We start from the raw sequence: 224,817 nt of genomic DNA, 5'->3' as shown, positions 1-224,817 counted from the left end.
CTTGGCCCGGCACTATGATCCTTCGGAGGAACCGATCGGTCAAAAGATCAGCGCGACGCTGGGGATGGCCATGACCGAGAAACAGGGCGGCTCGGATATACGTGCCAATACGACCGTTGCGGCCCGCGACGGGGATCACTGGCGCCTGCGTGGGCACAAGTGGTTCTGCTCTGCGCCAATGTCGGATGGGTTCCTGACGCTGGCGCAGGCACCCGGCGGGTTGACCTGCTTTCTGGTGCCCCGCTGGCTCGAGGGCGAGCGCAATGCAATCCACCTGATGCGTCTGAAAGACAAGCTGGGCAACAAATCCAACGCATCCTCGGAAATCGAGTATCATGACGCGCTGGCCTATCAGTTGGGGGAAGAAGGAGCGGGTGTGCGCACCATACTGGAAATGGTGCATCACACGCGGCTCGATACAGCCATGGCGCCGGCCGGGCTGATGCGTGCTGCGCTCAGCGAGGCGCATCATTGGGTGACCCATCGCAGCGCGTTTCAGCGCCGATTGATCGATCAACCGCTGATGCAAGCGGTCCTGTCCGACCTTGTTCTGGACTGGGAAGGCGCATTGACCTTGGGAATGCGTGTCGCGCAGGCATTTGACGGTCAAACGCCCGAAGCCAAGGCCTTCGCCCGGATCGGTGTCGCATTGGCCAAGTTCCTGAACAATAAACGCTGCCCGGTCGTCGTCATCGAAGCGATGGAAGTACTGGGCGGCATGGGTTATGTCGAAGACACACCCTTGCCCCTGATCTACCGCGAAGCGCCCCTGAACAGCATCTGGGAGGGGTCAGGCAATGTGATCTGCCTCGATATCCTGCGCACTCTGGTACGTGAGCCGCTGGCTGCCGAGGTTTTGGAGGCCGAGTTGGATACGGTGACAGGCGCAGACAGAAATTATGACGCAGCACTGACCGCGCATCGCAACCGCTGGCCCGGTCTGCCGCCTGAGGCCGAAGCGCGTTGGTACACTGAACGCACGGCACTGCTGCTGACAGCCTCGCAACTGCTGCGCCATGCGCCCGGGGCGGTGGCTGACGGCTTTATTGCCACACGTCTTTCCGGTGATAGCGGCCGCATTCCCGGAGCAGTAGCCGGGTTGGATACCGACGCCCTGCTGGCGCGGCTTGGCTGACCCGCCACTTGCCCGGTTGCGCCATCTGCTGTAGGGGCAGCGCATGTTTGATGATGCAGATGATATCCACCCGCTCTTTGCTGGCGCGCCCTCGACCACCGAGTTCAAGAAACTGCGCAAACGCATCGTGCGCCAAACCCGCGAAGCGATCGAGCAATACGGGATGGTGGACCCGTCCGCCCACGACAAGGACGGCAAACCGCCACGCTGGCTTATCTGCCTTTCGGGCGGCAAGGACAGTTATACGCTGCTGGCCGTCCTCTACGAACTCAAATGGCGCGGATTGCTGCCTGTCGATCTTCTGGCTTGCAATCTGGATCAGGGGCAACCCGGATTTCCGGCCACGGTCCTGCCAGAGTTTCTGGACCGCGTGGGTGTGCCACACAGGATCGAGTATCAGGACACTTACTCTGTTGTGATGGACAAGGTTCCGCAGGGCCGAACCTATTGCGCCCTGTGTTCGCGACTGCGCCGCGGCAACCTGTATCGCATTGCCCGGGAAGAAGGCTGTTCCACCGTTGTGCTGGGGCACCACCGCGACGATATTCTCGAGACGTTTTTCATGAACCTCTTCCACGGAGGCCGTCTGGCCACCATGCCGCCGAAACTGGTGAATGAAGAGGGCGATCTTTTTGTCTTCCGCCCGCTTGCCCACGTCGCCGAAGCCGATTGCGCGAAATTTGCCAAGGCCATGCAGTATCCGATCATCCCCTGCGATTTGTGCGGCAGTCAGGACGGGTTGCAACGGCAGCAGGTCAAACAGATTCTCGATCAGTGGGAAAAGAACAGCCCAGGTCGGCGTCAGGTTATGTTCCGCGCGTTAACCAATGCGCGCCCGTCGCACCTTCTGGATGCGAAACTCTTTGATTTTGTTAATCTTTCCGTAAACTCTGACGAAAAATCAGAAAATTTGGAAGAAATACCGCTTCTGCGTTAACGACTGACTCAGACTGGTTTCCTAGGCTCGGCATACAATCCATGCCCAAGGCCAGGACCCGATGCGGAATCATCCTTCTGTCGACCGTGTTATTGATTCTTTGAGAAACGTGGCATACGGCCCTGCCGTTCTTGCTTCTGTTCCGGCAATGAGCCTGGGTGCATTCTGGCTCGGCGGTGAACGCGCTTTGATCGCAGTGACACTGGGTTTGCCTTTGATACTTGCCGGCATTGGGGCAATTGCACCCAACCCGGCAAACAGGAAACGACAACAGAGTCGTCTGCTGCCGAAAGACCGGTTCGGAACCGTTCTGGCAGAGGTACTTTCGGATAGCCGCCGCAGGGGTGAAACTTCGGCCTGTTTCGCTGTTATCCTGGACGACTATGTGCAAATGCTTGATCTACATGGCCAGGCAGCAGCAAACCACGTAGCGCAGCAATTCTGCTCTCGTATCATGTCTATGATCCGCGCCAATGACTCCGCAACCCGGGTCGATGGAAACAAGATGCTGGTTGTTCTGCACCCTGCACAACAGCTTGATCTGGAAACCTGCATTCAGATGTCGGGACGAATGCAATCCGCAGTCGAAGACCCGATCATGTTGAACGGCACCGGAGTTTACATGTCCTGCTCCATTGGTTTCTGCCTCAGCAGCAATGCCCCCGACGGTTCTGCGACAGACTGGTGCGACGCTGCAAACAACGCGCTGCAGGAGGCACAGCAAAACGGGCCCTCGACGATTCGTGCTTTTTCGTCCGAAACACGTCGCAGAGCTCAGGTCAGAACCAATCTGCGCAGGGAATTTGACGCTGCGTTGGAAAGTGGTGAAATTCGTCCATGGTTTCAACCTCAGATCTCGACAGATACCGGGCGCGTGTCCGGGTTTGAGGCGCTGGCCCGCTGGGAACATCCGACAAAGGGCGTGTTGGGTCCCAATGTCTTTCTACCCTTTGCTGAACAGGCCGAGTTGATGGGTAAACTGGGACAGGCGATGCGGCATCACGCCTTTTCCGCAATGCGCGACTGGGATCGCGCCGGTCTGATTGTGCCGCGCATCGGTATCAACTTCTCGTCGGACGAGTTGCGCGACCCAGGATTGATCGACCGCCTGAAATGGGAACTGGATCAATTCGATCTGACGCCGGACAGATTGGCGGTCGAGGTGTTGGAGACCGTGTTTTCCAGACGGCCGGATGACGTAATCACCCGCAATGTCACGGGCCTGGCCGCGATGGGGTGTTGCATTGATCTGGATGATTTTGGCACAGGGCATGCCTCGATCGCGTCAATCAAGCGGTTCAATGTGTCCCGGATAAAAATCGACCGCTCTTTTGTGACAAAGGCCGACCAGGACCCAAGCCAGCAGCAGCTGGCCAGCGCAATTCTGACCATGGCAGAACGGTTGGATTTGGAAACACTCGCAGAAGGTGTCGAGACGCCAGGGGAACATGCCTTGATGGCGCAATTGGGATGTGACCATGTTCAGGGGTTCGGTATCGGCAAGCCCATGCCTTTTGAAAAAACTAAGGACTGGATCACATCTCATCGCAACAAGATAGACGGAATGCCCAAAATCGGACGGCAAACGGGCTAAAGAACAAAAACTGCGCCACAGAAGACCGATCCGTGACGAAATGACGAGCGATTCCGCTTGACCTTTGGGCCTGCACTCTGTTGAACCCTGCGGGTGTCTTTCACTGCTCAAGGTGGCTGTCCCAGATGGACGATCAGAACAAGAATCTCATCCTCGCAACCGCGCTCAGCTTTCTCGTGATCCTGGTCTGGTTCGTGCTGTTCCCTCCTCCGGAACCCACACCAACCACGGAGCAGGCTGAAATCGCCAGCATCGAAGGGAATGATGTTCAGGCGCCCAGCGCCGCCGATACCGGCACCGTCGGCGAAGCTACTGCGACCGCCACCGAAGCCGAACCCGAAGCCGAGGCGCCCCGGGTCAGCATCGACACGCCCCGTCTGACTGGTAGCCTGTCGCTTGCCGGTGGCCGAATTGATGAGCTGTCGCTGAAAGACTACAAGGTTTCACTGGCCGAGGATTCTCCGATCGTCGAGCTTCTGTCCCCGGTTGGAAGTGAATCCGCATATTATGCCCTTTATGGCTGGGCCCCCGGCGCAGGCTTGTCGGCCACGGACGTTCCCGGCCCGAACACCCTTTGGACGCTTGAGCAGGGCGAAACTCTGGGTGTTGACGCACCGATTACTCTGGCCTGGGATAATGGAAACGGCCTCACCTTCCGCCGCACCATTGCCGTGGATGAAAACTACATGTTCTCTGTCACTCAGTCGGTCGAGAACGCCACAGACGCCGAGGTCGGCATGGCCCCATACGGTATCCTCGCACGCCACGGTATCGGCGAAGACGGTGACCTGCCGGGTCTGAAGAATTTCTTCATTCTTCATGAAGGCGTTATGGTCATGGCTGACGGCGTTCTGGATGAGATCGACTACGGCGATGTGCGCGATTTCGATATCGATCCCGATGAACGCGCGCAGGCAGAGGTCTATCAGGTTAAAGAAGGCGGCTGGGTCGGGTTCACTGATCACTACTGGATGACCACCCTGATCCCGGCCGAGGGCGCTGCTTTCAAGGCCGCTGCCAAGTACGACTCACGTCGCAAGATTTACCAGACAGAAACAGTACTGCCGACCCTTACAGTCGCGCCCGGTGCCACGGAAGAGGTCACGACCAGACTTTTCGCCGGTGCCAAGGAATGGGAAACCATCCGAGAGTATCAGGCAGAAGGTGTTCAGAAGTTCATCGACAGCATCGACTGGGGGTGGTTCTACTTCCTGACCAAGCCGATCTTCTGGCTGCTGCACAACATCAACGCCCTGATCGGAAACATGGGCTGGTCGATCATCGGCCTGACGCTGATCATCAAGGCAATCCTGTTCCCGCTGGCCTTCAAGTCCTACGTCTCGATGGCGAAGATGAAGGAATTGCAGCCGCAGATGGAAGCCCTGAAAGAGGCCGCAGGCGACGACCGTCAGAAGATGCAGCAGGGCATGATGGAGCTGTACAAAAAGGAAAAGGTAAACCCTGCCGCGGGTTGTTTGCCAATTCTGTTGCAGATTCCAATCTTCTTCTCGTTGTACAAGGTTATTTTCGTGACGATCGAACTGCGTCAGGCCCCATGGTTCGGCCCGTTCCAGGACCTGAGCGCGCCGGATCCGACATCAATCATGAATTTCTTTGGCTGGCTGCCTTGGGCCGGCCCGCAGCCTGACACTCTGATGGCGTTGATCTTCATCGGTATTCTGCCGCTGCTGCTGGGTATCTCGATGTGGCTGCAGCAGAAGCTGAACCCGGCACCAACTGACCCAACGCAGGCAATGATCTTTGCCTGGATGCCTTGGGTCTTCATGTTCATGCTGGGTAGTTTCGCAAGTGGCCTGGTCGTATACTGGATTGCGAACAACACGATCACGTTCACGCAGCAATATCTGATCATGCGCAGCCAAGGCTACAAGCCGGATGTGTTCGCAAACATCAAGTCCGGTTTCAAGCGGACGCCAAATACGGACAACAAATGAGCGGAACGGTTTCAGGCCTTTGGCGCCACCCGATCAAAAGCCACGGGCGTGAAGCCCTGAGCCAAGTCACAGTCATCCCCGGGCAAACCATGCCCGGGGATCGCGTTTGGGCGGTCGCTCATGAGGCGGCCAAAACCGATGGTTCGAACTGGGCCCCCTGTTTCAATTTCAGCCGCTGTTCGAAAGCGCCGCAGCTGATGGCCATTTCGGCCGAATTGCTGGGCGACCGGGTCACATTGCGCCACCCGCAGCGACCGGAATTGACTTTTGAACCTGATACGGAGCAGGAAGTCTTTCTGGATTGGGTTAAGCCGCTTATGCCTGCGGATCGTGCAGCATCTGCCCGGATCGTTCGGGTTCCCGGGCGCGGCATGACCGACAGCGATTTCCCGTCGATCAGCCTGTGCAACATGGCATCGCACCGCGCAGTCGAGCAAAAACTGGACCAGACTCTGTCCATTGATCGGTGGCGCGGCAATATCTGGTTCGAAGGTCTGCCGTTGTGGGATGAGTTTGACTGGCTGGGCCGTGACGTTCGCATTGGCGAGGCCGTGCTTCGCGTACGCGAGCGGATCACGCGTTGTATGGCCACCACCGCCAATCCCGAAACCGGCGAGCGGGACGCGGACACGCTGCGCGCCCTGAACAGCTGGGATCATCAGGATTTCGGCGTTTACGCCGAGGTCATCAAAGGCGGCGAAATCCGCGTCAACGATGAGGTGCAGGTGCTATGACCACACTACCCTTCCCTCTGGTCGAAGACCCTGATGAATTCGCCATGGAACAAGGCCGCAAACTGTTTGCAGGCCCTTCCGAGTTCGTCAAAGGCGTTGTCGCCATGAACGGTCTGCCTGCCCCTGACCGGTTGGAAGTCTGTTTTGCAGGGCGCTCGAACGTGGGCAAGTCCAGCCTGATCAATGCCTTGACCGGCACGAAGGGTCTGGCCCGCGCATCCAACACACCCGGTCGCACGCAAGAGATAAACTTTTTCACCCAAGGCCCGGAGCTCTATCTCGTGGACCTGCCGGGCTATGGTTATGCAAATGCGCCGGTGAAAGTGGTCGAGAAGTGGCAGAAGCTGCTGAAACAATATCTCAGCGGGCGCCAGACGCTGCGCCGTGCCTTTGTCCTGATTGACTCGCGCCACGGTGTAAAACCGGTCGATGACGAAATCATGAAGCTGCTGGACACCAGCGCCGTGACGTTTCAATGCGTGCTGACCAAGGCAGACAAGGTCAAAGCCAACGAGCGCGAGAAGGTGCTGGAACAAACCCGGGCCGCGTTGTCCAAGCATCCCGCAGCCTTTCCGGAAATTGTGCTCACGTCTTCCGAGAAGGGCGATGGTATCGCGACCCTGCGGTCCATCATTGCGCATCTGGAATAGCTTCGCCCTTGGCAGCGTGGGGTAAAGGTCCTAACACGGTTTTCCAGAAGGACTTTAGCAATGAAGACACGAGATATGAACCGGGACTGGATCGCCACCGCAGCCACACTCAATAGCGCCCTGCCCTATCTGCAGCGCTATGATGGAGCCATTGTCGTCATCAAACTTGGCGGTCACGCCATGGGCAGCGACGAGGCGATGGAAAGCTTTGCCCGGGACGTGGTTTTGATGCGCCAGGTCGGTGTGAACCCGGTGGTCGTCCACGGCGGTGGTCCGATGATCAATGCAATGCTGGGCAAGCTGGACATTCAATCCGATTTCGTGAACGGCAAACGTGTGACCGACAAGGCCACGGTTGAAGTGGTCGAAATGGTTCTGTCCGGCCTCGTGAACAAACGCATCGTACAGGCGATCAATGATCAGGGGGGGTCGGCCGTGGGCTTGTCTGGCAAGGACGCAAGCCTGATGGTCTGCGATCAGACAGATGCGTCGCTGGGCTTTGTCGGCACTCCTGCCGAGATGAATCCGAAGATCCTGCATGATCTGTTTTCCCATGACGTAATCCCGGTCATTGCGCCGCTTGGTGCGGGCCGCGACGGCGAGACATTCAACGTAAATGGTGACACGGCAGCCGGGGCGATTGCCTCAGCTCTCAAGGCAGACCGTCTGTTGCTGCTGACGGATGTTTCAGGTGTCAAGAACGCTGCGGGTGACGTTGTGACCGAACTGAAGGCCGGTCAGATAAGGGAAATGACCCGCGAAGGCACTATTGCAGGCGGTATGATACCAAAGACAGAAACCGCGCTGGACGCCCTACACAGCGGCGTGCGGGCGGTTGTCATATTGGACGGGCGTGCACCGAATGCCGTGCTGCTGGAGCTGTTCACGGAACATGGGGCCGGGTCACTGATACGTCCGGACTGATCCCCGCACGAGAGGAGGAGACATGACACATCTTGCACAGCCTTCCTCTGATCCTGACGTTACGCCTTATGAACAGGTTGAAAACGCCGCCAGCCATGCAGGGTTGATGGTCATGGGCGCGCTGCATCCTCGCCACGTTGCAGCCAAACAACTGGACACCGGAACCCTGATCCTGTTGGGGGCCGGCGCAGACTTCTGGCCCGTACTGAAAGCCTCACCAGAATGGCGCCGGCCCGACCCCGTAGACCAATGGTCGAAAAGGGTGGTCAGTCAGATGGCCGAGGCGCTCGGCGCCCAGGCGTATTTTCCGTTTGGCGGCCCCCCGTACACCCCATTTATCAACTGGGCGCTCAAATCAGGACGTACGTTCAGCAGCCCGGTCGGCGCACTGGTGCATGATACCGTTGGCATGATGATTTCCTATCGGGGCGCACTGCATTTTGCCGAAGAATTCGCCATCCCAGACCCCTCCGGGGTATCGCCTTGCGAAACCTGCGCCGCGCCTTGCACGACGACCTGTCCGGTCAGCGCCCTGAACGCGCAGGACTTCTACAACATCGGTGGCTGCCACGACCATCTTGACACTTCTGAAGGTCAGACCTGCATGTCTGGTGGGTGTCTGGCCCGCCTTGCGTGCCCCCTCAGTACAGGCGCAGGGCGCGACCCCGAACAATCGGCCCATCATATGAGAGCCTTTCATCCGTCATGACCCGAACTCTGATCCTGACACGTCATGCGAAGTCCAGCTGGGATAACCCGGGTCTTGGTGATCATGAACGCCCCCTTAACAAACGTGGACGAAAGTCTGCCCCGGCCATCGCTGCTTGGTTGCGTCAAAACGGCTGGCTCCCGGATGAAATCTTGTGCTCGACGTCAATCCGTACCCGTGAGACATGGGATCGGATGGGCTTGCAGGCCGATAAAATCTGTTTTCACAGCGCGCTCTACCACGCTGATTCAGAGGTCATGTTGCGAGAGCTTTCAGGCGCTACGGAACCGACTGTGTTGATGCTGGGCCACAATCCCGGGATTGCCGATGTCGCCGACCGTCTGGTGCGACAACCGCCTGATCACATACGCTTTTTCGATTATCCAACCTGTGCAACAACTGTTATGGCATTCGACGTAAAAAGCTGGGCCGAAGTCAAATGGCGCACCGGGACAGTGCTGGGGTTCACCATCCCACGCGACTTGATCGAATAGAAAAAGGCGGGGCAATACCCCGCCTTCGCTCTTTCAGTCCTTGTGTGGATCAATGGCCCAGAATCTGGCTCAGGAAGAGTTTGGTCCGCTCGCTTTTCGGGTTGTTGAAGAACTCTTCGGGTTCGTTCTGCTCCACGATCTGACCAGCATCCATAAAGATCACGCGGTTGGCGACCTGGCGGGCAAAACCCATCTCGTGGGTTACACACAGCATGGTCATGCCTTCTTCGGCCAGTTCGATCATGGTGTCGAGCACCTCTTTGATCATCTCGGGGTCTAGCGCCGATGTCGGTTCATCGAACAACATGATACGCGGCATCATGCACAGGCTTCGGGCAATCGCCACACGCTGCTGCTGACCACCCGAAAGCTGACCGGGAAACTTGTCGGCCTGTTCGGGAATTTTCACCTTTTCCAGGAAGTGCATGGCGCGCTCTTCGGCCTCTTTCTTGGGCGTCTTGCGCACCCAGATCGGGGCCAGCGTACAGTTTTCCAGAATGGTCAGGTGCGGGAACAGGTTGAAGTGCTGGAACACCATGCCAACCTCGGACCGGATCTTGTCGATGTTCTTCAGATCATTCGACAGCTCGATTCCGTCCACCACAATGGTGCCTTGCTGGTGTTCCTCCAGCGCGTTCAGGCAGCGGATCAGGGTGGATTTGCCCGAGCCCGACGGGCCCGCGATCACGATCCGCTCGCCCTGATTGACGGTCAGATTGATGTCGCGAAGCACGTGGAAAGACCCGTACCACTTGTTCATTTGGTTGATGTCGATGGCGATTTCGTCGCTCACCTGCATCTTGGAGCGGTCGATTTCGCGGTCAATTGCAAGTTCAGACATGCGTTGAACTCCTTAACGATGATCGGTGGCAAGGCGACGCTCGAGCCACTGTGAATATTGAGAGATGCCGTAGCAGACGACGAAGAACAGAAGCGCAGCAAAGCCCAGAAGTTCCCAGTAAACGCCGTTCCATTCGGTCGACGCCAGGATGGGACCCCGGATCATGCCCACAAGATCGAACATCGAGATGACCGAAACCAGTGTCGTATCCTTGAACAGGCCCACGGCCACGTTCACGATCCCGGGGATCGAGATCTTCAGGGCCTGCGGCAGGATGATAAGCCGCATTGCCTGCGGGTAATCCAGCCCAAGGCTATCTGCCGCCTCGTACTGCCCCCGCGGAAGCGCTGCCAGACCGCCGCGGATCACCTCGGCTATATAGGCGGATGAGAACATGGTGATCATGATCACGACGCGCAGGAACAGGTCGACCGTGCTGTCAGGCGGGAAGAAATACGCCAGCATCACCGAAGCCACGAACAGCAGCGTGATCAAAGGCACGCCGCGGATGAATTCGATAAAGATGACGCAGACCCACTTGATCAGCGGCATGTTCGACTGTCGCCCCAGGGCCAGTGCGATCCCGAGTGGCACCGACAGCGAAACACAGGTCACGCCCAGCATCATATTCAGCATGAAACCACCCAGATCACGGCTGGGAACGGCCGTCAGCCACGCATTATCTGATGCACCTTCCGGGATCAGGGCTCCACCGACTTTCCAGATGACCAGGGCGGTCACGATTGCTCCGAAGAACCCGGCAGCAAAGCTGTTGTTGCCCAGCTTCTGGAAAACGCCACCGGCAGCAACGCAGCCGACAAGTGCAACCAGAGGAACAAGGATCGTGCCACCCCAGATCAGCCAGAACGCCAGGAAGGGATAGACCGCAGTGAACAACAGCATCTTGCGGGGCAGGTCAAAGAACAGCACCGGGGCAATGGCCACCAGCATCAGCACAAAGGCCAGATTCGGGCGCCAAAAAGCATCGGTGGGGTACTTGAACCCATAGATCAGCTGAGGCCAGCGTTCCGTCAGAACCGCGAAACAGGCTCCGGTCTTATCCCCAAGAATCTCGCGGCACTCTGCCAGCGAGTTGGCATTCCACACTCCGTTCAGAATCCATGGCAGGGTATTCTTGAGAAGAATGTAGATCAGGATCAGTGACAGCACCGTCAGGATTGAGTTGGCGACCCCTGAAAACAGGTTCTCACGCAGCCATTTGATGACACCCGTCTCATTCGCCGGCGGCGGAGAGGGCGGGATTGTGCCTTCGGCCACGAAGGCGATCGGGTTTGTTGCTTGATCACTCATGGCTCAGCGCTCCTTCAGCTTGACGGAAGCGTTGTAGATGTTCATCCCCGTCGAAATCAGCAGTGAAGCTGTGAGATAGAACAACATCAGCAGCAGAACGCATTCGATCGCTCGACCGGTCTGGTTCAGGGTGATACCACCCAGTGTCGCGGTGATATCCGCATAGCCAACAGCAATCGCAAGAGACGAGTTCTTGGTTATGTTCAGATACTGTGAGATCAGCGGCGGGATGATAACCCGCAATGCCTGGGGCAGGATGACCAGTTTCATGATCCGTCCCTGACGCAGGCCCAGCGCGGCTGCGGCCTCGGTCTGACCTTTGCTGATCGCCTGAATACCCGCGCGCACGTTTTCCGCGATAAAGGCTCCGGTGTAGATCGACAGGGCGAACCACAACGCAATCAGCGGGCCGCCTGCATTCAGTCCACCGCTGAAGTTAAAGCGCTTCAGCTCGGGGACGTCCCAGGTCAGGCCCATGATGACCATCAACAGCACCAACGGCACCAGCCAGATTGCCAGTTTCGGCAACAGCGTCGCGGGACGCTCGCCGGTTTCTTCCTGTTTCTTCGTTGCGCGTTTTTCAACTTCGCCACTGACAAACCACGATCCGATCAGAACGGCGATGACCAGCAACCAGTTCAGGGCTGCCGATGCAAACACGCCACTGGCGAATTCAGGACGCGGGAAATAAATGCCCCGGTTGGTAAAGGCAAAAGAACCAAACAGCATCGATGACGTCGGGTTTTCCCCACGGAACTCGCTTGGCGGCGGCAGCACAGCCGTCATGATCGTGAAGATGATGATGATCCAGATCAGCACCGGTATGTTCCGGAAGATCTCGACATATACCGCCATCAGCTTCGATACGAGCCAGTTGTTCGACAGTCTCAGAACACCCGCGATCACACCAAAAATCGTTGCTGTAATACAAGCCAGAAAGGCGACAAGCAGTGTGTTCAGCAAACCTACGAGCGCTGCGCGTGCATGTGATGACTGACTGTCATATTCTACAAGACGCTGGTTGATGTCATACCCGGCGGAATCGCCGAGGAAAGAGTAGGAAATATTGAGCCCTGCGGCCCTGAGGTTCTGGATCAGGTTGTTGCCCAGATACCAGATCGAAAGCGCAATAACGATGGCCGCAATCACCTGAAATGTAAGAGAGCGATAGCGGGTATCGTTTATGAGCATAGACAACCGAAAATCTGCTTTCGGTGGGTCAGTCATAGTCGACATATTTTGGGATCCCCGTGGCTTGCGAGCTGTTAAATATCGGCGAGGTTTTCCCCGCTCTGCATCTGCCCGCAGCAATTTATTGTAGAAGAGGGCGCAGGTTGCCCTGCGCCCTCTTCCATTGATGTCTTAGCGGAACGGAGGCGAGTAAAGCAGACCACCTTCGGTCCACTGTGCGTTCAGGCCTCGCGCCAAACCGATCGGTGTTTCTTCACCGATGTTCTTGGCGAAGATTTCACCATAGTTACCACCAGCTTTGATCGCTTTGGCAGCCCAGTCCGCGTCCAGACCCAGCATTTCACCCAGAGTGCCTTCTGTACCCAGCAGGCGGTTGATTTCCGGGTTGTCGGTGCCGGCGCTCAGTTCGTCGATGTTTGCCGATGTCACGCCCAGCTCTTCAGCCGAAACCAGTGCGTTCAGAGTCCAGCGCACGACGTCGCCCCACTCGTGGTCGCCATGACGGACCAGCGGGCCCAGCGGCTCTTTCGAGATGATTTCGGGCAGCAGGATGTGCTCGTCCGGCGCTTCGAAGGTGGCGCGAGTTGCAGCCAGACCCGATGCGTCGGTGGTGTAGACGTCACATGCACCAGCCAGGTACTGCTGCTGCGCTTCGGCGTTGGTTTCGATCGGAACCGGCTCGTAGCTGATGTTGTTGGCACGGAAGAAATCGGCCAGGTTCAGCTCGGTGGTGGTACCGGTCTGGATGCAGACACGGGCACCGTCCAGTTCCTTGGCAGAGCTGACGCCCAGCGCTTTGGGAACCATGAAGCCCTGACCGTCATAATAGTTCACGCCGGTGAATTCGAACTTCAGGTCAACATCGCGGCTGAAGGTCCAGGTGGTGTTCCTTGCCAGCATGTCGATCTCGCCCGAGGCCAGAGCGGTAAAGCGTGTCTTACCAGTGGTCGGAACGAATTCAACGGCGTTGGCGTCGCCCAGAACGGCAGCAGCAACAGCGCGGCACAGCGATACGTCAAAGCCCTGCCATTCGCCATTTGCGTCGGGCGCAGCAAAACCAACCAGACCGGTGGTCACACCACAATTCAGTTTGCCGCGTGCTTTAACGTCGTCAACGGTCCCTGCCATGGCTGCGCCAGCAGCAAGACCGGCAATCGTTGCCGCGCCCAAGATTACGGATTTTTTCATTTTTACCTCTTCCTGATTTTCCGCCCCGTCCGAGACGGCTCTGCCCGGCAAGTGGATGCCGGATAGGTTACCCCAAAGGTGTCTCCCCTTTAGTGGCACTGAGTTTGGGCGTATTCATAAACAAACGTCAAGGGCCGGATCATCGAAAACGATGGATCAGGCCCCAAGCTGTTTACAGATTTGCTCAAAAATCAGGAATTAAGGATCAAACCGATAGGTCAAAGAAGCGTTTGGCATGCATGAAGGCCGCTTTCTTGGCCTCGGCAACCTCATGGGCTTCTTCGTCATGGCCCCATTGTTCAATCTGCCAGGTTTCATCCAACCTAGAAATGCGCCATATCTCGTCCGGTTTGCGCCAGTTCATGGCGACCGCAAAGCCAAGAATCAATGACCCCGACAAACTGACCAGATCGTGAAAAGCGGCCAGTTGGAACGCATCCAGCCCACGCACCCGAGACCGCAATGTCGCCAGGGCAGTTCCCGACTGCGGTTGATGCAGTACGCCGGCAACCGGAACCAGACGGGCGGACAGCGCGGTCTCGGCCCAATCCAGAGCGGGGTCCCATTCGGCGGTCTGGCGATCCTGCAACTCTTGCGGATGGGTTGCGCGATAACACAACAAATCAGAGTCGCCATAGTCGGCCAGCATGTCGGCAACCTCCCCGTGCTGGATGCGGACTTTGTCAATCGCTGCATTTGCAGAACGGGTGAACGGCATTTCTGCGGGATCAACCTCTTTTTTCTGGGCGTCCCATTCCGCTGCGACCGCTTCGGCCATGGGACGGGTTGGCAGGATCAATCCTGCCTTGGCGGGTGTTTTGACACGGCGGCCATCAAGCTCAACTGTAAACCCGCCATCGGCCTCGACTACGGTGCTGTTTTTCCAAAAGCGCTTCGGTTTCCAGTCGCTCATGTTCTAGTCCCACATCCCGGCCAGCGCATTTGGCAACTGGTCAAAGGTTTCGATAGTGCAAGAGGCAGCGGTCAAAGCCGATCGGCCATGATAGCCCCAGGTTACGCCGATGCCACGAACTCCGGCAGCCGCAGCCATATCCATGTCATAGCTCGTATCGCCGATCATCACTGCACAGGCCGGATCGACCCCGGTTTCCGCCAATGCGGTCTGCACCATGGACGGATGCGGCTTTGAAGGGTGGTGATCCGCGACTTGCCGGGTCACGAAATACGCTTCCAACTCGTGCGCTTCGATCAGCGCGTCCAACCCGCGCTGCGACTTGCCGGTTGCCACGCCAAGAAGCACGTCGGGCACGGCGTACAATGCTTCAATTGCCTCTCTTGCGTCGGGGTACAGCGGCGAACTTGCCGCGCCCAAGTCAAGCCGATGGGCTCGATAAGCCTCTTTGTATCCTTCGACCAGATCGTTCTGGACCGAAAGAGGCTGTTCCGGCACCAACCGCGCGATAGCGTGCGGCAGCGACAAGCCGACAATGGACAGGATCGCCTCACGCGTCGGAACCGGCACGGACACGGCCTGAAAGCTGGTGGTCATGGAGTGAACAATGCTGCCCTGACTGTCGACCAGGGTACCATCGACGTCGAACAGGACCAGCCGCAAGGGTGCGCTCATTGCAGCTCCTCAAACGGGTCGTCAGCCGCCAGATCTTCGCTCCATCCGAACGTATCCCAGCTGTGTTTCATATGCTCGGGCAGGGGCGCCGTCACCGTCACCGGTTTCCGCGTCATCGGATGCAGGAAGGACAGCCGCCGTGCGTGCAAATGCAGCTTTTTGCTGATGACCCCGCCCAGTTGCGCGCCCCATCCGTCGCCAAGGTTTTCCTGACCCGAACCGCCGTATTTTCCGTCGCCTATGATCGGATGCCCGATTGCGGCCATATGAGCCCGCAATTGGTGCGTACGTCCGGTGATCGGCTCCATCGCCACCCATGCAGCGCGGCTGGCAACCCGATAGAGAGTTGCGTAATGCGTATGCGCGCGTTTCGCGCCCGGAGTGCTGTCAATTTCGCTCATATGCACGGGGATCATCTTTTCACCCTCACCGTGCTTTCCATGACCCGGCGCTTTGACAAGGCCGGTTTTGATCTCACCCAGGTACGGTGTCGGAACACCGGCAACCAGCGCCCAGTAGATCTTGCGCGTATCACGATGACGGAAGGCGGCCGTAAGACCCTTGGCGGCCTCCCGCGTGCGGGCCAGCAGCAAAACACCTGACGTGTCCTTGTCCAATCTATGGACCAGCCGAGGGTTCTCGTCATAGCCGAACCGCAATGCTTCGGACAGGCTGTCAACATGTCGCGTCTGCCCGCTACCGCCTTGCACCGGCAAGCCATGCGGCTTGTTCAGGGCCAGAATGTGATCGTCACGATAGATCACGCAGGACTGGATCATCCTGGCATCCGCATCCGAGATACGATGCTTGACGTCAGCCGGTTTGTGATCGGCATCCGGAAGGGGCGGCACGCGAACCATCTGCCCTACCTCTAGTCGGGTCGAGGCCTTGGCGCGGCTTCCGTCAACACGCAATTCTCCCTTGCGGCACATTTTTTCAATGCGGCCCTGGCTGACATGCGGAAACAGGCGGCGCAGCCAACGGTCTACACGCTGGTCCCCATCCCCTTCAGCGACTGTAATCATCTGTACGCCACTCATGCCATTACCCCTTGTTCCGCGCGGGTGATCCGCCCGGATTGCGTGTTTACCCGTGTCCCAGAAATCATGGGCGTCTGTCGCGCGCAACGCAGCAAGAGTCAAGGTATCTGGCTGTGGTTCTCAGATGTTCGAGAAGTTGCCGTGTCGCCCTGCTCCATCCCGAAACCGGCCAGCCCCAGCGGTACCTTCTCGGCGAATGGCGTCCAACCCGTTGGCCCATTCGATCTTCAGCGCGTCCCGAACCGGCATTCCATGTGTTTCAATGATTGATCGGCGGTCTGCACGAACGGCCTCGTGTGGGAAACGGGCTATTTCATGGGCCATTTTTTCGGCTGCACTGCGTGCTGTGCCATGTGAGACGACCTTTTCCGCCAGCCCAATCCTGCAACACTCTTCAGCTTGGACCTTGCGCCCAGTCAGAGCAATCTCCAACGCCTTGCCCTGCCCCACCAGACGCGGCAACCTGACCGAGCCACCATCCATCAGGGTAATCCCCCAATGGCGGCAAAAAACACCCAAGTAAGCCGTTTCCGCCATGACCCGGATATCGCACCACAAGGCGAGCTCCATTCCTCCGGCCACTGCCGCGCCCTCAATCGCGCCAATGACGGGCTTCGAAAGCTCCAGCCGCGAAGGCCCCATGGGCCCCAGCGTTGAAGGGGCCGACCCGATGGGGAAGCTGTGTTTGTCGAAATATGCTTCGCGTCGCTCGGGATCGGCCAGCGATGCGGCAAGTTTCAGATCCCACCCTGCACAGAAATTGCCACCTTTGCCCCAGAATACCGCAGCCTTGGCCGAACTGGCCTCAAAACTCAGAAATGCCTCAACCAGAGCCTCGGCATGTTCCGTATCAACGGCATTCCGCGCATCCGGCCTGTCGTGAATGACGGTCCAGACACTTTCGGATTTTTCGATTGAAACCGGCATACCAAGCCCTCCCCTGCAAGCGTTGACCCGAGGGAAGCGTCCAATTTCAATCCTGTCGCCTGTGACGCTGCGGAAGGTCCACTACTGACCCTGCGTAACTAGCTGTTCCGCTGCGTCCGCAACTTAGCAAAGTAATCGAGGCGCTTCTTCAACTCACGCTCAAACCCACGTTCGACCGGTTGATACAGAACCGGGCGTTTCATTGTCTCGGGGAAGTAGTCCTGACCGGAAAACCCGTCCTCGGCATCATGGTCATAGGCATAGCCTGCACCATATCCCTGATCCTTCATCAAAGAGGTCGGCGCGTTCAGGATATGCTTGGGCGGTGGCTCGCTGCCGGATTGCTTGGCCAATCGCATTGCCGCCTTGTAGCCGACATAGGCGCCGTTGGATTTTGGCGCCAGGGCTAGATAGACCAGCGCCTGAGCAAGCGCCAACTCTCCTTCCGGGGAACCCAGACGTTCGTAGGTTTCCCACGATTGCAAGCAAATGGCCTGCGCCTGTGGATCGGCCAAGCCTATATCCTCGACGGCCATGCGTGTGATTCTGCGTGCAAGATACCTTGGGTCCTCGCCCCCGGTCAGCATGCGCGCAAACCAATACAAAGCCGCATCCGGGTCAGAGCCGCGCACCGATTTGTGCAGGGCCGAGATCAGGTTGTAATGCTCATCACCAGACTTGTCGTACTTCGCAGCCCGCCGCATCAATCGCGTCGACAGCGCATCGGGGCCCAGCGGCGCATCCACCTTCCACGCCGAAACCTGTTCGATCAGGTTCAGCAAAGCCCGACCATCGCCATCGGCCATCTCCTGCAACGCATCGCGTGCGGCAGGCGTCAATGGCAACGCACGGTTCAGCTCTTTTTCGGCCCGCTGGGTCAGACGCTCCAGATCGGCAAGGCTGAGCCGTTCCAGCACCAGCACCTGCGACCGGCTGAGTACAGCGGCATTCAGTTCAAAGGACGGGTTCTCGGTCGTTGCGCCGACCAACAGGATGGTGCCGTCTTCCATATGGGGCAGAAACCCGTCTTGCTGTGCCTTGTTGAAGCGGTGGATCTCGTCCACGAACAACAACGTGCCCTGCCCGTTCTGGCGGCGGATTTTGGCGGACTCGAAGACTTTCTTCAGATCCGGCACACCGGTAAAGATCGCACTGATCTGAACGAAGTGCAGATCGGTTTCCTGTGCCAACAGCCGTGCAATCGTCGTCTTTCCAACTCCGGGTGGGCCCCAGAAGATCAGGCTGGATAAACTACCTGCCGCCAGCATAACACCCAGCGGGGCTTCGGGGCCCAGCACCTGTTCCTGCCCGATCACCTCGGCCAGGGATCGAGGCCGCAACCGGTCAGCCAGAGGCCGGTGTGGGGAAGCGGCAGGTTCTGCCGGCCCGGTATCGAACAGATCACTCACAGGTCACAACCGGAACCGCAAAGAAACGGACCGCCCCCCGCGCAGCAGACCTATCTGCACGCGACGGCCCGGGTCGGTCAGCGCCGTCTCAACGTCCCGAGGGCGCTGGATTTCTTCAGAATTGATGCTTTCAAGAATATCACCGGATCGCAAACCCGCCCTTGCGCCGTACGGACCGGGATCCACCACGACGACACCGGTCTGCGACAGCAACAAACCCATCTTGGTGATCATGACAGGATTGACCCGAGATACCACCAAGCCCGGAAGAACGGTTCTGTCATTCAACGTCGTTTCTTCGGCGGCCGGAACATCGGGGGCTTTGATAAGGGCCACCTCAACACCTTCACTTTGCGCGCCGCGCAAACGGGTCAGAACCGAGGTTCCACCAACCCCGGCGACCGACATCCGAAACTTCATCTCGGCCGGCGAGTTTACCTCATCCCCGTCCACATGCGTTACCACATCTCCCACTCTGAGCCCCGCGTCGCGCAGCGGGCTGAGTTCATGCAGGTCAGAGATCACAACGCCCAACGGGATGGCCAGACCAAGGGATTCCGCGATATCTGCGCTCATGTGTTGACCCGAAATTCCCGCCCACGGGCTGACGAAACTGTCATTCCCCTGCTGCGCCTGCTTCAGGAATTGCGCCACCAGATTGGCAGGGATAGCAAAGCCGATGCCATTTGATCCACCCGATCGGGTCAGAATGGAAGTATTGATCCCGATAAGATGGCCATTCACATCGATCAGCGCCCCACCGGAGTTACCCGGGTTGATTGCAGCATCTGTCTGAATGAAATACCCGCGGCTATTCCCGGTTGCCGTGCCCGTGCGCGCCAGCCCCGAGATGATGCCGGACGACACCGTCTGCCCCACCCCGAATGGGTTTCCGATGGCCAGGGCCAGCTCTCCGACTTCGACCTGATCGGAATCGCGAAAGGTCAGGTAAGGCAGGTCTTCGGCCCCTTCCAGACGCAGGATCGCGATATCGCTTTCCTCGTGACCCAGCACAACCTCAGCCGAAAACTCGCGCCGGTCCGTCGTGACAACCCGGATCTCGGTCGCGGACCCGACCACGTGATAGTTGGAAACAACGTACCCATCGTCAGACAGAATAACCCCAGAACCCAGCGAGTTTTGAACTCTCTGACGGGGTTCTTCAAAACCCCGGCCAAAGAAGTCCTGAAAGAACGGATCCGAAAAAAACGGGCTTGCCCGGTCCTGCCGGACGATCTTGGCATAGATGTTCACAACCGCTGGTGAGGCCTGTTTTACGACCGGTGCGAATCCCAGCGAAATCTCAGCCTGTGACTGCGGAACTGTCGTTTCGGCCATACCTTGCGTAGCGCAGGTCAAAGCAACAAGGGTCAGCATTGCGCGGATCATGGTGGCTCCGTTTTTTTGTGATTGGCCCAGATATGCTGACACGCAATCTGAATTGCAAGTCGGCGCTCCAGTAGGTCCCGTAACATGTCCCGGAAAGCCAGAACGAAAAAACCTCCGTCCGGTTTCCCGAACGGAGGTTCGTACCTGACCATGTGTCAGATCTTATTCTTCGGCAGCCTCTTCGGCGGCAACGCGTGCCTTGTCGGCCGCGCCCTTGGCGTCCAGATCGCGGTCAACGAATTCGATGATCGCCATCGGGGCCATGTCACCATAGCGGAAGCCAGCCTTCAAAATGCGGACATAACCGCCCTGACGCTCGGCGTAGCGAGGGCCCAGAACCTCGAACAGCTTGGCGACGTCTTTGTCTTCTTTCAGCTGCGATGCGGCCTGACGGCGGGCGTGCAGATCGCCGCGTTTGCCCAGAGTGACCAGCTTTTCGATGATCGGGCGCAGTTCTTTTGCCTTGGGCAGAGTTGTCTTGATCTGCTCATGTTCAATGAGAGAGCCAGCCATGTTCGCAAACAGAGCCTTGCGGTGCTCATGAGTACGGTTCAGGCGGCGGTAACCACGTGCGTGACGCATTTTCTAGTTCCTTCTTCAGCGTTTTGCTTTGTCTGGCCGGCGATGCGTGTCACCGGCTCTCCTTGGGGCGGATCTGCCCATTTTGTCCCCGGAAACCCGGGCATTTGGGAAGACGCGTTTAGAACGCGTCTTCGAATTTCTTTGCCAGATCTTCGATGTTGTCGGGCGGCCAGTCCTCGACATCCATACCGAGGTGCAGACCCATACCGGACAGCACTTCCTTGATCTCGTTCAGCGACTTGCGGCCGAAGTTCGGGGTGCGCAGCATCTCGGCTTCGGTCTTCTGGATCAGGTCGCCGATGTAAACGATGTTGTCGTTCTTCAGGCAGTTTGCCGAACGGACCGACAGTTCCAGCTCGTCCACCTTCTTCAGAAGCAGCGGGTTGAATTCCAGACCATCGTCTTCGTCCTGACGGCTTGCCGATTCCGGCTCGTCGAAGTTGACGAAGATCGACAGCTGATCCTGCAGGATACGAGCGGCAAAAGCCAGCGCGTCTTCCGGCGTGATCGAACCATCGGTTTCAATCTTCAGGGTCAGCTTGTCATAGTCCAGAACCTGACCTTCACGGGTCGGCTGAACGTCGTAGGCAACCTTCTTGACCGGCGAATAGATCGCGTCGATCGGGATCAGGCCGATAGGTGCATCTTCCGGCTTGTTCTTCTCAGCCGAGACATACCCTTTGCCGGTGTTGACGGTCAGTTCCATGAACAGGTCTGCGCCATCGTCCAGGTGGCAGATGACGTGATCGCGGTTCAGAACCTCGATGCCGGCGCTCTCGCTGATGTCGCCGGCGGTGACGACTGCGGGGCCTTTGGCATTGATCGACAGGCGCTTGGGGCCTTCGACCTCCATGCGCAAGGCAACCTGCTTGAGGTTCAGGATGATGTCGGTGACGTCTTCACGAACGCCTGCCACGCTCGAAAACTCGTGCAGGACGTTGTCGATCTGGACGCTGGTGATGGCCGCACCTTGCAGCGAGCTCATCAGGACGCGGCGCAGGGCGTTGCCCAGAGTCAGACCAAAGCCACGCTCCAGCGGTTCAGCAACCAGGGTGGCCTGACGTGCAGGATCATTACCCGGCTTGGCTTCCAGCTGGGTCGGCTTGATCAATTCTGCCCAATTCTTGTGGATCATGTAATCCCTCCATTCCTGTCCGCGCCCCATGACCAACAAGGTGCAGACGCCCGAGGTTCAAAATGACGTGCTGGGGCCGTGCGTACACACAGCCCCAGCTCAATTCCAAATCGCTTAGACGCGACGACGCTTCGGCGGGCGGCAACCGTTGTGAGCAATCGGTGTCACATCTCGGATCGATGTGATGTTGAAGCCCACTGCAGCCAACGCGCGCAGTGCCGATTCACGGCCCGAACCGGGCCCCTGAACTTCGACTTCGAGCGTTTTGACGCCGTGATCCTGCGCCTTCTTGCCTGCGTCTTCTGCAGCCATCTGAGCGGCGTAGGGTGTCGATTTACGCGACCCTTTGAAACCCATGGTCCCGGCAGAGGACCATGCAATGGCGTTGCCCTGCACGTCCGAAATCAGGATCTTGGTGTTGTTAAAGGTCGAGTTCACATGGGCAACGCCCGATGCGATGTTCTTGCGCTCTTTGCGCTTAACGCGAGTCTTGTCACGTGCCATCAGTCAGACCCTCCCTTATTTCTTCTTACCAGCAATGGCCTTTGCGGGGCCTTTGCGGGTACGAGCATTGGTGTGGGTACGCTGACCGCGAACCGGCAGGTTGCGGCGGTGACGCAGACCGCGATAGCAGCCCAGGTCCATCAGGCGCTTCACGTTCATCTGAACTTCACGACGCAGGTCACCTTCGACGGTGAAGTTTGCGTCGATGTGCTCGCGGATGGCCAGAACTTCGGCGTCGGACAATTCATTGACGCGACGGTGCGCTTCAATACCTACGGCTTCGCAGATCGCTTTGGCCGAGGTGTTTCCGATACCGGTGATATATGTGAGGGCGATAGGTACCCGCTTTGCAGTCGGGATGTTTACGCCGGCAATACGTGCCACGTGTCACTTTCCTTTTTGTTGCGGTTCCGTAACTCCGGAACCTTTTTTCACAACACCTGACCGTGGCAGTGACGCCAGAGGGTCCAGTATTATTCGAGGTGGTCGGGGCGCAAGCGACGAATCCCTCACGCGATCTTGATTCCCTTTAGGGATGGGGGTCGATATGGGCTTTTAAGCTTGGCGTCAAGTCCATATCAATCCGGCCAGCAAACCTTCTCTCTGACATACTGATCGAAGATGAAATGAATGCTGGTTTGGTCGTTACAAAAATCCATATGGGTATTCAGGCCACCCAGTACTCATCACGGCTAATCCACACAGTACAATGCCCCCAAGAAGGCCAACCAGAATTACGGCAGAAGCCTTGTTGTAGGCATTCTAGAACACCAAAAACCTGACGTTCAGCCCAAGATGGCTTCGATCGAAGCGGTGACTTCCTTGATATCCGCCAGCCCGTTCACCGGACGCAGATCACCCTTGGCGTAGTAATACCCAATCAGCGGCGACGTCTTCTTGTAATATTCCATCAAACGCGTGCGGAGGCTTTCCTCGTTGTCGTCGGCGCGACGCACGAAGTCGTTTTCCTTGCCGCAATTGGTGCACTTTCCATCAGCCGGGATCGGCTTGGTCTTGTCGTTGTAGACCTCACCACATCCGCCGCAGGTCGAGCGTGCGGTGATCCGATCCACCAGGGCGTCATCGTCTACGCGCATCTCGATCACAGTGTGCAGCGACTGGCCCAGCTTGGTCAGCAAAGCTGCCAATGCATCGGCTTGTGCCAATGTGCGCGGGAAACCGTCAAAGATGAAGCCAGCACCTTTTTCGGTGGTCAGTTTCTCTTCGATCAGACCGATGACGATCTCATCGGTGACAAGCTTGCCCGCGTCCATGATCGCTGCAACCTTCTTGCCCATCTCTGTGCCGCTGGTCCGCGCCTCGCGCAGCATGTCACCCGTGCTCAGTTGGATCATACCGCGGGTTTCAACCAGGTGACGCGCCTGCGTTCCCTTGCCTGCCCCCGGGGGGCCCAGAAGAATGATGTTCATCGACGAGCAGCTCCCTTTCTGCCGCGTTTCTTGCCTTTGCCACGCAGTTGGGACTTTTCGATAAGCCCTTCGTATTGATGCGCAAGCAGATGGCTCTGAACCTGCTGGATCGTGTCCATGGTCACAGAGACGATAATCAGAACCGAGGTGCCACCGAAATAGAACGGAATGGCGAACTGGCCGCGCAGGATCTCGGGCAGCAGGCAGACCGCCGCCAGATAGCCCGAACCCAGCACCAGAACGCGGTTAACCACATACTCCAGATACTCGGCGGTTTTCTTGCCGGGCCGGATACCGGGCACAAATCCGTTCTGCTTTTTCAGGTTGTCCGCCACATCGTCCGGTTTGAACGACACGTTGAACGTATAGAAATACGCAAAGAACACGATCATCGACGCAAAGAACAGCAGGTAAAGCGGCTGTCCGGGGCCGAAATTGGCCAGCAGCCAAGACATGATCGGTCCGTTCGCCGCACCTGAAGAGAAGGTCGAGATCGTGACCGGCAGCAGAAGCAGCGAGCTGGCGAAGATCGCCGGAATGACACCCGCAGGGTTGACCTTGACCGGCAGGTGGCTTGAGCCGCCTTCGTAAATTTTCATACCGGCCTGACGGCGCGGATACTGAATGTGGATCTTGCGCAATGCACGTTCCATGAACACCACGAAGGTGATGACAGCGATCACCATGACGATCACGCCAACGATGACGGCAGGGCTGATTGCACCGCTGCGTCCGCTTGCAAAGAACTGCGCCAGAGCGGCCGGAACCTCGGCAATGATACCCACGAAGATAATAAGGGAGATGCCGTTGCCGATACCGCGTGCGGTGATTTGCTCACCCAGCCACATCAGGAACATGGTGCCGCCAACCAGCGTTATCATGGTCGACATCCGGAAATAGAGACCCGGATCGGTCGCCAGATCGCCCGATTCCAGCGAAACGGCTAAACCATAGGCCTGAACGGTGGCCAGCGCCACGGTGCCGAACCGGGTGTACTGGTTAATCTTCTTGCGCCCTTGCTCGCCCTCTTTCTTGAGTTGCTCGAGCGCGGGAACCATCGATGTCAGCAGCTGAACGATGATCGAGGCCGAGATATAGGGCATGATGCCGAGGGCAAAGATACCCATCCGCCCCAGCGCCCCACCGGTGAACATCGAAATCATGCCGCCGATGCCCTGCCCCGCCTGCTCCATGAATTCGCGCAATGCTGCTCCGTCGATCCCCGGCACCGGAATGAAGGTGCCCAGACGATAGACGATCAGCAAACCCAGCGTGAACAGGATGCGGTTGCGCAGATCGGTGGCTTTGCCTAAAGCAGCCCAGCTTGTGTTGGCTGCCATTTGTTCTGCTGCTGATACCATAAATCGGTCTCTCTTATGCAAACGCCGCCCGGAACCGTTTTCCGGCTCGGACGGCGTCTTGGAAAACTCTGAGGTCTATGTAAGCGGGTCTTTGCCCGCTCACAAGCGATTACTCTGCCGCAGCAGCTTTTGTGACCTTCAGTGAACCGCCCGCTTTCTCAACTGCCTCGACAGCAGATTTCGAAGCACCGGTCACTTCCAGGTTCATCTTGGCGCTGATTTCGCCTTTGGCCAGAACGCGGATACCGTCCAGCTTGCGACGGACCAGACCGGACGCAACCAGAGCGTCTTCGGTGATCGCAGCCGTAGCGTCCAGTTTGCCGGCTTCGACGAATTTCTGGATCAGCCCCAGGTTGACAACGGCGAATTCCTTTCGGTTCGGCTTGTTGAAGCCACGCTTGGGAAGACGCTGGTACAAGGGCATCTGACCGCCTTCATAGCCATTGATGGCTACACCCGAACGGGATTTCTGGCCTTTGATTCCACGGCCACCCATTTTACCTTTGCCGGAACCCGGACCACGACCGACGCGCGTGCGTTTCGTTGAGGCGCCGGGATTGTCGCGCAATTCATTCAGTTTCATTTCGCTTCTCCTAAGCCGGATATGACCCCGAAGCGTGATGGGCCAAACACGGCATTTCTTGGTTTTGATTCTCGTGGCGGAATGCCACCGCAGGCGTATAGGCCCGATAACCACACTTGACAAGCCTGTAGATTGCCATCCGCCTTGCGATGTCGGCAGAGGGTCCCGAACCAGGCTGTCTAAGTGATACAGAAAGGGCACCCCAGCCCGCTTCTGACCGAAAATTGACTGCGAAACATAGCAACTTTGTCAAAAACCTCTTGCCATGCCGGGGTGGTAGTCTATCCGGTTGCCTGCAAACACTAGACTGGCAGGCGTATGACTGAACCCTCTCTCTCGCTCCGGGATAAGCCGGAGACTACCGCTGCACGCGACTGGGTAACGACGCTTGCCAAATATCGCGAACCGGACCAGCTGCGCAGCTTCTTCGAGTTGGGTGTCAGTATTATCCCCTTCTTCGCGTTATGGGGTTTGTCCTGGATGTCGCTGTCAGTCAGCTATTGGCTGGCCTTTGCGATTTCCGTCCTCAACGCGGCCTTCCTGTTGCGACTGTTCGCCATTCAGCATGATTGCGGGCACGGCGCGTTCTTCAAGAATCGAACCATCAGTGACTGGATCGGGCGTGGAATCGGAGTTCTGACGCTGACGCCTTATGACGTCTGGCGCCGCACCCATTCCACACATCACAACAGTTCCGGCAATCTGGGCAAGCGCGGGATGGGCGATATCCACACCCTGACCGTGGCCGAGTATCAGGCCAAAACACCGATGAACAGGTTCTGGTACCGCGTGTATCGAAACCCGATTACCCTGTTCGTGCTTGGCCCTGGCTATCTGTTCCTGTTTCAAAACCGCCTTCCGCTGGGCCTGACAGACAGCGTCAGGTTCTGGGTCAGCGCGATGGCCACCAATCTTGCCATTCTGGTTGCACTCGTGGCCATCTACTATTTTGGCGGGCTGATGCCGATGTTGCTGATCTTCCTGCCCTCGACCCTGATTGCCGCTACGGCCGGAGTTTGGCTGTTCTACGTACAACACCAGTTCGAGGGCACACATTGGGAATCCGATGAAGACTGGCAACTACACGAAGCGGCGTTGCACGGAAGTTCACACTACATCCTGCCCTCGGTGTTGCAGTGGTTCAGCGCCAATATCGGCATCCACCATGTACACCACCTCTACAGCCGTATTCCGTTCTACCGCCTGACCGAAGTGCTGCGCGATCATGATGAGCTGGCGAACAGCAACCGGATGACAATCCGCGAAAGCCTCGCCAACGCGCGCCTGCATCTGTGGGACGAGCAGAGCCGCCGCCTGTTGTCCTTCGCCGAGGCACGAGCACTTTACGGGTAAAGGGCGCGTTCAGCGAGGCTGAGCGCAACCAAAACCTCGCAAACGGTGCACTCATGACTCGCACCCAAGGTGCAGTCGTACGTCTCTAGGCGAAACGCGGCTACTCACTTTCTCCAAATCGAATATTTGACTACTTGCTTCCGGCCGTTATCCTCCATGTGAATTAGTCTGGGGGGACAGATGCGTTTTCACGTTGTTTTTTCACTGGCCGTAACTGCCGCAACACTTCTTCATGCTCAGGATCAGCCGATAGTGCATGACGGTGAGTACCAGTTTCTCAGGGCTCAGTTCGGCGACCGATGGGACGCCCAAGATGCCGATTTGAGCGCAAAGCTGGCAGATATTCGATCCGCCAACAACGACCGCCCTCCGAACATTGTCTATATTCTGATTGACGACGTGAGTTTCGGCCTGATGGGCAATCGAGCGCTGAATTACGTGGCTGGATTTGACACCCCGGAGATCAACGATTTTGCATCAGAAAGCCTGTCGTTGATGCGAATGTATACAGAGCCATCATGTACCCCTACGCGAACTGCATTCCTGACAGGTCGACACCCTGTTCGTGCAGGCCAGGAAGAAGTTAAGGTTGCATTGGTTGGCGAAGGTCTGTCGGCGGACGAAGTGACTCTGGCAGAGATCCTAAAGAAAGCGGGATATAACACCGCCCATGTTGGCAAGTGGCATCAGGGGGACATTGAGCAATCGTTCCCGCATAATCAGGGGTTTGATCAGGCGTTCTTTCCCGTTCATCAGCAAGTGCAGTTGAGCTTGATGACTCCCGAAGCCGCGGCAGCGACCAACCTGAATGGTTGGCACCGGTCCACACAATCTGGTCAGTTTGCCATCGACGAGTTGTTCAAACCTTACGGGCTTGTAACGGGCCTGGAAGCTGAAGAAGGAGGTTTGGCCCGTGAAGTCGATCTTGCTCCGGGTGAAGAATGGACGCAGGCGCATTACGAACGGATGAACGAACGCTACCAAGCTCAGGCGATGGAGCAGCTTGAAAGGCTTTCACAGGAAGACGCTCCGTTCTTTCTTCAATACTGGCCATTGTACCCGCTGAACTTCACCTATTCCGAACAGCAAACCAGCCGGAATGGCGGCTTCATGGCGGACAAGATGGAAGTTGTGGATGCATGGATAGGAGAGTTGCTGTCCAGGATTGATGACTTGGGCGTGTCCGAAAACACGCTTGTCGTCCTGATGGCGGACAACGGGATTTTCAAGCAGTATTCCCCGGATTCAGGAATGATGGAACTGATCTATCGGGGCGGAAAAGCTGAACATCTTGAGGGAGGCGTGCGCGTCGATGCTTTTGTCAGATGGCCGGCCGCAATCGAAGCGGGCAGCTATGCCGGTGATATTATTCATGTCTCAGACCTGTACACCACGCTTGCCCGGATCGCGGGCGGCAGTGAACATATCCCGCGTGATCGGGTAATTGACGGGATCGACCAGACGGCCTTGCTATTGGAGGGCGAAGGGAATTCACGGCGAGACTATGTCTATATCTACGAAGGCCCTGTTTTGCGTTCGATTGTTAAGCAGGAATTCAAGATGCACATGCCGCCGCCGGGTGTGCCCGGCGCCGCAGCCCCGGTTTTCAATATACTGCGTGACCCTCGTGAATCCACGCCGGACATCGGCGGCTCACTCTGGTCCGGTGCGTCCTTTCAGGACATGATGAAGAGGCACCAGAAGATGATCGAAAAGTACCCTCACCTGCCACTGGGCAAAGGTGTGCCCTACGGAGGGATCGAGAATCTGCGCCCGGAAAGTGAAAAGGCCCGCGAAGTGTTTTCGAGCTGGCAGTGAGAGTGGTTTAGTACTTTCGGTCAGTCGGTTCGACGGAAAGACATCAAGAAAGCCCATATGCCCCTGAAAGAGGGTAAAACCATCGACATGTCCACTTGTCTCAGGCCACCCCGTCTTGGGCACGACCTGTCCAATTGCAAACAGCACCGCGACCAGCGTGGCTGCGGGAAAAGGGCGTGACCTTCTGATTGAGAGAGCCTGGGGCAGCATTAATGCCAAGCCGCACAGCAGCCGTGATAATCAAGAGTGGCCGCTCAATCCGTTTGTCACTGCTGGGCAAGGCAGCAACGCGGTAGAAGAATCTTCGGCCCCGGGAATGCGGGCACTGTGGACATCGCTCGTGCCGTGACCAGATCACGGGCCTGGATAACGGATTCTGATTTCCGTTTGTATGCTCCGACCCAAAAAACACATCATATAGAAAGCACTCAAAACGATGGCCAAACCCGTCGGCGGAATCTTGTACAAACCGGACAATTGACCCGCAAACCCTTGCACAAATCCAACAAAATCTCTTGTCACAGTCTCGACCCGATGCCATATGAAAAGAGCTTACGTTTATCTATTCGACCTACTGTCTCCTTCATCGGCAGTCAGTCTATCGATACAGACCGACGACGCCAGGCTGCCGCAACTCCGTGGGCAGCACTAATATAGGAGACACGGATATGCCTACAGGCACCGTAAAATGGTTCAATACCACTAAAGGCTTCGGCTTCATCGCACCGGATGAGGGCGGCAAAGATGTATTCGTACACATCTCGGCCGTTGAACGTTCGGGCCTGACCGGCCTGGCCGACAACCAGAAAGTCACGTACGAGCTGCGTGCCGGTCGTGACGGCCGCGAAAGCGCCGACAGCATCCAGCTGGCCTAAGCTTGATATCGGGTGAGGGGATCCCCCTCGCCCTCTTCCCGCCGCGACCTCCGGTGGCAGGCAGGACACATCACGTCCACGTGATGTCTGCCCTAGAATTGACCAAATATCATATCATGATGAAACTGGTACTCAGGTTTTGTTGGTCATTCGATGAGGGTTTCGATGTTTACACGCCGTATTTTTTTGGCTGGGGCTGCGGCCAGCATGTTGCCGGGTATCGCCAGCGCGAAAAAAGCGGTCGAGTATGATCCGACACCGCAATTCGTGCGCATCAAAAAGCAGTTTGTGCCCGGTCAGCTGCTGGTCGCCCCCCGCTCGTTCTATCTTTACTACGTGACTGAACCTCGCAAAGCGATCCGCTATGGCTGCGGTGTCGGCAAGGCCGGGCTGGAGTTTACCGGCACAGCTACCATCGATGTGAAAAAGGAATGGCCGACCTGGCGTCCGACCAATGAAATGATCGAACGTGATCCCGTCGCTTACGCAAAATTCAAGGACAATGACTATGTCCAACCCGGAGGCGGAGACAACCCACTGGGCGCGCGGGCGCTGTATCTGTTCCAGAACGGTGTCGATACCTATTTCCGTATCCACGGCACGACACAGCCGCAAACCATCGGTCGGGCAGTGTCCAACGGTTGCATTCGAATGCTGAACGAGCATGTGATCGATTTATACAGCCGGGTCCCAATCGGAACTGTCGTTACAGTCGTCTGATCGTCCCTGGGTGGGCGCTTATCTTTCTCCACCGGCTTGATCAACAAGCTTCAGCACGGACGGGCCCAGAGATTCAACGATCTTTGCCACCCCATCCGCGTTTGGATGTATTCCGTCAGGCTGCATGAACTGTGATACCGCACCGGGGTCACCCCCTGCTGCAAGCCCTTCAAAGAAACCAGCGGCGAAGAGGACGTCGAACTCGTTCGCCAAGTCAGGGTACATCCCGTCGAAAGCTTGCTTGTAATCGGCCCCGTAGTTACCCGGAGCCTGCATGCCGATCAGCAGAACCGGTACATTCGCGTCACGCGCCACGTCCAGGATCCTGCGCAGATTGGCCTTCGAGACGGCTGGATCGATCCCACGCAACACGTCATTACCGCCAAAGGCAACAATCATACCGTCCACATCCGGGGTCAGGGTCCAATCCACGCGCGCGGCCCCGCCCGCTGTGGTATCGCCCGAAACGCCGGCGTTGATCACCCTGACATCCGCCCCCTGCGCGTGCAGCCAACGGTCAAGCTGCGGAACAAACCCGCTCTCCTCCACCAGCCCATAGCCCTGAGTCAGCGAGTCTCCCAAAGCCGCAATCACCACTTGTTCGGCTGTGGCCGCAAAACCGCACCACGTGAAAAGGCCTGCCATCAAAGCCTTGCGCAATGTAGTGATCGCTCCATATCCCAAAAGACCGCTCCTTTTTCGGGTAGACCCATGACGACTGCTGTTCTTGCCCTCCAAAATGCCGCTTTGTCACTGGATGGCAATGCCGGGCGGGTCGATATTCTGCATGACATTTCATTGACAGTGAACAAGGGCGAGACGCTGGGGCTTATCGGGCCTTCGGGCTCGGGCAAGTCTTCGCTGCTGATGTTGATGGGAGGGTTGGAACAGGCCACGCGCGGTCAGGTCGTCGCTCTGGGTCAGGACCTGACCGGAATGGATGAGGACGCACTGGCCCGGTTTCGACGCGACAGTATGGGGGTGGTGTTTCAGAACTTCCATCTGATCCCGACAATGACGGCACTTGAAAACGTGGCGACCCCACTGGAACTGGCGGGGCACAAGGATGCGTTCGACCGGGCCGGGAATGAGCTGGAAGCCGTGGGCCTGTCGCATCGTCGTGATCATTATCCGGCGCAACTTTCGGGCGGTGAACAACAACGTGTTGCCTTGGCGCGAGCATCTGCGCCACGTCCCAAAATCCTGTTGGCTGATGAACCGACCGGGAATCTGGACGAAACGAATGGCGCCGCGATTGTTGATCTGCTGTTTGGTTTACGCCGGAAATTCGATGCGACCCTGGTTCTGGTGACACACAGCCTTTCGTTGGCAGAAAGATGTGATCGGGTCGTTCGGTTGCGCGACGGCAGGATCACCGAAGAGACCCGGCAGGAGGCTGCGGAATGAGGCTGCGGATGGCCGGGCGGCTCGCGCGTCGCGAGTTGCGCGGTGGCCTGCGCGGTTTTCGGATATTGCTTGCCTGTCTGGCGCTGGGGGTCGCAGCAATTGCCGCCGTCGGATCGGTCCGTACGGCCATCCAGACGGGGCTGGCACAAGAAGGAGCATCGCTGCTGGGCGGCGATGCCGAACTTGAGTTCACCTATCGTTTTGCCGACCATGCCGAGCGCGCCTGGATGCAACAGACGTCCGCGCGAGTTTCCGAGATTGTCGATTTCCGCTCGATGGCCGTTGTGCCAGGCGCTACAGGTCCGGAACGTGCGCTGACTCAGGTCAAATCGGTCGACAATGCATACCCACTCATTGGAACGGTTCGGCTGGAACCCGACATCCTGCTACAAGACGCCCTGAACGGCAGTCCCGACTTACCCGGGGCCGTGATGGAACCCGCGCTGATAGACCGGCTTGGGGTGTCCATCGGTGATCGATTTGCGCTTGGTACGCAAGAGTTCATCCTGACAGCGGCCTTGCTGAACGAGCCCGATAGCGCGGCGGATGGATTTGGCCTTGGGCCGCGCACTCTGGTACGAACCGAGGCGTTGCAGGCGTCCGGTCTGCTGGAACCCGGAACGCTGTTTTCGACAAAATACAGGATGATCTTGCCCCAGAACGCAAACCTTTCGGATGTATCCGCAAAGGCTGATGCGGCATTCGAAGGCACCGGGATGCGCTGGACGGATGCGCGCAACGGTGCCCCCGGGATATCCGAGTTCGTCAATCGCCTGAGTGCTTTTCTGGTCCTTGTCGGGCTGTCCGGGCTTGCCGTCGGCGGCATCGGCGTGTCTGCTGCCGTGCGTGCTTATCTGACGCAGAAGACGGAAACCGTTGCGACGCTGCGCACCTTGGGGGCCGATCGCGCCACCATTTTTCAAACCTACATGATTCAAATTGGCGTGCTGTCTGTCATCGGGATCGTGATCGGCCTGACCCTGGGTGGATTGGCACCGCTTGTTCTGGCCCCACTGCTGGAAAGCCAATTGCCAGTTCCCGCAGTGTTTTCCCTGTATCCACAGCCGCTGGTTGAGGCAGCAATTTACGGTCTGCTTACAGCGTTCCTGTTCACCCTTTGGCCTTTGGCCCGAACCGAGGATGTGCGCGCCGCGACGTTGTTTCGCGACGCATTAAGCTCGGCCCGCCCTTTTCCGCGGCTTGTTTTTGTCCTGGCGACAGGAGTTGGGTTGTCGTTGCTGATCGCCCTTGCTTCATGGTTCAGCAGCTCAACCCGGCTCACCCTCTGGACCAGTGGCGGGCTCGTTGGCGCACTGGCGCTGTTGAGCCTCGCCGCTTATGCCGTTCGCAAACTGGCCCGGGCGAGTGCTCCGTTGGCCCGCGGCCGACCCACACTCAGATGGGCATTGTCCGCCATCTCAGACCCGCGCGAAGGCGCAGGGTCTGTGGTTCTGTCATTGGGGCTGGGCTTGTCAGTGCTGGCTGCGGTCGGGCAGATCGACGGTACCCTGCGAAACGCTATTTCGGGCAACCTGCCGGATGTCGCGCCTTCGTATTTCTTTGTAGACATCCAGAAGGATCAAATGCCCGGCTTCACCGAGCGCCTGCAAAGCGACCCCGCAGTCAGCCGCATTGAAAGCGCACCGATGTTGCGCGGGATCATCACGCAGATCAACGGCCGGCCCGCTCGGGACGTGGCCGGAGATCACTGGGTGCTGGAAGGGGATCGCGGCGTGACCTATTCGGTTCAACCTCCGCCGAACGCACGCCTGACCGCAGGGAAATGGTGGGCTGAAAACTACGCGGGTACGCCTCAGGTCAGTTTTGCCGCAGAAGAAGCTGAAGAGATGGGTCTGAACCTGGGCGACCAGCTGACCGTCAATATCCTGGGGCGTGACATCACGGCAGAACTGACGTCCCTGCGCGAGGTGGATTTCTCCACGGCGGGAATGGGCTTTGTCATGTCGATGAACCCGTCTGCGCTGGCTGGTGCGCCGCACAGCTTTATCGCGACAGTCTATGCCGAAGAACAGGCGGAGGCGGCCATCCTGCGGGATCTTGCAGGCCAGTTCCCCAATATCACGGCCATTCGGGTGCGCGACGCCATTGACCGTGTATCGGGCCTGTTGGCAGGCATCGCCGCAGCAACCTCGTATGGCGCAGGAGTATCTCTGCTGACCGGATTTCTGGTGCTGATCGGCGCAGCGGCGGCGGGCGAACCTGCCCGCAGATACGAAGCCGCAATCCTCAAGACACTAGGTGCAGACCGCGGCCATATTCTGCGCAGCTTTGGCCTGCGATCTGTTCTGCTTGGGGCCGCCGCGGGTAGCGTCGCGCTGTTCGTTGGTATTCTGGGCGGCTGGGCCGTCGCCACCTACATCTTCGACACAGAGTTCACGGTCATCTGGTCATCGGCCTTCGGCATCGTTCTGGCCGGGATAGGCGTCACGTTATGTGCAGGACTGGCATTTGCCCTGCATCCACTTTCGGTGCGTCCGGCACGCATATTGCGCGCGAGCGATTGAAATCAGCGCACGCAGGCCACAGGCTGCAAGAGCCTCAGCAGCGGATCATTGTCACATACCAACGCATCCAGGGTAACATCGTCCAGGGACGCATAGAACACCTCTGCCGCATCCTGAAGCGCAAGCCTCAACCGGCAGGCATCCGTGAGCGGGCACGTGTTGTCAGCGTCGGCGAAACACTCGGCAATGGGCAAAGCGCCTTCAACATGCCGGAATACCGCACCTATGCGTATCTGGTCCGCCGGGCGCGCCAGCGACATTCCACCGTTACGACCGCGCTGCGTGCTCAGATAATTCAGCTGGCTCAACTGATTGATCACCTGCGCCAGATGGTTTTCCGAAATGTTGCACACTTCGGCGATTTCGGATTTCGTGACCAGCCTGTCCGGGTGAGCTGCGCAATACATCAACAGGCGCACAGCGATATTCGTCCGTTTGGTAATCCGCATGAGGGCCTCCCTAAACTCAAGATGCAACCTTATTGCATGTCCGGGAAAAAAGCGGTTTGACATACATCAATCGACCGAAAGGACACTTCTCGGATGGCCGACCCCTATTTCTTTGGCTATGGCAGCCTTGTGAACCTCGCGACGCATGAATTTCCCGATCCGCGCCCCGCGCGACTGAAAGGTTGGCGGCGGGCCTGGAGGCACACTGATCTGCGCCCCGTGGCATTTCTGACTGCTGTGCCCGACCCCGTGTCTGAGATCGACGGCATGATTGCGCATGTGCCAAAAAATGACTGGGCCGCGCTGGATGAGCGGGAATGGGCGTATGACCGAATTCCTGCAACGCATTCGGTTTCGCATCCCCTGACTCACGATGTCGAAATAGCTGTCTACGCCGTCCCGCAAGATCGGCACAGCCAGCCCAGCAATCACCACCCGTTGCTGCTCAGCTATATCGATGTTGTCGTGCAGGGTTACTTGCGGGCCTTCGGCGAGGACGGCGCGGATCGATTCTTTGAGACGACAACCGGCTGGGACGCCCCGATCCTGAATGATCGCGCCGAACCGCGTTATCCACGCCACCAGCAACTCAAACCTGTCGAGCGTGATTTTGTCGATGACCGCCTGACCAGTTTGTCGGTTCGGATTGAGCAACCGGCTTGACGAAAAAGAGCCACGCCGATGACGTGGCCCATAACTGTCGTGTACCACAGCGTTAGCCGCGCGCGCGGATCACCTGCAGCAGCGGCATCAAAGCAGCCATTTCCGGGCCGCGCTCCATGCCGGTCAGCGCTTTGCGCAATGGCATGAACAGGCCTTTGCCTTTGCGACCGGTTGCCTCTTTCACGGCTTTGGTCCAGGTGCTCCAGGTCTCGCCGTCGAACGGACCCTCGGGCAGCAAAGCCATCGCCTCGGCAATGAATTCCTGATCTTCTTCGGCGATCAAGGGATCGGCCCCGTCACGGCACAGCTCCCACCAGCCCTTGAGATCGGCCAGGGTGGTGATGTTCTCACGGGCCATGGCCCAGAAAGGTTCCGCCAATTCATCGGGAACACCGGCATCCGCAACGGCACCGGCCACATCGACCAGCGGCAGCGATTGCAAATACCTGGCGGTCAGCGGGAACAGGTCCTGTACATCGAACTTGGTCGGCGCGGCGCCAAATCGGTTCACATCGAACCCGTCGATCAGCTCTTCCATTTCCGAGCGCAGCTCGACCGGATCCGACGAGCCCAGACGCGCCATCAGGCTCAGCAACGCCATTGGCTGCACACCCTGTTCACGAAGATCGCGCAAGGCCAGCGTGCCCAGCCGTTTCGACAATGCCTCACCCTGCGGACCTGTCAGCAGAGAGTGGTGGGCAAAACGCGGACAACGCCCGCCCAACGCCTTGATGATCTGGATCTGCGTCGCCGTGTTGGTCACATGGTCTGAACCACGTACAACATCAGTTACGCCCATTTCAGTATCATCCACAACCGACGCAATCGTATAGAGAACCTGACCATCGCCACGGATCAGAACCGGATCGGAAACCGACGCCGCATCAATCGAGATGTCGCCAAGAATGCCGTCATTCCATTCGATACGTTCATGATCCAGCTTGAAGCGCCAGACGCCGTTGCCACGTTCGGCGCGCAAGGCTTCTTTCTCGGCCTCCGACAGGTTCAGCGCAGCGCGGTCATAGACCGGCGGCTTGCCCATGTTCAGTTGTTTCTTGCGCTTCAGATCCAGTTCGGTCGGCGTTTCGAATGCCTCGTACAAACGGCCCATCGCGCGCAGCTTATCGGCCGCCTCGGCATAGCGATCCAGACGGTCCGACTGACGCTCGACCCGGTCCCAATGCAAACCCAGCCATTCCAGGTCCTGCTTGATGGCATCGACATATTCTTCTTTCGACCGCTCAGGGTCGGTATCATCGATGCGCAGGATGAACGTACCGCCTGCTTTGCGGGCAATCAGATAGTTCATAAGGGCGGTGCGCAGGTTGCCCACATGGATGTAACCGGTGGGCGACGGGGCAAAACGGGTGGTTGTCATGGGTGTCTCCTGTTGGCGCGGCTCTTGTCACATGGGGGCGTTTTTGTCCAGCCGCCGCTTGGTCCATCAGGTGATTCAGAAAGGTTTTACCGGCCACACCCTGTTGAGATCGTCCAATCCGGCGCGAATTAGCTCGGACAATACTCCCGTGTCGATATCCGCCAGCTTGTTGACATAAAGACAGGACTTACCCAGTTTGTGCTTTCCCAATCTGGCCACCAGATCTCCAAAATCTGCGTAACCCGGCATGATATAAATCACCAAAGCTGATTTGCGCGGTGAAAAGCCGGTTGCCAGAAAGTCCCCTTCACGACCCGATTTATAGCGATAGTGGTAGCGGCCATACCCGATGATCGACGGTCCCCACATGAGCGGTGTGTACCCGGTGGAGGCGCGAAACAGTTTGTCAAGCTCGTGCGCGTCTTCGGCGCGACGTGCCGGTTGAACCGTTGTCAGGAAATGCTCAACGCTTTGATCCGTCGGAACTGTCTTGTTGTCTGATCGCGCCATGAACAAAATTTAACACGTAATTTTCATCCATGCACCCCATCTGGATGGCGTATAAACTGGCAACAGACTCACGACGCCCTAACTGAACCAATGAAGTCCTGACAGGGAGAACGAAGATGACAATTAAACTCACACGCCGCGCCGCTTTGGGAACTGCTGCCGCCTTGCCGTTTGCAACTGCGGCCGCAACGGTTCTGGCCGCAAGCCCGGAAACCAAAGCAAACTCGACCATCGCCAAGTCATTTCATGTTGGCGACTTCACGGTCACGACCCTGCTGGATGGCAGCTTTCCACGCGACGGAGTCAAAGAGATTTTTGGGGGCGGAGCGTCGGACGAAGAATTCGCCCGGGTTTCTTCTGAGAACTTTATTCCAGCGGACGTCACACAGTTTTTCTTTACCCCCTCGCTGGTCAATACAGGCTCAGAGCTGGTTCTGTTCGATACCGGCCTGGGGCAAGGCGGCATACAGGCCGCTCTGGCAGATGCAGGTGTGACCCCGGATCAGATCGATGTGGTCGTGATAACGCATATGCACCCTGACCATATCGGTGGCATGACGACCGAAGGCACGCCCACCTTCGCCAATGCGCGCTACGTGACGGCGGCTTCGGAATATGATTTTTGGGCTGCGCAGGATGCAGGCAACCGTGTGGGCGATCTGGTCGCTGAAAAAGTCACACCACTGGCCGAGAAAATGACATTTGTCGAAGACGGGGGAGAGGTTGCCGCTGGCATTACCGCGGTTGCCGCTTATGGCCACACACCGGGCCACACGGTTTACCATCTGGAAAGCAACGGGCAACGTCTGGTGCTGACAGCGGATTTGGCCAACCACTATGTCTGGTCTTTCGCGCATCCCGAATGGGAAGTCCGATTCGATATGGACAAGGCCGCAGCAACTGCCGCACGACGCAATGTCCTTGGCATGCTGGCTGCCGACAAGGTGCCTATGGTCGGCTATCACATGCCTTTCCCCGGTGCTGGTTATGTTGAGGCACGCGGAGAAGGCTTCCGCTTTGTCCCGGTCAGCTACCAGATGATGGGCTAAGCTTTCAGTACCCCGGATCCGGTCGCACTTTTGAACCGTCGCTGAACCGCGACAAGCGAAAGGCAGCCGGATCCACGCAAGGCACTGTTTCTGAAACCAGATCAGCCATCAGTCGTCCCGCCCCGGGTCCGATTCCAAAACCATGGCCTGAAAACCCCGTGGCGATGTACATTCCCGGCAGGTCACCCACGCCCGAGATGACCGGAATGGCATCCGGGGTCACATCGATCATACCTGCCCAGCTTTGTACGATCTCGCTTTTTTGCAAAGCGGGATATCCCTTGCACGCGCTGGCCCAGGCGCGTCGCAACGTTTTTTGCGACGGTTCAGGGTCCAGGATCCGGCACCGTTCGAATGGTGTCACATCGGTTGGCAGCCATTTCCGGTTCTGTTTTGCTTCGGCCGTCCAGCGTTTGGACAGGCGAAAGCGCAGAGATTTCCACTCCTGTGCGAAAGCTGGCAGGAACCGCATCGCCAACCGGAAACTGTCCGGCACGATGTCCACAGTATTCTCGTGACCGGACGCAATTGTGTAACCACCATCGGCCCGTTTTCGGATCGCAAAGTCATCCGACCACAACGATGCCTCGGGCCCCTCTGCGATGGGGGATGTGCGCAGCACCGTATTCAGGACCTTCAGCTGCGGCAGTTCGATCCCCGCATTGCCAGCAAACAGGCGCGACCACGCGCCCCCGGCCAGAACGACACTGCTGCTGGCAACTTTGCCGCGTTCCGTGAAAACACCGGCGATACAGCCAGCCTGAACGTCCACACTGCGTACGGCGCAATTCGTCATGATCACAGCGCCCCGATCCTGCGCAGCCCGGGCGATTGCAGGGGCTGTCCATTGTGGTTCAGCACGTCCGTCCTGCGGCATGTACAGCGCGGTTTCAATGCCCGTTTGGTTGCCGTGCAAAAGGTCTGCCAACTCACCGCCCGAAACCATCCGCGCGCCGGTCTGCAAACCCTCCACGTGGTGCAGCCAACGTTCCATGTTCCCCGCATCCCGCTTACCTGATGCGCCAAAAAGGATACCGGACTGGGTATATCCTGTCTTGCGGTCCAGCCGGTGATCCAGCGTCTGCCAGATGCGCAACGATTCTTGCATCAGGGGAATTTCCCTTGGGTCCCGCATCCCAAGACGGACCCACCCCCAGTTGCGAGAGCTTTGTTCGGAGGCAATCTGCCCTTTTTCGCACAAAAGGACCGAGGCGCCCCGCTCTGCAAGTTCCAGCGCGGTTGAAACGCCAATGATACCGCCGCCAATGACCACAACATCAACGGATTTTGGCAGGGCAAGGTCAGATTCTACAGGAGTCGGTTTAGGAGCGGTCATCGATAGGCCTTACTCTGTCGCTTGGACCGTTATGGAGACCAAGAGACAAAGCATAGGCAATACAAACCGTCACCGCGACCAAGCGAATTTTGGCATCTGTGACCCAGACGCCTGAGGCTATGAATGCGGGCTGAAGGTTACGCTGCGCCGGACAGTTCCGCCCATTTCTGGCGCAAGATCGCAGACAACCGTTTTTCTTTCAGTGCCGCTTGTGCAGACACATCTTCCTGTGGAAGCAATTGCGGAAACTCTGGCCGCAACATCGCCACTCTCTGATCTTCCGACTGCCGCTGCTCATTCAACAAATCGGCAATTGCTGAATCCAGCTTCTCTTCATCCAACTCTTGCGGCGAAGATTCCATTGTGCGCCATCTCAAAGGCGCATGAAGCGATCTTTCATAGTCCTCGTACATTTTTACACCAAACCATTCACTCAGACATCCAACCCCGGATACGTCGCGTTCACCAAAATCAGCTTTGCAATTTCAACAAACAATGCGTCGCACCCGCCCCACATTGGGCAACTTCCAAGCAAAAATGTGTCAGAAAAATGTCATCCAAACAAGTCTGGGGTGGCCTTTTTTGCCTCTTTCCACAGGCAATAACCCCCGACCTAGGAACAATGCACGCAAAGGAAACTTCACTGTTTCCAATTACCTGGTGAACCTTCGGCTTTCAGCGACGTTCGCGCCAGCGATTCACGATCGGGTACCGCCGGTCCAGCCAGAATGCCCGTTTGCTCAGGCGCGTACCCGGAGCGGACTGGAACCGCTTGTACTCGCTGATATAGATCAGATGTTCGACCCTTGTCGCATCCGCCTCGTCAAATCCAGCGGCGACACAATCCGCGATGGACCCATCCTGATCGACCAGAATATCAAGTATCCCGTCCAGTACGGGATAGTCCGGCAGGCTGTCGCTGTCCTTCTGATCCTCACGCAGTTCGGCGCTAGGTGGCTTGTCGATGACTGACGGGCGAATGACCTTTCCGTCAGGCCCCATCATCCAGTTTCGATGATTGGCGTTGCGCCAACGGCAGGTTTCGAACACGCGGGTTTTGTACAGATCCTTGATCGGGTTGTAACCGCCATTCATGTCGCCGTAGATCGTGGCATAACCTACCGCGACCTCGGACTTGTTGCCGGTGGTCAACAGCATTTCACCAAACTTGTTCGAGATCGCCATTAGCAATAGCCCGCGCAGGCGGGACTGAATGTTTTCCTCGGTCAATCCCTCATCCAACCCCGCAAACAACGGAGCCAGAGTGTTGGTGACAGCAGCCCGGCTTTCCGAAATCGGCACATAGTCATAGTGCACACCCAGTGCCTTGGCGACGGCCTCGGCATCGTCCAATGACGCTTGGCTGGTATATTCCGACGGCAACATCACGCAGCGAACGTTGTCGGCCCCGATAGCGTCCACCGCGATAGTTGCCACCAACGCGGAATCGATCCCGCCGGACAATCCCAGCAATGCCTTTTTGAAACCGGTCTTGCCCATATAGTCCCGCAGGGATTGAACCATCGCGCGATAGTCCTGCTCCCACACATCCGGCTGAGGCACGATCTCGGCAGGCACAATGCGCCAGCCGTCATCGCCACGCGCAAGATCCACCTGCGCAACCACTTCGTCAAACACCGGCATCCGGAAGGCCAGTTCTCCGCCCGGGTTGAGACCGAAGCTGGCACCGTCAAACACCTGATCGTCCTGCCCGCCAACCATGTTCAGGTAGATCAGCGGCAGGCCCGTTTCGACCACGCGCGCGACCATATGGTTCAGACGTACATCGTATTTGTTCCGGAAATAGGGCGATCCATTGGGGATCAGCAGAAACTCGGCCCCGGCTTCCTCAAGCGTTTCCGCCACATCCGGGTGCCAGCCATCCTCGCAGATGGGGCTGCCGATCCGGAAGTTGCCAACCGAATACGGACCGCCCAGAGGACCCGCATCATACAGGCGCACTTCGTCGAAAACAGTCTCATTCGGCAGGTGGTGCTTTAGAACCTTGCTGGTGATCCGCCCCCCCTTCAGGATCAGATAAGCGTTATACAGCTTTCCGTCATCGACCCACGGACCACCCAAGGCAATCGCGGGCCCTTTGGCGCATTTCTCGGCCAGAGACTCGACCGCATCCATGGCCGCGTGATGAAACACCGGCTTCAGAACAAGATCCTGCGTGTTGTAGCCGGTGATGAACATCTCGGGGAACGCCACCAGATCGGCACCCTCGGCCTTGCCTTGTTCCCACACGGCAACGACCTTGGCCGCGTTACCTTCGATATCCCCTACTGTCGGGTTCAATTGCGCCAGAGTGATGCGGAATCGGTCGGCCATGCTGCCCTCTTGCCTCGTCAGTCCTATTGCCATTTAGCAGATCACCGCGCGAGTAAAAGGCCAATGCGGCAAAACCCGTTGCCCTGCCCTCGACGGTACCCTAGTTTTGCGCACAGGGATGCAACCAACGATGATCCGGCAGGCAGGACCAAAAATGAACGTGATCCGAAACTCAATTGCAGCTGTGGCCATGAGCCTGGCAGCTGTGACCGCTTTCGCGCAGGACAGTACGGTTATCGTCAAGGATGACGAAGTGGGCGGCGTCTACGAGGGCACCTATGAAAACGGCCTGCGCCACGGGACGGGTACTTATCGGCTGCCCAACGGGTTCGAATACACCGGCCAGTGGGTGGAAGGCGAAATTCAGGGTCAGGGCATCACCAAGTACCCTGATGGATCGGTTTACGAAGGCTCGTTCGCAAAAGGTCAGCCGGAAGGGCGCGGCAAGATCGTCTATGCCAATGGCAGCAGCTATGACGGTGAGTGGTCTGACGGGTCCATCAACGGCACAGGCGTCGCTGAATTTGCCAACGGCTCGAGCTATGAGGGTGAGTTCAAGAATGCACAACGGCACGGCAAGGGCAAACTGACCTTTCCCGACGGATACATTTACGATGGCGATTGGGTGGACGGCCAGCGGCAAGGCAAAGCCACGATCACCTATGCCGATGGCAGCGTCTACGAAGGCGATCTCAACGCCGGCTTGCGCGATGGCACGGGCACCCAGACGATGCCTGACGGAATGATATACGAGGGCGAATGGACGCAGGACCAGATCACCGGGACAGGTCGCCTGACCTATGCCAATGGCGATGTGTATGAAGGTGAGCTTGCGGAAGGACGCCGCCTGGGCAAGGGCAAAGTAACTCACGCGTCAGGGGACGTCTATGAGGGCGACTTTGTCGATGATCGCCGCCATGGCAAGGGCACGTTCACCGGAACCGATGGTTTTGTGTACACCGGCGACTGGAACAAGGGTCAGATAGAAGGCCTGGGTGAGCTGACTTATCCCGACGGCTCAGTTTACGTGGGCGATTTCGTGGCCGACCTGGCGGAAGGAAACGGCCGCATTACCTATCCCGACGGCTCCACCTATGAGGGTGAGTGGATCGCAGGCGTAATCGAAGGTCAGGGTACGGCGACCTATGCCACCGGTATGATCTACAAGGGTCAGTTCAAGAACGCTCAAAGCCACGGCAAGGGTGTGATGACCCGCGCAGACGGTTCGATCTATGACGGGGATTGGTTCAACGGGGTCCGTCAGGGAAAAGGCAAGGCGACCTACTCTGATGGCACGGTATACACCGGAGACTTCATGAACGGAAAACGTCACGGCAAAGGAGAAATCGTGACCCCTGCCGGATTCAAGTATAGTGGCGACTGGTCCGAGGGCAAAATCAACGGCGAAGGCATAGCGACCTACTCGAACGGCGATGTCTATGAGGGCAACTTTGTCGACAACAAGAGACAGGGCAGCGGGACCATGCGTTACGCCAACGGGCAAGAGGAAACCGGAATTTGGGAAAACGGTGTGTTGCCAAATCAAACCCCGGATCAACAGGGCGGCGCTGACACTCCGGCACAGCAGACAGACCCTGATACAGAGGCGGTACAACCAGTTCCATCTGGCGAATGATCACTCACCAGGGAACAGGTTTTCCGGCCCAGTCAAAGAACCCACCGGTATCTGCTGGGCTTAACCCGCCGATCACAGACAACAGATTGCGCGCGCCTTCGCCGGGTTCAACGGCGGGATGCCGGTTCAGATATTTCCGAGTGAACTCTGTCTTGACCGTACCCGGATGCAGCGCAACACATATCGCCTGTTTATGTGTCCGGGCCAATTCAATTGCCGAAGTATGGACGATCTGATTAACCGCTGCTTTGGCCGCGCGGTAGCTGATCCAGCCGCCCATCCGATTGTCGCCGATGGACCCGACCCGCGCGGACAAAACAGCAAATACCGAATGCCGCTGTCGCGGCAACAACTGATGGGCCCGGCTTAGCACCAACGCCGGACCAACGGCATTCAGAGCAAACTGGTCCATCATTGCCCTTGCCGAAACAGATCGAATGGTCTTTTCGGGCGCACTGCCTGAAACTTCCAGCGCCCCGGAAGCGACAAGAACAAGATCGAACGGTCCTGAAAGGCGGTCAAGCATCCGGCTCGCTCGGTCTGGTTCCATCAGATCGAACCCCTCGACAGAGCGCGAGAGGCACGTCACCGCAACGCCCTGTGCCTCCAATTGCTCGCGTACGGCCGCACCAATCCCGCCGGACGCACCAATGATCAAAGCTGTATCCATCTGCGATTAGCTAGCCGCATGGCCGGATCAATCAAGGGAAAAGGAATTTGGAAACACCTACACCGCAACTTGTCGAAAATTGGTTCTTTTCATTCTTGTCGTCGTCTGTATAACCTCAATTCCATGATCAACCGCGCAGATATCCTTTGCGTCGACTCCGCCCTTCGCGGTGTGTCTCTGCGTGGCCTACTGATCCTAATCCGCCTCTGAGCGTGCCATCCGGCGCGCCCGCTCAGAGGAGGACGCCAGCGCGCCAACAGGCTTTAGGACAGACAAGAAAGAGATTCCCATGACCAACGTGACCGACCAAGACCGCGTCTTGATCTTCGATACTACTTTGCGCGACGGCGAGCAGAGCCCCGGCGCGACCATGACCCATGACGAAAAGCTTGAGATTGCCGAACTGCTGGATGACATGGGCGTCGACATCATCGAAGCAGGTTTTCCGATTGCATCAGAAGGTGACTTCAAAGCGGTATCCGAGATCTCGCAACGATCGAAAAACAGCCGCATCTGCGGACTGGCCCGCGCCAATTTCACCGATATCGATCGCTGCTGGGAGGCGGTCAAACAGGCGGAACAGAACCGCATTCACACCTTCATCGGCACCTCTCCGCTGCACCGCGCCATTCCGAACCTGACACAGGACGAGATGGCTGACAAAATCCACGAAACGGTCAGCCACGCGCGCAACCTGTGCGAAAACGTGCAGTGGTCGCCGATGGATGCAACCCGAACCGAATGGGATTACCTGTGTCGCGTGATCGAAATCGCGATCAAGGCCGGGGCGACCACCATCAACATCCCTGACACCGTGGGGTATACTGCGCCGCTGGAATCCGCGGATCTGATCAAACGCCTGATCGAGACGGTTCCGGGCGCAGATGAGGTGATCTTTGCCACCCACTGCCACAACGACCTTGGCATGGCGACAGCGAATTCGCTGGCGGCCGTCATCGGCGGTGCGCGCCAGATCGAATGCACCATCAACGGCCTAGGCGAACGTGCCGGCAACACCGCGTTGGAAGAGGTCGTTATGGCAATGCGCACGCGCAATGACATCATGCCCTTCCACACCGGGATCGACACGACCAAGATCATGCATATCTCACGCCGGGTCGCTACGGTGTCGGGCTTCAACGTGCAGTTCAATAAGGCCATTGTCGGCAAGAACGCTTTTGCCCACGAAAGCGGCATCCATCAGGACGGAATGCTCAAAAATCGCGACAATTTCGAGATCATGCGTCCCGAGGATATCGGCCTGTCGGGCACATCCCTGCCACTGGGCAAACACTCCGGGCGCGCGGCACTGCGCGACAAACTTGAGACGCTTGGCTTTGAAGTTGGCGACAATCAACTCAAAGATATCTTTGTGCGTTTCAAGGACCTGGCGGATCGCAAGAAAGAAGTGTTCGACGACGATCTCATTGCGCTGATGACGCTGGATGAGGCGGACGACTATCTGCAACTGGTGTCGATGAAAGTCACCTGCGGCACCGGCGGTCAGGCGGAATCGACAGTCGAGTTGGAAGTCAACGGCAAGGACGTCATCGCAACTGAACATGGTGACGGGCCGGTTGATGCGACCTTCAAGGCGATCCGTGCGATTTATCCCAACACAGCCCGTTTGCAGCTGTATCAGGTTCATGCGGTGACCGAAGGCACCGATGCGCAGGCCACGGTTTCGGTCAGGCTGGAAGAAGATGGCATGATTGCCACGGGTCAGTCGGCGAACACGGATACCGTCGTGGCCTCGGCCAAAGCCTATATCCACGCGCTGAACCGCCTGATCGTGCGCCGGGAAAAGACCGGCCCGGGCGCGGATGCCCGCGAAATCAGCTACAAAGACCTGACCTGATTCAAATAATGGCGCGATAAAGGGCTCCCGCACCTGCGGTTGCCCGGCTGCGCCGGACACCTTTGAAGCTTTGAGCCCGGCAGCGCGCTGCCGGGCTCAACATGTTTGACGGCATCTCTGATGCAGGCAAACAAGGCGGGAGTATCGGTTGGAATCCCGTTGGTTGACCTCAGAGACCTTCAAATAGCTGCGACAGACGGAACGTTTCTTCCTCGATGCCGAATGGTGCATTCAGGATGAACATCCCTGATCCCACCATCCGATGCCCCTCGCGCACCGGTGGAAACGTCACCTCATGACAAATGGTCTTAGGGAAGTTTTGCGATTTGAGCGCCGCGATCATTCGGGTATGACGCTTGTCCGTCAGGACCGGGTACCACAGCGCGATCACCCCGACATTCCATTTCCGGTGCAGTTTGGCAATCACACCGGGCAGTCTATCGTAATCGGTCTTCACCTCATAGCTTGGGTCAATCAGCAACATTCCCCGTCGAGGCGTCGGAGGCAGCAGGGACTGCGCCAGTTCAAACCCGTCCTGCTGATACACCCTCGCCCCAAACGGCGACATCGCCAAAGAAAGCGCGGCATGTTCCTGAGGGTGCAGCTCTGCAAAATGCAGACTGTCCTGATCCCTCAACAGACTTGCTGCAATCATCGGTGACCCCGGATAGGCCGCGTCACCGTGCCGGGCCTGTACGTTTTCCAAAACCCGCGCCATTGGATGTTCGGGTCCGAGCCACCCTTCTCTCTGCGCGCGCACGATCCCAGCCGCCGCCTCGCCTGTCCGCATGGATTCGTCCGCGTCCAACTGGTACAGACCCCGCCCGGAATGCGTTTCGATATAGCTGAGCGGCTTGTCCTTGCGCGTCAAATAATCCAGCACCCACGCCAGTAACGCGTGCTTTTGGACGTCAGCCAGATTCCCGGCATGGTAAATGTGTTGATAAGAGAGCATTTTGCCTTCTAAAGTCCCAATCAATAAGGCGGAAAGGTGCTGATCGTCGCGGAATCAGCCCTTTTACCGGGCGTGATGGCACCCTATAAGTCATCCGTCCCGGAACCGTCGAGTCGCGGGCAGTAGAAAAACCGACATACAGGATCAGGGGAAACATGGGGATCTTTGGCAATCTGGGCGGCCTGTTCACAGCGGACATGGCCATTGACCTTGGAACAGCGAACACGCTGGTTTACGTCAAGGGGCGCGGTGTCATCCTGTCTGAGCCTTCGGTCGTAGCCTATCACGTCAAGGACGGCGTGAAAAAAGTTCTGGCTGTCGGCGAAGATGCCAAGCTGATGCTGGGGCGAACGCCCGGTTCGATCGAAGCCATCCGCCCCATGCGCGAAGGTGTGATTGCTGACTTCGATACCGCCGAGGAAATGATCAAGCACTTCATCCGCAAGGTTCACAAACGCTCGACTTTCTCGAAGCCCAAGATCATTGTCTGCGTCCCCCATGGCGCGACACCCGTTGAAAAACGCGCAATTCGTCAGTCGGTTCTGTCCGCTGGTGCCCGCCGTGCAGGCCTGATCGCCGAACCGATCGCCGCCGCGATTGGCGCGGGCATGCCGATCACCGACCCGACCGGCAACATGGTCGTCGACATCGGCGGTGGTACAACCGAAGTGGCGGTTCTGTCGCTGGGCGACATTGTCTATGCCCGTTCGGTCCGCGTTGGTGGTGACCGCATGGATGAAGCCATTATCTCGTACCTGCGTCGCCAGCAGAACCTGCTGGTCGGTGAATCCACTGCAGAACGCATCAAGACGACAATCGGCACGGCGCGCATGCCCGATGATGGACGCGGCCAGTCGATGCATATCCGAGGTCGTGACCTGCTGAACGGCGTACCGAAGGAAATCGAGATCAGCCAGGCCCAGGTCGCCGAGGCGCTGTCGGAACCCGTCCAGCAGATCTGCGAGGCAGTGATGACTGCGCTCGAGACCACTCCGCCCGATCTGGCCGCCGATATCGTGGACCGGGGCGTCATGCTGACCGGTGGTGGTGCATTGCTGGGCGATCTTGATCTCGCCCTGCGCGAACAGACCGGCCTGGCCGTGTCCATTGCGGACGAAAGCCTGAATTGTGTGGCTTTGGGCACGGGCAAGGCGCTAGAATACGAAAAACAGCTACGCCACGCGATTGACTACGAAAGCTAAGGCACGCACCTTTTAGGGACAGGCTTAATTCGGCACGAGCAGCACGGGAAGGTAACCTGTGGCAAAAGACCGATCACAGCGCGATGACTACACGACCCCGCTGCGCAGATTGTTGCTGGGGATCGTCATTCTGTGCTTGCTGGGCATCTTTCTGGTTTGGCGGATCGACAGCCCGCGCGTCGAGCGGTTCCGCGCCCAGGTGGTGGACACGATCGTGCCCTCGATGGATTGGGCCATGGTGCCCGTGACTGCCGCTGTAAACCTTATCCGCGATTTCCAAAGCTATCAGCGCCTGAGCGAGCAAAACCGCGAGTTGCGTAGCGAACTGCGCCTGATGCGTGCCTGGAAAGAGGCCGCACTGCAGTTGGAGCAGGAAAATGCACGGCTGCTGGATCTGAACAATGTCCGCCTCGACCCGCGCCTGACATACATCACGGGCGTCGTGATGGCCGACAGCGGCTCCCCCTTCCGACAGTCCGTCCTGTTGAATGTGGGGGAGCGCGACGGGATCGTCGATGGATGGGCCACGATGGATGGCATCGGACTGGTAGGCCGGATTTCCGGCGTCGGGCCGGATACGGCACGGGTGATCCTGGTAACGGACGCCACCAGTGCCATCCCGGCAACGATCCAGCCTTCTGGTCAGACCGCGCTGATCAAAGGAGATAACACCCCGGCTCCAGTGGTCGAGTTCCTGGAAAACCGAGAGCTGGTCCGTCCCGGTGATCGGGTGATCACATCCGGCGACGGTGGCGTGTTTCCGGCAGGTCTGCTAATCGGCCAGATCGCCGCGGATCCGGGCGGCCGCCTGCGCGTTCGCCTTTCGGCGGATTTTGAACGGCTCGAATTTCTTCGTGTTCTGCGCTTCCATTCGCCCCCCCCAATTCAGGATCCGGGTGGGATCGTCGGGCCAACGCGACCCGAAACTGCGCTTGTACCGGATGAGGTAAGTGATGGATAGGCCGGCCTCATACAGCTGGGCCATGCGCGGCCTTTACGCTGCGCTGTCCTTTGTCGTGCTGTTCCTGCATCTGCTGCCGCTTGATGCGCAACCGGATCGCTGGCCCTTTCCCGATGTGCTGATTGCGCTGACCTTTGCCTGGGTGTTGCGGCGCCCCGATTATGTGCCCACCCTTCTGGTTGCGTTTGTCATGCTGATGGCGGACCTTTTGCTGCAACGCCCGCCCGGCCTTCTGGCCGCCTTGGTGGTGTTTGGCGCAGCCTATCTGCGCGCCGCCGCTCCGGGTATGAAGGACACGGGATTTGTCGGAGAATGGATGTCGGTCGGTGTGGTGATTGCCATGGTGTTTTTGATGAACCGAGTCGTTTTGTCGATCTTGTCGGTGCAGCAGGCCGCTTTGTGGCCAGTGGTGATTCAACTTGTGCTGACAATCGCCTTCTACCCGGTCATCGTGCTGCTGACTCAAAGCGTATTTGGTGTCCACCGCTTGTCTGCGGCGGATGCCGGAGCCGTGGGAGGCAGGGCATGAAGCAACGCAAACCCAAGTCGCAGGGCCTTGCCTATAAACGCCTGCCACGCAGAGCGCTGGTGCTGGGCGGTTTGCAGGCGGCTTTTATCGGCGGGCTGGCTGCACGAATGCGTTTCATGCAGGTGGATCAGGCCGACGAATATCGCCTGCTGGCTGAAGAAAACCGCATCAACATTCGCCTGATCCCACCGACCCGTGGACGAATCTATGACCGCAACGGGCAGATCATCGGTCAGAACTCACCATCCTATCGCATCGTCATCGTGCGTGAGGATGCGGGAGACGTCGACAAAGTGATTGCCAAATTGTCAGAACTCATCCCGCTGAACGATGATGAGATCGAGCGCGCCCGGACCGAAATGCGTCGATCAGCCCCGTTCCTGCCAGTGACACTGGCGGATCAAGTCACTTGGGAAGACATCTCGAAAGTCGCGGTCAATGCCCCGGCCCTGCCGGGTGTGACGCCCGAGGTCGGCCTGACGCGACAATACCCACGCTATGAGGATTTTGCCCATATCGTCGGCTATGTCGGCCCGGTCAGCGACTATGATCTCAGCAAGCTTGAAGACCCCGAGCCGGTTTTGCGAATTCCCCGGTTCCAGATCGGCAAGGTCGGGCTGGAGGCAAAACAAGAAATTGCGCTGCGGGGTAAAGCCGGTGCAAAGCGCGTCGAAGTCAATGCCACAGGGCGCGTCATGCGCGAGCTGGACCGGCAGGAAGGTCAGCCGGGTGCCGACTTGCAATTGGCGATCGATGCCGACCTGCAACAATATGCGCAAGCGCGGCTGGCAGGTGAAAGCGCTGCAGCAATTGTTCTGGATTGCGAAACCGGGGATCTGCGCGCTGTCAGCTCTACACCCAGTTTCGATCCAAATCTGTTTGTGCGCGGAATCTCGGTCGCTGATTATCGGGCGTTGACGCAGGACAAGTATCGCCCCCTGGCCAACAAGTCCGTGCAAGGCACTTATCCCCCGGGGTCGACGTTCAAGATGGTCACTGCATTGGCCGCGCTGGAGGCTGGCGTGATAGGCCCCGGCAACACAGTGTATTGCCCCGGGCACCTGAAGGTCGGCAGCCGCCGGTTCCACTGCTGGAAGCGCGGCGGGCATGGCACGGTCGATCTGAACCTGTCGCTGAAACGCAGCTGCGACGTTTACTATTATGACGTGGCTTTGCGGGTGGGCATCGACAGGATATCCGAGATGGCTCGCACGCTGGGTCTGGGGGCCAAACACGATATTCCGATGTCGGCGGTCGCCGCGGGGCTCGCCCCCAATCAGGAATGGAAGCAGCGGACACACGGTCAGGATTGGCTGGTGGGCGACACGGCCAACGCGTCCATCGGGCAAGGTTTCATGCTGGCCTCGCCGCTGCAACTGGCCGTAATGACCGCCCGCATCGCCACCGGCCGATCCGTGACACCGCGCCTTGTGCGCTCGATCGACGGTGTCGAACAGCCCTCAGGTGCAGGGGAGCCGCTGGGCATCAACGCTTACAATCTGGAACAGGTTCGTAATGCCATGTTCTCGGTCTCGAATGATCGGCGAGGGACGGCCTATCGCAGCCGCATCATCGCGGATGAGTTCCGCATGGCCGGCAAAACCGGCACCAGTCAGGTTAGAAACATCACCAAGGCCGAACGCGCTGCGGGTGTGATCAGCAACAAGGATCTGCCATGGGAACGTCGCGACCACGCCTTGTTCGTCTGTTTCGCCCCCTATGACAATCCGAAATACGCGGTTGCCGTGGTCGTTGAACATGGCGGCGGGGGGTCCAAGGCGGCGGCACCGGTGGCCCGCGATATCATGCTTCAGGCGCTCTATAACGGCACTCCGCCGCTTGAGGCTTATCCTGTTGCCGACCGCGAGCGTATCAAGGAACAGCAAAAACGGCTCGAGGGCGATCGTCGCCCCAAAGCGCGTCCCGACGGAAAGGACCGCGCATGAGCTACCTTGAATATGCCGTGAAATCCACGCCGTCGGGGTTTCGGAAGTTCCTGTACATGAACTGGCCGCTGACCCTGCTGCTGATCAGCACCGCCAGCGCTGGATTCCTGATGCTGTATTCGGTCGCAGGCGGTTCGTGGACACCCTGGGCCGAGCCGCAGATGGAGCGTTTTGGGCTTGGCCTGACCGCGATGTTCATCATTGCTCTGGTTCCGATCTGGTTCTGGCGCAACATGTCCGTTCTGGCCTATCTCGGTTCGGTCGCCTTGTTGGTGTTCGTGGAATTGTTCGGCACCATCGGCATGGGTGCACAGCGCTGGATCGACCTTGGGTTCATGCGTCTTCAGCCCTCAGAGGTCATGAAGGTGGCACTGGTCATGGTTCTGGCGGCGTATTACGACTGGCTTCCATCGCACAAGACGTCCCGCCCTCTTTGGGTCTTTATCCCCGTGGCCCTGATTGTCCTGCCCACTCTGCTTGTTCTGAAGCAACCGGATCTCGGCACGTCGATCCTGCTGTTGGCCGCCGGTGGAGGGCTGATGTTTCTTGCGGGTGTCCACTGGGCGTATTTTGCAGCCGTCATTGCAGCCGTCGTGGGCCTGATCGCCGCCGTGTTCAACAGTCGCGGGACCGAATGGCAGTTGCTCAAGGACTATCAGTTCCGCCGGATCGACACGTTTCTCGACCCCTCTACCGATCCTCTGGGTGCCGGGTATCACATCACGCAATCCAAGATTGCCCTTGGCTCGGGGGGCTGGAACGGGCGCGGTTTCATGCAGGGTACACAATCCCGGCTGAACTTCTTGCCCGAGAAACACACCGATTTCATCTTCACCACGCTCGCCGAGGAGTTCGGCTTTGTCGGGGGCATCACGCTCTTGGTCCTCTACGCCCTGATCCTTGTGTTCTGCATAGCGACCGCGCTGGCCTCCAAGGATCGGTTCTCCTCCCTGGTCACATTGGGCATCGCGCTGAACTTTTTCTTATTCTTTGCCGTCAATATGTCGATGGTGATGGGCATGGCACCGGTCGTGGGCGTCCCTCTGCCAATGGTCAGCTATGGCGGTTCGGCCATGCTGGTGCTGATGGCCGCGTTCGGCATCGTCCAAAGCGCTCATATCCATCGTCCCCGCTGATCTGAAAGGCCCCAGATGCCCGTAAACGTTCTGTTTTCCGCGCGCCCTGCCCTCTGGCCCGTGTATGAACCGCTGCTCACTCAATACCTTGCAGAAGCTGGCGTCCAGGCGGAGATCAGTACGGATTTTGAACCGGATCAGGTTGATTACGTAGTCTACGCTCCGAATGGCGGATTATTGGATTTTTCGCCTTTTACGCGCCTGAAGGCGGTTCTGAGCCTCTGGGCCGGGGTTGAAAAGATCGCTGACAATGACACGCTGAGCGTCCCCTTGGCACGGATGGTGGATCACGGGCTGACGCAGGGTATGACCGAATGGGTGGTGGGCCATGTGCTGCGCTATCATCTGGGAATGGATCGCCACATCACCATCCAGGATGGCGTCTGGGCCCCGGATGCCCCACCTTTGGCGCAAGAGCGCAACGTGTGCATTCTGGGCCTCGGCGCATTGGGCGAAGCCGCGGCCCGCGCCCTGGCCTTACTGAATTTCACGGTCACTGGCTGGAGCCGCACCGCCAAGGACATCCCCGGCGTGACCTGCCTGCACGGTCCTGACGGGCTGCGTGATGCACTTTCTCAGGCCGAGATACTGGTTTTGCTGCTGCCTGATACCGCCACCACTGAAAACGCGTTGAATGCAAAAACGCTGGCCTTGCTGCCCAAAGGCGCGCGGATCATCAACCCGGGCCGCGGGCCCCTGATCGATGACGAAGCGCTGCTGGATGCCTTGAACTCGGGTCAGATCGGTCATGCGACGCTGGATGTGTTCCGGGTCGAGCCCTTGCCCCCCGATCACCCTTATTGGGCACATCCGAACGTGACTGTGACCCCTCATATCGCGTCCGAGACCCGCCCGGCCACAGCCGCGCAGGTCATTTGCGAAAACATCCGACGTGGCGAAGCCGGAGAGCCCTATGTGCACCTGGTGGATCGCGCGTTGGGCTACTGATTTCAGGTCGCGATCAGACCGCGGCCTTTCAACAGGGCGTCAACCCCCGGCAATCTTCCCCGGAATGCCAGATACAGGTCTTCTGCCTCGCGCGAACCGCCAGTGGAAAGGATGTTGTCCTCCAACGCTTTGGCGCGTTCCGGGTCAAAGGCACCACCTGCCTCTTCAAAGGCGGCAAAGGCGTCGGCATCCATCACCTCGGACCACATATAGCTGTAATAGCCCGAGCTGTAGCCGTCGCCCGCGAACACATGAGCGAAATGCGGAGTGGCGTGGCGCATACCAATGGCCTTCGGCATCCCCAACCTGGCCAGAACTTCCGACTGTTTTGCCATCGGATCTGCCGGTGCCTCGTCATCGTGGAAGGCCAGATCAACAAGGGCCGAGGCGACATATTCCACCGTCTGGAAACCCTGATCGAAATTGGCCGCGTTCAGAACCTTCAGTAGCATTTCCTGCGGCATCGGCTCGCCCGTTTCCGCATGGGTCGCAAATTCGGCAAGGACCTCTGGCACTTCCAGCCAGTGTTCGTAAAGCTGGCTGGGCAATTCGACGAAATCGCGCGCAACCGAAGTGCCCGAGATGCTTTCATATGACACGTTGGACAGCATCTGGTGTAGGGCATGGCCGAATTCATGAAACAGGGTCCGCGCGTCATCATAGGACAGCAAGGCGGGATCCCCCTTGGCGAAGTTGCAGACATTGATGACAACCGGTGTCTGCTTCTTTGGGAATTTGGCCTGCGCCCTCATCGCGCTGCACCAGGCACCTGACCGCTTGGACCCTCGTGCAAAGTAGTCTCCGATAAATACGGCAATATGCTGCCCGTCGCGGGTAACTTCCCAAGCCCGGCAATCCGGGTGATAGAGGGGTACGTCCAACGGATTGAATTCCAGCCCGAAAAGCCGGTTGGCGCAGGCAAACGAAGCCTCGATCATGCGATCCAGCTGCAGATAGGGTTTCAACGCGGCCTCATCCAGATCGTGTTCCGCCTTGCGCCGCTTTTCAGCATAATACCGCCAATCCCAAGCTTCCAGCGGGCCATTGATGCCGTCTTCCTGCATCATCTGCGTCAGAACATCCGCGTCGGCGTCTGCGCGGGACTTGGCCGGTTCCCATACCTGCATCAACAGCTCACGCACCCGATCCGGCGTGCGCGCCATCTCGGTTTCCAGCTTGTATTCGGCGAACGTGTCATAGCCCAGAAGCTTGGCGCGCTCTTCGCGCAAAGCCAGGATCTCGGCCGCGATGTCACGGTTATCGGTCTCTCCCCCATTGGCACCGCGTGCGGCCCAGGCGCGATAGGCTTTTTCGCGCAGGTCCCGGCGGGGCGAGAATTGCAGGAATGGCACAATCAGCGACCGTGACAAGGTGACCACTGGCCCCTGTGCCTTCTTCTCCTGCCCCGCGGCACGCGCCGCGTCCACGACGAAATCCGGCAAGCCGTCCAGATCCTCTTCGGTCAGGTCCATGTACCAGTCCCGCTCATCCGCCAGCAGGTTCTGGGTAAACGACGTGCCCAGCGACGCGAGGCGCGACTTGATCTCTTGCATACGGGCGTCTTCGTCCCCTTCCAAGGCCGCGCCGGCACGCACAAAGCCTCGGTGGGTCAACATCAGCACGCGCGCCTGTTCCTCGGTCAGGTCAAGATCATCGCGCAGTGCCCATAGGTCGGCAACACGCTTGAACAGCGACTTGTTTGAAGAAATGCTCGAAAAATGCGCTGAAAGCTTGGGGGAAAACTCTCGTTGCAGTTCTTCCCGCTTTGGGTTGCTGTCTGCGCCCGCAATCGTGAAGAAGACCGACAGGACCTTGTCCAGTTGCCCGCCCGCGGCCTCGAGCGCCTCGATCGTGTTGGCGAATGTGGGGGTATCCGGATTTGCTGCTATCGCGTCAATCTCGGCGTTATGCTCTTTCATCGCCTGCTCCAGTGCGGGCGAGAAATCATCATCCGAGATATCGGAAAAAGGGGCGATTTCAAACGGTGTGGTCCAATTGGACAGGATCGGGTTGGTCATGCAGATCTCCTTTGATCCCATAGCTATGTCGCCATGGCCGGGTGTTCCAGAACACCCAACCCATGTGAAGAAAGGTTAATCGTTTGTCATGCCACAAACAGGGCAATCGTCCCGGCGGGTCAGAGCAATCTTGCGGCTTTCACCGTACAGCGCGTCATAGATCAGCATCTCGCCGCGCAGCACCATGCCGGCGCTCGTTATCACCTTGATCGCCTCGACCACCATCATCGACCCAACCACGCCCGGCAGCGGGCCGATCACTCCGGCCTCGGAACAGGACGGGGCCAGGCCGGGGGCCGGTGCCTCTGGGAAGATACACTGATAGCAGGGGCTGCCGTTGGCCGGGTCAAACACACTCAGTTGACCTTCCCACTGTGACAAAGCCCCCGATATCAGCGGTTTGCCCAGCGCGACGGCGGTTCGGTTGGCCAGATAACGGGTCTCAAAATTGTCGGTTCCGTCAAGGATCAGATCGAAATCTGCAAACAGATCGGTCGCGATTTCCTCGCTCAAACGGCGATGATAGGGCAGAACCACCACGTTCGGGTTCTGCGCCTCCATCGCCTGCTGGGCCGAAAAGACCTTGGGCATTTCAATGTCCGCATCGCGGTGAATGACCTGTCGTTGCAGGTTGGCATTCTCGACGACGTCATCGTCGATGATCCCGATCGTGCCGACACCTGCTGCCGCCAGATATTGCAGCGCAGGTGCGCCCAGACCACCAGCGCCGATCACCAGAACGCGGGCCTTTTTCAGCTTTTTCTGACCGGGCCCACCCAGTTCGCGCAACACGATATGGCGGGCATAGCGGTCCAGCTCAGTCTCGGTAAATCGGTCGGAGGGCATGTCAGGCTCCGGGTCTGCAACTGAAGCTGCGCGGTTGCGCAGGGTTTTCAGCACTCTGCCATACAGCAAAGCCAGCGCCGCGAAACCCACAAGGATCAGCCACAGCGCCGCAGACCCGCCGGTTGCTTCGCGAAGAGGGTGCCCATCCGGCAAGATCAGATGAGACAGTATGACCCCTGCCAACAACACGCTCACGGAAACCACCCGCGCTTTTTTCGACGTGCCCGCGAAATAACCGACACCCCAAAGCCCCGCAGCCAGGATGAAAACCAACAGCATCAGCCGCGCCCAGTCGAGCCGAAACCGCCAGCCCCACGATCGGTTTCGCCCAGCGTCTGAGCCAGTTCAAACGTGGCCTGCACCACCGGCGCGACCACAAGCTGCGCGATACGATCTCCGTGGGCGATCTCGAACCGTTCCTGGCCCGCATTCATCACGATCACGCCCAACGGCCCACGATAGTCGCTGTCGATGGTGCCCGGCGTGTTGGGCAGTGTAATCCCATGTTTCAACGCAAGGCCCGAGCGGGGCCGAACCTGAACCTCATACCCGCGCGGGATTTCAATGCGCAGGCCGGTTGGCACCAGCGCCCGCTGGCCGGGCTCCAACGCTATCGGCGCGCCGCCGAGCAGATTGGCACGCACATCCGCCCCGGCCGCCCCCGAGGTTTCATAAGAGGGAAGTGCCACGGCGGGGTCTGCCCCGTCTTCGCGGATCACTCGGATTGCAACCATGCTCTTGCCTTTCCTTCAGCCTGCCAATGCGTCCGAAATCTTCGCCGCCAATCGCCGGGCAACTTCGTCCTTGCCCATGCGGGGCCATTCCTCGGCCCCGTTGTCCGAAATCAGGATGACCGCATTCTCTGACCCGCCCATAATGCCTGTTGCAGGGCTGACATCGTTGGCGACGATCCAGTCGCAGCCTTTGCGCAGGCGCTTGGCCGTGGCGTGTTCGACCACATTGTCGGTCTCGGCCGCAAATCCGACAACCAACGGCGGACGGTTCGCGCCCATCCGAGAAACACGTTTCAGAATGTCCGGGTTTTCGGCGAATTCCAGTACCGGCAGGCCGTCGCGGCTTTTCTTCAGCTTCTTGTCCGACGCGCTGGCGACACGCCAATCCGCGACCGCCGCCGCGAATACTCCGGCGTCGACGGGCAGAGCCGCATCAACCGCATCAGACATCTGTTGCGCGGTTTCGACGGGCACGACCCGCACACCCGTCGGGGGTGGCACATCTGCGGGGCCGGTCACAAAGATCACCTCGGCCCCCAATTCCGCCAGCGCCCGAGCCACGGCGGCACCCTGAGCCCCGGACGACCGGTTCGCTATATACCGGACAGGATCTATTGGTTCATGCGTCGGGCCGGACGTCACCAGCACCCGCCTGCCCGCCAAAGGCCCCGCAGACAACTGAGCCTCAACTGCTGCAACAATTTCCATCGGCTCGGACATGCGCCCCGGGCCGTATTCGCCACAGGCCATGTCGCCTTCGTTCGGGCCAACAAAGCGCACACCATCTGCCTGCAACTGCTTCAGGTTTCGTTGCGTCGCCGGGTGGGTCCACATCCGCACATTCATCGCGGGCGCACACAAAACGGGTGTGTCCGTGGCCATCAGAAGGGTCGATGCCAGATCGTTGGCCAGCCCTCCGGCCATCTTGCCCATCAGGTCCGCCGTTGCGGGGGCCACAACAATCAGATCAGCAGAGCGTGAAAGTTGAATATGCCCCATCTCGGCCTCATCGGTGAGGTCAAACAGATCGCGATAGACCTTTTCACCTGCCAGTGCAGACACGGACAGAGGCGTCACGAACTCTTCCGCTGCGCGCGTCAATACAGGGGTTACATCCGCACCGCGCTCGCGCAACCTGCGGATCAGATCCAGCGACTTATAGGCCGCGATCCCGCCACCGATAATCAGCAGAATGCGTTTGGATGACAGCATGCTCAGCCCTTCCTGTCCCGGTCGGCCCCGACATTAGGCAAGGCCTGCAGGTAGTTCCAGCGATTAATTCTGAACTTGAAATGCCGCACAGGGATCTTCGCGCTCCACCGTGGGGCTGTCGATTACGATATCGAAATCACCGTCAATCGCTCCGTCCTCGGATTGTCCGACGGCCACCAGTTTCCACCCTGGCTGAAGACGCGCGAGATACGTTGGTATGCCTCGGTCTTTTCGCGCGTGACCGTTTCCAGTGATCACGGCAACCGGACCCCCGGTTTCTTCCATTGCACGCACAACCGCACGGGCCAGCACAGCATCGCGCAGGCGCTGGATCGCAACCATCTGGGGCAACATTTCAGCCGGAAGCGCGTCGCAATGCGCAGCCAATTGGTCGGCCTCGCGCGCGGCCTGTTCCTCGGGCGTCAACGGTACAGTCAGACCATAGCGCGCCGCGTCTGCACCCAGAGCCGTAGCCGCACCACGTTCCATTGCGGCACGTGCGGCGGTGCGCGGAACCATGGCCCCGTAAACCGGCGCGCCGGAAGCTTCAAACACCGGGTAATACATACTGAGCGGCGGCCATCCACTTTCAGCCCATTTCAGAATACGGCTAAGCTCCTCTGGGTTGGACACTGCTTTTTGAGTAAGCCTCTGTGCGCCCTCTTCGGTTACCATTTCCCAGACGACGGCCGAGGGTGAAACAGCCTCGAGCGCTTCCGCCTGCACCAGATGATGCGTCGGGTTGTCGTGAACTTCTCCCAAAATCAGGACATCGGCGTCCCGCATCGCGGACATAGCATCAGCGGGAATTAGTCTATTTGCCAGCCCCGGTCGCGTTGCCGCAACCGTAAGACCAAGAACACACACAAGAATCGCAAACTGTTTCATGCGATGAAGTGTTGCACCTCGCGCGACTGGGCTTCAAGGTTCTTGCGCATCTTCACGAAGGCTGCGGCCTCGAGCTGTCGCACGCGTTCTTTGGACAGACCCAGCTCTGTTCCAAGGCTTTCCAGGGTTCGAGCGGGGTCTCGCAGCTTGCGTTCGCGCACAATGAAACGCTCGCGATCATTCAGCGCACTCATCGCCGTCAACAGCCACTTGCGCAATTGTTCGGTATCGTGGCTGTGCTCAACTGCTTCTGCGGCCTGTTCGCGATCGTCTTCCAGGGCGTCGATCCACTCACGTCCATCCTCATCCGCAGATTGCACGGCATTCAGAGAAAAGTCGGAACCGGACAGGCGTCCTTCCATCATCTCAACGTCGCGCAGCGGCACGCCGATTTCCGTTGCGATCATCTGGTGCAACTGATGACGGTCCAGGTCCTGACCTTCGGAGGCGGCTTCACGTTCCAGCCGGGCCTGAACACGGCGCATGTTGAAGAACAGGGACTTCTGAGCCGAGGTGGACCCGGTCCGAACCATGGACCAGTTCCGCATCACGTAATCCTGAATGCTTGCCTTGATCCACCACACGGCATAGGTCGAAAAACGCACGCCGCGATCCGGATCGAACTTGTCTGCGGCCTTCATTAGGCCAAGGCCTGCTTCCTGAATGAGATCATTCATCGGCGCGCCATAGCGCTTGAACTTGGCCGCCATCGAAATCGCCAGACGCATATAGGCGGTGATCAGGCGGTGCAACGCCTGCTCATCACGCTCATCACGCCAAGCATACGCCAGTTTCAGTTCAGTTTCCGCATCCAGCAGCTCGGCCTTCATTGCTTGCCGGGACATCGAAAAGTCCGTCGCGTTATCCAGTGCCATAAACCTCTCCCCTGTTTGCAGGTACTGGTCAGACTTGCTTTGCCGACCTATGACCTTTACGCAAAACAGCACCAATCGGATCAACTATAGGTAAGTATTGTGTCGCCGGATTTAACCTTGGTTCTGGGCGGGGCCGCGTCGGGCAAGTCGGTTTTCGCCGAAGAACTGGTTGTTTCTCAGGGGAAAAGCCGCGTTTACCTTGCGACATCACAAGTGTTTGATGACGAGATGCGCCAGAAAATCGACCGCCATCTTGAGCAACGCGGCGACGGTTGGACCACGTTTGAAGAACCCTTTGATTTGGGACCGGTTCTGGCAAAGTTGGCACCCGATCAGATTTGCCTGATTGACTGCGCCACCATGTGGCTGAGCAACCACCTGTTGGCCGAATCCGATCTGGAAGCCGCACAAACCGCCCTGCTAAAAGCATTGCGCTCATGCCCGGCCCAGATTGTGATAGTCTCGAACGAAGTCGGTCACGGTATTGTTCCGGACAACGCCCTGGCCCGCCAGTTTCGCGAAGCGCAGGGACGGCTGAACATCGCGCTTGCAGCGCAGGCCGATCTGGTGGTGCAGATCACCGCCGGGTTGCCTTTGGTTCTGAAAGGGCAATTGCCGTGACGCGTTTACATCTTGTCCGACACGGGCCGACCCATGCAAAAACAATGGTCGGCTGGTCCGACCTGCCCGCAGACCTGAGTGATACTGCGGCCCTGAAACGTCTGCACTACCATTTGCCGCCCGAGGCGCTTGTGATCTCGTCAGACCTGTCAAGGGCAGTTGACACGGCAACGGCCATTCAAGGCCGACGTTATCGACTGCCTCATCACCCTGACCTGAGGGAAATCCACTTTGGCCGCTGGGAACTGCGCGGTTTTGCCGAAATCGAAGCTGAAGACCCGGAACTGGCCTTCGCGTATTGGGACAACCCCGGCGATGTCCGCCCGCCGCAGGGTGAGAGCTGGAACGATGTCCGCAATCGGGTCGACGCAGCCATCGACGTGCTTGTTTCGGCACATACAGACTGCGATCTGGTCATCGTTGCGCATTTCGGCGTGATCCTCACCCAGGTGCAGCGCGCCCTTGATCTGGATGGGCAACAGACCTTTTCACATACAATCGACAACCTGTCGGTGACGGACATCACGATCGACGCAGGCAAGTGGTTGGTTGGGACAATCAATCACCTTCCGTGAACAGCCCCCGCACAAATCACCGTTTTACCGGGCTGCGAACCTGCGGCATCGTTCGCGTATGACTTATGATTTGTATATCGGTGACCGCCTTTTCTCCAGCTGGTCGATGCGCGGCTGGTTGATGCTTGAGAAATTCAACCTGCCCCATAGAAGCCACATGATTGGCCTGTATTCTGGCACCATGACACAGGACATGGCTTCCCTGGCTCCAGCGCGACTTGTGCCCGCCCTGCGCCTGCCGGATGGAACGGTGGTCGGCGAAAGCCTGGCCATGGCCGAAACCCTCGCCGAGCACCGCCCTAATGCCGGGTTGTGGCCATCAGATTCCGCAGCCCGGGCGACTGCCCGATGGCTATGCGCCGAGATGGTGGCGGGGTTTGGCGCCTTGCGAGGTGAATGCCCCATGCAATTGTTGCACGTCTGGCAGGATTTCAAACCATCGGATGAGACACTGGTAGATCTGGCACGCGTCGAAACACTCTGGGACCATGCGCGCACAGTGTCCGGTGCGGAACAAGGCCCGTTGTTTGTCACGTATTCGCTGGCGGACGTGTTTTACACACCCGTCGCAGCGCGGATCATCGGGTATGGGCTGCCAGTTTCAAAGGCGAACCGGGCCTATTGCCTGGACCTGTTGGCAGACCCCGCCGTCAGACAATGGCGCGCAATGGGCCTGACCGTCAGATACGACCCTTTTCCCTATCGTCAGGACTTGTCGTCCAAGCCCTGGCCGATCGGAGGGGTTTCAACCGCCAAGCCGGTATCCGGCCCGTCAATCAACGAAGTTTGCCCTTATTCCGGCGAACCGGTCGTGGAGTTTCTGGAGTTGGATGGCAAATGCTGGGGCTTCTGCAATCCATTCTGCCGCGACAAAACCGTTGCAGATCCCGACGCGTGGCCCAAATTCGCTGCCTTGCGCGCAACCGTTAACGACTCTTAAACCACAACCATGGCAGCAACGTCCTGTTAACCAAGAACAGGACTGCCATGGTTGCCCGTGCCCACACTGTCGCGTTTCAAGGAGTCGATGCCCGCCCGGTCGAAGTGCAATGTGCCGTCTCACCCGGCTTGCCGGCCTTTTCCATCGTGGGCCTTCCAGACAAGGCTGTGTCCGAAGCCCGGGACCGTGTCCGCAGCGCGCTGAGTGCGATGGCCATCGCCCTGCCCTCGAAACGAATTACGATTAACCTATCTCCTGCCGATCTGCCCAAGGAAGGTAGTCATTTTGACCTGCCCATCGCGGTCGCGCTGTTGTCCGCGCTCGAGATCATCCCGGCCGATGCCGCCGAAGGAACAGTTGCACTGGGAGAGTTGTCGCTTGATGGCTCCCTGGTGCCTGTTGTCGGTGCCCTGCCCGCGGCCATGACGGCAGCTTCCGAGGATCGTATGTTGCTGTGTCCCAAAGCCTCCAGCGCCGAAGCGGCATGGGTCGACGCCACTCAGGTTATCGGCGCGGATTCCCTTGGTGATGTTGTCCGCCATTTCTCGGGACAGTCCCCTTTGCCGGCGGCACAACCCGGCGAGGTGAATCTGACGCCCAGCGCGCGGGATCTGCGCGATGTAAAAGGACAGGAACGCGCCAAACGCGCCTTGGAAATCGCGGCAGCCGGGCGTCACCACCTGATCATGATCGGCACGCCGGGGTCGGGCAAATCCATGCTGGCTGCTCGGCTTCCGGGCATCTTGCCTCCGCTAACGGCGGTCGAAGCGTTGGAAACTTCGATGATCCAGTCCCTGTGCGGGTTGCTGGACGAAGGCGGCATCAACCGCACACGTCCTTTTCGGGAACCGCATCATACAGCTTCGATGGCAGCCATTGTCGGCGGTGGCAAAGGTGCCAAACCCGGTGAAATCTCACTGGCGCATAACGGCGTGCTGTTCATGGATGAGTTCCCCGAGTTTCCGCGTACAGTTCTGGAAACCCTGCGCCAACCAATTGAATCCGGAGAAGTCATGGTGGCACGGGCCAATGCCCATGTGAAATACCCCTGCCGCTTCATGCTTGTGGCCGCTGCGAACCCATGCAAATGCGGCTATCTTACGGATCCTTCACGAGCCTGCTCTCGCGCACCCGGCTGCGGCGAGGATTATCTGAACCGTATCTCGGGGGCCCTGATGGACAGGTTCGACCTGCGGATCGAAGTTCCGCCTGTGGGTTTCACCGATCTTGATCTGCCCCCATCCGGCGACAGCTCGGCGACAGTTGCCGTACGTGTTGAAAACGCCCGCGCCATTCAGGCAGACCGGTTTCGGGAAACACCGAACCTGCGCCAGAATTCCGACGCCGAAGGCAGGGTTCTGGAAGAGATCGCAACACCTGATACCGAAGGAAAAGCGTTGTTGCTGAAAGCAGCCGATCGGTTCGGGCTATCGGCCCGCGCCTTTCACCGCGTCCTGAGAGTGGCGCGGACGATCGCCGATCTGGACGGTTCAGCCGACATCCGCAGGCCACATGTGGCAGAGGCGCTAAGCTTTCGCATCAGCGCCCGGGTCATGGCCTAAACCTTGGCTTCTATCGCCTGCCAGATTTTCTTGGCAATATTGACGCCGTCGAACCGTTCCAGCTCCTGAATACCGGTGGGCGAGGTCACGTTGATCTCGGTCAGGTAGTCGCCAATAATGTCGATCCCGACAAATATCTGACCTTTTTCTTTCAACAGCGGTCCGATGGCGGCGCAGATTTCCAGATCACGCTCGGACAATCCGATCTTTTCCGGGCGACCGCCCACATGCATGTTTGAGCGCGTTTCGCCTGCGGCGGGAACCCGGTTGATAGCACCAACCGGTTCGCCGTCCACCAGGATCACGCGCTTGTCGCCATTGCTGACATCTGGCAGGAATTTCTGCACGATCAGAGGCTCGCGCGAGAACCCCGTGAACAACTCGTGCAGAGAGGTCAGGTTGCGGTCATTGGCATCCAGTCGGAACACGCCAGCACCGCCATTGCCATAGAGCGGCTTGAGGATGATATCGCCGTGCTTTTCCTTGAACGCCTTGATCGTCTGCAGATCGCGCGCAATCGTCGTGGGGGGGGTCAGGTCGGGAAAATCCAGAACCAGCAGTTTTTCAGGATAGTTCCGCACCCAGAACGGGTCGTTGACCACCAGCGTTCGCCCTTTGAGGCGGTCCAGTAGGTGAGTCGACGTGATGTAGTGCATGTCAAAGGGTGGATCCTGACGCAGCCAGACCACATCGAAGTCGGCCAGGTCAGCTTCACGTTCGGAGCCCAGAACAGCCGGATCGCCTGCGACCCGCTGCACAGTCATGTCATGGCCGCGCGCCGTAATGCGTCCTTCCTGATAAGCCAGTTGATCCGGCCCATAGAAAAACAACGAATGACCACGCACCTGCGCCTCTTCCGCCAGACGGAATGAGCTGTCGGCGTTGATGTCCACGTCCCCGATCGGGTCCATTTGAAAGGCTATTTTCATGGCGTGTCCCTCAGTTTAATGCCAGATACATGGCCCAGCAGGCCTGAGGGTTCAATGGGGCTTAGGCATGACCGAAGGCGTTTTCGATGATTTGAACTGCGCCAGTGCCATCTACAAGTGCCGCGTCGAAACGGACATTGGTCAGCTGCCCACCCGGCTCATTTTCCAGATATTGCGCGGCCGAGGCACAGATTCGGTCAATTTGTCTTTGGCTGATCCGGGCCGCAGCCTTTTCGAAAGTGGAACTTTTCTTGACTTCGACAAACACAACCCCGTCGCCATCCCGGGCAATCAGATCGATTTCACCACCGGCACCCCGCCACCGGCGATGCACAATTGCAAAACCCCGACGCTCGTAATCCGAGGCGACCCGAAGCTCGGCCGACTGACCCGCATGATAGGAAACCGAGCCCTGAATTGCACGTTGCCCCATGTCACCCTTTTCCCATTTTCAGCGCTTTCTGGTAGATCGGACGCCGCGGCAGATCATACATTTCTGACACAAGATCCGCTGCATCCCGAACCGAGTGGGTTTCCAAGGCTCGCTTCAAGGCCTCTTCTACGTCGGATTCGTTAACGCTTTGCGAATGGCTGCGATCCACCAGCAGAACTATTTCACCCTTAACTGGTTTTTCCTGAATTTCAGTTGCCAGATCAGCCAGGCTTCCACGACGGATTTCTTCAAACTTTTTTGTCAGTTCACGACACAACGCCGCCTGACGGTCTGCCCCCAAACACTCGGCAAGATCCACAAGGCTGGCTGATACGCGTTTCGGAGATTCATAAAAAACCAAGGTGCCTGGAACAGTCTTCAATGCCTCAATCCGGGCCCGACGTGCACCGGATGCATTTGGTAGAAATCCCGCAAAAAAGAATGCATCTGTTGGCAGGCCCGCCAATGTCAACGCCGTTACCGCGGCCGATGCACCGGGCGCACAGGTCACCATATGCCCGGCTTCTGCCGCTTGCTTGCCCAGGTCATATCCCGGATCAGCGATCAGCGGCATACCCGCCTCGGATGCGTAGGCGACCGATTGCCCCTGCGCCAGGGCATCCATAAGCCTGCCACGCGCACCTGCACCGCTGTAATCATGGTAGGCTTGTATACGCCGACCCTCCAGGGGGATGCCGTGAATCTCCATCAACCGGCGCAAACTCCGGGTGTCCTCTGCCGCTATCACATCGGCCGAGGCCAGAACATCCAGCGCCCTGAGCGTAATATCGCGCGCGGCTCCGATCGGAGTGGCAACAAAATATAGGCCCGCAGCCAATCTGATCTTTTGGAAATTCAAAGCTGGACCCTCACAGCGTGACGTTTATTATCGCGGCTCGACAGAACAGAAGCATTCACAGCCGCCGGATCAGGGAGTTTTCATTTAGATGTTTACCGTTTGCAAGCCCGTAAGCAAGCTGGCGAAAGCCGCCATTGCCCTGACGACCGCAGCGTTTCTGGCCGCTTGTGAGCCGGGTGGCGTTGGGGGTGGGCCCTCGATCAACACATCGAATCCTGTTCCGGTTGCTTTGCTGGTTCCCCGCTCTGGCGACGCAGCACTGGCGCAGAGCCTCGAGAACGCAGCCCGCCTGGCGATGTCCGATCTGCCCAACGTCAAAATCGACCTGCGTGTCTACGATACGGCGGGGAACCCAACCACGGCGACAGCCGTGGCCCAGCAGGCCGTTGCAGAAGGCGCCAAAATCATTGTCGGCCCTGTATACGCCCAGGCCGCGAATGCTGCAGGACTGGCGGTGCTGAACAATAACATCAATGTTCTTTCATTTTCGAACAACACCAGCATTGCGGGTGGCAACGTATTTGTTCTGGGACCGACCTTTGAAAACACGGCCAGCCGGCTGGTCAATTACGCGGGCCGGCAAGGCAAAACAAACATGGTTATCGTGCACAGCAATGATTCCGCTGGGCAAGTGGGGCAAACTGCAATCGCCAATGCGCTGGCAAACAGCCGAGTCAACAATGCCGGAACTGTCGGATATGACCGGTCGCAACAGGGCGTTATCAACTCGGTTCCCACGATCAAAGCCACCGTCGACTCGACCGGAGCGGACTCGATTTTCATGACGGCCACAACTGCGGGTGCTTTGCCACTTTTCTCGCAATTGCTGCCTGAGGCAGGCGTTTCTCCGGCGACAACTCAATTCATCGGCCTGACCCGTTGGGATATCCCCCCGCAGACGCTGGAACTGCCGGGTGTGCAGGGGGGGTGGTTTGCCCTGCCCGACCCATCCAAGGCACAAGCCTATCGTCAACGGTATAACGCGACGTATGGCGAAGCGCCTCACCCGATCAGCGGTCTGGCCTATGACGGCATAGCGGCGATTGGTGCCTTGGTCAGTCAGGGCAAGTCCGATGCCCTGACCGGTGCTGCCTTAACTCAGAATGCCGGTTTCCAGGGCGTTGGCGGCATCTTCCGCCTGCGTCCAAACGGCACTAACGAACGCGGCCTTGCCGTAGCGACGATTCAGAATAAACAGGTGGTTGTGATTGACCCTGCCCCGCAAAGCTTCTCTGGTGCCGGTTTCTGAGCGATCGGGCGTGACTATGGCGCCTGAAGGCGCTCTGATTTGCCCAGCCGAAAACATCTTTGACAGCGTCAGCGTCAATGATGCGCTGGCTATGGCCTTCGAGACCTGCTCTGACAACAGCGAAATGCGCTCTGAAACAGTGCGCATTCTGCGCGACGCTCAGAAAGCTGGTCGCAAAGCTATTGCCGATGCCTTCAGCGAGCATCCGTTTGACGCGCGCGCGCTGACCCGTTCTTATACCTTCCTGACGGACCAACTGGTCGGAACTGCAATGCTGGTCTCCAGCACACGCCTGCATCCGATTGCGACGCCAACTCAGGGTGAAAAGATCGCTGTTCTGGCCGTTGGAGGTTACGGGCGCGGTGAAATGGCACCGTCTTCCGATGTCGATCTGCTGTTTCTCACACCGTACAAAATTACGGCCTGGGCCGAGAGCGTTATCGAATCGATGCTGTATATCCTGTGGGATCTGCGGTTGAAGGTCGGGCATTCGTCACGCACGATCAAAGACTGCCTCCGGCTGGGGACCGAGGATTTCACAATCCGTACGGCAATGCTGGAGCAACGCTATCTGGCGGGTGACAAGGCGCTGGCCGACGAGCTTGAGCGGCGGCTGAAAACCGACCTGTTCAAGGGAACCGAACGGGAATTCATCGAAGCCAAGCTGAATGAACGAGATGAGCGGCACCTGAAACAAGGGGAACGATACAAGGTCGAACCCAACGTGAAAGAAGGCAAAGGGGGGTTGCGCGACCTCCAATCCCTCTACTGGATTGCAAAGTACATCTACGGCGTTCAGGACGTGGCCGAGCTTGTGCCTTTGGGTCTGTTCACTCCGGAAGAATTCAATACCTTCGTTCAGGCCGAAGAGTTCCTTTGGGCTGTTCGTTCGCATTTGCATCTGGTGACAGGCCGCGCCACCGAACAGCTGACCTTTGACATGCAGGTCGAGGTCGCGGCGCGCATGGGCTATGAGGATCGCGCCGGTCGCCGTGCGGTCGAAGTATTCATGCAACGCTATTTTCGCGAAGCCACACGTGTGGGCGAGTTGACGCGGATTTTTCTGACAAAGCTTGAGGCGCTGCACGTGAAAGGCGCGCCATTGCTGGAGCGCATTTTCCGCAAACGCCGGCGGGTCAAAGCCGGATACAAGGTTGTTCACGGCCGTTTGGACGTAGCAGACCCTGACAAATTTCTGTCCGACAAAGTGAACCTTCTGCGCTTGTTCGAAGAAGGTTTGCGAACAGCAATGCTGATCCATCCGGATGCCATGCGTCTGGTGGCGGCAAATCTGCATCTGATCGACGACGAAATGCGCAACGACAAAGAGGCGCGGCGCATCTTTCTGGACTTGATGCTGAAACACGGCAATCCAGAACGCGCTTTGCGGCGGATGAACGAACTGGGTGTACTGTCCGCTTTCCTGCCCGAGTTCGAGCCCATCGTGGCAATGATGCAGTTCAACATGTACCACAGCTATACGGTGGACGAGCATACCATCCAGTGCATCGTGAATCTGGCCCAGATAGAACGCGGAGAGTTGATTGAATCCTTGCCTCTTGCTTCGTCGATTCTGGAAGGCGGGGTCAATCGTAAGGTTCTGTATGTCGCCCTTTTGCTGCATGATATCGCCAAAGGACGACCTGAAGATCACTCGATCCTTGGGGCACAGATCGCGCGCAAGGTCGCGCCACGATTGGGTCTGAACAAAGCGGATACGGAGACGGTGGAATGGCTGGTGCGCTATCACCTGCTCATGTCCGACATGGCACAGAAACGCGACATTTCGGACCCCCGCACAGTGCGTGATTTTGCCAAAGCAGTCCAAACAGTCAAACGACTGGACCTGTTGACCGTTCTGACCGTCTGCGACATTCGCGGAGTAGGGCCGAATACTTGGAACAATTGGAAAGCCACGCTGCTGCGTGCCCTTCACGCTGAAACCAAGCGCGCGCTGGAAACCGGGATGGAGGACCTCAACCGCGCCAATCGCGGGGCCGAGGCAAAAAAAGCCCTGCGCACCGAACTGGCAGCCTGGTCCAAGGCCGACCTCAAATCCGAGACAGGACGTCACTACGACCCGTATTGGCAGGGTCTCAATCTGGCTACACACGTCGAGTTTGCGAACATGCTGCGCGCGCTGGAACAAAGCGGCGACCCCGGCGCGATGGAGATCCGCCTTCAGCCGGACGAGGATCGCGACGCAACGCGAGCCTGTTTCGCGATGGGCGATCACCCCGGTATTTTTGCGCGCATCGCCGGCGCGCTGGCCCTGGTCGGCGCGAATGTTGTGGATGCTCGCAGCTATACCACCAAAGACGGCTACGTCACCGATGCCTTCTGGATTCAGGACGCAGAGGGACACCCGTTTGAAGCCTCGCGCCTGCCACGTCTGACGCAGATGATTCACAAGACACTGCGCGGCGAAGTGGTCGCAAAAGAGGCGTTGAAATCACGCGACAAGATCAAGAAACGCGAGCGTGCCTTCAACGTCCCGACGCATATCACCTTCGACAACGACGGTTCTGAAATATACACGATCATCGAAGTGGACACCCGCGACCGGCCGGGCCTGCTGTTTGATCTGACCCGGACCCTCGCCGCCGCGAATGTTTATATCGCCAATGCGGTGATCGCGACCTATGGCGAACAGGTGGTCGATACGTTTTACGTCAAGGATATGTTCGGCTTGAAGTACCATTCGGAAAGCAAGCAACGTGGGCTTGAGGCCAAGCTGCGCAAGGCAATCACCGAAGGCGCAGAGCGTGCGGCGTCATGAAGCAAATACGCTTGGTCTCGGGCCTGTTCACGGTCGGCTTCTGGACGCTGGCCAGTCGTATACTGGGGTTCCTGCGGGAAATACTGTTGACCGCCTTCATCGGTCCCGGGCCGGTGATGGATGCTTTTGTCGCGGCCTTTCGCCTGCCGAACATGTTTCGCCGCTTTTTTGCCGAAGGCGCGTTTAACGCCGCCTTTGTGCCCATGTTCTCGAAACGGCTGGAAGCGGATGAGAATCCTCAGGGCTTTGCACAAGATGCGTTCAACCTTTTGGCCCTGGCTGTTCTGGCACTGGTCGGGCTGGCCATGGTCTTCATGCCCGGCCTGGTGTGGCTGACAGCCGAAGGGTTTTATGGTGATGAACGGTTCGATCTGGCCGTGGACTACGGCTATGTCGTGTTCCCATATATCCTTTTCATGTCCTTGGCGGCCCTGTTCTCGGGCGTATTGAACGCAACCGGCAGGTTCGCCGCAGCCGCAGCAGCACCTGTCTTGCTGAACATTTTTGCCTGCACCGCGCTGATCGCCGGGGCCATGTCCGGCGGCGAGGTGATACGATGGCTGATCTCGGTCATTCCGGTTGCTGGTGTCGCGCAGTTGGCACTGGTCTGGGTAGCGACCGAGCGTGCCGGTATCCGCATACGCCCCGGCCTGCCCCACCTGACGCCCGAGATGCGCAGAATGGTCCGCATCGCGGTTCCGGCCGCTCTGGCCATGGGGGTTACTCAGGTCAATCTGGTGGTCGGGCAATTGGTGGCGTCCAAAACTGAAAAAGCCGTGAGTTGGCTGTTTGCCGCGGATCGCCTGTACCAACTGCCTTTGGGTGTCGTCGGAATCGCCATTGGCATTGTCCTGCTGCCCGACCTGTCCCGCCGCCTGCGCGCCGACGACAAGGAAGGCGCCCGCAACGCGTTTTCCCGCGCCGGGGAATTCATGCTGCTGTTGACACTGCCCTCGACCGTGGCGTTCCTGATCGTCCCGAACCCGCTGGTTTCGGTACTTTTCGAACGGGGACAGTTCAGCCCCGAGGATACCGCTGCGACAGCGCTGGCGGTCGCGATCTATGGCATCGGTCTGCCTGCATTCATGCTGCAAAAATTGCTGCAACCGCTTTTCTTCGCGCGTGAAGATACGCGTTCTCCGTTCCGCTACGCAATGGTTGCAATGGTGGTGAACGCGGCACTGGCGTTTGGCCTGTTTCCGCTGGTGGGCTGGATCGCCCCTGCGATTGCTGCGTCAACTGCCGGCTGGGCAATGGTGGTTCTGCTGGCGCTCGGCGCACGCCGCATGGGCGAGGAAGCGCGTTTCGATGACCGGTTCAGGAAACGTGCGGGCCGGATCGTTCTGGCCTCGGTCGGGATGGGAGTGGTCTTGTTCGCAGCGACCCACTTTTATGGTTGGACGCTGGACATTCCCGGCTGGCGCTATCTTGCGCTTTTGATCCTGATCGTGGTCGCCGCCGTCTCGTATCTCTGTCTTGGTCATGTCTTGGGCGCATTCAAACTGTCAGAATTCAAACGCGCCTTACGCCGGTCCTGATTAATCGCGGCGGATGCGCCCGACGATCCGGGCCCAGGCTCCGGGTGCCACCAAAAAAGACATGCCAAAGCCCGTGACAAACCCGCCCAGATCGGCAACCCATTCAGCGTTGCCGCCGAAGATCAGACCAAACAGGAACTGAATGCCCATAAGGACGGCGATCAGCTGAAACGCCTTCGCCTGATTTGCCCCTACAAGCGACAATTTGCGCCACAACAACCACGTGAATGCTCCGATCAGCCCGTAAACAGGTGGGAACCCTCCGATCAGGGGATAGCGTGGATCAAGGAGAACGGCATAGGTCAACGCACCGCCAACCCCCGAGACGACGAAGATCAGCAGCATGGGAAAGCCCCCGAATACCTCTCCGACCATCTTGCCCATCGCCAACACAAAGACACAGACAAAAATCGCCTGCGTGAAATTGGCTGAAACAAAGGGATAGGTCACGAACCGGATCACATGGTCGAACGGCCAACGTCCGTTCAGTACCATCCAGTCGAAAATATCCGCCGAGAAGGAATAGTGCTGTATCGCGTCCAGGCGCCAGCCGACTGCCGCTGGCCCCCCGACCAGCCCCCGCGCGCCCAGCGTGAAGACAAGCTCAATGCCGATGATGAACAGAACCAGCGCCACCACGACCGGTGGAAGGGGGTTCACAGGCGGTGTGTAATGTGCACTGCTCATTGGGCTGGCCTTTCGCGGCTGTTGACGTCCCTTTGCCTCATGGGTAAGCGACGGAGGCTGATTTTTCCAGACAGGAGTTCCCTTTGATGACCGAGACCCAGTTCACGCCGCGCGTGTTTTCCGGCGCACAGCCTTCGGGCAACCTGCACCTCGGCAATTATCTCGGTGCGCTTCGGAACTGGGTGAGAATGCAAAGCGAGGAATTTGAAACCATCTATTGCATGGTCGATCTTCATGCAATCACAGTCTGGCAAGACCCAACCGAGTTGCAGCATGCAACGCGGGAGCTTTGTGCCGGTTACATCGCTTCTGGTCTAAACCCTGAAAAATCGATTTTGTTCAATCAAAGCCAGGTGCCGGAACACGCGCAACTGGCTTGGATATTCAACTGTGTTGCGCGTATGGGTTGGATGCAGCGCATGACCCAGTGGAAGGACAAGGCCGGCAAGAACCAGCAGAACGCTTCGCTTGGCTTGTTTGCCTACCCTGCCCTAATGGCAGCCGACATTCTGATCTATCATGCAACCCATGTGCCGGTCGGTGAAGACCAGAAACAGCATCTTGAGCTGACCCGGGACATCGCCATCAAATTCAACAACGATTTCGGCGTCGAGTTCTTCCCTATCACCGAGCCGGTGATCGAAGGTGCGGCCACCCGCGTCATGAGCCTGCGGGACGGGTCCAAGAAGATGTCGAAATCCGATCCATCGGATATGAGCCGGATCAACCTGACTGATGACGCCGAAGCGATTGCCAAGAAAATTCGCAAAGCCAAGACCGACCCCGATGCCCTGCCGTCAGAAATCGAAGGGCTGGAGGACCGCCCAGAAGCGCGTAACCTGGTCAATATCTACGCGGCCCTGAACGATCAAAGCATCGAGCAGGTTCTGGCCGATGTTGGCGGCAAGCAGTTCGGTGACTTCAAACCGATGCTGGCCGATCTGGCAGTGGCGAAACTGGCCCCGATCTCGACCGAAATGTCACGTCTGATGGGGGATCAGGCCGAGATTGACGGGATTCTGGCCCGTGGTGCTGAGCGCGCCCGCGAGATCGCGGCTCCGATCCTGCAAAAGACCTACGAAATCGTAGGCATGGTCGGACCTGCATCACGCTGATTGCACTGGACCTTCGCCTGACGCCCTCCTAGGGTTTGCCTGAATCAAAGGAGGGCGTCATGGCAACCGGCACGAACATCCGGACCTATTTTCAAGGCCAATGGCATGAGGGGGATGCACCCATCATGCGCGCGGCGGATCATGGCGCTTGGCTGGGATCTTCTGTCTTTGACGGCGCGCGGTATTTTGACGGGGTCTCTCCCGATCTGGCGGCCCATTGCGCACGGGTGAACCGGTCTGCCGAAGCCTTAATGCTGACGCCGACAATGACGACCGAGCAGATGGTCGAGTTGGTGCGTGAAGGGTTGCGGGCTTACAACCCGGATGCAGCCGTTTACATCCGCCCGATGTATTGGGGGATCGACGGCGACAGCACGGCCATAGTCCCGCAGGAAAACAGCACCGGTTTTGCAATCTGCCTGGAAGAAATCCCAATGGCGCCCGAAACCGCGTCGGCCACTCTGTCAACAACGCGCTTCCGCCGCCCGGTTCTGGAAAGCGCGGTCGTAAACGCCAAGGCAGGGTGCCTTTACCCCAACAACGCCCGCATGCTGCAAGAGGCGCGCTCGAAAGGTTTTTCCAACGCTTTGGTAGCTGATGCGATGGGACATGTGGCCGAAACGGCAACGGCCAACATCTTTATGGTAAAGGATGGCGAAGTCTTTACACCGATCCCGAACGGAACCTTCCTGGCTGGCATTACGCGAGCACGGCATATCAAAAACCTGCGCGAAGATGGTGTGACGGTCCACGAAACGGTTCTGAGCTTCGAGGATTTTCATGAAGCCGACGAGGTCTTCATGTCCGGCAACATGAGTAAGGTCACACCGGTAACCGCCTTGGAGGACACGCAATTTCAGGTCGGCCCTATTGCCCGCCGTGCCCGCGCGCTCTATTGGGATTGGGCTGCAAGCGAACGCTAGCATAGCGCTTATGACGTGTCCGAGTTGCCAGCACGCGATCGCTCGGGCATGATCCCTTAAAATTGAAGAGGATACCCATGCGTAAGTTCCTAGTTGTTCTGGATGACAGCCGCGAATGCCTGAACGCAATGCGGTTTGCCGCGATGCGAGCTGCCCATACCGGTGGTGGTGTAACAGTCCTTTCTGTCATCCCGCCTGACGAGTTCAACCATTGGATCGGCGTGGCTGAAACCATGCGTGAAGAAGCCCGCGAACGTATCCACGCGCATTTCGAGGTGTTTGCCAAATGGATGCGGGACAAACAGAATGTGGAACCCGAACTGGCCATTCGCGAAGGTGATCCCGTTACGCAGATCATCGAGCATGTTCAATCCGATCCTGAGATTGGTGTTCTTGTCCTTGGAGCGGGTACCGACAAGAAGGGCCCCGGCCCGTTGGTAACTCAACTGACAAAGAATTCAGGCAGCCTGCCGATTCCGATCACGATTGTTCCAGGTGATCTGAGCAAAGAGAAACTGGAAGAAATCACCTGAGGGGCGGCAATGGCGAAGACAGTACAGTTCTGGTTCGAATTCGCCTCGACCTATTCCTACCTCAGCACAATGCGGATCGAAGCGGCCGCAGAAGAAATGGGCGTTGCCGTAGAATGGCACCCTTTCTTACTGGGTCCGATTTTCGCGGATCAGGGTTGGCGCACCTCACCTTTCAACCTGTATCCGGCCAAGGGGCGGTACATGTGGCGCGATATGGAACGTCTGTGTGAAGCGCGGGGACTGCCTTTTTCAAAGCCTGATCCGTTTCCGCAGAATTCGCTCAAGGCAGCGCGTCTGGTTCTGGCCATTGAAGATCACAAGGAACGGGCGGCGTTTGTTCGGGCTGTCTACAGCGCCGAATTCGGCGCCAGGCAGAATATCTCAGAGGACAGCGTTCTGACCTCCTGTCTCAGCGAGGCAGGGTTGTGCAGCAGCGTGATGAACCGCGCAGGGGACACGGACATAAAAGAGGCCCTGTTCGAACAATCTGCCCGTGCCAAGGTGCTTGGCCTGTTTGGTGCACCAAGTTTTCTGGCCGGTGGGGAGTTGTTCTGGGGCGATGACCGTCTGGATGACGCACTTGAATACGCCTCGACAATTTAGAATCGTTCCAAATCTTGACTTCCAGTACGCCTGCGCGCATATCAGAAGCACATCAGACGGAGCGCCCTCATGTTCATCCAGACCGAATCCACCCCCAATCCGGCCACGTTGAAATTCCTGCCCGGCCAAACGGTGCTGGAAGCTGGAACAGCGGATTTCCCAACTGCGGAAGCGGGCGAAAAATCCCCGCTGGCCAAGCGCATATTTGCAGTCAACGGTGTGACCGGCGTGTTCTTTGGCAATGATTTTGTCACCGTTACCAAAACGGACGACGTTCAGTGGGATCACATCAAACCGGCCATTCTTGGTGCGGTGATGGAGCATTATCAATCCGGCCAACCCGTTATGGACGCAGATGCCGCCGGAGCATCGGGCCATGCCGAGCACTCTGGCGAAGACGCTGAAATCGTAAACCAGATCAAGGATTTGCTGGACAGTCGCGTACGCCCTGCGGTGGCTCAGGATGGGGGAGACATCACGTTCCACGGTTTTGATCGCGGCGTGGTCTATCTGCACATGCAGGGGGCCTGCGCAGGCTGCCCGTCGTCGACATTGACCCTGAAGATGGGTATCGAAAACCTTCTGCGTCATTACATTCCGGAAGTGACCGAGGTTCGCCCTGTTGCCGTCTAACCCGACGATTCTGGCGTTTGACACATCGGCCGCGCATTGCGCGGCCGCTTTGTTGCGCGATGGCAAGATCGTGACGTCCCGTGCCGAAGCAATGTCTCGCGGCCAGGCCGAGCGATTGATTCCGCTGTTGGAAGACGTTCTGGCAGAAACCGGATGTGATTGGGCTGGTCTGGACGCAATCGGCGTTGGGATAGGGCCCGGTAATTTCACCGGCATCCGCATTTCGGTCTCGGCCGCGCGGGGTCTTGCGCTTGGGCTTGAAATCCCTGCGGTCGGGGTTTCCGGTTTCGATGCCCTGCGTGAGCTGGCGGAAGAAGGGCAGATACCGGCGATCCCTGCCCCGCGCGACCAGGTTTATGTGAAAATGCCCGGTGCCGATCCTTGTCTTTTGCCCAGGGCCGAAGCAGAACTTGGCGGGCCGTTGTTTTCCTGCTCTGACCCAGCCTTGCAGGCACAAGCCATCGCCCTTCTGTCCGCGCAGCGCTGGGACAGTGTCAGTTCGCCTCCGGCACCTTTATACGTGAGGCCTGCGGACGCGGCCCCTTCCCGCGATACACCCCCTGTACTGCTGGACAAATGACACCGCACGAGATGGCAACGATTCACGCCGCTGCGTTCGCAAAATCGCGCGGCTGGACAGAAGGTGAATTCACCGCTCTTCTCGAAAACCGCTTTACTCATTCCATCGGAGATTCCCGGTGTTTTGCCCTGTTTCAGGTGATTGCGGGCGATGCCGAGTTGCTGACTATTGCGACCCATCCCTCGTTTCAAAGGCAGGGCCTGGCACTTCGACTCATGCACGAATGGCATGATCAGGCGATCGATTTTCAGGCGACACGTGCCTTTCTGGATGTTGCAACCGACAACATTGCGGCCATTTCCCTGTACAGTCGATGCGGATATCGGCAGTGCGGGTTGCGCAAGGATTATTATGCCCGAGAAAACGGCCAAAAAGTTGATGCATTTGTAATGGAATGCTGCCTGCCCCAACGGCAATCGCCCGTTTTTTAGACCATTTGGTCAGAATTCAGTTGACCATGGTGGTTGCAAACCCCCTTAATACCCGCCATCACAACAGTTATGCTCGCTAAAAGTGGGTGAACGGGGCTAATCTGACCCTGTGCCAACAAAATAAACTGGGAGACTGAAATGACCCTGATGAAATCCTTGATGGGTGCTGCCGCTGCGGTCGCAATGACAGCTGGAGCGGCTCTGGCCGAGCCGGCGGTAATCTTTGACCTGGGTGGCAAGTTCGACAAGTCCTTCAACGAAGCCGCCTATAACGGCGCGCAGCGCTGGGCCAACGAAACCGGCGGCAAGTATCTGGAAATCGAAATTCAGGCAGAACCGCAGCGCGAACAGGCTCTGCGCCGTTTTGCGGAATCCGGCGCAAATCCGATCATCACCATGGGGTTCGGAATCGCTGACGCCCTGGCCGCTGTTGCAAGTGATTACCCTGACACCAAATTCGTCGCTGTTGACGTGACTTGGCTGGACACACCAAACATCCGCCAGATTGGCTTTGCCGAGCACGAAGGATCTTACCTGGTCGGCATGATGGCTGCCATGGCGTCGAAAACCGGCACCGTTGGTTTCATCGGAGGCATGGACATCCCGTTGATTCGCCATTTCGGCTGCGGCTATGCTCAGGGCGCAAAGGCTGTGAACCCGGACATCAACGTTGTCGCCAACATGACTGGCACGACTCCTGCTGCCTGGAACGATCCGGTAAAAGGCTCAGAACTTACAAAAGCACAGATCAGCCAGGGCGCTGATGTGATTTACGCCGCGGCCGGCGGAACCGGCGTTGGCGTTCTGCAGACTGCGGCTGACGAAGGCATCCTGTCGATTGGTGTGGACAGCAACCAGAATCACCTGCATCCCGGCAAAGTGCTGACTTCGATGCTGAAGCGTGTGGACGTTGCTGTTTATGAAGCGATGAAGGCGGGTGATGGTGTCGAAACCGGTGTATTCATCATGGGTCTGGCTGAAGACGGTGTTGGCGTTGCCATGGACGAAAACAACAAGGAACTTGTTTCAGTTCGCATGAGCGACGCTGTCGACGAAGCCCGCAAGGGTATCATCAACGGCGATATCAATGTTGTAAGCTACTACGAGAACGACAGCTGCCCGGCACTGCAGTTCTGATTACCTGCGGGGCGGGAGGACGCCTTCCGCCTCGCCACCCACTTCGCCATCCGAGCGGACAGCCGGATGGGTTTCTCGGCAGTTGAGGGCAAGACATGACCGTCCCAGCCATTGAGCTCAAAGGGATATCCAAAGCCTTTGGGCCAGTTCAGGCCAACAAAGACATCTCGATCAGTGTTGCACCCGGTACGATCCATGGGATTATCGGTGAAAACGGCGCAGGCAAATCCACGTTGATGAGCATCCTCTTCGGCTTTTACAAAGCCGACAAAGGTGAGATTTGGATCAATGGCACCAAGACCGACATCCCTGACAGCCAGGCGGCCATTGCCTCGGGCATCGGGATGGTGTTCCAGCATTTCAAACTGGTGGAAAACTTCACCGTCCTGGAAAACATCGTTCTGGGTGCCGAGGATGGCGGGCTGCTGGCCCCGTCACTGGCAAAAGCCCGCAAAGAGCTGAAAGAGCTCGAGGAAGAATACGAACTGTTCGTCGATCCCGACAAGCGCATCGACGAGATCGGCGTGGGGATGCAGCAGCGGGTCGAGATCCTGAAGGCGCTGTACCGCAAGGCCGAAATACTGATTCTGGACGAACCGACCGGCGTGTTGACCCCAGCCGAAGCCGATCAGTTGTTCCGCATCCTCGATCGACTGAGGTCCGAAGGCAAAACGGTCATCGTGATCACCCACAAACTGCGCGAAATCATGGAAAACACCGACACGGTGTCGGTTATGCGGCGCGGGCAAATGACGGCGACTGTCAAAACATCCGAGACCAGTCCCGAGGAGCTGGCAGAACTGATGGTCGGCCGCAAGGTCCTGCTACAAGTCGACAAGGTACCTGCGACGCCCGGCAAACCCATCCTCGAGATCGAAAATCTCAGCGTTTTCGATTCGGCCGGCGTTGAACGGGTCAAGAGTATCGACCTGACCGTACGCGCAGGTGAGATCGTCGGCATCGCCGGCGTGGCCGGCAATGGTCAATCCGAACTGCTGGAAGTTCTTGGCGGAATGCGTCCGGGACAGGGCACGATCAAACTGAACGGCGAGCCGCTGGCACTGAGTGGTGCAGGATCAGATGGTCAGGCCCGTCGCGCGCAACACATCGCCCACGTGCCCGAAGACCGGCAGCGGGAAGGCCTAATCATGGATTTCCACGCATGGGAAAACGTGGCCTTCGGGTATCACCGCGACCCGGCCTATAAACGCGGTATCTTTATGGACAACGCGGCGTTGCGTGCCGATACCGAAGCCAAGATCGAGAAATTCGACGTCCGTCCACCCAATCCATGGTTGGCAGCCAAGAGTTTCTCGGGCGGCAACCAGCAGAAAATCGTTGTTGCACGCGAGATTGAACGCAACCCTGACCTGCTGCTGGTCGGCCAACCCACGCGTGGCGTGGACATCGGTGCCATCGAGTTCATTCACAAACAGATTGTTGCGCTGCGCGATCAGGGCAAGGCTATCCTGCTAGTATCGGTCGAACTGGAAGAAATCTTCTCGCTCTCGGACCGGATCGCGGTGATGTTTGACGGACATATCATGGGAGAACGCCTGCCCCATGAAACAGATGAAAAAGAGCTGGGCCTGCTGATGGCCGGTGTTGCGGGAGAGGCCGCGTAACATGGAAAAAATGCCTAAATGGGCGGATGTCATTCTGATCCCGCTGATCAGTTTGATACTGGCCGCAATCCTTTCGGCGCTGGTCATTCTCGCCATCGGCGAAAACCCTGTCGAAGCAGTCAAACTGATGGTCACTGGTGCGCTGGGATCGACCTATGGCTGGGGCTATACGCTCTATTATGCAACGAACTTCATGTTTACCGGTCTGGCAGTGGCCGTCGCCTTCCACGCCCGTATGTTCAACATCGGGGGCGAAGGTCAGGCGATGCTGGGCGGGCTGGGCGTGGCCATGGTCTGTCTGTATGTCGATTGGCCGCATTGGAGCATTGCCTTGCTTGCAGCCTGCGCAGCGTCGATGCTGTTCGGCGCGCTATGGGCGGCAATTCCGGCCTATCTTCAGGCAAAGCGTGGCAGCCACATCGTGATCACCACGATCATGTTCAACTTCATCGCCGCTGCTTTCCTGAATTACATGCTGGTCAATGTCATGCGCCCCCAAGGGTCGCAGGATCCGGCCACCGCGCGGTTCTCTGAAAGCGTGCATCTGCCGTCTTTCCAGGAGATGTTCTCAACCGCAGAGAACGTTGTTTTCCGAGGTGCGCCGGCGAATATAACCTTCTTCATCGCGTTGCTTGCCTGCGTCGTTGTCTGGGCACTGATCTGGCGCACGCGTCTGGGTTATGAAATCCGGGCTTACGGCCATTCCGAGACCGGCGCTGTTTATGCCGGTATTTCACCTGTGCGTATCACGATTGTTGCGATGCTGATTTCCGGCGGGCTAGCGGGGCTGATGGCCATCAACAATGTCATGGGCGAAGCTGAGCGACTGGTAATGAACTCGACCGAGGGCGCGGGTTTCATTGGCATCGCCGTGGCACTGATGGGGCGGTCACATCCGTTCGGTGTGTTTCTGGCCGCGCTCTTGTTCGGGTTTCTGTATCAAGGTGGCGCCGAGCTGGCGCTGTGGGCTTCGATCCCGCGGGAACTGATCGTGGTTATTCAGGCACTGGTCATCCTGTTCACCGGTGCATTGGATAACATGGTGCGAATGCCGCTTGAAAAACTGTTTCTTGGTATGCGGAAGAGGGCTGAGTGATGGAAATCTTCGTTACCCTCATTCAGGTTCTGGATTCGACCATTCGCCTGTCTACGCCGCTGCTGCTTGCCTGTCTGGCCGGTCTTTTTTCGGAGCGAGCCGGTATCTTCGACATCGGCCTCGAAGGCAAGATGTTGATGGCAGCGTTCTTTTCTGCTGCCATCGCTGCTGTCACAGGATCGGTTTGGCTGGGCCTGCTGGCTGGTATCGCGTCCTCGTTGTTGCTGTCGGGTCTGCATGGGCTGGCATCGATCACCTTCCGGGGCAACCAACTGATATCGGGTGTGGCCATTAACTTTCTTGCCTCGGGTCTGACTGTTCTGGTCGCCCAAAGCTGGTTTAAGCAGGGTGGGCGGACACCATCGCTGTTTGGCGGCGGGCGGTTCGAACCGATCAACTTCCCCTTCGCCGAGTCCCTCAGCGGTGTGCCGATTGTCGGCCCCATCTATTCCGAATTGCTCTCGGGCCACTCGATCCTGGTTTATGTCGCGTTCCTGATGGTTCCAGGCACTTGGTGGATTCTATATCGCACCCGGTTCGGTCTGCGCCTGCGGGCCGTAGGTGAAAACCCTGCGGCGGTGGACACTGCTGGTGTCTCAGTGGTCGGCCTGCGGTTCGCTGCTGTCGCCATCTGTGGCGTGCTGTGCGGTATTGCAGGCGCCTATCTGGCCACAGCCTTGCAGGCCGGGTTTGTCAAAGAAATGACCGCCGGTCGTGGCTTTATCGCATTGGCTGCCCTGATCTTTGCCAAGTGGCGCCCGTGGCATGCCATGTGGGCCTGCTTGCTGTTTGGTCTGTTGCAAGCGGTCGCGCTGCGGTTCCAGAACATCGACCTGGGTGGTATTGTGATTCCCGTGCAGGTGATGGACGCCCTGCCCTACATCCTGACGGTGGTGATTCTGGCCGGTTTTGTCGGCAAAGCCATTCCACCTCGGGCGGGTGGAGAACCCTACGTCAAAGAACGCTGATAAGGCCAGTTGTGAACTGAGTTTCAGTCCTGTTCGCTGCAGAGCGGCATGCAGAGTTGATTTTGCATGCCGCAACCGTTCTAAGAGGGTATGCACGTATACCTTCCCATAGCAGAAGTTTCTGTCAGCCCATTCCTGCTTTTGGGGATCGGCGGGGCTGTGGGCATTCTGTCCGGCATGTTCGGGGTCGGAGGTGGATTTTTGATCACTCCGTTGCTGTTCATTATTGGCATACCCCCTGCGGTTGCTGTGGCAACATCAGCCAATCAGGTTGTTGCCTCGTCTATTTCGGGTTTGTTGGCGCATCTCAGACGCAAGACCGTGGACCTTAAAATGGGAAGCGTTCTGCTGGCCGGAGGGTTGTTTGGTGCGGCTCTTGGGATGGTTGTTTTCAATTTCCTCAAGCATCTCGGACAGGTCGATCTGGCGGTACAGCTTTGCTATGTCGTGTTTTTGGGGGCCATCGGGACCCTGATGTTCATCGAAAGCCTGGCGGCGATCCGAAAGGTCAGCCAGTCAGGCAATGAACCTGCCCCCAAGCGACGCCAGCGAACCTGGATTCATGCCCTCCCGTTCAAGACGCGGTTCCCGGCATCGGGCCTTTACATCTCGGTCATACCCCCGGCGCTGGTCGGATTTGGCGTTGGCGTTCTGTCGGCGATCATGGGAGTCGGCGGTGGGTTCATCATGGTGCCCGCAATGATCTATGTCCTTGGTATCCCGACAAAAGTGGTAATTGGGACATCCCTGTTCCAGATTATTTTCGTCGCCGGGTTCACAACGATGATACATGCGTCGACCAACTACAGTGTCGACGTGGTCCTCGCCCTGTTCCTGTTGCTCGGCGGTGTTCTGGGTGCGCAATTCGGGACTCAGATCGGCGCACGTCTGAAAGCCGAACAGTTGCGTATTCTTTTAGCGCTTCTTGTTATGGGCGTTGCGGGAAAGATCGGGTTTGACCTTCTGTTACCGCCGGGAGAGATCTTTTCTCTGGCAGAACCCGGGGGGGTATGATGTGTTTGACCCGCAGCACACGACAATAACCACACTTGAATTCGCAACCATTAACAGGCAAGCCACGCGCATACGCAAAGTGACGGTATCATGTATATTTACCTGCCCATAGCCGAAGTCTCGGTGAACGCATTTCTACTCCTTGGTCTGGGCGGCATGGTCGGCATCCTATCCGGAATGTTCGGTGTCGGTGGCGGCTTTTTGATGACCCCGCTGCTTTTCTTCATCGGCATTCCCCCGGCAGTGGCTGTTGCAACTGAGGCCAATCAGATTGTCGCATCGTCCTTTTCCGGTGTTCTGGCGCATTTTCGACGAAAAACCGTGGACTTCAAAATGGGAACGGTGCTGCTGACCGGCGGTTTGATCGGGGCCGCTTTGGGTGTGGTTGTTTTCAACTACCTCAAAAGCCTGGGTCAGGTCGATCTGCTGGTGACGCTTTGTTACGTTGTTTTTCTCGGCGTCATTGGCAGCCTGATGTTCATCGAAAGCCTCAGGGCGCTGCGCAAAGCCAAGAAGGGCGGCGCGGCCCCAGCCAAACGCCGACAGCGTGGCTGGGTTCACGCCATGCCCTTCAAAATGCGTTTCCGCACTTCAGGCCTGTATATCTCGGTCATTCCACCGGCTTTGGTTGGTCTGTGCGTTGGGGTTTTGTCCGCGATCATGGGTGTCGGCGGTGGCTTCATCATGGTCCCTGCCATGATCTATTTACTCGGTATGCCGACCAAGGTTGTTGTCGGCACGTCGCTGTTTCAGATCATCTTTGTGACAGCCTTCACCACAATGTTGCACGCCACCACCAACTATACGGTTGATGTTGTTCTGGCGGTCTTGTTGCTGGTAGGCGGCGTCATTGGCGCCCAGATCGGAACCGTGATCGGAGCGCGGATGCCGGCGGAACAATTGCGCGTGTTGCTGGCTGCGCTGGTTCTGGTCGTATGCGGCAAGCTGGCACTTGATCTGCTTCTTGAACCCGCCGAGCTCTACTCGCTTGGCAATGGCGGAGGGCACTGAGGATGCTGCGTTCATTAACTGCCGCCCTATGCTTGTTCTGCACGCCCGCTTTGGCAGCGGAAGAGCAGGTTGTCCTTGGTCTCAGCCAGGACCGGGTTGCCATCACCGCTACATTCGACGGATCGGAACTTCTGATTTTTGGGGCCATCAAACGGGAAACCCCAATCCCTTCCGGCCCACCAGTTGAAGTCATCGTCGCAGTTGCGGGTCCGTCCGAACCTGTCACCGTGCGACGCAAGGAACGCAAACTTGGGATTTGGGTGAACACCGACAGCGTTCTGGTCGACCTTGCACCCAGCTTTTATGCTGTTGCGACCAGCGGGCCCTTCGACGAAATCCTGTCCGACACCGAGGACCTGCGCTACCGGATTTCCATCGAACGCGCGATCCGCTCAGTCGGTGCCGCGATGCACATCCGGGGCGCACAGGACTTTGCAGATGCCGTGATTAGGATTCGTGAGAACGAACACCTTTATTCCATCCGCGAAGAGACCGTGGCAGTGGATGAACAGACCTTGTTCCGTACTTCAATCGACATGCCTGCAGACCTGACGGAAGGCGATTATGCCGCCCGGATATTCCTGACCCGGGGCGGAGAGGTCGTCTCGCAATATGAAGCGATCATTGATGTCCGGAAAGTTGGCCTGGAGCGTTTTTTGTACAATATGTCCCGCCAACAGCCCGTCTGGTACGGCCTGATGTCGCTGGTCATAGCGATTGCGGCAGGCTGGGGAGCCTCAACAGCCTTCCGGCTGTTGCGTGAAAAATAACGGTCAACCTCGGCCGATATAGGGCATGGTCGTGGCCATGACGGTCATGAATTGCACGTTGGCCTCGGGCGGCAGGCTTGCCATATGCAGGACCGAGCGCGCGGCGTCTTCCACAGCCATCGTCGGGTCTGGTGTCTCGCCAGCGGCTTGCGCCGCATCCACAAGGCCTTGCACCATCTGCGTGCGCGCGTTTCCGATGTCGATCTGCCCGCAGGCAATTCCAAAGGGTCGCCCATCCAGCGAAAGGCTGCGCGTCAGCCCTGTAATGGCGTTCTTTGTGGCCGAATAGTGCGCCGAATTCGGGCGTGGAACATGCGCGGCTATAGAGCCGTTGTTTATGATCCGCCCGCCTTGCGGGTTTTGGTAGCGCATGAATCTGAAGGCTTCGCGAGCGCACAAGAACATGCCGTTCAGGTTCACGTTGACGCTTTGGTACCAATCGTCCAAAGCGATCTCGTCAATCGTGCCGCCCGGTGCAAATATCCCGGCGTTGTTGAACAGAACATCCAGCCGCCCCGTGCGGTCCACGAAGGACCGGAAAGCCCGTTCGACCGCATCCGGGTCGGTCACATCCGCAGGCAGAACAACAACCGCCTGTTGCTCCTTTGCCAGAGTTTCCAGCTTTTCCTTGCCGCGGGCCAAAAGCCCAACCGTCCACCCTTCGGACAAGAACAGCTGGGCTGTTGCACGGCCAATACCTGAACTGGCACCCGTTACGATGATGGATTTCATGTCTCTTCCACTTCCAATGTCAGCGAAGCGGCCGGGATCGCCCGCAAATCGTCCACACGCAGGGGGTGCGTAGGTTTTGACAGGCGATTGCGCACCACCCAGATCAAACGTTCCTGCGCGCGCGTGATCGCGACATATGCCAAACGTTTCCACAATGGCTGACCGGCCTCGGTCCGGCCCATGCGAGCGGCGGCATAGAGATCCGGAGCGAACACCTGAACCGTATCCCATTGGGACCCTTGCGCCTTGTGGATCGTAACGGCCGCCCCGTGCAAAAAGGTCGCCCCCATGCGGGCAGCGTAGGGAATAAAAGGCTCTTCCTCGTCGGGTTTTTCGATCTGAACGATCGAGGCGGCACTGACCTGAGGGTCTTCGGCCCCAATCACATGCAGGCGTGAAAAACCCGGTTTCCGACCGGGCCCGAGATATACGACCTGGGCCCCTTTGATCAGCCCGCGCGCCTCAAGATCCAGCCGTTTCTTGCGATGTTTCATGGGCAACTCAATCCCATCACAAATGAGCGGTTCACCGGCCAGCAGTTCCGTATCCGGCGCACCGTAAACTTGCCTGAAAGCCTGTATCAACCGAATGCGAGTGGCGTTGCGCCAGACAAGAACCGGGCTTCGAGCCATCAAATCCACTTCAACCCGCTGGCCCCAGACAACCCGGTCATCCCGACGAGCGGATTCTTCTACCAGTCGTTCGAAACCCTCGAAGCCCATTGCCGGATCGGCCAGCGCATGCGCAAGATCCAGAATTGGATTGTCCGCATCCTGGCGGTGCACCCGCTGGAGTGTCAGCTTCCTGGGCTCGGGCAAAGCCTCGAACACCATGCTACCGGACTGATTAACCGGAGCCAGCTGAGCCGGATCCCCAAACAACAGAAGGGTCGGGAAAATCTCCTTGAGATCGTCGAACTGACGGTCATCCAGCATCGACGCCTCATCGACCAACCCGATATCCAGCGGCTCATCACGGCGCTTCCACCCTGTGATGAAATCCGATCCCCGCAATCCAGCGGCGGCCAACGCCCCGGGGATCGATTTGTTGTTTTGATAAAAAGCAGCCGCACGATCCAAGGCTTCATCTGTCAAACCTTCGATATTGGGGCGTTCGTCATTGCCGGCCAACCATTCGGCAATACGCTCGTATTCCGGATCATAGACCGGCGTGTACAATATGCGGTGAATCGTGGTCGCAGGCACGCCGCGCAATCGCAGAACGCTTGCAGCCTTGTTCGTCGGCGCCAGGATGGCAAGGCTGCGCTTGTCTTTCGATTTGCGGCTTTCATAATCGCCGGACACGATCTGAACACCCGTCTCTGCCAGTGCCTTGTACAGCTCGGCCAACAGCAGCGTTTTGCCCGAACCTGCTTTGCCGATTACGGCCATCACACCGGATTTTCCTGTGCCCGGCAGTTTCAGAAGGGCATCATCTTCCAGATCAACACCTGCCGATCGCAGCATCTCGGCGATGCTGTCAAACGCGGCGGCCTGATCTTCGGAGAAAGTCACATTCGGCAAAGACATGGCGCGACCCTACAGGGCCGCGCCAGCCATCACCAGATGTGGATTGGCGTTTTCCGGCACTTAAGCGGACAGGGCGAACCGGTGCTGTTTCCTGGGGCCAAATGCGGTCCTGAACCACATCCGCGACAGGTCGCGCGGGATGCCCGCACGCTCGGCCACTCGGTTGCAGTCGCCCGCTGAATAGGGCCACAAGCCGACTGAAATCTGATCGCGCCCGCTGCCCTGGGTTCCCAGAACCTCTGGCGACGACCCGATCAGGCGATAGATTCTGATCATGCGGGCATCGAATACGCCAGCAATATGAGTCAGGCCGAAGCCTTCCATCATTTCGCCTCCGCTCAGCATGATGGCGCCGGCAGTATGCGGGCTGGCTGTTCGCGACAGGCAGAACCGGGTCACCTCCCAAATCAGAGGGTTGCAAATCGGCTTGCCGCCATTCAGATGGCCAAAAACCTCATTGATCATGACCCGACCTGTTGTGGGCAATACCCGCATCGACCCTCCGTGGCTGCCATCCGGCTCTTCCCAGATGACATAAAGCGGATTGAGATCATCGTATTCGTCCCGCTCTTCCCCTTTCTCGTTGACGTGGACATCCCACCCCAACCGGGTCTTGAACTGATCCGCGCGATCTTTGAACATCCCCTCTGCCAGAATCGGAAATCTGTGTAACTCATCGGCGTATAGATAACGCAACATGACTTGTTCCCCTTGTCGTCCTGTGCAGGAACGAAGGGAGTACAGAGTCGTGGTTAATTTTGCGTTTGGAGGCCGTTCAGCCCTTAAACCACTATTAATCCTCGGCTTAGTGCCGTGGCGATTGCGTGGGTTGTGTTATGAGCGCCTAGTTTCGACCGCGCACTTTCAATGTAAACGCGTAACGTGTGCTCGGAAATCGTCAGGGAATGGGCCACTTGGGCCCGGCTGTACCCCAAGGCCAAAAGTGTGATCGCGTCTATTTCCCTTGGTGACAAGCTGCGTGGGCAGTCCGGTTGCCTGTCTTTTTCAAACTCCAACGCCTTGCGATTTATGTAGTGCGCAACAAGAATCAAATCACGCCCGTAAGTCGAGATAAAGCTTTTCCAGGTTGGATCATCACAACTGTGGTTGACCGTAAACAGGGCGAACTGACCATTTGGACCCCGAATTGGGATGGAATACCCCTGATTGCCAACGCCATGGTTTTGCGCATCCAGAAGGAAGGATTTTGCCACTTTGCTGGACCAATCCAGCGACTTCCAGTCAACCGGGTGAAATCGCTGGAAACACCCCAAGATGACGGGGTCGATGCGGTGATAGTTTTTTTCTCTGTAGCGCTCATCCCAGGCGTCTGAATAGGTGGTGTAGCCGTATTGATCTCCGGCACCGTCAACCCAGTGATACGTCAGGTGCTCGACCTTCAATGCGTCCCGCAGACGCTCAGCTACTGCGCTGAGTTCTTCAAGCGTGTTGGTGTTTTCCAAATCCTGCAGGATTTGACTCAAATCGACCTTTGTTGCCATCCGCGGGCGCCCGTGCCTCGTTCTTCAAGGACGCAATCTCGGCCGCCGCGATCAGTCTTGTGTCATCAAGCTGCTCTGCAAGCGCGCTCAACCCATTCGCAACGGCGAAAGCATTGAGGTCCGACAATACGTCCAATATCCACTCATTTTGCGCCATCAGGGTCTCTCTGAAACAGTTAACGAAGGGTTAACACAACCATAACATGTATGATCTTTTTTGGCCTATTCACCGGTTTCTACTCCCCAAAAATAGCGATGGAAAAAACACAAGCATTTGAAAGTTCATCAAAGGGCTCAATAACGCGAAACACCCGCGAACCGAAAAGGCGATTCACGGGTGCTTTTTGTCTACAACCCTTACGGGCGATCACCCTGCGTCCAGGACTTCCTCGAGAGTGCGCAGACCGGTGCGGGGCGCCTGCACGAGAACGGACATGTTGCCCGGCTTGTGCTCGTTCCGAAGCATTTTCATGTGCGCCTCCGGCAGGTCGTTCCATGCGAACACCTCGGACATGCAGGGGTCCAGACGACGTTCTACCATCAGCTTGTTCGCAGCTGCCGCCTGTTTCAGGTGGGCAAAGTGTGAGCCCTGCAAACGCTTCTGGTGCATCCACATGTAGCGTACGTCAAACGTGCAGTTGAAACCCGAGGTGCCGGCGCAAATCACGACCATACCGCCTTTTTTGACCACGAAGGTCGACACAGGGAAAGTGCTTTCGCCTGGGTGCTCGAACACCATATCAACATTGTTGCCCTTGCCGGTTATGTCCCAGATCGCCTTGCCGAACTTGCGGGCCTCTTTGAACCACTCGGCGTATTCCGGCGTATTGACTGTGGGCAGCTGACCCCAGCAGTTGAAGTCCCGTCGGTTCAGAACACCCTTGGCCCCCAGACCCATAACAAAATCACGTTTGCTTTCGTCCGAGATCACTCCGATCGCATTCGCGCCTGCGGTATTGATCAACTGAATCGCGTAAGAGCCCAAGCCACCCGACGCGCCCCAGACCAGAACGTTCTGACCCGGTTTCAGATCGTGCGGCTCGTGGCCAAACAGCATCCGGTACGCGGTTGCCAGCGTCAAGGTGTAGCACGCCGCTTCTTCCCATGTCAGATGCTTGGGGCGCGGCATAAGCTGCTGTGCCTGCACGCGGGTAAACTGGCTGAAAGAGCCATCAGGTGTTTCATAGCCCCAAATCCGCTGGCTGGGCGAATACATCGGATCGCCGCCGTTGCATTCCTCGTCGTCGCCATCGTCCTGGTTGCAGTGGATCACGACCTCATCGCCAACTTTCCAGCGCTTTACCTTGTCACCAACGGCCCAAACGATGCCCGACGCATCCGAACCGGCAATGTGGTAAGGTGCCTTGTGACCATCAAACGGGCTGATCGGCTGCCCCAGAGCAGCCCAGACGCCGTTATAGTTGACCCCAGCGGCCATAACCAGAACCAGAACTTCGTTGCTGTCCAAGGCCGGAACATCGACAACTTCCTGCTGCATGGCCGTGTTCGGCTCGCCATGACGTTCCTTACGGATGGCCCAAGCATACATTTGCTTTGGGACATATCCCATGGGTGGGATTTCACCCATTTCATACAAATCTTTTTCGGGTGCCTCGTACGACGCGATACCACTTTCGGTGTCCAAAGCCATGCTGGCCTCCTCTTTTCAGTACCTTTGCCGCGACGCAGAATCGCGCGCTTCACAGAATGAAATATTGGCCGTTGCGAAATATTGCAACTGTTTTTGGCTCCACTTTGAAATTTTATGACCCAGCGGTTGCAGAAAGTTATTTCGCGGATGCAGAAATACCGCTCCCCGAACCAGCTGGAACGGATGCTGCATAATAATCCAGAAGATCGCGTCGCTGACCTGATACCATCAGCATGTTCCCCTGTCGGCTCAGAATCCGGCGTTCAACCAATTGATCCAAAGCAATTGATATGGCCTGCGAATTATCCTCTGTCTGCGGGTCATCGCGTTCCATCATCTGTTGGATACGTGACAGCACGTCTTCTTCGGGCATTGGCCCGTTGTCGCGCACCAGCAAACAGGCCGCTGGTGCCGGCACCAGCGGAATAGCATGCTGGATACGCTGCATCAGCGCCCGAGCCAAATCAGTCATCATGTCGTCGCTGCCCTCAGCCCGGAAGTCCTTCAGAGAGATCGGCCTCCCGTACCGGACGGACGCCAGACCGAACCGCTTGTATCGGCCGATCAAACGACGCCAAAACTGTTTCAATATCCAGCGCGTGATGACGCCGATCCGCGCGCGAAATCGCCGCTCTGTGCCAAGCGCCGCCCGGGTCAGGATAGTGTCTTCCAACACACGGTCGTAATTCAGTGCCACCGGAACAAACACTACATCACGTCCCTGTGGCGATGCTCCATCCATAATATATTTGAGCAGCCCAAGCTTTGGGCGGGCAATGGCCCCGGTCAGGCTCAGCCCGCCTTCTGGAAACATGGCTTGGGTCACGCCGGCCTCGGTTGCGTGGCGCACATAAGTGGACAGAACCTGACGATAGAGCTCGTTGCCTGACTTGCGCCGGATGAAGTAAGCCCCCATCGCCCGAATCAATCGGCTCAGCGGCCAGACACGCGCCCATTCTCCTACTGCATAGGACAAAGCGGAGTGATGGGAGGCAAGATACGTGACCAATACGTAATCCATGTTGCTCCGGTGGTTCATGACAAAGACAACGGTTGCTTCAGGGTCGATGGTCTTGACGGTTTCTTCGTCTTGATAGCTAAGCCGCACCTCGTAGAATGTGTTGCTCAGCAGCCGGGCCAGTCGAATCGCAAAGCTGAAATAGGCGAAGGCCGAAAAGGATGGCACGATCTCACGGGCATAGCGGCGCGCCTGCTCCGAGGCGACAGCCTCGGGCATACCAGTTTCGCGGGCATGTTGCTGAACCGCCTGACCGACCTGCGGATCATAAATCAATCGCTGAATCATGTCATGTCGACGCGCCAGCTTGAAGGGCTGGATCGGGCGTTGAAGGCGCTGGTTCAGACGTGCCACCGCGCGCTCCAGCCTCCGGCGGAAAAACCAGCGGACAGACGGGAACAGGAAATGCGATGCGAAAGTGACCATGGCAAAGACCACGATCAGCACGAAAAGCCAAAGCGGAAGTTCCACGGTTTGCGTCATGGCTGCACATTGCCACCAATCACACTGACCCACAATCTGAACAATTGCGACATGCCGCAACGCAGCGAATTGACATATCCCGAAAATTGCGCTTTAGAACCTCAAGACGTAATTTTATTGCCCACTGAAACGCGAGGCCCCGCAATGACGCAGACGCAGAAAGATCGCCCCTGGCTCATCCGAACCTATGCTGGTCATTCCACGGCCAAAGCCTCGAACGCGCTCTATCGGGGAAACCTTGCGAAAGGCCAAACCGGTCTCTCCGTTGCCTTCGATCTGCCGACACAAACAGGCTATGACAGCGACCACACTTTGGCGCGCGGTGAAGTCGGCAAGGTGGGTGTACCAGTCTGCCATCTGGGTGACATGCGAGTTCTGTTCGACCAGATACCCTTGGAACAGATGAACACCTCAATGACCATCAATGCCACTGCCCCATGGCTTTTGGCGCTGTATATCGCCGTCGCGGAAGAGCAAGGCGCGGATGTGTCGAAACTGCAGGGCACAGTTCAAAACGACCTCATCAAGGAATACCTGAGCCGCGGCACTTATGTTTGCCCGCCAAAGCCGTCACTTAAGATGATCGCGGACGTGGCCGAGTATTGCTACACCAATGCTCCGAAATGGAACCCGATGAACGTGTGCTCGTATCACCTGCAAGAGGCGGGTGCGACGCCAGAGCAGGAACTGGCCTACGCGCTGGCCACGGCCATCGCCGTTCTGGACGAATTGCGCCCACGAGTACCTGCCGAGGATTTCCCCGCACTCTGCGGCCGAATTTCCTTTTTTGTGAATGCTGGTATCCGCTTTGTCACCGAAATGTGCAAAATGCGCGCGTTCGTTGATCTTTGGGATGAAATTCTGCAACAGCGTTATGGCGTAGAGAATCCGAAATTCCGTCGATTCCGCTATGGCGTGCAGGTGAACTCTCTGGGGCTGACCGAGCAACAGCCGGAAAACAACGTCTACCGCATCCTGATCGAGATGTTGGCCGTAACCCTTTCGAAAAATGCGCGCGCCCGTGCGGTGCAGTTGCCCGCCTGGAACGAGGCGCTGGGTCTGCCGCGCCCATGGGACCAGCAGTGGTCGATGCGGATGCAGCAAATCCTAGCCTACGAAACCGATCTGCTGGAATACGATGACCTGTTCGATGGCAACCCCGCTGTTGATGCCAAGGTGCAAGAGCTGAAAGAAGGCGCGCGGGCCGAATTGGCCAACCTGGATTCGATGGGCGGCGCAGTCGCTTCGATCGAATACATGAAGTCCCGACTGGTGGATTCCAACGCTGAACGCCTGAACCGGATCGAGCGCAACGAAACCGTTGTTGTCGGTGTGAACAAATGGATCGAAGGCGAGGCATCGCCCCTGCAGACCGAAGACGGTGGCATCATGGTTGTTGATCCTGCTGTGGAACAAGAACAGATCGACCGCCTGAATACGTGGCGCACAGAGCGGGACGAAGCGGCCGTAGCGGCCACCCTGGCTGCGCTGCGCGAAGCAGCACGGACCGGGGCAAACATCATGGAACCCTCCATCGCCGCCGCAAAGGCAGGCGTGACAACGGGCGAATGGGCCGAAGAGATGCGAAAGGTATACGGAACCTATCGCGGCCCAACCGGCGTTTCGGGGTCCGTTTCGAACAAGACCGAAGGGCTGGACGACCTGCGTGCCGCCGTTGATGCCGTCAGCGACAAGCTGGGCCGCCGCCTGAAGTTTCTGGTAGGCAAGCCCGGACTGGACGGCCATTCCAATGGTGCCGAACAGATTGCCTTCCGTGCCCGCGATTGCGGTATGGACATCAGCTATGAAGGCATTCGCCTGACACCCGAAGAAATCGTTTTGGCCGCCCGCGAAGATGACGCGCATGTCATTGGATTGTCGATCCTGTCCGGCAGCCACCTGCCGCTGGTCAAAGACGTCATGGAACGTCTACGACAGGCGGGGTTGTCTCATATCCCAGTCGTGGTTGGTGGCATTATTCCGGACGAAGATGCCGAAAAACTGAAAACCATGGGTGTTGCCAAGGTCTACACCCCGAAAAACTTCGAACTCAATTCGATAATGGGCGATATTGTTACTCTGGCAGATCCTCAGAACCTCGCAGCAGAGTAATTAAGGTTTAAGGCACTTTTTCTCCTGTTTCAGTCCCTGAAATATTCGGGATGGAATAAGCTGATTTTTGGAATTACGGTGCGCGCTCATGTGCACCGTAATTATTATCTAATGGAGAAGACTGATGGGGATCAATCTTGAGCAAATGTCACGTAAAGACCTTTTGGCTTTGCGTGATGACGTTGAAAAAGCTTTGATAAAGGCAGAAAAGCGCGAACGTCAGGAAGCATTGAAAGCCGCAGAAAAGGCCGCGGCAGAATTTGGCTTCTCTTTGTCTGAACTGTCCGGAGAAGCACCGCGCAGTTTAAAGCCAACAAAAACAAAGGCAAAATACCGCAATCCGGAAAATCCCGATCAAACCTGGACCGGCCGCGGCCGCAAACCTCAATGGGTGCATGACGCGCTGACGGCAGGAGCAGATATTTCGGAATTGGAAATTTAGTCTGAGTGTTTTGGAAAAATGACAATTCATATTGGTGCCGAAAAAGGCGAAATAGCTGAAACCGTTCTTTTGCCTGGTGATCCGTACCGGGCAAAATGGGCAGCCGAGACGTTTCTGGTCGATGTTAAACAGGTCAATAACGTTCGAGGAATGCTTGGCTTTACAGGAAACTGGAAGGGAAATCCCGTAACAATACAGGGAAGTGGCATGGGAATGCCGTCTCTTTCAATTTACGTGAACGAGTTGATCCGCGATTACGATGCAAAAACCCTGATCCGCATTGGCTCGTGCGGGGGGATGCAGGACAGCGTCAAAATTCGTGACGTTATTCTGGCCATGACATCAACCACGCTGAGCACACCGTCGCGCGGCATCATGAAAGAGCTCAACTTTGCGCCCTGCGCCGATTGGGAGCTGCTGCAAGCTGCCGCCACAGCGGCTGCCGCCAAAGGAACGCCAACCCATGTTGGTGGAATTTACTCGTCAGATGTCTTTTATGACGAGCGTCCAGATCTCAACGAACAAATGGTGCGTCACGGCATTCTGGGGGTCGAGATGGAAGCAGCCGAACTGTATATTCTGGCCGCGCGTCATAAGTGCACGGCGTTGGCTGTACTTACGGTTTCGGATCACTTGTTGACCGGAGAGGCTCTGCCATCCTCAGAACGTGAAAGCAGCTTTGGCGATATGGTCGAGATCGCGCTTCAGGCCGCATTCCCGAACAGCTGACTAAACGCAGGTACCGAATATTGGTACCTGCCGATCCTAACGCCCGTGCGAGCGATCATAACCATTGCTCGCGGGGCTTTCCCACCCCTCCAAATCGCCTCTAGCCGGCGCAAAAACCTCGACCAGCAAGGGGTAACACGCAGCTGTGTCCGAGGAATGCTCGGATGAACAATCCCCACCCGGACAGGTGCTGAGATTGCCCAGCAGATCAATCTCGGCAAAGAACTCCAGAAAATCTCCGGGACGTACGGGTGAGGCTTTCATGAAGTACTGACCAGTGTCGCGGGTGAAACCAGTGCACATGAAGACATTCAAAACATCGTGCACCGCAGGCTCGGCTTCGATCAGCGGAATATTGAGGTGATCCGCAAGCGCGCGGGTCAGGTTGGAGTGGCAGCAATGGTGGTATTGCGTGCCGGACAAAAGGTTGCCCGTATACGGATCGCATCGCGTGCCGATGACGTCATGAACCGCCCCCCCATAGGTATCGATCCCGTACCACTCCAGCGTATCCGCAATAATCGTGGCCATCGGGCGTAGATGAGGGAAACTGGACCACATCCGCTCTCCGGTGGTCAGATGCGTGCCATGCAGCGCCCGGGTTTTTCCGGAATAGAAGCGTTCCGACAAGTCGTTTAGGTTCCAGACGTTCAGATCGCCAACCTGCGGCCCCTCGACGGAAGTGATGCGAAAGAAATGGCCGGCAGGCACTTCAAAACAACGCGCATCACGTGGCGGCACCAGCACTTCGCCCGTTTTGCTTGCACGTTCGCGAAGGGACCTCATCCAGCGCACATCGGGTCGCGGCAATGCCCCGTTCGGGTAACAGATGACAGGGGCCACCGCGCGACGGGATTCGGCATCTTCGGGAGGATGGATAGTGTTTTCTGAAACGGTCATGCCGGGCAGAGTGGCGCATTATTCAGCCCGCGAAAAGCACTATCTTTCAGGGATCACGCGCCCTCAAACACCGCAAAGGTTGGTCCAGTGCAGTGATTTCGGCACCGCAGAAGCTGCACCGCCAGATGCCGTGTCTCTTGTCCTGCCGCCACCTACACTCACGTGTCAGCCCGGAATGGCGCGAGCGCCAGAGGAAATAGGCAAACACGCCGGCCACCAGAAGAAGCAGAAGAACAGGCATCCCTCTGCTTTGCCGATAAACCGTCAGTTTTCAAGTCTTGCCGCCCGTATCAGGCTGCGTTTGCGTATTCGAACAGCTCTGGTTCCTTGTCAGCCTTGGCAGGTTCGGGCGTGTAATAGGCCCATGCCTGTTCAAGCAGGTACAGCGCTTCTTGGGCGTCGGTTTTCTGTTTGAATGTGTCTTTGCTCATTGGAGTGATCCTGATTAAAGCTCATCACTCCTCCCTGCCCAAAAAAATATAGCAATGCAGCCGGGGCTGCATCGCCTAATTTTGCAAGATGGACATGCGAAAATCGCAAACCGCGCCCGTGATTAAACCGCGCGCTCAACCATCATCTTCTTAATCTCGGCAATCGCCTTGGCTGGATTCAGACCTTTCGGACAGGTCTTGGCACAGTTCATGATTGTGTGACAGCGGTAGAGCTTGAACGGATCTTCCAGCTCATCCAGACGTTCACCCGTCGCCTCATCCCGGCTGTCGATGATCCAGCGATAGGCGTGCAGCAAGGCTGCGGGGCCAAGGTAGCGATCACCGTTCCACCAGTAGCTGGGGCATGAAGTCGAGCAGCTGGCGCACATCACACATTCATAAAGACCGTCCAGCTTCTTGCGGTCTTCGATGGACTGCTTCCATTCCTTCGCAGGGCGATTGGTCTTGGTTTCCAGCCATGGCATGATGGACGCATGCTGGGCATAGAAATGGGTCAGATCAGGGATCAGGTCCTTGACCACCGGCATGTGCGGCAACGGGTAGATTTTCACGTCGCCCTTGATCTCATCCATGCCATAGATACAGGCCAGCGTGTTGATCCCATCGATATTCATCGCGCAGGATCCACAGATGCCTTCGCGGCAAGACCGGCGGAACGTCAAGGTCGGATCAATCTCGTTTTTGATCTTGATCAGCGCGTCCAGAACCATCGGACCGCACGTATCCATATCAACGAAATACGTATCGACACGCGGGTTCTGCCCGTCATCGGGGTTCCAACGATAGATCTGGAACTTGCGCACGTTCGTGGCGCCGTCCGGCTTTGGCCAGGTCTTGCCGGTGATAATCCGGGAATTCTTGGGCAGGGTCAGTTGAACCATGTCAATTCTCCATTCAGCACAAGGCCGCCTTTCAGCCTGTCCGGGCGCTGTCAGACGCCCCTCGGTTATAATGCCCCCAATGGGCGATGTTCACGTCGAAATCCGGAGAGAGCAAATCCGCAAGGTTTTGCGGATCGTCCTGATCGATATCAAAACGCAGAAAGCGTGGGTTGTCGTCAAAGAAAGCTTCGACCTCGGAATGGTGCACATCGTACATATGTGCCCAACCCCGTTTCACCTCATCGGCCGTTTGTCCATTGGCCTTGCAGCATCGCTCAAGGTACCTACCGCCGGAATGATTGGCACGGGATGCGATCCAGTCATCGCGATTGCGCGTGTTCAGCAAGAAAAAGGCGTCCGGGTAAGCCGCGTGCAGCTCTCGAAAGAACCTCGCGCCGTCCAGCATGAAACGCGAATTGACAAAGGCGATATCGGTGAAGGCCCGGATTGCCCCGAACCCATCCAGTGGCCTGCGGCCCATGGCAATGTTTGTAACCATTCGAAGGGCAAGGTTTTTTCCCTGATCATCTTCCCAATGCACCGAAGGGATCCCACTGTTCTGAAACAGCTTGTGAAACGAGGTCGTCGCACATCGGTTCAAGCCGATCAGGATTATCTTGGGATCGCTTTGCCCGGATTGGAGCTTCTCGACTGTCATTGAGAGCACCAGCAAAACATACGCCGCCGTCCGCCTGGGGTCTCAGCACTACATGCGCTTTTTTGAACGTCCTTCCGGCATTTGAAAGGACCAAAAGCGGTAGGCTTGGCTTCCCGGGTCGATATGGTGCTTGTGCCAGTCACTCGTTCATCTCCGCTCGAACACTTTGAACGCGGCAAAGCTGTTCTTTGAGGCATGAGCATGCCCTTTGACGGCAAACGGGTTTTCTTCTTCACAATAGAGTTGCCAGCCGGGCATGAAGTCTTCAATCCAGGCGGAATACGGGCGATGGCGAACATGTTGATTGGAAGGGTTCTGGTCAAAATCCGACGAATAGATACAGACAAAACGCTTTGCCAGTCCGAACAGCCGCCGCATGTAGTTTTCGAAAACCCTGTCTTCTGTCAGATGATAAATTACATCCAGCGAAAGAGATATGTCATGCGGCTCAACCTCAGAATCAGCGTTTTTGAACACCCAATTGGACCGGGATCGAAAAACTTCATTGCAGCGCCGAACGCAAAGGTCAGAGACATCCAAACCGGTATATTTCGGGATATCAAACAATTGCGCCTGATTCCCGTCGCCCGACCCCAATTCCACAACCGATTCCAGGCCTTCCATCTCGACCATCGTGTTGATGAAATTCGCTTTGTAGACAGCAAGACGCCCGTAAGACCCCGCACCCGAGGTCTTGCCGCGCTCATATCGGCGTTGCCAATAATCAGTCGAAGAAAACTCAGCCATCTCGCCCCTATTCCTGACCAGCCCTTAGAACGTCCGCGCCTTTGGCGCGATTTTCTGCAGGCTGATACCGCCTTGGTCTTCGGTCGTCAGTGGATTAACGATAACCGGACGGTAGCCGAGCTCAACCTTGTTGCCCTCAACCCGGCTGACCGTATGAACGCGCCAGTTTTCGTCATCACGCTCGCTGAAGTCCTCATGCGCATGGGCCCCTCGGGATTCCTTGCGGGCCTCGGCGCCGACGATGGTGGCAAGCGCGTTTGGCATCAGGTTGGCCAGTTCAAGGGTTTCCATCAGATCGCTGTTCCAGACCAATGAACGGTCTGTGACTTTCAGGTCGTCCATCTTTGCGGCAATCGCTGTCATCTTCTCGACGCCTTCGGCCATGGTCTTGGCGGTTCGGAACACGGCCGCGTCCGCCTGCATGGTCTTTTGCATCTCAAGCCGCAGATCAGCGGTTGGGATTGAACCACTGGCGTTACGCACCGCATCAAAACGGTCAAACGCCTTGTCTACCGACGCCTGGTTCAGAACCGGGTTCGCGGATTCGGCGTCGACAACCTTGCCAGCCCGGATCGCTGCCGCCCGGCCAAAGACCACAAGGTCAATCAACGAGTTCGACCCCAGTCGGTTCGCCCCGTGGACCGAGGCACAGCCGGCTTCGCCAACGGCCATCAATCCAGGAACAATCGCCGTTGGGTCATCGGTGGTCGGGTTCAGAACCTCACCCCAATAGTTCGTGGGGATACCGCCCATGTTGTAATGCACGGTGGGCAGAACCGGTATCGGTTCCTTGGTAACATCCACACCCGCAAAAATCTTGGCGCTTTCCGAGATGCCAGGCAGGCGTTCCGCCAGAGCCTCGGCAGGCAAGTGGCTGAGGTTCAGGTGAATGTGATCCCCTTCGGCCCCTACGCCCCGTCCCTCGCGGATTTCCAAGGTCATCGAGCGCGAAACGTAGTCGCGCGGTGCGAGATCCTTGTACTGGGGCGCATAGCGCTCCATGAACCGTTCACCTTCCGAGTTTGTCAGGTAACCGCCTTCGCCGCGCGCACCTTCGGTGATCAGGCAGCCTGACCCGTAGATGCCGGTTGGGTGGAACTGAACGAACTCCATATCCTGCAAGGCCAGCCCTGCTCGGGCCACCATGCCACCACCATCGCCGGTGCAGGTGTGGGCCGAGGTCGCGCTGAAATAGGCACGGCCATAGCCGCCGGTCGCCAGAACCACCATCTTGGCGTTGAAGACATGCATGGTGCCGTCGTCCAGTTTCCAGCAGACGACCCCCTGACACTGGCCGTCCTCGGACATGATCAGGTCGATGGCGAAATATTCGATATAGAACTCGGCGTTATTCTTGAGCGACTGCCCGTACAGAGTATGCAAAATCGCGTGGCCTGTCCGGTCGGCGGCTGCACAAGTGCGCTGTACCGCAGGACCCTCTCCGAATTCAGTGGTGTGCCCACCGAAGGGGCGCTGATAAATCTTGCCCTCTTCCGTCCGGCTGAACGGAACGCCATAGTGCTCCAGCTCGTAGACTGCCTTGGGTGCCTCCCGCGCGAGATACTCCATCGCGTCGGTATCGCCCAACCAGTCCGAGCCCTTGACGGTGTCGTACATGTGCCACTGCCAATGGTCGGGGCCCATGTTTGACAGCGACGCGGCAATGCCACCCTGTGCGGCCACGGTATGGGAACGCGTCGGGAAAACTTTGGTTACGCAAGCCGTGCGCAGACCTTGTTCTGCCATACCCAATGTCGCCCGCAGACCGGCCCCACCGGCGCCGACAACGACCACGTCATATTCATGCGTTTCGTATTCGTATGCAGCCATTTCTTTCAGCTCCGGGAATTAAAGGGCAATGCGCGCGATGGCGAAGATGCCGGCCGCAGCCGCACCGTAGGACAGGCAGGTGACCAAGATGATCAGGACCTTTTCAAGCGTACCGTGAACATAGTCCTCAAGCATCACCTGCGCACCGTCTGCGAAGTGTTTGAAGCCAACCGCCAGCGTCAGTGCTGCCACGATGGCTGGGAAAGGCCGCGAGTAATATTCAAGTACCACATCGAACGGCTGGCCCAGAACCGGGCCAAACGTGAAGACAAACAATGGCACAAGTATCAGCAGAGCCACCGAGCTGACTTTCATCGCCCAGAAATGGGCTGTGCCTGATTTTGCCGAGCCAAGGCCAGCGGCGCGCTTACGGTCGGTCAGATAACGCATGTCAGGCCTCCAATCACGCGACGATGACAAGGGTCAGAAGGGTCAGAACGACCGATCCGATGACAACCGCCCAGCCCAGCTTTGTCGCTGTGGGAAGGTCCAGACCAACCGCATTGTCCCAGATCAGGTGCCGAACACCGGCCAGCGTGTGATACCAAAGACCCCAAACAGACAGTGCCATCACCAGATCCCCAAGCATCGAGGTTATTACGCCGTTTGCCACGGCGAAAGCCTCGGGCGAAGTCGCTGCGGCCAGAAACCACCAGACAATCAACAGGGCCGCCAGTAGAAGCGCGTTGCCTGTGATGCGTGTCAGGATGGATGTGATCGACGTCAGCTGCGGACGATAGATCGACAGATGCGGCGAAAGTGGGCGGTTGCCCCGATTTACATCGGCCATGGCGGCTCCTTTTCGGTTGGCTACCGAACGTTTTACTGGTTTTTGCGACACTGTCACGTGCTGCGGGTGCAAAAACCACTAAATTCAGTGCAAATTGACGGATAATTCAGGTATGTGATCACACAAAATATTCTCGTGATCACATATTACATTCTGCTTCATCAATGTTAGCGATTTCAAGGCCAAAGCGATGTGATCACGAATCTCTCAGCCTGTCACTTAAGGCCAGCCGTTTGCTGCGTCACTTCGCGCAGCAGTTTTTTGCGAATTCTATCCGGGTAGTCGGCGAACCCGGAGGCCGAAACGACAAAAGCACCTTCGCCCACAATGACATTCTCAAAGAAATATGCCGTCAGATCCGGTTCACTCTCTTCGATCGCCAACGCATTTACGACAATGCCGCGGTTCCGCAGAGCGGCATGCACCTGCGTTGGTTCGACCCCTTCATTGGATACGCCGTCCCCCGACAGATCGATCAGACGTCGTTTGCAATCTGAAACGGCATCAAAAGCATCCAGAGTCGTGTGCAGCGCCTCACCTATCGCCGTCGAGAAATTCCGCCAGATGCGTGGATCTGCGGCAACCTGATCGGCAAAACGGTCCAGTGAAGAGAAACTGTCGATACGGGTCCAGGGGATCGTGACCTGCTGACGCGATGACCCGGTCCATTGCACCAGCATCAACTGCGCCTGACCACGAACCAAAGCCTCGGACACGACCGGGTCGCGCAGACCGGCGGCCAACCCGTCCATCTGTATGCGGTACTCGTTGCTGTCGACCGAGCCGGAAACGTCCACCGCCAGGGCCAATGCCAGATCGCAGGCCTGAGCCGACGGGGCCAGACAAATACTGGCTAATATCGCGCGCAGAAGATGCATGGTGCAAGCCTAGCACGGCTTGCACGCGAATGGTTCACATAACCGTCAGCTCTCCTATTGCGGCATGAGCGCCCAATAATCGAGGTCCAGAAGCACATCGGGCAAATACCGCCCCTCGTCGGTCTTCAACTCAAATGGAACAGCGCCCTTGGTCGCCACCATGCGCAGACGGATCGCACCCACGCCGGGAACACCGGTTTCCGCTTTATCCAGTACTTCGGACCAGGCCTTGATCGTGTCGCCCGCGAAACAGGGGTTGGCATGCGCGCCACCATTCAGGCCAACAATCATCTGCGCGTTCGCAAGTCCATTGAACGACAAGGTCCGCGCCATCGAGATCACGTGCCCACCATAGATCAACCTGCCTTCCGGGCGGAACGTCAGGTCGAAATGCACCTTGGCGGTGTTCTGCCACAATCGCGTGGCCAGCATATGTTCGGCCTCTTCCAAGGTGACGCCGTCCACGTGGTCGATTTTCTCACCGATTTCATAATCGCCCCAACGATGCGCTTCGCCGGCCAAAGCAAAGTCGTAATTCGAGAAATCGAGACCTTCGGGCACGATCAAGTCCTGAGGTGTCAATGCCTTCTTCAATTCGGGAACAACCGTTTCGGGCGCAGGCGCATTCACGTCTGCTTTGCGCACCATGACCCAACGGACATATTCGATGACCACTTCGTCCAATTGGTTCAATCCACGGGTGCGGACCCAAACGACACCTGTTTTTCCGTTGGAATTCTGTTTGAGACCAATCACTTCGGACACGGATCGCAGAGTATCACCGGCGTAGACAGGTTTCAGCCAGCGACCTTCGCCGTAGCCAAGATTGGCAACCGCGTTCAGCGAGACATCCGGTACTGTCTTGCCGAACACCAGATGAAACGCGGCCAGATCATCAAGCGGACTTTCCGGTAAACCACAATCCCGGGCAAATTCGTCCGAGGAATAAATAGCGTGGCGTGCGGGATAAAGCGCGTGATACAAACCGCGTTCGCCCTCGGTCACTGTGCGTGGCACGGCGTGTTGCAGTACCAGCCCTACGGAATAATCCTCGAAAAATCGGCCCGGATTTGTTTTTACCATTACTGCTGTCCCAGTTTCATGTCGGGGGAATAATCGGGCGCGACCTCTTTGGTCACGGCCTGCGCACAGCGCATCTTATTGGTGGACGGATCGAACGTATAGGACGGGTCACCATACAACTCCCATCCCTTTGCCAGCGCATCCGACACCTTGTGACAGAAGGCTGACGTGTCCTCTTCGGTCAACAAACGATAGAGTTTCGCCATGGGGTCAGGTCCTCATGAGCCGAACGGAGACGGACCGACCAGGCCGTGGATATATCCGATAATCCCCAGCAGCACGATCGACGCCACAAAGAAAATCGCATCCTTGCCGTAAGTCCCGGGCTCACCCGGCACCCAGTCAGGTTCGGACTTGTTGATTACAATGACTTCGACCACAGCCCATGCCAGAAGACCGCCGAACAGGATGATCGAAGCCAGATCTCCGTTCACCAGCAAATGCGCAAAGGCCCACAGCTTGAACCCGCCGAGCATCGGATGGCGAAACTTGTTCAGCACCCGACCTTTGGTACCTGCAGGGCTCATCATGTAGATCGCGATAAGAACCAACAGATTATTGACGTGAATCAGGAAGGTCGGCGGCGCCCAGACATAGATGAAGTCGGTCATACGATAGCCGAACACCATCAGCAGGATCGACGCGACCAGTGCCAGAGCAACTGCCCCTTTGCCCCCGTCGCCCATTGCGGCGCGGCGTTCGGGTGCCACACGTTTGAATAGATGCGCTGCCCACCACAACGCGACGCCCAAGATCAGAAGAAAAAAGCCCATGCTGGCTTACCCCGCTTGCAAAGCTGATATTGCCTCTGCTTTTGCCAGAATTTCGCGGGCAGTTACAACGTGCAGATTTTCAACAATCTTGCCATCCACGACAGCAACACCCTGCCCTTGCGCTTCGGTCTCTTCAAATGCCGAGATTTGACGGCGGGCCAGGTCGATCTCATCATCCGATGGCGCAAAGGCTTTATTGGCCACATCGACCTGGGCCGGATGGATCAGCGTTTTGCCATCAAAGCCCATGTCTCGGCCTTGTGCACACTCATCGGCCAGACCCTCGGCATCCTTGAAAGCGTTGTACACGCCATCGACGATGATCAACCCCTCGGCTTTGGCAGCCAACAGGCACAGACCCAGCGAAGTCATCATCGGCAAGCGATCAGGACGGAAGCGGGTTTGCAGCTCTTTGGCCAGATCGTTTGTGCCCATCACGAACCCGGCCATCAGCGGATGCGCAGCGATTTCCGCCGCGTTGAGCATTCCGCGCGGTGTTTCCATCATGGCCCAGATCGGCAATTCTCCGGTGATCGCCGCCAGTGCATCTACGTCGGTCGCCGAATTCACCTTGGGCAACAGAACAACGTCGGCATCCATGTCGCGCACCGCCTCGGCGTCGGCACGCCCCCATTCGGTGTCCAGCCCATTGATCCGGACGATCTTGACCCGTGCGCCATAGCCCCCTTCGGACAGGGCGCCTTTCAGCGTTTCGCGCGCGTTTTCTTTTTCGTCCGCTGCAACTGCATCCTCCAGATCAAAGATGATCGCATCCACGGGCAGAGTGCGGGCCTTGTCCAGGGCTCTATCCTTCGAGCCAGGGATGTACAGAACTGAACGATAGGGGCGCTGACGAGAATCCATAGACCACTCCCATTGAAATAAAGTTGCGCGGAATGGGGCATTTTTTGCAGTAAAGTTCAAGCATAAAATCGCCGCACTGCAGCAAGCCCGACGCAACGTGCGTTCCCTTAACTGGATTTCGTCCCTTGCCATCCACCCTGATCGGCAGAAGGAACCGAAAAAGGGTACGGGATGCAAAAGACGGTGTTCAAGATGACAATGGGGCTTGGAATCATGGTTCTGGCCGCGCAGCACGTGCACGCTCAGGGTCAAAACTGTGCGCCTCGAGAAGATGTGTTGGAACGGTTGCACGAGGCCTATGGTGAAACGCGCAGAGGTTTGGGGCTGGCCCGGAAAGGCGCAGTAATGGAGCTTTTTGCCTCGAACGAAAGCGGCAGCTGGACCATCACGGTGACCATGCCCAACGGGATCACCTGCCTTGTGGCTTCGGGTCAGTCTTTTGAAGATGTGGCCGAGGCGCTGCCCCCCAATGCCTGATCAGGTAAACGAGTCCCAGATCAGCTTGCTGCCGGTAAGTGTCAGCAGCACATAGGCGAGCCCAAAGAACAGGCGTTCGGACAACATGAAATGTGCCCGGACGCCCAGCCATGCCCCCAAGATCGCAAAGGGTGTCAGCAACAAGTCCGCCCACAACGTCTGCCATGTGAACATGCCCAGATAAGCGTAGGGTACAAATTTCGCGATATTGATCACCCAGAAAACCAATACCGTGCTGGCCTGAAACTCGGTTTTGGTCAGCCGTTGAGACAAAAGATAGACAGCCGCCGGGGGGCCGCCGGCGTGGCTGACGAAGCTTGTGAAACCCGCGACCAGCCCGGCAAAAAGACCAGAAGACGGCGGCAGTCGCCTGGCAAACCCGCGCACCCAACCTTGCGATTGCGCCATGTGCCAAATCACGAACCCGACAGAGATGCCACCGATCAGCAGGCGCAGCAGGTCATCATCCGTTGCACGATAAAGCCACGCACCCATCGCCACGCCGGGTACCGCGCCCAGAATCAGTAGACGTGAATCCGGCCAACTCCACCGTCTCCAATACGGACCCAGTGTGGCCACGTCGATCACCATCAGAATCGGCAGCATCAAGGCCAAAGCCTGCCCGGGCGTCAGGATCAAGGCCAGAATCGACGAAGAGGCAAAGGCCACGCCAGAACCGAAACCACCCTTTGAGATACCGGCAAAGATCACTGCCGGGATCGCCACGGCAAAAAACATCAGGTTCAGTTCGAACATGTGACGGTCCCGGTTTTGGCTTATCTCAAAGGCCGTTTAGCGCAATCAAAGCAGGGCCTGCAAACGGTATGCGGTTGTATGCCACGTCGCAGAACCCTTGCCTATTGACGTTTTAACGACTAGCACAGCCGCGATTTCAATACCGACCGGAGATATTCCAAATGGCCAGACCCAAGATTGCGCTGATCGGCGCGGGGAACATCGGCGGCACGCTTGCACATCTCGCAGCTGTCAAAGAACTGGGTGACGTTGTCCTGTTTGACATCGCAGACGGGCTGCCGCAGGGCAAGGCGCTCGACATCGCTGAATCCGGCCCTTCGGAAGGGTTCGACGCCTCGATGAAAGGCACCAGCGACTATGCCGATATCGCTGGTGCGGATGTGTGCATCGTGACCGCAGGCGTGGCCCGCAAGCCGGGCATGAGCCGCGATGATTTGCTGGGCATCAACCTGAAGGTCATGAAGTCGGTCGGTGAAGGCATCGCTGCCCACGCACCCGATGCGTTCGTGATCTGCATCACCAACCCGCTGGATGCCATGGTCTGGGCCCTGCGTGAATTCTCGGGCCTGCCGCACAACAAGGTTTGTGGCATGGCTGGGGTGCTTGACTCGGCCCGCTTTGCACATTTTCTGTCGGAAGAGTTCAACGTCTCGATGCGCGACGTCACCGCATTCGTGCTGGGCGGCCACGGCGACACCATGGTACCGTCGGTACGCTACTCGACGGTTGCCGGTATTCCGCTGCCTGATCTGGTCGAGATGGGCTGGACCACGCAAGAGAAACTGGACGCCATCGTGCAGCGCACCCGTGACGGCGGCGCTGAAATTGTTGGCCTGTTGAAGACCGGTTCTGCCTATTACGCGCCTGCCACGTCGGCGATCGAAATGGCCGAGGCCTATCTGAAAGACCAGAAACGCGTTCTGCCATGCGCGGCCTACTGCAACGGCGAGCTGGGCGTCGATGGCCTCTATGTCGGCGTTCCGACCGTCATCGGTGCTGGTGGTGTCGAGCGTATCGTTGACATCAAGCTGAACGAAGACGAGCAGGCAGGTTTCGACAACTCTGTGAACGCAGTGAAGGGTCTGATCGACGCTTGCAAGGGTATCGACAGCTCGCTGGCATAGTAGCCTACCCCTGTCGCCTGTGGATCTGGCGACAGGAGAGCCAGGACAGAATAGAGCCCTGCCCGAGATTGTGGCAGGGCTTTTTACATTGCCCGACTTACATTGCCCGACCTAAACCCAACCTACCGGAACATGCCTAACCATCTAGCTACGGCCAGAAGCAGCCCCCCTAAAACGACTAACAGGACACACACCTCCCAGAAGGCGCTTGGGTTGCTTGCGCCAGGCACGCCGCCGACATTGATCCCAAGAACCCCCGCGACCAGACTTAGCGGAAGAAACACCGCACTCACGACCGACAGAACTAGCATCCGGCTGTTCATGCGTTCGGCGCGCTGATCCATCAATTGGTCATGAATGATCTGGACTCGTTCGCGAACCGCAGCAAGGTCCTCGCCGATCCGGTAGATGCGTTCCGATGCTTCGCGTAAACGTGAACGATCTTGCGCCTGGAGCCAGGGCAGGTCTTCGATTTCCAAGGTGGTCAGCGCATCGCGTTGGGGTACGAGGTAACCGCGCAGAACAATCGACGACCGACGGATCGCTGAAAGCTCTGTCCGCGAGATATCAGCATCCGGTTCCAAAAGGATTTCCTCAAGATCATCCACGCGCTCGTTTAGATCTGTGATCGCCGGCTCGGCCCGGTCGGCCAGCCGAAGCGCCATGCGCGCGACAAAATCACCGGGTGTTCTTGGGCCTTGCCCCCGTTCTATCGACGCCAGCAAATCGGAAACCGCGTCCAGTGGCCGACGCCAGACACCTATCACTTTGGCTTCCGTCAGCCACATCCGGACCGAAATCATATCTTCGGGTAGTTGATCCGGCAGCAGGTTTACGCCTCTCAGGTTCAGGATGACGCCGTCACCGTGTACGGTACACCGAGGCCGGGTTTCGTCAGCCATCAGCGCGTCAATCACAAATTCGTCCAACCCGCTGGCGCGCAGAAGCGATTGAGTGGCTGGCGCTTCCAGTCGCAGGTGCTGCCATGCGAACCCAACCCCGGTTTCCGGCGGTGACCAAACCGGAAAACTGTCGTCGTTTACCGTCGTCGCCCGACCCGCACCATCAAAGACAAGCGTCAAGGCATCCGGAAGGCTGTGGCCTTGTGCATTCATCCTGTTGGACCCTTCTGGCTATCAATCTACCGCACCTTGCGGCATCGGGACACTATCCAACCAACTGACGACCGCCAAGCCCAAGCGACGCCCGAGACAGTCAGCGCCGCTGCGTTTTCCCGCGCTCGCATACGGTGTACGCTCCACAAGTGTGACCGATGTTGTTAGCGTAAGCAGTAAGCTGAGCAGCGTAGAATGAGTTTTTTTGCACAAATCCTCGGATTGTCGAATCAAGCGTCGCAGCGCACTGAATTTGTGATCACACGCGAAAAAACCGTGATCACAAAAGCTGAAAATCTTTGGCTAATCACCCCGAGGAGTCAGAAAACCCTTTAAATCTGACGTTTAAACACCCCTATAACGTTTAAACGCAGTCAGACGGGACAGTTTCGATGAACATTCACGAATATCAGGCCAAAGCGCTTCTTCGCAGCTATGGCGCTCCGGTCTCCGAAGGTCGCGCGGTTCTGCGCGCTGAGGAAGCCAAAACCGCAGCCGGTGAACTGGATGGCCCGCTGTGGGTTGTCAAAGCACAGATCCACGCGGGCGGCCGCGGCAAAGGCTCCTTCAAAGAGGCTGACGCCGGTGAAAAAGGCGGTGTTCGTCTGACCAAGTCGGTGGAAGAAGCATCCGAGGAAGCCAAGAAGATGCTGGGCCGTACGCTGGTCACGCATCAAACCGGCCCCGCGGGCAAGCAAGTCAACCGCATCTACATCGAAGCCGGTTCCGGCATCGAGCGTGAACTGTATCTGGCCCTGTTGGTGGATCGCCAGACAAGCCGCATCTCGTTTGTCTGCTCGACCGAAGGCGGAATGGACATCGAAGAGGTTGCCGCGGCAACGCCCGAGAAAATCCTGTCCTTCTCGGTCGATCCGGCGACAGGCTATCAGCCCTATCATGGCCGCCGCATCGCCTTCTCGCTGGGTTTGGAAGGCGCGCAGGTCAAACAGTGCGTCAAACTGATGAGCCAGCTGTACGCTGCCTTCGTCGAGAAGGACATGGAGATGCTGGAAATCAACCCGCTGATCGTGTCCGACAAGGGCGACCTCAAAGTGCTGGACGCCAAGGTCGGTTTTGACGGCAACGCGGTCTACCGCCACCCCGACATCGCCGAGTTGCGCGACACGACCGAGGAAGATCCCAAGGAACTGGAGGCCTCGAAATACGACCTGAACTATATCGCGCTGGATGGTGAGATCGGTTGCATGGTCAACGGTGCCGGTCTGGCGATGGCGACCATGGACATCATCAAGCTGTATGGGGCAGAGCCTGCCAACTTCCTCGACGTGGGTGGCGGCGCCACCAAAGAGAAAGTGACCGAGGCGTTCAAGATCATCACCTCGGACCCGCAGGTCAAAGGCATTCTGGTCAACATCTTCGGCGGCATCATGCGTTGCGACGTGATCGCCGAGGGCGTTGTCGCCGCAGTGAAAGAGGTCGGCCTGAAAGTGCCGCTGGTCGTGCGTCTGGAAGGCACGAATGTCGAGAAGGGCAAAGAGATCATCAACACCTCTGGCCTGGACGTGATCGCGGCAGACAACCTGAAAGACGGTGCCGAGAAGATCGTGAAGGCAGTTAAGGGGTAAGCTTGTTTGAGTGGGGCTGGCCTCGGGCCCGCCCCATCGCGGCAAATACCAAGCTGCAAATCACTGCCGCGCAAGGCCGAAAGAAGCAATCGATCTGATGACCATCCCCATCTTCCTCATAGGCCTCGAACGCGCCACAGGGCGGGCGCGCTTGATGGAGCAGGAGCTGCAAACGGCAGGCCTGTCGGCGACGCGCGTCAACGCTGTTGACTGCGATGCCGCCACCCGTGAGGACTTTCTGCGGGAATGCCGGGCGGAAGGACCTTGGGGCTATTTCCATACCAAGGACATGGCTTGCACCCTCAGCCACGCCAAAGCGTGGGAGGCGGTGATTGCCTCGGGCGCGGAACAGGCCTTGATCCTTGAGGATGATGTTTTCCTGACACCGGAACTGGCAGACTGGCTGAACGATCCGTCCTGGTGGCCTGAGGATGCCGACATCGTTCGGTTCGAACGTTGGCGCAGCACGAAGCTTTACGTGGCACTTGGACGCAAGCGGTTGTCCCATTTGGGACGGGAACTGCGCCTGATGCGCTCGCGCCATCCCGGTGGTGCAGCTTATGCGCTGACACGCGAAGCGGCCCGGCACTTTCTGGCACAGAAACCCTTTGACATTACGCTGGATGGTTTGTTGTTCAACCCTTCCGCCTCGCCGGCGGCGCGTCAGATCAACATCTATCAGGTGATCCCGGCCATGGTCGAACAGGGCAACGAAGCGCCCGGCGAATACCAGATGGGTGCGCCACGCGCGCGTCCCAACGGCTGGCCCCTGATCCGGCAAAAAGTTAGGCGTGGCATCGCCGAAATCAGCAGCGGCCTTCGCACGACGGCCAACCTTGCCCTGGGACGTGCCACGCTCGAGAAGATTACCTATGCGCCGCAGGTTCTGCCGGCGACTGAACCCAATCAATCCAACACCGCCTAGAGAAAGGGACAAAATGGCAGTCCTCATCGACGAAAACACCAAAGTGATCTGTCAGGGCTTTACCGGCTCGCAGGGTACATTCCACAGCGAACAGGCCATTGCCTATGGCACCAAGATGGTCGGCGGCGTCACCCCCGGCAAAGGCGGGATGGAGCATCTGGGCCTGCCCGTGTTCAATTCGGTTCACGAAGCCAAGCACGTGACCGAAGCCAACGCTTCGGTGATCTATGTACCGCCGCCGTTTGCCGCGGATTCGATTCTCGAAGCGATTGATGCCGAGATGGAAGTGATCGTCTGCATCACCGAAGGCATCCCGGTTCTGGACATGATGAAGGTGAAGCGGGCGCTGGAAGGCTCAAGCTCGCGCCTGATCGGCCCCAACTGCCCCGGTGTCATCACGCCCGACGCCTGCAAGATCGGCATCATGCCCGGCCACATCCACAAGCGCGGCTCGGTCGGCGTTGTGTCGCGTTCGGGCACCCTGACCTATGAGGCCGTCAAGCAGACCACCGATGTGGGTCTGGGCCAGTCCACCTGCGTCGGCATCGGCGGCGACCCGATCAAAGGCACGGAGCATATCGACGTTCTGGAGTGGTTCCTGGCCGATGACGAAACCGAGTCGATCATCATGATCGGTGAGATCGGCGGCTCGGCCGAGGAAGAAGCCGCGCAGTTCCTGGCGGACGAGGCCAAGAAAGGCCGCAAGAAACCGACTGCAGGGTTCATCGCTGGCCGCACAGCCCCTCCGGGCCGCCGCATGGGCCACGCAGGCGCGATTGTCGCCGGTGGCAAGGGCGGTGCCGAGGACAAGATCGAAGCCATGCGCTCGGCCGGTATAGTCGTAGCCGAAAGCCCGGCGCAGCTAGGTGAGGCTGTGTTGGAAGCGATTGGTTGATAGGAATCAGCGCAGAGCTATGCAGTTTAGTGTCAAAACACTTCTGTCATTTTCCGGGCGGGCCTCCCGCTCGGAATACTGGATGTATGTGACTCCGATACTGTTGTTGCTGTTAGCTGCTCTGACATTCGATTTATTGGCTCTTGGTCCAACGACTTATCAAGAATTTACCACGACTACAGATTTGCTGACCGGTGAACAGACGCACGAGATATCCAATGTCACTGATTACAGCCCTCGAATTGGAAGCCTTGTTGTGTCGCTTTTGGTCCTCATACCTTTTGCGGCAATGCTCACTCGTCGAATGCATGATATTGGATTCCCGGGTTGGTATGCTTGGCTCGCGCTTTTTCTAGCATTTTTCTTTGGCCCTATGCTGTCCTTTTTTGTGGGTCTATTAGGGCTGATATCAGTGAACATCGCGTTGATTTTTGCTTTCTTACTAGGGGTACCACAACTCGTGCTTTCGCTCTTGGCATTCGTAGTAATCGTATCGTGGGGCACAACTCCTTCTGAACCCGGAACCAACGAATACGGGCCAAATGCTTCGGAGTTGACCGCATGACTTTCTCCGACGCCATACGCACCTGTTTCTCCAAGTTCTTCTCCTTCTCAGGGCGTGCCTCACGCTCCGAATACTGGTTCTTTTTCCTGTTCATCGTGATCTGGAGCTTTATTGCCGGGATCATCGACTGGCAGTTCTTCACGCAGGTCTCGGTCAGCCAGACCGACGAGGTTAAAGCCGTCACTGCAACGTCCACAGCGCCGGTGCAAAGCATCGTTGGACTGATCGTCTTTTTCCCGCATCTGGCCGTCGCGTGGCGGCGGATGCATGATACCGGGCGCAGCGGGCTTTATGCTCTGTTGCCGATCCTTCTGATCCTCGGGGCCTTTGCGGTGCTGATCTTTGGCATCGGCCTTGCCTCCAGTTTCCAGCACGGCGGCAATCTGGACATCCTGTTCACCCGCGCAACATTGCTGATCGTCATCCCGACACTTATCGTTCTGGTGGTGTCGCCCCTTCTGGTGCTGTGGTGGCTGACCCGCCCCAGCCAGCCAGGCACCAATCAATACGGTCCCAACCCACATGAGGTAGCCCAATGACCGAACACTCGCCCAATACTGCCTTTCACGCCTCGAGCTTCATGCAGGGGCACAACGCCGAATACCTGGAACAGCTTTATGCGCAGTACACCAAGAACCCCGGTGCGGTAGACGCTGCCTGGGTCGAGTTCTTCAAGGCCATGGGTGACGCCGCGCCTGATGTTCAGCGTGAGGCCGAAGGGCCTTCGTGGGCGCGCACGGACTGGCCGCCCATGCCGGCCGATGATCTGACCGGTGCGTTGACCGGTGAGTGGGCCGAGATTGACGCCAAGGCCGCAGGCAAGAAGATCAAGGACAAGGCTGCCGATAAAGGTGTCGAAGTCAGCGATGACCAGATCAAACGCGCAGTGCTGGACAGTCTGCGGGCGCTGATGCTGATCCGAGCCTACCGGATCCGGGGCCATCTGGCCGCCAACCTTGACCCCCTTGGCATGCGCGCGGCCAGCAATCATCCGGAACTGGATCCCAAAACCTACGGCTTCACCGATGCGGACATGGACCGTCCGATCTTCATCGACAACGTGCTGGGGCTGCAGGTCGCCTCGATGCGGCAGATCGTCGAGATCGTGAAGCGGACCTATTGCGGCACTTTTGCGCTGCAATACATGCATATCTCAAACCCGGAAGAGGCCGCATGGCTGAAAGAACGGATCGAGGGCTATGGCAAGGAAATCCAGTTCACCAAGGAAGGCCGCAAAGCCATTCTGAACAAGATGGTCGAGGCCGAAGGCTTTGAGAAATTCCTTCACGTCAAGTACATGGGCACCAAGCGCTTTGGTCTCGATGGCGGTGAGGCGCTTATTCCGGCGATGGAGCAGATCATCAAGCGGGGTGGCGCGCTGGGTCTCAGCGATATCGTCATCGGCATGCCGCACCGCGGTCGTCTGAATGTTCTAGCCAACGTGATGGGCAAGCCCTATCGCGCCATCTTCAACGAATTCCAGGGCGGCAGCTATAAGCCCGAAGACGTGGATGGCTCGGGTGATGTGAAGTACCATCTGGGTGCCTCAAGCGACCGCGAGTTCGACGGCAACAGCGTACACCTGTCGCTGACTGCAAACCCGTCGCACCTTGAGGCGGTGAACCCTGTGGTTCTGGGCAAGGTCCGCGCCAAGCAGGATCAATTGGGCGACACTGATCGCACCAGGGTTATGGCCATTCTGCTGCATGGGGATGCGGCCTTTGCCGGTCAGGGCGTCGTCGCCGAAGGCTTTGGCCTGAGCGGTCTGCGCGGGCATCGCACCGGCGGGACAATGCACATCGTGGTGAACAACCAGATCGGCTTTACCACCGCGCCGCATTTCTCACGCTCCAGCCCATATCCGACGGATATCGCGCTGATGGTCGAAGCACCGATTTTCCACGTGAACGGGGATGACCCCGAAGCGGTTGTTCATGCAGCCAAGGTGGCGACCGAGTTCCGCCAGAAATTCCACAAGGATGTGGTTTTGGATATCTTCTGCTACCGCAGGTTTGGTCACAACGAGGGCGACGAGCCCATGTTCACCAACCCGATCATGTACAAGAAGATCAAGACGCATAAGACCACGCTGTCTCTGTACACAGAACGCCTCGTCAAGGATGGCCTAATCCCCGAAGGTGAAATCGAGGATATGAAAGCGGCCTTCCAGGCCCATCTGAACGACGAATTCGAGGCCGGTAAAGACTATAAACCCAACAAGGCCGATTGGCTGGACGGGCGCTGGTCGCATCTGGACAAGAACAAAGACGAATACATGCGCGGCGAGACGGCGATCGCGCCGGACACTCTGGCCGAAATGGGTGGCGCCCTGACCCGCGTACCGAGCGGATTTGCCATGCACAAGACGGTCGGTCGGCTGCTTGAGCACAAGAAGCAGATGTTTGAAACCGGTAAAGGCTTTGACTGGGCCACTGGTGAGGCGCTGGCCTTCGGGTCATTGCTGACCGAGGGGTACCCGGTACGCCTTTCTGGCCAGGACGCCACGCGCGGCACCTTCAGCCAGCGACATTCGGGGTTCATTCATCAGGAAACCGAAGAGCGGTACTACCCGCTGAACAACATTCGCGCAGGCCAGTCGCAGTACGAAGTGATCGACTCGATGCTGTCCGAATATGCAGTGCTTGGGTTCGAATACGGATACTCGCTGGCCGAACCCAATGCACTTGTTCTATGGGAAGCCCAGTTCGGGGACTTCGCCAACGGCGCGCAGATCATGTTCGACCAGTTCATCAGTTCTGGTGAATCGAAATGGCTGCGGATGTCCGGTTTGGTCACGCTGTTGCCGCACGGGTTTGAAGGACAGGGCCCCGAACACTCATCCGCGCGGCTTGAGCGGTTCCTGCAAATGTGCGGTCAGGACAACTGGATCGTGGCGAACTGCACCACGCCCGCGAACTATTTCCACATCCTGCGCCGCCAACTGCACCGGACGTTCCGCAAGCCGTTGATTCTGGTGACGCCTAAATCGTTGCTGCGCCACAAGCTAGCGGTCAGCACGGCCGAGGATTTTACTACCGGCTCCAGCTTCCACCGCGTGCTGTGGGATGATGCACAGAAGGGTAATTCCGACACCAAGCTGGTGGCGGATAACAAGATCAAACGCGTGGTGATGTGTTCCGGCAAAGTCTATTTTGACCTGCTGGAGGAACGCGATGCACGTGGCATTGACGACGTCTACCTGATGCGGATCGAACAGTTCTATCCCTTCCCGGCACATTCGCTGATCAACGAGCTTGAACGATTCAAGAATGCCGAAATGGTCTGGTGTCAGGAAGAGCCCAAAAACCAAGGCGCCTGGACCTTTATTGAGCCCAATATCGAATGGGTTCTGTCCCGGATCGGCGCGAAACATACCCGTCCGGCTTACGTCGGTCGCGCAACCTCGGCTTCGCCCGCAACGGGCCTGGCCAGCCAACACAAAGCCCAACAAGAAGCGCTGGTTAACGAAGCGCTGAGCATCGAAGGAAAATAAGCGATGACGATTGAAGTTCGTGTTCCCACGCTTGGCGAGTCGGTCACCGAAGCCACTGTTGCAACATGGTTCAAAAAGCCCGGTGATGCGGTCGCCGTGGATGAGATGCTGTGTGAGCTGGAGACTGACAAGGTCACGGTCGAAGTGCCCTCTCCCTCTGCTGGTGTGATGGGTGAGATTGTAGCCGCCGAAGGCGAAACGGTTGGTGTCGATGCTCTACTGGCGACGATTACTGCCGGCGAAGGCGCAGCCACGCCTGCCCCAGCAACAGCCGCAGCAGCTCCGGAGGCCGCACCTGCCGCATCTGGCGGGTCGGTTGACGTGATGGTTCCGACACTTGGCGAATCCGTGACGGAAGCAACTGTTTCAACCTGGTTCAAGCAAGTCGGCGACAGCGTCGCGCAGGACGAGATGTTGTGTGAGTTGGAAACCGACAAAGTCTCGGTCGAAGTACCGGCCCCGGCTTCCGGTGTTCTGGCAGAGATTGTCGCGCCGGAAGGTGCAACCGTGGATGCAACCGCAAAGCTGGCAGTCATCTCTGGCGCGGCCGCTGGCGCAGCTCCTGCGCCAGCTCCTGCGGCGGCGGCAGCTTCTGCAGCGGCAAGCACCGGCAAAGATGTTGCAAACGCACCATCGGCTGAAAAGGCGATGGCAGAAGCCGGGTTGTCAGCCGATCAGGTCACCGGCACCGGTCGCGATGGCCGTATCATGAAGGAAGACGTTGCCAAGGCGGTTGCAGCCGCTTCTGCTCCGGCACCTGCGGCTTCTGCGTCTGCACCAGCGGCTCAGGCTCCACGCGCACCGGTTGCTGCCGAAGACGCGGCCCGCGAAGAACGCGTACGGATGACTCGTCTGCGTCAGACAATTGCCAAGCGCCTGAAGGATGCGCAGAACACCGCCGCGATCCTGACCACCTATAACGAGGTGGACATGACCGAGGTGATGGCCCTGCGCAATCAGTACAAGGACCAGTTCGAGAAGAAGCACGGCGTGCGCCTGGGCTTCATGTCCTTCTTCACCAAGGCCTGCTGCCATGCCCTGAAAGAAGTGCCAGAGGTCAATGCCGAGATCGATGGCACCGACATCGTCTACAAGAACTTCGTTCACATGGGCGTTGCTGCCGGCACGCCGCAGGGTCTGGTCGTACCGGTCATTCGCGACGCGGACAGCATGTCCTTTGCAGCCATCGAAAAAGCCATCGCCGAAAAGGGCAAGCGCGCCCGCGATGGCAAGCTTTCAATGGCCGAGATGCAGGGCGGCACCTTCACCATCTCGAACGGTGGTGTTTACGGGTCGCTGATGTCGTCGCCGATCCTGAACCCCCCGCAGTCGGGCATTCTTGGCATGCACAAGATCCAGGAACGACCGATGGTCATCAATGGCGAGATCAAGATCCGCCCGATGATGTATCTGGCCCTGTCTTATGACCACCGGATCGTTGACGGCAAAGGCGCGGTGACGTTCCTGGTTCGTGTGAAAGAGGCGCTGGAAGACCCCCGCCGCCTGCTGATGGATCTGTAACCATGGCGACACATGTACTCTGGCAGGCCGATGTGGCGGATTTCGACGCCTGGCTGAAAGTGTTCCGCGAGGACAAGCCGATGCGCAAGGCCTCGGGTATCCGCGACCTGCATGTCTGGCGCGATCCCGATCAGAAGGACCATGCAATCGCGATGTTCGAGGTTACGGATCTGGAAAAGGCGCGCGCCTTTTTCGGGTCCGAGGAATTGGCAATGCACCACGAGCGAGGCGGCATTGCGCATATCTCGATCAAGCTGCTGGAACCCGTTTGACAAAAGATATTCCTGACCCACCAAATCGGGTCGGGGAAGCACCGGATCGTCCGGTCGGTTTAGGAGAATCTAATGGCAAATTATGACGTCATCGTAATCGGCGCCGGACCCGGCGGCTATGTCTGCGCGATCCGCTGCGCTCAACTGGGTCTGAAGACTGCTGTTGTCGAGGGGCGCGAAACGCTGGGTGGTACTTGCCTGAATGTGGGCTGCATTCCCTCGAAAGCTTTGCTGCATGCCAGCCATCAGTTGCACGAAGCCGAACACAACTTTGCCAAGATGGGCCTGAAGGGCAAAAGCCCTTCGGTCGATTGGAAGCAGATGCAAGCCTACAAGGATGAGGTGATCGAGGGCAACACCAAGGGCATTGAGTTCCTGTTCAAGAAGAACAAGATCGACTGGCTGAAAGGCTGGGGATCGATCCCTGCCGCCGGTCAGGTCAAAGTGGGCGATGAGGTGCACGAGGCCAAGAGCATCATCATCGCTTCAGGCTCCGAACCGTCCTCGCTGCCTGGTGTCGAAGTGGATGAGAAGGTGGTCGTGACGTCCACCGGTGCGCTGTCTCTGGGCAAGATCCCCAAAAAGATGGTGGTGATCGGCGCGGGTGTGATCGGTCTTGAACTGGGATCGGTCTACAGCCGTTTGGGTGCTGAAGTAACCGTGATCGAGTTTCTCAAGGAAATCACCCCCGGCATGGACCCGGAAGTGCAGAAGACATTCCAGCGTATCCTCAAGAAACAGGGGTTGAATTTCATCATGGGTGCGGCGGTGCAGAAAACCGAAGCAACCAAGACCAAGGCCAAGGTGACCTACAAGCTCCTCAAGGACGACAGCGAGCATGTGATCGACGCCGATACCGTGCTGGTGGCCACGGGCCGCAAACCTTTTTACGACGGGCTGGGGCTGGATGCGCTGGGAGTCGAGATGACCCCGCGCGGGCAGATCAAGGTGGGTGCGGATTGGCAAACCAACGTACCTGGCATTTATGCCATTGGCGACGTGATCGAAGGCCCGATGTTGGCCCACAAGGCCGAAGATGAAGGCATGGCCGCCGCCGAAGTGGTCGCCGGCAAGCATGGCCATGTGAATTATGGTGTCATTCCGGGCGTGATCTATACGTGGCCCGAAGTCGCCAATGTCGGTGAGACCGAGGCGACGCTCAAGGAACAGGGTCGTGCCTACAAGGTCGGCAAGTTCATGTTCATGGGCAATGGCCGCGCCAAAGCCAACTTTGCCTCTGACGGTTTCGTAAAGATTCTGGCAGACAAAGAGACCGACCGTATCCTTGGCGCCCATATCATCGGTCCGGCTGCGGGCGATCTGATCCACGAGGTCTGCGTCGCCATGGAATTCGGCGCATCCGCCGAGGATCTGGCCCTGACCTGCCACGCGCACCCGACCTATTCCGAAGCGGTGCGTGAAGCGGCACTGGCTTGCGGCGACGGCCCGATCCACAGCTGACAACCTTGACCCCGGCAGCGATCAGCCTGTCGGGGTCAACCAGGCATCCAGATAGGTCTCCAACCTGTCTGTAAATGTCGTCGCTGAATGCAACGCGCAAAACTTTAGTGACATGGCCTGAATGGCGAAAGCCTGCACACCTTCGGCCAATAACTCGCATGGCACGTCCTTTCGCACCTCTGCAGCTTCGAGCCACAGCATCACGACACGGAAATATCTCTCAAAGCAATAGGCGACCGGTCCTATCTCAGCGACAGCCGTTGCACCGGAATACCTGATCAACAGATCGAATACATACCGCTCGGACGTCATGAAACTGTGAACCGGCTCCAGCGCCATGATGATCTCTGCAACAGTTTTGGGTGAAGTTCCGGCCTCGGCCTGATCCAAACACGCATTCAGCTTGTCCGCGATCAGAATTTCCATAAGCGCATCCTTGTCGCGAAAATGCGCAAAGAAAGTGCCCTTCGCAACACCTGCAGCCTTCACAACGTCTTCCACCCGCAAAGCTTCATATCCGCCATTTTGGATAACCTCTTCGGCAGCCGAGAGAAGCTTGGCGCGGGTCTTGATCGTACGTTTCTGGATCGTCTTTTGCATACCTCTCAATTGCACAGTTTTTGACCGTGGTCAAATTTATATTGACCGTGGTCATTTTTTTACCTACAAACTGACCACGGTCATTTTCAGGAGAATCACAATGCAATCGAAGAAAATCCTCATCCTTGACGGACACCCCGCAGAAAGCAGCCTGTCACGAATATTCGCCGAAACGTATGGAGACGCCGCCCGTAAAAAGGGCCATGACGTCCGGTTGGTCCATCTGAGCGATCTGCAGTTCGATTTTGATTTCGGTCAGGGCAATTACCACGATTTCAAACCGCTTGAGCCGGTTCTGGAACAAGTGCTGCAAGACTTTGAGTGGAGCGACCATCTGGTTCTGACCACACCGATGTGGTGGGGCGGCCTTCCCGCAAAACTCAAGGGACTGATCGACCGGACATTTATCCCCGGGCGGACTTTCGACACCCGGAATACGACAAAGATCGGGTTCCCGGCGCCCATGCTGACTGGGCGTACTGCACGCGTCATCCTGACCTCAGACACGCCGGGATGGTTCATGCGCCTGATATACCGGCAGGCGCTTATCCGTCAGGTACGGGACCAGATCCTTGGGTTCGTCGGCTTCAAACCAACGCGGTTCACCTATTTTGCTGGCGCAAGCTATCCCAAGCCCGGCAACGTTGATCGCTGGATTGAAAAAGTATCCAGGATCGGAGCCGCTGCGGTTTGAACCACTGCCGCCACCCAGATCTACCACATCGTTTTTGCGGCGCGTGCAGACCATTCCTCGTCATATTGCGCGCCGCCTTCCGCACCACCTGATGCCTCGGACAGAAGCTGACCTATCGTGGGAAGATTGCCGCTTTCATCACCGCTGGACCAGATACGCGCCCGGATCAGAGCACGGGCACATTGGCTGTAAATCTCGGCGATTTTAACGACGATAACAGTCGCCGGGCGTTTGCCGCCCTTTTCAAATTGATGTCGCAGCCCCTCACCTACCGTTACAAACGCCAACCCATTCACCCGAACGACGTTGTTGGACCCCGGAACAAAGAACATGAGCGAAACACGTGGGTCGCGTACGATATTGCGCAGACTGTCCAGACGGTTGTTGCCGCGCCAGTCCGGTAGCGCCAGCGTATTCTCATCCAACTCTTTCACCACCGGGCCATCATCACCCCGAGGGCTGCCATCCACACCTTCAGGACCAACGGTGCTGAGAACACAGAGGCGTGATGCGAGAATCCACTTGCGATAGAGAGGCGTCAGTTGACGAACGACCTTTCGCAAGGACGGCGCGCCGGGCCGACCATACAACGCTTCAAGCGTTTCAATGTCACTAATGTGCTCCATCCGGATCAAACCCAACTTCCCGCATCAACTCGTTAGAACGTGTTTCGATCACCTCTTCCAGCCGGGCAAGGAAGTCGTCCCGACCAACACCCGGCTCGATCGGGTCCAGGAAATCCACGATCGCAAGGCCCGGTATACGCATGACACCTGTGCGGGGCCAGAAGACGCCGGCATTCGTTGCGACCGGAACGCAGGGAAAACCGAGCCCTTCGTAAAGAACCGAGGTTCCAACCTTGTAGGGCTTCTTTGCGCCGGGCGCCACGCGTGTTCCTTGCGGGTAAATCACAAGCTGACCGGGTTCCGAGAACTCCTTCGATACATCCTTGACCATCTTGGCCACGGCGGCACCGCGCTTGCCACGATTGACAGGAATGCAGCCGAGACGTCGTGCATACATGCCAATGACGGGCGTAAACAAGAGCTCACGCTTCATAATGAACTTGCCGTGCGGAATGGCATCGAAAATCATGATGATATCAAGAAATGACTGGTGTTTTGCCGCTATGACCACCTCATTCGTTGGGGCTGTACCTCGCACTTCACACCGGATGCCAACCATCCAGCGGGCCAGCCACATCGTACTGCGCGCGTAGGTCTTGCACGCCTTCAGGGCGCCAGCCTTGGAAAACAGCGCGTAGGGCAGGAAAACAATGCCAAGGATCAGCATCCAGGCGTAGATCACGATCATGAAGATCAACGACCGGACCCATTGAACAGCCATCAACATCAGGAAAGCTCCTTCAATTTGCGTCGGGCCGCAGCCCAGGTGGCAAAAAACGCGACCATGGCACCAAGGATCGGGATAAGTACCGGCAACACCCAGTCTTTGCCCTGAAAGCCCACGCCGGTCAGAAAACCGCCTGTGTCCGAGGCTTCGGGCAACAACAGGACACCTGTCATCCCCAGCAATGTACCGACCGAAGCCCCGAAAAACGCGCGATATGTGAACCGCCTTACGAATGCCCCCGCTATGAACCCGTCGCGTGCGCCGACCAGGCGCAGCACTTCGATGATCTGGGCATTGGCGGCAAGCGAGGCATTGGCGGCAAGGGTAATCATGGCCGCGGTCGCACCGCCGATCAGCAGGATCGAAATCCACCCCAGACGACGCAGGGACATCGCCGCATCAACCAGAGGTTCCCGCCATCGAGAATGATCATCCAGTACGGCGCCCGGCACCTCTGCCCCCAACCGCAAACGCAACCCGGCCACATCAATGCCCGGTTCGGTTTCAATGATCTCGATAAGTTGCGGCACGGGCAGCGTATCCAGCGGCAGATCCGGCCCGAACCACGGGGCAAGCAACGCCGCCTGCTCTTCCTGCGTCAAAGCACGGGCCGAGGCCACGCCGGGCGTTTGGCTAAGAACCGTCAACGCAGCCTCGGTCTGGGCTGCGCGCTGTTCCGCGGGCGCGTTGATGCGCAGGGTTGCGGCTCCGGCCAGCTCCGAAGCCCAACGATCTGCAATGCGCCCCGACGCCAGAGACAGGGCCAAAGCGAATACTGCAAGAAACGCCATCGCACCCGCGACAAACAGGGTCAGGTGCGCCGTGTATCCCGTTGGGGGAACAACCCGGTCTGCCCGCTTGTCGCCACGCAACAGATTTCGCAGGTCAGGGCTGATCATAGATCCGCCCCCGCCAGTTGCAGCTTGCGCTGCGAAATACGCAAGACACGCGCCTGCACCTGGCTTTTGGCCGCACGGATCAGGCTCAGGTCATGAGTTGCGATCAGGACGGTTTTGCCCATCCGGTTCAACTCAATCAGAAGACGCAGCAGCCGTTGCGACATCTCCCAGTCAACGTTTCCTGTCGGCTCATCCGCCAAAACCACATCAGGCGACAGGATAACGGCGCGCGCCAGAGCAGCCCTTTGGCGTTCGCCTCCGGACAGTTCGGGTGGATGGGCTTCAAGCCTGGCTCCAAGACCCACCCAGCTGAGCAGTTCGCTCAGGTTGTCCTGCTCGGATGATTCCGCGCGCCCAGACACCATCAGAGGCAACGCGACGTTTTCGGCGAGCGTCATGTGGTCAAGGAACTGACAATCCTGATGCACGACACCCACGCGGCGGCGCAGTACCGCCAGCTGGTCGCGATCAAGGGCTGAAATATCCTGATCAAACACGCTCAACCGCCCCGAAGTTGGTAGCAAGGCGCCATAACACAGCTTGAGCAGCGTGGTCTTACCCGTCCCGGAAGGCCCGGTCAGAAAGTGAAACGAACCCGGCTGCAATTGCACCGAGACATCGCTCAGCAACTCACCGCCACCGTAGGTGTAGCTGACATTTTCCAGCTCGATCACACGTGCCCCCATTATTTTGCCGCTCTTCTTGCCCGAGCATGGTCTTGGTTTCAATGGCTCTACCGAGTCCAATTGGTGACACTTGACCCGTGAAACCGAAAACGCTCTTTGCTGTTGGGTCTTAACGGAATATCATTCCTGAAAAAACTATTATCGGCCCTTCACCCGGCTGAGGAGGCAGCATGCGTCTTACATGTCCGAATTGCAGTGCGCAGTACGAGGTTCCTGACGAGGTCATCCCCGAGGAAGGCCGCGACGTGCAGTGTTCCAACTGCGATCAGACCTGGTTTCAAGCGAAGCACCCCACGGAGCCCGCAAGCACACCAGACGACAAAGCAGAAGGGCCTGAACCGGATGACGCATCGTCCGACGTGGTCGAAGCTCAGCAGGATGCCGAACCGGAACCCGTTGAAGAGGTGGTATCCGAAGATGAGCCCGAAGTTGACGAACCCGTTGCGTCCACCGGAAATGTCGATCCTTCCGTTGCCAGCATTCTGAAAGAAGAAGCTGCTCGCGAAGCGGAACTTCGGTCGCAAGAAGGCAGTAGCCTTGAGAGCCAGCCCGATCTGGGACTGGATACGCCGCCAGAGCCCAAGGTGCGACCCAAACGGCCTTCGGCTTCGGAAACCGCAGTTGATGCTGGGCAGAAAGACGCGTTACCGGATGTCGAGGCAATCAATTCCTCTATGCGATCAGATGAGCCGGAAGAGGCCGCGCAAACACCGCGCAAATCGGGAGGGTTCTTACGCGGTTTTGCGCTGATGCTGATCATCGGCGTGATTCTGTATCTGATCTATGGAAATGCCCAACAGATCAGCGAGGTGATCCCCCAGACCGAACCGTTGCTCAGTTCATATGTGTCACTTGTGGATCAGGCGCGAATCTGGCTTGAAGCACAGGTTGGGTCGGGCACCCAGAACTAAGGTCTAGAACCGCTCCAACAAACGTTTCAGGTATTCCAGTTCGATCTGGGGGCGGTCCGATTCCCCGGTTCTGCGTCGGATTTCATCCAGCAGTTCCCGCGCCCGGCGGTACACGTCTTCGCCTTGCAGCAGATTCTCATCCGTTGAAATCGAACCGGCGGCACCCGGGTTTCGGCCCAGTGGATCGCGGTTATTGGCTTGCATATCGCCATCCTGCGTTCCCTGACCCGGTTGGTTTTGCTGGTTCTGCGCCATCGCCTCGCCCAGCGACCGCATGCCTTCACGCAACGCTTCCATGGCTTCGGATTGCTGATCGATGGCTTCAGCCAGATCGTCACCGCGCAGGGCTTGTTCCGCCTCGTCCATCGCACGCCCGGCCCGGTCCAGCGCCTCACGCGCGGCGTCGCCTTCGGGTGTGCCTGCGCCGGGCAGCCCCTGTTGCTGGCGGCCCAGCTCATCTCTCAGAGCCTGCTGACGATCCGCAAGTGAACCTTGACCCTGCTGGCCTTCGCCAGCCTGATCCGAGCCTTCCCCCTGACCGCCCTGACCTTCGTGGCTTTGCCCCCGGCCCTGCCCGCCGTTGCGCCCCTCATTGCCCTGGCTTTCACCGGATTGGGCGCCGGGGTTGAACTGTTCCTGCAAATCACGGAAGGCCTGATCGCTCAGACCTTGCTGTTCGCGCAGGGTTTCCGCCAATCCTTCCATGGCCTGTTGACCCTCGGACTGCTGGCCCTGACCCTGTCCCTGGGTCACACGCATGTTTTCCATCATCTGCTGGAACTCTTCCAATGCCTGCTGGGCCTCGGCCATCCGGCCCTGTTCCATAAGTTCCTGAATGCGGTCCATCATTCGTTGCAGGTCATCCTGCGTCATTTGCAGGGATTCGCCGTTCTGGCCGGGCTGACGCTCGCCATCTTCACCATTGGGCTGAGCCAGCCGCTGCAACTGCTGGAGGTAATCCTGCGTCGCTTCGCGCAATTCCTGCATCAGTTCCGCGATTTCTTCGTCGCTGGCCCCGTTCTGCATCGCTTCGGTCAGACGTTCCTGCGCGCGGCGCATTCGTTCCAGCGCATCCGCCAGCGTGCCATCCTCGATCAACACGGCAAGATCCCAGAGGGCCTGAGCGATCTCTGCCTGCTGTTCAGGTTTCAACCCGTATTGATCAAAGGTCTCAAGCCGCCGCAGTACGACCCTCAAGCGCAAATAGGCAGTGTCCGAACGAAACAGGTCCTCTGGCAGATGAGACACAGCCCGCAGCAGTTGCGCGATGCGAGGCGCGTTGGAGCGCGACCAGAGCAGATCACGCCGTTGTTCGACCACCGCAGCAGCCAACGGATCAAAAAACCGTCGGGCCGGCAGGTCGGTCACATATGGTTCGGAGGAAGATTGCTGATCCGCCGCGTCCGTAGCCATCAAAGTGATCCGGACCGGCAAATGCGCCCAGGGGTGTTGCGAGAAGTCCTCGATCAGATCTTCGGCAAAGTCCGCCCGGTCGCCCGTGATCGGCATCGGCAGTTCAATCTCGATCGCTTCCCGTGGTTCGGGCTCTGCTGCCAGACCATAACGGCGATCAACGGCAGCCAGATCCAGTTCAATCCGGGCTGAACCTGAAACCACACCATAGTCATCTCCTGCGATGAATGGCAGCTTCATCTGCCCGCCCGCCTCGGCCTCAGCCGATCCGGCCACGGCTATCTGTGGTGCCGTGTCGTCAATGATATCAACGGCCCATTCCCGCCCCGAAGGCCCGTCGATGCGCAATTGACCAGAGCGTTCGGCCACGAATTCCTGCTCTGGGTCGGTCGCAGCTTCGACGCCCAGGGCCGAGCTGTTTTCGGTCAGGCTATGTGCGCCAACCTCGCCGTAAAGCCGTAAGGTAATGCGGCTGCCTTTGGGCACGGAAAGCTCCGCATCCGTTTGATCCGCGAGGTACAGCGTCGGAAGGCCCGTGTAACGGGGTGGTTCAACCCATCCTTCCCAAGTCGGTCCTTGCCCGGCGGCTGCAGTACCCGGTGCCATATCCACCACCGACCCCACGCGCCACAAAGAGCCGAAAACCAGCGCTACGACAAAAGCCAGCAATGCCGCGTAGCGCAGCGCATACGGATCTCGCGATGCCAACCGAAGGTCTGGTTTGACAGGCTCGGCCGTCGCGACCCGTTGCGCCATCCGGGCTTTATGCGCTTGCCATAGCGCCACGGAATCCCGATCGGCCGCACCGATGGCCTGATCATCCATCAAGGCCTGAATCGGCCGGCCTGGAAGGGTCTCATCCAGACGTATCAGAGCGTCCACACGCGAGGGTAGATTGAACTTTCGCAGGCCTAGAGCAACCGCCACCAAAAGCGACAAAAACGCCAGCGCACCGGCACCCCAGACGATTTCCACCGGAACGTGGTCCTGCAGCCCCAGCATCAACGCCGCAAGCAGAACCAGTACAATCGAGAACACCGGCCAGAATGCGCGGAGCACCTGTTCGGCCACCATGCCGACATGGGTCAGCCACAGGGACAGGCGCGGAATGGGCAGGTTGGAACGGTCGGACAAGACGGGCCTCCGGGGTTTGGCCCGCGCGGTTATCGCGTCAAAGCCACGTAGGTATGGTATCGCGGTTTATGATTTCGTCAAAGCTTGGGCGTTCACGAATGACTGCAAATTGATCGCCATTGACCAGAACCTCGGGGATCAGCGGGCGGGTATTGTACTCGCTGGCCATCACCGCGCCATAGGCACCCGCGCTGCGGAAGGCGATCAGATCTCTCGATTTCAGCGGCGGCATGTTGCGCTGCTTGGCAAAAGTGTCACCGGATTCGCAAACCGGGCCGACGATGTCATAGGCTTGCTGTTCCACGCCTGCCGCCGGCTCCTGTACCGCGACAATATCGTGATGCGCTTCGTACATTGCCGGACGGATCAGGTCATTCATGGCGGCGTCGACAATCAGGAAGTCACGGCCTTCGCCCGACTTCACATAGATCACCTTGCTGACCATCAGCCCTGCATTGCCTGCGATCAGGCGACCCGGCTCTATCTCGATCTCACAGCCCAGATGGCCCAGTGTCTTCTTGATCAAAGCGCCATATTCCACCGGCAGCGGCGGCGCGTCATTCGAGCGGGTATAAGGGATGCCCAATCCACCGCCCAGATCAAGACGGCGGATGTTGTGGCCTTCAGCCCGCAACTGCTCGGTCAGTTCGGCCACTTTCGTGTAGGCCAGCTCGAACGGCTCCAGTTCGGTCAGTTGCGAGCCTATGTGGACGTCGATGCCGATCACCTCCAGCCCGGGCAGGCTGGCCGCATGCGCATAGACTTCCGAGGCGCGGGAAATCGGTATTCCAAACTTGTTCTCGGACTTGCCGGTCGCAATCTTGGCATGGGTCTTGGCATCCACATCAGGATTCACCCGGACAGTGATCGGAGCAACCACACCCAATTCCAGTGCAATGGCGTTGATCACTTCCATCTCGGGCTCGGATTCGACGTTGAACTGACGAATGCCGCCGGTCAGCGCCGTACGTATCTCTTCCGCCGTTTTACCTACACCCGAGAACACTATTTTTTCTCCCGGAACTCCCGCCGCCTTGGCCCGCAGGTACTCACCGCCCGAGACCACGTCCATCCCCGCGCCTGCCTGCGCCAGGGTCTTCAGGATCGCCTGATTGCTGGCCGCTTTCATCGCGTAGCAGACAAGGTGGTCCGTGCCGTCAAGCGCATCGTCAAACAGCTGGAAATGCCGCAGCAAGGTTGCGGTGGAATAGACATAGAACGGCGTTCCGACCGCAGCAGCGATTTCGGAGACAGGGACATCCTCGGCGAAAAGCGCGCCGTCGCGGTAGAGAAAATGATCCATACCTGCGCGCTTAGACCAGAAGATGGCTTCGAATCAATGGATTCCGAACCCATCGACCAGGTTTAATTTCGGGTTGAAACTCCAACCCGGCCATAGCCCGAGATCGAAACTCCGGTGCCCGATTGCTTGGGTTCGGCCGCAGGTTCCGGGCGTCTTGCCGATGTAGGTTCGCAAGCCGTCAAAACCGCAAATACCAAAAACAGTCCTAGTGTTCTCATTTCAGTATCTTTTCTTTGGATGACACGCGCATCGACATGCCACCTCGCGTTGGTAGATCAAAAACCGATGCGCAATATGAAAGTGGCTCAGAATCCCAGGTAAATACCCAGCGGTCCACGGCTCAGACCCACACCGCCGCCAACATACGCTCCGCTTGAGCCAACCCCAACTGTCGCACTGACAGTTGGCTGTGCGGGCGCGGGGTGAACGGGCTCGCCATCGGCTCCGCATCCGGCCAGTATCAGGCCGAAAACTATAAACAAGCTCGCACGCAGCGCGGTCATCACACGATTGCCTTCCATCGTTCAACCTGAGCACGGACCTGATCCGGGGCCGTGCCACCATAGGACTGGCGTGAGTTTACAGAATTATCGACACCAAGGACAGAGTAGACGTCCTTTGTGATCTCGGCATGGACCGACTGCATGTCATCCAGCGTCAGATCCGGCAGGTCACAGCCCTTGTTCTCGGCCATTGCCACCAGAGATCCAGTCACATGATGCGCATCACGGAACGGCAGGCCCAGTATGCGCACCAACCAGTCGGCCAGATCGGTCGCCGTCGAGAAACCCCAACCCGCCGCAGCGGCTAGGCTGTCGCGGTTGGCGGTCATGTCCCTGATCATGCCTTCCATCGCCGCCAGCGCCAGCATCCAGTTGTCGGCGGCGTCAAAGACCTGTTCCTTGTCTTCCTGCATGTCCTTGGAATAGGCCAGCGGCAGGCCCTTCATCACCATCATCAGAGCCGTGTTGGCCCCAAAAATCCGTCCCACCTTGGCGCGAATCAGTTCGGCCGCGTCGGGGTTCTTTTTCTGCGGCATGATCGATGATCCGGTCGAGAAGCGATCTGACAGGGTGACAAAGCGGAATTGAGCCGAGGACCAGATCACCAGCTCTTCGGCAAAGCGCGACAGGTGAATGGCGCAGATCGAGGCCACCGACAGGAACTCCAGCGCGAAATCCCGGTCGCTAACGGCGTCCAGCGAGTTGGCAGCGGGGCGGTCAAAGCCCAGCGCCTCAGCCGTCATATGACGGTCGATCGGAAACGACGTGCCAGCCAGCGCAGCTGCGCCCAGCGGGGATTCGTTCATCCGGGCGCGGGCGTCACGAACGCGGGACAAATCACGGCCAAACATCTCGACGTAGGCCATCATGTGATGGCCCCATGTCACCGGCTGCGCCGTTTGCAGGTGGGTAAAACCCGGCATAACCCAATCGGCCCCGGCCTGGGCCTGCGCCAAAAGCGCGCGGATCAGGGCCAACAGGCCGGATTCAGCCGCGTCCAGCTGATAGCGGACCCACAGCTTGAAATCGGTTGCGACCTGATCGTTGCGCGACCGGCCTGTGTGCAAACGGCCTGCGGGCTCGCCGATGATCTCTTTCAGGCGCGCCTCAACATTCATGTGGATGTCTTCCAGCGCAGTCGAAAACTGAAACTCTCCGTTCTGGATTTCTGACAAAACGGTGAGCAGCCCTTCCCGAATAGCCTGCGCATCACTATCACTTATAACGCCTGTGGCAGCCAGCATGGCAGCATGGGCGCGCGAGCCTGCGATGTCCTGGGCTGCCATCCGCTGATCGAACCCGATCGAGGCATTGATTGCCTCCATGATCGCGTCTGGACCGGCGGCAAAGCGGCCGCCCCACATCTGGTTCGAAGATTGATCGGTCATGTAAGAAAACCCGGAGTTGATATGCGCCTATTTCGTCTGATCCCCCTTTATATGGCCCTTGCGCTGGGTGCAAACGCCGCATTAGCGACCGATGCCGAGACACTCGCCCCGCTGCGGGAAGACAGCCTGAAGCGTTTGATCCTGCATAAGGAACCCAAACCCGCCAAATCGATCGAATTCCAGCTGGAGGACGATGGCGGTGTTGGCACGCTTGCGGATTATGAGGGCAAATATGTGCTGCTGAATTTCTGGGCCACGTGGTGTGCACCTTGCCGCAAGGAAATGCCTCAGATTGCTGAGCTTCAGGAAGAATTCGGCGGCGACAAGTTTCAGGTTCTGACGTTGGCCACGGGTCGCAACTCACCTGCCGGTATCAAGAAATTCTTTGAAGAGAATGGCATTGCCAACCTGCCCCGTCATCAAGACCCCAGTTCGGCAGCTGCGCGTGAGTTTGGCGTGATCGCGTTGCCGATCACAGTCATCCTGAACCCCGAAGGGCAGGAAATCGCCCGGCTGATCGGCGACGCAGAATGGAACTCGGACAGTGCGAAGGCGATTATCTCGGCGCTCGTTGGCGCTGAAAGTTAACGCATTTAGAAAAATTCGCGGAGTTGTGGTATCCTCCCACGTATTAAGAGTGGGAGGTTTTTTTATGAAACATACAATTCTATTCCTTGCTGTTGCAGGCACATTGGCAATCGCTGGCGCCGCACATGCCGACTACAAACGGGTCAAGACCGCAAAGCAGTTCAATTCAGATATTGTTGGAAAAAAGCTGACCGACGAACAAGGCAATGTTTTTGTCGCGAATGCCGATGGCACGATTTCAGCCAAACTCAAAAGCGGGAAAAAGTTCAGCGGAACCTGGGTCTGGAACAAAAAATTCTGGTGCCGAAACGGGGTATTGGACGGCAAGGCACTGGGCACGGATTGTCAGCTTTGGGAAACTGACGGGGACACTGCCCGAATGACCCGTGAAAAAGGCAAGGGCAAAACAACCATTTATTCGATCAACAACTAAAGGCATCACCCCCTATCAATCTCATGATATACTGTTCCTGCCCTGCCGGGCAGGGCAGGCATATTGTTTGGAATGGAGGCAATGATGAAACCCGTCGTACTGCTGATCGGACGGTTGCCAAATGTGATCGGAGATGTGGCGCGGCAACTGGATCACCTGCCGATAGAGTGGCTGGGCGCACATGACACCGACGAGGTTCGAAAACAGCTGGATGCCGAGCCCCGGATTGCCTGTGCCATCTTGGGCGCGGGACTTGACGACACGATCCGCGGTGAAATGGTGGGCATAATTGCCGCCCGCCGCCCGGATATCTGCATCCACCTGAAGGACCGGGCATCCGGCCCCGAGGGGCTGGTACGCTTCGTCGAACGTGTGGTGCAACACGAGATACTGGAACGGCTGGAAAACAGCTGACGTCACGCCACCTTTGACAGAGTTTCAACTCCTTTGCACTCTACGCTCAGGAGGATGGAATGCCACTTGAAATACTATTGGCGCTGGTCGTCGGCGGCATAGCTGGCGTCACCCTGTTATTGCATCTCACCGGCAGGTCGCAACAGGTGATGCTGACGCCCGACACGGCACGCTCACAATGGGCACGTCACTTTCCGGACGATGATGTGGTCGACGTCACGGTTTCCCATGATGGCCACGCCGCGGTGGTGCGCACCAGTACGGGCAATGGGTTGCTTTGGTCCTTCGGGGCCGACACCGTTGCCCGGCATCTGCTGGACTATGACCTTCTGGATCATCCGGAAGGTTATGAGATTCTGTTTCACGAATTCTCGGCACCCAAAACACTCATCCGACTGGACGAATTCGAACGCCATCACTGGCGTTACCTGATGGAGCCCGCATGACAAACCAGATTAGTTTTCCCGATGCGGTACAATGGGCCGTTCCTTTTTTCATCGCAGCGATTCTGGCCGAGTTTCTGTGGATCGCAGTCAAAGGCAAAGGCGGGCGCTATGAAACACGCGATGCGGTGACCTCATTGATAATGGGCGCTGGAAACATCGCGTCGGGCTTTTTGCTGGGCTTTATCGCCTATGCGTTTTTCATGTGGCTGTGGCAGATCACTCCGATGAACCTGGGTACATCAATTCCCGTTATCATCCTGTGCTTTGTCCTGGATGATCTGCGTTATTACTGGGTCCACCGCTTTGGCCATCGCATCCGCTGGGTCTGGGCCAGCCACGTAAACCATCACAGCTCACAGCACTATAACCTAACGACCGCACTGCGGCAGACATGGACCTATACATTCACCTTCATGATGGTCGTACGCGCTCCACTGATCCTGCTTGGGTTCCATCCGGCGATGGTTTTGTTCGTCGGTGGCCTCAATCTGATCTATCAGTTCTGGATTCACACCGAAGCCATCGGCAAGATGCCCCGCTGGTTCGAGGCAGTAATGAACACGCCCAGCCATCACCGCGCACATCATGGCCGCAACGCTCGCTATCTGGATTGCAACTATGCCGGGGTGTTCATCATCTGGGACAAGATGTTTGGCACTTTTGTGCCAGAACAGGAAAACGACCGGGTAGATTACGGGTTGGTTCACAATATCGGCACGTTCAACCCGCTGCGCGTTGCGTTTCACGAATGGGTCGGCATCTGGAACGATGCCACGCAGCCCGGGCTGACCCTGCGCCAGCGGTTGGCCTATTGCTTCGCCCCACCGGGGTACAGCCACGATGGCAGCCGGGACAATTCGGAACAGATCAAGGCCAAGCATCTGACGCGCCATCCAGAAGATCGCGGAACGCCCGGTTTTGAGAATCTGGACCGAAAGTTGCCCAGCGGACAAGCAGAAAAGGCCTGAACCTGCTGACTAAAGCCTGCTTCTACCTTGAAATCTGGTCTTTGTGTGCCATATCGGTCGATAGGCGTAGTGTAAGAGTGAGCGAGGGTCGGCATGAACCGTTTGGCAACCATTTCAACCTTTGTTGGGTTGTTCGGCTTGATGATTGCCATGCTCGCAGCCCTGGGCGGCGCTGTTGCAACCCTGATTGCGCTTGGTTTTGCAATGATGGCCCTTGGCGCAATGGGCGCGATACTTGGTGCAGCAGCCTCACTGGCGCGCGCGTGGCAATCCGCCCGCTGAGACCGCGCCGCAGATTTTTTTCTGAACCTTTAACCCTAGATTCATCTCTTTGCCCCGAGATTGTGACCGGACACTTGTCCCGGTCACATGGGAATCCGCGCTATGGGAAACAAAAAACTGGCACATCTGCCTGAGGGGTCGGACAGCCCGTTGAACGCGGCAGTATCGACACGGGATCGTTCGGTCGTGCAGATGGCAACCGATGCAGTGAAGCATAAGCAGTGCAAGCTGGCCTTTCAGCCCGTGATCCAAGCGCACGCCCCACGTGGCGTCGCGTTTTACGAAGGATTCATTCGGGTTCTGGACGAAACCGGTCGCGTCATCCCGGCGCGCGAGTTCATGCCTCAGGTTGAAAACACACCTATCGGCCGCGAACTCGACTGCGTGGCGCTGGAACTCGGGCTGCGTACCTTGGCAAAGAACCCGGATATTCGTCTGTCGATCAACATGTCTGCTCGCTCAATCGGTTTTTCCAACTGGTCCAGAATACTGGACAGGTTTCTGAAACGAGATGCCGGCTTGGGCGAACGGTTGATTCTCGAGATTTCCGAAAGCTCGGCCATGCAGGTACCTGAGCTGGTTGTCGATTTCATGGACCGATTGCAGGATCGCGGCATCGCTTTTGCGCTGGATGACTTTGGTGCCAGCAACTTCAGCTTCCGCCATTTTCGCGAATTTCTGTTCGACGCGGCGAAAATCGATGGCCAGTTTGTGCGGGGTATCAGCAACAATCCTGACAACCAGACATTGGTGCGGGCCCTGATCGCGGTGGCCCGTGAATTTGAAATTCTGGTCACAGCCGAATCGGTTGAAACGCAGGAGGATGCCGCGTTTTTGGTCGCAAGTGGTGTGGATTGCCTGCAAGGGTTCTTGTTTGGCGCACCCAGTGTCGCGGAACCCTGGAAGCAGGAAAACAAATCAAAAACAGGCAGTTGAACGCCTTTTGACCGACATTTTAATGTCTTTTCAGACACTGAGACAAGCTGCCCGTTGCTGCATGTGCAGCATTACGCTATTGCAAGAGTACTTGAGCGGGGGATCACGGGGCGCTCTTGTTTCGAGAGGACACCTCTTGACCTGCGCCGTCAGAAATTCCGCTGGCCCATGACGGTAAAGGACTGATCATATGACCAACGTAGTAATCGCATCCGCCGCACGAACAGGTGTCGGCAGCTTCAGTGGTTCGTTTGCGAACACCCCTGCCCATGATCTGGGCGCTGCCGTCCTGGAAGCAGTTGTCGAGCGCGCCGGAGTAGAAAAAGGCGAAGTGAGCGAAACCATTATGGGTCAGGTTCTGACTGCCGCCCAAGGCCAGAACCCCGCGCGTCAGGCGCATATCAATGCCGGCCTGCCACAGGAAAGCGCCGCATGGGGTATCAATCAGGTTTGCGGCTCGGGCCTGCGCGCCGTTGCATTGGGCGCTCAACATATCCAGTTGGGCGACGCGGAAATCGTCGCTGCTGGTGGCCAGGAAAACATGTCTCTGTCACCCCACGCTGCCGCCCTGCGCGCCGGTCACAAGATGGGCGACATGAAATACATCGACACGATGATCCGCGATGGTCTGTGGGATGCTTTCAACGGCTATCACATGGGTCAGACTGCTGAGAACGTTGCTGAAAAATGGCAGATCAGCCGCGAGATGCAGGATGAATTCGCCGTCGCCTCGCAGAACAAGGCAGAAGCTGCTCAGAAAGCCGGAAAATTCGCAGACGAAATCATGCCCTTCACTATCAAGACCCGTAAGGGCGACATCGTGATGGACAAGGACGAATACATTCGCCACGGCGCAACAATGGAGGCCATGACTAAGCTTCGCCCGGCCTTTACCAAGGACGGCTCTGTCACCGCGGCCAACGCATCCGGCCTGAATGACGGCGCTGCGGCCACGTTGCTGATGTCAGCCGAAAACGCCGAAAAGCGTGGAATCGAACCTCTGGCACGCATCGCATCCTACGCGACCGCCGGTCTGGACCCATCGATCATGGGTGTCGGCCCGATCTACGCGTCGCGCAAAGCGCTGGAAAAAGCAGGCTGGTCGGTTGACGATCTGGATCTAGTAGAAGCCAACGAAGCCTTTGCCGCACAGGCTTGCGCCGTGAACAAGGATATGGGCTGGGATCCGTCGATCGTGAACGTAAACGGTGGCGCGATTGCCATCGGTCACCCGATCGGCGCTTCGGGCTGCCGTGTTTTGAACACTTTGCTGTTCGAAATGAAGCGTCGCGATGCAAAAAAGGGTCTGGCGACCTTGTGCATCGGCGGCGGCATGGGCGTTGCCCTGTGTGTGGAGCGCGACTAAGCGCTTTGACAATCAAATAGAAATAGGCGCCCAGTTGGGCGCCTTTTTTGTTACATTGAGGTTCTACCTCTTGGATGCGACGATATTGCCGCCCGGAATCTGAAATTCATGACGAAACAATATTGCGCACGATCATCTCTCAGAGTAACAGCATTACCAAGACGACTAAAATTGAAGGAGTCATAAATGGCACGAACAGCACTCGTAACCGGCGGTTCCCGCGGCATTGGCGCAGCAATTTCCAAGGCGCTCAAAGCCGAAGGGTATAACGTTGCGGCCACCTATGCAGGGAATGACGAAGCCGCCGCAAAATTTACCGAAGAAACCGGTATAAAGACCTACAAATGGAACGTCGCCGATTACGACGAATCCAAAGTAGGCATCGAACAGGTCGAAGCCGAGGTTGGCCCCATCGATATCGTTGTCGCCAATGCAGGCATCACCCGCGATGCTCCGTTCCACAAAATGACTCCCGACCAGTGGAAGGACGTGATCGACACCAACCTGACCGGTGTGTTCAACACCGTACACCCCGTCTGGCCCGGCATGCGCGAGCGCAAGTTCGGTCGTGTCATCGTCATCAGCTCGATCAACGGTCAGAAAGGACAATTCGCTCAGGTGAACTATGCTGCGACCAAGGCGGGCGATCTGGGCATCGTGAAGTCTCTGGCGCAGGAAGGCGCGCGAGCGGGCATCACTGCCAACGCAATCTGCCCCGGCTATATCGCAACTGAAATGGTCATGGCTGTGCCTGAGAAAGTGCGCGAGTCCATCATCGGCCAGATCCCGGCCGGACGTCTGGGTGAGCCAGAGGAAATTGCGCGTTGTGTGGTTTTCCTGGCCTCGGATGATTCGCAGTTCATCAACGGCTCGACGATTTCGGCCAACGGTGCGCAATTCTTCGTCTGATCCAGACTTGGAAAGAAAAAGCGGGCCGGTCCCTTTGGGCCGGCCCTTTGAAATACCGTAAGATCGCGCGCGCTGCGATCAGCGGGAACCGAATACCCATCCCCAAAACTGCCAGACCACCCGGCTGCGCTCTTGATGGGCGCGCAGGATCGCCATTTGGGCGGCGGGATTTGTCGTCATCTCGATCATGGCAGTCTCCTTTTCAAATCAGTTTTATTTGACCTGATGTGAATATGAGGGTTACGAAAGAAAGAGACAAACGAGCTTTCTTGGATCTTCAGTTAAGATTTACTTCACTATGAGCGACTATCTTCCACCGCTGACCGCGCTGCGCGCTTTTGACGCCGCAGCCCGGCACATGTCTTTCGCGAAGGCGGCGGAAGAGCTGCATGTGACGCCAGCCGCCCTGTCCTTTCAGATCAAATCGCTAGAAGAACACCTTGGACGGCCGCTGTTTCGCCGCCTGAACCGCGCCGTAGAACTGACCGAGGCGGGCCGTGCCCTCGCGCCCGGTGCGGCAGAAGGGTTTGCCACATTGCAATCCGCGTGGCGCGCAGTGCGCAGACAGGAAGATGGCACAAGCCTGACCGTCACTGCAGGTCCAGCTTTGACCGCCAAGTGGCTGGCGCCACGGCTCTACGAATTTGCTCGGGCGCATCCCGAGATCGATCTGAAATTCTCGGCCACGCTGCGCAACATGGATCTGGAGCGAGACGACGTGGACGTCGCCATCCGGTTCGGGAATTCGGCGGATGACGGGCTGTATTCCGTTCCCGTCAGAAAGGAATGGCTGACCCCTGTCATGACCCCGGAACTTGCGGAACAATTCACCACGCCGGAAAGCCTTCAAGAGGCGCCGTTGATCCATGACGATTCGATCAGTTTTTTGACTCCGCCCTGCGATTGGCCCGCCTGGTTCCGTGCCGTGGGAATGGACTTTACTCCGACCCATGGCGCACATTTTTCTAATGCTGATCACGCGATTGACGCGGCTGTTGCCGGGGTTGGCGTCGCACTGGGGCGGCGCGCCATGATTCTCAAGGACTTGACCGAAGGCCGCTTGGTTGCGCCTTTCAAAGTGGCCCTGGAAACCCTAGGCCGGTTCCGGTTTCTTTGCCTGCCGGGGGCTGAAAACAAACCTCAGATCGCAGCGTTTCGCGATTGGTTCCTGGCCGAGATTGAAAAAACCGCGCATATATCGGATGAGTTCAAAATCGTTCCGATTGAAGAGGTTTCCTCCCCATGACCAAAATGCGTGCAACGGCCATAGGTTTCGTGGCCGTCTTGCTGTGGGCCTTACTGGCGTTGTTCACTGTTGGGTCGGCACCCACGCCGCCGCTGCTGCTGAACACGATCTGTTTTTCGATCGGCGGGGCGCTTGGACTGATCTGGGCGGCGGCAACAGGTGGTCTGAGCGGTTTGAAGCAGGTCCCCTGGACAACTTACCTTTTTGGCGCATTGGGCCTATTTGGCTATCACGCGCTGTATTTTTCAGCTCTGCGCATGGCACCGGCTGCCGAGGCTGGGCTGATCGCTTATCTCTGGCCTCTGCTCATTGTGCTTTTGTCGGGACTTTTGCCAGGTGAACACCTGCGTATCGGTCACCTGATCGGCGCCTGTCTTGGGTTTTCCGGGGCCGCTGTGATCATCGCCGGAGGCGGCGGTGCAGGCTTTCAGGCCCAATACCTGCCGGGGTATGCGTTGGCCTTGCTCTGCGCACTGACATGGTCGGGCTACTCGGTTCTATCGCGCAAATTGGAGGGCACGCCGACAAGTTCCGTGGCGGTATTCTGCCTTGCGGCTGCGCTCGCCTCGGGGCTGCTGCACCTGGCGGTGGAAGACACTGTATTGCCCGATACGGCACTGGGCTGGGCGTCGGTGCTGGCACTCGGCCTTGGACCAGTCGGGTTGGCGTTTTACGTCTGGGATATTGGTGTAAAGCAAGGCGACATACAAATCCTCGGAACCTCATCATATGCGGCCCCGTTATTGTCGACCCTAGCTTTGGTGGCGGCCGGGATCGCCGCCCCATCTTGGGGGCTTGCGATCGCGGCTTTCCTGATTACCGGCGGGGCCTTGATAGCGGCCCGCGCAAGCCTGAAAACTTAAGCAGACAGGCGCTCGATCTCTTCTTTCAGCTTGAGCTTCTGTTTTTTCAGCTGAGCTATGTGGAGATCATCGATGCCTGGCGAGCGTTGGGCTTGTTCCACTTCTAGACCGAGAGATTCGTGCTTTTTCTTCAGTTCCGTCAGATGTGCGCTCACGCTCATTGCGATCCTCCTTGTTTACGTGTCTGTATGTCACGTAAGAATTTGACCACATCGTTTCCACACTGTCACGCTGCAGACGCACAGAATCTGTAATAAATCCGACAAATTCGGCTGGTCATTGCCGATGGCATCAGATCCGAGGCAAAGGGGCGGCCTGCCGAAGCACGGCAGAGACCGCCTCGGTATAGCTTTCACCGTCTTTTTCGTGGCGCTCACCTGCGTGCAGAATCAAAGGCGCATGGAGGCGAAATGCCGCGCGTCCCCCTTTGCGGGCGCTCAGGATGACCAACTCGGCCTGGCGGCCCGCCCGCGCGCTGAGCGGCAGCACCTCCATTGAACCCAGCTTCCCCTGACAGGCCGTCAGCATATCGGGAAGACGATCAGCTTTTTGGATCATGTGCAGAAACCCCCGAGGGGCAAGGCGTTTGGCCGCCACGGCGATCCAGTCGATCAGCGGAGTCTCTTCGCCCAGGGCAATGCTCCGCCCCGTGTCACAGGCGGGGCTATGCGCCCCTGCACGGTAATAGGGCGGGTTCGCAATAACGTGATCAAAGTGGCGCTGTCGAACATCATCAGGCAAAGCGTTCAGGTCTGCCTCAATCACGTCCATATCAAAGCCGTTGATTTCCGAATTTCGGCGCGCCAGATCTGCATAGGCAGGCTGCAATTCGACCCCAACCATTTGCAGCCCCGGTACCCGCGCGGACAGGCACAGAATGGCAGCCCCCGCGCCGCATCCCAGCTCCAGCACGGACTGTCCGGCCTTGGCAGGGACGGATGCAGCCAGCAAAACAGGGTCTACCCCGGCGCGGTAACCTGACGCAGGTTGCAGCAATCGCACCCGACCACCCAGGAAATCGTTGCACGTCAGTTCACTGTCTTTGAAGCGCGTCATCGGCCCAGCGGGATCTTGTTATCGCGCATCACGCGCTCGGCTCGGGTAAGGTCTTCGGTCCGAACCATCAGACGTCGGGGAAAGATTCCGATACCGCCTTCGAGGATGCTCATATTTACGTCCATCTGAAAGCAGTCTATATCCTCGCCCTCAAGGAGAGCGGATGCAAAGGCTAGGATCGTCGGATCGGTACTGCGCAATAGTTCTTTCATGGGGATGGATGTAAGGGCAAGGCGAGGCGGAAGTCGAGCCTTGTATCAGGAGTGTGATGACCGTCGACATGATCTCGAAACCGCATGAGCGCCTGGCCGAAATTCTGGCGGGCGAGATGGAGGCCGTGAACGGGCTGATCCGTACGCGGATGGCGTCGGACCATGCGCCACGTATCCCGGAAGTGACGCAGCACCTGGTCGAAGCCGGTGGAAAACGCCTGCGCCCGATGCTGACATTGGCCGCAGCACGCCTGTTTGGCTATTCCGGCGACCACCACCTGCGCCTTGCGGCGACGGTCGAGTTCATCCACACCGCCACCCTGCTGCATGACGACGTAGTGGATGAGAGCGCGCAGCGACGCGGCCGCCCGACCGCCAATCTGCTGTGGGACAACAAGTCCAGTGTTCTGGTTGGCGATTACCTGTTTTCACGCAGTTTCCAGCTTATGGTCGAAACGGGTTCGCTTCGGGTTCTGGACATCCTTGCCAATGCCTCTGCAACAATTGCCGAAGGCGAAGTGCTGCAAATGACAGCCGCAACCGATCTGCGTACGGATGAAAACGTTTATCTACAGGTTGTGCGTGGTAAGACGGCGGCATTGTTCTCGGCCGCAACCGAGGTGGGCGGTGTGATCGCAGGCGCCTCGGAAGAGCAGATCCAAGCGCTTTTCGACTATGGCGATTCATTGGGCATCGCGTTCCAGATTGCCGATGATCTGCTGGATTATCAGGGCGACAGCAAAACGACCGGAAAAAACGTTGGCGATGACTTCCGTGAACGGAAACTGACCCTGCCTGTCATCAAGGCCGTGGCGCAAGCCACGCCGGAAGAACGCGCCTTTTGGGAGCGTACGATTGAAAAAGGCTGGCAGCAGGACGGTGATCTGGATCACGCGCTGGGTCTGATGAACAAATACGCCACGCTCGAAGAAACCCGGCAAGATGCTTTAGGTTGGGCAAATAAAGCCAAAACCGCTTTGGCTGTATTGCCGGACCACGAAGTTCGCAGTCTGCTGCGCCAACTGGCCGACTACGTGGTTTCGCGCCTCAGTTAAGCTGCGTGGCACGGCACCACCAATCGGGATGGGCTGCGCCGATATCATACGCCGCGAAATGCGCATCTTTCATCGTCGGATAAAGCGCAAAGCAAGTTGATCCTGACCCTGACATGCGCGCCACCAGAGCGCGATTGGTCATGTTCAGCTCGTCCAGCACCTGTTCAATCTCACGCGCAACACCCATGGCAGGCACTTGCAGATCATTGCGCTGTTCGCCCAGCCACTGGGCGCAATCGTCAGCGCTTGCAAAATCCGGGATAACCTCAGGCATCGGCGGATTGTCTCTGGACGCTAGCGCGTCGAAAACGGCACCTGTCGGCACCTGTACATTCGGGTTGACCAAAAGGGCGGGCAGGTGCGGAAGGTTCACCGCCGCCAACCGATCGCCAATGCCCTGCATTCTTATCGCCCAGCCCTTCAGGCAGACGGGTACATCTGCCCCCAGTGTCAACGGCAGCTCCGGCGGGATGTCGCAACCCTGCCCTGCCAAAGTCCCAAGTGTTGCGGCAGCATCCGAAGAGCCACCCCCGATGCCCGCCCCATGCGGCAGAGATTTTCTCAGGTCGATATGCCCGGTCCAACCAACGCCCTCAGCCGCTTTCCAGACCAGATTTCGACGGTCTGAGGGTACTCCATCGGCAAACTCGCCACGCACGTCCAAAGACAGCTCTGGACCGGGTCTGAATGTCAGCTGATCACCCAGATCAGCGAAAACCACCAGCGAATCCAACAGGTGATAACCGTCCTCACGATGGCCTGTGACATGTAGGGTCAGGTTGATCTTGGCGGGCGCAAACGCCTTAATTTCCATTGGCGACTTTCAATGGCTCCGAACCTTCTTCGGCCAAGACGGCATCCAGCCCGACTTCGATCTTGCGCCGGATGCGATCGGGATCAGCTTCGCCATCGGCATCTTCCGGGTCGATAAAGGACAAGGCGCGGCTCCACTGGAACTCGGCCTCACGTGCGCGCCCGACAGCCCAATAGACGTCACCCAGATGATCATTGACCACCGGATCAACCGGCATTAGCTCAACCGCACGCTCCATGTGTTCGACGGCCTCGTCGTAACGCCCCAGACGGAACAGAACCCAACCCAGACTGTCCACGATGTAGCCGCTATCCGGACGAGCAGCTACAGCGCGTTCGATCATGTCCAGTGCTTCGTCCAGCTTTTCTTTGCGCTCAACCAGCGAATAACCCAGATAGTTCAGAACCTGGGGCTGATCCGGGTTCAGCTCCAGCGCCCGGCGGAAATCAGCTTCGGCCTGATCCCAGTGCTTCAGCCTTTCATGGCTGATTCCACGCGCGTAATGCAGGAACCAGTTCCCACCCGCTGCACTATCCGTCAGGGCAATCGCAGTGTCGTAAGAGGCCACCGCGGCCGCATAGTTTTCCTGTCGCCGCTGCAGGTCTGCCAAAGCGACGTGCACACCCGGCAAGTCGGGGTTTTGCGCAGCCAGGTTTTGCAACACTTCGACGGCGGCATCGGTTTTTCCAGAACGGTCCAAAACTTCGGCCCGGCCCAATTCGGCCGCGTGGTGATCGTTGCTGTCCGCTGGGACCAGACGGTACGCCTCAACCGCCAAATCATATTGCTGCAAGTTTTCCAGCAGATCTGCACTCAGCAAAATGGCGTCCACATGATCGGGTCGCAGGAAACTGGCCAAGCGCGTGTACAGCAGAACATAGTCGGCTGAAGCTTCGCTGTTCAACGCGGCACCGACGGTAAAGAATATTTCGGCCATGCCGTCCTGAGCGGATCGGACATGAGTGAACGGCAAGGTTTCTCCTGCTTCCAATTGGCTCAAATAGGTCTCGATGGTCGGGTCACTGCCTGCCACAAACACCTCGTCCAGAAACTGAATGGCGTCCTCGTTGCGATCAAGCTGCGACAAAATCTCGGTGCGGGCCAACGCAGCCCGACGCGAGAATCGGGCAACCGTTCCATCATTGTCCGCAAGTATCGCCTCTGCGCCTTCGAAATCACCGATAGACGCCAATGCCATCGCCTTGTGATAAAGCGCGAATTCCCTGAGGCCATCCTGAGTGGCGACAGAATCGAACTGATCCATCGCCTTCGTCATCTCACCTTGTCCCAGATAAGCCCAGGCGATCATCAGGCCATCAACAAGAGGACCGACACCCTGTGTTTCAGGGTCACGGGCCAGTAGTTCGTCAAATTTTCCCTGGGCAATCAAATTGACCGATATCACCATTCGCGCAGCCTGGCTGGGCAAGTTGGCTTTCTCGATCTGCTGGGCGACAGGCAGCGCGCGGGCCACTTCCCCCAAAGCGATGCGGGCAACTACAACACTTTCCAGCAGCAGCGCATTTTGGGGATCAAACCTGAGGGCCTGAGCGTAGTACCGTTCAGCGGCAGAATAGTCGCTTTCGTAAATCGCCTGTCGCCCGGCCAGATATGATCCGGCACTCGATTCCGAATAGGCCGGGACTGCGACCGACGACATGAGAAGCACGGACAAAGCCGCGCGACGAACCAGGGAAACCACCGAAATCCTGCCTTGCTATCGTTGACTGAAGGTTAAGCTAGGGCTTCGGCAGGCAAGAGGCAATGGCAGAGCCTTCATGACGCTGCCATTGCCCGTTTTTTGCTTACATGTTCGGATAGTTTGGTCCGTCACCGCCCTGCGGTGTGGTCCAGGTGATGTTCTGACTGGGATCCTTGATGTCGCAGGTTTTGCAGTGAACACAGTTCTGGAAATTGATCACGAATCGCGGACCGTCTTCGTCTTCGACCATCTCATATACACCTGCCGGGCAATAACGCTGCGCCGGTTCGTCGAACTTGGGCAGGTTGACCTTTACCGGGATATCAGGATTGGTCAGACGCAAATGGCAGGGCTGGCTTTCCTCGTGGTTGGTCGCTGCGAACGACACATTCGTCAAACGATCGAAAGACAGCGTTCCATCCGGCTTCGGATAATCGATTGGCTGGTGCTTACTGGCTTCTTCGGTAGATTCTGCATCGTTTTTGCCGTGACCCAGCGTACCGAACAGTGAAAAGCCAAATGTGTTGGTCCACATGTCCAGACCACCCAACATCAGGCTGGCGGTCAGGCCCCACTTCGACCACATCGGCTTGACATTGCGAACCTTTTTCAGGTCGGAACCAATCGCACCATTACGAACTTCAGTCTCGTAAGCCGTCAGTTCATCGCCCGAACGCTCGGCCTTGATGGCGTCATAAGCAGCTTCGGCCGCAGCTTTGCCCGACAGCATCGCGTTGTGGTTGCCTTTGATGCGCGGCACGTTGACCATGCCCGCCGAACAGCCCAACAGCGCCACGCCCGGAGCTACCAGCTGTGGCATTGACTGATAGCCGCCTTCAGTGATCGCGCGGGCCCCGTAGGCGACGCGCTTGCCACCTTTCAGCAGATCAGCAACCATCGGGTGGTGCTTGAACCGCTGGAATTCCATGTAGGGATACAGGTGCGGGTTCTTGTAGTTCAGGTGAACAACGAAGCCGACGTAAACTTGATTGTTTTCAAGATGGTAAATGAACGAACCGCCGCCTGCGTTGCTGCCCAACGGCCAGCCCATTGTGTGCGTGACGCTGCCTTCCTTGTGCTTGGCCGGGTCGATCTCCCAGATCTCTTTCATGCCGACACCGTATTTCTGCGGCTCTTTGCCGGCAGACAGATCGTATTTGGCAATCACTTCCTTGGAAAGAGAACCCCGGACGCCTTCCGACAGGAACACGTATTTGCCGTGCAGCTCCATCCCCGGTTCCGTGTTGGGGCCATAGGAACCGTCTGGTTCCAGACCGAAGACACCGGCAACCACGCCTTTGACCTCGCCATTTTCGCCATAGACCATTTCCGAGCACGCCATGCCCGGGAAGATCTCGACACCCAGTTCCTCGGCCTGTTCGGCCATCCAGCGGCAGACATTGCCCATCGACACGATGTAGTTGCCGTGGTTGTGCATCAGGGGCGGCATCGGGAAGTTCGGGATACGGACCTGACCCGCCTCACCCAGCATGTAGAACTTGTCGTCCTTGACCGGTACATTCAGCGGCGCGCCTTTTTCCTTCCAGTCCGGGATCAGAGCATCCAGACCACACGGGTCGAGAACCGCGCCCGACAGGATATGCGCGCCAACCTCCGAACCTTTTTCCAGAACCACAACGTTCAGGTCGGCATCCAGCTGTTTCAAACGGATGGCCGCAGACAGGCCCGCAGGACCTGCACCCACGATCACCACGTCATATTCCATCGCTTCGCGTTCAATCTCGGCCATCGCGGGCTCCCTAGCTAACTTTCCGAATTGGCGCTGTCACCGCATGATCTGCGCAATTTTGTTTCACGGCTGATTACATGGTCTCAAAGACATTGGTCAATCGAAACACGGCGTAACAAGAGGGCTATTCGACACATCAACCTTCCGGTGTGTCCCCCATCAGGTATCTGGGACCGCTACCATTCGATTTTGCGCGGTCATCGGGATTATAGAGCGCACATTTCGGCAAGCTCAGACACCCACACCCGATGCAGCCATCGAGGTTGTCGCGCAACCGCGTCAGGGTATCGATTCGCTGATCCAGATGGGCCCGAAGCTGTACACTAATGGCCTTCCAGTCCTGCGGCGTCGGTGTGCGATTTCCCGGCAGGCCCGACAACACCTCACGGATTTCAGGCAGGGTCAGGCCGAACTGCTGCGCAATCATGACAAAGCTCAGCCGCCGAATATCCGCCCGTTGGTAACGTCGCTGCCCGCCCGCGTTGCGCCAGGGCGAAATCAGACCCTGTGCTTCGTAATACCGGATGGCCGACACGGCCAGCCCTGTGCGCCGGGCCAATGCGCCAATCGCCAGCCCCTCTGAAACAGCCATCACACGCTCACAAAAATCACCTTGACCTAAAGTTAGGTTTAGAAATTACGGTGAGTCGGGACAAGCCAAAAAAACACAGGAGATCCCATGATGGCGACGCTTGAACACACCAATTTCACAGTCCGCGACCCACAGGCCTCGGCCGGTTGGATGCAAAAAGTCTTTGGCTGGAAAACCCGTTGGGAAGGCCCTGCAATTGCCGGTGGCTACACTGTGCATGTCGGCTCGGCCCATACGTATCTGGCGCTGTATAAACCTGACGACCCGAAACAGTCGGATGAAAGCAGCTACGATGTGATCGGAGGGCTGAACCATGTTGGCGTGCTGGTCGAAGACATCGATGCGACCGAAGCCAAAGTGCGCGATATGGGGTTCGAACCCCACAACCACGCCGATTACGAACCTGGACGTCGTTTCTATTTCAGGGATGATAACGGCATCGAGTTCGAAGTGGTGCAATATGATTGAGATGATTTGGCTTTGCACCCCGTCGCAGCGTTGGCGCAGGTCGCGGCATCCCGATCATCGGCACAGGCCCCATCCTAAATCAAAACGGCGCGAAGTCGCGAATTGATCGCTGCTGGTGCTGACACCTCTTGCAATTCACGTGGCATTTGGGTCAGGTAACTGCCAACCTAACACTCGCCCCGACGCTCCTGTGCGGCGGGGCGACTCAATTTATGCGTGGACGTAGAGAGTATGGAAAAGATCCCGATGACGCCTGCGGGCAATGCCGCGCTCGCGGCTGAGCTGAAGAATCTCAAATCCGTTGAACGCCCGGCGATCATCGAAGCGATCGCATCGGCGCGGGAACTGGGCGACCTGAAGGAAAACGCCGAATATCATTCTGCCCGCGAAAAACAGGGCTTCATCGAAGGTCGCATCAAGGAACTGGAAGGTATCCTGTCGCTTGCCGACGTCATTGACCCGTCCAAGTTGACCGGCGCAGTCAAATTTGGCGCAAAGGTTACGTTGGTCGACGAAGATACCGAGGAAGAAAAGACCTGGCAGATCGTTGGTGAATACGAGGCCAATATCGAAAACGGCCTGCTGAACATCAAATCCCCTATCGCCCGCGCCCTGATCGGCAAAGATGAAGGGGACAGTGTCGAAGTGCGTACACCCGGCGGCGTGCGCTCTTACGAAATCCTGAGTATCGAGTACGCCTGACCGGAGCGCATGTAATGTCGGGGCCAAAACCTGACCCGGAAACCGAAAAGCCGACGTCGCTGGGCATCTATGATCGCCCGAAGACTCCGGCTGTCACCGAAATCGAGATTGCCGCACTGGTGCTCAGCCTGATCTGGCTGATGGTGTCGGTCGTCTTTCTCGTGCTGCCCGGCCAGGGGCAGAACGGTGGCTTTGTCGTCACCTTTCTGGCTGTATTCATGCCTGTGGCAATGATCTGGGTTGCAGCCACTGCGATGCGTGCCAGTCGGGTGATGCGAGAGGAAAGCGAACGCCTGCAAACAGCAATTGACGCGATCCGACAAGCCTATGTGGCGCAGCAGCAACGCGCCTCCAGCACTTATGAACCCGCGGTAACCAAAAAGCTGGACGAAATCGCTGCGGCCACACGGAAAACCGAAGACGCCTTGGCAACGTTCTCGAGCAAACGCACCGCGCGCTCTGCCGCAGCGGCGCAGCCTTCCGCTCAGGGCGACCAGACCTCGTTGGAACTTGGGACACCTGCGGAAGAGATCACTTCACCACTGAGTACCCAGGTTTTCATCCGCGCACTGAATTTCCCCGAAACGCAGGACGACACCGAGGGGTTCAATGCACTGCGTGTTGCATTGAAGGACCGCAAGACGGCACAGCTTGTGCAAGCTTCGCAGGATGTTCTGACGCTGCTCAGCCAGGAAGGCATCTACATGGATGACCTGCGCCCCGACATGGCCCGGCCAGAAATCTGGCGCCAGTTCGCCCAGGGCACACGCGGGCGCGCTGTGGCGGCGCTGGGGGGTGTACGCGACAGATCTTCACTTGCACTGACGGCAGCCCGAATGAAACAGGACCCGATTTTCCGCGACGCCGCTCACCATTTCCTGCGTCGGTTTGACAAGATGATGGCCGAGTTCGAACCCACGGCAAGCGATGCGGAACTGAGTGAATTGGGTGAAACCCGAACGGCACGCGCATTCATGTTGCTGGGTCGCGTGGCAGGCACGTTTGATTAATCCGGCCTGACAACCCACGACATTTTGGTCGCACTGCTGAAATTGAACAGATACTTCAGCGGTCCGGTTTTTTCTTGACCCAAAGGCAGAAACCCCTCGCGCTCGTACAAGCTACGGGCCCGGGGGTTTGTGTCGATGACATCAAGCTGAACCTCTGACATGTTGTGGTTGCGGGCCTCGCACTTGATGGCATTCAGCAATGCCGTGCCCACTCCTTTGCCGCGCGCCTCGGCAGCGACAAAAATACCATCCATCTGGAACACGCCCGGTTTCAGCTCGCGCTCCAGCACGCTCAGAACCAAAGCGCGCCAGATAGCCCCGAACCAGCCATAGACCCGCGCCAGGTCGGACATATTGCCCCCCGCAAAAGAGCCGTCACGTGTCTTGAAACCCGCCAGACCCAGCACCCGGCCCGTTTCATCCCGCGCAACCAGCGCGAAATCCGGGTTCAATGCGATTTCAAAGAAAGCCAATCCTTTTTCGTCCGGACCCATGACTTTGCCCAGCTTGGCCGAAAATGCCTGCCAGAACAGGGCCGCCGCTTGCGCGCGTTCCTGATCGGCGAACTCTCTGGAAATCGTGACCGTCACAACCCGAAACTTCCATACGGGAGGAAACGGACCATATCGCCCGGTTTGACGTGACGCGCACCGTCCTCGATTTCGATCAACCCTTCAGCCCAGCTGAGACCACTGATCCGGCCTGACCCTTCCGAGTGGAAGACTTCGGCCCGCCCATCGCGCATTCTGGCGCGCAGATATTCCCGGCGACCCGGTTTTTTACGCTTTTCAAAGGCGGCAGGCACTTCGAAACCCTGCGGTTCAGCCCAGCCTTCGCCGGACATCAACCCCAAAGCCGGGCGCGCGAAGATCAAAAGACAGACCATGGCCGCAACCGGGTTACCGGGCAGGCCAAACACCGGCACGCCGGACCACAAACCCAGAGCCAGCGGCCGCCCGGGCTTCAACGCAATGCGCCAGTGCTGCATCGCCCCGGCCTGACGCAACAGGGCTGAGACGTGGTCCTCGTCGCCTGCTGACGCGCCACCACTGGTCAAAATCACATCCGCCTGTTCTGCGGACTGGTTCAATCGATCCCGCAAGGCGTCCCGATCATCCGAAACACGCCCCATATCCACGGGCACGAACCCCATCCGATCGATCAATGACAGCAGCATCGGGCGATTGGCGTCGAAAATCTGACCCGGACCAGCGCGCTCTCCGGCTTCGACCAGTTCATCGCCCGTGGACACTACAGCCACGCGAAGCGGTTTGCGCACGTTAACTTCGGCAATCCCCACGGCAGACAGCAGCGCAAGATCGGCGGGGGTCACCCTGCGCCCGGCAGGAAGAGCGATATCGCCTGCGGTCACGTCCTCTCCCGCGCGCCGTGTATTTGCGCCTTTTTTAAGCGGGCCGTGGAAAGCAATGTGGCCGTCTTTGACCGTGACATCCTCTTCCAGAATAACCGTATCCACCCCGTCAGGCAGCGCCGCACCCGTCAGCACGCGCAATGCCCGGCCTTGAGGCACGTCACCGTCGAACGGAATTCCCGCCGCCGCACGCCCGTCAATCAATGGCATGATCTGTGGGCCATCGGGGGCGGGGCCAGCAAACCCGAACCCATCCACAGCCGTATTCGGTAACGGCGGGTTCGAGCGTCGGGCGACCACATCCCCGGCCAGAATGCGCCCGCTCGTGTTGTTCAGCGCAACCGTCTCAACTGACTTGATCGGGTGCAGCCTGTCGCGCAAATAGGCCAGAGCGTCATCGACCGGTGTCCAGTTGACGCCGGCAGGCAACGCAAAACAATCGTTCCGCAACGGAGGCGGGGCTATGTTCGGCTTGTCCTGAGGCACACCCAATATCCAACCTTCCTCTGCCGCTGAGACGTTCAATTGTGCATCCAACTCCTGCTCTGTCAGACGCGACAGAGTCAAGGCAACCTGTTCAACCTGCCAAGCGTCCTTGATCCGTCCATCCGGTGCCGCGCCAAGGGATAAAGACGGCCAGATTTCCACGAAGGCGACGGGTTTATCCAGCGGCTCGAACGGCCAGACAGAGACTTGCCCGGCAAACCGGTGGCGAAGCCGGTTCAGAACTGGCAATCCCATCATAACTTGTCCGCCAACCGCGCCTGCCCCTGCCATCTGCCAGCAAGTGAAGCTGCCTTTTGCCAGAGTCTCAACGACACGGCGGTCCGGGAACGGGTTTGAATAGCCCGTTTTGGTACGCGGCAGACCGTCAATATCTCGGCGCAATCCGTTCATCCAGAACGGGCCGAGACCACCAAACCGCAAGTTGATCCGACCCGCCAGATCAAAGCGATTGTTGGCCTTCGGGGAATCCTCGATATGTTGGTCGAACCAGTCCCACAAAGCCAGCGGATCGTCCGTACCGGTCATCGCGCGGGCGAATCCGCAAGGATATCCAAAAGGAAAATCGAACCCAAGAAGCAGACGGCGACCGGCCTTCAGTTCGGCTCGGATCAGAGTATCCAACCATTGCTCTGCAACCAGCCTGTTACGCAGGTATTCGGGGTCAAACACTTTTCCATTACGTACAATGCAGGCCCAAATCGCATCCTTGCGCGGGGTCGGCCCGGTGTCGTTCCCCCCAGACCAATCCACCATTGCAAAGGTTTGGAACAGGCTCACAATTCGACCTCTTTCAGTATGAAATCCGTGACGCCAGCCGTGTCGTTCAGATCAAAAACCGGGCAATCCAGATCCAGCGCGGTGTCACTGGCCACCGCGCGGATGGTGCCGTTTTCAGGTGCCATCAGCGCGTTACCCGCCGCGGCGCGATACGCTTCGATCTTGGGGTGGTCCTCGCGCTTGAACCCTTCGACCAGCACCAGATCGACCGGCGAGAGCCGCGCCAACAGTTCGGCGAGGGGCGGTTCAGGCGCGCCCCGCAATTCCTGCATCAGAGCAATGCGTTGCCCTGAGGCAAGCAATACCTCGCTGGCCCCTGCCACGCGGTGCCGGTGACTGTCCGTGCCCGGTTGATCCACATCGACGCTGTGATGCGCGTGTTTGACCGTAGAGACCGAGAAACCCCGGCTGGAGATCTCGGCCACCAGCCGTTCCATCAGCCCGGTTTTGCCGGTATTCTTCCAGCCCGTGACGCCATAGATCCTCATGCCTGCTCCAACAAAGTTCGGGCACGGTCCAGGTCTTCAGGCGTGTTGACGTTGAAGAACGGATCGAACGGGTCGGCGTTGAACAAAGCCTCGCGCCCGTCATGTTTGTCAGTCCACATCACCACCTTGCGCAACCCGTCCATCAGCGCGCCCCGCAGATCATCGCGAAGCGCCACGGGCCAGATCCCAAAGGTCGGGTGTCGGTTGACCCGCTTGCCCCCGCCGGATTTCAGCGCCTCGTCGCCCGTACGCGGCGTGGTGGCCAACACCAGAGGGTGCACCTGCCCTTCCGCAGCCTGTGTCAGTCGCGCCACCAGGTCGCGCGGGAAGAATGGCGTGTCTGCGGCAACCGTCACGATGCTGTCTGCCCCCTGCCCTGCCGCCCAGTCGAGCCCGGCCAGCACACCGGCCAGAGGGCCCGCAAATCCGTTGATCGTATCAGGCAGGACGGGCAGGTTCAGGTCGGCGAAACGCTCGGGGTCTCCATTGGCGTTCAACGCCAGGCCACTCACCTGTGGAGCGATACGTTCGATAACATGGTACAGCAGGCTCTGCCTTCCAATCTGCAGCAGACCTTTGTCGCCACCGCCCATACGTGTGGCCTGCCCGCCTGCGAGAATTATGCCAAGCGGTTTGGTCATGATGGGTCTTCGATATCCGGCCATTTTCGAAATTTCTCCAGCGGTGTAAAAATCCAAACCCCATTGCCCGCACCAAGCAAAATGAAACACAGGCTCAAAGGAAGTCCGGAAAAGTCGGCCAAAACATGGCTGAAGCGAATGGAAGCGAGAAACAGCACCAAAACCGCCATAGGCGCGAAAAACGACCAGAAATAGCACCGATACCTGCGGAGTGATCGTCGGATTTCGTCGGGTAATACGACTGAGTCCGGCAAACCTTGAAGGAGGATACGTTGCAATACAGCGCTTTGTTTTTTCACCGCCAATCCCCTAGCTGTCCACCCCATCCGGAATGGGGCAAACAGGTCAAATGTACCGATATAGTCTCTTGCGTCCCATCCCAATCGATTCAGAGTTTCCTCGTCCAACCGTGCCATCCCGTCTACGATGGTCCGTTTGCTGCGTGCATAGTTTCGGGCAGCAAGAATGCTCAGCGGTAAGATACTGACCGTCACAACAATCAAGAAAAAGAGTCTGAGAGTTTCCAAAATCATCCTGCACTTTTGCGGCGGTGTTTCTTGTCCTCGCCTGACACGGTAGACGGGTCTACGTCGCGCAGCAGACGGTCGTCACCCGAGAGGCAGACAAAGCGCTGCCCGCGCATCCTGCCGATCAGCGTCAGCCCGACTTCGCGCGCGATCTCGACACCCCATGCGGTGAAGCCTGAGCGGGAGGCCAGAACCGGAATGCCCATCATTGCCGTCTTGATCACCATCTCGGATGTCAGGCGACCGGTGGTATAGAGAATCTTGTCCTCCGCCGCCTCATTCTCGGACAGCATCCAGCCTGCAATCTTGTCGACAGCGTTATGGCGGCCCACGTCTTCCATATACACCAGCGGGCGGTTTTCACGGCACAGGACAGTGCCGTGGATTGCCCCGGCCTCGAGATACAGCGACGGGGTGCGGTTGATCTTCGAGGCCAGTTCGTACAGCCACGAAGTACGCACCTGAACCTGCGGCAGTTGCACGTCCTCAAGACCCTCCATCATGTCGCCAAACACCGTACCTACGGCACACCCGCTGGTGCGCGTCTTTTTCTTCAGCTTATCCTCGTAAGACGTCTGGCGCGCAGTGCGGACGATCACGGTTTCAAGATCGTCATCATATTCCACGCGCGTGATTTCGTCATCCGCCAGTAGCATCCCCTGATTGCGCAGAAAGCCCAGCGCCAGATATTCGGGGTAATCGCCAATGGTCATCGCTGTCACGATTTCCTGCGCGTTGAGGAATATCGTCAACGGGCGCTCTTCGACCACCGAAATCTGGTTGATTTCGCCGTTCTGGTCCACGCCCTCAACCGCGCGGGTCAGGCGTGTCGCGCCCGGCTCAGGGGCGATAAGATAGTCCGACAGATCGAATTCCGTGGCCAATTGCAACCCCTTCCCAAGACAGTTACTGCTGCACGCATCACCATAGGATTTAGCCATGGCCTCTGCCACATCCAAGTCATACTTCTGGAAAGGTTTTCGGGACGGGACGCCGTTCATCTTCGTCGCCGTGCCCTTTGGCCTTCTGTTTGGTGTTTTCGCGACCGAAGCCGGGCTGACCCTTGTTCAGACGATGGCCTTTACATCGACCGTATTTGCCGGAGCAGCGCAATTCGCGGCCCTGCAACTGTTGCAGGACAACACCCCGACCGTGATCATCGTAATCTCGGCGCTGGCCGTGAATCTGCGTATGGCGATGTATTCCGCATCACTGACACCTTACCTGGGTTCCGCGCCCATGTGGCAGCGTGCCTTTGCGGCATATCTGACCGTGGATCAATCTTATGCCTGCTCCATCGTGCGGTTCGAGAAAGAGCCTGACCTGTCAGTGCCACAACGCATGGCCTATTTCGTGGGCTCTGTCACGCCGATCACGCCGCTCTGGATTCTGGGCACCTATCTGGGCGCAGTGCTGGGTGCACAAATACCGGAAAGCTGGGCGCTGGATTTTGCCCTGCCTATTACCTTTCTGGCCATGATAGGGCCGATGATGCGGACCTTTGCACATGTGGTCGCAGCACTTGTGGCCATCACGGTTTCGTTGCTGACGGTCGCAATCCCGTTCAATCTGGGTCTGTTGATCGCCGGATGCGCTGGAATGATTGCCGGAGCGCAAGCGGAACTGATCCTCGAACGTAGAAAGACGCAGTCATGACGCAGCCGGAGTCCGTCACCATCTGGGCCATTATCATCGGGCTTGCCATCGGCAGTTATGCGCTTCGCTTTGTCTTTATCGGTTTTGTAGGTGATCGCACGATGCCGCCCTGGCTGCTGCGTCACCTGCGGTATACAGCGGTGGCCATCCTTCCTGCATTGATCGCACCGCTGGTTGTCTGGCCATCGGCCACCGAAGGACAGCCCGATCTGCCCCGTATGTCGGCGGCGGCGGTTGCCCTGATAGTGGGAGTGATCAGCAAAAACGTGCTGGCGGCCATCTTTTCCGGGGCCGCCACGCTCTATGGTCTGCTTTATCTACTGAGTTGAGACAGCGTTCAGCTGGTTGAGACGCGCATTGTTCGCCGCCAACCCTTTTTGCAGATCCGCATCGTCGTTTTCCCGGTACTCTTCGGTCACGACGCCCGGAATCTTTGCGAACTGTTCCGACAATTTCACCGGATAGAACGTCACATCGATCTGCTCGAATCCCGGCACCTGCTTCAACAGTTGCGAAGTCGCGTTGGTGCAGAATGCGCCGGCGACCGGACCGGACTGCTTTGCCAGTTGCAAGGCGATTTCAGCCTGTTGCGGGCTCACCTGTATGGTCTGTATACGGGCATAATGCGTTTCGCGCGCGTGCGAGCTGCGATAGGCCCGCTCGACCGCCGGGGTAATGCCATAGAGCACGTCATCCTTCACAGGAACAACATCCGCCCGGAACGAACCGGCAGGGTCAAAGATCACCCGCTCGCTACCCGAGATCATCAGCGACGTATGTGCACCCGATCCGGTGCGGGTGCTGATCATCGTGTAAAGCGTTAGCGTCGATAGCCCCGGATCACGGTAGGACCGGGATACGACTTCATTCTGATCCGCCTGAGGACGGCTTGAATTGGCACAGCCTGCCAGCGTCGCTGCCAACAAGCAGGCAATCAAAATCCTGAGCAAATTAGCCCCCAATACTATCAGGAGGCGAAAACCGCCAGAAACAGGCACAGGAAGGCAATGGCGACTACACACCACGTGGTGGCTTTAATGAAACCATTGAAAGTTTTGGTTTGGACCGTGATGTCCATTTCGCCGTGCTTGTATTCAGCCATGAGTCTCAGATTCCCAATTCGCGTGTTTGATCTGTTGGATAATAGAAAATACAACGCCTGTCACCACGTCTTTCACGCGCAAGATGCGCTTACTTGAGAACCGAGCAATCGGGATACCCGAAACCCCACCGCCAGGGCAAGCCGCTACAGGGCCCGCCACCGAATCGCACCGCCCCATACATTGCATCCGCAGTGATCGCGTGCACACTGCGAATCTGGTCAGGTGTCATGTCGTACCGGTCGGCATAATCTTCTGCATGGCGGTCTCCGTGCTCTACCACACAGGCGTGCAAGGCGTCATCCGCAGCCAGACGTGCGTCATAGCTTTCCTCGGTTGTCTCCGCTCCTCCTGCATTGTGATAAGCCCGGTCATGGGTCACGCAGCAGTACTCCCATGGCGGGTGCTCTTGATACAGTTCGCCAACTTGCGGAAACTGCTTTGCCACCCAGCGCCAACTGGCTGACAACCCGCCTGAACAGCCGTCAGTTTCAAACGAGGTCAGTTCGGCGCACTCGCTTTGTTCGATCAGCGCGCGGTGGCCCGGCATTTCAAATCCTCGCATCAAATCCTGAGCCCATGCCGACAGTGGCAGCAGAGCCAGAATCAGCGCCAGTTTAAGGGCTTTCATCGCGCATCGCCTCTGTATTGACCTGCAATCCAAACGTAGTGGCCAGCCACAGCAACAGCCGCTCACCCGGCCCCATTTCAGCGCGCACGCGCAAAACCTCATTGGCCATGGCCGGGCGGTCGGTGATCAGACCATCCACCCCCATCGAGGCCATTCTGGACATCTGCAACGGATCATTCACAGTCCAGACGTAGATATCCTTGCCCGCGTCCTGCACCTTGCGGATCAGTCCCGGTGTCACCATGCCTGCATTGACCGCAACAAATTCGCCTTCAAGCCCCGACAGATCCCCGACAGCCGTGGCCGCCAGCACGCCGGAGCGCCAGTCGGGGCGCAACTTTTTCATCTTTTGCACAGCCGGGTACTTCAGCGACATGGTAGCAATGTCGCCCTGCATCCCGAGCTCTTCGACAAGGTGGATCACCCGGTTTTCCAAATCAACGTCATGACCATAGTATTTCAGTTCGATAAGGACCTTGGACTTGCCCCTGGCCGCTTCCAGAACCTCTCGCAGGGTCGGGGTCCGCTCTGCGGCGTATTCCGGCCCGAACCAGCTTCCAATGTCGATATCAGCCACATCCTGTATCGTAGCATCCCAGACCTTCAGGTTGACGCCGGCCAACTTCATGAAATCGCTGTCATGGGCCACGATAATCACATCATCCGCCGTTTCCTGAACGTCTATCTCAACCCAGTCCGCACCATCCTCGATCGCTTTCAGGACCGAGGCCATTGTGTTTTCCGGTCGTAAAGCCGCAGCGCCCCGGTGACCGATGACCTCAGCATGATCCGGCGCCTGCACCCGTTCCAGCAGGCTTTGACCGAACCAAAGGCCAATGCCCAATGCCGCCAGGGCCGCTGCGACAGTCACAAGTACAGGTACGCGGACCCTTCGGGGTTCGGGATGGGGAACTTCTTTTGTCTCAGCTTCGAAAAACGCGTCCAGCACAACCGCCAGCGCGCCCAGCGCTGTTGCCGCCAGAACCAACCCCGCCAAGGACCAAAGACCTGCGATGATCAGGCTGAGGATCAATGCCAGTCTGAGGCTGCCGCCTTCCTGCACCGGCACAAGCGCAAACAACAAGCTTGCCATTGCAGCTATCAACGCCGCAATCACAAGCCGCATTCCCAGCCAAAGGGCAAGTTCGATCTTCAAGCGCCCGCGCTTGCCTTCCATCTTTTGTTCGCTTTTGGCGAATGCTCCGCGTGGTGAAGCACCTTCAAACAGGACCAAGTGCAGGGCCAGTGCCCATCCGGACAGACGACGAATCAACACCCATGCCAACGCAAGACCGACAAGTCCAATAAGAACCACGGCCACCTGAAAGGCCGGAGGGTGGAACGTCAGGTAATAATTGATGTCATATTCCGTCAGCGTCCACCATGCGATCAACCCCGCGATGGCCACAAACGGCAGGGCAAGCAGCAAGACACGCAGGATGAACCGAACGGCAAACCCGAACAGTGCCGGAAAGCGGGACAGGTTCAGTGCCAGCGCCGCGCCCCCTGCGCGCCAGGGGTCGCCTTCCCCCATGCGCAAGGACCCGGCCATGACCGAGAACACAAAGACCTCGGCCAGCAAAAACAGGCTGAGCACCGCGACACCCGCGATGAACCCTGCCGGAGACAGCAGGAACATCGCAATGTCCTGGTCGGTCAGAGCGGTCTGATCTGACAGAGAGACCGCCAGATTGACGGCCACGGCCACACCCGGTGCGATCAACGCCACCAACAGCAAACGCACAGCGACATAGATTGGCACAAAGACCCAACGCCGGGCCCAAGCTTCGGCGTAGGCATGTGTTACTGCTTGAAAAAATGTTGTCACGTGGCGGCCTCCGGACTGATGCAGTCATTCAAAGGCGCGCACGCGTGAATTGCAAGTCAGCTGTCATTCAGATCCGCAGCCAGACGGAACCCGATACGGTTGGCAGGTTTATCCTCGACGGATTTAGGCAAAGCGCGCAGCATCACATTCAACTGACTGACATGCTGCACCAGTTGCGTGCGGGCCCCGGCCCCGCCCGATCCATAAAAAGTAATCATGTCGGGGTCGAAATACCCCATCCCCTCGATCCGCATTACGCCGGCATCGCCACCGGTGAAGCCCATGGCGACTTCGTGATCACCGTCCAGCGTCTTTTCGAAGTTCTGGATGTACATGATCAAGCGTTCGTAAGCCCATTGCGCAGGGCTTTTGTTCTTGACCGGCTTCTTCAAGCTCTCGGGCAGGTCCTTGGCACCGGATTGAGCGTTGGGATCTGCGTGCACCTCATGACACCGCGGCAAAGCAGCGGCTTCGGCGGCCTCGGCCGAGGTTTCGATCTGGTCCTGCATTCTTCTACCCTTTGCGCTGATACAGCCATGCCCCGTCGGCGCGTTGCGTCCGGGTTACTGCACCAATGTGGTAGAGATGATTCACATGCGCAACCGCCTCAACAAGCGCAAGCCCATATTCACCTTCACGGATCGTGCGCTTGAACAGAGGCAGAAAACAATCGGCGGCAGCTCTGGGCTGATCCAGATGTTTCAACAGGCGATCCAAAGCGCCGTGGTGGTTGTCGATAAGCTGCCTCATTCTAAGCGGCAGACCCGTAAAAGGCAGCTTGTGCCCGCCAAGGACCAGATGATCGGGCCGGGCAAGCGTTTGCAAACGCTCGCAGGCTTCCAGCCACGCTGAAACCGGATCGGCCATCGGTTCGGTGGCATAGACGCCCAGATTGGGACTGATCGAGCTGAGAATCTGATCGCCGCTCAACACCAGATTGTCATCACGGCTCCAGAAGGTGGCGTGTTCCGGCGCGTGGCCATTGCCTATATGAACGTCCCAGTCGCGGCCACCCATTCGGATCACGTCGCCCTGCTTGATCCGTTTAAAGCCCAGCGGCATGGGATAGACCGTGTCGGCAAAGTTGAACGGACGATCCTTCATCCGCTCATTCAGAACCTCGGGTGCCATGCCCGCGCAGCGATAGAAATCAAGCGTCTCCTGCGGCCATGTTTCCTGCACATCCAGCGTCAGCATTCGCGCAAACAGCCATGAGGTGCGGCTTGTGACCAGCTCGGCCCCGTGCTCCGACTGAAACCACCCGGCATTGCCGACATGGTCAGGATGATGATGCGTCACCACCACACGGGTGATCGGTTTGCCCCCGAGAGGCCCACCCATCAGGGTTTCCCAGATACGCCGCGTCTTGTTCGACGACAGCCCGGTATCAATCACCGTCCAACCTTCGCCATCGTCCAGTGCGTAGATATTGACGTGATCCAGCACCATCGGAAGAGGCAGGCGCATCCATAGAACGCCCTCGGCAACCTCGACGGCCTCACCCGGCGCAGGCGGTTCAGCCCACGGATACCTGATCCCCGAAACGCGATCCCCGTCCATCACGCCGCCAATTCGTCTGGGCTGAGCGAAAAGAGATCATCCGCCCCGCTTTGCACCCGCGCCAGAAGGCCGGAATGCTCGGGCAACAAGGCGTTGATGTAGTATCGCGCCAGCTTGGCCCGTGGTCCTTCCGGATCGGCCAGTGCCGCGGACAGGTGATAGTGCCCGCCAAGCACCCGGGCAAACGCCTGAAGATATGCCGTTGCGCCTGCAAATCGATCGTTCATGTCGTCCTGCGCCACCAACCATTCGGTGGCCTCGCGCAGGGTTTCTGTTGCCTCCCACACAGGACCGGCCAAATCGGGCATCGTCGTACGCGCGTGTTCTGCCTGTTCTTCGATCTCGTCCAGAAGGTTCGACGCCGCCTCGCCGCCGTCCATCATTTTGCGCGCAACAAGGTCCATGGCCTGAATGCCATCGGTTCCCTCGTAAATCGCGGTCACGCGAACATCGCGGGAATACTGCGCCGCACCTGTTTCTTCGACAAAGCCCATGCCCCCATGCACCTGCACGCCGGTTTCAGCCACGCTTATTCCGGTCCGGGCCCCAAAGTTTTTGCCGATTGGCGTCAACAACGCGGCCCGCGCGACCCAGTCTGTGTCGCCGGTGGCTTTCGCCATATCAATCGCCGTTGCGTTGGCCATGAGAATCGCACGCGCAGCAAAGATATCGGCGCGCATATCCATGATCATGCGACGCACATCCGCATGATCGATGATCGTACCCGAAGGCGTCCTGCCCTGCTTACGCTCCAGCGCATAGGCCAAAGCGTGCTGATAGGCGCCTTCCGCAACGCCCACACCCTGGCCACCCACACCCAGGCGGGCGTTGTTCATCATGGTAAACATGGCCGCCATACCACCATGTTCCTTACCGACAAGCCATCCTTTGGCGCCGTCATATTGCATCACGCAGGTGGGTGAGCCATGCAGGCCCATCTTGTGTTCGACAGAAACAACCTTCAGGTCGTTGGCCACGCCGGGGTTTCCAGCCGCATCGGGGATGTATTTCGGTACCAGAAACAAGGAAATGCCCTTGGTGCCGGGCACACCGTCCGGCAGACGGGCCAGAACCAGATGGCAGACATTTTCAGCAAAGTCGTTGTCGCCCCAGGAAATGAAGATCTTCTGCCCGGTCACTGAGTAGGTGCCATCACCGTTTGGTTCGGCCTTCGAGGTCAGCGCACCGACATCCGATCCGGCCTGTGCTTCGGTCAGGTTCATGGTGGCAGACCACTCACCGGAAATCATTTTGGGCAGATACAGCGACTTCAGTTCGTCGCTGGCGTGATGTTCCAGCGCCTCGATCTGGCCCTGCGCCATCAGCGGAGCAAGTTGCAGCGACAGGCAAGCGGCGCTCATCATCTCGTTCACGGCAGTAGTGATGGCCATCGGTAGGCCCATACCGCCAAATTGAGGATCAGCGCTGATCCCGATCCACCCGCCTTCGGCAATCGCCTTCCAGCCATCGGCATAGCCCGGAGAACTGCGCAGCACGCCATTCTCAAGCCGTGCCGGTTCCAGATCACCGGCACGCTGCAATGGAGCCAGAACCTCTTCGCTCATCTTGGCTGCTTCGGTCAGGATGGCGCTGACGACATCGGCGCTGGCATCCGCGAAAGTCTCGGTGGCGGCGACCTGGTCGAACCCGACGACATGGTCCAGTAGAAATTGATAATCAGAGATTGGGGCGCGATATGGCATGATTTCTCTCGGGGTCTAACGGATCAGAATACATCGGCGGGCTTGGAATCAAGTTCAAGCGCCGGTAAGCGTGTGGGCCTGAACCGATTACGTACCTTTCCTCAAGTTCCAGGCAACCAAAACGCGGCGTCATCAGATATGATCTCATCCGGCACACAGGAATTGACGGCAGATCCCGGCGGCATCGCACGGGCTGCCGATATGTTGCGTCAGGGTCTTCTGGTCGCTTTTCCGACCGAAACGGTCTATGGCCTTGGCGGCGACGCCCGCAACGGTCAGGCCGTCGCGTCGATCTACGAGGCCAAGGGACGGCCCAGCTTCAATCCGCTGATCGCCCATGTCGCCTCGGTGGGCGCGGCACAGCGGTTTGTGCAATGGTCGGATCATGCCGAGCTGCTGGCACAGGCCTTCTGGCCCGGTCCTGTGACCCTGGTTTTGCCGTTGCGCGAAGGACACAGGATATCCTCACTGGTGACCGCCGGGCTGGACACTTTGGCTGTGCGCGTGCCCGCGCACCCGACGGCGCGTGCGCTGCTGGCCGACGTTGATGGGCCCGTCGCGGCCCCCTCGGCAAATCCTTCGGGTCAGATCAGCCCCACGACGGCAGCTCATGTGTGGTCCGGCCTTGGCGGAAGGATCGCGGCGGTTCTGGACGACGGTCCCTGCGGAGTGGGTCTGGAATCTACCATAGTCGGTCTGGCCGGAGAGCCCAGATTGCTGCGTCCGGGGGGCGTTGCATTGGACCGGATCGAAAGCGTGTTGAACATACCTCTGCACCTGCATCAATCCGGCGATCTGCTGACCGCTCCGGGACAGTTGCAGTCGCATTATGCGCCGGATGCGCCTGTGCGCCTGAACGTCACGGCCCGTCAGGGCGATGAGGTTTTGCTGGGCTTCGGGCCAGTAGAATGCGACCTGAACCTGTCTGTCGAAGGACGTCTGACCGAAGCGGCCGCGAATCTCTTTGCGGCCCTTCACAGGTTGAACGAGACCGGGCGACCAATTGCCGTATCTCCGATCCCGAACACCGGATTGGGGGCTGCAATCAATGACAGGTTGCGCCGCGCCGCCGCACCACGCGACAGCTGATCAGGCCCGGCCAGCGCTGGCGGATAACGTCAGAGGATCCACACCGAGCGTCGCCAACGCAGCTTCCCATTTTTCGTCATCGGGCACGTCGAAGACAAGTTTCGTCGTGGCTTCGGTGGTCAGCCAGCCGTTCATGGCAATTTCGTCCTCAAGCTGGCCTGGCCCCCAGCCGGAATAGCCCAGCGTCAGCATCGAATTCAGCGGTCCGCTGCCAGACGCCAGATCTTCAAGCACATCCAGCGTCGCCGTCATGCTGAATTCCTCGGAAATATGCATCGAATGCAGATTGGCCTCATAATCGGAGCCATGCAGGACAAATCCGCGCGACATCTCGACCGGGCCACCGAAATGCACAAGGCGCTCTCCGATGACCGGGATACGGCAGGCGATGTTCAGTTGCCCCAGCAACGTCTTGATTCGCAGATCCGAAGGCTTGTTCACGATCAATCCCATGGCGCCATCGTCGCCATGGCTGCACATATACACCACCGAATGGTCGAATCGCGGATCACCCATTCCGGGCATCGCAATCAACAGTTTTCCGGTCAGGTCCATGGGCCGTCATCTCATTGTCAGTTCACATCAACAATGGCCCCGCCGCACCATAGTTTGCAAGAGACGAACCCGTATTTCGACGGATTTCATCGCAGTGACCGGATCGTGACTTGGAATCCGCGCCAACGACGCGCATTTATGGGGTATGAAGATGTCGATGAAACCTACCGCTGTCGCCGCACTCGCGTGTCTGAGCCTGTCCGTCCCAGTTGCCGCGCAAGGCTTGGATGACGTGGTCCAGTTGGATGTTCTGGATGGCGGGCGGACGGCCAACGGCACCTACATGTCCGCTTTGAAGCTGACGCTCAAGGATGGCTGGAAGACCTACTGGCGCGCGCCAGGAGATTCCGGCATCCCACCCGAGTTCGACTGGAAGCGATCCAGCAATATCGGCCAGGTGGAAATCATCTGGCCCGCGCCCGAATTATTTGATCAGGATGGCCTGCAATCGATTGGCTATGAAAACCAGCTGGTCCTGCCCATTAAGGTCACTCCGCGCAACCCGGCAAAACCGGTCCACCTGAAAGGCAGGATGGATCTGGGGGTCTGCAAAGACGTTTGCATCCCGGAACGCCTGGATTTCGACCACACGCTCGACGCCGACGCTGATCGCAACCCGGCGATTGCTGCAGCGCTGGCGCAAAGACCCTATTCCGCGCGCGAAGCACGTGTCACCAAGACCACCTGCAATCTGACGCCCACGAAAGACGGAATGCGGATTGAAGCTCGGATGACGATGCCGTCAGCGGGTGGCCGCGAAGTCGCTGTTATCGAACCCGGCAATCCTGCTCTTTGGGCCTCGCAACCTGTGTCTCAGAGGCAAGGGGATACTCTGGTGGCCGAAGCAGAAATCATAAACGCATCAGGTGCACCATTTGCACTGGACCGGTCCGAGATCCGGATCACCGTTCTGGGTTCCAATCACGCAGTCGATATTCTGGGCTGCATCGCGGGTTGAATCCATGGGCCAATCCCCCAAGATCGGTGCGTTGGCGGTTGTTCTGCATCAGGACAAGGTTCTTCTGGTTCAGCGCAGCAAACAGCCGGACAAGGGGCTTTGGGGATTCCCCGGCGGCCACGTGGAGTGGGGTGAAACCGTTTTGCAGGCGGCGCAGCGCGAGTTGCAGGAAGAAACCTCGGTGATTGCGGAACCGTCACATTACCTGAGAAACCTGGATCTGCTGCGCCACGACAAGGCGGGACAGGTTCTGTCCCATTACCTGTTGGTCGGCGTTGCCTGCCGCTATCAGTCTGGCACACCACAAGCCGGTGATGACGCGCTGGATGCCCGCTGGTTTGCCATCGAGCAGATACGCCGGGGCGACTTGCCGATGAGCGCGCGGGTCATCGACCTCATGGAACACGCAATCCGCGCGGATCAGGCATCGGCCGATCTTGTGAGCCGCCCATAAAGCAAACCTGACAGCACCACGCTCAGGATCACGATCAGAATTGCACCGGCCAGAAATGCACCCAACCCCATTTGCAGCACCGCAATGCCATCTCCACCTGCATAGAGGCCTTGCAGCAGGCCAAGCGGTGCGCCGGTAACTGCGGGCCAAATCATTGTCAGGCCGAACCAAACCGCCAATGCGGCCCCGGTTGCCGCCAGTGCGCCCCGAACCACCCGGTCGGGTGCCCGCGCAGCTCGGCGCATGGCTGTCATCGGGCGCGCTACATCATTGACGATCGCCAGAAGAGCAGGCACCAGAATCAGAACCAGCAACATCCCGAACCCAAGCCCGTAAACCAGCGTTATCACGGTCGGCTTGAGGAATTGCGCCTGTTGCGAACCTTCATAAAGCAACGGCGCAAGTCCGAGAACCGTGGTCAAAGTGGTCAGCATCACGGGCCGCAACCTGTCTGCGGTACCTTCGACAATGGACGGAACCAGACCACGGTCTTTTTGATACGCATCTATCGTGGTCACCAGAACGATCGAGTCGTTGATGATGATTCCGGTCATGCCCAGCAATCCGACCACCGTGAACATGCTGAGCGGCACTTCCCAGATGTAGTGGCCCCAGATCGCACCAACGAGGCCGAAGGGTATGATTGCCATAACAACCACTGGCCGTGTCCAGCTGGCGAACACCCAGGCCAGTACAAGGTAGATACCTGTCAGGCACAGGATCAAACCGGTGCGCGCTTCGGCAAGGAATTCATTTTCCTGTTCACTCAGACCCGACATGCGCCACTCAACTTGCCGTTCCGCTGCGATATCGGGCAGAATTTCTTCCTGCATCGCCCGTTCGATTTCGGTGGCGCGTGCCGGATCATCTTCCGAGATGTCGCCGTAGACCGAAACAACCCTCAGGCCGTTTTCGCGCCGAACCGTCGAGAAACCGGATTTACGCTCGACCGAAACGATGTCGGCCAGCGGTACGTAAACCCCGTCAGGAGACCGCATCAGCGTACGCTCGAGGAAATCTGCCGTCAGTTCGCCCTCAGGCAGTTCCACACGGATCTCGGCACTGCGTGGCCCGTCGGGGAAGGTTGCGGCTTCGATGCCGTTCAGGCGATTGCGCAGGGCGCGACCCAGCGTCTCAATCCGGAATCCCAGCGCCTCTCCCTGCGCAGTCAGGTCCAGGATGAACTCTTCCTTGTCATAAGCCAGATTGTCTTCAAGCGCCGAGACTTCGGGGAATTTCGAAAGCTCGGCCTGCAGGTCTTCGGACGCGGCCTTGAGAACGCTCACATCAGAGCCGAAAAACTGTACATCGATGGCATCGCCGCCAGGGCCGGACCGCCAACCCCGGAAGCTTACCACTTCGAGCTTGGGATGGCGCGGCGCGAATTCCTGCAACTCTCCGACAAATTCGAAACTTGAATACGAACGCAGATCAGCATCGATAAGCTCGATCGAGATACCACCCAACAAACTGCCATCCTTACCATCCGCAGCAGCCAGTTGCCGGCCTGCGTTGCCGCCAACCTCGGCCAGAACATAGTCGATCGGATTGCGGCCGTGACGCTCTTCGTAGATTTGGCCCAGATCATTGACCGCTTGCTGCAGAAGGCGCATCATTTCAAGCGTATCTGATCGCGTTGAGCCTTCGCGCATGATAAAGCCGCCAGTCACCGAACTCCGTTCAGGTGCATTAAAAAAACGCCAGTTCACGTCGCCGCGAATGAACAGTGCGACTTGGCTGGCCAATACCGCGATCATCAGCGCCACGACCACGTAACGCGCCCATATCACCCAGGAGATCAGCGGGCGGAACAGGTGGTCCCGAACCCAACGGAAACCACGATTGACGACCCGATTGGGCAGATCATACCAGTGCTCCTTGGCCGAGTGCGCTATGGCGTGTGCCATGTGATTGGGAAGGATCAGGAAGCATTCGACCAGCGAAGCGATCAGTACAGCGATCACTGTAAAGGGAATGTCGCGGATCAGTTCTCCGAACCGCCCGCCCACCAGAGTCAGACCGAAAAACGCAATTACCGTCGTGACAGTCGCAGCCAGAACCGGCATGGCCATTCGCCGCGCCGCGCGTTCTGCGGCCACGACAGGCGGCTCGACCAGCCGTCGGGCACGGAAATCCGCGTGCTCTCCTACCACGATGGCGTCATCAACCACGATGCCCAGTGTGATGATCAGGCCGAACAGTGAGACCATGTTCAGCGACAATCCCCCCAGATACATCAATGCGATTGCGGCCGACATCGCCACGGGGATACCCGCCGCAACCCAGAAGGCGATCCGCGCGTTGAGGAACAGGAACAGCAGACAGACGACAAGGCCAAGGCCCATCAACCCGTTGTTGACCAGGATATTCAATCGGTCGGTTATGGCCTGGGCGCGGGTGCGGATCAGCTCAATCTTCACACCTTCGGGCAAGCTGGCCTGCATTTCGCGGGCAACGTCTTCAACCGTGTGCTGGATGTCTATCGCATCGCCCAGATTTGACCGGTCGACCCTGATGGACATGGCCGGATCGTCGCCGACGAAATAACTGCGATGCCGTGTGACACCTTCGACCCGAATCCTGGCGATATCACCGACTTTCAGCTTCGACCCATTGGCAAAGGTCCGCAGCGCGATGCCTTCGAGCTGTTCCGGGGTCCGTTTTTCGGTTCCGGCTCGGATACGCGCACCTGCGCCCTCAACCTCGCCGGCGGGATCGGTGCTGACCTCGGCCGCAATCGCGGACGCGATCTCTTCCATGGTGATGTCATTTGCGATCAATTGCGCCGTGGTGATCTCGACAATGATCTGGGGCGCGGCAATGCCTCTGATTTCGGTTCGCGTGACGCCCGCCGAGAACAAACGGTTGATGAACTCATCCGTCAACTTCGCCAGTTGATTGGTATCGGTAGGCCCGCTGAGTACGACATCCGTTACCCTGTCCCGCCATGCGCCGCGTCGAATTTCAGGTTCTTCAGAGCCTTCGGGAAGATCCGTCACACCGTCTATCGCGGACCGGATGTCTTCAACTGCGCGGGACATGTCCCAGTTCGGCTCGAATTCCAGTCTGACGCGGGTCCAACTTGGGTGTGAACTGGCCTCGGTACTGGTTACCCCTTCAACGGCCAGCAGCGCAGGTTCCAACAACTGCACGATACCGGCATCCATGTCCTCGGGACCTGCACCTTCCCACGAGACGGTCACATCAACCCGTTCCAGAATGACATCCGGAAAGAACTGCGCCCGCATGTTCGGAATGGCAGCTGCACCAAGAACCAGCATCACAAGCAGCAGCAGATTGGCAACTGTCTTATGTCGTGTGAAGTAACTGAGAAGGCCACCCGCTGCGCCAGGTATCTCGCGCATCATGACGCTCAGCCCCCAGCCTTGGTTTCAATACGCCGCACCAGAGATGAGGGTACGCGCGCTGACCGCAACTGACCTAAAACCTGAGTTTTTTCATCCTGAGGCATGGCTTCGTTGGCCTCAACCCGGGCCACGAGCTCGGCACGTTTCGCATCTGACAACTCGACCATGCCTGGGTCTGCCCCAGCCTCATGTCGCAGCGGCCGCACCCGCACACCTGGCCCAAGCAACGGCGTGCGACCGATAACAACCTCGCGCCCTTCCAACCCGTCACCTCGCAGTAAAACCTCGTCACCCTGTCTGCGGACAAGCTGCACCGGCAAGCTTTCCAGGCGGTCATCTGTACCAAGCACCAGAACCGTTCCCGATGCGTCCAAAGCCGAAGACGGTAAGCGGAACACGTTGGCAAGCGGTTGTTCCTGAACCGAGACGGTAACGAAATCTTCGGGCTTGAACCCGGATGCCTCTTGCAGACGTGCATAAATCAAGCGTCCGGTCTGGCCCTCGCCCGCTGACCCGCTGTCACGGCTGATATGGCCTGTCGCGGTCAGATCGGCGCCCGTTACCTCAAGCGACACTGTGACCGGCGCGTTGATCAGCCTGTCCTTCTCGTCCAACAAACGTACATATTGTGCCGTTGACACCCGGAACGCCACTTCCAGAGCGTTTGGATCAACAAGTTCAGCCAGTTTTTCATTCGCCGACACCAAGCGCCCTTCCACCAGCGTCACATCGGTCAGGGTACCGCTGAAACCGGCCCGAATGGTCATATCTTCAAGATCGCGTTCCGCAGCTTCCAGGGCAATCACGGCCCGGGCCAACAACGTCGTTGCCTGATCGACGCGGGATTCAGCCTGCGCAAGCGCGATGCGACGCGCCAGAACGGCCTGTTGGGCTGACGCAGCCGCCAGTTCCGCCTCTTCCACGCTGGCGGCGGCGCCTACCCCTCGGGACTCCAGATCGCGTTGCCGTTGCAGCGCCCGCTCCCGCAGTTCGGCTTGCGCTTCGGCCGATTTCAATTCGTCCTGCGCTAGCAGCAGAGACCGCTCGGCGTCCCGTTCTTCAAACTGTGCGTCCAATAAATCGGATTTGGCCCGGTCCAGAGCAGATTGCGCATCCGCCGGGTCTAGCTCGACCAGAAGCTCGCCTGTCGAAACCACTCCGCCATCTTCAAAGTCTTCGGCTAGCCCGATAACGCGTCCACCCAATGCGGCCCGCAACTCGAGCCTGCGACGGCTCTGAACCTCCCCGAAAGCCTCAAGATAAGGGGTAACTGTTTCAGCCTCGGCTCGATGCACGGACACTGCAAAAACCCGTTCGCGCGAGGGGGGCGTCGCTTCTTCTCGTGTCAGGACATCCTGCACAGCACCCATGATGATCTGCGCAGCAACAAAAAGCAAAGCCAGCGTCAGGAACGCCAGAAAGATTCCGACAAGACTCTGCCGTAAAAATCGCATCAAACAGTTACCCCGGTTGCACCACACTGCCGTCCACAACATGTAGCCGGATCACGAATTATGCCAAGCCACAAAGCGGTTATACGGAATTGAACGTACGACCAGTCTACTTCCGTCGCAGATGTTCGTCCAATCTGGGCATTATTTCCACAAAATTGCAGGGGCGATGCCGGTAATCGAACTGTTTTTCCAAAATCCCATCCCACGCATCCTTGCAGGCCCCCGGGCTGCCGGGCAATGCAAACAGGTATGTTCCCCCCGCAACGCCCCCGGTTGCACGGGACTGCACCGCCGAGGTGCCGATTTTTTCCATCGAGATGATGGTGAAGACAGTGCCGAATGCGTCGATCTCTTTTTCGTACACGTCCCGGTGCGCCTCGACTGTCACGTCCCGCCCGGTCAGACCCGTTCCCCCGGTCGAGATCACGACATCGATCTGCTCATCAGCCACCCATGCACGCAACTGGTCGGCGATCTGGTCGCGCTCGTCCCGAATGATCTGGCGATCCGCAACCACATGGCCCGCTTTTTCAATCCTGTCCACCAATGTCTGCCCCGAGCGATCTTCGTCCATCGATCTGGTATCCGAAACGGTCAGAACGGCAATTCTGACGGGGATGAACTCCATGGTTTCGTCAATGCGTGACATCTTGCGTCAGACCCTTTCCAGAATGGCAAGTCGGATAGCGAGGGCGGGAAAAATACCCCCCGTAATCCGGCCAATATTACGTGAGGCGTGTGGATTGCCGACACGCAGCCCACTCGCGCATCCGGCAAAGATGCCCACAAGCCCGTTCACCGCAAACACTCCGACGGCGATGATCCCGCCTCGGGGTTCACAAACTGCGGAATGGGCGCCAACAGGGTAAAGGTTTCGGTCATGAGCCTACTTCAAACCAACTCGGCGTCGGGCCCAGATTGGCCAAATGCGTTCGACCCAAGGACCCTCGATAGCCCCAGCTTTCATGTACATGACCGAAGAACGCAAATCTTGGCTGAAGGCGTTCCACCGCATCTCGTATGGCAGTTGATCCGACCGAAAGACCTTGCGATGTCTGATCCCCATACCCTTTGGGAGGAGAATGAACGATCAGGACATCAGCCGTTTCACACCGGTCGAGCATCTCGGACGCCTCACCTTCTGTCAGGTCACAGGACCAGTTTCCGAACGGAGTCGGTGGTACGCCGTAGCCAAGGCCAAACAGGCTCACGCCGTCTATCGTCATACCAGACCCGTGCAGGACATGGACACCTTCCGGGGCGGCATCGCCCAGTTCTTCAGCACTTTCTGCGTTTCCCGGGATCAGGACCAGCGGGGCCGAAATGCCGGACAGCATATGCATCGCCTCGTCCAGCCCCTGACGCGAGTTGCAATAATCACCGGCGCCAATGACAAGATCAGCCTCGGCGCTGGCGGCGACAAGATCGGCTGCCCGGTTGCGCGCCATGTGCAGATCAGAGAATGCCAGAACCTTCATGTTGCACCTCGCAGCCGCGCTTTCAGTTCCAGCAGATCCGCCCAGGCCTGCCGTTTCATCTGCGGTTGTCGCAACAGGTAAGCCGGGTGGAACATCGGAATCACTGGAAGATCCATTGCCTGATCCCATTTGCCGCGCAGGCGGGTGATTCCGCGTTTGCCCAGCACCGCCTGACAGCTGATATTCCCCATCACAACCAGAACCTCGGGCCTGGCCAGTGCCACGTGGCGTTCCAAGAACGGCTTCATCATCCCGATCTCTTCGGGCTTGGGATCGCGGTTCTGCGGGGGCCGCCATGGCAGCACATTGGTGATATAGACGCTTTCGCGGCGATCCAGATCAATTGCCGCCAGCATCCGGTCCAGCAATTGACCTGCACGGCCAACAAAGGGCTTGCCTTCACGGTCTTCTTCGCGCCCGGGAGCTTCGCCAATGATCATCACGCGCGCGCCGGGGGTACCATCGGCAAAAACCAACTGTCGCGCCCCGCGTTTGAGCTCGCAGTGTTCGAAAGCGTCCATCGCTGCGCGCAATTGATCCAGCGATCCCGCGCCCTGTGCTACAGATCCCGCTATTGCAACTGGGTCTACATCCCGTGGCTTCGCCGGGGCGGCGGGGCGCGCTTCTGCTTTCTTGGGTTTGGCCGTGGTGTCGGGCAACGCGTACCGGTCAACCGGCACATCACCGATTGCCTCGGTGGCGCCCAATTCGATCTGCCATTCCAGCAGCGCCCGCGCAGAATAATAGTCCAAACCCGATTCCATAGGGATAACTTACCTTCCTGAGGGCTGAGGGAAAGCGAATAGGACTTGATCGGTCGCTCTGTCGCGCCGACCATCGGCGTGCGATGCTCAGATTTCTGCGATTCCTCATCATGGGTTTAGTGCTGGTAGTCACTGGTGATCCGGCAGTGGCCACGTTTCACGACAAACACGGGCAGTGCCGTGCTGGTCAGTTCAAATGCGGCAGCACCTGTTGCTCAGGCGGGCAAAGATGCAGTTTTGATGGCCACTGCATTCCGCTGGGCGGCACCTATTGCGGCGGCGGGCGCAGTTGCGGTCCGTTCGAACGCTGCGTCGCAGGTGGACTCAGATGTGCGCCCGCAGGCCTGAACAAATGCGCCTCGCGGCTGGACTGTCCGGGCGACAGTTTCTGCAATGGTCGTGGTGAGTGTGAACGGAGCGCACCCGAGTTGGATACGACGCCTCCAACCACTTGCGCTGATGGCAGAACCTGCGCGCGCGGCTCGTCCTGCCTGCCCGGCGGGGGATGTTCTCGTCCGGGATGGTTCCTGTGCGAGGAAACCGGATCACAATGCCGTCCCGGTTTCAAATGTTCGGCCCATCAGGGTTGTGTACCGATCAAGGCGATCGACTGCGGCTACGGCAAGTGGTGCAAGCCGGGTGAGCAATGCCTGCCCGAGGGCGGCTGCGAAAAACTGCCTGAGGGTACGGAACCTTAGGTTGCCTTGCGTCGCACGGCTTCCTATAAGCGGCGCGATTGTCAGACAGGAGCCCGCCCATGCGTTTCGCCCATCGTCACCTTCTTGGCATCGAGCATCTGTCGCAATCCGATATCACCGAAATTCTGGATCTGGCCGAGACCTATGTCGCCATGAACCGCCAGTCGACCAAGCATTCGGACGTGCTGTCGGGTCTCACCCAGATCAACATGTTCTTTGAAAACTCGACCCGGACGCAGGCCAGTTTCGAGCTGGCGGGCAAACGGCTGGGCGCGGATGTGATGAACATGGCGATGCAGGCAAGCTCGATCAAAAAAGGCGAGACCCTGATCGACACTGCGATGACATTGAACGCGATGCATCCCGATCTTCTGGTTGTGCGGCACCCGCATTCCGGCGCGGTCGATCTTCTGGCGCAAAAGGTCAATTGCGCCGTTTTGAACGCGGGCGACGGTAAACATGAGCACCCAACGCAAGCCCTGCTGGACGCCTTGACCATCCGTCGCGCCAAGGGTCGCCTGCACCGGCTGAACATCGCGATCTGCGGGGACGTGGCCCATTCCCGCGTGGCCCGCTCGAACCTGATCCTGCTGGGCAAGATGGAAAACCGCATCCGCCTGATTGGGCCGCCGACGCTGGTGCCCGCGCAATTTGCCGAGTTTGGCGCCGAAATATACGATGACATGAACGAGGGCCTCAAAGACGTCGATGTCGTCATGATGTTGCGCCTCCAGAAAGAACGCATGGATGGCGGGTTCATCCCCTCGGAACGCGAGTATTACCACCGCTATGGTCTGGACGCCGCGAAGCTGGCACAGGCCAAGCCAGACGCGATCGTCATGCATCCCGGTCCGATGAACCGCGGGGTCGAGATCGACGGCACACTGGCGGACGACATCAACCGGTCCGTCATTCAGGAACAGGTGGAAATGGGCGTCGCCGTTCGCATGGCAGCAATGGAACTGCTGGCCCGCAACCTGCGCGAGGCCGCGTGAACAAGCTGGCCATCTCCCCCAACGAACACGGCGTCTTGCGCCTGTTCGCGCTGGACATGCGTCCGGAAGAGGCAAAGTTCCTGCGCGAACCCGGTGCCGCCGGTCAGGTGCTTGGGGTCGATGGGCTGGATCCCAGCCACATCGATGTTTTTCCGGTATCCGATCTGGAGGAGCTCGGGCTGTACGGCTACCTGACCGAAGGGTGCGGCGTTTCAGCAGACCAGTTGGACCGCGACGCTCTGGCCTCTGTCGAAGGTTGGGTCATGGTCCTGCGCAGTACCGCGTTCAAAGGTCGCCCCGCGATGCTCAGGCCTGACCCTCGCCTGCGCCTGATCGGCCTGTTCACGGAAGAGGCCACAAGCTGGACCGGGGGGACCATTGAAACCGAAAGCGCCAAACCCTTCTCGGCCCCGCAAACCGTCACAGCAGGTGACGCCCCCCGCCACGTCGGGTCGGCCATGATGGTGCTTGTCGCGCTTTTAATCACCGGAGGCATCTTGTGGCTGGTCCTGTGACCTTCGCCCCGGACAAGTGGGCCTACATACGCACCAACGCATGGCTCGCCGCCCTTGGCATGGCCGGTGCGATGATCGTGCTGTGGCTGATCGGCAATCCTTACGTCTGGACCGGAGCGCCCGCTGGCCTTGCTGCCATTGGCATACGCGCCTGGTATCTGGCCTCGGAAGAACTGGTCGCCAATTGGCAGTTGTCAGACACCGCGCTGACTGGACCCGGCGGACGCAGCGTGGCGCTGAACCAGATCACCGCGGTGAATATCATGGGCAGCTTCGTGCAGATCGTCACCAACAGCGGCTACAAGCATCTGATCAAGTATCAGTCAGACCCGGCCGCCACCAAAGCCGCGATTGAAAGGGCCATTCCATGACCACCCTGATCTTCACCAATGCCCGCCTGATCGACCCTGAATCCGGCACGGACAGTCTCGGCTGGCTGCACATTGCCGACGGCCTCATTCAGGGCAAGGGCAACGGGGACATGCCCGTCACTGACGCTCAGGTCATCGACTGCGGCGGCAAGTGCCTCGCTCCCGGCATCGTCGATATCGGCGTCAAGGTCTGCGAGCCGGGGGAACGGCACAAGGAAAGCTACAAATCCGCTGGTCTTGCGGCGGCTGCCGGGGGTGTGACAACCATCGTCACCCGGCCGGATACTCTGCCTGCGGTCGATACGCCGGAAACGCTGGAATTTGCGACAAGGCGCGCGCAGGCGGATGCGCCGGTCAATGTTCTGCCGATGGCCGCGCTGACCAAGGGGCGCGAAGGGCGTGAGATGACCGAGATCGGGTTCTTGCAGGACGCGGGTGCGGTGGCCTTCACCGATTGCGATCACGTCATCACCAATACCAAGGTGTTTTCCCGCGCACTGACCTATGCGAAATCCTGCGGCGCGCTGGTGATTGCCCATCCGCAGGACCCGGGCCTCAGCGCCGGGGCTGCTGTCACCAGCGGCAAATTCGCCGCCCTGCGCGGATTGCCAGCCGTTTCACCCATGGCCGAGCGCATGGGGCTGGACCGTGACATTGCGCTGCTCGAAATGACGGGCGCAGCTTATCACGCCGACCAGATCACCACGGCTCGCGCCCTGCCCGCGCTGGAACGGGCCAAGCGCAACGGGCTGGACATAACCGCTGGTACGTCGATTCACCATCTGACGCTGAACGAGCTCGACGTGGCCGACTATCGCACCTTCTTCAAGGTCAAGCCGCCGCTGCGGTCCGAGGATGACCGGCAGGCGGTGATCGAGGCCGTCCGCACCGGCCTCATCGATACGATCAGTTCGATGCACACACCGCAGGACGAGGAAAGCAAACGCCTGCCGTTCGAAGAAGCCGCCTCGGGTGCGGTGGCGCTGGAAACGCTGTTGCCTGCGGCGTTGCGCCTGTATCATGCCGACCAGTTGGACCTGCCGACCCTGTTCCGGGCGATGGCATTGAACCCGGCCAAACGGCTTGGTCTGGAAAGTGGCCGATTGTCGGAAGGTGCCCCGGCAGATCTGGTTCTGTTCGACCCGGATGTGCCTTTTGTGCTTGATCGGTTTGCCTTAAAATCCAAATCTCAGAACACTCCATTTGACGGCCAGCGGATGCAAGGTAAGGTCATTTCGACCTATGTTGCAGGTCAAGAAGTGTTCCGGAGTTCCTAATGCCCCCGATCGACAACTCGACTAGCGAACTGCTCCAGTGGGCGGTGGTTGGATATCTGATGGGCTCCATTCCCTTCGGCCTTTTGCTTGCCAAGGTCATGGGATTGGGAAATCTGCGCGAAATCGGGTCCGGGAATATCGGGGCAACAAACGTCCTGCGTACCGGCAACAAAGCCGCAGCGGCGCTGACATTGCTGTTTGACGCGGCCAAAGGCGCGATGGCGGTTCTGATTGCCCGTGCTTATGCCGGAGAAGACGCCGCACAAATCGCAGCCCTTTTTGCCTTTCTGGGCCATTGCTTTCCTATCTGGCTGGGGTTTAAGGGCGGAAAAGGCGTGGCCACCTTTCTGGGCCTCTGGCTGGCGCTGGACTGGCGCGTCGGTGTCGCTTGCTGTCTCAGCTGGTTGGTGGCGGCAGCGATCTGGCGGATATCCTCGGTCGGCGCGTTGGCCGCGGCTGCACTTTCAACAACCTGGGTGCTGGTTCTGACCAGCGGGCAATCTTTTATCCTGGGGGTTATTCTGACGCTTCTAATCTACTGGCGTCACAGCACCAACGTCGCGCGAATCAAGGCCGGAACTGAACCGAAAATCGGAAAGTCGTGACACCGCCGGACGCTTTTATTTCCGCTTTTTTCGCGCTGCCCAAGGGTAGTTTCACTGGTATATCGGGGGACCGGCGCTACGTCGTTGTGCGTCAACAGATGGCAGAGGGAAAATCCCACAAGCTGGTTGCACACGAACTGGGCGGAACCGACTATATAAGCATGAACCTGTATCAGACGCGCCTCAGCGGGGCACTGCTGAGGCCGTGTGAAATGGCGGCCTGCAAAGTCATTGCGTTTGTTCTGGACTTTGAACCGGACGCGTAATGCCGGGCCTGCATTTATTAACAGGCGTTATTCTCTGGCGCACAATCACGATTCATTGTTTTGAACGTGATCCATCTGCACCCCAGATCGTTGTCGTGACGGTCAATTACGGGCCACACAGGACAACAATCCGGGGCCTTCGATCTGCACACAGACGAGGCTCCTTTCACGAAAGGTGGAACAATGAACAAATTTAAATCTCTGATCGGTGGCGTCGCTCTGTCCGTTGCAGTGGCAACATCCGCTCTGGCTGCGGGTGTGGACATCAACGCGAGCTCGACTGGTCTGGCCATGCAGGGTTATGACCCGGTTGCCTATTTCACCGTTGGTGAAGCCACCAAAGGTGACTACCGCATCACCACGCTGTACGACGATGCAATGTATCGTTTCTCGTCGGAAGAAAACAAAGCCGCCTTCGAAGCCAACCCGGAAGCCTACCTGCCTGCCTACGGTGGCTACTGTGCCTTCGGTACAGCCATGGGCTTCAAGTTCGACGGTGACCCGAACTACTGGAAAATCGTCGACAACAAGCTGTACCTGAACCTGTCGGAAGACATCCAGGAACGCTGGGAAGGCGACATCCCGGGCTTTATCGAAAGCGCGAGCGCAAACTGGGAAGACATCGCGGACAAGACCCCTGCTGAATTGCAGAAGCAATAATCCGCTGAAACTGTCAGGCGTGTCGGCGGCGGAACGTTCCGCCGCCGCATGTCGTTTGAAGACCTCTCATTTCTTCCTATCTCATCAGTATCAGAAGTGCTCGTTTTCAAAGTGCAACGGCGTGTCTTGTCACGTTTCAACGCAAGAATACGGGCTGGAATTCGTAGGTATCACTGATCCGATGACGCTAGCGGATCGTAATGGTCTGCATAAGTGAACTGAATTTCACTGCAGCAGAGTGACAATCGAAAGGAAATGAGATGACATTGAAATTGGCTCTCATCACCACTGTCGCAACCGTGGTCGCGGGATCGGCAATGGCACAATCCTCGGGCAACTGGACCGGGTTTTATGGCGGTCTGCAACTGGGTTATGCCGATGTGGACACCAGCCTGTCCGGGGTCGACGGCGATGGCGTAATCGGTGGTATCATCCTGGGTTATGATTATGATCTCGGCGACTGGGTCGTTGGCGGCGGTTTTGACTATGACTGGACTGACGTGGATCTGTCTGGCGCCGCAACTGTTGAAGATGTCTGGCGGCTGAAGGCGCGTGCTGGCTACAAAATAAACCCGCAAGGTTTGCTATATGGCACGGCAGGCTATGCCGAAGCTGGTACGGACACCTTGGGCAGCGATGACGGGTGGTTCATTGGCGCAGGCTACGAACAGATCGTGGCCCCAAACGTGAGTATTGGTGGAGAACTGCTGTACCACGAATTCGATAACTTCAACGGAAACAATGTGGATGTCGACGCAACCACATTGCAGATTCGCGCCTCTTACCGGTTCTGAATGGCATCCCAGACAAAAATGGGCCCGGCCTGTCCGGCCGGGCCTCGATTCAGAGGTCCAGAATCGTACTGCCCGTGGTCTGTCGCGCTTCAAGCGCGCGATGGGCATCGGCAACCTGATCAAGCGCAAAACGCTGATCGATGTGAATCTTGACCTCTCTGCCCTCGACCTTGCCGAACAAGCGGCGCGCCATTGCCTGACACACGGAGTGATCCGCAATATGGGTGAACAAGGTGGGTCGGGTGATCTTGAGCGATCCTTTCTGACCCAGAACACCGATATCGAACGGCGGCACCGGCCCGGACGCGTTGCCGAAGGAAATCATCATCCCTAACGGTCTCAAACAATTCAGCGATCCTTGGAACGTATCCGCCCCGACGGAATCCATCACCACGTCCACGCCCTGACCCTTGGTGATCTCGGCCACCCGTTCGGTGAAATTCTCGGATCGGTAGTTGATGCAATGCGCAGCCCCGTTGAACCGGGCAAGGCTGCATTTCTCGTCGGTTCCCGCCGTGCCAATCAGGGTGATCCCCTCGGATTTCGCCCATTGGCAGGCGATCAGTCCGACCCCACCGGCCGCTGCGTGAAACAGCACCGTATCCCCGCGTTTCAGCGGAGTGGTTCGGTGAAACAGGTATTCAACCGTCAAACCCTTCAACATCATTGCCGCAGCAGCTTCGAATGTGATGCCGTCCGGCAGAGGGCACACCTGTGCCGCAGGCATTACGCGGGCCTCGCAATACGCTCCGGGTGGGGCTGCCGCATATGCGGCCCGCTGGCCGGGTTGCAGGTGCGTCACCCCGTCCCCGACGGCCTCGATGACGCCGGACGCTTCCATGCCCAAAGCATGAGGAAGATCAAGGGGGTACAATCCAGTACGTTGATATACGTCGATAAAATTTAGGCCACAGGCCTGGTGGCGAATACGTATTTCACCCGGTCCGGGGTCGCCCACTGGCCTGTCTTCGATCCGCAACACCTCGGGCCCGCCGAATTCGTGAACTACAACCGTTTTCGCTGTTGTCTGCATCCTGACCTCCTCTTGCCTGACCTCAAGCTAACATGACTGCGATGCAGGGCAATCCGTCTGGTGCCACAGTGTTGAACAGGATTTCGCCAAACTGTGCTATAATGAGGTCAGGCGTTGTCGGCTGGTCCGGCCACGGACAACAAATTGCCGGATCCGTTCCGCGGCGCAATTCTCGCCAGGGAAGGGGATGAAAATGGCTAAAACAATCGGAAATCCGATCAGCTGGGCAGCCCAGAATCTGGGTGCGGCCGGTGATCATGTCTCGGATAGCGTTTCACAACTCGGAAGCGCAGATATCAAGCATCTGCCGATGGTGCAGACACTGACGATGCAGGATCTGCGCGCTTGCCTGCGGGCGGGGTATCACGACTTTCTCGAAACACGGGCGGACGCCATATTCATTGTACTGATTTACCCGATCGCAGGGCTTTTGATGTTCGGCTTTGCCCTGGACGTCAGTATGATTCCACTTCTGGCTCCTCTCGTTGCCGGTTTTGCTTTGATCGGTCCGGTGGCAGCCGTGGGTTTGTACGAGATCAGCCGCAAACGAGAGCAAGGCAGCACGGCGCATTGGCTGGATGCGTTCGGCGTCTTTCGCTCGCCGTCATTCGGCGCAATTCTGGTACTCGGGTTTTATCTGGTGATGCTTCTGCTGATCTGGCTGATGGTGGCGCAAAGCATCTACACGCATACAATGGGTCCAGAAGCCCCTGCGTCACTGGGCGCTTTTGCTCAGCAAGTATTCTCTACGACTGCCGGCTGGACGATGATGGCAGTCGGACTCACCGTTGGATTCGTATTCGCTCTGTGCGCTCTGGCGGTCAGTGTCGTCAGCTTTCCATTGCTTCTGGACCGGAAAGTCGGATTGCCGGTGGCAGTCGTGACGTCGTTTCGCGTATTGCGTCACAACCCCGGCGTCATCTTGACCTGGGGGTTCATCGTGGCTGCCCTTCTGTTTCTGGGTGCCCTGCCGATGTTGTTGGGTTTGATCGTAGTGATGCCGGTTCTGGGTCATGCCACATGGCACCTGTACCGCCGCGCGATTGCGTGAACGCGCGGGACAAACCCGCGCCTTCAATACTCAGCCCGAGACCTTCAGAACGATCTTGCCAATATGGCCCGAGCTTTCCATGCGTGAATGGGCGGCCGCAGCCTCGGCCAGATCAAATTCGCTATCCATAACAGGCGCTACCTTGCCAGCCTCAAGCAGAGGCCAGACGGCTTCGCGCAGGTCCTGCGCAATCCGGGCCTTGGCCAGATCGCTTTGCGGGCGCAGGGTGCTGCCGGTCAGGGTCAGGCGCTTGACCATCATCAGGGCAAAGTTCAGCTCCACGACCGGTCCTTGCAGGAAGGCGATCTGGACCAGCCGCCCATCCTCGGCCAGAGCTTTGACGTTACGCGGAATATAGTCGCCACCGACCATGTCGAGGATCAGGTTTGCCCCACCTTCGGCCCGCATGACGGCCACAAAATCCTCATCGCGGTAGTTGATCGCCCTTTCCGCACCCAATTTGACGCAAGCTTCGCATTTCTCATCCGAACCTGCGGTGGCAAAAACGCGGGCACCAAAGGCATTGGCCAACTGGATGGCTGTCGTACCAATCCCACTCGAGCCACCATGGACCAGGAATCTCTCGCCTGCCTTCAGCCCGCCCCGCGTAAACACGTTGGACCAGACGGTGAAAAAGGTCTCGGGCAGGCAAGCCGCCTCTTTCATTCCCATGCCGGCAGGCGCCGGCAGACAGTGGGCCGCAGGAGTGGCGACGTATTCGGCATAGCCTCCGCCCGGCAGCAACGCGCAGACCTGATCGCCGACGGACAGTCCCTGAACCCCGGCCCCAACCGAGACAACCTCGCCCGAAGCCTCAAGCCCCGGCAAGTCACTGGCACCGGGCGGCGGATCGTAAGCGCCCGCACGTTGCAACGCATCCGGGCGGTTCACGCCGGCATAAGCCACTTTCAGCACCACTTGCCCTGCACCCGGTTCGGGGACAGAACGCTCGGTCAGTTGCAAAACATCAGGACCACCCGGTTCGGTGATCTCAACAGCGCGCATCATCTGGGTCATAGGCACCTCCTTTGCCCAATGCCTAGCAGGCATCAGGGTCAAGGCCCAGCACCAAGACGAGCTACTTTCGGGGGTTCAGTTTTCCCGGAAGGTCTGCTCGCATTTTCTCTGGTGCTTTCACCTGACCCGCCAGCCAGTTCGGAACTGCCAGAAACGGTTTCAACACCGGGTTGTCGCGCATCTGTGCCTTGAGCTTTTCAAACTCCATGACGTTCGCGATCCGGCGATCCAGAAACTCCCACGTGCGCTGATGACCCGGGCTGTCATCGCCCAGCCAGAACAACAAGGTCGAGGAATAGACACCCGACAAAGTGGCCCGTTTCGTGTACCAGTTCACGTCGTCCGAGGTATCGCCCAACGTATCCCAGATCAGATCGCAGGTCTGCCAAACTGCCCTGGCACCGTCTGCCGCGTAAGTTGGCAGGGAAAACAGCGTCATGCCCCGGCGCACCAGTTCTTTATCCTCGACCGCTTGCAAACGGAACCGAACCGAAGCGGCAATCTTGTCCCGAAATTTCAGCCCACTCAGGTCTTCGGACTTTATGCGGTCCAGCATCGCCTGATCGCCGCGCGCATGATAGGCCAGTGCCAGATCAACTGCGCCGCGCGGACAGATCGCGCGCGCCAGGCCGTCATCCAGACCACAGTCGGAAATGGAGGCACGAAAACTGGTTTCCGACCATCCATCGAAGGGAACATGGTTCAGCATTGCATCCAAAAGCTGGTGTTTTGCATCTTCATATGTGGTGGTCATGACGTTTCTCCGGTTGTCGGGGCCAGTACTAGACAAGTTAGAACGGCTTTGCTATACGGCCAACTCCTGCAATTTCCTTGCAACTCTATCTAGAAAGGTGGTGACAACCACATGCAGGTTAGTGTTCGCGACAATAACGTCGATCAGGCGCTTCGTGCCCTGAAGAAAAAGCTGCAGCGCGAAGGCGTGTTCCGCGAAATGAAGCTTAAGCAACATTTCGAGAAACCGTCCGAGAAAAAAGCGCGCGAGAAGGCTGAAGCGATCCGTCGTGCCCGTAAACTGGCACGTAAGAAAGCACAGCGCGAAGGTTTGCTCTAAAACCTCGCTCGTCCAGCTTTGGATGACACTATTTGACGACCCCCGAGGCATCGCCCGGGGGTTTGTCGTTTCAGGGATCGGATACAATCCGCCGACTCGTGGGACGGGCTGTGCGACAAGCCGCCATTTCCTCACCAGCAACATTTTGCCCGGCATTTAGCAGCGCAGCGAATCTCGTGTTGGTAGCATCGCCTCGCCAAAACTCGCCTGAGTTGAACCAACCCCTACCACCGTCGACACCCCCACCTCTAAGTGAGCCCGTCTGAAAGGACACAAACACAAACGGAGGCAAACATGTCGACTGCAAGTACATTCGAACGCGAGATGCTGGGGCTGATAAACCAGGAACGCACATCCCGCGGGCTCAACCCGCTGCAACTTGAAACGCAGCTAAACGACTCGTCCGAAGATCACAGCACTTGGATGTTGAATACAGACACATTCAGTCACACCGGTTCTGGCGGTTCCAGTGCAACCCAGCGGATGCAAGGTGCCGGTTTCGATCTTGAGGGAAGCTGGCGTACTGGCGAAAACATCGCATGGCAGTCAGAACGCGGAGCGCCTGGCATCAGCGATGACGTGGCCCAACTGCACCAAAACCTGATGAACAGCCCGGGCCACCGCGCCAATATCCTGAACCCGGATTTCAAATATATCGGGATCGGCGTCGAAACCGGTGACATGCAGGGCTTTGATGCTGTGATGGTCACCCAGAACTTTGCCGCGACCGACGCGGCAGTCATGCTGGACAACGGCAATACAAACACACCGCCAGTTCCGCCAACCACGCCGGACGAAGTCGCCGTACCAGAAGAGCCGGAAGTCGAAACGCCGGATACTGACGTCACCGAAACCGAAGAGCCAGGAACTGAGACGCCCGGAACCGAAGAGCCTACACCCGAGACACCGGACATCGATGTCACCGAGACTGAAGAGCCGGAACCCGAGACACCGGACATCGATGTCACCGAGACTGAAGAGCCGGAACCCGAAACGCCGGATACTGACGTCACCGAAACCGAGGAACCGGAACCTGAAATGCCGGACACCGAAGTGGTTGATGGCGGTGAGCCCGAAGCATTCTGCTTTGACGTTCAGGCCTTCCTCGATGAAATCGCCAATTTCCTCGAAAACCTGCAAGCGCAGTTTGACGAGTTCGATTGGGAAGACGACATGAACGGCGACACGGACGTGGCCGGCACCGATGATGTCGACATGATGCCGACCGCCGACGCCACGTCGGAAACAGAGTCCGAGCCTGCGGGTACCGAAACAGCCGACGTCGATGACTGTGACATCATAATGGTCAACTTCTTCAACTTTGACTGCATGATGGATGCAGCCTAATCAGTTGAACCTGTGCGAGGCCGGCCGTGTCGGCCTCGCATGTTCCGGCTCAGAGCCTGATTTTGCTTCAATAGATCTTTGGTACGTAAAGCTCATCCGGCAAAACGCGGCGCTCGTATTCCGGGTTGTACTTGCGGTCGGGCAGATTGACCTTTTCCTGAGGCACGTCCTCGTACGGGATTCTTGTCAATAGATGCTCGATACAGTTCAGCCGTTCACGCTTTTTATCATTGCCTTCGACAATGTACCAAGGGGCCTCGGGGATGTTGGTTCGGAAAAGCATGTCCTCTTTTGCCTTTGTGTAGGACTCCCAGCGGATGCGGGATTCCAGATCCATCGGCGACAGCTTCCACTGTTTCATCGGATCGTGAATACGCATGAGGAATCGCAACTGCTGTTCCTCATCCGTGATCGAGAACCAGTATTTCAGCAGAATGACCCCTGACCGCACCAGCATTCGTTCGAATTCGGGAACGTCCTGAAAGAACTGTTCAACCTGGTCCTCGGACGCAAAACCCATTACCCGCTCGACCCCCGCCCGGTTGTACCACGAGCGGTCGAACAGAACGATTTCACCCGCCGCCGGCAGATGCGGTACGTAGCGCTGGAAATACCACTGGCTTTGCTCACGGCGGCTGGGTGCCGGCAACGCGACCACGCGGGCCACGCGCGGGTTCAGACGCTGGGTGATCCGCTTGATCACCCCGCCCTTGCCGGCACTGTCACGGCCTTCAAACAGGATACAGACCTTGGCCCCGGTATGCTGCACCCAGTCCTGAACCTTGATCAGTTCGGCCTGCAGGCGCAGCAGGTTGCGGAAGTAAACCTTGCGATCCAACATGTCCGGATGCTGTTCCCGATAGATTTTCCGGACTTCCATCGACAGCATCGGCTCACTGAATTCTATCTCGAAGTCTTCATCGAGCGTGTCCTCCAGCTCGGCTTCCAGCCAGTCTTTAGGGGCGCCAGTGTTTTCGTTGTCCAAGGTCAGCTCCTTCTCGGTCTTCGGGTTCGGACCATATCGGGCCCGTGTAACCACCTGATGTCATCAGATAAATTGATACGAGGGTCACGGGTCCTGCGGCTGTAGTCACACCTGAAAATCAGGTCCAGCGCGGTATACGGTCTTTTCCCTGAATTTGTACGTCTGACCCGCAGGATACAAGCGTTTGAATTGACGCAACGCACTGCACTTCACCACGGCTGCTTGCATTGCCTTGTTTTTGTGCGGCATGACGGGGCGCGTAAAACAGATGAGACCATTGTGACATTCCTTCTTTCCCTGATGCCCTCCATCTGGCCATGGCTGGTCCTGATCTCGGCGCAATTGGCGGCACTGGCCCGGCGAACTGGCATCGCCTTTTCTCTGCTGGTTTTGTTCATCAGCATTGCCTCGGCAATAGGATTGATGTCACCCACGGCGATCGCTGCGGTGGTCTTTGGTTTGGTCGGAGCTGCTTTGCTACCCCATCTGAAAGGTTGGCCTGCTATCGTCGGGCACCTGTTATTGATCCTGTGGTGCCAGGTCATGGGTGCACATCTGCTGCCAGGATTCAACAATTTGAAAATTCTGGATCAGGTGCAGGCGGGTGCGGGAAGCGCCAGTTTCACCATGCACCTGAACCTGGACAAACCGATGGTCTTCTTTGCCATTCTTCTGGCCTGGCCCCGGATGCAGCGCGGAAAAACGCAGATCAAACCCACAGCTTTGCTGGTAGGGTTACTGATCCTTCCTGGCCTGTTTCTCATCGGTTTTTCCCTCGGCTCGGTGCAGCCGGAGTTTACGGTCCCCCCTTGGTGGCTGGTATTTGCCTTGTCCAACGCGTTTCCGACCTGCCTGACGGAAGAAGCCTTTTTTCGTTGCTATCTGCAATCGGCTTTCGCCGCACGTCTTGGGGACGCTTGGAGCGTGATCGCTGCCAGCCTGCTGTTCGGGCTGGCCCATTTCGCCGGAGGTCCGGCGCTCGTGGCTTTTGCTTCTATTCTCGGGCTGGCCTGCGGATTGGGATACTATGCAACCAAGCGCCTCTGGGTTCCCGTTGCGATGCATTTTGGGTTCAACCTGACGCACCTGTTTCTGTTCACCTATCCTGGCCCCTTATGAAAATCAGACCGGTAAGGCAGTGGTCTTGAACACGGTACGCAGAGCAAACGAACTTTGCATTTGGGCCACCCCTGGCAGGCGCGACAAGTATTGTCGATGAATGCGTGCGAAATCTTCGGTGTTCTCCGCCACGACTTTCAAAATGTAATCCGCCGTACCGGCCATCAGATGGCATTCCAACACATCCGGTATCCGGGCCACCGCCTTTTCAAACGCATCCAGAACCTCTTCGGCCTGACCTTGCAGCGTGATCTCGACAAAGACGGTTGTCGGCACGTTCATCTTCCGGGCATCCAGCAAAGCCACGTAGTTGCGGATATACCCGTCAACCTCAAGCCTTTGCACGCGCCGGTGGCAAGCGGACGGAGACAGGTTGACCTGTTCAGACAATTCCGAATTCGACATCCGACCATTTTTCTGAAGTGCCGCCAGAATCTTTCGATCAGTCGCGTCCAAGCTCATTGCTGCAATTCCTTTGCATTATTTTTGTAAACTACGCGAAATTCTTCCAAAGAAAAACGCATTGACACGTTTTCTTTCACAGAAATTGCACTGAAAATGCACATAATTTAGGCAGTTTATGAACGGAGACCCCCATGAAGATCGGTTGCCCCAAGGAAATCAAACCCCAGGAATTCCGCGTCGGGATGACGCCCAATGCTGCTCAGGAAGCTGTTGCACGTGGTCACGAAGTCCTTATCGAATCCGGTGCAGGCATCGGCGCAGGTTTCGACAATGACGCCTATGTCGCGGCGGGCGCGCATATCATCGACACTGCGGAAGAAGTATTTGCCACCGCCGACATGATCGTGAAGGTCAAGGAACCCCAGGCTGTGGAACGCAAGATGCTGCGCGAAGGACAGCTGCTGTTCACCTATCTGCACCTGGCTCCGGACCCGGATCAGACGCATGACCTGCTGGAATCAGGTTGTACTGCCATCGCCTATGAGACCGTAACCGACGCGAACGGCGGCCTGCCTCTGCTGGCACCGATGTCCGAAGTCGCCGGTCGCCTGGCCCCTCAGGTCGGGTCGTGGACACTGCAAAAGGCCAATGGCGGGCGCGGTGTTCTGATGGGTGGCGTACCCGGTGTCGGCCCTGCCAAAGTGGTCGTGATCGGCGGCGGCGTCGTAGGAACCCATGCGGCAAAGATCGCTGCCGGAATGGGCGCGGATGTCACCGTTCTGGATCGCTCCTTGCCGCGGCTGCGCTATCTGGATGACGTCTTTGGCGGAACCTTCAAGAACCAGTATTCGACGGCGGGCGCCACGGCCGAGCTGATCCAGGATTCCGATATGGTCATCGGTGCCGTTCTGATCCCCGGTGCTGCAGCTCCGAAACTTGTCTCGCGCGAACAGCTGTCGACGATGAAACCCGGTGCCGTACTTGTCGATGTTGCCATCGACCAGGGCGGGTGCTTCGAGACTTCAAAAGCCACCACCCATGCCGATCCGATCTATGATGTCGATGGCATCATGCATTACTGCGTTGCCAACATGCCGGGCGCAGTGGCGCGCACCTCGACCATCGCCCTGGGCAACGCCACGATGCCGTTCATGCTGTCTCTGGCGGATAAAGGCTGGAAACAGGCGTGTCAGGATGATCCGCATCTGCTGGAAGGCCTGAACGTTCACGCAGGCAAGCTGACTTACTATGCGGTCGGCAAGGCCCTTGGTATCGACGTTGTTTCACCTAACGTGATCGTCAAGTCGTAAACACTCCCGCCCCTGAAATCGCTTTTGAGAAACGATTTACAGCGTTGGGCATAGCGCCACGCCCCCGGCGTGGCGCGGTCAGTATCAAACGCGACGGTTTGAACAAAGATAAGGGCACCGCGCAAGGGCGCGGTGCCGGACCCAACGGAGGAGGGCATCTTCGAATGCCCGATCGACGGGCGGGAGCCGTCACCCCTGTTTCTGGATCTCCACAGAATGGGGATAAGGGATCGAAATACCCTTGACGTCAAAGGCTTCCTTGATCGTTTTCGTCAGCTCGAATTTGACATCCCAATAGTCTGGTGCCGAGCACCACAGCCGTGCCGTCAGATCCACCGAGCTGTCACCCAGGTTCGTAACCCGAACCCATGGTTCCGGGTCGCTGTGAATGCGGCTGTCCGCTTTCGCCACATCCAGAATGATCTGCATGGCTTTGTCCGCGCTGTCGCCGTAATCAATCCCGAATACCAGATCGACACGGCGCGTGTCATGGGCAGAGTAATTCGTGATGATCGAGCCCCATGCCTGACCGTTCGGAACGATGATCTGCACGTTATCAGGCGTCACCAGCTCGGTGGTGAACAGGTTCAGGTCCTTTACGGTGCCCGACGTGCCCCCGATATCAACAAATTGACCCAGCTTGTAGGGCCGGAAGACAACCAGCATCACACCGGCCGCCAGATCGCTGAGCGTGCCTTGAAGGGCCAGACCGATGGCCAGCGATGCGGCACCCAGAATGGCGACGATGCTGGTGGCTTCAATTCCGAAGATACCCAGAACAGCAACCAGAACCATGGCGAGAATGGCCCATTTGACCAAGCTTGCCGAAAAGTTCCCCAGTGTCGGATCAATATGCGGCGTCGAATTGATCCGGCGGCGAACCATACCCCCGATTGCGCCAGCCACAATCCAGCCCAGGATCAGAACGACAAGCGCCTTGACGGCACTCATGATCAGCGGGGCATATGCCCCCACCTGTGTTACTACCTCATCCACGCCCATTTCCTTTCAACAGCAAGAAACCCGCGAGGTTTTCGCGGGGGTCACCAGATTGTGAGCCAAATTTGCCATCCGGTCTAGGTGCCAGTTTCACTGGAATTCCCCTCTGTTCGCCAGAAAACACGGCCTGACCGGAAATGCACATCGCACAGGGCTTAAATAAATGCGCCTTGGTCCCTAGTTTTGACGGAACAGCCAAACAGGAGCCCCCCAATGCTGGACAACAAACCACATCCGATAACGGCCCGCTGGCCCGCGCAATCCCCGGACAAGATCCAATTGTATTCCTATCCGACTCCAAACGGCGTAAAGGCGTCGATCATGCTGGAGGAAACTGGCCTGCCCTATGAGGCTCATCTGGTGACGCTGTCGGATGCGGATGTCAAAAGCCCCGAGTTTCTGTCGCTGAACCCGAATAACAAGATCCCCGCCATCCTCGATCCCAACGGTCCGGACGGTGAACCGCTTGCCCTGTTCGAAAGCGGCGCGATCCTGCTGTATCTGGCCGAGAAATCAGGCAAGTTCCTGGGGCAAAGCGCAGCAGACAAGTATCGCATTACGCAATGGCTGATGTTCCAGATGGGGGGCGTGGGGCCAATGTTTGGTCAGCTTGGCTTTTTCTACAAATTCGCTGGCAGCGAAATCGAAGACCCCCGACCGCGCGAACGCTATATCAACGAGGCCAAGCGCCTGCTGAACGTGGTCAACATGCAACTGGACGGGCAGGACTGGATTGCAGGCGATTACTCCATCGCCGATATCGCTCTTGCCCCCTGGCTGAATGCTTTGGACTTCTACGGCGCGAAAGAGGTTGTTGGCTGGGACGACTACGCCAATGTCGTCGCCTATGTTGACCGTTTCATGCAGCGCCCGGCTGTGCAGCGCGGCAAGGCCATACCCGCACGCGCTTAAACGGTCTCGCAATAGGAAGGGTGCCAAAGCTGGCACCCTCTTCGCAAAGCTCAGCCCGGCAGTGCCCCCGTCAGCACATAGCGCAGGATTTCGACCACCTGCGCGGGCTTTTCCGCCACCGCCAGCGCGGCTGCATCAACTTCTTTCAACGCGTGCTGATGCTCGGGACCATGCAGCACGATGATGGACTTACCCAGCGCTACTGCATAACCCGCATCAAAAGCGGCGTTCCACTGTTTGTACTTGTCGCCAAACCGCACAACCACCACATCGGCATCCGAAATGCCCTTTCGGGTCCGGATCGCATTGACCATCGCACCCTTGTGATCATGCCAGTATTTGTTCGGCTCTTCCCCCAGAATGGCAACGCCACAATCGTCGCTGGCCTCGTGATCAGTCACCGGGCCGTTGAAGGTGATATCCAACCCCTGTGCGCGGTCGATGATCTGTTCGCGCCAGTCGGTGTGTATTTCACCAGAGAGGTATACGTTCAGCATCTTTAGTCCTCCGCAAAAACAGAAAGAGCGCCGCCAGCCCTTTCATTATTTCAGTTGTGCGTCCGCCGAAAGCTGCTCAGCATCAACCGCGCAGAACGCCGCCGGTTGCCTTGGTAACCTTGGCGATAACCTTTTCGGCCACCGCTTCGATGTCCTTTTCCTTCAGCGTCTGGTCCGTCGGCTGCAAGCGTACTGTGATGGCCAGAGATTTTTTGCCTTCACCCAGGCTGCCGCCGATGAATTCGTCAAAGACACGTACATCTTCGATCAGTGCCTTATCGGCACCTGCTGCCGCGTTTACCAAGGTCAGCGCCTCGACGCTTTCATCCACGACAAAGGCAAAGTCCCGTTCGACCGCTTGCAAATCACGCAATTCCAATGCGGCACGTGTGGCACCGGATTTACGGGGCAAGGGAACCTCGTCCGGCCAAATCGTAAAGGCCATTGCCGGGCCCTTGATATCCATCGCCTGCAACACGCGCGGGTGCAACTCACCAAAGACACCCAGTACCTTTTTCGGCCCCAGACAGATCTTGCCGTGGCGACCCGGGTGCCACCAGGCATCGCCGTCGCGCAGAATCTGCACCTTGGCCGGTGCTCCGATCGCCGCAAGAACGGCCTCGGCATCCGCCTTGGCATCAAAGACATCCACCGGGCGCGATGCCCCGTGCACATCCTTGGGGCCGTTGCGGCCAACCAGCAGGCCGGCGATCTGGGTTTTCTGGTCGCCGGGTTCGCCATCATGGAATACAGGGCCAACTTCGAACAGGGCGACGTCGGCGTATCCGCGTGCCTGATTGCGGGCCGCGGCCTGCAACAATCCGGGCAGCAGATCGGGGCGCATGTGGCTCATCTCGGACGAGATCGGGTTTTCCAGCATGGTCGCATCGTCACCGCCACCGAACAAAGCGGCCGGAGCTTGATCGATGAACGTATAGCTGACGCATTCGTTGTAACCCAGCGCGGCGCAGGTGCGGCGCGCCATGGACTGGCGGCGCTGAGCCGGTGTCATCACCGGCTTGGGAATACCATCGGTGACACGCGGCAAGGGTTTGCCCTGCAACTTGGTCAACGAGGCGATCCGTGCGACCTCTTCCACCAGATCGGCCTCACCCATGATATCGGGGCGCCAGCTTGGCACGTGGGCCATCTCGCCCTCCAGACGGAACCCGAGGCGGGTCAGCGTCTGACGCTGTTCGCTTTCGGGAATGTCCATCCCGACCAGAGACTGCACCCGTTCAGCATCCAGCTTGTACGCACGTGCATGGTTCGGCGCTTTACCCGCCTCGACCACTTTGGACGCTTCACCGCCGCAGATGTCCAGAATCAACTGGGTTGCGTGCTCAAGACCTTCCAGAGTGTATTCAGGGTCCACGCCGCGTTCGAACCGATACCGCGCGTCCGAATTGATCTTCAGCGCCCGACCCGCCAGCGCGATCTGCACATGATCCCAAAACGCGCTTTCCAGGAACACATTCACAGTATCCTCGGTGCAGCCGGTTTCCTGACCGCCCATGATGCCTGCGATGGATTCCGGCCCTTTGTCATCGGAAATAACCATCATGCCGGGCTGTAGGGTGTATTCCTTCTCGTCAAGCGCCACCAGGGTTTCACCGCCTTTTGCGCGATGAACGCGAAGGTTGCTCTGCACCTTGTCCGCGTCAAACACATGCAGCGGGCGGTTATGGTCAAAGGTCATGTAGTTGGTGATATCCACAAGCGCCGAAATCGGACGCAGCCCGATCGCCTTCAACTGATCCTGCAACCACTGGGGGCTGGGGCCGTTCTTGACACCCTTGATAAGGCGGCCCGTGAAATGCGGGCAACCATCCAGCGTATCCTCATCAATCGATACTTTGATCGGGCTTTCGAAATCGCCTGGCACCGGCACGTAGTCGCGCTGTTTCAAAGTACCGACCCCGCGAGCCGCCAGATCGCGCGCGATGCCTTCAACGCCCAGCGCATCGGGCCGGTTCGGCGTGATCGCGATCTCGATCATCGGATCGACTTTCGAGGGCTCATTCTCGGCAAGCCAATCAACGAACCTGTCACCGACCTCGCCCGAGGGCAATTCGATGATGCCGTCATGTTCGTCCGACAATTCCAGCTCACGCTCGGACGCCATCATGCCAAAGCTTTCGACGCCGCGGATCTTGCCGACGCTGATCGTCAGGTCCAGCCCGGGGATATACATGCCCGGTTTGCAGACGACGACAGTGATCCCTTCGCGGGCGTTGGGCGCGCCGCAGATGATCTGCAATTCGCCTTCATTCGTGTCCACCTTGCAGACGCGCAGCTTGTCGGCGTCGGGGTGCTTTTCCGCGTGTTTCACATAGCCCAGCGTAAAGTCCTTGAGCTTGTCAGCCGGGTTGATAACCTCTTCGACCTCAAGGCCAAGGTCGGTCAGCGCCTCAGTGATCTCATCAACCGACGCATCGGTGTCGAGGTGGTCTTTCAGCCAGGACAGAGTGAATTTCATTGCTCGGGGCCTTTTTTGGCAGATATCCGTTTGGCAAAGGCAATGACAAAGAATGCGCCAAGGTGCAAGCGCTGCGGGTCACGGATAGGTGGGGGTGCGGCCCAAAAGCTCGTCCAATTGCCGCCCGATCCAGCCATGCGGGATGAAATGCCCGCCCGGATGGGTGTCCAGCACCACCTGCCCCTGCGCACAATCGGTCCATTCCACGCGGCTGAGCGTCAGGAACGGTCTCACGCTCCAGTCCCCGCGCGGGGTTGCGCCGTTGCAGTCAAACTTCGCTTTCCAAAGCGCCACCGGATAGGTGGTATCGTCGCCCGGTCCAAAGGGAAAACCCATCACCGTATCGTCCAGCCCATGCACGTGGCGCACCTGCGCCGGGGCCTGCGGACAATGCTCGGTCTGCTGGATTGACCCAGCAATAGCCAGCAGCGCGGCGGTATCGTCACCCGATTGGCAGGCATAACGCCATGCCATCGCGCCGCCAAAGGAATAGCCCGAGACATAGATGCGATCCGGGTCAATCGGATAACGACTGGCAACGTCCTGCAAGACACGGTCGGCAAAATCGACGTCTTCAGTATCCGCGTTCCAGAAATTCCAGCTTTTGCCCAAACCGTTCGGGGCCACCAACAACACGCCGCGCAGTTTTGTGGCCCCCGCGATGCGCTCATGGTTCACCACCACATCGCCCTGCCGCGCCCAGCCGTGGAAATGCAGCAAAACAGGCAAGGGGCTTTCGCCGTCCCAGCCGTCAGGCTCCAACACATGATAGGAACGGTCACCAATCTTACACGCAATATCGCCATGGCAGGTATCCACGGCGGCAGCTTGGGTGGCGATCAGCAGAAACAGGCAGAGCAGTCGATATGTCATTCGGCTGACCCTACCCAGCCTGAGGCCCATGTCACGTCACAACCCCGTGGGAACATGTAACAAGCCGCGCCATCGCCAGACCTTTGGGGCAAGTCGCAAGCCGCGTTATCGCCAGACCGCGGGATGGCGATCTTCGGGTTAAGGTGGGCAGTTTATGGCAGCCACGTCCGAGAAACACTCATACGAAGCGCTGGCGGAGACAAATCGCCAGCCCGTGCGGGCGGTCTGGAGATAGCGCGGCCTATCGGCCTTTGCTCCGCGCTGTTTCGGCTGAGATCATTTCGATCTACTTTTTGCGTATCTATTAATTAGTTTTTTGACCATTGCCTGCCGATCTTCGATCTCTTTCACTCGGTCTGACCTCTCTGAAAGAACGTTCATCGCCGCCCATAAACCAGGAACTACCGCTAGCAATAACAGAAGCCATATCCAAACCGCAGCGGGCTCGTACAGCATTACCGTTAGAAGCTGAATAGATATTGTAACAAACAAGATGCCAATCAACCAAAGGAATGGGGCATTCACCACACGGCGACGCCACCAGTCAATATAGCGCGACAGATATCCACCCAACGGATACACTACCTACCACCATGTCCAAAAACTGCCATTTCGCTTGCTGATCAGATCCTGTGTCTTTTCTCTTTGGATTTTATCACGCATCTGAAATGCCCCGATCTGCACAAACGCCAATCCGGCAATGAGCATTCCCGGCAAAAACAACAGTGCCGACACTAGGAAAGTGGTTAGAACAACCGCCGACCCAAAATCGAAAACAAGTGATGCCAACACCGGCGGTGCGAACAAGGCAGTAATCAGGCACAATAACCAAAGTAGAGGACGTCCGGAAACTTTGAGTTACCACCAATCATGATATGATGTCAGCCAGTCGTCCAACGGTTTCCCTATCGCGACAAACCACCATGCAGGTTCGGCATATCCAGCGCCGCAAACCCGTAGTGCCGCAGCCAGCGCAGATCACTGTCAAAGAAGGCCCGCAAATCCGGAATGCCGTATTTCAGCATCGCCAGACGGTCGATGCCGATGCCAAAGGCAAAGCCCTGATAGACCTCAGGATCAATCCCACCGGCGGCGATCACCTTGGGGTGGACCATGCCCGAGCCCAAAATCTCCATCCAGTCGTCACCCTCACCGATCTTCAGTTGACCGTTATCCCACGAACAGCGGATATCGACCTCGGCCGACGGCTCGGTGAAGGGGAAGTGCGAGGCGCGGAAGCGCAGTTCGACGTCGTCGACCTCGAAAAACGCCTTCACGAACTCTTCCAGAACCCATTTCAGGTTCGCCATCGAGATGTCCTTGTCGATAGCCAGCCCCTCGACCTGATGGAACATCGGCGTGTGGGTCTGGTCATAATCGGCGCGGTAGACGCCGCCCGGACAGATGATGCGGATCGGTGCGCCCTGCAGCTCCATTGATCGGATCTGGACGGGCGAAGTATGGGTGCGCAGCACATGCGGCGGTCGCTCGTCGCCTTCGGCGCGGTGCATATAGAACGTGTCCATCTCGGCCCGTGCGGGGTGGTGGCCGGGGATATTCAGGGCGTCGAAATTGTGCCAGTCGGTTTCGATCCGCGGCCCTTCGGCCACTGAAAAGCCCAGTTCGGCAAAGATCGCGGTCAGTTCCTCGGTCGCCTGGCTGACCGGGTGGATCGAGCCTTGGCCACGTGGCCGGGTCGGCAGGGTGACGTCCAGCCACTCGGTGCGCAGGCGTTCATCCAGCGCGGCATCGGCCAGCCCGGCCTTTTTGGCGGACAGGGCCGAGTTGATCTCGTCCTTCAGGGCGTTCAGCGCCGGGCCTGCGACCTGGCGTTCCTCGGGCGTCATCTTACCCAGCTCGCGCATTTTCAGCGCAACTTCGCCCTTTTTACCCACGGCGGCGACGCGGATCGCCTCAAGCGCGTTCTCGTCGCCTGCCTCGGCGATTTGGCCCAGATATTTTGCCTTAAGATCGTCCATGACGCCCTCTGAATTTGGTCGCCAACCTGCTATCGGGCCAGCCCCGCAAATGCAAGCGGGACCGGTCGGATCAATAGCTGTATTCAGGGAAAATCCGGGTCAGATCACCGTTCCAGTCGCCGTTGTAGTGTTCCAGCAACTCATCCGCAGGCACTTTCCCGCTTTGGATGCTGTCCTTGAGCGCGTTGAGGAAATGGGTCTCGTCCGGCACCAGTCCACCGGCCCCGGGATAGGCGCGGGCTTTCAGGCCGGCCTCAGAGATCGCCACCACCTCACGCGCCAGATCGTGCATGTTGATGTTGCCGACTTTCGCTTGCAGGCCATCTTTGGCGGCCGCGACACGCAGCGCCTCGCGGGTCTCGGTGTCCCAGCCTTTGACCAGATCCCAAGCCGCGTCCAATGCCGTTTGGTCGTAAGTCAGACCGACCCAGAAGGCAGGCAAGGCACACAGACGACGCCATGGTCCACCATCGGCCCCGCGCATTTCCATGAACTTCTTGATCCGAGCTTCGGGGAAGGCGGTGGTCAGGTGGTCGGCCCAATCGCTGAGCGTGGGCGTTTCACCCGGCAGGGCGGGCAGTTCACCTTTCAGGAAGTCACGGAAGGACATGCCCAGCGCATTGATGTACTGGCCGTCGCGATACACAAAATACATCGGCACATCGAGCGCGTATTGCACGTAACGCTCGAACCCGAAGCCGTCTTCGAAAACAAAGGGCAGCATTCCTGTGCGGGCATCGTCCAGATGCCGCCAGATGTAACTGCGCCAGCTTTTCTGGCCATTTACCTTGCCCTCAAAAAAGGGCGAGTTCGCAAACAACGCCGTTGCCACCGGCTGCAAGGCCAACGCGACGCGCAGTTTCTGCACCATGTCGGCCTCGGACCCGAAGTCGATATTGACCTGAACGGTGCAGGTTCGGCGCATCATGGCGCGGCCCATGGTGCCGACCTTTTCCATGTAATCGTTCATCAGCCGATAACGCCCCTTGGGCATCAACGGCATTTCGTCATGGGTCCAGGTCGGAGCCGCGCCGAGACCGATGAAACCCACGCCGATCTCATCTGCGATGTCCTTCACCTCACGCAGGTGGGTGTTCACCTCATCGCAGGTTTCGTGGATGGTCTCAAGCGGAGCACCCGACAGCTCAAGCGCGCCGCCCGGCTCCAGGCTGACATTGGCGCCGTCCTTTTCCAGACCAATCAGATGACCTGCTTCGCGGACTTCAGCCCAGCCATGGCGATCCCGCAGACCTTCCAGCACGGCCACAATCGAACGGGTGCCCTCGTAGGGCAACGGTTTCAGCGTGTCCTTGCAGTAGCCGAATTTCTCATGCTCGGTGCCGATGCGCCAGTCTGCCTTGGGCTTGCAGCCCGACTCCAGATATTCGGCCAATTGCTCGTGGCGTTCGATCGGACCGCCGCCGGACTGAGGGATGGACATGAACCGTGCTCCGATCCTGATGTGTCTGTCTTTTGGCCAGTCGTGGGGGCAAACTGCGCCAGTGTCAATGCAGCCGAAGGTGTGGAGGGCGCGAGGACGTACGCTCCCAGATAACGACCTTATGCGGCGATCTGCCGTTGAGTTCAGACAGCATTTGTTCGGTTTTCAAGCCCGGCAGGCTTGAGAAAACGTCGAACAGAGCTTCGGCTCCTTCAGCGTTCACAGGAATGTGAAGCGTCGGTTGCCCAGGCTGATCCAGAACCCAATGCGCCGGACTGGAGGTCGGATCAAGTGCAAGCCGTTCGATTTCTCGTGTCGCAACAATGCCGCCATCCAGAGGGCCGAGATAAGTGATTTGCCCTTCATCAACCGTAACGACGCCCTGCCCGCCTGCGCCGGTTCTGAACCGTACGCGCTGTATGCCGATCACGGCCAAAGCTGCGGACACGACGATCAGGAACCAACCGACCCAGGCCAGCAACCCACCCGGCCCGCTGACCCAACTGACGCCAAGGATCAGGACAAAAGCCGCGACCAGTACTTCACGCCAGCGCCAAAGTGCCAGTTTTGCCTCTGGTCGAAAAAAGCTCATTGAGCGGACTCCGTTTGATCGTTGAACAGAACCAGTGAGACCGAACCGGTCGGCATGAATCCAATCGCTATGTAAGCACGAGCGGCCGCATTTGAAGCGGCAAATAAGACGGCTCGGTTCACACCTGCCTCGCGCGCCTCTTTCAAATGCAAAGCGACAGCGGTGCGCGCATAACTTCGCCCGCGCAGCTCGCGCGGGGTAAATACACCACCGATCTGAACGACATCCGAAAGCGCCGAATTGAAGCCTGTCATCGCAACCGGCTGTCCTTTGTAGATAAGGGCTCTGTGACTGTCGCGCTCCAGATAACGTTTCAGGTCTTCTCTGGCCTGCTTGTCCAGTTCCTTGTGAAGCAAACCCGGCGTTTCCTGAAGGTATTGCTTCCGCCAGGCAATCACTTGATTGCGATCCACTCCGGTCAACGGAACAAGGCGCACATCTTCCATTTGAGGAACAACAAGGTTGTTCAGGTTAAGTGAGAATGCCGGTTCATCGTCATTGAGACCCGTCAGCCTGTCTCGCCAACCTACGATTTTGACGAAGTCTCTAACCTGCGCCGTTTCACCGATGATTCCCGAGACAGCTCGGTTTTGGATCCAATCCCAGGCGGCAAAAAGCTCTGCACGCTTCACGTTGGGGCATTGCGGAAAGACTATTCCTTCATTGGTGATACCCAAGACACCGCGCAGCGGGTTACCCAGCAACCAAAACGACATGCCCCGAGGATGGGAACCACCCAGACCGAAATCTTCCAAATTGCCCAAAGGAAACATCGAGCTTTGGAGGTGGAGGCGCAAAAACCGCTGAACTTCTGGAACATCCTTCTGTAGCGCTGCGCGCCACATTACGCCCAATCCCCCAGAGCCTGCTGCCACATGGTCAGCGCAGCGACTGCCGCCGTGTCGGCCCGCAGGATACGCGGACCAAGACTGACGACATGCGCGAATGGCAACCCTGTCAGACGCGCGCGTTCCCTGTCAGAAAACCCGCCTTCCGGGCCGATTAGAATCGCCCACGGGTAACCTTTTTCATTGGCGGCCAATCGCAAGGCCGATCCAACCTCGGCTTCGTTGCAGAACATCAGTTGCCGATCTTCTGGCCATGCATCCAACAGCCGATCCAACCGCTGCAAATCGGCGACCTCGGGCACGAAGGTTCCGCCGCATTGCTCGGCCGCCTCGACGGCATGGGCCTGCAAGCGGTCTTGCCGGATACGTTCGGAATTTGTGAACTCGGTCTGCACCGGCATGATACGCGCCGCGCCCATTTCCGCGGCTTTTTCCACGATGAAGTCAGTGCGGGCCTTTTTGATCGGTGCAAACAGGAACCAAAGATCGGGCGGCAACTGCAACGGTTTCGTCTGCTCAAGGCAGGTCAGCGTTCCTCCGCGTTTTCCCGCCTCCGAGACTTCGGCCAACCACTCTCCGTCCTGCCCGTTGAACAGGGCGATCTGCCCTTTGACCGCAAGGCGCATGACACCAAAGAGGTAATGCGCCTGGTCGCGCGTCAAAGGAACCGATTGCCCCTGACCCAAGGGCTGCTCTACATACAGTCTGATCTTCGCACTCATGAGACCTTACATATGCAAGGCAATGCCCCAACACCAGATGGTCAAGTCGCTGATGCCGTCACCGGCAACTGGGTTGACACCCGTGCCCCGGCCTTTGCCCGCCCCTACCTGCGCCTCAGCCGCGCGGACCGGCCTATCGGGACATGGCTGTTGCTGATTCCGTGCTGGTGGGGGCTGGCGCTGGCCATCCTGCACGACGGTCAGCCGCGTTGGGAAGATCTGTGGATCGCCATAGGATGCGCATTCGGAGCCTTTCTGATGCGGGGCGCAGGTTGCACCTGGAATGACATTACGGACCGGGAATTTGACCGGCAGGTCGAACGCACACGCTCGCGCCCGATCCCTTCGGGTCAGGTCAGTGTCCGGCAGGCTGCGGCGTGGATGGTCCTGCAATGCATTCTGGCGTTGGGCATCCTCCTCAGTTTCAATCAGGCGGCCATTGCCATGGGCGTACTGTCCCTGTTGCCAGTGACGATCTATCCGTTTGCCAAACGGTTTACCTGGTGGCCTCAGGTGTTCCTGGGGTTGGCTTTCAACTGGGGCGCCCTTCTGGCCTGGGCGGCGCATAGCGGTTCCGTGGGATGGCCTGCAGTGACTCTTTACCTGTCTGGAATCGCGTGGACCCTGTTCTACGACACCATCTATGCGCATCAGGATGCCGAGGATGACGAACTGATCGGCATCAAGTCAACCGCCCGGCTGTTCGGAGCCGATACAGCGAGGTGGCTGAAGTACTTTTTGGTGGCGACGGTGTCGCTGATGGGACTGGCCATCGTCGATGCAGGGGTGCCGGATGCCTCGATGCTGGCATTGGGCGTTGCGCTCTGTGGGCCTTGGGCAATGGGCTGGCACATGATGTGGCAACTCCGCGCGCTGGACATCGAAGACAATGCCAGGCTGTTGCAATTGTTCAGGGTCAACCGCGACACTGGCTTGATTCCGCTGATCTTCCTCTGCGTTGCCCTGTTGCTCTGATTGCACCTGCTGAACGGGGCCTGTAAAGATCGGCCCAACCGCCTGAGGAGTGTCGAGCCCAAATATGCGTCTGCCGTATTTTATCGTTGTTTCCCTGATCTTTCTTGTGTCAGCCGGGCTGTCGCTTTTGGCAGCCAGCTATGCCGTTACAAAGATCGAAGAGACTTCGGAATTCGCTGTGCGTCGGTCGCTTGATCTCAAAGGCCATGACTGGGCCGAGGTTGAATCCCATGGCTTGCGCGTGGTCCTGACCGGAACTGCACCGGATGAGGCGACCCGCTTTAACGCGCTGACAGCAGCCGGAACCGAGGTCGATGCGTCCCGCGTAATCGATGAAATGGAGGTTGAAGCGACTTCGGCCCTGGCGTCACCACGCTTTTCAGCAGAAATTCTGCGCAATGATCACGGTATCTCGATCATCGGTTTGATCCCCGCCAGTGAAGACAGGGATGACCTGATCAGACGGCTGAGCAATCTCGACCGCAACATCGCGGTCTCGGACCTGATGGAAACGGCAGATTACCCCAAGCCCGACGGTTGGGATGCAGCGATATCCTATGCCATCGAGGCTTTGGCCAGCCTGCCTCGCGCCAAAATTTCCGCAAGTGCGGATTTGGTCAAAATCACCGCCATTGCGGACAGCCAACAGGAAAAACAACGTCTCGAACAAGATCTGACTCGCGCCGCACCGCCCAGCCTGCGGATCGGGCTGGCGATTTCGGCCCCCCGGCCCGTTATTACGCCTTTTACGCTGCGTTATCTGATCAACGAAGAAGGTGGGCAATTTGATGCCTGCTCGGCACAGGATGAAAAGGCCCGCGACCGGATCGTGACCGCCGCGCGCGAAGCCGGACTGTCAGGGCCATATTCCTGTACCATCGGTCTGGGTGAGCCCTCACCGCGTTGGCCCGAAGCAGCCGAGATGAGCATTCAGGCGCTTGCCAGAATCGGCAAAGGCTCGGTCACAATGTCGGATGCCGACATTACCTTGGTTGCGGCGCAAGGCACCGATCCAGCCATGTTCGACCGAATTGTGGGCGAACTTGAAACAGCGTTGCCTCAGGTCTTTGCCCTGCACGCTGTTCTGCCAGAACCCGAAACCAGCGAACAGGCCGGACCCATAGAGTTCTCGGCGACCCGCAGTCCCGAAGGGCTGGTGCAACTGCGAGGGCGTCTGGGGGATGAAACCTTGCGGGATATGGTCGACAGCTATGCCCGCGCGGCCTTTGGCTCGGACCAGGTCTATACAGCAACCCGCATCGTGCCGGGGCTTCCGGCAGATTGGCCGGTGCGTGTTCTCGCTGGCCTTGAGGCGTTGGCACAACTTCACAACGGCGCCTTGACCGTGACGCCGGACACAGTCGAACTGACTGGCCTCAGCCATGAAGAAGATGCCAAGGCCCGTATTGCGGGTCAGCTGTCGGACAAGCTGGGAGAGGGGCAGGAATTCACCCTGACGATCACTTATCAGCCACCGCCAGAACCCGAAGATGCTCTGCCCGATCCTGAAGTCTGCGAAGCGCAGATCGCCGAAGTTCAGACTGTCAGCAAAATTGCTTTCGAACCCGGATCGGCGACGATTGCGTCCGACTCGCGCGATGCCGTGAACCAGATCGCGGATATCCTGCGCGACTGCGGACCGATCCGTATGGAAATACAAGGCCATACCGACAGCCAGGGCCGCGAAGAGATGAACCAGCAGCTCAGCCAGGCACGGGCTCAATCCATTCTGAACGAGCTGCGCGGGCGGCGCATTCCCACTAGCAGCTACACTGCCGTGGGATACGGTGAAACACAGCCCATTGCGGATAACGACACCGAAGAAGGCCGCGAGGAAAACCGGCGGATCGAGTTCCGGCTGATCCGCCCCGAACCAGTCGAGGCCTCCGAAACAGGTCTCGAAGCGCTCGAGGCCGAGACTAACCCGCCCGAGGCGGATCAGACCGACACGACCGCACCAGATGCGGATGCAGAGGACAAGTAAGTTGAACAGAACCGAATTCATCATCGCCACTGCCGTCATTCTGTTTGCGGCCTTCTGCATGGGCTGGTTTGCCAACTGGCTGGCCCACCGCCTGTCCCGCGTCCGCCAAAGCGACGTTGCTGATCTGGATCGCATGAGCCAGGAATTGCACGAAGCGGAAGAAACCCGCGATCAGGCCATAACCTACCTTCAGCAACGCGAAGCCGAGTTGACCAATCAGCTGACCCAGACAGAGGCAGAACTGGCCGCAGCCATGGACGGCCTGCGCGCCGCGCGGCAAGAGGCCGAGGAAATGCGCGGGCGGATCAACAACGCCGACTGAACGACCGTCTTTCCGGTCGTCTCACAAGACCTGTGCCAAATCTGCGAACGGGTCTTCGGGGTCTTCCAGGCCAACCGACGGCCAGAACACGCCATCCCCTGCGCAATTCCTACAACGCGCCAATTGCGCCCCTTCCAGACGGAAGGACGTTTGCATCAAAGCTTCGGTTCCCATCCGGAAAACCAGACTGCAATGGCGACCAAGCGACACGGCATAGTGGACGATCCAGAGTTTATCGATCATCTGCCGGGCATACGCACCGCTGATCGGGGCCGGGCTTTGTCCGAATGAATTGTCTGTTTCGCAAGGCCTTAGCAACTCAATCCGTAGTGCAAGCCGCCATCCTACCGATCCATTTTTCACGGATTTGGTGCAGATTCGCGAACCAGTGTCTGGATGAGAATTGAACCCGCTCGGGTCCACAAGCCACCACGGCGGTCGCGCCGCACTACCAGCGGGTCAACGCGTCTTCGTCCTGTTCTTTGGCCGCGACCCATTCCGCGCCGGAACGGGTGATTTCTTTCTTCCAGAACGGCGCACGCGATTTCAGATAATCCATCAGATACTCCGCCGCTTCAAACGCATCCTTGCGGTGCGGTGCCGCCGTGGCCACCATCATGATCTTGTCGCCCGGTGCCAGACGTCCATGACGATGAATCACCAGCACATCGCCCAACGACCAACGATCCTTGGCCTCTTGGGCGATCTTGGTCAGGGCGCGCTCGGTCATACCCGGATAATGCTCGATCTCCATCACATCCAGATCACCGCTTGCAAGGTCGCGCACAACGCCGGTGAAAGTAACGATGGCCCCGTTGGAATCATCCCCGGCGGCAAAAGCATTGGCCTCTGCCCCCAGATCAAATGCCTCTTCCTGAACCGCGATCCGCATCGTTCAACCGCCCGTCATCGGTGGGAAAAACGCAACTTCCCGAACTCCTGCCAGCGAAGCATCGAAGTCCGACAGCTCTTGATCCAACGCGACGCGAAGGGCGGACAAATCGGCAAACGCCGCAGCGTAGCGGTCTTCCCGAGCGCTCAGTTCAGCCACCAGGTCGCTAACTGTGGCCGCTTGCGTTTCGACCTTTTCTTTTGGCAAGCCGATGCGTTCGCGCACCCATGCGAAATAAAGAACATCCATCGGTTAGCTCTCCTTCAGATGAGGCATGGCTTTACGTAGATAATCATAGCCGGTGATCAATGTTAGCGTTGCGGCGATCCACAACAGCCACAGCCCAACCTGACCAGCCCAGTACATGCCATCGACATTCAAGCGCAGGTGGTTCACGTCTTCGACCTGACCCGCAATGATTTGCTCGACCAGCTCGGCATCCATACCAAAACTCGCCATCACGGCATAGTGCTCAAAGATACCCTGCGAAAACAGAACTGCGATGGCGACCATCTGGGCCGTGGTCTTCCATTTGGCCAGTTTGGTGACTTTGAGCGTGCCGGCCACATCGCCCAAGTATTCCCGCAGGCCCGACACAAAAACTTCACGAAACAGGATCACGGTTGCAGGAAGAACAAGCCACGGTGTCCAATGCTCGGTCGAATAGCCCACAAGGATCATAAGCGCGATCACCACCATGGCCTTGTCGGCGATCGGATCCAGCATCGCTCCGATTTTGGTCTCCTGCTTCCATGCGCGGGCCAGATACCCATCGAACCAATCGGTAATCGCCGCTGACAGAAACAGGATCAGTGCAAACCAGTCCGCATAGGGACGGGTGAAATACAAAAACATAACAGCCAGTCCGGGCGCGGCCAGCAGGCGCAGCACAGTCAGGAGATTGGGTAAATTCCACTTCATGGCTTGGACCCTATATTGCTGGTCCGGAACAGAAAAGCCAATCAGGCAAAAAACTTCATCACTCACAAACGCTTGGTCAAAGCGCCGCAGGCCTGGCGTCTCAGAACAGAACCTCTTGGCCTTTCCCGGCTTTGCGGTCAGATTGCCGCGCAAGCCGAACCAGAAAGTACCAGATGACAGCGCATATTCAAACCGACGCCCGATCAAACATGATCGGCAGCCTCTGGATGATCACCGCGATGGCGGGCTTTGCGCTGGAGGATGCGTTGCTGAAAGCCGCCTCAGCCGCACTCCCGATATGGCAGGTTCTGGTTCTTTTTGGTGTGGGTGGGTCCGTGATATTTGCTGCGGTGGCTTTGGCGCGCGGGCATCGGTTGCTGCACCCTGACGTTCTGTCCCGCCCGATGAAAATTCGAGTACTTTTCGAGGTCTTTGGTCGATTGTTTTACGTTCTGGCCATTGCTCTGACTCCTTTGTCCTCGGCTACGGTGATTCTGCAAGCCACGCCTCTGGTCGTTGTTGCAGGCGCCGCGTTGTTCTTTGGCGAGACAGTCGGTTGGCGGCGTTGGAGCGCTATCTTTGTCGGCATGATCGGCGTCGTCGTCATCCTGCAACCCACCGGAGACAGTTTTTCGCTGCTGTCGATACTGGCAGTGCTGGGAATGCTGGGATTTGCCGGACGTGATCTGGCCAGCCGCGCAGCACCTGCCACGCTTGGAACCGAAGTCCTGGGGTTTTACGGCTTCCTCAGCATCATCGTGGCCGGCGTGGCCTATCGGTTTTGGGAGGGCGCGCCGATGGTCTCACTCAGCGTGCAAACAAGCCTGCACCTAACCGGGGCGGTGCTGATGGGGGTAATGGCTTATGCGTCGCTGATGAAGGCCATGCGCACGGGCGAAGTGTCTGCCGTGACCCCGTTCCGGTACACCCGACTATTGTTCGGCATCGGGTTGGGTGTGGCAGTGTTCGGTGAAAGCCTGGACCCTACTATGTGGATCGGCAGCGCGCTGATCGTTGTCTCGGGCCTCTATATCCTGTGGCGGGGTCGGCGTGCCTAGCCCTTGTCGTGAAAGAAGTCGTAAACCTTCTGCGCCAAACCGGCCGAGATCCCTTCGACCGCTTTCAGATCGGCCAGATTGGCCCGGCTGACGGCTTTGGCGCTGCCGAAATGAGCCAGCAGAGCACGTTTGCGTGCCGCCCCGACACCGGGGATCTCGTCCAGCGGTGTCGCACCTACGGCCTTTGCCCGCTTTGCGCGATGGGTGCCGATGGCAAACCGGTGCGCCTCATCCCTTAAGCGTTGAATGAAATACAGTACCGGATCGTTTCGTTTCAGCGCAAATGGGCGCTGGCCGATCCGGTGAAACTCTTCCTTGCCGTGATCGCGGTCGACCCCTTTGGCGACGCCGACCATGGGAATGTCTTCGACCCCATGTTCGACCATGATCTCATGCACGGCGCTTACCTGCCCGGCACCGCCATCAATCAGCAGCAGGTCAGGCCACAGCCCTTTGTCGCGATCCGGGTCTTCCTTTTGCAATCTGGTGAAACGACGGTTCAGTACCTCTTTCATCATGCCGAAGTCGTCACCCGGTGTGAGGTCATCTCCGCGAATGTTGAACTTGCGGTAGGCGTTTTTCATGAACCCCTCTGGGCCCGCTACGATCATGCCGCCAACCGCGTTGGTGCCTTGAATGTGAGAGTTGTCGTAGACCTCAATCCGACCCGGCGGACCGTCCAGTTCGAACGCCTCGGCCAGCCCGCGCAACAGCTTTGCCTGCGTGGCGCTTTCCGACATGCGGCGGGCCAGAGCCTCGCGTGCGTTGCGCAAGGCGCCGGCAACCAGTTCATGTTTTTCGCCACGTTGCGGCACAAGGATTTCGACCTTGCGCCCGGCTTTTTCAGCCAACGCCTGCTGCATCAGATCAACGTTTTCGATTCCGTCCGACAGGATCAACTGTCGCGGCGGTTCCTTGTTGTCGTAGAACTGACCCAGAAAGGCCTCCATCACTTCGGCAGATGAAACATCCGGCCCGACGCGCGGATAGAAATCCTTGTTGCCCCAGTTCTGGTTCGCACGAATGAAAAACACCTGCACACAGGCCTGACCGCTGTCCATGTAAAGGCCGATCACGTCCGCCTCAGCAACACCGCGCGGGTTGATACCCTGAGAGGTCTGCACCTGCGTCAGCGCCCGGATACGGTCACGCAGACCGGCGGCGCGTTCGAACTCCATCGCCTCGGACGCAGCCATCATCTGCTCGGCCAGCTCCTCCTGTACCTTGGTCGAGCGACCCGACAGGAAGCGTTCAGCATCCTTCACGCTTTCACGGTAATCCTCCTCCGAGATCAGGCCGACACACGGCCCGGAGCAACGCTTGATCTGATACAGCAGGCAAGGCCGTGTTCGGCTGTCGAACATCGAATCCGAGCAGTTGCGCAGCAGGAACGCTTTTTGCAACTGATTCAATGTCCGGTTCACCGCACCTGCGCTGGCAAAGGGACCGAAATAGGCTCCTTTTTCCTTCTTCGCCCCGCGGTGTTTCTTGATCTGCGGAAAGTCATGATCCTTGGCGACCAGTATGTTCGGAAAGCTTTTGTCATCCCGCAACAATACATTGTATTTCGGCTTGAGCTGCTTGATCAGGTTCTGCTCCAGCAGCAATGCCTCGGTCTCGGTTCGCGTGGTCAAAAACATCATCGAAGCCGTCGCGGCGATCATCTTTTCGATCCGACCCGAATGACCCGGACGTGTGTAATTCGACACCCGTGCCTTGAGGTTTCGAGCTTTTCCGACGTACAGAACCCGGCTGTCGGCATCGAGCATGCGGTATACACCTGGAGAACTTTCCAGCGTTTTTACATGGCGCTGAATACAGGCATAGCCGGAAAGGGACGATTCGCTGTCGATAGTCATGACCCTGAGATATGATTCTCTGACAATGGCTGCAATCTCACGCCACTCAGATCAAGAGTAAACAAATCCACGGTTTCTGTGGATAAGTGTGAAGATAAGTTTTCGGAAAATCGAAAATCCCCTTGTTTCCTTGCCTCTTCCCTAACTTGCACAAAAATTAAGCAACAATTTAAATGTTTGTTTTTAAACGATATTTTTTTACATACTTAGCAAGTGTATGAAAAAAAAGACAATTTTGTAACGCGCATGTAACACAATTGAGATCGGTGCAAAACTTGCAGCAAAATTGCTTATTCTACGCCCAGAACATCCGGAGTTTTCCAACCCAGATGCTGACCACCATCCACACATAAAAGCTGCCCGGTAACCGCGTGTGCATCCAGAAAATACCCAAGCGCGGCAGTTATGTCAGACGGGTTGGACCCCCGCTCCAACACGGTATTGGAACGCTGTGCCTGAAAATGTTCTTCGCTTTGGCGGTGACCCTGCATCGTTGGGCCCGGCCCGATCGCGTTGACGCGGATCGTCGGAGACAATGCCTGCGCCGCCGTTCGGGTCAGCGTCCACAGACCCATTTTCGCGATGGTGTATGACATGAACTCGGGCGTCAATTTTCGCACTCGCATGTCAACCATGTTGACGATAAGGCCGGTTGCGAGCGGTTCGCCATTTTCATCTGTGCCAACGCTCAGCCCCTGATCCGCCATTGCCTGCGTCAGAACAAAGGGGGCACGCAGGTTGCTGCCGAGATGTCGATCCCAGCTTTGCCGGGTTGCCGTGCGGATGTTGTCATATTCAAAGATCGACGCGTTGTTCACCAGACAGGTGATCGGCCCGCCCAGCGCCTCTGCCGCTGTGGGCAGCAGCGCCTGAACCTGAGCCTCGTCCAGCAGATCGGTCTGCAGGGCCACGGATTGACGGCCAAGCGCCTGCACCTCTGCCGCTGTCTCCTGCGCCGGGCCTTCGGAGGAGGCGTAGTGCACGGCCACATCAAAACCACGACCCGCCAGATACAGCGCCATGGCCCGGCCCAGACGAATACCGGCACCGGTCACTAAAGCTCGGGTCATGCTTCACCTCGTTTTGTCAGATCACACCAGCAATACAGTGACATAAAGCACATAAAGGAAAGTCAACACCAACCCCCAGACGCGCGAGATGTCCTGTTTGAGGAACACAAACGGAACCAGAAGCAGCGATGCGCCCAGCATGACCCACAAGTCGAACCGCAAGAACTCTGGGGTAACTGGTATACGACCAAACCAGGTTGCGATCCCGATGATGGCCAGAAGGTTGAACATGTTCGAACCGATCACGTTACCCAGCGCGACATCGGCTTGTCTGCGCAGTGCGGCCATAAGCGTCGTCGCAAGTTCGGGCAAAGAGGTTCCTACCGCGATAAGGGTCAGGCCGATGACCGTTTCGCTGACTCCATAAGTTTTCGCAATCGTGGTCGCGTTGTCCACCAGCAAATGGGCACCCATCGGAAGTCCCACCAGGCCCAGGATCAGGTAAATCGATACCTTCCAGTAGGGCATGTCCGGGTCAGCTTCTTCCAGACCTTCCAGTTCGTCATCCTCCGCGCATGCCTCACCACAGGCCTTGCGATGTGCCTTTGCCTCACGAAAGGCATTCGTAAGAACCAGACCCAAAGCCGCCAGCAGGATCAGGCCACTGAAGACGGTGAACGTGCCGCAAAAAGCCAGCCCGATGAACAGAACCGTCGCCATCAGCATGAACACATAGTTCCTGCGGCTGTTGCATTCACTGGTGTGAATCGTTGCCAGCAATGCGGGCAGGCCAAGAACCAACAGGATGTTGGCCGTGTTCGATCCGACAACGTTGCCCAGCGCGATACCGGGCGCGTTCTCTTTCAACGCGCTGATCGCAATAAGCAACTCGGGTGCCGACGTACCAAAGGCTACAATCGTCAGGCTGACGATCAGCGCCGGGACGCCGAGACGCAGGCTCAGATTCACAGCACCACGCACCAAGGCATCGCCTGCCAGCAGCAGGATCAACAGGCCAAGACCAGACAGCAGCCATGTGGTGATCAAGTCCGGCCCCCTTTTTCGCAGGCACAGGGGCCTTTACCTATGCGAAACCGCCCGCAGCGTGGACACTTGGCCGAGCTCAGTTTCTTTTGCCCCGGAAAGCGCAGTTTGCCAAACATCGCCAAGACGCCCATGCCAATCAGAAAAAGTGTGACAACCTTGATGATCACTTCACAAACCGAAACGCGCGTAGGCCGCCCGCTCCTCTAATCCGGCAATGGCATCCTGTGCCAGGCTGGCCCCGAAACGCGACCAGATCGGTTTGCGCACGCCATACCGGCGGAACTTGACCTTGTCGCCAAAGCGTTCCTGCATCTTGGGTTTCAGATGGGCGATGCCGTCGATCAAACCCAGCTCCTGCGCATGACGCGCCAGCCAGATTTCACCCGTAAACAGATCGGAGGTTTGATCCAGCTTGTTGCCTCGGCGGGCTTTGACATGCGCTACGAAGTTTTCGTGGATGTCGCCCAACAGCCCTTGCAGGCGCGCCACATCCTCTTTCTTTTCCGGCGAGAAGGGATCCAGCATCGATTTCGACTTGCCAGCTGTATGGACACGCCGTTCAAATCCCTGCCGCGCCAAAAAGACATGCGCGCCGAACCCGGCCGAAATAACTCCGATCGACCCGAGAACCGAACTGTCGTCGGCCCAGATTTCATCCGCAGCAGCAGCCAGCCAATAGCCGCCTGACGCCGCAACGTCTTCAACAAATCCGACCACAGGCACGTCCAACTCGTCCGACAATCGCCGGATACGTGCGCCAATCAAAGAGCTTTGCACAGGCGACCCGCCCGGAGAGTTGATCTCGAGCGCGACAGCTACAGGCTTTCCTTTGCGAAACGCCTTCTCAAGAACCGGGGCCAGAGAGGTGTCGTTGAGGGAACCGCGACCGGCCATACCAATGGCGCCGGACAGGCGAACAACGGCCACACAGGGGTGCTTTTTGACAAACGGTAGGCTGAGTTTCATGGGTGCCGATGTAGAGTGCCCCCAACTCGTAAACAAGGGACTCTACGAGCCTTAAACGCGACGTGAACCAAATTCCCACACTCGATGGGCAAAAATGCAACGCCTTGGCGAAGGTCAGCTGCGAATGCGCCAACCGGTTTTGAAGATCCAACCGATGACCGCCAGGCACAGACCTGTAAAAGCGACAATAGCAAGAAGACTGAAAACAATCGGCACATCTGCCAGCCCGTAAAAGGACCAGCGGAAACCCGAAATCAGATAGACCACGGGATTGAACAGCGTGATGGTCTGCCACAATGGCGGCAGCATCGAGATCGAATAAAACGTACCCCCCAGAAAGATCAGTGGCGTCACCACCAACTGCGGCACCAACGACATCTGCTCGAAGTTGCTGGCCCAGATCCCGATGATGAATCCCAGCAACGAAAAGCTGAGACAGGACAGGATCAGAAACGCGGCCATGGCGAATGGATGCTCGATCCGAATATCGACGAAAAACGTCGCAGTGACCAATATCACCAACCCCACAAACAGCGCCTTTGTGGCGGCGGCACCGACATATCCGATCACGATCTCGATGAAATTGACCGGAGCGGACAACAGCTCGTAGATGGTGCCCAGAAACTTGGGGAAGTAAATTCCGAACGACGCGTTCGAAATCGACAGCATCACCACCGACAACATGATCAGCCCCGGCACGATGAACGCACCGTATGAAACGCCCTCGACCTCTTGGATACGGCTGCCGATGGCGGTGCCAAACACCACGAAATAAAGCGACGTAGACAGAACCGGCGACAGAAAACTCTGTGCCAGAGTGCGGAAGAAACGGGCCATTTCGAACCGGTAGATAGCAGCGATCGCGGTCCAGTTCATGCGGCCTCTCCGGATACCAGATTGACGAAAATCTCTTCCAGGCTTGATTGCCTGGTCTGCACGTCGCGCAACACCAAACCGGCCTCGGACACGTCATTCAGCAAGGTCGTTATGCCGGTACGATCCGCGTGGGTATCGTAGGTATAGATCAGGCAATCACCCGCGCCATTGAGGGCAAGATTGTGACTGGCCAGACTGTCGGGAATCCGAGCGATGGGTTCGGTCAGCATGACTTCGATCTGCTTTTTACCCATCTGCGACATGAGTGTGGCTTTGTTCTGCACCAGCAAAAGCTCTCCCTTGTCGATGACGCCGACACGATCCGCAATCGCTTCTGCTTCTTCAATATAATGGGTGGTCAGAATGATGGTGACACCGTCCCGTTTCAGTTCCGCCACAAGCTCCCACATATCCTTGCGCAACTCGACATCCACTCCGGCAGTCGGCTCGTCCAGAAAAAGCACCCGAGGTTCATGGGCCAGGGCCTTGGCGATGAGCACCCTCCGCTTCATGCCACCGGACAATTCCTTGATCGCGTTGTTGCGCTTGTCCCATAGGGACAGCTTGCGCAGAATCTCTTCGATCCGCGCGTTGTCCTTGCCAATCCCGAACAGCCCGCGCGACAACCGAACCGTGTTCCTGACCTTTTCAAATGGTTCCAACGCGATCTCTTGCGGCACAAGCCCGATCATCCTGCGCGCTGCGCGATAGTCGGACTGGATGTCATGTCCACCAACTGTGACCACTCCCGAGGTCGGGTTTGTTATCCCGCAAATCGTCGAAATCAGGGTTGTCTTCCCGGCGCCATTTGGTCCCAGAAGCGCAAGTATCTCGCCCTCTTCAATATCCAGAGACACACCCTTCAGGGCCTCGAACCCATCGGCGTAAGATTTGCGAAGATCTTTGATGGACAAAATGGTCGTCATATCTGTTCCCCGTTCCGACCGAGACCCTATCGCGCGGAACCAGCCTGCAACAGGGCAATTTCGCACAACGCGCTGCGCATTTTCTAATGGTTGTCAGAACCATGCTCAATTCCAACTTGCAATCCGTCAACCCACCCGCAAACTCTGCCACAACGGAGGCGCTGATGTTGAATGGAATACGTATTGTCGAAATCGAAGGGCTGGGCCCCGGCCCGTTTGCCGCCATGCAGCTTGCTGATCTGGGCGGCGACGTCATCACGATCCATCGCAAAGGCCAGGCTGTAACCCCGGGCATGCCGAACCGCTCGCTTCTGGACCGCGGCAAACGATCTATCGCACTTGATCTGAAGGACACTGACGATCTGGCGACCGCCCGCCGCCTGATTGACACAGCAGACGCACTGATCGAAGGCTTCCGCCCCGGCGTGATGGAAAAGCTGGGTCTTGGCCCGGATCTTTGCCTGACCCGCAACCCGAAACTGATATATGGTCGCATGACAGGCTGGGGGCAGGATGGTCCATTGGCTGACACAGCCGGACATGACTTGAATTACATCGCTTTGTCCGGCGCGCTCTGGTACGCCTCTCTTCCTGATCAGTCGCCTCAAACCCCGGCCACTTTGGTCGGCGATATTGGTGGAGGAGCCATGTATCTCGTCACGGGCATCCTGGCAGGTTTGATCAACGCGCAAAGAACCGGAAAAGGCACCGTGGTTGACGCCGCCATCTACGACGGCTCGGCCCATATGATGAACCTTCTTATGACCATGCGCCAAACCGGAAACCTGTCTGAAACCCGCGGCCAAAGCCTGTTGGACGGCCCGCATTGGAGCCGAACCTACACCTGCGCAGACGGCGGATTTGTTTCGGTCCAATGCCTCGAACCGAAATTCTACGCCCGATTCCTGGAAATTCTGGACTTGTCCCATGACCCGGCGTTCCAGCAACAATACACCCGCAAACTCTGGCCGGACCTGACCCGGCGCCTGGCAGAAATCTTCGCGTCCAGGCCGCGCGAACATTGGGCCAAACTGTTCGACAGGTCAGACGCCTGCGTCGCCCCGGTTCTCAGTCCCGATGAGGCCGCAACCCATCCGATGAATACTGCTCGTCTATCCTGGCGCGAGACAGACGGAACCCTGCAGGCCGCCGCCGCCCCGCGCTTCTCCACACACCAATGGCATCCGAAACCCAGCCCGGCGCGCGGACAACACACCGCCGAGATCCTGAACGAACTCCGAGACCCCAAAAGCGCTTGACCCACTCTTCATCTGGCCGGAAATATCCCGGGGGTGAATTGGCCCGCGGCCAAGAGGGGGCTGGCCCCCTCCCACTCACCCTATCCGCCGCGCACCGTGTCGATCATCAGCTGAACATTCTCAGGATCTGCATCTGGTGTGATTCCATGCCCAAGGTTGAAGATGTGCGGCCCCTTGGAAAACGCCTCAACGATACGCCGGGTTTCATCCACCAGCGCCTGACCACCTGTCACCATATGCGATGAGGCAAGGTTGCCTTGCACACAGCCATCAACCTGTACTTTCTCAGCAGCCCATTCAGGCGACACGGAATTGTCCAGCGCCACGCAATCCACGCCGGTCGACTTTGCAAACCCTATGTACCCGTCGCCTGCTTCCCGCGGAAATCCAATCACAGGGATACCGGGATGGCGTTCCTTGATGGCTTGCGTGATCACCCGGCACGGCTCGACCGCGTATTTGCGGAAAGCTTCGCCCTTCAAAGACCCCGCCCAACTGTCAAAGATCTTAACCACCTCGGCCCCGGCTTCGATTTGCGCGGACAGATATTCGATCGTTGCGGCCGTGATCCGGTCCAACAGTGCCTCGAACAGCGCGGCATTCCCTTCACGCAACGCATGGGCAGGACCCTGATCCGGCGTGCCGCGCCCTGCGATCATATAAGTTGCAACCGTCCACGGCGCACCGGCAAACCCAATCAAAGTGGTTTCCGAGGGCAATTCCCGCGACAGGATTTTTACCGTTTCATAAACGGGCGACAGTGTTTCATGAATCGCGTCAACCGGCTTCAACGCGTCAAACTCGGATTGCTGCGTGATGGTCGACAGGCGCGGGCCTTCGCCGGTCACAAACCACAGATCCGCCCCAAGGGCCTGCGGCACCAGCAGGATATCTGCAAACAGAATCGCTGCATCAAACCCATAACGCCGGATCGGTTGCAATGTGACTTCGGCGGCCAGCTCAGGGTTATAGCACAAGGACAGGAAATCCCCGGCCTGGGCACGTGTGGCCCGGTATTCCGGTAGATACCGGCCCGCCTGACGCATCATCCAGATCGGCGGCACATTCTGCACCTCACCCGCCAGCGCCCGCAGCAGTTTCTTTGTCTCGGCCATGTTCGCCCCCAGCATTCAGGTTTTGGCAACGGGTCGTCCTTCGGCGGCAATTTGTCAAGCTCAGCCCCCATTGTCAGGGCAATGTGACGCGACTAAAGCTGTGCACATGACTTTGACCCTGCCCACCCCCGCATCGCCCCTCAGAATCGGCACCCGTGGTTCGCCACTGGCTCTGGCTCAGGCCTACGAAACGCGCCAGCGCCTGAGCGATGCGTTCGATCTGCCACAGGATGCGTTCGAGATCGTAGTGATCAAGACGACCGGCGACAATCGCGCCATGATCGACGCGGATCGACCGCTGAAGGAAATCGGCAACAAGGGCCTGTTCACCAAAGAAATCGAAGAGGCGATGCTGCGCGCCGAGATCGACATCGCCGTGCATTCAACAAAGGACATGCCCGTTGAACAACCCGAAGGGCTGGTTCTGGGCACGTTCCTGCCGCGCGAGGATGTGCGCGACGCTTTTATCTCTCCGCGATTGGGCTCGATCCACGATCTGCCCGATGGGGCCGTGGTGGGCACCTCGTCTTTACGACGCCGTGCGCAGTTGCTGAACCGGAGACCGGATCTGAAAGTGGTCGAGTTTCGCGGAAACGTGCAGACACGGCTGAAAAAGCTGGAAGACGGAGTTGCCGATTGCACGTTTCTGGCGATGGCAGGCATTCGCCGTTTGGGGATGGATGAGGTTCCGGCCAGCGCCATCTCTCCTGACGATATGCTGCCGGCGATCGCGCAGGGTACCATCGGCATAGAACGGCGCAGCAACGACATGCGCGCAGCCGAAATGCTGGAAGCGATTCATCACACGGAAACGGGATGGCGCCTGGCGGCCGAACGCACATTGCTGGCCGCGCTGGACGGGTCCTGCGAAACCCCGATCGCCGGCCTTGCCGAACTGGACGGCGACACCCTAAGGTTGCGAGGCGAAGTGCTGCGCCCGGACGGAACGGAAACCGCCAGCAGAGATATGACCGGCCCCGTCGAAGATGGGCCTGAAATAGCCCGCGCGATGGCGGCAGAACTGCTTGAACAGGCAGGACCTGATCTATTCGATTGGAAAAATTCAAAATAAATTTGCTCAGTGTGAACTTGATCACTGTAGCAGGCGGCGCGATCAGGCATTAATGTGACATACCGAAGAGGAAGTCGGGTCAGTCTCGAAAGTATCGAAAAGTTTTCAGATTGCCGGTGTTTTAATCAGTATTCGAGGGGGCGAGACTGACCCCCGGCTTCCAAAGGTAGCGGGTCGCTGTTGGGTTCAACAGCGACCCGTTTACGTTGTACCCGACCCGCTGTTCAGGAAATTGCTTCGACGGCGTGACGAACGGCCTCTCTGGTCTGTTCCAGATCCGCTTCGGTAACCGCCAGCGACGGGTACAGTTTGCCCGGAGCTTTGAATATTCCATGCGCTCGCAACGTTGCATTGTAAGTGGCGTTGCGCTTCGGGTCGTCATGGTTTGCGCTGCGATAATCCCGACATTCGGCCTTGGTGAAATAAATGTCGAACAAGGTCTCATCGCCGCAGATGCGATGGGCAATGCCTGCCTCATTCAAAGCGTTCGATTGCATCTGTTGCAACTGCCTCCCAATCGAGCGCAGGTGTTCATAGATGCCTTCACGCCGCAAAACCTCCATCGTCTTCAACCCCGCAGCTGAGGCAACGGGGTTGCCGGACAAAGTACCCAACTGCATCAGCCAGCCCTCTTCTCCGACTTTTGATTTGTCGAAGTGCGTCATGATCTCGGCACCGGCGCCCAGCGCAGCCAGAGGAAAGCCACCACCGGTGATCTTGCCAAGCGTGCAGATATCCGGGGTCACTCCGTATCGCTCTTGTGCGCCGCCGTAAGCCAGTCGGAACCCGGTGACGATCTCATCAAAAATAAGCAGAACACCAAATTTGTCGCATAACGCCCGCAAGCCATGCAAATACCCCGGCTCGGGCGGGATGATCCGCTGCAAGGGTTCGACCATGATCGCAGCGATATCATCATGTTCGTCAAGCAGCGCTGCCACCGCCTCAAGATCATTGAAAGGCGCGATCAGCATCTGCTCGGCCACACTTTCGGGGATACCGGCACTGTCGGGAACGGCCTGAGGGAAATTGACTCGGCGGCTGGGGGCCAGGCTCATCTGTGCCTCGGCGCTCATACCGTGATACCCCCCTTCAAACTTGAGGATCTTGTCGCGTCCAGTGTAGGCGCGCGCCAGCCGCATGGCGTACATGTCTGCCTCGCCCCCAGAGGCAACGAAACGCACCTGCTCGCAACAGGGAACGGCTTCGATGATGGCCTCGGCGAGTTCGATGCCCTTGCTGTTGTTGGCGAAGAAGGTCAGGCCCTTGGGCAGCTGCTCCAGCACCGCTTCCATCACCTCGGGGTGGCCATGGCCCAGCAACATCGGACCGGACCCGATCAGATAGTCGATATATTCGTTCCCGTCCTCGTCCCAGACACGGCTGCCCTCGCCACGGGCGATGATGATGCCCGGATCGAAGTTGCCGAAACCGCCGGCAGGCAGAACTTCGTTTGCGCGCGCTATCCACTCTGACTGCGTTTGGACTTTCAGCATCTCAATCAATCTCCAAAATCGGGGAGCCAAGAATTTCGAGGTCAGGTGCAACACCTAAGCCCGGACCTTCAGGCGGGGCAATCCGACCATTTTCACGTTTTGGTGCATCCGGGCAAATACGTGGCGCAACGTAAGAAGAAAGATCGCATGTGTTCATCAGCGACCCCCGCGGCGTGGAAGCGGCAAAATGCAGCGAGGCCGCCGTTACGATATCTGATCCCCATGTGCATTCTGCGCAAATCTCGGCGCCCAGCTGAACGGTCAGATCGCGCGCACGGCGCATCGCTGACAGGCCACCGAATTTCGACAGCTTCAACGCAACCGCATCCATGCACCCCAATTCATGCGCCCGCATCAGCGATGCAAGATCAAAGGCGTTTTCGTCGATCTTCATGGGCAGACCCGTCGACTGACGGACAGCAGCACAGTCTTCCAGTGTTTTACAGGGCTGTTCCAGCATCACATCCAGATGTGCCACCGCGCGCCCGGTTCGCGTTGCCTGAAGGCGCGATGCCCCGCAGTTCCAGTCGCCATACACAAGCGGTCCAGGTCCCACGGCCTCGCGCACTTTGATCAGCCGCTCGGCATCGGCCTGCCAATCGCCCTCGACTCCCAGCTTGACCTGAAACTGGCGAATCCCGGTTTGGAAAGCCGCCTTGGCAATTCTGGCCATCTCGTCCGGCGCAATGCAGGTGATCGAATGATAGAGCGGCATATCCGCCCGTGTTCGCCCGCCCAGCAATGCGTAAACCGGCACCCCCGCCGCGCGGCCGAACAGATCCCACAGCGCAATGTCCACGATCGATTTCGCGTAGCTGTGGCCTTGCAGAAACCCGTCCAGCTTTCGCATCGGCGCATCGACCCCAATCGGAGAAATCCCGAGAATCTCGGGGCCCATTTCAGCAACGGCCCCCGGTACGCCATCCGCATAGGCTGGCAGATAATGCGGGATCGGGCAGACCTCACCCCAACCTGTCAGACCTGTATCCGTCTCAAGGCGCAGGATATGAGACGTCACGGTCGCACAGGTCTTGCCGTCAGCCATGTGATAGGTTTCATGGCTGGTCAGTTCGATGGACCAGAGCGTTAGCTTGTCAATCCTCAAGCATATTCTCCTACTGGATCACCCAATTTGGCTTCATCAGGATGCACGCCAAGCCCCGGCACTTCGGGCAGATGCAGATGGCCATCGACATTGCGAGGCCCACGGCCGTCTGCAACATCAACCGTGATCATGTCCTGACAGGCCCAGACCGCGTGGCAATGGTCATCCGGGATCGTGGCGGCCAGATGCAGCGCTTCGGTATCGGCCAGAACCGTTCCGCCGGTGGCCATCACGAATATGTCTATCCCATGGGCCAGCGCGATATCTCGTATCCGCGCGGCCTTGGTCAGGCCACCCACGCGATTCAGCTTGATCCCGAATATCTGGGCCAGACCATCGCGGGCAATCCGGGCGGCATCCTGCAAGGTCACAAGGGACTCGTCCACAGACACCGGAGACGCATGAAGCCCCGAGATCGCCGCGATATCATCCAGTGTTTCACAGGGTTGCTCGAACATCACGTTCAGGTCTTCGCAGGCGCTCATCACCCGCAAGGCCTGCTGGCGCGTCCAGCCACGGTTGACATCATACAGAACAATCTCTCCGGGCTGCCGGATGCTTTCGACATCCCGCACACGGGCAATGTCCCGCTCGACATCACCGCCGATCTTCACCGAATGGGCGATATAGCCGCGCTTGCGATACCGCTCCATGACGTCGCGTGTTTCCTCGACGGTTTTCGCCCCGACCGAGGACGCAATCGGGCGCGGTGTCCTCGATCCGCCGCCCATCAGATCGGCAATCGGCAGACCCGCTGCCTGCCCAGCAATATCCCAGCAGGCCATATCTATGGGGCTTTTGGCATAGAGGTGTCCGGGCAAGGCAATATCCATGGCCCGTTCCACGTCCAAAACCCGACGCGGATCAAGGCCGAGGATGAAGGGGGCCATCGTTTCGATCCCGGCCCGGATGCCTGGCCCGTGCGCGGGTACATAGGTGTGCCCCCAGGGCGTGCCCTCGCCCCAGCCGACCAGACCGGTATCGGTTTCGAGCTTGACCAGCGTCGCATCAAGCCTTTCGAACTTCAGGCGACCCCCGGACAGCCAATATGGATGCTCAAGCGGCAAATCGACCTGAAAAACGGTAATGGTTTCAATCTTCATAAAGCATACTCCGCCACGGGTGCGCCGAGGCTTTCAAAATCAGGGGTTACACCCAACCCCGGCGTATTGGTTGCATAAAGCTTTCCGTCTTTCACGACAGGACCGCCGACGCCCGTAGATCGCGTGTTGTAGTTCATCAGATCCGTGGTGTTCTGCAGGTATTCAGGTGGGGTCGATGCCGCGAAATGGGCGACAACCGAAGACGTGATCTCTCCACCCCAGGTGTCTTCGCTGACCACAGGGATGCGGTTGTCGATCAGGTAGTCTCGTACCCGCCGGGCCTTGCTGATGCCGCCAAGGTTTGAAATCTTGAGACAACAAATCTCTGCCCCCCGGTCCGCGACGATACGCTGAGCCATGTGGATCCCGGTCACGCATTCATCTAGCTTCAGTGGCTGCTCGGCAATCCGGCGCACTTGCTGGCATTCCTCATACGTGCGGCAGGGTTGCTCCAGAATGAAATCCAGATCCCGGGTCTCGCGTGCCACGCGGATCGCATCATCTACGCGCCAGCCCTGATTGGCATCGGCCATGGCTTTCTCGCCGGGTTTCAGCAACGGTACAGTGGTGCGTATCCGGTCAATGTCACTGGCCCAGTCGCCTCCCACTTTAACCTGAAATTGCTGATAACCCTGTTCCCGGTACTGGTCCATCTCGGCCACGGTGTCCTCTACCGCTTTCTGCGGCGCGACCCGGTACATTGGCGCGCCATCAGTCAGCTTGCCGCCCAACAGCATCCAGACCGGCTGATCACACGCCTGACCCAGTATATCCCAGCACGCCGCATCGAACGGGGCCTTGGCATAGCCATGCCCTTGTACTAGATGGTCCATCAGGTGTTCGATCCGCCCCACCTGACGCGGATCTTCGCCCAGCAGCTTGCCAGCGACAAGTCGCGCCAGCGCAGTCACACCTTCGGAATGGGCCATCATGTAGTTTTCGCCACAGGGGGTGAACTCACCACATCCCTGCAAACCCGCGTCAGTGTCGACTACCACAACCGAGGCTGTCGCTGTTTCAATTGCATTGCCCGCACCCCAGACATACGTACCGCCGACATAGGGAAGCCCGGTCTGGTAGATTCGGATGCGGGTGATTTTCATGCTGCGTCCATTCTGGGCAAGTCGCCCATCCCTTCGCCGCGCCACAGGACAAAGGTCAGGATCGGTTGGTCCGTCGTGGTCATGGCGTGGCTTTGCCAGCTTTTGTGCTGCCGTATCTGGTTCGGGCCAACGAAGGTTTCACCCTCGTCGCTCCGAAAAACCGCTCCGCCCGCCAAGGTCAAATACAGCTCTTCCGCCTGATGGCTGTGCCAGTCATAGTCCAGTCCAGCGCCCCAATATCCCACGTAGCCGCGCAATTGGGTCGAGTGGAAATGCCCGGTCGGTCCGAACAGTTCGTAATACCCGTACCGATTCAGGAAATCCGCGCCGACTTCCTCTGCGGTGTATGTGTGTTTCCAGTGCGCCAGATGCGCGCTGGCCTGGATCGCCGCGACCAGATCACGGGTTGGCGCCACGCCATCAAGGCCAAAATCGCCCGCCAGATCGGTCGCCGGTATGTGCGCAGGCTGCAAACTCGTCGGTGTCAGATCGTCCGGCCATGATGCAAACGCGGCAAGGTCAGGATGCGCCTGATGCAATTGGCGGGCCGCCTCGAGAACACCATCCAGCGTCATGGGATCACCACAATATTGCCAGTGTGCTGTTTGGCGATAAAGGCGGCTTGCGCTTCCCGCAGCTCTTCCAAGGGGTAGGTCGCAGCCAGCGCCGGTTTGATCTCACCCGCTTCGATGTATTTCACTAGGTTATGCATAACCTGCGGGTCAATCACGGTCGAACCGGTGAAAGTCAGATCGCGCAGATAGAAGGTCCGCAGGTCGAGCTCGACCATCGGGCCTGCAATGGCCCCCGAACAGGTGTAGCGCCCGCCGCGCTCCAGTACGTCGATCAGGTTCGGCCAGTAAGGGCCACCTACCACATCGGCGACCACCGTGATCCTCTCGCCGCCCAGCGCCGACCGCAGGTCTTCAGGTGCGCGGGGCAAAACCAGATCAGGGCCAAGGTCGGCCACGTCGGCGTGTTTGGATTCGGATGCCATCGCAATCACACGCGCGCCTCGGCGTTTGGCCAATTGAACCAAAGCACCACCCACCCCGCCCGAGGCACCGGGTACAAGAACGGTATCTTTTTCCGTCACATTGGCACGCGACAGCATCCCTTCGGCAGTAGAGTAAGAACAGGAAAAGGTCGCAAGCTCGGCATCCGACAGTTCCGAAGCAATCGGCACCGCATTGACCGCCAGAGTCGTGGTATATTCGGCGAACCCGCCATCGCGTTCTGAGCCGAAGTAACCTGTCTTGTTCATGTTGCCAGGATCAGCCGGATCTCGCAGCCAGCCATCCGTGATGACACGCTCGCCAATACGAACGCTGTCCACGCCCTCGCCAACGGCCACGATATGCCCACAGACATCTGCGCCCTGAATGCGCGGGAAGGTAATCGGATTGCCGCCCCAGGTGGGGTCTTTTTCGCCCACCTCATCGAACGCGCCACCTGTCGTCGCATCCGTGACGGTCTTGGAATACCAGCCGGATCGCGTATTGACGTCGGTATTGTTCAGGCCACAGGCTGCGACCCTGATCAGCACGTCACCAGCCGCGGGTTCGGGGCGCGGCCAGTCTTCTTGCATCACCATCTGGTCCAGTCCACCGTGGCCCATTGTGACCATGGCTCTCATCGTATCGGGCAGTCTCATCATGCGGTCTCCAGTATGGCGTCACTGCGGGGCAGCAAACTGTCGGGATCGTAGGCAGGTTCACCCAGAACACGGGCGGCGCGGGGTTGGCCATGGATCACGACCTCCAGCTCTGTCCCGGCTTTGGCCGCTTCGGGCTTGAGGTAAGCAAAGGCCAGGATTTTGCCGACGGTGTGGCCATAAGCAACCGACGCTGTGGACCCGACGACGCGCCCGTCCAGCAGCACCGCCTCTCCACCATGCCCATCAATCTCTCCATCCGGTTCAATTGAAAGATAGGCACAGATCCAGGGCAGATCGGTGTTGAGCGTCTTGTCCTTGCCCAGATATTCCTTGTCGGTGCGCGCAAAACGCAGCACGTCGGCCTCGGCCAGAGTGACCTCGTTGGTCAGCTCTCCTGCGCCTTTGAAACCCTTTTCCATTCGCATCACGTTCATGGCGAAGCTGCCGTAGTCGGCGATGCCATACGCCTCGCCTGCAGCCCAAAGCGCGTTGTAGACGTCGATGCAGGCGGTGTTGGGCATGTGCAGCTCCCAGCCCAGTTCCCCGGCATAGGACATGCGGAAAGCCCAGACCTTGTGACCGGCGATGTTGATTTCCTGCGCGGAAAGCCAGCGGAACCTAGCATTGGTCAGATCGGCATCGGTGCAGCGCGCCAGCACATCCCGCGATCGGGGACCGTTCAGCGACAGGGCCGACCAGTCTGCGGACAGGGCAGTTACCTGCACATCCTCATCCGCGCATTGCTGCGCCAGATGATCCAGCAGGCGTTGTTCAAAGAAGGCGGCACAGACCAGATAGAAGCGGTCGTCGGCCATGCGTACAATCGTGTTCTCCAATTCGATACGGCCGCGACGGTTCAGCATGTGGGTCAGTGTGATCGAACCAACCTTCTGAGGCATTCGGTTTGCGGTCAGCCTGTCAAGCAGGGCATAGGCACCCGGCCCCGAAACCTCAACCTTGGTGAAGGCGGTGACGTCCATGACGCCGACGCACTCGCGCACCGCCTTCACTTCGGTCGCCACCATGTCGTCGGCAGGTGTGCGGCGGAAGGAGTAATGGTCGCGCTGTTCCACACCGTCGCGGGCGAACCATCGGGGGCGTTCAAAACCATGCACTTCTTCATGCACCGCGCCCTTGGATTTCAGCAGCTCATAGAGCGGCGACGGCTTGATCGGTCGCCCGGCCAGACGGTTGAAATGCGGAAAGGGGATTTCGTGGCGCAGGCAGTAATCTTCCTCGGCCTTGATCACCTGCCAATCCTTCGTGGCATAGCTGCCGAACCGGCGCGGATCGAATTCGCGCATCGAGATATCGGCGGCACCATGCACCATCCACCGCGCCAGTTCGCGGGTCAGACCCGGCCCCCAGCCGATGCCGATCTGCGTCCCGCAGCAGCACCAATAGTTCCGAACACCCGGCGCTGGTCCGATCAGAGGGTTGCCATCCGGCGGGTGCGAGATCGCCCCGTGAACGTCGCGCTGAATGCCAAGCTCGGCAAAGATCGGCATCCGGTTCAGGCTTTCCTCAAGCCACGGCATCACCCGGTCGTAGTCCGCGTCGAACAGCCAGTTCTCGTATTCCCACGGGCAATGGTCATGCCAGACCGAGTTCGGGTTCTCTTTTTCGTAAATCCCGATCAGACCGCGCTGCTGTTCCATCCGGATATAACCCGAGACCTTGCGGTCATCACGGATCACCGGCAGTTCGGTGTCCAGGTTCTGGAATTCCGGCACAGGTTCTGTCACGAAATAATGGTGCGTCATCGAGGTCATCGGCAGTTGCAGCCCCGACCACTCGCTCATTTGCCTTGCATAGGTTCCGCCTGCGTTCACTACATGCTCGCAGGTGATTGTGCCGTTCTCGGTTTCAACAACCCACTCACCGTTCCCGGCCTGCGTGATGTTGGTGGCGCGGCAGCTACGGAAGATGCGGACGCCCTTCTGACGCGCGCCGGTCGCCATCGCCATCGTCACATTGGTCGGGTCTACATGGCCGTCATCCGGCGTATGAAGTGCGCCCAGAACGCCATCGAGATTGTAGAACGGATGCAGTTCAGCCACCTTTTCGGGGCCGACAAGCTCGATATTGAAGCCCAGCGACCGGCCCACCGACAAGGTGTGGCGCAGCCAGTCCATCTCATCCTGGGTATAGGCCAGACGGAACGAACCGCAGCCGTGCCATGTGACGGGTTGGCCGGTTTCAGCTTCCAACCGGCCGGAATACAGCCCGATGTTGTAATCCACGCACTTGCCCAGTCCAAAGCTGGACGTCGAATGCGTGATCTGTCCCGCTGCATGCCAGGTGCTGCCGCTGGTCAACTCGGCCTTCTCCAACAGGACGGCATCACCGCCCCATCCTTCATGCGCCAGATGATAGGCCAGACCGACCCCCATCACGCCGCCTCCGACAATGACCACGCGGGCGTGTGACGGCAGTTCGTTCCCGGACATGATTTTTCCTCTTCCCGAGTCGCGTTTCTGCTCGACAGGCTAATTCCACAAATGTACCATCGTCAATCATGAATGACACAAATGTATCATCAACCGTTCTCAACCGCCTGAGCAAGGAATGGGACGCCCTCACCCCCGAGGCACAGAAAGCAGCGCGCTACGTGTTGGAGAACCCAACGGATGTTGGGGTCTCGACCGTGCGCGAGATTGCCGAGGCCGCCAAAGTCAAACCCAACACGTTCGTCCGCATGGCCCGGCAAGTGGGATTTGAGGGATACGAGGACTTTCGCGCCCCGTTCCGCGAAGCAATTCGTCGGGGCAACGTGTCGTTTCCCGACCGCGCCCGTTGGCTGCAAGAGATTGGCAAGTCAGGTGGGCTGGGTGGGCTTTATGCCGATATGGTGGGCGCCGCGATCCGCAATATTGAAGACACCTTCGCTGGAATTGATGAAACGAGCTTGAAATCCGCCGCCGAAGATATCTGGAACTGCCGCCAGATCTTCACGCTGGGCGTTGGCGTCAACAACTCGAACGCGCGAAATTTCACCTATCTTGCGTCAACCGGGATGAAGCAGTTCCACGCGATTCCCCGCCCCGGCTCGACCCCGGTGGATGATCTGGCCTGGGCCGATGAGCAGGACGTGCTGATCGCGATCACGTGCCACCCCTATCGCACCGAAGTCATCGAGGCGATCAAGCTGGCCCGACAACAGGGTCTGACCGTCATTGGTATTTCCGACAGTCCGGCCAGCCCGGTGATCCTGAATGCTCATCACGGCTTTGTCGTTGCAGCCGACACGCCGCAGTTTTTTCCGTCATCCGTCTCGACCATCGCCTTGCTGGAAACACTGCTGTCCTTCGTGATCGCCGTGTCCAGCGATGAGATCGTCGAGAGGGTGGAACAGTTTCACCAACGCAGACACCAACTTGGGCTCTACGCGGAGGAGCCCGAATGAACGCACCCCTGACCCACTCACTGGACGCGCGATACTATACCGACCCTGCGATTTTCGAGCAGGAAATACAGGGGCTTCTGGCCCGAACGTGGCAGTTTGCGGGCCATGTCGCGCAGGTCCGGGAAACGGGGGATTACTTTGCGTTTGAGATCGCCGGCCAGAACCTGTTCTGCATTCGCGGCCGCGACGGCGAAATCCGCACCTTCTATAACGTCTGCCAGCACCGCGCGCATGAAATGGTCACCGGCGCGGGCAACACGCGTGTCGTCGTCTGCCCCTACCACGCCTGGACTTATGAGCTGTCCGGTCAATTGCGCGCCGGACCCAACATCAAATCCGTCCCCGGGTTCGACCGCAACGCCATTTGCCTGACCTCGGTGCGCACCGAAGTGTTCAATGGTTTCATTTTCGTCAATCTCGATGACAACGCCGCCCCGATGGATGAATGGTACCCCGGCGTGCGCGAGGAAATCCGCGCCTTTGTCCCGCAAATCGACGATCTGGAACCGCTGGAATGGGTCGAGATCCCCGAAAACTGCAACTGGAAAGTCAGTATCGAGAACTATTCGGAATGCTACCATTGCCCGACCAATCACCCGACCTTTGCCGAAGGAGTGGTCAAGCCCGAGACCTATGACATTCAGCCGGACGCGGGTGGCGGCTATGTGTTGCGTCACACGACGGAATGCCAGAGCCTCGACAAGATGACCTACCCCATCGACCTGTCGGTACCCCACGCAGGCGATTATCAGTCATGGTTTCTGTGGCCGATGTTTTCCTTCCAGTGTTATCCCGGCAATGTGCTGAACACCTATCACTGGCGCGCGGTTGATGCCGATCACTGCACTGTCTGGCGCGGTTGGTACACCGAGGGCGGCTCGGACAGCGCAGTTATCCGGC

General features: G+C 58.1%; 230 protein-coding genes (2 of these 230 running past the window's edge). 105 read left to right on the top strand and 125 right to left on the bottom strand.

The window, feature by feature from the left end:
• The 9 genes from AC2FLP_RS07870 to AC2FLP_RS07830 all read left to right on the top strand — a co-directional run.
• On the top strand, positions 1-1,135 hold the 3' portion of the coding sequence (locus AC2FLP_RS07870; RefSeq protein ID WP_496682706.1) for an acyl-CoA dehydrogenase family protein. 482 nt of this gene lie to the left of the window's left edge; the window shows 1,135 of its 1,617 coding nt (coding positions 483-1,617); its start codon lies beyond the left edge, outside the window; its stop codon occupies positions 1,133-1,135.
• Positions 1,136-1,178: 43 nt separating this feature from the next.
• Positions 1,179-2,072 carry a tRNA 2-thiocytidine(32) synthetase TtcA gene (gene ttcA, locus AC2FLP_RS07865; protein ID WP_496682704.1) on the top strand — a complete coding sequence of 298 codons (894 nt, stop codon included), beginning with the start codon at positions 1,179-1,181 and terminating at the stop codon, positions 2,070-2,072.
• A 148-nt stretch (positions 2,073-2,220) separates the two neighbouring features.
• Positions 2,221-3,666, top strand: coding sequence for a putative bifunctional diguanylate cyclase/phosphodiesterase (locus tag AC2FLP_RS07860; RefSeq protein WP_496682701.1), 1,446 nt, complete (start codon positions 2,221-2,223; stop codon positions 3,664-3,666).
• 125 nt (positions 3,667-3,791) lie between these two features.
• On the top strand, positions 3,792-5,621 hold the full coding sequence (gene yidC / locus AC2FLP_RS07855) for a membrane protein insertase YidC (RefSeq protein ID WP_299898999.1): 1,830 nt from the start codon (positions 3,792-3,794) through the stop codon (positions 5,619-5,621).
• Entirely contained in the window at positions 5,618-6,355 is a 738-nt protein-coding gene (locus AC2FLP_RS07850; protein ID WP_496682698.1) for an MOSC domain-containing protein, read from the top strand. Before yidC ends, AC2FLP_RS07850 begins: the two co-directional genes overlap by 4 nt.
• Positions 6,352-7,005: a ribosome biogenesis GTP-binding protein YihA/YsxC gene (yihA, locus tag AC2FLP_RS07845; RefSeq protein WP_299899003.1), complete on the top strand. Its 654-nt coding sequence runs from the start codon at positions 6,352-6,354 to the stop codon at positions 7,003-7,005. The genes AC2FLP_RS07850 and yihA overlap by 4 nt, the downstream gene beginning before the upstream one ends.
• Positions 7,006-7,065: 60 nt before the next feature.
• On the top strand, positions 7,066-7,929 hold the full coding sequence (gene argB, locus AC2FLP_RS07840; RefSeq protein ID WP_117870155.1) for an acetylglutamate kinase: 864 nt from the start codon (positions 7,066-7,068) through the stop codon (positions 7,927-7,929).
• Positions 7,930-7,951: 22 nt separating this feature from the next.
• Positions 7,952-8,638 carry a ferredoxin gene (locus AC2FLP_RS07835; RefSeq protein WP_496682694.1) on the top strand — a complete coding sequence of 229 codons (687 nt, stop codon included), beginning with the start codon at positions 7,952-7,954 and terminating at the stop codon, positions 8,636-8,638.
• A complete protein-coding gene (locus AC2FLP_RS07830) occupies positions 8,635-9,132 on the top strand; it encodes a SixA phosphatase family protein (RefSeq protein ID WP_496682691.1) in 498 nt (165 codons plus the stop codon). The genes AC2FLP_RS07835 and AC2FLP_RS07830 overlap by 4 nt, the downstream gene beginning before the upstream one ends.
• A gap of 49 nt (positions 9,133-9,181) precedes the next feature.
• On the opposite strand, the gene AC2FLP_RS07825 is transcribed toward AC2FLP_RS07830, so the two are convergent.
• The 17 genes from AC2FLP_RS07825 to rplO form a co-directional block, all read right to left on the bottom strand.
• Positions 9,182-9,973 (bottom strand): amino acid ABC transporter ATP-binding protein, encoded by a 792-nt coding sequence (locus AC2FLP_RS07825; RefSeq protein ID WP_117870160.1) that lies wholly within the window; start codon positions 9,971-9,973, stop codon positions 9,182-9,184.
• 12 nt (positions 9,974-9,985) lie between these two features.
• Positions 9,986-11,284 (bottom strand): amino acid ABC transporter permease, encoded by a 1,299-nt coding sequence (locus AC2FLP_RS07820; protein WP_117870162.1) that lies wholly within the window; start codon positions 11,282-11,284, stop codon positions 9,986-9,988.
• Between the two features lie 3 nt (positions 11,285-11,287).
• Complete coding sequence (locus AC2FLP_RS07815; protein ID WP_117870164.1) at positions 11,288-12,520, bottom strand: amino acid ABC transporter permease; 1,233 nt, start codon at positions 12,518-12,520, stop codon at positions 11,288-11,290.
• A gap of 126 nt (positions 12,521-12,646) precedes the next feature.
• The gene (locus AC2FLP_RS07810) at positions 12,647-13,663 is read right to left on the bottom strand and encodes an amino acid ABC transporter substrate-binding protein (protein WP_117870166.1); all 1,017 of its coding nucleotides are present in this window, start codon (positions 13,661-13,663) and stop codon (positions 12,647-12,649) included.
• Between the two features lie 205 nt (positions 13,664-13,868).
• Positions 13,869-14,576: an ATP12 family chaperone protein gene (locus tag AC2FLP_RS07805; RefSeq protein WP_496682686.1), complete on the bottom strand. Its 708-nt coding sequence runs from the start codon at positions 14,574-14,576 to the stop codon at positions 13,869-13,871.
• Positions 14,577-14,579: 3 nt separating this feature from the next.
• Positions 14,580-15,251 carry an HAD-IA family hydrolase gene (locus tag AC2FLP_RS07800; protein WP_496682683.1) on the bottom strand — a complete coding sequence of 224 codons (672 nt, stop codon included), beginning with the start codon at positions 15,249-15,251 and terminating at the stop codon, positions 14,580-14,582.
• Positions 15,248-16,291: an RluA family pseudouridine synthase gene (locus tag AC2FLP_RS07795; protein ID WP_299899016.1), complete on the bottom strand. Its 1,044-nt coding sequence runs from the start codon at positions 16,289-16,291 to the stop codon at positions 15,248-15,250. Before AC2FLP_RS07795 ends, AC2FLP_RS07800 begins: the two co-directional genes overlap by 4 nt.
• Before the next feature lie 120 nt (positions 16,292-16,411).
• Positions 16,412-17,218 carry a crotonase/enoyl-CoA hydratase family protein gene (locus AC2FLP_RS07790; RefSeq protein WP_496682679.1) on the bottom strand — a complete coding sequence of 269 codons (807 nt, stop codon included), beginning with the start codon at positions 17,216-17,218 and terminating at the stop codon, positions 16,412-16,414.
• 98 nt (positions 17,219-17,316) lie between these two features.
• Positions 17,317-18,627: a replication-associated recombination protein A gene (locus AC2FLP_RS07785; RefSeq protein ID WP_496682677.1), complete on the bottom strand. Its 1,311-nt coding sequence runs from the start codon at positions 18,625-18,627 to the stop codon at positions 17,317-17,319.
• A gap of 3 nt (positions 18,628-18,630) precedes the next feature.
• On the bottom strand, positions 18,631-20,016 hold the full coding sequence (locus tag AC2FLP_RS07780; protein WP_299899022.1) for a trypsin-like peptidase domain-containing protein: 1,386 nt from the start codon (positions 20,014-20,016) through the stop codon (positions 18,631-18,633).
• A gap of 162 nt (positions 20,017-20,178) precedes the next feature.
• On the bottom strand, positions 20,179-20,598 hold the full coding sequence (gene rplQ, locus AC2FLP_RS07775; RefSeq protein WP_117870177.1) for a 50S ribosomal protein L17: 420 nt from the start codon (positions 20,596-20,598) through the stop codon (positions 20,179-20,181).
• Between the two features lie 118 nt (positions 20,599-20,716).
• Positions 20,717-21,733: a DNA-directed RNA polymerase subunit alpha gene (locus tag AC2FLP_RS07770; RefSeq protein ID WP_117870179.1), complete on the bottom strand. Its 1,017-nt coding sequence runs from the start codon at positions 21,731-21,733 to the stop codon at positions 20,717-20,719.
• 114 nt (positions 21,734-21,847) lie between these two features.
• Positions 21,848-22,237: a 30S ribosomal protein S11 gene (gene rpsK / locus AC2FLP_RS07765; RefSeq protein WP_058283499.1), complete on the bottom strand. Its 390-nt coding sequence runs from the start codon at positions 22,235-22,237 to the stop codon at positions 21,848-21,850.
• Positions 22,238-22,252: 15 nt separating this feature from the next.
• The gene (rpsM, locus tag AC2FLP_RS07760) at positions 22,253-22,621 is read right to left on the bottom strand and encodes a 30S ribosomal protein S13 (protein ID WP_008757392.1); all 369 of its coding nucleotides are present in this window, start codon (positions 22,619-22,621) and stop codon (positions 22,253-22,255) included.
• A gap of 401 nt (positions 22,622-23,022) precedes the next feature.
• Complete coding sequence (locus AC2FLP_RS07755) at positions 23,023-23,667, bottom strand: adenylate kinase (RefSeq protein ID WP_117870183.1); 645 nt, start codon at positions 23,665-23,667, stop codon at positions 23,023-23,025.
• Entirely contained in the window at positions 23,664-25,028 is a 1,365-nt protein-coding gene (secY, locus tag AC2FLP_RS07750) for a preprotein translocase subunit SecY (protein WP_117870185.1), read from the bottom strand. The genes AC2FLP_RS07755 and secY overlap by 4 nt, the downstream gene beginning before the upstream one ends.
• Before the next feature lie 109 nt (positions 25,029-25,137).
• Positions 25,138-25,611 (bottom strand): 50S ribosomal protein L15, encoded by a 474-nt coding sequence (rplO, locus tag AC2FLP_RS07745; protein WP_117870187.1) that lies wholly within the window; start codon positions 25,609-25,611, stop codon positions 25,138-25,140.
• A gap of 318 nt (positions 25,612-25,929) precedes the next feature.
• On the opposite strand from rplO, the gene AC2FLP_RS07740 reads away from it, so the two are divergent.
• The 4 genes from AC2FLP_RS07740 (at position 25,930) to AC2FLP_RS07725 (ending at position 30,377) form a co-directional block, all read left to right on the top strand.
• On the top strand, positions 25,930-26,964 hold the full coding sequence (locus AC2FLP_RS07740) for a fatty acid desaturase (protein ID WP_496682658.1): 1,035 nt from the start codon (positions 25,930-25,932) through the stop codon (positions 26,962-26,964).
• Positions 26,965-27,144: 180 nt separating this feature from the next.
• A complete protein-coding gene (locus AC2FLP_RS07735; RefSeq protein WP_299899032.1) occupies positions 27,145-28,782 on the top strand; it encodes a sulfatase-like hydrolase/transferase in 1,638 nt (545 codons plus the stop codon).
• A 668-nt stretch (positions 28,783-29,450) separates the two neighbouring features.
• Positions 29,451-29,657 carry a cold-shock protein gene (locus AC2FLP_RS07730; protein ID WP_117870195.1) on the top strand — a complete coding sequence of 69 codons (207 nt, stop codon included), beginning with the start codon at positions 29,451-29,453 and terminating at the stop codon, positions 29,655-29,657.
• A gap of 165 nt (positions 29,658-29,822) precedes the next feature.
• Positions 29,823-30,377, top strand: a complete 555-nt coding sequence (locus tag AC2FLP_RS07725; RefSeq protein WP_299899034.1) for a L,D-transpeptidase — start codon at positions 29,823-29,825, stop codon at positions 30,375-30,377.
• A gap of 18 nt (positions 30,378-30,395) precedes the next feature.
• On the opposite strand, the gene AC2FLP_RS07720 is transcribed toward AC2FLP_RS07725, so the two are convergent.
• Entirely contained in the window at positions 30,396-31,022 is a 627-nt protein-coding gene (locus tag AC2FLP_RS07720) for an arylesterase (RefSeq protein ID WP_299899036.1), read from the bottom strand.
• A 66-nt stretch (positions 31,023-31,088) separates the two neighbouring features.
• Here AC2FLP_RS07720 and AC2FLP_RS07715 point away from each other — a divergent pair, with 66 nt between their 5' ends.
• Both AC2FLP_RS07715 and AC2FLP_RS07710 read left to right on the top strand, forming a co-directional pair.
• Positions 31,089-31,784 carry an ABC transporter ATP-binding protein gene (locus AC2FLP_RS07715; protein WP_117870201.1) on the top strand — a complete coding sequence of 232 codons (696 nt, stop codon included), beginning with the start codon at positions 31,089-31,091 and terminating at the stop codon, positions 31,782-31,784.
• On the top strand, positions 31,781-34,309 hold the full coding sequence (locus AC2FLP_RS07710; protein ID WP_496682654.1) for an ABC transporter permease: 2,529 nt from the start codon (positions 31,781-31,783) through the stop codon (positions 34,307-34,309). The genes AC2FLP_RS07715 and AC2FLP_RS07710 overlap by 4 nt, the downstream gene beginning before the upstream one ends.
• Positions 34,310-34,311: 2 nt before the next feature.
• Here AC2FLP_RS07710 and AC2FLP_RS07705 read toward each other — a convergent pair whose 3' ends face one another.
• The gene (locus tag AC2FLP_RS07705) at positions 34,312-34,758 is read right to left on the bottom strand and encodes an RrF2 family transcriptional regulator (protein ID WP_170346430.1); all 447 of its coding nucleotides are present in this window, start codon (positions 34,756-34,758) and stop codon (positions 34,312-34,314) included.
• 93 nt (positions 34,759-34,851) lie between these two features.
• Here AC2FLP_RS07705 and AC2FLP_RS07700 point away from each other — a divergent pair, with 93 nt between their 5' ends.
• Positions 34,852-35,421 (top strand): gamma-glutamylcyclotransferase family protein, encoded by a 570-nt coding sequence (locus tag AC2FLP_RS07700; RefSeq protein ID WP_496682652.1) that lies wholly within the window; start codon positions 34,852-34,854, stop codon positions 35,419-35,421.
• 52 nt (positions 35,422-35,473) lie between these two features.
• Here AC2FLP_RS07700 and gltX read toward each other — a convergent pair whose 3' ends face one another.
• Positions 35,474-36,799 (bottom strand): glutamate--tRNA ligase, encoded by a 1,326-nt coding sequence (gene gltX / locus AC2FLP_RS07695; protein ID WP_496682650.1) that lies wholly within the window; start codon positions 36,797-36,799, stop codon positions 35,474-35,476.
• 75 nt (positions 36,800-36,874) lie between these two features.
• Positions 36,875-37,309 carry a DUF1801 domain-containing protein gene (locus tag AC2FLP_RS07690; protein ID WP_496682648.1) on the bottom strand — a complete coding sequence of 145 codons (435 nt, stop codon included), beginning with the start codon at positions 37,307-37,309 and terminating at the stop codon, positions 36,875-36,877.
• Between the two features lie 116 nt (positions 37,310-37,425).
• Between AC2FLP_RS07690 and AC2FLP_RS07685 the strand changes: the two genes are divergently transcribed.
• Positions 37,426-38,358 (top strand): MBL fold metallo-hydrolase, encoded by a 933-nt coding sequence (locus AC2FLP_RS07685; RefSeq protein ID WP_496682645.1) that lies wholly within the window; start codon positions 37,426-37,428, stop codon positions 38,356-38,358.
• A gap of 4 nt (positions 38,359-38,362) precedes the next feature.
• On the opposite strand, the gene AC2FLP_RS07680 is transcribed toward AC2FLP_RS07685, so the two are convergent.
• The 3 genes from AC2FLP_RS07680 to AC2FLP_RS07670 form a co-directional block, all read right to left on the bottom strand.
• Complete coding sequence (locus tag AC2FLP_RS07680) at positions 38,363-39,694, bottom strand: NAD(P)/FAD-dependent oxidoreductase (protein WP_496682642.1); 1,332 nt, start codon at positions 39,692-39,694, stop codon at positions 38,363-38,365.
• A gap of 137 nt (positions 39,695-39,831) precedes the next feature.
• Positions 39,832-40,056, bottom strand: coding sequence for a hypothetical protein (locus tag AC2FLP_RS07675; protein ID WP_496682639.1), 225 nt, complete (start codon positions 40,054-40,056; stop codon positions 39,832-39,834).
• A gap of 313 nt (positions 40,057-40,369) precedes the next feature.
• Complete coding sequence (locus AC2FLP_RS07670) at positions 40,370-42,028, bottom strand: NAD+ synthase (protein WP_496682636.1); 1,659 nt, start codon at positions 42,026-42,028, stop codon at positions 40,370-40,372.
• A 154-nt stretch (positions 42,029-42,182) separates the two neighbouring features.
• Here AC2FLP_RS07670 and AC2FLP_RS07665 point away from each other — a divergent pair, with 154 nt between their 5' ends.
• Positions 42,183-43,664 (top strand): MORN repeat-containing protein, encoded by a 1,482-nt coding sequence (locus AC2FLP_RS07665; protein ID WP_496682634.1) that lies wholly within the window; start codon positions 42,183-42,185, stop codon positions 43,662-43,664.
• Between the two features lie 4 nt (positions 43,665-43,668).
• On the opposite strand, the gene AC2FLP_RS07660 is transcribed toward AC2FLP_RS07665, so the two are convergent.
• Positions 43,669-44,334 (bottom strand): SDR family NAD(P)-dependent oxidoreductase, encoded by a 666-nt coding sequence (locus AC2FLP_RS07660; protein ID WP_496672233.1) that lies wholly within the window; start codon positions 44,332-44,334, stop codon positions 43,669-43,671.
• Positions 44,335-44,623: 289 nt separating this feature from the next.
• Here AC2FLP_RS07660 and AC2FLP_RS07655 point away from each other — a divergent pair, with 289 nt between their 5' ends.
• On the top strand, positions 44,624-46,192 hold the full coding sequence (locus AC2FLP_RS07655; protein WP_299899058.1) for a 2-isopropylmalate synthase: 1,569 nt from the start codon (positions 44,624-44,626) through the stop codon (positions 46,190-46,192).
• Between the two features lie 169 nt (positions 46,193-46,361).
• Here the strand turns inward: AC2FLP_RS07655 and AC2FLP_RS07650 are convergent, their stop codons facing one another.
• Positions 46,362-47,147 carry a 23S rRNA (adenine(2030)-N(6))-methyltransferase RlmJ gene (locus AC2FLP_RS07650; RefSeq protein ID WP_496682629.1) on the bottom strand — a complete coding sequence of 262 codons (786 nt, stop codon included), beginning with the start codon at positions 47,145-47,147 and terminating at the stop codon, positions 46,362-46,364.
• A gap of 155 nt (positions 47,148-47,302) precedes the next feature.
• Here AC2FLP_RS07650 and AC2FLP_RS07645 point away from each other — a divergent pair, with 155 nt between their 5' ends.
• Genes AC2FLP_RS07645 through AC2FLP_RS07620 form a run of 6 tightly spaced genes read left to right on the top strand, consistent with a single transcriptional unit; the run spans position 47,303 to position 53,869 of the window.
• Entirely contained in the window at positions 47,303-48,349 is a 1,047-nt protein-coding gene (locus AC2FLP_RS07645; RefSeq protein WP_039523195.1) for a rod shape-determining protein, read from the top strand.
• Positions 48,350-48,407: 58 nt separating this feature from the next.
• Positions 48,408-49,310: a rod shape-determining protein MreC gene (gene mreC, locus AC2FLP_RS07640; protein WP_299643591.1), complete on the top strand. Its 903-nt coding sequence runs from the start codon at positions 48,408-48,410 to the stop codon at positions 49,308-49,310.
• Complete coding sequence (locus tag AC2FLP_RS07635) at positions 49,303-49,839, top strand: rod shape-determining protein MreD (RefSeq protein ID WP_117870226.1); 537 nt, start codon at positions 49,303-49,305, stop codon at positions 49,837-49,839. The genes mreC and AC2FLP_RS07635 overlap by 8 nt, the downstream gene beginning before the upstream one ends.
• A complete protein-coding gene (mrdA, locus tag AC2FLP_RS07630; protein ID WP_117870228.1) occupies positions 49,836-51,785 on the top strand; it encodes a penicillin-binding protein 2 in 1,950 nt (649 codons plus the stop codon). The genes AC2FLP_RS07635 and mrdA overlap by 4 nt, the downstream gene beginning before the upstream one ends.
• Positions 51,782-52,921 (top strand): rod shape-determining protein RodA, encoded by a 1,140-nt coding sequence (rodA, locus tag AC2FLP_RS07625; RefSeq protein WP_117870230.1) that lies wholly within the window; start codon positions 51,782-51,784, stop codon positions 52,919-52,921. Before mrdA ends, rodA begins: the two co-directional genes overlap by 4 nt.
• Before the next feature lie 15 nt (positions 52,922-52,936).
• Complete coding sequence (locus tag AC2FLP_RS07620) at positions 52,937-53,869, top strand: 2-hydroxyacid dehydrogenase (RefSeq protein ID WP_117870232.1); 933 nt, start codon at positions 52,937-52,939, stop codon at positions 53,867-53,869.
• 2 nt (positions 53,870-53,871) lie between these two features.
• Here the strand turns inward: AC2FLP_RS07620 and AC2FLP_RS07615 are convergent, their stop codons facing one another.
• From AC2FLP_RS07615 to AC2FLP_RS07590, 6 genes are all read right to left on the bottom strand, one after another.
• Entirely contained in the window at positions 53,872-55,887 is a 2,016-nt protein-coding gene (locus tag AC2FLP_RS07615; RefSeq protein WP_496682625.1) for a M3 family metallopeptidase, read from the bottom strand.
• A 75-nt stretch (positions 55,888-55,962) separates the two neighbouring features.
• Entirely contained in the window at positions 55,963-57,012 is a 1,050-nt protein-coding gene (locus tag AC2FLP_RS07610; RefSeq protein WP_496682622.1) for a HesA/MoeB/ThiF family protein, read from the bottom strand.
• Positions 57,012-57,467 carry a dUTP diphosphatase gene (gene dut / locus AC2FLP_RS07605; protein WP_299899068.1) on the bottom strand — a complete coding sequence of 152 codons (456 nt, stop codon included), beginning with the start codon at positions 57,465-57,467 and terminating at the stop codon, positions 57,012-57,014. The genes AC2FLP_RS07610 and dut overlap by 1 nt, the downstream gene beginning before the upstream one ends.
• A gap of 15 nt (positions 57,468-57,482) precedes the next feature.
• Positions 57,483-58,679 (bottom strand): bifunctional phosphopantothenoylcysteine decarboxylase/phosphopantothenate--cysteine ligase CoaBC, encoded by a 1,197-nt coding sequence (coaBC, locus tag AC2FLP_RS07600; RefSeq protein ID WP_299899070.1) that lies wholly within the window; start codon positions 58,677-58,679, stop codon positions 57,483-57,485.
• Positions 58,680-58,742: 63 nt separating this feature from the next.
• Entirely contained in the window at positions 58,743-59,567 is an 825-nt protein-coding gene (locus AC2FLP_RS07595; RefSeq protein WP_299899072.1) for a ChaN family lipoprotein, read from the bottom strand.
• On the bottom strand, positions 59,564-60,442 hold the full coding sequence (locus tag AC2FLP_RS07590) for an RNA polymerase factor sigma-32 (RefSeq protein WP_299639444.1): 879 nt from the start codon (positions 60,440-60,442) through the stop codon (positions 59,564-59,566). Before AC2FLP_RS07590 ends, AC2FLP_RS07595 begins: the two co-directional genes overlap by 4 nt.
• A gap of 99 nt (positions 60,443-60,541) precedes the next feature.
• On the opposite strand from AC2FLP_RS07590, the gene cobU reads away from it, so the two are divergent.
• The 4 genes from cobU to AC2FLP_RS07570 are packed head-to-tail and all read left to right on the top strand — an operon-like array spanning position 60,542 to position 64,140.
• Positions 60,542-61,063: a bifunctional adenosylcobinamide kinase/adenosylcobinamide-phosphate guanylyltransferase gene (gene cobU, locus AC2FLP_RS07585; RefSeq protein WP_299899074.1), complete on the top strand. Its 522-nt coding sequence runs from the start codon at positions 60,542-60,544 to the stop codon at positions 61,061-61,063.
• On the top strand, positions 61,060-61,638 hold the full coding sequence (locus AC2FLP_RS07580) for a histidine phosphatase family protein (RefSeq protein ID WP_299899076.1): 579 nt from the start codon (positions 61,060-61,062) through the stop codon (positions 61,636-61,638). Before cobU ends, AC2FLP_RS07580 begins: the two co-directional genes overlap by 4 nt.
• Before the next feature lie 58 nt (positions 61,639-61,696).
• Positions 61,697-62,578: a glutathione S-transferase gene (locus AC2FLP_RS07575; RefSeq protein WP_496682616.1), complete on the top strand. Its 882-nt coding sequence runs from the start codon at positions 61,697-61,699 to the stop codon at positions 62,576-62,578.
• A gap of 47 nt (positions 62,579-62,625) precedes the next feature.
• A complete protein-coding gene (locus AC2FLP_RS07570; protein WP_496682614.1) occupies positions 62,626-64,140 on the top strand; it encodes a YifB family Mg chelatase-like AAA ATPase in 1,515 nt (504 codons plus the stop codon).
• On the opposite strand, the gene gshB is transcribed toward AC2FLP_RS07570, so the two are convergent.
• The 3 genes from gshB to rsmI form a co-directional block, all read right to left on the bottom strand.
• Positions 64,137-65,069, bottom strand: coding sequence for a glutathione synthase (gene gshB / locus AC2FLP_RS07565; protein ID WP_299899082.1), 933 nt, complete (start codon positions 65,067-65,069; stop codon positions 64,137-64,139). The genes AC2FLP_RS07570 and gshB overlap by 4 nt on opposite strands.
• 61 nt (positions 65,070-65,130) lie before the next feature.
• Positions 65,131-65,502, bottom strand: a complete 372-nt coding sequence (locus AC2FLP_RS07560; protein ID WP_299639458.1) for a YraN family protein — start codon at positions 65,500-65,502, stop codon at positions 65,131-65,133.
• Position 65,503: 1 nt separating this feature from the next.
• Complete coding sequence (gene rsmI, locus AC2FLP_RS07555; protein ID WP_117870262.1) at positions 65,504-66,361, bottom strand: 16S rRNA (cytidine(1402)-2'-O)-methyltransferase; 858 nt, start codon at positions 66,359-66,361, stop codon at positions 65,504-65,506.
• A gap of 88 nt (positions 66,362-66,449) precedes the next feature.
• Here rsmI and AC2FLP_RS07550 point away from each other — a divergent pair, with 88 nt between their 5' ends.
• The 3 genes from AC2FLP_RS07550 to murJ are packed head-to-tail and all read left to right on the top strand — an operon-like array spanning position 66,450 to position 71,927.
• Positions 66,450-67,610, top strand: coding sequence for a penicillin-binding protein activator (locus tag AC2FLP_RS07550; RefSeq protein ID WP_117870264.1), 1,161 nt, complete (start codon positions 66,450-66,452; stop codon positions 67,608-67,610).
• Positions 67,570-70,389 (top strand): [protein-PII] uridylyltransferase, encoded by a 2,820-nt coding sequence (locus AC2FLP_RS07545; RefSeq protein ID WP_496682609.1) that lies wholly within the window; start codon positions 67,570-67,572, stop codon positions 70,387-70,389. The genes AC2FLP_RS07550 and AC2FLP_RS07545 overlap by 41 nt, the downstream gene beginning before the upstream one ends.
• Positions 70,386-71,927 (top strand): murein biosynthesis integral membrane protein MurJ, encoded by a 1,542-nt coding sequence (gene murJ, locus AC2FLP_RS07540; protein WP_299899086.1) that lies wholly within the window; start codon positions 70,386-70,388, stop codon positions 71,925-71,927. Before AC2FLP_RS07545 ends, murJ begins: the two co-directional genes overlap by 4 nt.
• On the opposite strand, the gene AC2FLP_RS07535 is transcribed toward murJ, so the two are convergent.
• On the bottom strand, positions 71,928-72,614 hold the full coding sequence (locus tag AC2FLP_RS07535) for a rhomboid family intramembrane serine protease (protein WP_299899088.1): 687 nt from the start codon (positions 72,612-72,614) through the stop codon (positions 71,928-71,930).
• A gap of 86 nt (positions 72,615-72,700) precedes the next feature.
• Between AC2FLP_RS07535 and trpS the strand changes: the two genes are divergently transcribed.
• From trpS to AC2FLP_RS07465, 14 genes are all read left to right on the top strand, one after another.
• On the top strand, positions 72,701-73,729 hold the full coding sequence (trpS, locus tag AC2FLP_RS07530) for a tryptophan--tRNA ligase (protein ID WP_299899090.1): 1,029 nt from the start codon (positions 72,701-72,703) through the stop codon (positions 73,727-73,729).
• A 59-nt stretch (positions 73,730-73,788) separates the two neighbouring features.
• Positions 73,789-74,652 (top strand): branched-chain amino acid aminotransferase, encoded by an 864-nt coding sequence (locus AC2FLP_RS07525; RefSeq protein ID WP_496682604.1) that lies wholly within the window; start codon positions 73,789-73,791, stop codon positions 74,650-74,652.
• A gap of 77 nt (positions 74,653-74,729) precedes the next feature.
• Positions 74,730-75,185: a universal stress protein gene (locus AC2FLP_RS07520; protein ID WP_117870277.1), complete on the top strand. Its 456-nt coding sequence runs from the start codon at positions 74,730-74,732 to the stop codon at positions 75,183-75,185.
• 9 nt (positions 75,186-75,194) lie between these two features.
• Positions 75,195-75,788, top strand: coding sequence for a 2-hydroxychromene-2-carboxylate isomerase (locus tag AC2FLP_RS07515; protein WP_299899094.1), 594 nt, complete (start codon positions 75,195-75,197; stop codon positions 75,786-75,788).
• 69 nt (positions 75,789-75,857) lie between these two features.
• Positions 75,858-76,421 (top strand): NifU family protein, encoded by a 564-nt coding sequence (locus AC2FLP_RS07510; protein WP_496682600.1) that lies wholly within the window; start codon positions 75,858-75,860, stop codon positions 76,419-76,421.
• The gene (tsaB, locus tag AC2FLP_RS07505) at positions 76,411-77,001 is read left to right on the top strand and encodes a tRNA (adenosine(37)-N6)-threonylcarbamoyltransferase complex dimerization subunit type 1 TsaB (RefSeq protein ID WP_117870283.1); all 591 of its coding nucleotides are present in this window, start codon (positions 76,411-76,413) and stop codon (positions 76,999-77,001) included. Before AC2FLP_RS07510 ends, tsaB begins: the two co-directional genes overlap by 11 nt.
• Complete coding sequence (locus AC2FLP_RS07500) at positions 76,998-77,432, top strand: GNAT family N-acetyltransferase (protein WP_117870285.1); 435 nt, start codon at positions 76,998-77,000, stop codon at positions 77,430-77,432. The genes tsaB and AC2FLP_RS07500 overlap by 4 nt, the downstream gene beginning before the upstream one ends.
• A 138-nt stretch (positions 77,433-77,570) precedes the next feature.
• Complete coding sequence (locus AC2FLP_RS07495) at positions 77,571-78,569, top strand: BMP family lipoprotein (protein WP_299899098.1); 999 nt, start codon at positions 77,571-77,573, stop codon at positions 78,567-78,569.
• A 95-nt stretch (positions 78,570-78,664) separates the two neighbouring features.
• Positions 78,665-80,194 (top strand): ABC transporter ATP-binding protein, encoded by a 1,530-nt coding sequence (locus AC2FLP_RS07490; RefSeq protein ID WP_299899100.1) that lies wholly within the window; start codon positions 78,665-78,667, stop codon positions 80,192-80,194.
• Between the two features lies 1 nt (position 80,195).
• Entirely contained in the window at positions 80,196-81,290 is a 1,095-nt protein-coding gene (locus AC2FLP_RS07485) for an ABC transporter permease (protein WP_152456858.1), read from the top strand.
• A complete protein-coding gene (locus AC2FLP_RS07480; protein ID WP_117870293.1) occupies positions 81,290-82,258 on the top strand; it encodes an ABC transporter permease in 969 nt (322 codons plus the stop codon). Before AC2FLP_RS07485 ends, AC2FLP_RS07480 begins: the two co-directional genes overlap by 1 nt.
• Before the next feature lie 90 nt (positions 82,259-82,348).
• Complete coding sequence (locus AC2FLP_RS07475; protein WP_117870295.1) at positions 82,349-83,272, top strand: sulfite exporter TauE/SafE family protein; 924 nt, start codon at positions 82,349-82,351, stop codon at positions 83,270-83,272.
• Between the two features lie 90 nt (positions 83,273-83,362).
• Positions 83,363-84,283, top strand: coding sequence for a sulfite exporter TauE/SafE family protein (locus tag AC2FLP_RS07470; protein WP_299639497.1), 921 nt, complete (start codon positions 83,363-83,365; stop codon positions 84,281-84,283).
• A gap of 2 nt (positions 84,284-84,285) precedes the next feature.
• On the top strand, positions 84,286-85,053 hold the full coding sequence (locus AC2FLP_RS07465; protein ID WP_117870300.1) for a TIGR02186 family protein: 768 nt from the start codon (positions 84,286-84,288) through the stop codon (positions 85,051-85,053).
• 3 nt (positions 85,054-85,056) lie between these two features.
• Here the strand turns inward: AC2FLP_RS07465 and AC2FLP_RS07460 are convergent, their stop codons facing one another.
• From AC2FLP_RS07460 to AC2FLP_RS07435, 6 genes are all read right to left on the bottom strand, one after another.
• A complete protein-coding gene (locus AC2FLP_RS07460; RefSeq protein WP_496682592.1) occupies positions 85,057-85,785 on the bottom strand; it encodes an SDR family oxidoreductase in 729 nt (242 codons plus the stop codon).
• On the bottom strand, positions 85,782-87,314 hold the full coding sequence (locus tag AC2FLP_RS07455) for an ATP-dependent DNA helicase (protein WP_117870304.1): 1,533 nt from the start codon (positions 87,312-87,314) through the stop codon (positions 85,782-85,784). The genes AC2FLP_RS07460 and AC2FLP_RS07455 overlap by 4 nt, the downstream gene beginning before the upstream one ends.
• 60 nt (positions 87,315-87,374) lie before the next feature.
• On the bottom strand, positions 87,375-88,013 hold the full coding sequence (locus AC2FLP_RS07450; RefSeq protein ID WP_299899112.1) for an acyl-homoserine-lactone synthase: 639 nt from the start codon (positions 88,011-88,013) through the stop codon (positions 87,375-87,377).
• An 83-nt stretch (positions 88,014-88,096) separates the two neighbouring features.
• Complete coding sequence (locus AC2FLP_RS07445; protein WP_117870308.1) at positions 88,097-88,816, bottom strand: helix-turn-helix transcriptional regulator; 720 nt, start codon at positions 88,814-88,816, stop codon at positions 88,097-88,099.
• A 367-nt stretch (positions 88,817-89,183) separates the two neighbouring features.
• Positions 89,184-90,467, bottom strand: a complete 1,284-nt coding sequence (ccrA, locus tag AC2FLP_RS07440; protein WP_299642637.1) for a crotonyl-CoA carboxylase/reductase — start codon at positions 90,465-90,467, stop codon at positions 89,184-89,186.
• Between the two features lie 136 nt (positions 90,468-90,603).
• Positions 90,604-91,968 carry a 1-acyl-sn-glycerol-3-phosphate acyltransferase gene (locus tag AC2FLP_RS07435; protein WP_496682588.1) on the bottom strand — a complete coding sequence of 455 codons (1,365 nt, stop codon included), beginning with the start codon at positions 91,966-91,968 and terminating at the stop codon, positions 90,604-90,606.
• A 144-nt stretch (positions 91,969-92,112) separates the two neighbouring features.
• Here AC2FLP_RS07435 and AC2FLP_RS07430 point away from each other — a divergent pair, with 144 nt between their 5' ends.
• The 3 genes from AC2FLP_RS07430 (at position 92,113) to deoD (ending at position 95,251) form a co-directional block, all read left to right on the top strand.
• Positions 92,113-94,080, top strand: coding sequence for a methylmalonyl-CoA mutase family protein (locus AC2FLP_RS07430; RefSeq protein ID WP_496682586.1), 1,968 nt, complete (start codon positions 92,113-92,115; stop codon positions 94,078-94,080).
• 124 nt (positions 94,081-94,204) lie between these two features.
• Entirely contained in the window at positions 94,205-94,522 is a 318-nt protein-coding gene (locus tag AC2FLP_RS07425) for an H-NS histone family protein (RefSeq protein WP_117870318.1), read from the top strand.
• An 18-nt stretch (positions 94,523-94,540) separates the two neighbouring features.
• Positions 94,541-95,251: a purine-nucleoside phosphorylase gene (deoD, locus tag AC2FLP_RS07420; protein ID WP_299899118.1), complete on the top strand. Its 711-nt coding sequence runs from the start codon at positions 94,541-94,543 to the stop codon at positions 95,249-95,251.
• 36 nt (positions 95,252-95,287) lie between these two features.
• On the opposite strand, the gene AC2FLP_RS07415 is transcribed toward deoD, so the two are convergent.
• The 13 genes from AC2FLP_RS07415 to AC2FLP_RS07355 all read right to left on the bottom strand — a co-directional run bounded on the left by AC2FLP_RS07415 (position 95,288) and on the right by AC2FLP_RS07355 (position 105,107).
• The gene (locus AC2FLP_RS07415; protein ID WP_496682582.1) at positions 95,288-96,151 is read right to left on the bottom strand and encodes an urea carboxylase-associated family protein; all 864 of its coding nucleotides are present in this window, start codon (positions 96,149-96,151) and stop codon (positions 95,288-95,290) included.
• Between the two features lie 290 nt (positions 96,152-96,441).
• The gene (locus AC2FLP_RS07410; protein ID WP_299899122.1) at positions 96,442-96,582 is read right to left on the bottom strand and encodes a hypothetical protein; all 141 of its coding nucleotides are present in this window, start codon (positions 96,580-96,582) and stop codon (positions 96,442-96,444) included.
• 122 nt (positions 96,583-96,704) lie between these two features.
• Positions 96,705-97,484: a succinate dehydrogenase iron-sulfur subunit gene (locus AC2FLP_RS07405; protein WP_117870326.1), complete on the bottom strand. Its 780-nt coding sequence runs from the start codon at positions 97,482-97,484 to the stop codon at positions 96,705-96,707.
• 31 nt (positions 97,485-97,515) lie between these two features.
• Complete coding sequence (locus tag AC2FLP_RS07400) at positions 97,516-98,142, bottom strand: sulfotransferase (protein WP_299899124.1); 627 nt, start codon at positions 98,140-98,142, stop codon at positions 97,516-97,518.
• Positions 98,143-98,289: 147 nt separating this feature from the next.
• Entirely contained in the window at positions 98,290-98,889 is a 600-nt protein-coding gene (locus tag AC2FLP_RS07395) for a class I SAM-dependent methyltransferase (protein ID WP_496682577.1), read from the bottom strand.
• Positions 98,890-98,913: 24 nt separating this feature from the next.
• On the bottom strand, positions 98,914-100,719 hold the full coding sequence (gene sdhA, locus AC2FLP_RS07390; RefSeq protein WP_299899128.1) for a succinate dehydrogenase flavoprotein subunit: 1,806 nt from the start codon (positions 100,717-100,719) through the stop codon (positions 98,914-98,916).
• 18 nt (positions 100,720-100,737) lie between these two features.
• The gene (sdhD, locus tag AC2FLP_RS07385; RefSeq protein ID WP_117870336.1) at positions 100,738-101,109 is read right to left on the bottom strand and encodes a succinate dehydrogenase, hydrophobic membrane anchor protein; all 372 of its coding nucleotides are present in this window, start codon (positions 101,107-101,109) and stop codon (positions 100,738-100,740) included.
• Positions 101,110-101,122: 13 nt separating this feature from the next.
• On the bottom strand, positions 101,123-101,509 hold the full coding sequence (gene sdhC, locus AC2FLP_RS07380; protein ID WP_117870338.1) for a succinate dehydrogenase, cytochrome b556 subunit: 387 nt from the start codon (positions 101,507-101,509) through the stop codon (positions 101,123-101,125).
• A 215-nt stretch (positions 101,510-101,724) separates the two neighbouring features.
• Positions 101,725-102,387 carry a DUF1194 domain-containing protein gene (locus AC2FLP_RS07375; protein ID WP_117870340.1) on the bottom strand — a complete coding sequence of 221 codons (663 nt, stop codon included), beginning with the start codon at positions 102,385-102,387 and terminating at the stop codon, positions 101,725-101,727.
• 54 nt (positions 102,388-102,441) lie between these two features.
• Complete coding sequence (locus tag AC2FLP_RS07370; protein ID WP_496682572.1) at positions 102,442-103,470, bottom strand: MaoC family dehydratase; 1,029 nt, start codon at positions 103,468-103,470, stop codon at positions 102,442-102,444.
• Entirely contained in the window at positions 103,470-103,676 is a 207-nt protein-coding gene (locus AC2FLP_RS07365) for a DUF1737 domain-containing protein (RefSeq protein WP_117870343.1), read from the bottom strand. The genes AC2FLP_RS07370 and AC2FLP_RS07365 overlap by 1 nt, the downstream gene beginning before the upstream one ends.
• A 12-nt stretch (positions 103,677-103,688) precedes the next feature.
• Positions 103,689-104,243 carry an NnrU family protein gene (locus AC2FLP_RS07360; RefSeq protein ID WP_496682570.1) on the bottom strand — a complete coding sequence of 185 codons (555 nt, stop codon included), beginning with the start codon at positions 104,241-104,243 and terminating at the stop codon, positions 103,689-103,691.
• A gap of 6 nt (positions 104,244-104,249) precedes the next feature.
• Positions 104,250-105,107 (bottom strand): HpcH/HpaI aldolase/citrate lyase family protein, encoded by an 858-nt coding sequence (locus tag AC2FLP_RS07355; protein WP_299899137.1) that lies wholly within the window; start codon positions 105,105-105,107, stop codon positions 104,250-104,252.
• A gap of 171 nt (positions 105,108-105,278) precedes the next feature.
• On the opposite strand from AC2FLP_RS07355, the gene AC2FLP_RS07350 reads away from it, so the two are divergent.
• Positions 105,279-105,584 carry a hypothetical protein gene (locus tag AC2FLP_RS07350; protein WP_299899141.1) on the top strand — a complete coding sequence of 102 codons (306 nt, stop codon included), beginning with the start codon at positions 105,279-105,281 and terminating at the stop codon, positions 105,582-105,584.
• On the opposite strand, the gene AC2FLP_RS07345 is transcribed toward AC2FLP_RS07350, so the two are convergent.
• Positions 105,585-106,340, bottom strand: coding sequence for a sulfite exporter TauE/SafE family protein (locus tag AC2FLP_RS07345; RefSeq protein ID WP_299899143.1), 756 nt, complete (start codon positions 106,338-106,340; stop codon positions 105,585-105,587).
• Between the two features lie 161 nt (positions 106,341-106,501).
• Here AC2FLP_RS07345 and mdh point away from each other — a divergent pair, with 161 nt between their 5' ends.
• The gene (mdh, locus tag AC2FLP_RS07340; protein ID WP_117870353.1) at positions 106,502-107,464 is read left to right on the top strand and encodes a malate dehydrogenase; all 963 of its coding nucleotides are present in this window, start codon (positions 106,502-106,504) and stop codon (positions 107,462-107,464) included.
• A 122-nt stretch (positions 107,465-107,586) separates the two neighbouring features.
• On the opposite strand, the gene AC2FLP_RS07335 is transcribed toward mdh, so the two are convergent.
• Positions 107,587-108,579, bottom strand: coding sequence for a zinc transporter ZntB (locus tag AC2FLP_RS07335; RefSeq protein WP_496682566.1), 993 nt, complete (start codon positions 108,577-108,579; stop codon positions 107,587-107,589).
• 392 nt (positions 108,580-108,971) lie between these two features.
• Between AC2FLP_RS07335 and sucC the strand changes: the two genes are divergently transcribed.
• The 9 genes from sucC to lpdA all read left to right on the top strand — a co-directional run bounded on the left by sucC (position 108,972) and on the right by lpdA (position 119,297).
• Positions 108,972-110,165, top strand: coding sequence for an ADP-forming succinate--CoA ligase subunit beta (gene sucC / locus AC2FLP_RS07330; RefSeq protein WP_058278788.1), 1,194 nt, complete (start codon positions 108,972-108,974; stop codon positions 110,163-110,165).
• A gap of 97 nt (positions 110,166-110,262) precedes the next feature.
• Positions 110,263-111,090 (top strand): glycosyltransferase family 25 protein, encoded by an 828-nt coding sequence (locus AC2FLP_RS07325; protein WP_299899149.1) that lies wholly within the window; start codon positions 110,263-110,265, stop codon positions 111,088-111,090.
• Positions 111,091-111,103: 13 nt separating this feature from the next.
• The gene (gene sucD, locus AC2FLP_RS07320; RefSeq protein ID WP_117870362.1) at positions 111,104-111,985 is read left to right on the top strand and encodes a succinate--CoA ligase subunit alpha; all 882 of its coding nucleotides are present in this window, start codon (positions 111,104-111,106) and stop codon (positions 111,983-111,985) included.
• Between the two features lie 19 nt (positions 111,986-112,004).
• Positions 112,005-112,550: a DUF805 domain-containing protein gene (locus AC2FLP_RS07315; RefSeq protein ID WP_299899152.1), complete on the top strand. Its 546-nt coding sequence runs from the start codon at positions 112,005-112,007 to the stop codon at positions 112,548-112,550.
• Positions 112,547-113,089: a DUF805 domain-containing protein gene (locus tag AC2FLP_RS07310; RefSeq protein WP_299899154.1), complete on the top strand. Its 543-nt coding sequence runs from the start codon at positions 112,547-112,549 to the stop codon at positions 113,087-113,089. Before AC2FLP_RS07315 ends, AC2FLP_RS07310 begins: the two co-directional genes overlap by 4 nt.
• Positions 113,086-116,043, top strand: a complete 2,958-nt coding sequence (locus tag AC2FLP_RS07305; protein ID WP_299899156.1) for a 2-oxoglutarate dehydrogenase E1 component — start codon at positions 113,086-113,088, stop codon at positions 116,041-116,043. The genes AC2FLP_RS07310 and AC2FLP_RS07305 overlap by 4 nt, the downstream gene beginning before the upstream one ends.
• Positions 116,044-116,046: 3 nt before the next feature.
• Positions 116,047-117,564, top strand: a complete 1,518-nt coding sequence (gene odhB, locus AC2FLP_RS07300) for a 2-oxoglutarate dehydrogenase complex dihydrolipoyllysine-residue succinyltransferase (RefSeq protein ID WP_117870370.1) — start codon at positions 116,047-116,049, stop codon at positions 117,562-117,564.
• A 2-nt stretch (positions 117,565-117,566) separates the two neighbouring features.
• Positions 117,567-117,836, top strand: a complete 270-nt coding sequence (locus AC2FLP_RS07295; protein ID WP_117870372.1) for a hypothetical protein — start codon at positions 117,567-117,569, stop codon at positions 117,834-117,836.
• 72 nt (positions 117,837-117,908) lie between these two features.
• Positions 117,909-119,297 carry a dihydrolipoyl dehydrogenase gene (gene lpdA, locus AC2FLP_RS07290; RefSeq protein WP_117870374.1) on the top strand — a complete coding sequence of 463 codons (1,389 nt, stop codon included), beginning with the start codon at positions 117,909-117,911 and terminating at the stop codon, positions 119,295-119,297.
• A 21-nt stretch (positions 119,298-119,318) separates the two neighbouring features.
• Here the strand turns inward: lpdA and AC2FLP_RS07285 are convergent, their stop codons facing one another.
• Entirely contained in the window at positions 119,319-119,897 is a 579-nt protein-coding gene (locus AC2FLP_RS07285; RefSeq protein WP_299899161.1) for a TetR/AcrR family transcriptional regulator, read from the bottom strand.
• 100 nt (positions 119,898-119,997) lie between these two features.
• Between AC2FLP_RS07285 and AC2FLP_RS07280 the strand changes: the two genes are divergently transcribed.
• A complete protein-coding gene (locus AC2FLP_RS07280) occupies positions 119,998-120,591 on the top strand; it encodes an NAD(P)H-dependent oxidoreductase (RefSeq protein ID WP_299899163.1) in 594 nt (197 codons plus the stop codon).
• Positions 120,592-120,611: 20 nt separating this feature from the next.
• Here the strand turns inward: AC2FLP_RS07280 and AC2FLP_RS07275 are convergent, their stop codons facing one another.
• The 4 genes from AC2FLP_RS07275 to AC2FLP_RS07260 are packed head-to-tail and all read right to left on the bottom strand — an operon-like array spanning position 120,612 to position 123,517.
• Positions 120,612-121,217, bottom strand: a complete 606-nt coding sequence (locus AC2FLP_RS07275) for a pyridoxamine 5'-phosphate oxidase family protein (RefSeq protein ID WP_299899164.1) — start codon at positions 121,215-121,217, stop codon at positions 120,612-120,614.
• Positions 121,204-121,944, bottom strand: coding sequence for a lysophospholipid acyltransferase family protein (locus AC2FLP_RS07270; protein WP_117870382.1), 741 nt, complete (start codon positions 121,942-121,944; stop codon positions 121,204-121,206). The genes AC2FLP_RS07275 and AC2FLP_RS07270 overlap by 14 nt, the downstream gene beginning before the upstream one ends.
• Positions 121,944-122,843, bottom strand: a complete 900-nt coding sequence (locus AC2FLP_RS07265; RefSeq protein WP_299899166.1) for a cell division protein FtsX — start codon at positions 122,841-122,843, stop codon at positions 121,944-121,946. The genes AC2FLP_RS07270 and AC2FLP_RS07265 overlap by 1 nt, the downstream gene beginning before the upstream one ends.
• Positions 122,840-123,517 carry a cell division ATP-binding protein FtsE gene (locus AC2FLP_RS07260; RefSeq protein WP_299899423.1) on the bottom strand — a complete coding sequence of 226 codons (678 nt, stop codon included), beginning with the start codon at positions 123,515-123,517 and terminating at the stop codon, positions 122,840-122,842. Before AC2FLP_RS07260 ends, AC2FLP_RS07265 begins: the two co-directional genes overlap by 4 nt.
• Before the next feature lie 182 nt (positions 123,518-123,699).
• Between AC2FLP_RS07260 and AC2FLP_RS07255 the strand changes: the two genes are divergently transcribed.
• Positions 123,700-124,440, top strand: a complete 741-nt coding sequence (locus tag AC2FLP_RS07255; protein WP_299899168.1) for a zinc-ribbon domain-containing protein — start codon at positions 123,700-123,702, stop codon at positions 124,438-124,440.
• Positions 124,441-124,443: 3 nt separating this feature from the next.
• Here the strand turns inward: AC2FLP_RS07255 and AC2FLP_RS07250 are convergent, their stop codons facing one another.
• From AC2FLP_RS07250 to argH, 5 genes are all read right to left on the bottom strand, one after another.
• Complete coding sequence (locus AC2FLP_RS07250; RefSeq protein ID WP_496682555.1) at positions 124,444-126,987, bottom strand: TIGR02302 family protein; 2,544 nt, start codon at positions 126,985-126,987, stop codon at positions 124,444-124,446.
• Between the two features lie 37 nt (positions 126,988-127,024).
• Entirely contained in the window at positions 127,025-128,290 is a 1,266-nt protein-coding gene (gene lysA / locus AC2FLP_RS07245; protein WP_496672356.1) for a diaminopimelate decarboxylase, read from the bottom strand.
• A 62-nt stretch (positions 128,291-128,352) separates the two neighbouring features.
• Entirely contained in the window at positions 128,353-128,508 is a 156-nt protein-coding gene (locus AC2FLP_RS07240; RefSeq protein WP_162896828.1) for a hypothetical protein, read from the bottom strand.
• 87 nt (positions 128,509-128,595) lie between these two features.
• Positions 128,596-128,811 carry an argininosuccinate lyase gene (locus AC2FLP_RS07235; RefSeq protein ID WP_496682551.1) on the bottom strand — a complete coding sequence of 72 codons (216 nt, stop codon included), beginning with the start codon at positions 128,809-128,811 and terminating at the stop codon, positions 128,596-128,598.
• Entirely contained in the window at positions 128,793-130,181 is a 1,389-nt protein-coding gene (argH, locus tag AC2FLP_RS07230) for an argininosuccinate lyase (protein ID WP_496682549.1), read from the bottom strand. The genes AC2FLP_RS07235 and argH overlap by 19 nt, the downstream gene beginning before the upstream one ends.
• Positions 130,182-130,202: 21 nt before the next feature.
• Between argH and AC2FLP_RS07225 the strand changes: the two genes are divergently transcribed.
• The 11 genes from AC2FLP_RS07225 (at position 130,203) to yddG (ending at position 138,632) form a co-directional block, all read left to right on the top strand.
• Positions 130,203-130,769 carry a TlpA disulfide reductase family protein gene (locus tag AC2FLP_RS07225; RefSeq protein WP_496682546.1) on the top strand — a complete coding sequence of 189 codons (567 nt, stop codon included), beginning with the start codon at positions 130,203-130,205 and terminating at the stop codon, positions 130,767-130,769.
• Positions 130,770-130,833: 64 nt separating this feature from the next.
• The gene (locus tag AC2FLP_RS07220; protein ID WP_299899179.1) at positions 130,834-131,202 is read left to right on the top strand and encodes a hypothetical protein; all 369 of its coding nucleotides are present in this window, start codon (positions 130,834-130,836) and stop codon (positions 131,200-131,202) included.
• A gap of 84 nt (positions 131,203-131,286) precedes the next feature.
• Positions 131,287-131,616 carry a hypothetical protein gene (locus AC2FLP_RS07215; protein ID WP_496682544.1) on the top strand — a complete coding sequence of 110 codons (330 nt, stop codon included), beginning with the start codon at positions 131,287-131,289 and terminating at the stop codon, positions 131,614-131,616.
• Between the two features lie 59 nt (positions 131,617-131,675).
• Complete coding sequence (locus AC2FLP_RS07210) at positions 131,676-132,062, top strand: hypothetical protein (RefSeq protein ID WP_117870395.1); 387 nt, start codon at positions 131,676-131,678, stop codon at positions 132,060-132,062.
• On the top strand, positions 132,059-133,030 hold the full coding sequence (locus AC2FLP_RS07205) for a sterol desaturase family protein (RefSeq protein ID WP_299899184.1): 972 nt from the start codon (positions 132,059-132,061) through the stop codon (positions 133,028-133,030). Before AC2FLP_RS07210 ends, AC2FLP_RS07205 begins: the two co-directional genes overlap by 4 nt.
• A gap of 93 nt (positions 133,031-133,123) precedes the next feature.
• On the top strand, positions 133,124-133,312 hold the full coding sequence (locus tag AC2FLP_RS07200) for a hypothetical protein (protein ID WP_117870399.1): 189 nt from the start codon (positions 133,124-133,126) through the stop codon (positions 133,310-133,312).
• A 102-nt stretch (positions 133,313-133,414) separates the two neighbouring features.
• Entirely contained in the window at positions 133,415-134,248 is an 834-nt protein-coding gene (locus AC2FLP_RS07195; RefSeq protein ID WP_496682523.1) for an EAL domain-containing protein, read from the top strand.
• A 190-nt stretch (positions 134,249-134,438) separates the two neighbouring features.
• Positions 134,439-135,614 carry an acetyl-CoA C-acetyltransferase gene (locus tag AC2FLP_RS07190; protein ID WP_299899188.1) on the top strand — a complete coding sequence of 392 codons (1,176 nt, stop codon included), beginning with the start codon at positions 134,439-134,441 and terminating at the stop codon, positions 135,612-135,614.
• Positions 135,615-135,800: 186 nt separating this feature from the next.
• Positions 135,801-136,523, top strand: coding sequence for an acetoacetyl-CoA reductase (phbB, locus tag AC2FLP_RS07185; protein ID WP_299899190.1), 723 nt, complete (start codon positions 135,801-135,803; stop codon positions 136,521-136,523).
• 298 nt (positions 136,524-136,821) lie between these two features.
• Positions 136,822-137,769 (top strand): transcriptional regulator GcvA, encoded by a 948-nt coding sequence (locus tag AC2FLP_RS07180; protein ID WP_299899192.1) that lies wholly within the window; start codon positions 136,822-136,824, stop codon positions 137,767-137,769.
• Complete coding sequence (yddG, locus tag AC2FLP_RS07175; protein WP_117870409.1) at positions 137,766-138,632, top strand: aromatic amino acid exporter YddG; 867 nt, start codon at positions 137,766-137,768, stop codon at positions 138,630-138,632. Before AC2FLP_RS07180 ends, yddG begins: the two co-directional genes overlap by 4 nt.
• Here yddG and AC2FLP_RS07170 read toward each other — a convergent pair.
• The 3 genes from AC2FLP_RS07170 to AC2FLP_RS07160 form a co-directional block, all read right to left on the bottom strand.
• On the bottom strand, positions 138,629-138,793 hold the full coding sequence (locus tag AC2FLP_RS07170; protein WP_083445267.1) for a YdcH family protein: 165 nt from the start codon (positions 138,791-138,793) through the stop codon (positions 138,629-138,631). The two genes, yddG and AC2FLP_RS07170, sit on opposite strands and share 4 nt — an antisense overlap.
• Before the next feature lie 130 nt (positions 138,794-138,923).
• A complete protein-coding gene (locus AC2FLP_RS07165; RefSeq protein WP_496682518.1) occupies positions 138,924-139,688 on the bottom strand; it encodes a tRNA1(Val) (adenine(37)-N6)-methyltransferase in 765 nt (254 codons plus the stop codon).
• Entirely contained in the window at positions 139,685-139,900 is a 216-nt protein-coding gene (locus AC2FLP_RS07160; protein WP_299899196.1) for a putative signal transducing protein, read from the bottom strand. Before AC2FLP_RS07160 ends, AC2FLP_RS07165 begins: the two co-directional genes overlap by 4 nt.
• 56 nt (positions 139,901-139,956) lie before the next feature.
• On the opposite strand from AC2FLP_RS07160, the gene AC2FLP_RS07155 reads away from it, so the two are divergent.
• On the top strand, positions 139,957-140,955 hold the full coding sequence (locus AC2FLP_RS07155; RefSeq protein ID WP_496682516.1) for a polyprenyl synthetase family protein: 999 nt from the start codon (positions 139,957-139,959) through the stop codon (positions 140,953-140,955).
• Here the strand turns inward: AC2FLP_RS07155 and AC2FLP_RS07150 are convergent.
• From AC2FLP_RS07150 to soxR, 4 genes are all read right to left on the bottom strand, one after another.
• Entirely contained in the window at positions 140,948-141,769 is an 822-nt protein-coding gene (locus AC2FLP_RS07150; protein WP_299899200.1) for a 4-(cytidine 5'-diphospho)-2-C-methyl-D-erythritol kinase, read from the bottom strand. The genes AC2FLP_RS07155 and AC2FLP_RS07150 overlap by 8 nt on opposite strands.
• Positions 141,759-143,471, bottom strand: coding sequence for a tetratricopeptide repeat protein (locus AC2FLP_RS07145; RefSeq protein WP_496682512.1), 1,713 nt, complete (start codon positions 143,469-143,471; stop codon positions 141,759-141,761). The genes AC2FLP_RS07150 and AC2FLP_RS07145 overlap by 11 nt, the downstream gene beginning before the upstream one ends.
• 103 nt (positions 143,472-143,574) lie before the next feature.
• On the bottom strand, positions 143,575-145,221 hold the full coding sequence (locus AC2FLP_RS07140) for an electron transfer flavoprotein-ubiquinone oxidoreductase (protein ID WP_117870421.1): 1,647 nt from the start codon (positions 145,219-145,221) through the stop codon (positions 143,575-143,577).
• Positions 145,222-145,357: 136 nt separating this feature from the next.
• Positions 145,358-145,813 carry a redox-sensitive transcriptional activator SoxR gene (gene soxR / locus AC2FLP_RS07135; protein ID WP_117870423.1) on the bottom strand — a complete coding sequence of 152 codons (456 nt, stop codon included), beginning with the start codon at positions 145,811-145,813 and terminating at the stop codon, positions 145,358-145,360.
• A gap of 87 nt (positions 145,814-145,900) precedes the next feature.
• On the opposite strand from soxR, the gene AC2FLP_RS07130 reads away from it, so the two are divergent.
• The 3 genes from AC2FLP_RS07130 to AC2FLP_RS07120 all read left to right on the top strand — a co-directional run bounded on the left by AC2FLP_RS07130 (position 145,901) and on the right by AC2FLP_RS07120 (position 147,993).
• On the top strand, positions 145,901-146,281 hold the full coding sequence (locus AC2FLP_RS07130; RefSeq protein WP_496682510.1) for a VOC family protein: 381 nt from the start codon (positions 145,901-145,903) through the stop codon (positions 146,279-146,281).
• Positions 146,282-146,512: 231 nt separating this feature from the next.
• Positions 146,513-146,983, top strand: coding sequence for a transcription elongation factor GreA (gene greA, locus AC2FLP_RS07125; protein ID WP_117870427.1), 471 nt, complete (start codon positions 146,513-146,515; stop codon positions 146,981-146,983).
• 14 nt (positions 146,984-146,997) lie between these two features.
• Positions 146,998-147,993 carry a hypothetical protein gene (locus AC2FLP_RS07120; protein WP_496682506.1) on the top strand — a complete coding sequence of 332 codons (996 nt, stop codon included), beginning with the start codon at positions 146,998-147,000 and terminating at the stop codon, positions 147,991-147,993.
• Here the strand turns inward: AC2FLP_RS07120 and AC2FLP_RS07115 are convergent.
• From AC2FLP_RS07115 to AC2FLP_RS07090, 6 genes are read right to left on the bottom strand one after another with little or no spacing between them, the layout of a single operon-like run.
• Positions 147,990-148,583: a GNAT family N-acetyltransferase gene (locus tag AC2FLP_RS07115; RefSeq protein WP_496682504.1), complete on the bottom strand. Its 594-nt coding sequence runs from the start codon at positions 148,581-148,583 to the stop codon at positions 147,990-147,992. The two genes, AC2FLP_RS07120 and AC2FLP_RS07115, sit on opposite strands and share 4 nt — an antisense overlap.
• Positions 148,580-150,625 carry a molybdopterin-binding protein gene (locus AC2FLP_RS07110; RefSeq protein ID WP_496682763.1) on the bottom strand — a complete coding sequence of 682 codons (2,046 nt, stop codon included), beginning with the start codon at positions 150,623-150,625 and terminating at the stop codon, positions 148,580-148,582. Before AC2FLP_RS07110 ends, AC2FLP_RS07115 begins: the two co-directional genes overlap by 4 nt.
• Before the next feature lie 20 nt (positions 150,626-150,645).
• Positions 150,646-151,137 (bottom strand): molybdopterin-guanine dinucleotide biosynthesis protein B, encoded by a 492-nt coding sequence (gene mobB, locus AC2FLP_RS07105; RefSeq protein ID WP_117870431.1) that lies wholly within the window; start codon positions 151,135-151,137, stop codon positions 150,646-150,648.
• The gene (gene mobA / locus AC2FLP_RS07100; protein WP_117870433.1) at positions 151,134-151,778 is read right to left on the bottom strand and encodes a molybdenum cofactor guanylyltransferase MobA; all 645 of its coding nucleotides are present in this window, start codon (positions 151,776-151,778) and stop codon (positions 151,134-151,136) included. Before mobA ends, mobB begins: the two co-directional genes overlap by 4 nt.
• The gene (locus AC2FLP_RS07095) at positions 151,775-152,311 is read right to left on the bottom strand and encodes a hypothetical protein (protein ID WP_496682501.1); all 537 of its coding nucleotides are present in this window, start codon (positions 152,309-152,311) and stop codon (positions 151,775-151,777) included. Before AC2FLP_RS07095 ends, mobA begins: the two co-directional genes overlap by 4 nt.
• Entirely contained in the window at positions 152,308-153,195 is an 888-nt protein-coding gene (locus AC2FLP_RS07090; protein WP_299899429.1) for a formate dehydrogenase accessory sulfurtransferase FdhD, read from the bottom strand. The genes AC2FLP_RS07095 and AC2FLP_RS07090 overlap by 4 nt, the downstream gene beginning before the upstream one ends.
• Positions 153,196-153,244: 49 nt before the next feature.
• On the opposite strand from AC2FLP_RS07090, the gene AC2FLP_RS07085 reads away from it, so the two are divergent.
• On the top strand, positions 153,245-153,961 hold the full coding sequence (locus tag AC2FLP_RS07085) for an AzlC family ABC transporter permease (RefSeq protein WP_496682495.1): 717 nt from the start codon (positions 153,245-153,247) through the stop codon (positions 153,959-153,961).
• On the top strand, positions 153,958-154,290 hold the full coding sequence (locus AC2FLP_RS07080) for an AzlD domain-containing protein (protein WP_117870439.1): 333 nt from the start codon (positions 153,958-153,960) through the stop codon (positions 154,288-154,290). Before AC2FLP_RS07085 ends, AC2FLP_RS07080 begins: the two co-directional genes overlap by 4 nt.
• Here AC2FLP_RS07080 and AC2FLP_RS07075 read toward each other — a convergent pair.
• The 7 genes from AC2FLP_RS07075 to AC2FLP_RS07045 form a co-directional block, all read right to left on the bottom strand.
• On the bottom strand, positions 154,279-154,911 hold the full coding sequence (locus tag AC2FLP_RS07075; protein WP_117870441.1) for a hypothetical protein: 633 nt from the start codon (positions 154,909-154,911) through the stop codon (positions 154,279-154,281). The genes AC2FLP_RS07080 and AC2FLP_RS07075 overlap by 12 nt on opposite strands.
• Before the next feature lie 17 nt (positions 154,912-154,928).
• Positions 154,929-155,063, bottom strand: a complete 135-nt coding sequence (locus AC2FLP_RS07070) for an aa3-type cytochrome c oxidase subunit IV (protein WP_117870443.1) — start codon at positions 155,061-155,063, stop codon at positions 154,929-154,931.
• 89 nt (positions 155,064-155,152) lie between these two features.
• A complete protein-coding gene (locus tag AC2FLP_RS07065; RefSeq protein ID WP_496682491.1) occupies positions 155,153-155,692 on the bottom strand; it encodes a hypothetical protein in 540 nt (179 codons plus the stop codon).
• A complete protein-coding gene (locus AC2FLP_RS07060) occupies positions 155,679-157,520 on the bottom strand; it encodes a glycerophosphodiester phosphodiesterase (RefSeq protein WP_496682488.1) in 1,842 nt (613 codons plus the stop codon). The genes AC2FLP_RS07065 and AC2FLP_RS07060 overlap by 14 nt, the downstream gene beginning before the upstream one ends.
• 56 nt (positions 157,521-157,576) lie before the next feature.
• A complete protein-coding gene (locus AC2FLP_RS07055; protein WP_117870447.1) occupies positions 157,577-158,029 on the bottom strand; it encodes a DUF6173 family protein in 453 nt (150 codons plus the stop codon).
• A 4-nt stretch (positions 158,030-158,033) separates the two neighbouring features.
• Positions 158,034-159,080 (bottom strand): MBL fold metallo-hydrolase, encoded by a 1,047-nt coding sequence (locus tag AC2FLP_RS07050; protein WP_496682485.1) that lies wholly within the window; start codon positions 159,078-159,080, stop codon positions 158,034-158,036.
• Positions 159,080-160,783 carry an acyl-CoA dehydrogenase gene (locus AC2FLP_RS07045; protein WP_117870451.1) on the bottom strand — a complete coding sequence of 568 codons (1,704 nt, stop codon included), beginning with the start codon at positions 160,781-160,783 and terminating at the stop codon, positions 159,080-159,082. The genes AC2FLP_RS07050 and AC2FLP_RS07045 overlap by 1 nt, the downstream gene beginning before the upstream one ends.
• Positions 160,784-160,921: 138 nt before the next feature.
• On the opposite strand from AC2FLP_RS07045, the gene AC2FLP_RS07040 reads away from it, so the two are divergent.
• Positions 160,922-161,872, top strand: a complete 951-nt coding sequence (locus AC2FLP_RS07040) for an L-threonylcarbamoyladenylate synthase (protein ID WP_496682483.1) — start codon at positions 160,922-160,924, stop codon at positions 161,870-161,872.
• On the opposite strand, the gene AC2FLP_RS07035 is transcribed toward AC2FLP_RS07040, so the two are convergent.
• Positions 161,873-162,427 carry a YqgE/AlgH family protein gene (locus AC2FLP_RS07035; protein WP_117870455.1) on the bottom strand — a complete coding sequence of 185 codons (555 nt, stop codon included), beginning with the start codon at positions 162,425-162,427 and terminating at the stop codon, positions 161,873-161,875.
• A gap of 151 nt (positions 162,428-162,578) precedes the next feature.
• On the opposite strand from AC2FLP_RS07035, the gene AC2FLP_RS07030 reads away from it, so the two are divergent.
• The gene (locus AC2FLP_RS07030) at positions 162,579-163,385 is read left to right on the top strand and encodes a protein-disulfide reductase DsbD domain-containing protein (protein WP_496710052.1); all 807 of its coding nucleotides are present in this window, start codon (positions 162,579-162,581) and stop codon (positions 163,383-163,385) included.
• 4 nt (positions 163,386-163,389) lie between these two features.
• Entirely contained in the window at positions 163,390-163,839 is a 450-nt protein-coding gene (locus tag AC2FLP_RS07025) for an NUDIX hydrolase (protein WP_496682478.1), read from the top strand.
• Here AC2FLP_RS07025 and AC2FLP_RS07020 read toward each other — a convergent pair.
• The 5 genes from AC2FLP_RS07020 to AC2FLP_RS07000 all read right to left on the bottom strand — a co-directional run bounded on the left by AC2FLP_RS07020 (position 163,806) and on the right by AC2FLP_RS07000 (position 170,903).
• Positions 163,806-167,207, bottom strand: coding sequence for an efflux RND transporter permease subunit (locus AC2FLP_RS07020; RefSeq protein WP_496682475.1), 3,402 nt, complete (start codon positions 167,205-167,207; stop codon positions 163,806-163,808). The genes AC2FLP_RS07025 and AC2FLP_RS07020 overlap by 34 nt on opposite strands.
• Positions 167,208-167,212: 5 nt before the next feature.
• Positions 167,213-168,661, bottom strand: a complete 1,449-nt coding sequence (locus AC2FLP_RS07015) for an efflux RND transporter periplasmic adaptor subunit (protein WP_496682472.1) — start codon at positions 168,659-168,661, stop codon at positions 167,213-167,215.
• A gap of 106 nt (positions 168,662-168,767) precedes the next feature.
• The gene (gene moaB / locus AC2FLP_RS07010; protein WP_117870465.1) at positions 168,768-169,310 is read right to left on the bottom strand and encodes a molybdenum cofactor biosynthesis protein B; all 543 of its coding nucleotides are present in this window, start codon (positions 169,308-169,310) and stop codon (positions 168,768-168,770) included.
• A gap of 229 nt (positions 169,311-169,539) precedes the next feature.
• On the bottom strand, positions 169,540-170,139 hold the full coding sequence (locus AC2FLP_RS07005; RefSeq protein WP_496682469.1) for a metallophosphoesterase family protein: 600 nt from the start codon (positions 170,137-170,139) through the stop codon (positions 169,540-169,542).
• Complete coding sequence (locus tag AC2FLP_RS07000) at positions 170,136-170,903, bottom strand: uracil-DNA glycosylase (protein ID WP_117870469.1); 768 nt, start codon at positions 170,901-170,903, stop codon at positions 170,136-170,138. The genes AC2FLP_RS07005 and AC2FLP_RS07000 overlap by 4 nt, the downstream gene beginning before the upstream one ends.
• A 110-nt stretch (positions 170,904-171,013) precedes the next feature.
• On the opposite strand from AC2FLP_RS07000, the gene AC2FLP_RS06995 reads away from it, so the two are divergent.
• From AC2FLP_RS06995 to AC2FLP_RS06955, 9 genes are all read left to right on the top strand, one after another.
• Positions 171,014-171,601, top strand: coding sequence for a scavenger receptor class F, member 2 (locus AC2FLP_RS06995; protein ID WP_496672405.1), 588 nt, complete (start codon positions 171,014-171,016; stop codon positions 171,599-171,601).
• 59 nt (positions 171,602-171,660) lie between these two features.
• The gene (locus AC2FLP_RS06990) at positions 171,661-172,596 is read left to right on the top strand and encodes an aspartate carbamoyltransferase catalytic subunit (protein ID WP_117870472.1); all 936 of its coding nucleotides are present in this window, start codon (positions 171,661-171,663) and stop codon (positions 172,594-172,596) included.
• Positions 172,593-173,111 (top strand): hypothetical protein, encoded by a 519-nt coding sequence (locus AC2FLP_RS06985; protein WP_299899245.1) that lies wholly within the window; start codon positions 172,593-172,595, stop codon positions 173,109-173,111. The genes AC2FLP_RS06990 and AC2FLP_RS06985 overlap by 4 nt, the downstream gene beginning before the upstream one ends.
• Positions 173,096-173,482 (top strand): hypothetical protein, encoded by a 387-nt coding sequence (locus tag AC2FLP_RS06980; protein WP_299899247.1) that lies wholly within the window; start codon positions 173,096-173,098, stop codon positions 173,480-173,482. Before AC2FLP_RS06985 ends, AC2FLP_RS06980 begins: the two co-directional genes overlap by 16 nt.
• Positions 173,479-174,759 (top strand): dihydroorotase, encoded by a 1,281-nt coding sequence (pyrC, locus tag AC2FLP_RS06975; RefSeq protein WP_496682464.1) that lies wholly within the window; start codon positions 173,479-173,481, stop codon positions 174,757-174,759. The genes AC2FLP_RS06980 and pyrC overlap by 4 nt, the downstream gene beginning before the upstream one ends.
• Positions 174,759-175,364, top strand: a complete 606-nt coding sequence (gene plsY, locus AC2FLP_RS06970) for a glycerol-3-phosphate 1-O-acyltransferase PlsY (RefSeq protein WP_496682462.1) — start codon at positions 174,759-174,761, stop codon at positions 175,362-175,364. The genes pyrC and plsY overlap by 1 nt, the downstream gene beginning before the upstream one ends.
• Entirely contained in the window at positions 175,361-175,630 is a 270-nt protein-coding gene (locus AC2FLP_RS06965; RefSeq protein ID WP_496682460.1) for a hypothetical protein, read from the top strand. The genes plsY and AC2FLP_RS06965 overlap by 4 nt, the downstream gene beginning before the upstream one ends.
• A 183-nt stretch (positions 175,631-175,813) precedes the next feature.
• Entirely contained in the window at positions 175,814-176,290 is a 477-nt protein-coding gene (locus tag AC2FLP_RS06960) for a YHS domain-containing (seleno)protein (protein WP_117870483.1), read from the top strand.
• A gap of 260 nt (positions 176,291-176,550) precedes the next feature.
• Positions 176,551-177,084: an outer membrane protein gene (locus AC2FLP_RS06955; protein ID WP_117870485.1), complete on the top strand. Its 534-nt coding sequence runs from the start codon at positions 176,551-176,553 to the stop codon at positions 177,082-177,084.
• A 49-nt stretch (positions 177,085-177,133) separates the two neighbouring features.
• Here the strand turns inward: AC2FLP_RS06955 and AC2FLP_RS06950 are convergent, their stop codons facing one another.
• The gene (locus tag AC2FLP_RS06950; RefSeq protein WP_117870487.1) at positions 177,134-178,117 is read right to left on the bottom strand and encodes a quinone oxidoreductase family protein; all 984 of its coding nucleotides are present in this window, start codon (positions 178,115-178,117) and stop codon (positions 177,134-177,136) included.
• Between the two features lie 193 nt (positions 178,118-178,310).
• Between AC2FLP_RS06950 and AC2FLP_RS06945 the strand changes: the two genes are divergently transcribed.
• Positions 178,311-179,168, top strand: coding sequence for a DUF2189 domain-containing protein (locus AC2FLP_RS06945; protein ID WP_496682456.1), 858 nt, complete (start codon positions 178,311-178,313; stop codon positions 179,166-179,168).
• A 30-nt stretch (positions 179,169-179,198) separates the two neighbouring features.
• Here AC2FLP_RS06945 and AC2FLP_RS06940 read toward each other — a convergent pair whose 3' ends face one another.
• Both AC2FLP_RS06940 and AC2FLP_RS06935 read right to left on the bottom strand, forming a co-directional pair.
• Positions 179,199-180,185, bottom strand: a complete 987-nt coding sequence (locus AC2FLP_RS06940) for an NAD(P)H-quinone oxidoreductase (RefSeq protein WP_299899272.1) — start codon at positions 180,183-180,185, stop codon at positions 179,199-179,201.
• Between the two features lie 61 nt (positions 180,186-180,246).
• Positions 180,247-180,939: a COQ9 family protein gene (locus tag AC2FLP_RS06935; RefSeq protein WP_299899274.1), complete on the bottom strand. Its 693-nt coding sequence runs from the start codon at positions 180,937-180,939 to the stop codon at positions 180,247-180,249.
• 111 nt (positions 180,940-181,050) lie between these two features.
• Between AC2FLP_RS06935 and rpsU the strand changes: the two genes are divergently transcribed.
• Both rpsU and AC2FLP_RS06925 read left to right on the top strand, forming a co-directional pair.
• Positions 181,051-181,257 carry a 30S ribosomal protein S21 gene (rpsU, locus tag AC2FLP_RS06930; protein WP_005614280.1) on the top strand — a complete coding sequence of 69 codons (207 nt, stop codon included), beginning with the start codon at positions 181,051-181,053 and terminating at the stop codon, positions 181,255-181,257.
• Between the two features lie 294 nt (positions 181,258-181,551).
• Positions 181,552-182,604 (top strand): CAP domain-containing protein, encoded by a 1,053-nt coding sequence (locus AC2FLP_RS06925; protein ID WP_496682452.1) that lies wholly within the window; start codon positions 181,552-181,554, stop codon positions 182,602-182,604.
• Positions 182,605-182,671: 67 nt separating this feature from the next.
• On the opposite strand, the gene ppk2 is transcribed toward AC2FLP_RS06925, so the two are convergent.
• Entirely contained in the window at positions 182,672-183,589 is a 918-nt protein-coding gene (ppk2, locus tag AC2FLP_RS06920; RefSeq protein ID WP_371415280.1) for a polyphosphate kinase 2, read from the bottom strand.
• A 279-nt stretch (positions 183,590-183,868) separates the two neighbouring features.
• On the opposite strand from ppk2, the gene AC2FLP_RS06915 reads away from it, so the two are divergent.
• Positions 183,869-184,708 (top strand): CPBP family intramembrane glutamic endopeptidase, encoded by an 840-nt coding sequence (locus AC2FLP_RS06915; protein ID WP_496682450.1) that lies wholly within the window; start codon positions 183,869-183,871, stop codon positions 184,706-184,708.
• A 3-nt stretch (positions 184,709-184,711) separates the two neighbouring features.
• On the opposite strand, the gene AC2FLP_RS06910 is transcribed toward AC2FLP_RS06915, so the two are convergent.
• Positions 184,712-185,170 (bottom strand): Lrp/AsnC family transcriptional regulator, encoded by a 459-nt coding sequence (locus AC2FLP_RS06910; RefSeq protein ID WP_117870496.1) that lies wholly within the window; start codon positions 185,168-185,170, stop codon positions 184,712-184,714.
• 134 nt (positions 185,171-185,304) lie between these two features.
• Here AC2FLP_RS06910 and ald point away from each other — a divergent pair, with 134 nt between their 5' ends.
• The gene (gene ald / locus AC2FLP_RS06905) at positions 185,305-186,423 is read left to right on the top strand and encodes an alanine dehydrogenase (RefSeq protein WP_496682448.1); all 1,119 of its coding nucleotides are present in this window, start codon (positions 185,305-185,307) and stop codon (positions 186,421-186,423) included.
• Between the two features lie 189 nt (positions 186,424-186,612).
• On the opposite strand, the gene AC2FLP_RS06900 is transcribed toward ald, so the two are convergent.
• The gene (locus AC2FLP_RS06900) at positions 186,613-187,425 is read right to left on the bottom strand and encodes a mechanosensitive ion channel family protein (RefSeq protein WP_496682446.1); all 813 of its coding nucleotides are present in this window, start codon (positions 187,423-187,425) and stop codon (positions 186,613-186,615) included.
• Positions 187,426-187,635: 210 nt separating this feature from the next.
• On the opposite strand from AC2FLP_RS06900, the gene AC2FLP_RS06895 reads away from it, so the two are divergent.
• Positions 187,636-188,334 carry a glutathione S-transferase N-terminal domain-containing protein gene (locus tag AC2FLP_RS06895; RefSeq protein WP_117870500.1) on the top strand — a complete coding sequence of 233 codons (699 nt, stop codon included), beginning with the start codon at positions 187,636-187,638 and terminating at the stop codon, positions 188,332-188,334.
• A 50-nt stretch (positions 188,335-188,384) separates the two neighbouring features.
• Here the strand turns inward: AC2FLP_RS06895 and AC2FLP_RS06890 are convergent, their stop codons facing one another.
• From AC2FLP_RS06890 to AC2FLP_RS06855, 8 genes are all read right to left on the bottom strand, one after another.
• A complete protein-coding gene (locus AC2FLP_RS06890; protein ID WP_496682441.1) occupies positions 188,385-188,831 on the bottom strand; it encodes a YtoQ family protein in 447 nt (148 codons plus the stop codon).
• 82 nt (positions 188,832-188,913) lie between these two features.
• Complete coding sequence (gene pheT / locus AC2FLP_RS06885; protein WP_496682439.1) at positions 188,914-191,310, bottom strand: phenylalanine--tRNA ligase subunit beta; 2,397 nt, start codon at positions 191,308-191,310, stop codon at positions 188,914-188,916.
• 78 nt (positions 191,311-191,388) lie between these two features.
• Positions 191,389-192,183, bottom strand: a complete 795-nt coding sequence (locus AC2FLP_RS06880; RefSeq protein WP_299899284.1) for a CE1 family esterase — start codon at positions 192,181-192,183, stop codon at positions 191,389-191,391.
• A 905-nt stretch (positions 192,184-193,088) separates the two neighbouring features.
• Complete coding sequence (gene pheS, locus AC2FLP_RS06875) at positions 193,089-194,162, bottom strand: phenylalanine--tRNA ligase subunit alpha (protein ID WP_117870512.1); 1,074 nt, start codon at positions 194,160-194,162, stop codon at positions 193,089-193,091.
• A 70-nt stretch (positions 194,163-194,232) separates the two neighbouring features.
• Positions 194,233-195,603, bottom strand: a complete 1,371-nt coding sequence (locus AC2FLP_RS06870; protein ID WP_117870515.1) for a glutamate--cysteine ligase — start codon at positions 195,601-195,603, stop codon at positions 194,233-194,235.
• 64 nt (positions 195,604-195,667) lie between these two features.
• On the bottom strand, positions 195,668-196,195 hold the full coding sequence (locus AC2FLP_RS06865) for a hypothetical protein (protein WP_496682435.1): 528 nt from the start codon (positions 196,193-196,195) through the stop codon (positions 195,668-195,670).
• A complete protein-coding gene (locus AC2FLP_RS06860; RefSeq protein WP_496682433.1) occupies positions 196,192-196,911 on the bottom strand; it encodes a GNAT family N-acetyltransferase in 720 nt (239 codons plus the stop codon). Before AC2FLP_RS06860 ends, AC2FLP_RS06865 begins: the two co-directional genes overlap by 4 nt.
• Before the next feature lie 128 nt (positions 196,912-197,039).
• Entirely contained in the window at positions 197,040-197,765 is a 726-nt protein-coding gene (locus AC2FLP_RS06855; RefSeq protein WP_496682431.1) for a 16S rRNA (uracil(1498)-N(3))-methyltransferase, read from the bottom strand.
• 12 nt (positions 197,766-197,777) lie between these two features.
• Between AC2FLP_RS06855 and ubiA the strand changes: the two genes are divergently transcribed.
• From ubiA to AC2FLP_RS06840, 3 genes are all read left to right on the top strand, one after another.
• Positions 197,778-198,740, top strand: a complete 963-nt coding sequence (gene ubiA / locus AC2FLP_RS06850; RefSeq protein ID WP_496682429.1) for a 4-hydroxybenzoate octaprenyltransferase — start codon at positions 197,778-197,780, stop codon at positions 198,738-198,740.
• Between the two features lie 64 nt (positions 198,741-198,804).
• Positions 198,805-200,724: an OmpA family protein gene (locus AC2FLP_RS06845; RefSeq protein WP_496682426.1), complete on the top strand. Its 1,920-nt coding sequence runs from the start codon at positions 198,805-198,807 to the stop codon at positions 200,722-200,724.
• A gap of 1 nt (position 200,725) precedes the next feature.
• Positions 200,726-201,046: a hypothetical protein gene (locus AC2FLP_RS06840; protein WP_117870533.1), complete on the top strand. Its 321-nt coding sequence runs from the start codon at positions 200,726-200,728 to the stop codon at positions 201,044-201,046.
• A 21-nt stretch (positions 201,047-201,067) separates the two neighbouring features.
• Here the strand turns inward: AC2FLP_RS06840 and AC2FLP_RS06835 are convergent, their stop codons facing one another.
• The 4 genes from AC2FLP_RS06835 to pgsA all read right to left on the bottom strand — a co-directional run bounded on the left by AC2FLP_RS06835 (position 201,068) and on the right by pgsA (position 202,859).
• Positions 201,068-201,289 carry a hypothetical protein gene (locus tag AC2FLP_RS06835; protein ID WP_162896831.1) on the bottom strand — a complete coding sequence of 74 codons (222 nt, stop codon included), beginning with the start codon at positions 201,287-201,289 and terminating at the stop codon, positions 201,068-201,070.
• Between the two features lie 205 nt (positions 201,290-201,494).
• A complete protein-coding gene (locus AC2FLP_RS06830) occupies positions 201,495-201,938 on the bottom strand; it encodes a molybdenum cofactor biosynthesis protein MoaE (RefSeq protein WP_117870539.1) in 444 nt (147 codons plus the stop codon).
• Positions 201,939-201,941: 3 nt separating this feature from the next.
• Positions 201,942-202,187 carry a molybdopterin converting factor subunit 1 gene (gene moaD, locus AC2FLP_RS06825; protein ID WP_010443581.1) on the bottom strand — a complete coding sequence of 82 codons (246 nt, stop codon included), beginning with the start codon at positions 202,185-202,187 and terminating at the stop codon, positions 201,942-201,944.
• A gap of 3 nt (positions 202,188-202,190) precedes the next feature.
• Complete coding sequence (gene pgsA, locus AC2FLP_RS06820; RefSeq protein ID WP_117872882.1) at positions 202,191-202,859, bottom strand: CDP-diacylglycerol--glycerol-3-phosphate 3-phosphatidyltransferase; 669 nt, start codon at positions 202,857-202,859, stop codon at positions 202,191-202,193.
• A 173-nt stretch (positions 202,860-203,032) separates the two neighbouring features.
• Here pgsA and AC2FLP_RS06815 point away from each other — a divergent pair, with 173 nt between their 5' ends.
• Complete coding sequence (locus AC2FLP_RS06815) at positions 203,033-203,917, top strand: DMT family transporter (protein ID WP_496682423.1); 885 nt, start codon at positions 203,033-203,035, stop codon at positions 203,915-203,917.
• Here the strand turns inward: AC2FLP_RS06815 and uvrC are convergent.
• The 6 genes from uvrC to AC2FLP_RS06785 all read right to left on the bottom strand — a co-directional run bounded on the left by uvrC (position 203,914) and on the right by AC2FLP_RS06785 (position 210,601).
• On the bottom strand, positions 203,914-205,776 hold the full coding sequence (gene uvrC, locus AC2FLP_RS06810; protein WP_299899307.1) for an excinuclease ABC subunit UvrC: 1,863 nt from the start codon (positions 205,774-205,776) through the stop codon (positions 203,914-203,916). The two genes, AC2FLP_RS06815 and uvrC, sit on opposite strands and share 4 nt — an antisense overlap.
• Before the next feature lie 290 nt (positions 205,777-206,066).
• On the bottom strand, positions 206,067-206,846 hold the full coding sequence (locus AC2FLP_RS06805) for an SDR family oxidoreductase (RefSeq protein WP_299899309.1): 780 nt from the start codon (positions 206,844-206,846) through the stop codon (positions 206,067-206,069).
• 21 nt (positions 206,847-206,867) lie between these two features.
• On the bottom strand, positions 206,868-207,830 hold the full coding sequence (locus AC2FLP_RS06800) for a calcium/sodium antiporter (protein WP_117872883.1): 963 nt from the start codon (positions 207,828-207,830) through the stop codon (positions 206,868-206,870).
• 171 nt (positions 207,831-208,001) lie between these two features.
• Complete coding sequence (locus tag AC2FLP_RS06795) at positions 208,002-208,799, bottom strand: S49 family peptidase (RefSeq protein ID WP_496682419.1); 798 nt, start codon at positions 208,797-208,799, stop codon at positions 208,002-208,004.
• Between the two features lie 114 nt (positions 208,800-208,913).
• Entirely contained in the window at positions 208,914-209,675 is a 762-nt protein-coding gene (locus AC2FLP_RS06790) for an ABC transporter permease (RefSeq protein ID WP_117870556.1), read from the bottom strand.
• Complete coding sequence (locus AC2FLP_RS06785; RefSeq protein ID WP_299899313.1) at positions 209,672-210,601, bottom strand: ABC transporter ATP-binding protein; 930 nt, start codon at positions 210,599-210,601, stop codon at positions 209,672-209,674. Before AC2FLP_RS06785 ends, AC2FLP_RS06790 begins: the two co-directional genes overlap by 4 nt.
• Positions 210,602-210,765: 164 nt before the next feature.
• On the opposite strand from AC2FLP_RS06785, the gene AC2FLP_RS06780 reads away from it, so the two are divergent.
• Positions 210,766-211,860 carry a CaiB/BaiF CoA transferase family protein gene (locus tag AC2FLP_RS06780; RefSeq protein ID WP_496682414.1) on the top strand — a complete coding sequence of 365 codons (1,095 nt, stop codon included), beginning with the start codon at positions 210,766-210,768 and terminating at the stop codon, positions 211,858-211,860.
• Positions 211,861-211,940: 80 nt separating this feature from the next.
• Here AC2FLP_RS06780 and hemE read toward each other — a convergent pair whose 3' ends face one another.
• The gene (gene hemE / locus AC2FLP_RS06775; protein WP_496682412.1) at positions 211,941-212,975 is read right to left on the bottom strand and encodes a uroporphyrinogen decarboxylase; all 1,035 of its coding nucleotides are present in this window, start codon (positions 212,973-212,975) and stop codon (positions 211,941-211,943) included.
• A 106-nt stretch (positions 212,976-213,081) separates the two neighbouring features.
• On the opposite strand from hemE, the gene hemC reads away from it, so the two are divergent.
• Positions 213,082-214,047, top strand: coding sequence for a hydroxymethylbilane synthase (gene hemC, locus AC2FLP_RS06770; protein WP_496682409.1), 966 nt, complete (start codon positions 213,082-213,084; stop codon positions 214,045-214,047).
• Positions 214,048-214,271: 224 nt separating this feature from the next.
• On the opposite strand, the gene AC2FLP_RS06765 is transcribed toward hemC, so the two are convergent.
• From AC2FLP_RS06765 to AC2FLP_RS06735, 7 genes are read right to left on the bottom strand one after another with little or no spacing between them, the layout of a single operon-like run.
• The gene (locus tag AC2FLP_RS06765) at positions 214,272-215,543 is read right to left on the bottom strand and encodes an aspartate aminotransferase family protein (RefSeq protein WP_299899322.1); all 1,272 of its coding nucleotides are present in this window, start codon (positions 215,541-215,543) and stop codon (positions 214,272-214,274) included.
• A gap of 1 nt (position 215,544) precedes the next feature.
• A complete protein-coding gene (locus tag AC2FLP_RS06760; protein ID WP_299899324.1) occupies positions 215,545-216,648 on the bottom strand; it encodes a mandelate racemase/muconate lactonizing enzyme family protein in 1,104 nt (367 codons plus the stop codon).
• Complete coding sequence (locus tag AC2FLP_RS06755; RefSeq protein ID WP_299899326.1) at positions 216,645-217,751, bottom strand: mandelate racemase/muconate lactonizing enzyme family protein; 1,107 nt, start codon at positions 217,749-217,751, stop codon at positions 216,645-216,647. Before AC2FLP_RS06755 ends, AC2FLP_RS06760 begins: the two co-directional genes overlap by 4 nt.
• Positions 217,748-218,854, bottom strand: a complete 1,107-nt coding sequence (locus AC2FLP_RS06750; RefSeq protein WP_496682404.1) for a mandelate racemase/muconate lactonizing enzyme family protein — start codon at positions 218,852-218,854, stop codon at positions 217,748-217,750. The genes AC2FLP_RS06755 and AC2FLP_RS06750 overlap by 4 nt, the downstream gene beginning before the upstream one ends.
• Positions 218,851-219,429 carry a dimethylsulfonioproprionate lyase family protein gene (locus AC2FLP_RS06745; protein ID WP_299899330.1) on the bottom strand — a complete coding sequence of 193 codons (579 nt, stop codon included), beginning with the start codon at positions 219,427-219,429 and terminating at the stop codon, positions 218,851-218,853. The genes AC2FLP_RS06750 and AC2FLP_RS06745 overlap by 4 nt, the downstream gene beginning before the upstream one ends.
• A complete protein-coding gene (locus AC2FLP_RS06740; RefSeq protein WP_496682761.1) occupies positions 219,426-220,508 on the bottom strand; it encodes an alcohol dehydrogenase family protein in 1,083 nt (360 codons plus the stop codon). The genes AC2FLP_RS06745 and AC2FLP_RS06740 overlap by 4 nt, the downstream gene beginning before the upstream one ends.
• Positions 220,508-222,961, bottom strand: a complete 2,454-nt coding sequence (locus AC2FLP_RS06735) for an FAD-dependent oxidoreductase (RefSeq protein ID WP_496682402.1) — start codon at positions 222,959-222,961, stop codon at positions 220,508-220,510. Before AC2FLP_RS06735 ends, AC2FLP_RS06740 begins: the two co-directional genes overlap by 1 nt.
• A 68-nt stretch (positions 222,962-223,029) precedes the next feature.
• On the opposite strand from AC2FLP_RS06735, the gene AC2FLP_RS06730 reads away from it, so the two are divergent.
• Together AC2FLP_RS06730 and AC2FLP_RS06725 are read left to right on the top strand one after the other, a co-directional pair.
• A complete protein-coding gene (locus tag AC2FLP_RS06730) occupies positions 223,030-223,917 on the top strand; it encodes a MurR/RpiR family transcriptional regulator (RefSeq protein WP_299899334.1) in 888 nt (295 codons plus the stop codon).
• Positions 223,914-224,817 carry the 5' portion of an aromatic ring-hydroxylating oxygenase subunit alpha gene (locus tag AC2FLP_RS06725; RefSeq protein WP_299899336.1) on the top strand. It continues 185 nt past the right edge of the window, so 904 of the gene's 1,089 nt are visible here — the first part of the coding sequence; the start codon lies at positions 223,914-223,916; the stop codon falls past the right edge of the window. Before AC2FLP_RS06730 ends, AC2FLP_RS06725 begins: the two co-directional genes overlap by 4 nt.

The organism is Ruegeria sp. CDSA141 (assembly GCF_059612005.1).
This window is presented reverse-complemented; position numbering and strand designations above follow the sequence as displayed.

Bases quoted from the DNA above. Each gene is read 5' to 3' on its own strand.
- ttcA (WP_496682704.1), top strand. From the start codon at position 1,179: ATGTTTGATGATGCAGATGATATCCACCCGCTCTTTGCTGGCGCGCCC.
- AC2FLP_RS07860 (WP_496682701.1), top strand. From the start codon at position 2,221: ATGAGCCTGGGTGCATTCTGGCTCGGCGGTGAACGCGCTTTGATCGCA.
- yidC (WP_299898999.1), top strand. From the start codon at position 3,792: ATGGACGATCAGAACAAGAATCTCATCCTCGCAACCGCGCTCAGCTTT.
- AC2FLP_RS07850 (WP_496682698.1), top strand. From the start codon at position 5,618: ATGAGCGGAACGGTTTCAGGCCTTTGGCGCCACCCGATCAAAAGCCAC.
- yihA (WP_299899003.1), top strand. From the start codon at position 6,352: ATGACCACACTACCCTTCCCTCTGGTCGAAGACCCTGATGAATTCGCC.
- argB (WP_117870155.1), top strand. From the start codon at position 7,066: ATGAAGACACGAGATATGAACCGGGACTGGATCGCCACCGCAGCCACA.
- AC2FLP_RS07835 (WP_496682694.1), top strand. From the start codon at position 7,952: ATGACACATCTTGCACAGCCTTCCTCTGATCCTGACGTTACGCCTTAT.
- AC2FLP_RS07830 (WP_496682691.1), top strand. From the start codon at position 8,635: ATGACCCGAACTCTGATCCTGACACGTCATGCGAAGTCCAGCTGGGAT.
- AC2FLP_RS07825 (WP_117870160.1), bottom strand. From the start codon at position 9,973: ATGTCTGAACTTGCAATTGACCGCGAAATCGACCGCTCCAAGATGCAG.
- AC2FLP_RS07820 (WP_117870162.1), bottom strand. From the start codon at position 11,284: ATGAGTGATCAAGCAACAAACCCGATCGCCTTCGTGGCCGAAGGCACA.
- AC2FLP_RS07815 (WP_117870164.1), bottom strand. From the start codon at position 12,520: ATGTCGACTATGACTGACCCACCGAAAGCAGATTTTCGGTTGTCTATG.
- AC2FLP_RS07810 (WP_117870166.1), bottom strand. From the start codon at position 13,663: ATGAAAAAATCCGTAATCTTGGGCGCGGCAACGATTGCCGGTCTTGCT.
- AC2FLP_RS07805 (WP_496682686.1), bottom strand. From the start codon at position 14,576: ATGAGCGACTGGAAACCGAAGCGCTTTTGGAAAAACAGCACCGTAGTC.
- AC2FLP_RS07800 (WP_496682683.1), bottom strand. From the start codon at position 15,251: ATGAGCGCACCCTTGCGGCTGGTCCTGTTCGACGTCGATGGTACCCTG.
- AC2FLP_RS07795 (WP_299899016.1), bottom strand. From the start codon at position 16,291: ATGAGTGGCGTACAGATGATTACAGTCGCTGAAGGGGATGGGGACCAG.
- AC2FLP_RS07790 (WP_496682679.1), bottom strand. From the start codon at position 17,218: ATGCCGGTTTCAATCGAAAAATCCGAAAGTGTCTGGACCGTCATTCAC.
- AC2FLP_RS07780 (WP_299899022.1), bottom strand. From the start codon at position 20,016: ATGATCCGCGCAATGCTGACCCTTGTTGCTTTGACCTGCGCTACGCAA.
- rplQ (WP_117870177.1), bottom strand. From the start codon at position 20,598: ATGCGTCACGCACGTGGTTACCGCCGCCTGAACCGTACTCATGAGCAC.
- AC2FLP_RS07770 (WP_117870179.1), bottom strand. From the start codon at position 21,733: ATGATCCACAAGAATTGGGCAGAATTGATCAAGCCGACCCAGCTGGAA.
- rpsK (WP_058283499.1), bottom strand. From the start codon at position 22,237: ATGGCACGTGACAAGACTCGCGTTAAGCGCAAAGAGCGCAAGAACATC.
- AC2FLP_RS07755 (WP_117870183.1), bottom strand. From the start codon at position 23,667: ATGAACATCATTCTTCTGGGCCCCCCGGGGGCAGGCAAGGGAACGCAG.
- secY (WP_117870185.1), bottom strand. From the start codon at position 25,028: ATGGTATCAGCAGCAGAACAAATGGCAGCCAACACAAGCTGGGCTGCT.
- rplO (WP_117870187.1), bottom strand. From the start codon at position 25,611: ATGAAACTGAATGAATTGCGCGACAATCCCGGCGCCTCAACGAAACGC.
- AC2FLP_RS07740 (WP_496682658.1), top strand. From the start codon at position 25,930: ATGACTGAACCCTCTCTCTCGCTCCGGGATAAGCCGGAGACTACCGCT.
- AC2FLP_RS07735 (WP_299899032.1), top strand. From the start codon at position 27,145: ATGCGTTTTCACGTTGTTTTTTCACTGGCCGTAACTGCCGCAACACTT.
- AC2FLP_RS07730 (WP_117870195.1), top strand. From the start codon at position 29,451: ATGCCTACAGGCACCGTAAAATGGTTCAATACCACTAAAGGCTTCGGC.
- AC2FLP_RS07725 (WP_299899034.1), top strand. From the start codon at position 29,823: ATGTTTACACGCCGTATTTTTTTGGCTGGGGCTGCGGCCAGCATGTTG.
- AC2FLP_RS07720 (WP_299899036.1), bottom strand. From the start codon at position 31,022: ATGGCAGGCCTTTTCACGTGGTGCGGTTTTGCGGCCACAGCCGAACAA.
- AC2FLP_RS07715 (WP_117870201.1), top strand. From the start codon at position 31,089: ATGACGACTGCTGTTCTTGCCCTCCAAAATGCCGCTTTGTCACTGGAT.
- AC2FLP_RS07710 (WP_496682654.1), top strand. From the start codon at position 31,781: ATGAGGCTGCGGATGGCCGGGCGGCTCGCGCGTCGCGAGTTGCGCGGT.
- AC2FLP_RS07705 (WP_170346430.1), bottom strand. From the start codon at position 34,758: ATGCGGATTACCAAACGGACGAATATCGCTGTGCGCCTGTTGATGTAT.
- AC2FLP_RS07700 (WP_496682652.1), top strand. From the start codon at position 34,852: ATGGCCGACCCCTATTTCTTTGGCTATGGCAGCCTTGTGAACCTCGCG.
- gltX (WP_496682650.1), bottom strand. From the start codon at position 36,799: ATGACAACCACCCGTTTTGCCCCGTCGCCCACCGGTTACATCCATGTG.
- AC2FLP_RS07690 (WP_496682648.1), bottom strand. From the start codon at position 37,309: ATGGCGCGATCAGACAACAAGACAGTTCCGACGGATCAAAGCGTTGAG.
- AC2FLP_RS07685 (WP_496682645.1), top strand. From the start codon at position 37,426: ATGACAATTAAACTCACACGCCGCGCCGCTTTGGGAACTGCTGCCGCC.
- AC2FLP_RS07680 (WP_496682642.1), bottom strand. From the start codon at position 39,694: ATGACCGCTCCTAAACCGACTCCTGTAGAATCTGACCTTGCCCTGCCA.
- AC2FLP_RS07675 (WP_496682639.1), bottom strand. From the start codon at position 40,056: ATGGAATCTTCGCCGCAAGAGTTGGATGAAGAGAAGCTGGATTCAGCA.
- AC2FLP_RS07670 (WP_496682636.1), bottom strand. From the start codon at position 42,028: ATGGCCGACCGATTCCGCATCACTCTGGCGCAATTGAACCCGACAGTA.
- AC2FLP_RS07665 (WP_496682634.1), top strand. From the start codon at position 42,183: ATGAACGTGATCCGAAACTCAATTGCAGCTGTGGCCATGAGCCTGGCA.
- AC2FLP_RS07660 (WP_496672233.1), bottom strand. From the start codon at position 44,334: ATGGATACAGCTTTGATCATTGGTGCGTCCGGCGGGATTGGTGCGGCC.
- AC2FLP_RS07655 (WP_299899058.1), top strand. From the start codon at position 44,624: ATGACCAACGTGACCGACCAAGACCGCGTCTTGATCTTCGATACTACT.
- AC2FLP_RS07650 (WP_496682629.1), bottom strand. From the start codon at position 47,147: ATGCTCTCTTATCAACACATTTACCATGCCGGGAATCTGGCTGACGTC.
- AC2FLP_RS07645 (WP_039523195.1), top strand. From the start codon at position 47,303: ATGGGGATCTTTGGCAATCTGGGCGGCCTGTTCACAGCGGACATGGCC.
- AC2FLP_RS07635 (WP_117870226.1), top strand. From the start codon at position 49,303: ATGGATAGGCCGGCCTCATACAGCTGGGCCATGCGCGGCCTTTACGCT.
- mrdA (WP_117870228.1), top strand. From the start codon at position 49,836: ATGAAGCAACGCAAACCCAAGTCGCAGGGCCTTGCCTATAAACGCCTG.
- rodA (WP_117870230.1), top strand. From the start codon at position 51,782: ATGAGCTACCTTGAATATGCCGTGAAATCCACGCCGTCGGGGTTTCGG.
- AC2FLP_RS07620 (WP_117870232.1), top strand. From the start codon at position 52,937: ATGCCCGTAAACGTTCTGTTTTCCGCGCGCCCTGCCCTCTGGCCCGTG.
- AC2FLP_RS07615 (WP_496682625.1), bottom strand. From the start codon at position 55,887: ATGACCAACCCGATCCTGTCCAATTGGACCACACCGTTTGAAATCGCC.
- AC2FLP_RS07610 (WP_496682622.1), bottom strand. From the start codon at position 57,012: ATGCTGTTGGTTTTCATCCTGGCTGCGGGGCTTTGGGGTGTCGGTTAT.
- dut (WP_299899068.1), bottom strand. From the start codon at position 57,467: ATGGTTGCAATCCGAGTGATCCGCGAAGACGGGGCAGACCCCGCCGTG.
- coaBC (WP_299899070.1), bottom strand. From the start codon at position 58,679: ATGCTGTCATCCAAACGCATTCTGCTGATTATCGGTGGCGGGATCGCG.
- AC2FLP_RS07595 (WP_299899072.1), bottom strand. From the start codon at position 59,567: ATGAAACAGTTTGCGATTCTTGTGTGTGTTCTTGGTCTTACGGTTGCG.
- AC2FLP_RS07590 (WP_299639444.1), bottom strand. From the start codon at position 60,442: ATGGCACTGGATAACGCGACGGACTTTTCGATGTCCCGGCAAGCAATG.
- AC2FLP_RS07575 (WP_496682616.1), top strand. From the start codon at position 61,697: ATGACTTATGATTTGTATATCGGTGACCGCCTTTTCTCCAGCTGGTCG.
- AC2FLP_RS07570 (WP_496682614.1), top strand. From the start codon at position 62,626: ATGGTTGCCCGTGCCCACACTGTCGCGTTTCAAGGAGTCGATGCCCGC.
- gshB (WP_299899082.1), bottom strand. From the start codon at position 65,069: ATGAAAATAGCCTTTCAAATGGACCCGATCGGGGACGTGGACATCAAC.
- AC2FLP_RS07560 (WP_299639458.1), bottom strand. From the start codon at position 65,502: ATGGGGCAACGTGCAATTCAGGGCTCGGTTTCCTATCATGCGGGTCAG.
- AC2FLP_RS07550 (WP_117870264.1), top strand. From the start codon at position 66,450: ATGTTTACCGTTTGCAAGCCCGTAAGCAAGCTGGCGAAAGCCGCCATT.
- murJ (WP_299899086.1), top strand. From the start codon at position 70,386: ATGAAGCAAATACGCTTGGTCTCGGGCCTGTTCACGGTCGGCTTCTGG.
- AC2FLP_RS07535 (WP_299899088.1), bottom strand. From the start codon at position 72,614: ATGAGCAGTGCACATTACACACCGCCTGTGAACCCCCTTCCACCGGTC.
- trpS (WP_299899090.1), top strand. From the start codon at position 72,701: ATGACCGAGACCCAGTTCACGCCGCGCGTGTTTTCCGGCGCACAGCCT.
- AC2FLP_RS07525 (WP_496682604.1), top strand. From the start codon at position 73,789: ATGGCAACCGGCACGAACATCCGGACCTATTTTCAAGGCCAATGGCAT.
- AC2FLP_RS07520 (WP_117870277.1), top strand. From the start codon at position 74,730: ATGCGTAAGTTCCTAGTTGTTCTGGATGACAGCCGCGAATGCCTGAAC.
- AC2FLP_RS07515 (WP_299899094.1), top strand. From the start codon at position 75,195: ATGGCGAAGACAGTACAGTTCTGGTTCGAATTCGCCTCGACCTATTCC.
- AC2FLP_RS07510 (WP_496682600.1), top strand. From the start codon at position 75,858: ATGTTCATCCAGACCGAATCCACCCCCAATCCGGCCACGTTGAAATTC.
- AC2FLP_RS07500 (WP_117870285.1), top strand. From the start codon at position 76,998: ATGACACCGCACGAGATGGCAACGATTCACGCCGCTGCGTTCGCAAAA.
- AC2FLP_RS07495 (WP_299899098.1), top strand. From the start codon at position 77,571: ATGACCCTGATGAAATCCTTGATGGGTGCTGCCGCTGCGGTCGCAATG.
- AC2FLP_RS07490 (WP_299899100.1), top strand. From the start codon at position 78,665: ATGACCGTCCCAGCCATTGAGCTCAAAGGGATATCCAAAGCCTTTGGG.
- AC2FLP_RS07485 (WP_152456858.1), top strand. From the start codon at position 80,196: ATGGAAAAAATGCCTAAATGGGCGGATGTCATTCTGATCCCGCTGATC.
- AC2FLP_RS07480 (WP_117870293.1), top strand. From the start codon at position 81,290: ATGGAAATCTTCGTTACCCTCATTCAGGTTCTGGATTCGACCATTCGC.
- AC2FLP_RS07475 (WP_117870295.1), top strand. From the start codon at position 82,349: ATGCACGTATACCTTCCCATAGCAGAAGTTTCTGTCAGCCCATTCCTG.
- AC2FLP_RS07470 (WP_299639497.1), top strand. From the start codon at position 83,363: ATGTATATTTACCTGCCCATAGCCGAAGTCTCGGTGAACGCATTTCTA.
- AC2FLP_RS07465 (WP_117870300.1), top strand. From the start codon at position 84,286: ATGCTGCGTTCATTAACTGCCGCCCTATGCTTGTTCTGCACGCCCGCT.
- AC2FLP_RS07460 (WP_496682592.1), bottom strand. From the start codon at position 85,785: ATGAAATCCATCATCGTAACGGGTGCCAGTTCAGGTATTGGCCGTGCA.
- AC2FLP_RS07455 (WP_117870304.1), bottom strand. From the start codon at position 87,314: ATGTCTTTGCCGAATGTGACTTTCTCCGAAGATCAGGCCGCCGCGTTT.
- AC2FLP_RS07450 (WP_299899112.1), bottom strand. From the start codon at position 88,013: ATGTTGCGTTATCTATACGCCGATGAGTTACACAGATTTCCGATTCTG.
- AC2FLP_RS07445 (WP_117870308.1), bottom strand. From the start codon at position 88,816: ATGGCAACAAAGGTCGATTTGAGTCAAATCCTGCAGGATTTGGAAAAC.
- ccrA (WP_299642637.1), bottom strand. From the start codon at position 90,467: ATGGCTTTGGACACCGAAAGTGGTATCGCGTCGTACGAGGCACCCGAA.
- AC2FLP_RS07435 (WP_496682588.1), bottom strand. From the start codon at position 91,968: ATGACGCAAACCGTGGAACTTCCGCTTTGGCTTTTCGTGCTGATCGTG.
- AC2FLP_RS07430 (WP_496682586.1), top strand. From the start codon at position 92,113: ATGACGCAGACGCAGAAAGATCGCCCCTGGCTCATCCGAACCTATGCT.
- AC2FLP_RS07425 (WP_117870318.1), top strand. From the start codon at position 94,205: ATGGGGATCAATCTTGAGCAAATGTCACGTAAAGACCTTTTGGCTTTG.
- deoD (WP_299899118.1), top strand. From the start codon at position 94,541: ATGACAATTCATATTGGTGCCGAAAAAGGCGAAATAGCTGAAACCGTT.
- AC2FLP_RS07415 (WP_496682582.1), bottom strand. From the start codon at position 96,151: ATGACCGTTTCAGAAAACACTATCCATCCTCCCGAAGATGCCGAATCC.
- AC2FLP_RS07410 (WP_299899122.1), bottom strand. From the start codon at position 96,582: ATGAGCAAAGACACATTCAAACAGAAAACCGACGCCCAAGAAGCGCTG.
- AC2FLP_RS07405 (WP_117870326.1), bottom strand. From the start codon at position 97,484: ATGGTTCAACTGACCCTGCCCAAGAATTCCCGGATTATCACCGGCAAG.
- AC2FLP_RS07400 (WP_299899124.1), bottom strand. From the start codon at position 98,142: ATGACAGTCGAGAAGCTCCAATCCGGGCAAAGCGATCCCAAGATAATC.
- AC2FLP_RS07395 (WP_496682577.1), bottom strand. From the start codon at position 98,889: ATGGCTGAGTTTTCTTCGACTGATTATTGGCAACGCCGATATGAGCGC.
- sdhA (WP_299899128.1), bottom strand. From the start codon at position 100,719: ATGGCTGCATACGAATACGAAACGCATGAATATGACGTGGTCGTTGTC.
- sdhD (WP_117870336.1), bottom strand. From the start codon at position 101,109: ATGCGTTATCTGACCGACCGTAAGCGCGCCGCTGGCCTTGGCTCGGCA.
- sdhC (WP_117870338.1), bottom strand. From the start codon at position 101,509: ATGGCCGATGTAAATCGGGGCAACCGCCCACTTTCGCCGCATCTGTCG.
- AC2FLP_RS07375 (WP_117870340.1), bottom strand. From the start codon at position 102,387: ATGCATCTTCTGCGCGCGATATTAGCCAGTATTTGTCTGGCCCCGTCG.
- AC2FLP_RS07370 (WP_496682572.1), bottom strand. From the start codon at position 103,470: ATGGTAAAAACAAATCCGGGCCGATTTTTCGAGGATTATTCCGTAGGG.
- AC2FLP_RS07365 (WP_117870343.1), bottom strand. From the start codon at position 103,676: ATGGCGAAACTCTATCGTTTGTTGACCGAAGAGGACACGTCAGCCTTC.
- AC2FLP_RS07360 (WP_496682570.1), bottom strand. From the start codon at position 104,243: ATGGGCTTTTTTCTTCTGATCTTGGGCGTCGCGTTGTGGTGGGCAGCG.
- AC2FLP_RS07355 (WP_299899137.1), bottom strand. From the start codon at position 105,107: ATGGATTCTCGTCAGCGCCCCTATCGTTCAGTTCTGTACATCCCTGGC.
- AC2FLP_RS07350 (WP_299899141.1), top strand. From the start codon at position 105,279: ATGCAAAAGACGGTGTTCAAGATGACAATGGGGCTTGGAATCATGGTT.
- AC2FLP_RS07345 (WP_299899143.1), bottom strand. From the start codon at position 106,340: ATGTTCGAACTGAACCTGATGTTTTTTGCCGTGGCGATCCCGGCAGTG.
- mdh (WP_117870353.1), top strand. From the start codon at position 106,502: ATGGCCAGACCCAAGATTGCGCTGATCGGCGCGGGGAACATCGGCGGC.
- AC2FLP_RS07335 (WP_496682566.1), bottom strand. From the start codon at position 108,579: ATGAATGCACAAGGCCACAGCCTTCCGGATGCCTTGACGCTTGTCTTT.
- sucC (WP_058278788.1), top strand. From the start codon at position 108,972: ATGAACATTCACGAATATCAGGCCAAAGCGCTTCTTCGCAGCTATGGC.
- AC2FLP_RS07325 (WP_299899149.1), top strand. From the start codon at position 110,263: ATGACCATCCCCATCTTCCTCATAGGCCTCGAACGCGCCACAGGGCGG.
- sucD (WP_117870362.1), top strand. From the start codon at position 111,104: ATGGCAGTCCTCATCGACGAAAACACCAAAGTGATCTGTCAGGGCTTT.
- AC2FLP_RS07315 (WP_299899152.1), top strand. From the start codon at position 112,005: ATGCAGTTTAGTGTCAAAACACTTCTGTCATTTTCCGGGCGGGCCTCC.
- AC2FLP_RS07310 (WP_299899154.1), top strand. From the start codon at position 112,547: ATGACTTTCTCCGACGCCATACGCACCTGTTTCTCCAAGTTCTTCTCC.
- AC2FLP_RS07305 (WP_299899156.1), top strand. From the start codon at position 113,086: ATGACCGAACACTCGCCCAATACTGCCTTTCACGCCTCGAGCTTCATG.
- odhB (WP_117870370.1), top strand. From the start codon at position 116,047: ATGACGATTGAAGTTCGTGTTCCCACGCTTGGCGAGTCGGTCACCGAA.
- AC2FLP_RS07295 (WP_117870372.1), top strand. From the start codon at position 117,567: ATGGCGACACATGTACTCTGGCAGGCCGATGTGGCGGATTTCGACGCC.
- lpdA (WP_117870374.1), top strand. From the start codon at position 117,909: ATGGCAAATTATGACGTCATCGTAATCGGCGCCGGACCCGGCGGCTAT.
- AC2FLP_RS07285 (WP_299899161.1), bottom strand. From the start codon at position 119,897: ATGCAAAAGACGATCCAGAAACGTACGATCAAGACCCGCGCCAAGCTT.
- AC2FLP_RS07280 (WP_299899163.1), top strand. From the start codon at position 119,998: ATGCAATCGAAGAAAATCCTCATCCTTGACGGACACCCCGCAGAAAGC.
- AC2FLP_RS07275 (WP_299899164.1), bottom strand. From the start codon at position 121,217: ATGGAGCACATTAGTGACATTGAAACGCTTGAAGCGTTGTATGGTCGG.
- AC2FLP_RS07270 (WP_117870382.1), bottom strand. From the start codon at position 121,944: ATGTTGATGGCTGTTCAATGGGTCCGGTCGTTGATCTTCATGATCGTG.
- AC2FLP_RS07265 (WP_299899166.1), bottom strand. From the start codon at position 122,843: ATGATCAGCCCTGACCTGCGAAATCTGTTGCGTGGCGACAAGCGGGCA.
- AC2FLP_RS07255 (WP_299899168.1), top strand. From the start codon at position 123,700: ATGCGTCTTACATGTCCGAATTGCAGTGCGCAGTACGAGGTTCCTGAC.
- lysA (WP_496672356.1), bottom strand. From the start codon at position 128,290: ATGGATCATTTTCTCTACCGCGACGGCGCGCTTTTCGCCGAGGATGTC.
- AC2FLP_RS07240 (WP_162896828.1), bottom strand. From the start codon at position 128,508: ATGAGAACACTAGGACTGTTTTTGGTATTTGCGGTTTTGACGGCTTGC.
- AC2FLP_RS07235 (WP_496682551.1), bottom strand. From the start codon at position 128,811: ATGGAAGGCAATCGTGTGATGACCGCGCTGCGTGCGAGCTTGTTTATA.
- argH (WP_496682549.1), bottom strand. From the start codon at position 130,181: ATGACCGATCAATCTTCGAACCAGATGTGGGGCGGCCGCTTTGCCGCC.
- AC2FLP_RS07225 (WP_496682546.1), top strand. From the start codon at position 130,203: ATGCGCCTATTTCGTCTGATCCCCCTTTATATGGCCCTTGCGCTGGGT.
- AC2FLP_RS07220 (WP_299899179.1), top strand. From the start codon at position 130,834: ATGAAACATACAATTCTATTCCTTGCTGTTGCAGGCACATTGGCAATC.
- AC2FLP_RS07215 (WP_496682544.1), top strand. From the start codon at position 131,287: ATGAAACCCGTCGTACTGCTGATCGGACGGTTGCCAAATGTGATCGGA.
- AC2FLP_RS07210 (WP_117870395.1), top strand. From the start codon at position 131,676: ATGCCACTTGAAATACTATTGGCGCTGGTCGTCGGCGGCATAGCTGGC.
- AC2FLP_RS07205 (WP_299899184.1), top strand. From the start codon at position 132,059: ATGACAAACCAGATTAGTTTTCCCGATGCGGTACAATGGGCCGTTCCT.
- AC2FLP_RS07200 (WP_117870399.1), top strand. From the start codon at position 133,124: ATGAACCGTTTGGCAACCATTTCAACCTTTGTTGGGTTGTTCGGCTTG.
- AC2FLP_RS07195 (WP_496682523.1), top strand. From the start codon at position 133,415: ATGGGAAACAAAAAACTGGCACATCTGCCTGAGGGGTCGGACAGCCCG.
- AC2FLP_RS07190 (WP_299899188.1), top strand. From the start codon at position 134,439: ATGACCAACGTAGTAATCGCATCCGCCGCACGAACAGGTGTCGGCAGC.
- phbB (WP_299899190.1), top strand. From the start codon at position 135,801: ATGGCACGAACAGCACTCGTAACCGGCGGTTCCCGCGGCATTGGCGCA.
- AC2FLP_RS07180 (WP_299899192.1), top strand. From the start codon at position 136,822: ATGAGCGACTATCTTCCACCGCTGACCGCGCTGCGCGCTTTTGACGCC.
- yddG (WP_117870409.1), top strand. From the start codon at position 137,766: ATGACCAAAATGCGTGCAACGGCCATAGGTTTCGTGGCCGTCTTGCTG.
- AC2FLP_RS07170 (WP_083445267.1), bottom strand. From the start codon at position 138,793: ATGAGCGTGAGCGCACATCTGACGGAACTGAAGAAAAAGCACGAATCT.
- AC2FLP_RS07165 (WP_496682518.1), bottom strand. From the start codon at position 139,688: ATGACGCGCTTCAAAGACAGTGAACTGACGTGCAACGATTTCCTGGGT.
- AC2FLP_RS07160 (WP_299899196.1), bottom strand. From the start codon at position 139,900: ATGAAAGAACTATTGCGCAGTACCGATCCGACGATCCTAGCCTTTGCA.
- AC2FLP_RS07155 (WP_496682516.1), top strand. From the start codon at position 139,957: ATGACCGTCGACATGATCTCGAAACCGCATGAGCGCCTGGCCGAAATT.
- AC2FLP_RS07150 (WP_299899200.1), bottom strand. From the start codon at position 141,769: ATGGAAATTAAGGCGTTTGCGCCCGCCAAGATCAACCTGACCCTACAT.
- AC2FLP_RS07140 (WP_117870421.1), bottom strand. From the start codon at position 145,221: ATGGCCGAGATTGAACGCGAAGCGATGGAATATGACGTGGTGATCGTG.
- soxR (WP_117870423.1), bottom strand. From the start codon at position 145,813: ATGGCTGTTTCAGAGGGGCTGGCGATTGGCGCATTGGCCCGGCGCACA.
- AC2FLP_RS07130 (WP_496682510.1), top strand. From the start codon at position 145,901: ATGATGGCGACGCTTGAACACACCAATTTCACAGTCCGCGACCCACAG.
- greA (WP_117870427.1), top strand. From the start codon at position 146,513: ATGGAAAAGATCCCGATGACGCCTGCGGGCAATGCCGCGCTCGCGGCT.
- AC2FLP_RS07120 (WP_496682506.1), top strand. From the start codon at position 146,998: ATGTCGGGGCCAAAACCTGACCCGGAAACCGAAAAGCCGACGTCGCTG.
- AC2FLP_RS07110 (WP_496682763.1), bottom strand. From the start codon at position 150,625: ATGGTGGATTGGTCTGGGGGGAACGACACCGGGCCGACCCCGCGCAAG.
- mobB (WP_117870431.1), bottom strand. From the start codon at position 151,137: ATGAGGATCTATGGCGTCACGGGCTGGAAGAATACCGGCAAAACCGGG.
- mobA (WP_117870433.1), bottom strand. From the start codon at position 151,778: ATGACCAAACCGCTTGGCATAATTCTCGCAGGCGGGCAGGCCACACGT.
- AC2FLP_RS07095 (WP_496682501.1), bottom strand. From the start codon at position 152,311: ATGATTTTGGAAACTCTCAGACTCTTTTTCTTGATTGTTGTGACGGTC.
- AC2FLP_RS07085 (WP_496682495.1), top strand. From the start codon at position 153,245: ATGGCCTCTGCCACATCCAAGTCATACTTCTGGAAAGGTTTTCGGGAC.
- AC2FLP_RS07080 (WP_117870439.1), top strand. From the start codon at position 153,958: ATGACGCAGCCGGAGTCCGTCACCATCTGGGCCATTATCATCGGGCTT.
- AC2FLP_RS07070 (WP_117870443.1), bottom strand. From the start codon at position 155,063: ATGGCTGAATACAAGCACGGCGAAATGGACATCACGGTCCAAACCAAA.
- AC2FLP_RS07065 (WP_496682491.1), bottom strand. From the start codon at position 155,692: ATGAAAGCCCTTAAACTGGCGCTGATTCTGGCTCTGCTGCCACTGTCG.
- AC2FLP_RS07055 (WP_117870447.1), bottom strand. From the start codon at position 158,029: ATGCAGGACCAGATCGAAACCTCGGCCGAGGCCGCCGAAGCCGCTGCT.
- AC2FLP_RS07050 (WP_496682485.1), bottom strand. From the start codon at position 159,080: ATGGACGGGGATCGCGTTTCGGGGATCAGGTATCCGTGGGCTGAACCG.
- AC2FLP_RS07045 (WP_117870451.1), bottom strand. From the start codon at position 160,783: ATGCCATATCGCGCCCCAATCTCTGATTATCAATTTCTACTGGACCAT.
- AC2FLP_RS07040 (WP_496682483.1), top strand. From the start codon at position 160,922: ATGATCTCATCCGGCACACAGGAATTGACGGCAGATCCCGGCGGCATC.
- AC2FLP_RS07035 (WP_117870455.1), bottom strand. From the start codon at position 162,427: ATGGACCTGACCGGAAAACTGTTGATTGCGATGCCCGGAATGGGTGAT.
- AC2FLP_RS07030 (WP_496710052.1), top strand. From the start codon at position 162,579: ATGTCGATGAAACCTACCGCTGTCGCCGCACTCGCGTGTCTGAGCCTG.
- AC2FLP_RS07025 (WP_496682478.1), top strand. From the start codon at position 163,390: ATGGGCCAATCCCCCAAGATCGGTGCGTTGGCGGTTGTTCTGCATCAG.
- AC2FLP_RS07020 (WP_496682475.1), bottom strand. From the start codon at position 167,207: ATGATGCGCGAGATACCTGGCGCAGCGGGTGGCCTTCTCAGTTACTTC.
- AC2FLP_RS07015 (WP_496682472.1), bottom strand. From the start codon at position 168,661: ATGCGATTTTTACGGCAGAGTCTTGTCGGAATCTTTCTGGCGTTCCTG.
- moaB (WP_117870465.1), bottom strand. From the start codon at position 169,310: ATGTCACGCATTGACGAAACCATGGAGTTCATCCCCGTCAGAATTGCC.
- AC2FLP_RS07005 (WP_496682469.1), bottom strand. From the start codon at position 170,139: ATGAAGGTTCTGGCATTCTCTGATCTGCACATGGCGCGCAACCGGGCA.
- AC2FLP_RS07000 (WP_117870469.1), bottom strand. From the start codon at position 170,903: ATGGAATCGGGTTTGGACTATTATTCTGCGCGGGCGCTGCTGGAATGG.
- AC2FLP_RS06995 (WP_496672405.1), top strand. From the start codon at position 171,014: ATGGGTTTAGTGCTGGTAGTCACTGGTGATCCGGCAGTGGCCACGTTT.
- AC2FLP_RS06990 (WP_117870472.1), top strand. From the start codon at position 171,661: ATGCGTTTCGCCCATCGTCACCTTCTTGGCATCGAGCATCTGTCGCAA.
- pyrC (WP_496682464.1), top strand. From the start codon at position 173,479: ATGACCACCCTGATCTTCACCAATGCCCGCCTGATCGACCCTGAATCC.
- plsY (WP_496682462.1), top strand. From the start codon at position 174,759: ATGCCCCCGATCGACAACTCGACTAGCGAACTGCTCCAGTGGGCGGTG.
- AC2FLP_RS06960 (WP_117870483.1), top strand. From the start codon at position 175,814: ATGAACAAATTTAAATCTCTGATCGGTGGCGTCGCTCTGTCCGTTGCA.
- AC2FLP_RS06955 (WP_117870485.1), top strand. From the start codon at position 176,551: ATGACATTGAAATTGGCTCTCATCACCACTGTCGCAACCGTGGTCGCG.
- AC2FLP_RS06950 (WP_117870487.1), bottom strand. From the start codon at position 178,117: ATGCAGACAACAGCGAAAACGGTTGTAGTTCACGAATTCGGCGGGCCC.
- AC2FLP_RS06945 (WP_496682456.1), top strand. From the start codon at position 178,311: ATGGCTAAAACAATCGGAAATCCGATCAGCTGGGCAGCCCAGAATCTG.
- AC2FLP_RS06940 (WP_299899272.1), bottom strand. From the start codon at position 180,185: ATGACCCAGATGATGCGCGCTGTTGAGATCACCGAACCGGGTGGTCCT.
- AC2FLP_RS06935 (WP_299899274.1), bottom strand. From the start codon at position 180,939: ATGACCACCACATATGAAGATGCAAAACACCAGCTTTTGGATGCAATG.
- rpsU (WP_005614280.1), top strand. From the start codon at position 181,051: ATGCAGGTTAGTGTTCGCGACAATAACGTCGATCAGGCGCTTCGTGCC.
- AC2FLP_RS06925 (WP_496682452.1), top strand. From the start codon at position 181,552: ATGTCGACTGCAAGTACATTCGAACGCGAGATGCTGGGGCTGATAAAC.
- AC2FLP_RS06910 (WP_117870496.1), bottom strand. From the start codon at position 185,170: ATGAGCTTGGACGCGACTGATCGAAAGATTCTGGCGGCACTTCAGAAA.
- ald (WP_496682448.1), top strand. From the start codon at position 185,305: ATGAAGATCGGTTGCCCCAAGGAAATCAAACCCCAGGAATTCCGCGTC.
- AC2FLP_RS06900 (WP_496682446.1), bottom strand. From the start codon at position 187,425: ATGGGCGTGGATGAGGTAGTAACACAGGTGGGGGCATATGCCCCGCTG.
- AC2FLP_RS06895 (WP_117870500.1), top strand. From the start codon at position 187,636: ATGCTGGACAACAAACCACATCCGATAACGGCCCGCTGGCCCGCGCAA.
- AC2FLP_RS06890 (WP_496682441.1), bottom strand. From the start codon at position 188,831: ATGCTGAACGTATACCTCTCTGGTGAAATACACACCGACTGGCGCGAA.
- pheT (WP_496682439.1), bottom strand. From the start codon at position 191,310: ATGAAATTCACTCTGTCCTGGCTGAAAGACCACCTCGACACCGATGCG.
- AC2FLP_RS06880 (WP_299899284.1), bottom strand. From the start codon at position 192,183: ATGACATATCGACTGCTCTGCCTGTTTCTGCTGATCGCCACCCAAGCT.
- pheS (WP_117870512.1), bottom strand. From the start codon at position 194,162: ATGGACGATCTTAAGGCAAAATATCTGGGCCAAATCGCCGAGGCAGGC.
- AC2FLP_RS06870 (WP_117870515.1), bottom strand. From the start codon at position 195,603: ATGTCCATCCCTCAGTCCGGCGGCGGTCCGATCGAACGCCACGAGCAA.
- AC2FLP_RS06865 (WP_496682435.1), bottom strand. From the start codon at position 196,195: ATGAGCTTTTTTCGACCAGAGGCAAAACTGGCACTTTGGCGCTGGCGT.
- AC2FLP_RS06860 (WP_496682433.1), bottom strand. From the start codon at position 196,911: ATGTCGTTTTGGTTGCTGGGTAACCCGCTGCGCGGTGTCTTGGGTATC.
- AC2FLP_RS06855 (WP_496682431.1), bottom strand. From the start codon at position 197,765: ATGAGTGCGAAGATCAGACTGTATGTAGAGCAGCCCTTGGGTCAGGGG.
- ubiA (WP_496682429.1), top strand. From the start codon at position 197,778: ATGCAAGGCAATGCCCCAACACCAGATGGTCAAGTCGCTGATGCCGTC.
- AC2FLP_RS06845 (WP_496682426.1), top strand. From the start codon at position 198,805: ATGCGTCTGCCGTATTTTATCGTTGTTTCCCTGATCTTTCTTGTGTCA.
- AC2FLP_RS06835 (WP_162896831.1), bottom strand. From the start codon at position 201,289: ATGATCGATAAACTCTGGATCGTCCACTATGCCGTGTCGCTTGGTCGC.
- AC2FLP_RS06830 (WP_117870539.1), bottom strand. From the start codon at position 201,938: ATGCGGATCGCGGTTCAGGAAGAGGCATTTGATCTGGGGGCAGAGGCC.
- moaD (WP_010443581.1), bottom strand. From the start codon at position 202,187: ATGGATGTTCTTTATTTCGCATGGGTGCGCGAACGCATCGGCTTGCCA.
- pgsA (WP_117872882.1), bottom strand. From the start codon at position 202,859: ATGAAGTGGAATTTACCCAATCTCCTGACTGTGCTGCGCCTGCTGGCC.
- AC2FLP_RS06815 (WP_496682423.1), top strand. From the start codon at position 203,033: ATGACAGCGCATATTCAAACCGACGCCCGATCAAACATGATCGGCAGC.
- uvrC (WP_299899307.1), bottom strand. From the start codon at position 205,776: ATGACTATCGACAGCGAATCGTCCCTTTCCGGCTATGCCTGTATTCAG.
- AC2FLP_RS06805 (WP_299899309.1), bottom strand. From the start codon at position 206,846: ATGACCCGAGCTTTAGTGACCGGTGCCGGTATTCGTCTGGGCCGGGCC.
- AC2FLP_RS06795 (WP_496682419.1), bottom strand. From the start codon at position 208,799: ATGAAACTCAGCCTACCGTTTGTCAAAAAGCACCCCTGTGTGGCCGTT.
- AC2FLP_RS06790 (WP_117870556.1), bottom strand. From the start codon at position 209,675: ATGAACTGGACCGCGATCGCTGCTATCTACCGGTTCGAAATGGCCCGT.
- AC2FLP_RS06785 (WP_299899313.1), bottom strand. From the start codon at position 210,601: ATGACGACCATTTTGTCCATCAAAGATCTTCGCAAATCTTACGCCGAT.
- AC2FLP_RS06780 (WP_496682414.1), top strand. From the start codon at position 210,766: ATGTTGAATGGAATACGTATTGTCGAAATCGAAGGGCTGGGCCCCGGC.
- hemE (WP_496682412.1), bottom strand. From the start codon at position 212,975: ATGGCCGAGACAAAGAAACTGCTGCGGGCGCTGGCGGGTGAGGTGCAG.
- hemC (WP_496682409.1), top strand. From the start codon at position 213,082: ATGACTTTGACCCTGCCCACCCCCGCATCGCCCCTCAGAATCGGCACC.
- AC2FLP_RS06765 (WP_299899322.1), bottom strand. From the start codon at position 215,543: ATGCTGAAAGTCCAAACGCAGTCAGAGTGGATAGCGCGCGCAAACGAA.
- AC2FLP_RS06755 (WP_299899326.1), bottom strand. From the start codon at position 217,751: ATGAAGATTGAAACCATTACCGTTTTTCAGGTCGATTTGCCGCTTGAG.
- AC2FLP_RS06750 (WP_496682404.1), bottom strand. From the start codon at position 218,854: ATGAAAATCACCCGCATCCGAATCTACCAGACCGGGCTTCCCTATGTC.
- AC2FLP_RS06745 (WP_299899330.1), bottom strand. From the start codon at position 219,429: ATGACGCTGGATGGTGTTCTCGAGGCGGCCCGCCAATTGCATCAGGCG.
- AC2FLP_RS06740 (WP_496682761.1), bottom strand. From the start codon at position 220,508: ATGAGACTGCCCGATACGATGAGAGCCATGGTCACAATGGGCCACGGT.
- AC2FLP_RS06735 (WP_496682402.1), bottom strand. From the start codon at position 222,961: ATGTCCGGGAACGAACTGCCGTCACACGCCCGCGTGGTCATTGTCGGA.
- AC2FLP_RS06730 (WP_299899334.1), top strand. From the start codon at position 223,030: ATGAATGACACAAATGTATCATCAACCGTTCTCAACCGCCTGAGCAAG.